We start from the raw sequence: 230686 nt of genomic DNA on the forward strand, positions 1-230686 counted from the left end.
AAAGATGAAGAAAAGCGTACAATTGGATTACTTGTAATTTCAGCAATAGCACTTATTATTAGCTTTTTTAATTTAATACCTATGCCTATTGATTTAGCATGGATTGTAATTATTTTTTGTGGTGTACCAATTATTAAAGAAGCGATAATTGGACTGGTTACTGAATTTGATATTAAAGCAGATGTATTAGTATCTATAGCTTTAATTGCTTCTGTAATTATTGGTGAAATCTTTGCTGCAGGGGAAATTGCCTTTATTATGACACTTGGTGCTTTATTAGAGGAACGTACTGTTGCAAAAGCACGTGTTGGTATTGAAAAATTGATACATCTTACCCCTAGAACTGCAAGAGTTGTTTGTGATGGAGTAGAAAACATAATACCTGCTGAACAAGTTCAAGTTGGAAATATGCTTCGTGTACTTCCAGGGGAAACCATTGCTGTTGATGGCATTATTATTTCTGGACAAACTTCTATTAATCAATCGGTAATGACAGGTGAATCACTACCAGTTGATAAAGGTGTAGGGGATGAGGTTTTTAGTGGAACAGTAAATCAATTTGGTGCATTTGATATGGAAGCTACCAAGGTTGGTGAAGATAGCTCACTGCAAAGAATGATTAAACTTGTAGAGTCTGCTGATGCAAGTAAGGCTAAAATTGTTGGTATGGCAGATAGATGGGCTACGTGGATAGTTGTTATTGCTCTTGTATCCGCGGTAGGTACGTGGTTTATTACAGGAGAAATTATTCGTGCAGTTACAATTCTTGTTGTGTTTTGTCCATGTGCTTTAGTGCTTGCAACTCCTACTGCTATTATGGCAGGCATTGGAAATGCCACGAAATACGGTATTCTTGTCCGTGAAGGAGATGCATTAGAAAGACTATCAAAAGTAACTAGAATTACCTTTGATAAAACAGGTACTCTCACTTATGGTAAACCTTCTGTTGTGGCAGTTCAAAGTTTTAATGATGATATAAGTTCAGAAGAATTATTGACACTGACAGCTTCTGCTGAACTACGTTCTGAGCATCCATTGGGCAAAGCAATTGTTTCACATTTTAGAAATACATCAGACACAGTTTTAGAAGAACCGCAAGAATTTGTAATTATTGCAGGGCGTGGTGTTAAAGCAATAGTTTCAGATAATACAATTTTTGCAGGAAATACAGAATTGTTAGCGGGAAATTCTGTAATAATATCTAAAGACATGTTGGACAAGGCATCTGAATACACAAAAGAGGGGTGTACAATTATCTATGTTGCTATTAATGGTTGTGAATCTGGGTTTATAGCTCTATCAGATACACTGCGTAAAGATTCTGTAGAGATGATTAAAAAGCTTCAATCAATCAAGGTAGAAAGCATATTGTTAACTGGGGATAATCCTCAAGCAGCTTCTCATATTGCTAAAAGTGTAGGCATTAACGATGTTCACTCAGAATGCTTGCCAGAAGATAAAATGTCTGCAATTGAGCAATATCAGAATAGAAATGAGATGGTTTGCATGATTGGAGATGGAATTAATGATGCACCTGCTCTTAAAAAGGCATACGTAGGTGTTGCAATGGGGGGAATTGGCAGCGATATTGCTATTGATGCAGCAGATATTGCCCTTGTCAGTGATGATATTAAATCGATACCTCACTTATTAAGTCTATCACAAAGAACCATGACCACAATTAGATGGAATTTGTCTCTTTCTATGCTTCTTAATTTTGTAGCTATTATATTAGCAATGACAGGTATTTTAAATCCAATACTTGGTGCTTTAGTGCATAATGTAGGATCTGTTGCAGTTATCATTAACTCAGCAGTATTATTAAATTTTAAAAGTAAATAACAAGTTATTATTTTAGAAATGCTTAAAACTCTTATCATAAAATGGTGGTAAGAGTTTTTTTACTTTTAATTTATAATATAGTTCAATAATAAAAGATGGAATCATTGGAGCTTTGCTAACAATTATAGTATAATTAGCCATATGATGTAAGATATAAATAGATTGATTCTTGACGAGGATATATGGGGGTATACTATGAAAGAATATATATTTAATATTTTGTTTATATTTGTAATTGTATTTGGAGCGAAAGACTTAATAATTGAGCTTAGAAAAATCAAGGAACACAGAGTAATTATTACTAAGGGAAGGGTTAAGGTTAATAATGACCTCCTACATGGAATAGTGACCACAACATGGGCTATCATTTTTAGTGTATTATTTTTTATCACTGAAGTAGATGTCGATATGGTTGTATTAAAATCAAATATAATGATTATATGTATGGGCATCCCAAAACTGTTAACAGGAATAAGAAATGAAATAAGAGATGATGGAGTTTATATAAGAAAAGAGATTTATAAATGGAATAAAGTTGAATCATATCAATGGTGTAACGAAAATAAAAGAGGAAATGGAAATATAATATTTTATGTACATAAATATGATGATAATTTTTATGATAAAAAAGTGAAACTTAAAGTAAATAAAGATGATAAAGAAAAATTACAGGGTTTTCTAAATGAAATAGGGCTTAAAGCTAGTAATATGATTTAATCATGAGAAAAATTTATTTCAATTAGTAGCTACTATATAAAAAATGTGACAAAGTTATTTTACCAAGTAACTTTGTCACATTTTTTTAGATTATTTATTATAATAACTAAATAAAAAACATAAAGTTATTATCTTCTATTTGTTTTTCATATTCATTTGCTGGTTCATATAATGTAATTTTTTCAAAGCTGCTTCAATTGCATTATCAAATGGTTCAAAGACGAATGACTGCATAGTAGATTCTAGTGCTGATACCTTGTTCTCAACAGTTTTTTCTTTTTTTCAAATATAGTTGTTTAATATTATTTATAGGTAAGCTATAAATAATATTAAAGTCAATATCATACTAACAATATATGTATTATAAAAATTAATTTTGAAAACCTATTGACTTTTTATCTTTACAGAGCTAAAATCTTAAACATACTAAACATATATGTATTATGTGTTTTATAAATATAAAGTTCTAAAATTAATATATATGAAAATTATTGATATTTATTAGGTATAACAGCTGAAACCATTGAATTCACAATTGATAAAGAAAGAGTTTATGCTAATTAATATTATGCAAACAATGGGTTATATTATATTTATAACTAAAGTGTAACATTAAATGGATTAACAGCATTTATAAATATAGGGTAAATATTATAATAAGGAGAAGGTGAAAAAATGAATGACACACTATTAATAATCTTAAACATAGTAGTAATGGCTATTTTGATTGGCTCAATATTTTGGATGCAAAAGAAGCACTATTCTTTTACTGCTAGAGTGCTTACAGGCTTAATAGTAGGAATTATATATGGAGCAATACTTCAAATTATTTTTGGAGTGGAATCTCCAGTTATTGAGGGAGCTAATAACTGGTTTAATGTAATTGGAACTGGATATGTAAGATTATTAAAAATGATAGTAATGCCACTTATATTTGTGTCAATTACTTGTGCTATAATTAATCAAAAGTCCAGTAATCTTGGAAAGCTTACGGGCACAATTCTAATTGTACTTTTACTTACTACAGCAGTATCTGCATTAGTAGGCGCAACTACAGCTAATACTTTTGGATTAAGTGTAGAAGGATTGCAAACAGGAGATACAGAGATCAAGAGAGGAGAAGAACTGGAAGAAAAATTAACTAATTTGCAGCAAAAGCCAGTTCAAGAACAAATTATAGATATAATTCCAACAAATCCTTTCTATTCGTTAACAGGGCAAGGTGATTCACCTACATTATCAGTAGTATTTTTTGCAGGATTTATTGGAGTTGCAACACTAGGAATTAAAAAGAAACGACCTAAATCAGCAGAAATATTTATTGGATTTTTAAATGCATTACATGATGTGGTAATGCGTATGGTAACTTTAGTTTTAAGATTAACTCCTTTTGGAGTATTAGCTCTTATGACAACAATGGTTTCAACAAGTAAATTTTCACAAATTCTCGGACTTATGAAATTTGTAGTAGCTTCATATGTAGCTATATTAATAATGTTTATTGTACATTCTATTATCCTAATGATATTTAAGCTAAATCCTATTACCTATTTTAAAAAATCAGCGTCAGTACTTATCTTTGCTTTCACATCAAGAACTAGTGCTGGGGCATTGCCACTTAACATTAAGACTCAAGTTGATAAACTAGGAGTTTCAGAAGGAGTTGCAAATCTTTCAGCATCACTAGGTGTTAGTATAGGTCAAAATGGATGTGCAGGAATTTATCCAGCGATGCTTGCAGTGATGGTAGCACCAACACTAGGTATTAATCCAATGGCACCAGGATTTTTAGTGAAGTTGATACTTATAACTACACTAAGTTCCTTTGGAATCGCAGGTGTAGGTGGTGGTGCAACTTTTGCAGCATTAACTGTATTCTCTGCATTAGGTTTTCCAGTAGGATTAGTAGGATTATTAATTGCTATTGAACCACTAATAGATATGGCAAGAACAGCATTAAATGTAAGTGGTTCGATAGTAACAGGAGTGGTTTCAGGAAAGATTATGAATGAATTAGATATGGAAATATATAATAACAAATCTATTGAAGAAACTAGCTAAAATTTTGCATTGGAGGAAGGCTTATGAGGATTATAGTTATAGGTGGTGTAGCGGCAGGAATGAGCGCTGCATCAAAAGCTAAAAGAACAAATTCTAACTCTCAAATAGTGGTTTATGAAAAATCAGATGTGGTTTCTTGGGGAGCTTGTGGATTGCCTTATTATGTAGGAGATTTCTATGAAGATCCTAATACCATGATAGCAAGACCATTAAATAAGTTCATAGAGAGTGGAATTGATGTAAAAACAAAGCATGAGGTTTTAAAAATATACCCAGTAAGTAAAACTGTAACCGTAAAAGATTTATCTACAGGAAATATATTTGATGATAAATATGATGTGCTTATGGTTGCTACAGGAGCTAGTGCCATAATACCACCTATAGAGAATAAAAATTTAAAGAATGTATTTACTTTAAAAGAATTTAGCGATGGAATAGCTATAAAAGAAGTAGCTAAAAAGAATGAAATTAAGGATGTAGTTATAATAGGTGCAGGTTTCATTGGTATTGAAACTGTAGAAGCAATGAAAAAACTAGGTAAGAATATAAGAGTAATTCAATTAGATTCTAGAGTTCTACCAGATACCTTTGATGAAGAGATTACTTCAATTATGGAAAAAGAATTATTAAATCATGGAGTAGAGCTTAATTTAAATGAGTCCGTTAAGGCCTTTAAAGGAACTGAAAAAGTAGAAGAAGTAATCACAGATAAGGGAAGCTATAGAGCAGACTTAGTAATAATATGTACAGGAGTAAGACCTAATACTAGTTTTCTGGAAACTACAGGAATTGAAATGCTTAGAAATGGAGCTTTAGTTATAGATGAATATGGTGAAACTAGTATAAAAGGCATCTATGCAGCAGGAGATTGTGCTAGTGTATATCATTTAATTAAAGAAGAAAATGTATATATACCACTTGCAACTACAGCAAATAAAATAGGAAGAATTGTTGGAGAAAATCTTGCAGGGAAGAGAGTTTCTTTTCAAGGGACCTTAGGCTCTGCAGCAATAAAGGTAATGAACTTAGAAGCAGGTAGAACAGGAATTTCTGAAGCAGATGCAATCAAAATGAATATAAACTATGAAAAAGTATTTATACAGGATAAGAATCAAGCTAATTATTACCCGGGACAAAGTGATATTTATGTAAAGTTAATTTACCATGGTGAGACAAAGGTATTACTTGGAGGACAAATTGTTGGTGAAAAAGGTGCAGTGTTAAGGGTAGATGTGTTAGCCTCTGCAATATTTAAGAAAATGACCACAGAGGAATTAGGTATGTTAGACTTATGTTATGCACCACCTTTTGCTAGAACTTGGGATGTATTAAATGTAGCTGCCAATGTGGCTAAGTAGTTGAGCTTTAAAGATCTGTGATAAGATATGGAAAAATATAAAATAAAGGTGGAAATTCTTTTAGAATTTCCACCTTTATTTTATATTTTCTAAAAAGTTTCTATATAGTTTTATCCATGATTTTAAAATTTATATTAACTTAAGTATAAAGATTTTATATGAATTATCAAATTTAAGTGATATAAGATATAATTAAGTGGAATATATTTCTAATAATTATTATAAGGAGGGATTAGAATGGGAAATAAACTAAAAAGTTTTTTTGCTGCACTTGGATATTTATTAATGGCATTTATTATTCAGGTACTTGTGTCTATAGTTGGAGGAATGCTCATAGGACTTCAATATGTTTATAAACAAAGTCACAATGATTTGCTGAACATGGAACAACAAGGCATGACTAATGTAGTTAATGAAGTTGCAGGAAAATTGAATTATATATTATTAATATCTTCTATAGTAACAGTACTGATATTTTTAATAATATATGCAATTAGAAAGAAAAAACTAACTGAAGAAATACTTCTTAAAAAGACAAAACTTATGAATATAGTCACAGCAGTATTAATAGGTACATGTGTATGGCTATTTAACTCTGGAGTTTTAGCTTTGTTACAATTAAATGGATTGCTTATGGAACAATTTCAAGGCATGAATGAGATTTTAAATCCATTAACTGAAGGAAATTTATTTATTATGGTATTAACAATAGGAATAGTAGCACCTTTTGCAGAGGAATTTTTATTTAGAGGAGTTATATATAGAACTTTAAGTAAAAATATATCAATACCAGTTACGATAATTATTCAAGGAATTTTATTTGGAATATATCATGCTAACCTTATTCAAGGTGTTTATGCTAGCTTACTAGGAATAATATTTGGATTTATAACATATAAAACACAATCTCTATGGCCAGCCATAATTGCCCATATGACAAATAATACTATAGCTGTAATTATACCTACATTAATGGGTGATATATTCAATACAACTAGTTGTATGATATTTGTTATTATAGGGTTAATTGGAACAATTACAACCATATTTTTTATCAATAAAAACAACCCTAAAGTTATTGAGGAAAACATGGGAATAGACCAATTCATAATTTAATTTATAATTGAGGCTATTTCTCAGCAAAAGCTGGGAAGTTAAATTCCACCCCTGGGGTCTATAATAAGATTAAAATAGCTACACAAATTTAATATGCAGCTATTTTTTGCCTAGATCTCTGAGAGTGCAGTAGGATATGGATGGAGGTTTAATATATTAGGCAATACTTTAGTTATATTACGTATCTTTATAGTATTGATTAAATTCATTGATTATTACTCCGAACTGTACTGCACCTCAGGGGAAACCTTATACAATTGAGGATTGACAATTGACAATGAAGAACCTATAGGCCCCCTAATTAGAATGGACACCATAATTCTAAAATTATAAAATAAAGATAAAGTTAGGAGGGTCTATTTATGTCTGAGAAATTTATTCGTAAGTTTACAGAAGAAGAAAGAGTTTCATATGTTAAGAAAGCGTTAGAAGCAGGAAGTAATATTTTAATTGCTAAGAAATATGGTATTCATCCAAATCTTTTAAGTAAGTGGATTAATAACTATAGAAGATACCAACAAACATTGGAGCCAAAAGAAGTTGTTGAAAATGAAGTTATTCCAAATTATAAAAAGGAATATAAAAGAATGCAAAAAGATTTAGAAGAAAAAGAACTAGAAATTAAGATTTTAAGAGACTTATTAAAAAAAAAGAACCTACTCTAACTGAATTAATTGAAATTGCTAATAGATATATTAATCTTGGCTATTCTAAGGCCATGGTTCTTAGAATAGTTAAGGTTAGTAGATCTACTTATTACGCATATATAAATAGTAGGCCTAATCGTAACTATAATAATGTTGGAAGAAGAATTTCTGGATACAGTTACACTTTTAGGGGATTTAAAGTTTATGATATACAAATTCAAAAGTATATAAAAGAGCTAAAAACAAGAAAAACATCAAAATATTATGGTTATAGAAAGATAACATATATTCTCAGACGCAATTATAATTTAAAGATAAACAAAAAGAAGGTAAGACGCCTAATGGCAATAATGGGGCTCTTATCTCTAAATAAAAAAAGCGTAGTTAAACGTATATCAAGAAAGTGTAAAGAAAGAAAAATTACTGGCTCAAATCAGTTATGGCAAATGGATATAAAGTATGCTTTTATAGCTGGAACTAGAAAGACAGCATATATAACATCAATTATAGATGTTTATGATAGAGAAATTGTTGCACATTCAATAGATCTTAGCTGCACCGGAAAGGTTGCTAAAGAAGTACTAATTAAAGCTTTGTATATAAGAGGACTCAAAGATACTGAATTCAATCTTGTCATTCGAACAGACAACGGCAGTCAGTTTATTAGTGGTAACTTTGAAAAATCATGTTTAGACGAGAAAGTTCTTCATGAAAGAATACCAGTTAGAAGTCCTAATTATAATGCTTATATTGAGTCTTATCATAGATACCTGCAAGACGAATGCCTTACAGGTAAAATGTATATGTCTTTAAACCATATTATTTATGATGTAGAAGACTTTGTATATAGATATAACAATGAGAGGATACATTCTTCTATAGGATATGTACCTCCTCATGAATATTATCTAGCAAATATATGTTAGATAGAGCTTGAGTTATCTATGTCCATTTAAAGGGGTGCAATCCGGAAAAATGAGTTCAACGAACTCTGTTTTTATAAATATGACTAAGGACTTTTTCTAATATTTCTTCAGAAGCTCTAACTCCTATATTTTCAGTAATATAGATATTTTTATGGTTGTCAATCAGTAGTTTTTCTCTCATTGGAGAATGTTTAGGTACCATTCCAACAGTAGAATTTATAAGCATAGGTAGATCAAATTCAGAATCTCCTGAACTATATAAATCGTAGTCATTTTCAATCTCCATTATATGCTCAAGAGGTGAATACTTGTTTATACATAGTGGAATTATATATAATTTTCTACCGTGAATTATTACAGTGTAATCACTGTCTAAACAAATGGTTTGGGCCTTTTGGATAAGAATATTATCTAAAAGATTTTTATCTTTTAAAATAGCACATAAATATAAATCTTCACAAAGGGAATAAGATTCTATATAAGAGCTATTGATTAGGAAATTGCAATACTTTATCATCAAAGTTAAAGGTGGAATTTTATTTAGTTTTTCTTTTATGATTTTATCCCAACTATTAAGAGGAACACCATCTTTAAGTATAACTCCACCATTACACATAACAGCATATTTAGGAATTACTTTTTTATTAAATAGTTCTATTCTTTTAAACTGATGTTGCACTCTTGTGGTAACAGGAATAAAAGTTATTCTTTTATTTACTTCATATAATAAATTTTCAATTTCCAAGGAAACATATGAAGTAGGTGAATTGTTTTTATATTCAGCCACCATAAGATTATTCATATGACATTCTTTAAATTCTTTAAAAAACTTATTAGAATATATAAGTGTTCTATCTAAATCTGAAGCATAAATCATCTTTTCATCTCCATAATAATTCCACAACAACTGTAAGACATATCTTTATAAACCATTATAGGAACCCCTCTATCTTCAGCAAGCTTATATATATGGATAAGATTTGGATTATCTAAAGAATTTACTAATATTCTCCAAGGTACTCTTCTAAGTAGTACTCTAGTGGTTTCTCCAATACCAGGTTTAATATGATTGATTTTCTTAATATTAAATAATTTTTTTATACGATTTACCTCAGAAAGTCCTCTATAATCTACAATAGTATCCTTCTTATTTATAACACAATCCTTTTCAGCTGATGTTAATTCATTAAAACACTTAGATATTTCATCAATAAAGAAATTTGATACATCAATATTTGACCATTCACTATAAAACTTAGCGCCATGAAAGTCATCTTTAAAGATAAATTTATCATTATGAACTGTTCTGCTCACAAGACCGGATACAGTAGAGTTAAGACAGGCACTAGGAATGAGAAAATCCTCTCTTGTTCCATATATCTTTGAAGCGTATGCTGGATCAGAAAGAACAGCAAGAGATGGATCTAATTTAATTCCATACTCCCTATAAAAATCATTACAAGAAGAAATTAGGGTATCTTGAATAACTCCTTTTCCAGTCCAGCCATCAATAAATTGTATATTACAATTTGGATGATTATCTATAATATATTTTATAGCGTTTTTATCTACGCCTTTATCTCTAATTATTGAAATGCTATAATGTGGAAGATCTAATTTATACTTTAGTTTTATATATCTTTTTATTAAGATCCCAATAGGGGTACCAGCTCGGGCAAGAGATACTAAAACTAAATTATCCATATTTTTATTTAAAATTTTTTCGCCTACTATTCGAATTAAATTAGCCATTTTATTCTTTGAACGTTGTAGAGTACTATAAAATATATTCATATACTCTTCACTAGGATGATATTCAATAGGTAACATTTCTGAATAATGAGTTCCTGAATCCATGGCTATTTCTCTTGTTAAATTATCTTCTTCTTTAATTAAATTACTAATATCTTTTAATAAAAATATTACATCAGAAGTATTATAACTTCCAGAAAATGTAGTATAATTCATCATATAAACCACCTTAATTAGCTTTTAAAGGATACAAAGATAACCTTTAAAATTCCTAAGTTCTTTAATTTTTCTAATAAACTTTCTTTACTTTTGTTATTTAATGGTCTTTCAGTGAAATAAATTAAGTTTTTATAAGTTCCAATAGGAATATTATAGATATAATTTTTATTAGATTTGTTAAATAGTGAATCCATTTCTATTTTATTTTTTATCCCATAGAACTCATAACTATAATCACAATATATTGGACTTATAGTAGATGAATGAAAAAGTACATTATCACCTAAATTACAAGCTACAAGGCTTGGCATAAATATAAACTCTTCATGTCCAAGGCATAAAGTAGGACTATCATCAATTTTATCTTTAATTATTTCTGTAACCTTTTCTACTTCCCTAAATAAATTGTTCCAATCATAAGGAGTCATACCAAATCTACCACTATATCTATGAAATTCCTCTATATTTTCTTTATGATCTATTAGTACTTCCTCAGAAGAAATTGTATTATCTAAAGTTACAATATCAGTTTTAACTTCAGTTACTTCACCAGATTTTTCACAATTAAAATTTCCCTTAATTAGAGAAAATGCAGATAAGTTGATATCTTCTATGTCATTAAAAAGTTTTAAATTATCAGCACTTCTCCAATCTAAAATAGATATAATAGAAAAGTTATTACATTTTAGATTATTATTTAGTTCCTTTATAAGATTTAATGAAGTTTTACCAGTGGTAATTTCATCATCTACAAGTACAATTTCATCACAATTCATAAGTAGCTCGTTATTAAGAGGATACATAAGATGGTCAACAGCATGAGAATGTTCCTCTTTAAAAAGACAATAGGATTTTAATGAAAGTAATTCATCTCTAGTGGTTTGAATATAATAGGCATTTTCAAAAGAAGATGCAACAGCCTGTCCTAAAGCGGTAGCTGTTTCAGCAAAGCCTATAAATAATGTTTTTTTATTTAGAGTCAATTTTTCATTTAAAATATGCAAACTATCTTCTGAAATTTTATTAATGGAAGTAGTATTAATATTTATTAAATCCTCAACTAAAGGTTCTATATTATTGTCCACTATATTATTTTTTTTAGAAAAATAATCTCTTGCAAGAATATTTCCTATAAGCCTTAAGTTATAAGGTGACATAGGTATATGTTTTCCAATAACTTTGCTAACAAATAAAAAACTCCTTTTAGGATTTTTTCTTGCTGCTACAGAAAATAGGGCATTGTAGGGAATATTATATTGATTTTCTGTTATCTCTATATCTAACTGTAATTTATTTTGTATATTAAAATTGAGATGATCTAGACAATATGTCTTTGTAAGTAAATCCATTATTTAAAACCCCCATAATCTTTGCTCTAAGTAAAATATTTTTAGCCCACATTAAATGAGGCTTAACTTCGTTCATTTTATTATTAAAATTGCTCTTTAATACACCATTACTAGAAGAATCAACTATTTTCTTAGCATCTATATAGTCTTCATAGGTAACAACATATAGAGAGTTGACTACATTCACTTGCTTTGGATGTATTACCACTTTACCAGTTAACCCATTTATAATATCTAGGTGTACTTCTTTAATAAGGCCAGATAATACATCTATATTGTGAATATCATAATATTCATGTACAACTCCCGATATTACAAAGTCTTCTGGTTTAAACATATTTATAATATCACTTATACAATCACTAATGGATACTACATCATAGATAGTATTACCAATTCCACGTCTAATTCCTAAAATTCCACATAAATCTGTTCCACCAATTCTTATGTTTAATACATAGGAATTATACTTTTTTAATATATCTCTAATTTTTATAAGTTCATTAAATCTATGTTCTTTGTATAGAATTTCATAGGATTCCAAGATTGGCATTCCATAAAGATGTGTATTATTTTCCAAGTTATACTTTTCTAACTTATCAAAATATTCCGCTCCTATGGAAGCTGTGAATTTTGGAAAAACAAATCCACAAAGTGCAGATTTAGGACAATTCTTAAGACAGAAGTCAAATTGATTAACATTTCTAACTCTTATAAATAAAAGAGGAAGATCCTCTAAAGAAATTTCACACTTTGAAAGTTTAGTTTCTATTTCTATAAACGTTTCAATAAGATTTTTTTCTGCTATAGCAAGATTTGAATCGGATACAGCATCTTCTAAACAAATTATTATAGTATTTGCGCCTAATTTTTTCTGAACTAATATATTGTTAAATAAATTTTCTTTTAGAGGATTTATGTAAAGTGTAGCACCTAAGGAATGAGATAATATTTCCTTTGAAGAATGTAATGAATATTCTTCTGGTGGAATGAAAAATATCTCTTTGTAATTGTCTATATGTCGAAAATAGTTCATGTAATAACCTCCGTCTAGTTAAGGCAATTTTTACGTGCCTAAATAATTAAAAATATAACGAACTTCTATAATTACTATAATATAATATTTGCTTAATTAATATAACTAAAATATTTTAGATTTAAAAATATTTTATTAAGAGCTATGGAGTAAAATAGCTATAGATACATAAGTAGATTATAAGATAGTACATGTTTTTTTATAGTGAGTAATTAAATAGATAGATAAGTACGGAGGAAAACACCTAAAATATAAAAATGCCGAATAAAATATGGCATATAATATTCTTAAAATGCAAATTAAGGGAAGTCACAAATAAAGTGACTTCCCTTAAAAATTTATATATTATCAATACTATTTAAAAACAGCTCATTTTAATATTTATACTTAGTTATTATTTAGCTGCCCAAATGTCTATTTCGATTTTTAATTCTGGTAATCCTAATGCTGTAATATAAGCAATTGTCATTGATGGTGACGGTACATTAAATAAATGGTCCCATAAATCGTCAAAGTAATCCCAATCAATTTCTTCAGTTGCCCAAATATTAACTTTTACAACATTTTCAGGTGATAAATTTTGGCTTTTTAACAAATTAGAAATGTTGTTTAAGGTATTTTTTACTTGTTCATTAAAATCCTCTGGAATATTTTCATTAATATCAATTCCAATCTGTCCAGAAAAGCTATACCATTCGGCATTTTTAGCAATATGTGTCACATGACTATATTTGCCAACTGGCTTAGGATATTTTAATGGGTTTAACCTTGTAACTACTTTTTTATTATTATTTATATTATTCTTCATCTCTATTACTCCTTTAAATCTAATAGAATGTTCAAGTAAATTTAATATCAAATTATTTTGAACATACTCTAACTATTTTCTTTTATTGTTACTTGCATAAATAGGAATAAATGGGCACAAATACCGATAATTAGGCATAGTTATCCCTTACCCAATAATTTTAAAAGAAAACAGCAGTGGAGTATCCAATACCGAAAGATAAAGTCTTTATTGATCTTTTTTTCATTTGAATACCCTCCCTTAAATTTATAGTTAGTAATAGCATACTAATATTTGTTAATTTAACATAAAAATTTTCAATAGTCAATAAATTATATGTTTTATAAAAAATTAGTAATGCATTGCTAGTAAAAAAGTAGTTCAAGAGATTAATTAAGAAAGAATTAATTTCTAAATATTTATTGTTATAATTTGTGTTAAATGGTATAATACTAATTGAAATATTATGATTAAAGAAAAGGAGGTCGCAAGTATATGATAAATATTGCAAATTTAACTATAAGATTAACAACAACTAAAAATACAATATTAAATGGAATTAAAAATAGCGGCCCGATGAGCTTTAATTGTAATACAATAATTTAGAGTAAAATTGTTATTGTGATTATAAATGTCACGGGTAAAATAAAGTTCCGTGACTTTTTATATTATATATTAGCTTTTAAAAGCGATATACATCTGTAATTTACGTACATAAGAAAAAGGTCATGGATTAATCCATGACCTTTTTTCTTTTTAAAAAAGGCATCTGAAAGAAAATAATAAACCAAAGATGTTTAGTATATTTTATATCAGACAAGGCGTCAGGTTCTGCTCATAGTGGAGCTATGGGCGGGTTCTGACAACGCAGTCTGATATAAAATAGGCTAATATACTGGTGGATTCTTTTTTTGAAGATGCCAGATAAGGGGGTGAAAATTATGAAAAGATATGAAGAAGTAGACGTTAAAACCATCTAGCTAGCTCATTTGGTGGTTAAAAATCCAAGGACCTAGGTTTTTAGCCATTTTAAGTTAAGTGTCTTCAAATTTTAGATACTTAAATGGGTTACAAAATCATCAAATGAGCAATAGGAGAGGGTTAAAATGTTAGTACAATTAAATAATGTAGGAAAAAGCTTTAATGGAGAAATTTTAATTTCAAATATAAATTTAAAGGTTGAAGAGGCAGAAAAAATAGGCTTAATAGGAGTTAATGGTGCAGGTAAATCTACACTATTAAAAATGATCTATGGAGATCTTTCACAAGATGAAGGAGAAATAATAAAATCTAGAGGAAAAACTTTTGCTTATTTAAAGCAAGATAGCGGTTTGAATTTAGAAAACTCTATTAAAGAGGAGATGCTTTCTGTATTTAATGAACTTTTAAATGTAGAAAGAGAATTAAGACAATTAGAAAAGCTTATGTCCTCACAAGAAATTATTGAGGATTATGAAAAATTAGAAAAAATTATGAAGAAATATTCATCTAAAACTGATTATTTTGTTATGCAAGGTGGATATGAAATAGAAGCAAAGATCAGCACCATATTAAATGGAATTGGATTTAAAAATTTTGATTTAAATATTAAAATTTCAAAGCTAAGTGGGGGACAAAAAACAAAACTTTCCTTAGCAAAAATACTTTTGAATGAGCCAGATTTATTGATGTTAGATGAGCCTACAAACCATCTTGATTTGGAAGCTTTAAATTGGTTAGAAGGTTATTTAAAAAGTTATAAAGGTGCAGTTTTAATAGTTTCTCATGATAGATATTTCTTAGATTCTACAGTTTCAATTATATATGAAATAGAAAGAGGAAAATCCAAGAGATATACTGGTAACTACTCAAAGTATGTTTCTCTTAAAGCAGAGGAGAAAGAACTTCATATAAAAAATTATGAAAGACAACAGGAGGAAATAAAAAGACTTCAAACTTTTGTTGATAAGAATATAGTTAGAGCTACTTCTGCTAAAGCAGCTAAAAATAAGAGAAAAGCTATAGAAAGAATGGAGAAAATAGATGTGCCTCTAGGAGACTTAAAAAAGGTCAATATGAACTTTGAAATTAAGAATAAATCTTATAAAGAAGTGCTACAACTTAAAGAAGGTATTTTATCTGTAGGTGAAGGAGAAAATAAAAAAATACTCACTGAAGATTTAAATTTTGATCTTACAAGAGGAGATAGAGTGGCATTAATAGGACCTAATGGAGTAGGAAAAACTTCATTATTAAAGGTTTTAATAGGAGATTTACAGCTGGAGCATGGTTCAATTAATTGGGGCAAAGATGTTCAAATAGGTTATTATGATCAAGAACATGAAAAGTTAAATCCTAATAATACTATATTAGAAGAAGTATGGGATGATTTTCCTACTATGAAAGAAAGTAAAATACGTGGAGTATTAGGAAGATTTTTATTTTCAGGCGAAGACATATTTAAAAAAATAGGAGATTTAAGTGGTGGAGAAAAATCAAGGGTAGCACTGTCTAAACTTATGCTTATAGAAGCAAACTTGCTACTTTTAGATGAACCTACAAACCATTTAGACCTGCAGAGTAAAGAAGTATTAGAATCTGCTTTAAAGGACTATGAAGGCACAATTTTATTTATATCTCACGATAGATATTTTATAAATAAAATTGGAAACAAAGTAATGGAACTTACAAAAGAAGGAGTAAAGTGCATTAAGGGAAACTATGACGATTACATCAATGGAGAATGGAAAATTGAAAATTGACAATTAAGGATGAAATTATTTTTAGGAAAAATAATTTCTTTAAATAGATTTTTAACTAGCAATACAATTGCTAGTTATCCCACCTCTGGTAACAGTTTAATCAATGTAAAATTGAGAATGGGAAATTGACGATTGAGGTTAAAATTAATTTTATAAATTAATTTCTTTAAATAGATTTTTAATAAGAAGTTACTGCGTAACTTTAAAAATAAATTAATTCTAAATTTCTCAGTAAAACTGAGAAATGTCCATAATTGTCAATTGTCCATTGTCAATTCTCAATTGAAGAAATTGGTTTTACAGTAATTTTTTAAAATTGACAAAAAATAGTAGGAGTTATATAATTATTATCTAAAGAACATTTAAAAGCAGGTGTTGAAATGGCAAAGAAATTAGGAAACAAAACATTGGTTGAAAATAGAAAAGCAAGACATGATTATTTTATAGAAGAAGCTATGGAAGCAGGAATAGCTCTTGTAGGAACAGAAGTTAAATCTATAAGAGCAGGAAAGGCAAACCTTAGAGATAGCTATGCAGATATTAAAAATGGAGAAGTTTTTATAAAGAATATGCATATAAGCCCATATGAACAGGGAAACATATTCAATAAAGATCCATTAAGAGAAAGAAAATTACTTTTACACAAATATGAAATTGAAAAGCTTTTAGGATACACTGCTCAAAAGGGGTATACCCTTGTGCCATTATCATTATACCTAAAGGATGGCAAAGTTAAGGTAAACCTAGCAGTAGTTAGAGGTAAAAAAGACTACGATAAGAGAGATGCAATGCTTGAAAAGGCTGCTAAAAGAGATATAGATAGACAAATGAAGGAGAAATATAGATAATTAAGAAACCTTTCTAATCTATCCATGAATTTCAGCTTGATATAATCATTAAAATCATATATCATAGTCTATGCAAGCTACAACTTGCACAATTGAAAATTGAATATGGACAATTATAAAAACTTCTTTTTTAGAAATAGAAGTTTTTAGCTAAATCAATTAAAGGAATTAATTGATTACAATTAATTTCCACATTAATTGTCAATTGTCCATTGTCAATCGTCAATTGATAAAGGTTGACATAGTATACTAATTGCTATAAAATAAGTATACATCATAAAAATTAAATATAAACTGCGTTAAAAAAACACATAACATGGGGGCGTACTTGGTTTCGACGGGGGTACGTGGCACCTGGGAAGCGAGTCGAGGGAGCCTGTGGGCCCGCGTTAAAAAACTACGGGATTAAAGATAAACGCAGAAGATAATTTTGCATTAGCAGCTTAGTCTGCTACGTTCTACCTTTGAGTACCGCGGCTTAGGATAGGGCGTCGATAGCGGTGAACCGAGTCTAGGAAAGCTTTGACCTAGAAACGGAAATTATGAAGCTACTGAAAGTGAAACCTGGTTGGTAGGGGTTCACTAGAGGGAATGTTAAAATACCAACTGCACTCGGAGATGCCTAGATGTGATGGCTTTCGGACAGGGGTTCGATTCGTAAAAGAGTCGCCTTTGAGAGTGATCTCAAAGTGAAAACTTGGCTTTATCGGTGAAACCTTAACACGTGACGGTGAAGGCAATACCGAGAGGTATGTGAGGAAACTCAACAGCCTTGTATCGACTTATAGGCTTCTAATCTAACAACTAAGTTAGCAAGAAGCACTAGGATGGAAGTTACAAACTAAACTACAACTTTCATAATACGCCAAGGAACTTAAAACAAAACTAAGTTCAAAATATAGTCAGCACCATTAGAAATAATGGAAGAGGGTGTCCCCTCGCCTCCACCATATAAAAAAATTCACCATAGAAATATGGTGAGTTTTTTATTTTATACTGATAAATTCTTCATAGAATCTTTCTTTATTAACTTTCATTTCCTCATTGTATCTACCATTTCTAGGAGTTACTTTTTTATATTTAGTCAATATCAATTCTGCTCGTTTTCTCTTTGTTTCTATTATTAGATAAGGTTGAATTTGCCTTAATAGTTCTATGGCATCATTATATTTTACAATATAAGTATAAGAATCTTTATGATTAATCTTATTATAATTTTTCTTTGATTTTATAGTTCCTACCTTAGTTTTTTCCTTTATCCATTGCAGTAACTCAATGGTGGTAGAACTTATACTAACACAAGGAGCTGGATATTGATTATTATGAAATTTTGTTAGCATAATGCTACCTTCCCCGTCTATTATTCCTGCTATATAGGCTTTTTCTGCATCAGTCATGTATTTCACCTTTTATTACTTATTTATCATATTAGTTTGCTATAAATATGAATTTTATACGTTAATACGCCAAGGAACTTAAGATAAATTAAGTTCAAAATATAGTCAGTACCATTAGAAATAATGGAAGAGGGTGTCCCCTCGCCTCCACCATACATATCCATGAAGCGCCTGTAGGTGGCTTAAATAGTTCCTTGCAGGCGATTATGTTTTTTGATGGGTGAGGGTAGCTCTACTAAATGAGTAACATAAGTAATATTTGTATAATAATGAAATCAGGATTAAAAATGGAATTAAGCAAAATATATAAGGTTCTCAATTTAACTGTTAAAAATTAATTTAATAGGATATGAATAAAAATGAAATATATGGACAAGCTATAACTATAAAAGAATGAAAAATAATTGGTGTATAAATATATACACTAGATATAAATTAAGGAGTTGTTTATATTATGAAAATGAAGCCAAGTATAGTTATAGCTGACTTAGAGGAGTATATAAAATTGTTTGATATCTCATTGTCAGAGGAAACAAGAAAAACATTAATGGATACAGAGGAATTTGCATATAAGTGTGACAATCCAGTAAATTTTAAGATTCTTTTTAGTAAAATAATAAGAAATTCAAAGTTTATTGAAAATATACTTGTAGATAAAGGGGCCATACCTAGCTTAATAGCGTTGATTTTAGAGAAGGATTATTATGATGGCATAGATGACTTATCAGGATATGAAAAGGAAAACGATATATATTCAAAAATATATATGAGACAAAACTATGAAAAAACAGCTGTTATTGATAAAGCATTGGAGTATTGCGTAAAAGACAACAGAGATCTATTAGAAAATACAGATGTATTTTTAGCCACTATGGACGAATATGAGCGAATGTTGGAACAAGATGAGGTAGAATGGACAGATAAAGAATTAAATAAGGAATATATAACTTTATCACATGTGTACGGTTGGTACAATAAAAACTTATGGGTTAAATTTGACGATATAAGAGAAGAGTTACGAAAGTCTAAGAAAGATAATAAACATAGTAAGGTTGCATAGTGTAGATTTAAATATATTTTACTATAAGAATAAAGAAATTTATTTAATGACAAATAAGTGTAGCTAAATTTTAGGAGGAGTAAGATGGAATTATTTCAGATTATACCTAGTAACTTTTTTAATATATTCTTATCTGATAATAGAGAATTATATATACAGTCAATGCTACAAATATATAAAGAAACTAAAAGTAATAGTTATGATTTAACAGTAAGTCAATGTGAAGAAATTCTCAGCAAATATCATAACGATAAAATTTTCAAGTATAAGCCTGAGATTTTTGATAAGGAGATATTAGATGAAAAAGTAATTGAGGGTTATGCTAAAAAAATCATAAAGAGCTTAATTCATTATGGGTGGCTGGAAGAAAATATTGTGTTTGAAGAAAAGGCTATATACATATCTATACCATCATATTCTATACAATTTGTAGAAGCCATTAAAAATATAATAAATCCAGCTACCTTCCAAACTGAAAAATGCATTACTAATATATATGTAAATATCAAGGCTATAGCAAAGGATAATATTATTTCATGGATTCATGTGCAGAATTCATATGATAGCATTATAGAACTTGAAAGATTATATCAAGAAATGACTTTTAATTTAAAAATTTATTATAATAGGCTTTTACAAAAAAGCAATATTTCAAATCTCATAGAGGAGCATTTCGATAATTATACTTTATCTCCACTTTTTAATAAGTATTTTTCGTTAAAAACTGATGATAATGTCTATAAATATAGATATGAGATTATTTCAATAATTAATAATATAATCAATGATGATGAACTAGTGAATGTTATAGCTAAACAGCTTTCGACAAAGAAGCGAATAAATGATAATGAAGCTGAAGATGAGATTTTGTTGTGTTTAGATAAGATAAAAACTACATTAGAAGATATAGATAGAAGGCAAAGTTTAGTTAATAAAAAACATAATGAGTATGTAGCTGCTACATTATATAGAATCAACTATTTAAAAAATAGAGACGAAGATTTTAAGGGAAATATAGTTAATATATTGAGATTTATCTCAGAAGAGAAAAGTGAAGGAATACTAGATATTATTAATAGCTATAAACTTATTTATAGCTTTAAAATGTATTCCTATAAATCTATTTATAAAGAAAAGGGTAAGAGAGCACCTTTTCAAGGGGAAGCTATAAGGGAGATTTATGATACAGGAAATAGTAATGAGAAACAGAAAGATTTAATTATTTTATCTAATAGGAATAAAATGATATATAAATTTAGAGATTCAGTTATAGAAGATTTCATTAGGATAAATATGGATGATAAAGAGAGAATTACAACTGGGGATTTTTTAATAGAAGATAATGAAGATTTTATAAAGTTTGTTATGGCTTATAAGTTATCTCAAAAAAGAAGATTTAAATATAGATCTCAAATTATAAGTGATGAGATCAAGGATTATGGTAGGTGGAGGTTACCCAATATAGAATTTAGGAGGATATAGGATGGAGATATTTGAATTAGATAAGTTAACGGAGGAATCCAAAGAATTATTTAAAAAGGTTATTCAAACGATTATAAGTAAAACCTATATTATCGAAAAAAGATATCATAAAGATAAAAACTTATATAGAGATCGTATGTATTCTTTTATAGAAGAATATGAGTCTATAGTTAAAGAATATTTAAATCTTGGTGGCTTCGATCTAAAAAGTGATAGCAACAATGGGGTTTATTATATTGAGAGTGATAACTTTAGAAATAATATAAATTTCTCAAAACTTGCTACGATTTTCTTATTATTAATTAGGTTAATGTATGATGAAAAACAGGAATCTGTTAGTATAGGTTTATTTACTACTTTTCGATATTCAGAACTATTAAAGAGTATTAATATATTTAATCTATCAACAAAGTTGCTATCTGAAAGCAAGCAGATAGAAGCATTAAAGACATTGATTAAATATAATTTTATTGAAAAGGTTGATGGATTATATACGGATCCTTCTTCTGTATATGTAATATATCCATCTATTATTCACTGCATAGATGGGAATGCTGTTAGAGGAATTTTAGAAGAATTTAAAGAAAAAATTGAAAGTAATAATCCAGAAGAAACTATTAGCATAGGGGATGATTTAGATGAGATATATAACTAAACTACATCTAGTAAATTGGCATTATATAGAGTTCAGAACTTTAGATTTGTCTAAAGGTATAAACTTTTTAACTGGAGAAACTGGTTCTGGTAAGTCTACCATAATTGATGCTTTGCAGCTAGTAATTCTAGGAGATTTGAGAGGACATTATTTTAATAAAGCGGCAAATGAAAATTCTCAAAGAAAGTTGATAGAGTACTTGAAGGGAATGACTCAAGATAACACTGACGAAGGGAAAAAATTTATCAGAGATAACATTGATTTTAATAGCTATATTGTTACAGAAGTTATAAACACAGAAACAAGAGAGAATTTTTGTCTTGGTGTAGTCTTTGAAGTAAGAAAAGATTCTAGTAATTATGATCACTTATTTTTTAAACTAAAAGGCTGTTTGCCTGAGAATGGGTTTATAAAAAATAGGAAACCCTTGTCGATTAAAGATTTAAAAGAACAATATGGGGGATTAATAAAGGTTCATACTACAGAGGAGTATAATGAACACTTCCTATACGAATATATGGGTAAATTAAAAAGAAGCTTTTTTGAAATTTTTAAAAAATCCGTGGCATTTAAGCCACCAGCAAGTATAGAAGAATTCATACAAAAGTTCATATGTGATGATACAAAGATAGATGTGGAAGATATGGTTACACCTATTAGAATTTATAAAAAAATAGAGAAAGAAGCTGAAAAAGTTGAAACTCAGATAAAGAGTTTGCAAATTATATCTGATGAATATAAAAAATTTGAAAAGTTTGGAGAAGATTATAAGGTTAGTAAGTTTATATATGATAGAAGTGAGTTGGAGTTAGAAAAAATAAAAGCTACAAAGTTGCGAGAAGAAATAAATGATGCCAAACAGTTTATTGAAAGAGAAAGTAATAGATTAAAGGAGATAGAGGTCGAGTCAAAAAAACTTGATGAAAATATAAATAATTTAAAAAATAAGATAGAAAATTCCAAGGAAATTGTTTTGCACAATGAAATAAATGAATTGGGTAATAAAATAAGTGAATTCGGAGTTATACAAAAAGGATTTTCAGCTGAAGCTATAAGATTTGGAAGATGGATTAATTGCGTAGAAGATTTAAATGCTATTTACGATGATTTAGGTATTGATGTAGAAAGATACAAAAGAGACATTAGTCAGATGAAATTATATAATCTACAGAAAGAAAGCTTTTCTGAGTTGAATAGAAAGTTATTTAAAATGTCACAGGTGATTGGAGATAAATATAAAAACATAGTAACCCAACTTTCAATATATAATAAGGATAAAAAAGATATAGAAGAAGAGTTGGGTAGATTATTAAGAGGAATAGTTTACCCTAAATCTGTTGAAAATTTAAAGAATATTTTGGAAATGAGGTTATCTAAAGTTCATGGTACTAATATAAAGGTTAGCGTGTTAGCTGATCTAATTGAAGTTAAAAATGAACAATGGCTAGATGCTATAGAAGGTTATATGAATTGGCAAAAGCTATATTTAATTGTGGAACCTCAATATTATCAAGAAGCAGTTAATACTTATAATAGTTTAGATAAAAGTAAATTTTATGATGCTGGAATAATAGATATAGAAAAAATAGCTGAGGATAAATATAAAGTTGTGAAAAATTCACTAGCAGAAGAAGTAGTTACTGACAATAAATATGCAAGAATTTATATAGATTATCTTCTTGGTAGAGTGGTAAAGTGTGAAGATATAAACAACATTAGAAATTTTAGAACCTCTATAACAAGAGAATGTTTTATTTATAAAAGTTATATTGCAAGAAGATTAAATCCAGATTTATATTTAAAGAATCGCTGTATTGGATCAAAGTCTAGAAAGTTAAGGCTACAGAAACTTAATGAAGACTTGAAACTTATAAACATGAAGATAAAAGAAGTATGTGAAATTGAACATAAATTAGGAACTTATTTAAATCTTAAAATTTATGACGATGAAGAAATCGAAGTTAAGCTGATTGAGCAAGAAAGGATTAATAGCATTAAAATATTAAAAGATAAAAAGAGAGAAAAAGAAGTGGAGCTCTCAAAGGTTAACTTATTCTATGTACAAGAACTGAAGAAAAGTCTTAACGAAGCATTAAATAAAGAAGAAGATTTACGGAAAGCAACTAGAAATTTAATTGAGGAAATTGGTAAGAGAAAACTTATTATTGAAGAAGGTGCTCAAAAGGTAATTGATAAAGAATCTGAGTGTAAAAAGATAGAAAAAATATTATATGAAAACTATGAGGATGTATGGATAAGTGATGTAGGTGAAAAGAATTTCAATAATGTGGTTAATAGATTAAAAAATTATAATGTTATTTTAACAACCTATCAAGAGCAATATGAAATTGCTGATAAAAAGAAATCAGATCAATTTAAAATAGTAACGGATCTTAGGCGAAAATATTGTATTAACAACTCATTGACTTGGGATACTCATTGTGAGGACAACAAAAAATATATCGAACAGTTAGAATTACTGGTAGATACAAAACTTCCTGAATATATTGAAAAAATTAATATGCAAAAAGAAAAAGCTTATATTGCATTTAAAACTGATTTGTTATCTAGGTTAAAGGATGCAATAGATAAAACGGAAGAACAGATAACCTTCATTAATAGATCACTTGAAAAAATGACTTTTGGAGAGAAAAAATACAAGTTCTTAGTAAGACCTAAAAACAAATATATTGATTTTTATAATATGCTTAAACATGATTTCTTGGGAATGGATTTAACGTTTAATCTTTTTGAAGAGAAGTATAAAGATCAAATAGAGTTTCTTTTTAATCTAATAGTAAACACTACACAGAATTTGTCTGGAAGTGATATGGAACAATTAAGAAAACAAATTAACATTTATACAGATTATAAAACTTATTTAGAATTTGATATGGAGCAGAAAATAGGAACAGATAAATCTGATCTATCTAAGACGTTAACTAAAAGTTCTGGTGGTGAAACCCAGAGCCCATTTTTTATTGCAGTAATAGCTGCTTTTGCAAATCACTATAGAATATATAATTCTAAAGACAATAATACCATGAGGTTAATAATATTTGATGAAGCATTTAGTAAGATGGATGAAGAACATGCTATGATTAGCATTCAACTTTTGAGAAAATTAGGATTTCAAGCAATTATTGCAGCACCTGATGATAAAATTCCAGTTATAGGACCTAATGTAGAGAAAATTCTTTATGTAAAAAATGAGAATAAAAAGAAAATAACAATAGCCGAGTTTGAAAATAAAGAAATTGAAAGATTAATTAATTGTGAGGTATGAGGCGAAGAAAATGGAGAAAGTGATAGCCGCGAAAATTATTCAACGGTATGAGAAAAGTAATAAAAGTAATCAGAATATTAGAGAAGGAAATATGTCTGTTAATTTTTCAACTTTTCATCAGTATAATAGTGACTCGAATTTTAAGTATAGAATTGAGATTAATAAAACAGCTAACAAGCTTCAGAAGGACGGACTTATAAAAGTGAAATGGGTTAGTGAAGATAATATAATTGATAGGGTAATCTTCAAATTAAGTGACATTGAGAAATTTTATTATTTGGCAGAAGTAGACGAGAAGAAAGATATTTTAAAAGGGATTGTAAATGAATTAGAACTTTATTATGGAGAGGTTAAGAATAAAAACATAAAAAATATAATAGAAGATTGGAAAAAGAAAGTTTTAGATAAGTATAAAATACCTAAGATAATTGAAGATAATAAAAGAAGAGAACTTATTTTAAAATCACTTAAAGGAATAGATGAGCTTTTAGAGAAAGATAACACTATGTATGAAAGAGTATTTAGTAAAAGATATTTAAGTGATAGCAAAACTTTTGAAAAGCATATAAGAACATCAATCTTATCTTTAATTAGAAAGTATTTTATTGAAACATGTGAAGACTTAGATGATGACGAAGTATTAAATGAGGTAGGTATAGAAAAAACTACTAGCGAACTACATATGAAGGGCAATATTCAATTTCAACTGGGATATAAAAATATAGATTTAGAAAATTTTATTTATGGAGTCTCGCTAAATTCTCAGACAATAAGAGATCTGCAACTAAAAAATTATTGTTTTGACAAAGTTATTTCTGTGGAAAATAAAGCTAATTTTAATTATCTATGTGCAAATGAAAAAGATGCATTAATAATTTTCACAGGGGGATTTTATACTCCGGTACAAAAAAGGTTTTTAAATAGATTATATGAGCAGTTGCTTGCTGGTAATATAAATATTAATTTTTATCATTGGGGAGATATAGATTTAGGTGGATTCAACATTTATAGAAATATAAAGAAATATATTTTTAATAATTTGAAGCCTTATTTAATGAATGTGGATGTAATGAAAAAATATAATTGCTATTGTGAAGAAATTGATGATGAAAATTATATATTAAAGTTAAAAAAATTATTATATGACAAGAGTATTCAAGAACTACATGATTTAATTAAGTTTGTTATAGACAATAAATCAACATTGGAACAGGAAAGTTTAATACTTTGAATGTAATGTTCATATATTAAGAGAACTTAATGGTATAACTAAATTACAAGGTCAAAACTGGGCAAAGCCAATCAAGAATCTACTGTTAGAAATAAAAAAAGAAGTAGATTTAACTTATGCTAGAAATGCATGAAATACATACTGCTGGATGGATTTTACCAATGCTTTGTTCAGAGAATCGGTCGTTCCAGCAATTACTAAATAGCCCTTTAGATAAACCCCCCTATTATGATAAATATTAAAGATAAATATCATTCTCCAGATATTATACCATAAGGTTAAAAGTTCAACACATCAGAAAACTTTAAACTACAAACGAAAAGTGTTATGATGGAAAAGTTTGCGCATGAGAAATTTGTAGATTTAGCATGCCATGCTTCGCCTCCACCATAGAAAAAATCCACAATTTTTAAGATTGTGGATTTTTTACTTTAATCATAAAAGTATATGTAATCTTTAAATTCACTGCCAAATCATAAGCTACGGCTCCACTAAATTATTTTCCGTTACGACTGTCACAGAAATAGATGCTTCTAAAAGTCAATATTGAAGCAATTTTCTAACGCCAACAACTAACCGTCCTTGGTTATATTGGCTGATTTGCCATCCTTGGCAACTCCACGAAAATTGCTCCAATCTTGACTCTAGGTATATTCAAAAAATAACTAGTCAGTATGCTTGTCTATTTTATATCATACTGCGTCGACAGGTTTCCATGATAGACCAACTATCATGGAAACCTGTCTCCTTGTCTGATATAAAATATACTTCGCATCTTTGACTAGCTATTTTGTTTCATATACCTTAAGAAGTATAACTAATGTGTTCCTAATGTCTATATGGAAAATAGATTTAGTTTTGTCTTCGATTTATAAAGTTTGATATTTGGCAATAATCTAAGAGATTTATATTAGAATTAAACTTAAGGTATAGTAAGTGCCATTAGAAATAATGGAGAAGTGTCCCTAAGCTTCTGCCAATGAAACCCTCGGCTAATTTAATTAGTCGAGGAGTTTTCTTATATATAAGATTAGAATTGTTTAGAGTAAACCATACAATAAATAAATGAGACTTTTAGCCTTAATCGTTGGTATCAATTGGTTAAGGTTATTTTTATAAGTAAAAATAGTATATTATAAAAAATAATATTTTATCCTATTTGCCTGATAAAATAAGTCAATATAGTTGGTACTGTTTATTTAATATATAGTTATCTTGGATAAATTAGCAAAAATGATATAATTAAAATGTATATATGGGTAATTATGGAGGTAAACATATGAGATATAATAAGTTATCGGAACATAAATTTAAAAAAGGCAAATTTATAGCACCCTTTAATGAGTTTGTGACACCAGTAAGTAATAATGAAACATGGTGTTTTGGTAGATTACCAGAATATATTTGGATAGGACTGATACTAAATGAATATGGTAGAAGTAAAGGAATGGACAAGGTTTATCATGTTATTATAAAGCTTAATTCAATTGATTCAGGAATTGTAGCACCAAGATTATCAGAAATTTTATCTATGGAGAATAGTAAACAAGAGGAGTTTTATGATTATGTTTTAACTATAGTTGAAAAAAAGGTGTTATCACCATTAACACTAATATTTACATATAGTGATTATCCTATTTTTGCTAAGAAGTTTGCAGAGCCAAATATAAAAGTAGAAGATAGAATTAAGCCTTTAGATGAAGTTTTAAGAAAATCTATGTATCATCAAAGTGATTTTTCAACAGATATAAGATTTATAGCTTTATATTATATGTGTATGACAGGAAAGGTAGTTATGCAAAAAGAACAAGTTGAAAATTTGATGAAGTATCCATATTTAGAGCATAATGATGAAAAAATGAGGATGTTACGACCTTCTATTCGAGCTTCAGAATTAATGATTTTAAATATGGAGAAAAAAGCAGAATGGTATTTGATTAGTTTTTGGAGGAAGATTAGTATTATGACTGAGTGTGAATTATATAGAATAGAATTTAGTGAAGAAACAGCAAATACAGAATTATATATGGAGCAATTACATGAAGTTTTTGCTTATCTATCAGAGTTATTATGTAAGGTTAATCCATTAGATAACAAAATGTTAGTTTTATTTGGAATAGGAACATACTCATATAAGCGTTTATTAGAAGTTGTTGAACATAAATTATTTAATTCTATCTCAGGTAGAGGTGCGGTTAGGATATTGATAGAAAACTATATTATGATGAAATATTTAGTAAGTATAGAGGATAAACATGAGAATGTATGGGCAGAGTATCAGTTTTATGGAATAGGCCAATACAAATTAATTATAGCTAGATTTAGAGAGCAAGAAAAAGAACTAAAAAATAGTCATGTTGATTATAAATATATGGAGTGCTTAGTTAATGAATTTATTATTGAAGAAACTATAGATATGGATACGAAGTATTTTGATAAACAAAACATACGTAGTAAAGCTGAGTTTGTTGGGGAGAAAGAATTATATGGTTTATATTATGATTATGATTCTGCATATGAACATGGTTTATGGGGAGCTATAAGGGAAAGTTCGCTATTAAAATGTGATAATCCTGCCCATCATTATCATTGTGTTCCAGATATAGAGAACAATCAAAATTTGAAAAGTGTTTGGTATGATTGCGTTAGTATAATGGAAAAAACTTTACTATTTCTAGATAGTGTTTATGGAATACCAAAATATTTGTTATCAGAGGTGATAAAAAGTGGAAGAGAATTTTTTAATGAATAAGGTTAAGGATATACAAAATGAATATTTAGAAATGCTAATAAAAATAAAACATAAAATTGATACAGTAGATTATATGTATATTATAGATGAAATTAATATATTTTGGTATTCGAAAAGAGATGTTGTGAAACTTTATTTAAGCAATATTACTCCGCAAGATAATGCATATATTTTTACTGGAGCAACATATTTAGATGTTGATGATTTTGAGCACTATCCTTTTGTTATGATGGGGAATATACATATAGTAGATGATCCATTATGTAAATATTCAAAAGTAGTACCTGAATGTGAATCGCAAGGTTTTTTAGAAACATTAAGAAATCAGATAATTTATTCCGTTGGGGATAATATAAAAATTTTATCACAATATTCATCTGTTATTTTAATATTGCCCTTACATTTGTTATACGATAATGATATGAAATTAGTTAAAAAAGCTGCTAATAATGCATTTTTGAGTTTATTTTCTGTAGAAAATATAAATATGGACACATATTTTAAAAAGTTTGACTCTATTCACGATATAGTTGCAGCATTAAAGACAGATATAGAAAGGTATATTATTTTTGATGAAGGAGAAGATTTAGAAAAAAGCTTAATAGAAAGATTTAGAGATTATATTGATAAAACAAATTTACCTCTACCAGAAGAAAAAAACGATGCTTTTAAATTTTGGATATTGGTTTATGGATTTATAGCACAGGCTTTAGATATTATATTATGTTGTACGAATTTTAAATTGATTCCGTATTTAAGATATAGAGTAACATTTCAGTATGTTACATTGTTAGGAGAAAATTTATCTGATGTTAGTGAAACAAAAGAACTGTTATTTAAATGCAAAATAGCACATGTTGTTTATACGATATTTGATAAAGAGAAAGTTAGAAATACTTCATTTGATAAATTTTATAATAGATTAAATGAATATAAGTTTAGCGATAAAGTAGAGAAAGATATAAGAAATGAGATTGATGATTTAGATAATGTAAGTATTAATCGGATAGTTAAAATTTTGAATAATAATATAGATAAGTGTTTTAACAATATATAATTTATAGAATTTATAGGGCAGGAAGTGACTTAATTAGTTGCTTTCTATTATTTTAAGTATAAAAAATCTTACTTACAATTGATACGGAGAATCGTACCATAAGTAATGATATACCTTTTACTTTCAAATACTAAAAAAGCTTTTAATAACTAATATATTACAAGCTTTAATAAAATATTTACAAGTTAGAAACAATACATATAATTTCGAGTTGTACTAAGTATGTTTTCTGAAGTTTCAAGCTCTAAAAAATATTTGCTTCTATTGATATTTAATTTAGGAACCTTTGCTTTTAATTTCATCTTTTATAATCAATCTAAACTAGTCGTTATATCAGCGTCGCAATCGTAGTGATTTCAATAGGATATTTAAAACTACTACTCCAGAAGATAAAAAACGAGGAAGATGTAGATAGCATAAAGCTACACTTTGATGAAAAGATATAGAAATATAAATAATAAAGAACGGGAATCTCCAGATGATGGGGATTCTTATTTTATTTTGTTTATAATAAGACTATAATTATAGTTGTAGATAGTATGTAAAGTACTAGATATTTGATAATTTTGTATTAATTAGTTGAAAGAGAGGGTTATATGAAAAGGTGGGCAGATATATTAATTAATGATGAATATAAAAGGGTAAGTATTTGGGATGTATTGCAATGGAAACAAAATAATCCTGAATTTTGGGAGAGAAATAAGGATTCTATTTATAGTATTCATAAAAATCTTGAAGATAAAGTACAAATGGTTTTTCAAACAGGGAGAAATAATATCTTTGGTAAAAGTTATTTTAGATATAAAGATATTAATTTTATAAGATTAGGTGAAGGGTATGAAGAATCTTACCAACATGAATTTTTTAAAGAATGTTTTTCAAGAATTAAGGTGCTTAATTTAACATTTGGTAAGGAAAATGTCAAAGTTTATGTTGATAGCGCATCTCAAGAAGAAGTAGTCTATACAAAGAATGGTAGAAAAAGAATAGTAGATGTAATGATACAGTTTTCAAAAGCTGAGCCAATGATTTATGTTGAAAAGTGGAATGGAAAATTAGCGATAGAAGTATATCAAACTCATAAAGTGGATGAAGTGAAAATAAAAGAATTTAAGGATATTGAAATAGCTATGGTAGAGTTTAATGCTTCGAAATGGTATATCACAGATAAATTTCTATCTAAGGAAGACGAAGAAAAACAATTTGAAAAAGTAATTAGTAAATTGAATAACTTTATATTTGTAAATGTCTTAAGTGACCCAATATCAAAAAAATATTTTTCTTCGGTTGAGCTAGAGAAGGAAATAAGTAAAAATGAATTGTACCAAAAAAGAATAGTTTACATGAATAGTGAAATAGAGAGCTTAAAAAAAGAAAATCAAAATTTATTAAAAGAAATAGAAATATATCGAGAAAATGATACTAAATTGAAGCAGAAATTGCGAGATATTACAATTGAATATGAGTTTTTAAAAGAAGAAATTAAAAGGATAAAATCCAAAACTTTGTACAAGCTATTCTATAAAAAAAAGTAATTTATATAAATGCTATTGAATTTATCCTATCTCAAATAACTACTTTAAAATATATTTTAGATAATGAATGTATGTTAACGTGAGTTCGAAAAATAAAATGATTTATGGATAGATATGGTTATAAAAAATGTAAAAAAATACCCATGTAAAATTATGTAGTAATACTCCAATTAAGCTAAGGTGACGTAGTTATCTAACTTTAGAGATGGTTTCTTAGGAAGAAAGCTGTATGCAACCAATCCAGAAACTATATTTACTATAAAATTAGTAAAACTTCTATGCTTACTATGCTCTATCTGACATATGTTTTTTAAATGATCATTTATAGTTTCAATAATAGATCTTTTCCTAAGTAGAATCTTATCTTCCATCAACATTAGTTTGTTTTTCATGTTTTTCTTTAATTTTGTTATCAAATGAATACCTTTAGAGTATAGAATATCAGATATTTTTTTAGATAAATAGCCTTTGTCACCAAAGAGTTTTCCAAAAAGATCTTTGGTCAACTTTTCTATGTTTTCAGGATTTCTATCATCTACATTCCCTGGAGTTAAGTAGAAAGAGAGAATCTCTCCTTTATTATTGACAACAAGATGAAGTCTAAAGCCATAAAACCAACCTGTTGAACTTTTGCCTCTTTGAGCAAATCCTTTAAAGACCTTATGTGAATGTATTCTTCTATTGTGATATACATCTAGAGTTGTAGAGTCAATAAAGGAAATTCCTGTGAACTTGCCAGTTCTAAACTTTGTCATGTATAATATTAGTGGAATTAATGCTTCTTGCATTAACTCAACAAACCTATTGTAGCTCACAAGCTTAAGGAAAATAAGGTTTGAGAACAGTGGACACATATTGTTTATAATATGCTTTAAAAGTTCTGTAATTTGACAAATGAAAGTATATGGCTATTGTCATAACCTCACTTAGTGATAAATTTTTACTTCTTATCATTGTGAAATCGCTCCCACTATTTTCAGCTAGAAAATGGCTTTTACAGTTCTTTTCAAAAGCAATACAATAATTGTCTACATCATAAAATATTTCTACTAATAAATTTTGCATAAAATCCCATCTCCTTTGTTTTATTTTTTGCTTTCACTTATATAATAAAACATTTTGATGGGATTTCTTATATTGAATTTTTTCCATCGAACTCACGTTAAAATAGAAATGGTTTCGTCAGTCAAGTCCAAAAATAAAAGGAAGTCATCCAAAATGGATAGTAATAATTTATCACACACAAAGTGGAACTGCAAATATCACATAGTATTTGCAACAAAATTTAGAAGAAAAGAAATATATGGTGAAAAGAAAGCGGAAATAGGAAAGCTATTAAGGCAATTATGTGAATGGAAATGCGTTGAAATAATAGAGGTAAATGCGTGTGTAGATTACATACATATGTTGGTTTCAATTCCAACTAAAATGAGTGTATTGAGCTTTTTAGGATTTCATAAAGGAAAAAGTAGTTTAATGATATTTGAGAAATTTGCAAGTTTAAAATATAAATATTGAAACAGACACTTTTGGTGTAGAGGTTTCTACGCGGATAACTGTAGGGCTCAATAAAAAAGCAATCGAAAAATATATAAAGAATCAACAAAAAGAAGATATGATGTCAGATCAGATAAGCATAAAAGAATATATGGACCCTTTTAAGGGTAACAAGTAACAAAAAGATGAGACTGGCGGAATAAAAAGCGCCTTAAGGCACAATGCTAGTAAAATGTCCTTATAGGACGATAGAAATACCACCAGCTAAGCTGGTGGATTCTTATTCTCTAATACTGCTAAGGGTACAACTGCAAGTAGAAATATTTATAGTATTGTTGAAACTGCTAAGGCTAATAAATTAGTTGTAGAAAAGTATTTAGTTTATTTATTTGATAATTTATCAAAGATAGATATAAAAGATATCGAAAGTTTAGGGAACCTTATGCCTTGGTCTGATAAGGTTCCTGAAAATATGAAAATTAAAGATAAGAAATAAATTAATCCTAGTAAAGCTTACTTTTGCCTTACTAGGATATTTTAATACTATTTTTGAATATATTAAAGGTACTAAAATTTTGACACTTACATATATAAATCTAAGATTATTTGTGATAAACGATGCAAAGAAGAAATTTTACTACGTGACTATCTGAAAAGTTCATAGGTAAAAGTAAGGCAGTAGAACAAATTTGAATAAATATTAATGCGAAGTTATAGAAAAAAACTATGAAATAAACCCTAAATAATAGCAAGATATAGGGTTGTTTTACAAAATTGATGAATTATTACTATATATTAAAAATTTAGTATGATTTTGTAATAATATGTACTATACTAAAAATAAAGATAAAATGGTAGTATAGTTTGGATAAAAATAAGATGAATAGGAGTGATAATATGGACTATTCTACTGGGGAGAGTGGTATAAAAAGTTTAGGAGGGTTTGCATATCAAATAAAAGTATTTACATATTATTTATCGAAGCTTCAACATAAAGAGCAAATAGAATTTGAGACACTAGAGGATGTAAATATAAGAGCAGCTCAGCAAGAAGAAATAGATAAGAAAAGTGACAGTTATAAGTGCATAATGAAAGAACAAGAATCAAATGTAGCAATACAAGTAAAAAGAACAAAGATATCAAATGCAAGTGCAGAAAAAATACTATACAATTGGTTACTTATTGAAAAGTCGCATGAGAATATTAGTAAATATGTATTGTTTAGCGATGAAGTTTATGAAAATCAAGATATTATTTTCAATAGAGATACTCAGAAGTTATTCAATAAGATAAAAACGTCCAAGAAAAATGCCAATGCATTAATTACTAAGGTAAAAAAGCGATTCGATGGTGATTTTGAAGAATTTGAAACCGTATACAATTCAATTAAAGATAAATATGAATTTAAAGTTATGGATAGAATCGATGAGCAGATCTTAAATGGATATGAAGTTATGTTTCGTAGGATTGCTGTTTCAGAAACGATATATTACATGAGAGTACAAGAATTGTTAAGATATGTAACGATGAAAATTATGCAAGCTGTAAACAAGGGACAACCTTTTATTTGTACATTTAGTGAGTTTATAGGCCAAATTGAAGAGATTTGTAAAAATATAGCGGAAAATCAAGTTGTTTTAAGTTATTCTATGTTTAAAAGTAGTAATACAATTAATTGGGAAGACCTGAAGATTGTAAATTCTAGAGAATGCATTCAATTAAATACCTGTAATCTTCCAAAACAAAGCATAGAACAACATCTTATGTATAAGTTATACTATGAATCTTTAAGATGTTTGTATATGGAAAATAATAAGGTACAAAGGATAGATGACATAGAGAATACGACCTATGAGAATTATGATTTTTTAAAGGTGGTACTACAGCAAGAAAATAGAGACACACCACTTAACAGGCTTAAGGATACTAAAAAAGCTTCTAATTCATATACACCAAATGAGCAGACTAAGTATGGTGTAGCAATCTATCTAACACGAGATGATATTGAAGCAGAAAAGCAAATATCTTGGCAGGAGGTCTTGTAATGTCTAAAAATAAAGTGTTAGCAGAGGCAATTATACTTAGTGGATACTGTGACATAATACTAGGAATTTTACAAAAGCATGGACAACTGAGTGTTAATAAAATACTTGTTTTTTCTTATATAATAAAGAAGAATAAGTTTAATGATAAGGAAATCTATAGTGCTAATAATTCTAAAGATATCTTATTGAAATGTATTTCTCAATTATCAGGTGCATTTGAGGATTATTGTAATAGTATTGAGTATATACTTAAGGCTATTCATCTATTAATACAAAACGACAATTTGTTAATAGAGGGAGATCAATTAAAATATAACTTGAAAGAGCATAATACCATTTATATAGAAAGTAATTTTATAACAAAATCTATTAGAGAAAGTAAAAAAATGACAGACAGACAATTTCTAAAGGAGGTTATGCACAATGTTTAAAATTGATAAGTTGATTATGAAAAGTAATCTTGACGAAGAGTATACATATAAATTTGAATATGGGATCAATTATTTTAAAGGTAAGAATAGTTCAGGAAAAACAGAGTTTTATAAATTCATTGACTATATGCTAGGCTCGTCAGAAAAAATCAATAAGCAATATTGGTATAAGGATACTTTAAAAGAAGCTACAATGGAAATTATTTATGACAATATTAACTATGTATTGACTAGGACTTTAAATGCAGAAAAAAATTATTTTCATTATAAAGATGAAGAACGAGGAGAGTCTATAGGGAGCAATGAATATAAAGATAAATTAAATGCTATTTTTACTAAAGAAGAGTCATTACTGAAAGATATTAGAGAATTTACAGATGAAAATTTAACATATAGGTCATTCACAATGTTTAATTTTTTAGGAGAAAAGAGACAAGGGGTTTTAAATGACTTTTTAGATAAATGTAGTGATATTAAATATTCTGTAAAGCTTAACCCAATATTAAATTTTGTATTTAATAAAAATTTACAACTTATATTCAAATTAAAAGATGAACTAGATGCTCTTGAAAATGAAGTTAAATTGATTGAAAGAACTGCTAGCCGATTCGATTTTATATGTAGTAAAGTAAATATAAACTTACAAAAGTTAAATATTACTATGTCATATAACGGTAGAAACACAAATGAAGTTAAAGAAGCAATTGAAAGCATAAAGCGTATGGAAAGTAAAGTAAATAAAGATAGTAACAAAACGATTGCGGAATTAGAAGTTATATTTAATAATTTGGATGAGCAGATTAAAATATATGAAAATCGTATATTAGATTCTAAAAGGATGAATATAGAGGGAGAAAATAGAAAAATACTTTTAGAAAGATTGCAGTTAATTTTAGATAACACTAATGAATTAAAGTATTTAACAGAACCTGTAGCCAATTTAGTTAAGGATTTAGAAAATAGTATTTCTTTTAATAAATATATCATTAATGATACTACTATACAAGAAATGAGAAAGCAAAGGGCAAACTTGAAGAAAGAAATATTAAATAATAATTATAGATTTAAAAGATTTAACATAGATGAAAAAACTAAAGCAATATCTATTATTGAAGATTATTTAAATGATAACATAAGTTATAATGAAGATGAATTAAAAGAGAAAAGAAAAAGAATTAGAAAAATTAAAGAAGAAATAAAGATATTGCAAAATGCAGATGATGTTGAAAAGATAGAGATGATTTCAAATAATATTACCTACTTGTATAAGTCAGCGTATGAAGTTTCAGAATTAGTTAAACATGATGTCGATATTGAAGGATTTAAGATACAATACCTTAAAAAAGGAAATATTCTTCAGCCTATGATAATAGCTAATGAAAAAGAAGTTACAGAAAATGAGAAAGAAGAACCTATTGGTAAAATAAATAAGAAATCTTTTGAAAAATATTATACAGGGAGTATGGCAAGGCATACTCTTATTCAGCTGTGTGGCTATTTAAGTTTTTTAGAACTGCTACTTAAAGAAAATAAATATCCGCTTGTGCCAACTTTAGTGATTGACCATATTTCTAAACCTTTTGACTTGATTAATAGAAGAGCTATTGGTATAATATTGGAAAAATTTTATGAAAGAATAGACCAAGAGGATATTCAAATATTTATGTTCGATGATGAGAATAATGAGGATTTGCTAGTGACTAAAGCTAAAGTAAATAATTTAATATCAGAAGATAAAAGTGGCTTTAATCCGTTCTATTATGAAGTGAAGGATGAATCACCAGTTAATTAAGTTAGATGAACTATTATAAATAAAAGTGACTTTTACCAATATAAGATTAGAACTAAGTTCAAGATTTCAGCTTTTACAAAAGTCCTCGTGGTTATTAACAAAGTGTGAATACATTTTATTTTGCTATGTAGTAGCTAAAAATATTTAGAATGCAAAAAATTATATAACAATCTTACGAGTGAAGCTATAAAATTAGTTTACGAAGCATTAGTATAATGTGATAAATAATGAAATATGAGCAATAGTTAGAGGTATAATAATATTAAATATTATTAGTAGAGTAGTGATCTTAAAAGGCTCGTACTTAGCCTTCACCATAGAAAAAATTCACCATAAAAATATGGTGAATTTTTTATTTTATACTAATAAATTCTTCATAGAACCTTTCTTTATTAACCTTCATTTCTTCATTGTACCTACCATTTCTAGGAGTTACTTTTTTATATTTAGTCAATATCAATTCTGCTCGTTTTTTCTTTGTTTCTATTATTAGATAAGGTTGAATTTGCTTTAATAGTTCTATGGCATCGTCATATTTTACAGTATAAGTATAAGAATCTTTATGATTAATCTTATTATAATTTTTCTTTGCTTTTATAGTTCCTACTTTAGTTTTTCTCTTTATCCATTGCAGCATCTCAATAGTAGTAGAACTTATACTAACACAAGGAGCTGGATATTGATTATTATGAAATTTTATTAGCATAATGCTACCTTCACCGTCTATTATTCCTGCTATATAGGCTTTTTCTGTGTCAGTCATACCCTCACCCTTTAGTACTTATTTACTATATTAGTTTGTTATAAATATGCGATTTATACATTATAAGAGAAGAATAATTTTGGGTGAACGTATACTTTTTTAAAAGTCCAACAAGAAATAAATAGAACTCTCCACTATATTACCAGACTTAAATATTCAATTCACACAAAACTATAGACATTTCCTGTAAAAGTAAAAGAAATAATAATAAAAGCAAGTATTAGCAGATGTTGTCCTAGTACTTACTTAATTTTATTTATCAGTTGTTAGATTCTATAAAAGGAACATTTTAGTATGTACTGTTACAGATAAACTACTCTAAATTTTAATGTATATTTGAATATAAGTTACAGCTTAAAACAATGCACAATGCACAATTAAGGAAAAAATTATTTTTTAGAAAAATAATTTCTGAAAACATATTTTTGACTAGCAATGTAAAATTGCTAGTGATTATTGCGAACACTGTTCGCCGCTACAGAATCAATTTTACATTTCTCGGAGGTAGCTGAGAAATGTCCACTTAAATATAATCTATTTTATTTAAATTATAATCCATAATGATGAGAAGTATTTTCATTTAACTGTTATAAAACAATAAATTACTCTTATTTTAGTGGAAAATGACTTCTGAAAAGGGGGTTTCTGAGATGTTGACAGGAGAATTTGTAAATGCTACGCTTTTAAAAGTTAGACTAGTCTTATATTTTTGTATAGTGGGGGTTCAGGCGTTATTCAGGTTAGAAATAAGATGTTTATAAGGGAGAGATATAAAATGAAAAAATTATTGTCATTATTTTGTACAATATTTATGACCACTTTAATTTTAGCTGGTTGTTCTTCGGATAAGGATGCTACTAAAGAGGAAGCTGTTCGTACTGTAAGTACTGTAAGAGGAGATGTTGAGGTTCCTGCTAATCCAAAAAGAGTTATCATGACTTATGGGATGGGTGACATTTTGGCATTAGGAGTTAAACCAGTTGCTACTTATAATGCAGAGGGTAAAGCTTATGAAAAAGAGGTAGAAGGACTGCCAGTATGGGAAAAGTTTGAACCAGAAGAAATAATGCAATATGATCCAGATCTGATTCTTGTTATAAGCGAAGAAAAGATTGATGAGTTTTCTAAAATAGCCCCTACAGTTTATATTCCTTTCACTACTCTTAGCATGGAGGAGAGAATAACCTTTTTAGGAGAAGTTCTTAATAAAAAGGAAGAGGCCTCAAAGGTGCTATCTGATTTTAAAGAAAAGATAACTGATGCAAAGGAACAATTAGCTTCCAAAGGAATCATGGATAAGAAATTCAGTATTTTTGAAGGCAGCCAAAATGGAGGCATTTGGGTGTATGGTGATAAATGGGGACGTGGAGGCGATTTAATTTACAGCCAATTAGGATTTAAAGCACTGGATGTTATACAGAGTGAAATTATAGGAAAAGATCAATATAGAGAGATTTCTCTTGAATCAATTAAGGATTACGCTGGAGACTATATAATATTTAGTGGAGAGGTTGGGAAACTAGAGAATAATTCAGTTTGGAAATCAATTCCGGCTGTTAAGGAAGGACATGTTATACCTGTTGATTTTACACTATTTTTTGATATTGATATTTACTCATCCAGGGTACAGTTAGATTATATTATGGATAAACTACTAGAAAGTTAGTAAAAAACTAAGATACTTATAGCATATAAGTATCTTAATTTTTTATAAGTTAAAAGATTTTCTAAAATCACTAGGAGTAATTCCATGGACAGCTTTAAAGGCAGCAGCAAATTTGGCTGGATTTTTGTAGCCGCATAGTTCGGATATGGCACGAATACTTAGATGGTCAGCAGATAAGAGCTGCATGGCTCTTTTCATGGTTTCTATTCTAATATATTTATAAAGAGGAATTCCATAATGGTTTTTAAAAGATTCGCGAAGTTTACTTTCGCTCATTCCAGCTATTCTACATAGTTCAATTGTGTCTGGAAGATTTAAAATATTTTCATCAATCTTATTTTTAACTTGATAAATTTTCTGCTCATTTTCCCAAGTAACATAGTGACGACGGCTGCTTCTTCTTTTAGGGATATCAGGAAAGTTTCTAGCAATTGCAGATAAAAGATGCAAAGTCATCCCCTCAAAAGCAAGTAAAGGCATGTCTGCATTTCTTACAGCCCATCTAATTTGCTCTAAAATAAGCATTATATCAGGCGTATTATAGTGTTGAGTTTTCCAATGCTTTGCATCCTGAACACTGATTTTAGGTGCATTGGTACGATCTTTGAGAAAAGGTCTTATAAAGTCATCAAAAATTAAAACACTGGTAAAACAATAATGTACATCTTTAGAGAAAGTAAAAGTAAATTGTTTTTGAGGGTTAACAATTAAATTAGTGATTGGAGGAAGAATTTGTCTCTTTTTCCCTTGATATGAGTAAACTATTTCTCCACAGTCAATACAAAAGATCATCATAAAAGGTTTACTTGAATTTATTGTATGTACTACCTGTTCGCTTGGGGTAAACCAAGCACTTGAAACAAATAATCCTTTAGCAGCATTTATTTCTGCAATCCATCCATTTGTCCAATGAGGAGGAAAATCATAAATCTGTCCATTACCATAGGTCCTTTTAACAAAATTATATTTATCTGCTAAAGCACTCCAAGAAGAATCATTATATTCATCCATAAAATTTTTATCCCTCTTTTTTCTTTGATTTAAAGTAACAATATTATAGCATCATTTGAGAAAGATTTTCAATAAGGTGTAATCCATTTTATTTAAATTGCAATCCAAAATAATGAGAAGTGTTTTCATTTAACTGTTATAAAACAATAAGTTACTCTTATTTTAATAGGATATGACTTCTGAAAAGGGGATTTTTGAGATGTTGACAGGGGAATTTGTAAATGCTACGCTTTAAAAAGTTAGACTAGTCTTACATTCGTATATAACTCAGGCGTTAGTGCTATTTGATTAATATAAGATATTTATAAGGGAGAGGGATAAAATGAAAAAATTCTTGTCACTATTTTGTGCAATACTTATGACTACTATGATTTTTGCTGGCTGCTCTTCATCTAAAAATGCAGAGAACGAAGAAGCAACAGTTCGTACTATATCTACTGTAAAAGGGGATATTGAAGTTCCTGCTAATCCTAAGCGTGTTATTGCTAATTGGTATGTTGGAGATGTTATTAGTTTAGGGTTAAATTTAGTTGGATATAATGCTTGGGAACAAGAAAGTATGCCTTTTTATGATATTCTTAAAGCTTCTACAAAAATTGAAAAGTGGGAGCCGGAAGAGGTGATGAATTTAGAACCAGATCTTATTATTACATATGATGAGGCAGACTTTGATAAATTCAGCAAAATAGCTCCAGTTCTTGTTATTCCAGAGGGAGATATGAATTCTATTGAACGTATAAAAACTATAGGAGAAGCTACAGGACGTACTACTGAAGCTGAGAAGGCTGTTTCTAATTTTGAAGAAAAACTTGCGGATGCGAAGAAAACTCTTAAAGGTGATACATTTGCAGGTAAAACTTTCAGTATTTTGGAAGACTGGGGAGCTACTGGTGAGTGGAGTGGCATATATTATGAAACAGGCTCTAGAGGTGGTACTTTAGTATATGAATATCTTGGACTTAAATATCCAGACAAGCTTAAAGACCTTATAGAAAAATCAGGAGAAGGACGTGGACATATAAGTTATGAAGTAGCCCATGAGTATTTTGGAGATTATATACTATGGTGTAGGCAGGAAGGTAAGGAATCTGATTATGCAAAAACAGATATTTGGAAGAATATTTCTGCGGTTAAAGAGGGAAGAGTTATAGAAATTCCAGCAAAGTATCAAGGACTTTTCTTTTATTCTGATGTTACAAGTCTTACTGAACAACTTGACTATATGGTTAATGGAATAAATTCATTAGCTAAATAATTCTAATTAAGAAAGGAAAATAAATATGCAAAATACCTATAATAAAAAGCGACAATTAGGGGCTTTGAATTTTACAATCTATATGATTGCAGGGGTGGTTTTGCTGGTGATTATGTCAGCGGCATCAATTTCTTTTGGTGCTGCTGATATGAATTTGTCTACGGCTTGGGGAGCCATTTTTAATTTTGACTCTTCTTTAACTGAACACCAGATTATTCAAACTCTCCGACTTCCTCGTATAGTAGCTAATATAATTGTTGGGTCAAGCCTTTCCATATGTGGTGCTATAATGCAGGGAACCACAAGAAATCCTCTTGCTGATTCTGGACTTATGGGTATAAGTAGTGGTGCTTCTTTTGCTATAGCTTTTTGTATGGCATTTTTACCTGGTGGAAGTTATGGACAGATGATGCTTTTTGCATGTATTGGTGCAGCTGTTACTACAGGTATGACTTATTTTATTGCGTCTATTGGCAGGGGAGGCATGAAACCACAGAGACTTGTTTTAGCAGGTATTTCTATATCAATGTTATTTGGTGCTTTTAGCCAATATCTTTCTATTAAATATAGGCTTGGGCATGCTTTAGCTTATTGGACTGCTGGAGGAACAGCAGGTGCTAAATGGAGTGAACTTGCTATAGTTTTCCCATTCTTTATTGTGGGCATAATTACAGCTCTTATTATATCACCTTCAATTACTCTTTTAAATCTTGGAGATGATGCAGCTATAGGTCTTGGACTTAATACTAAGAAGGTTAAAGCTATTTCTACTGTAGTTGTCTTAATACTTACAGGGCTTTCTGTAATTGTTGTTGGACCTGTTGGTTTTATAGGATTAATAGTACCTCATATTGTCCGTTACCTTATAGGCGTAGATTATAGATACATAATTCCAGCTTCAGGATTATATGGAGCTTTGATTACTGTGGCAGCAGATTTAGTTGGAAGGCTTATTAATAAGCCTTATGAAACTCCCATTGGAATTATTTTTGCTGTAATAGGGGTTCCGTATTTTCTTTATCTTACAAGGAAGCAAAGGAGGGAATTCGAATGAAGAAAAAGGGCTATTCAGTTTCACGTGGCTTAACTATTATTTTGGTACTTACCATTGTACTTCTATTTGTGGCAGTAATAAGTGTGAACTCAGGTAAAATGAATCTCTCTCCTTCAGAAGTTTTTAATGTTCTTATTGGAAAAGGTACAGCTAAACAAAATCTTATAGTATATGATTTTCGTCTTCCTCGTATTGTATTAACCATTCTTGTAGGTATTGGTATGGGAACAGCTGGATGTGTAATGCAGAGTTTACTTCGCAATGATATGGCTAGTCCTGGAACTTTGGGAATAAGTTCTGGCTCAGGGTTATTTGTATTATTGTTTGTAGTTATTTTTAAAGTAGATAGTGTATCCTCAGCTATTGCTCTCCCCCTTTTAGCTTTTATAGGTGGAATGACAGCAGCTGTGTTGATATTTTTACTTTCATATAAAAAAGGAAAAAGCATATCACCTACAGGATTAATTTTGACAGGTGTGGCTGTTGGAAGTGGATATAGTGCTGTTACTATGATACTTACTTTAAAGCTAGATGAAAAACAGATGGATTTTATTCAAAGATGGAGTGCAGGAAGTCTTTGGGGAGATAATTGGACGTATATTTCTATTCTTGCACCTTGGATATTGATTATATTTTTATATGTACTTTATAAATCTCGTACTTTGAATACTTTAAACCTTGGTAATCAAACTGCAACAGGATTAGGAGTAGCAGTAAAGAGAGAATTCATAGGTTTAGCTATAGCAGCTGTTGCTCTATCATCAGGCAGCGTGGCCTTAGGTGGAAACTTCTTTTTTGTTGGAATGATTTCTCCACATATGGCAAGGAAGTTTGTAGGCTCAAATCATAAACTATTGATTCCTACTGCATCTTTAGTAGGCTCAATAATTATTCTATTATCAGATACTATTACTAGAACTATAAGTCTTGGAACGGATGTTCCTACAGGAATTATTATTACTGTATTAACTACACCTTACTTCTTATACCTATTAGTAAAGTCAAATTAAGGAGGATTGTATGAAAAGTATTGAAACTAAAAATTTATATATAGCTTATGATGATGCTCTTATTGTAAAGGAATTAAATATGCAGATACCAAAGGGAAAGATAACTTCTATTATAGGAGCAAATGGCTGTGGTAAATCAACTATTTTGAAAGCAGTTGGACGTATATTAAAGCCTAAGAAGGGTGTAGTACATCTAAGCGGGCAAGATGTAAGTAAATTACCTACAAAAGAAATAGCTAAAAAGATGGCCATACTTCCTCAAACTCCTACTGCACCAAGTGGACTTACTGTAGGTGAGTTAGTTGCATATGGACGTTTCCCTCATCAAAAAGGTTTTGGAAATCTTACAGAGGAAGATAAAAGAATTGTTAAATGGGCTTTAGATGCAACTAAGTTAAGTGAGTTTGAGAGAAGAGAAGTTGATTCTTTATCAGGAGGGCAAAGACAGAGGGTTTGGATTGCTATGGCTCTAGCACAGCAGACTGATTTAATTTTATTAGATGAACCTACTACTTATCTTGATCTTGCTCACCAATTAGAGGTTTTAAAGCTTTTATATGAGCTTAACCGTAATCAAAAGTGTACTATTGTTATGGTACTTCATGATTTAAATCTTGCTGCAAGATTTTCTGATTATATTATTGCTATTCAAAAAGGCGCTATCATAAAACATGGAACTCCTGAGGAAGTTATGACTCCAGAGGTGCTTAGAAAAACCTTCAATATCAATGCTGATGTTGTTATTGAACCTAAGAGTAATCGTCCAGTATGCATTACCTATGATATTGTAGATGAAAATGAGGATGTAGAGTTGAAGGAAAAGGAGGCAGTGGGCATATGAAAACTACCTTACGTATTTTTATGGGAGCCAGAAAGTATTGGATTTATTTAATATTAGCATTAATAGCCGTTATTATTTCTACCATAGCAGGATTTTATAATCCATGGGCCCTAAGAGAACTTACAAGTATAGCAACAGAAGGAAGCGGTGATTTTGGAGCTCAATCTTTACGAATAGGATTGATGCTTTTAGTTGCAACTGTACTTCAATCAGCTGGAAGTTCTATTTCAGGATATTTAAACCATCATGCAGCTTTGCATTATGTTGCAGATATGAGAACAGAACTTTACTCTAAGCTTCAACATATGGGGCTTAAGTACTTTAATAAAAGCCGTACAGGAGATTTAACTAGCAGAGTTATTAATGACGTTATGGAGGTAGAGATTCTTTTAGCTCACGTAATTCCTGATTTTGTTGTTAATATATTGACTTTCGTAGGTGTTGGGATATTATTATTTTCTATTAATGTAAAGTTGGCTTTTTTAAGCCTTATTACTATTCCTTTTCTTATTATGATTACTCTTTGGCAGAGTAAGCATCTTTCTCCTATATGGAAGCAGAATTCTATGGTTAGGGGAGAACTTTCTGGTACTGTTCAAGATAATTTTTCTGGAATTAAAGAAATACAGATATTCAATCAACAGGAAAGAGAAGAAAAAAGGATTAAGAATCTTTCTATAAAACATAGTAAAGCATACTTAAAGGCAAGCTTCTTTTTTGAAACCACTTTCCCGCTTCTTGCATTTTTCACCGCTTTAGGTTCTGTTATAGTTATAATATTTGGTGGATTTATGGTTTCAAGAGGAGAAATTAACATTGGAGATATTGTAGGATTTTCTATGTATCTTGGTATGTTTTATGGACCTATAAAGAGCTTTTCAAGACTTATGGAAATGTCAGGTAATTCACTTGCAGGGTGCAGGCGTGTCTTTGAGGTTATGGATGAAGTTCCAGATATTGAAGAGAAAGTTAATGCAAAGAAAATGCCTAAGGTTAAAGGAGAAGTTGAGTTCAAAGAAGTTTCTTTCTCCTACAATGATGAGATAAATGTTTTGCAAAATATAAGTTTAAAAGTAAATCCGGGGGAAACTGTAGCTTTTGTTGGGGCAACTGGAGTTGGTAAAACCACAATAGCAAGCCTTTTAAACCGCTTTTATGATCCTCAAAATGGAAGCATTTTAATTGATGGAATAGATATTAAAGATGTAACTTTAAAGAGTCTTAGGGATAATATAAGCATGGTTTTGCAGGACACCTTTTTATTTAACGGAACAATTTATGAAAACATTGTTTATGGTTGGAAAGAAGCTACTACGGAGCAGGTTCTTGAGGCTTCAAAGGCAGCCAATGCCCATGATTTTATTGAAAATTTAGAAGATGGTTATGATACCATAATAGGAGAGCGTGGAGTACGTCTTTCTGGAGGACAGAAACAGAGAATTTCCATAGCTAGAGCAATTCTTAGAAATTCACCTATTCTTATTTTAGATGAAGCCACATCAGCTCTTGATACAAAAACAGAGAAAGAAATTCAAGCTGCATTAGATGAAATTTCAAAGGATCGAACAACTATAGTAATTGCCCATAGATTATCAACTATCCGTAATGTAGATAAAATTGTAGTTCTAGAAAGAACAGGCATTAAAGAAACGGGAACCCATGATGAGCTGATTCGTTATGGAGGAACTTATGCTATGCTCTATAGAAGTCAGGTATCGTAAAGATAAAAAAGAGTTCGTTGAACTCCTTTTTACAATTGAAAATTGACGATTGATAATGGACAATTATGGATATTTCTCAGCGAGTGCTGAGAAATTACTAATAGAATAAAAAAACGACTTAAAATCGCTAAAGCAATTTTGAGTCGTTGTTTTTTATTCTATAGGAAATTATAAAATTTTAAACTTGAGGATAACTTTAAACAATATACAACATAAATTAATGAACAATTTAGGGTAGAAATTATTTTTTAGAAAAATAATTTCTTTGAATAGATTTCTAACTAGCAACTTTAGGATGCTAGTTTTTTTGCGAACACTGTTCGCAACTACAGACAATAAAATTAAAATTTCTCAGTGACAGCTGAGAAATGTCCACAATTGTGAATTGAGCATTGTGAATTGTGAATTAGAAAAAGGAGTTCACCGAACGCTTTTTTTCATTTATTCTCATGTTCTGAAAGAAATTTTTGCATAGCGTAAACAGAATCTGAACTAATAACATGTTCTATAGCACAAGCGTCTTCATCTGCAATAGAACTGTCAATGTTTAGAATTTTTATAAAGAAATCTTTAATAATGTGATGCTTTTTAGATGTAGATCTAGCTATTTCTAAGCCTAAGGGAGTTAAAAATATTTCCTTATATCTTTCATTGGTTATAAGTCCCTTTTCAGCTAAAGTTACCATAGCGCTATTAGTGCTGGCTTTAGTTACTCCAAGCTTTTCTGCTATACGAGTCATTTTAACTCCTTTGCCTTCTTCAGATAACTCATAGATAGCTTCTAAATAATTTTCCATTACAAAAGTAAGTTTTTCCATACAAATCTCCTGTGATTTTTAAAATTGATTTTACTTGCTCTACATTAATAAAAAGTCTTTTAATAATAATAACATATTTAAAATGGAGTTCCAAGAACAGATATGTTTGTAGAAAGTCAAGAAGTTGTATTATAATAATTCCAATATGAAGTATTATAAACAATAAAGATTTAGATAAAATAAAAATTTATGAAGAAAAATTACTTCCAATAGTAAAGGGGTTGGGATGAAGTTTAATTCATAAGAAGATGATAACATAAGAGTAATATGGGGATTTGCTTTTGTATTAATGTAAACAGCTTTTGAGAATAAAAGTGATTATACTAAAATTTAGTTATACCACAGAAAGAGAGGAATAATTTTGAGTGAGCGTATACCTTGTAGAAGTGAAGGATGTAAAGGAACTATTTTGAGAACAACAGCTGACAGAACCGGTGGTTATTGTATGCTATGCTATCAAGAAATAAAAAGAAAAGAGGAAGAAGAGTTTATCAAGAAAAATAGGAAAAATGTTAATTTGTATGCTAACATAACTGACCCTGTTGAAATTTTGGTCTAGGGATATTATGTTAGTTTGCTTTCACAGTGAGGGTAGACTTTTCAATTTGAAAATCTATTTCCCTTGACCTCACTTATGATTTTAGGAGCAATAGACTCTAATACAATGACTTCTTCAAGATACTGTAATAAGTTCTCTTGTGTTATTGTATCTAGAGAATTTAAATCTTTTATTACCTTCCATTCCTTCTATAGCATTTTCTATATGTACTAATAACTTTTCTAAAAGATAATTCTCATTTATATCATTATCCTTTTTTTCTAACTCAACATAATATCCTTCCGTTGCTATAGTAATTATTTCTGCATTATTTACTAAATAGTTGAAAACAGACATGTCCACGGCATTGATAGCTTTTTTAGTATGAAAACAATCCAAATCAATATCTAAAATAAATTTCTTGTTTATTCTATTCGAGATAAAAAAACCAGGTATAAAATTATTTATCTGATTTAATTTAAACAATAGTTCCGGTCCTTCTATTACCTTATCGTATACATAAATTTGGCACTCATCGCCATGTGAACTTTTTTTACATTTGCTAGTGCAGCAAGGATCTATATAGTATATTTTATTATTGGCATAATCTCTGCAAATACCTGCACTCAGTAGGCTAAATACTACTGCGTCTGATATCATCCCTGTTTGTAATGCAAAATCTATATGCTCATCATTGGAAAGCTTGTCTAATGATGATGCAATTGTACTTGATTCATTTATATATGCATTTGCTATAAGTTGATCTCTTACAGGTCTCCATTCTAGACCAGCAACCTTACAAGAATGCCTGTAAAATGCACTACGGGTATCCATATGGTGGTCAAAAGTTAATAATACTGGTGCAGTTTCATTATTAGAGGCATATTCTGACCATGGAATTATAACTTCGTGATGATTTTCTACAATATAAATTTTCTTTCCTCTTACTACTTTTTCAGTTACTTTATCTGTTTTCAACAATAATCACTCCTTTAAAAACACTCTACAATTTTCGACATTATATAACATATCATATCTTTAATAAAAGGAAAAGTGTCCTTTGGGAGATGATTATGGTGTGAAAAAATTCTTATCATCACGGTTGGTTTTAATTAGTTCTCAATCTTAATATATTATTCGTTAGAAGTATTATAAAACCAGCTTTAATGAAAAAGATAATAAGGTTTTTTAAGGTTAATATAGAAAGCCACTTCAATGTTTAGAATAAAATTGTAAACATTAAAGTGGTTTTTAATATAGTTAAAAAGATATTTTGTAATGGAAACTTTTTACATAATAAGGAATAATAGATTAATATTTCTTAAGACTTATGATATCATTGAAATATATGTAATTGCTTATAAAATAGAGTTAGAAATATAGATGTTAAAGATTATAAATTTTAGAAAAGCAAATAAAAATGAATAAATTCACATATAGAGATTTATTTAACTTAAGTTATAGCACAGAAAGAGAGGAAGAATTTTGAGTGAGCGAATACCTTGTATTAAAGAAGGTTGTAAGGCAACTATTTTGCAAACAACAATTGATAGAACCGGTGGTTATTGTATGCCATGCTATCAGAAAATAAAAAGAAAAGAGGAAGAAGAGTTTATCAAGAAAAATAGGAAAGATATCAACTTATATGATGGTATAACTGATCCTGTTGAAATCTTAAAAATAATGCATATACCTAAGAAATATAATCCATTAGAAAACTATGTGAAATATGAAAAAAGTATTGAAGAAATGTATACTTCTCTTTCTAAAGAAGATATAGAAAGAATGAAGGCTTATGTTATAAATCTAATTGAAGATGAAAATATAGAAATGGCTCAGGACATACTATTGGAAATTGTATGTTATACAAATACAGCAATTGAAGAATGTTTACGAGCATTATTAAAGGAGAATGAGTGTTATCCTGAAGTAATATTTAAAGATGCTCCAGTTGATGTTAGAGATTATTTGATAGAACAAGTTAATAAAGGCTCAGATACTTTAAGTTTAAATCATATGTTAAGAGCTTTACCTTGGATTGGTGATGAAAGAGTTGTACATTTATTTTATGAATGGAAGAAGAATACTCCTAAATGGAGAAATAAACTTTATATTCCACCAGAAGAATACTCTTTGGAAGCTGGATGGGAGTTAACAGAAGATGGAGAACGAAGAAATTTGTTTTATACAGATTGTTATGCCATTAAAAAGAAAAATTCTACTGAAGATGAACCTGTATTACTTTTACAGTCACAAGATAAAAAGTGTGAATGGTGTGGAGGAAATTTAGTAAATTTATTTAGTTTTGATTTAACAGATTCCTTATTTGAGTTTATGAATTTTAATGGTGTGAGATTGAATATAGCAACTTGCCATGTATGTAACTGCTATGGAACTATATATACTGATATTGATACTAATGGTGCTGTACATTGGAGTAAATTAAATATTAAACCGCAATATTTATGTGATGCAACTGATGAGGAAGCTATAACTCCTAAAGAGTTAATAGGCATGTCAAAGGTAAAGAGAAGCTGCTATCATGCAGCAAGTCAATTTTTAGAAACTACATTTTCACAAATTGGAGGGCATCCTACCTGGATACAAGATGCAGAATATCCTAAATGTCCAAAATGCTCAAAGCATATGAAGTTCATAGGGCAGGTTAATTGGGCTGATATTGTGGAATATGGCGAAGGTATGCACTATGCTTTTATCTGCGAAGAATGTAATATAGCTGCTACAAATTATCAACAGTCTTAGCAGTTATACAAATTAGAGGTGTTAGGATAGCAATAAGAAAAAGTAATATATTTTTATTGATATATTAACAGGATTACAAAAACTGTCTAGAGGTAGAGAAAATCCAGTTGCATTAGAATCAAATGCCATCCTAACAGAAGATATAGAAAAATTTATTTCAGGTGTAGGGTCTAAAAATATGAAGTAGGAACTTTGGTATTGGAAAACCTTATTTGATTAATAATTTGGAGGAAGGCAAAATGAAAAAAGAGATCATATATTTGAAAGGTGATGCTACTACTCCTAGCATACAAGGAAATAAAATAATTGCCCATATCTGTAATGATATTGGTGCATGGGGTAAAGGATTTGTACTAGCTGTTTCTAAGAGATGGAGTGAACCTGAAAAGGAATATAAAAAGTGGCATAAAGATGGTACTAATTTTGAACTTGGAGAAGTTCAATTTGTCCAAGTTTTTGAGGATATATATGTTGCTAATATGATAGGACAAAGAGGTATAAGAAGAGGTAAATCAGATCCACCTATTAGATATGAAGCTGTTGATAAATGCTTAGAAAAGGTTGGTGAAAAAGCATTAGAATTGAACGCTACTATTCATATGCCTAGGATCGGATGTGGATTAGCTGGTGGCAAGTGGGAAGAAATTGAAAAGTTAATAAATAAAAACATAAGTGCTAAGGGGATAGGTGTGTATGTTTATGATATAGAGTAAGTTTTATAATAAAGTGAGAAGAATTTTGCTTTATGAGGATATTAGCAGAAATATTAAAGAGGTTTTATATGTTTAAAAGATTTTTTAATAAAGAAAAAATTGAAGTAATACCTGTTAAGAAGATAATTGAAAGGACAAAAGAGGGGGATGGTAATGGAATAATCTTTTATGTGAAAAATGGAAAAGGTTTATTATGTCATAAATACGGTAATTATGAAGATAAAGCATTGTTAGCACTTGCTTATGATAATACTCCTTTAATTAAATTTCATTCAGATGAATATTTTTGTCCTACCTGTGAAAAACTTGTTTCAGCAGGATATGGCCTAAATATGGCTGACGATAATACTATTCGTGAAATGAGGAAATTATTTAATTCACCATTTGTATCATTGGAGCATTCTTTTAAGGACTTAAAGCCATTATTAGGATTGCTTCGGACAGGATATTATGTACTTATTGATGTTGAGTTATACCCATCAGATGGAAATGGGCAGTTTTTTTGGAAAGTTAATAATACTCCTTTATATAATAAAGCATCCTGTCCTATATATGGAGGTGATGGTTTATGGAGTGAGGTAATGACAAAGTATATTCTTCCTTCTCAGCCTCCTACAATGTTTAATAGAGATACAGCTGAATACTATAGGAAAAATAATAACTATAGAGCTATAGCATATTATCTTGAAGGGTATCTTTGTACACTCATTGATGGTCATCATAAAGCGGTTGCAGCTGCATTAGAATGTCGTCCAGTAAAAACATTAGTTATCATTCCGGCTAATTCTGGATGGTATAAAAGTAAACATCTCAGAGAGAAATTTGGTGGAATATCATTTAATGGTGTTAACTTATATGAAAATGAGATGATCACACCATTACAGCAAACAATAGAACTATTTAAATTAAACAGAATGTCTGACGAAGAGGCAAGAGTATATTTATCAAAAGTAAATACTAATTTTGATAAATATGAATGGGAGAAGGATATTTTAGAATCTGAAAAATATTATCCAGACGCTATGACAGTTGCAAGAATACATTGGGCTGGCGTAATTACTAATGAAAGATTAGACCAAATAGTTAATCATAAGGTTGCTATGACTGATACTGAAGCATTAAACTTAGTAACAGCACTATTTTCATTAGAACATCCAAGATTTAAGGAACTAGCATTTTATTTTTGTAACTATAACTGGTTTGTAAATATATGGTATGATATTTTTATATTATTAGCAAAAATCAAAGATGAGAATATAGAAAACTTTTTTATACAATATTTAATTGACACTGAGATAGAAAGGCCTAATTTAAATAAAATTATTGATGATTATCTAATGAGCAATTAACTAAGTATTTTAACTAATATCAATATGTATAACTTATTAGCGATTAAAATTCTTAATCAAAAATTAGAAAAGAATTAATTGGAATTTTAATATTAAACAAATATTAAAAATGGCATAGATAAGTGTTATGCAGGAAGAGGTATCTATAACTGCTGAAACAATTTTCTAATGCCAATAAATAACCATACTTGGTGAAGAAGTGTATCCCATCATCTCCACCAACAAAATCTCGGCATTATATGTGGAGGTTTTTTATAAGTTTTAGAATTTTATTTTAACCTTTTGTTTTCCTAAAAGCTAGTGGTGTTTTTCCATGAATCTTTTTAAACACTTTTACGAAGTTTCCACTATAATTATATCCAAGCATTTTAGATATTTCATCAATACTTAATTCTGTTGTAGTTAATAGATTTTCTGCCATTGTCATTTTAATGGAATTAGTATATTAGCTAATACACATATGATATTTTGCTAAAAAACCTGCTTTTAATTTTTGTTCATTTAGAAATACCATTTTACTTAAGCTTTTAATGGTAGGAGGATTGCAGACTTCCTTTGTTAAAATATCGTAGGCTTTCTGTATTGCATTGGCATATGAAGCAGTTAAAGTAATATATCTATTTTCCCCTATTTTAATATGACCATAATTTAATGACAAACTCCTTTCATTTGATATTTCTATGATTTTATCATAATTTTAGTTAGCTAATTATATTATTGCTTAAAATCAAAAACACCCTGCATTTCTGCAGAGTGCCGTAAATTCAATAATGATTCGTTACTGAGTTTTAATTTTCCTTCCGTCTTTAAAGGTAACAACTGAGTCTTGTTTAACCTAGAAATTTAATGCGAACCCCAATAATAAATACTAAAAATAAAACGAATAGTATAGTTAAAACAAAGAGCACTATACTTATTACTATCAGTACCTTATCTAAATTTTCTGGATTGAATACCTTTCTTAAACTTGTATAAATCAGTATGCCTAAGATTCCACCAAGAGTGTTAGTCAAGAGATCAGTTATATCCGTAGCGCCGACCGCTAAAATGAATTGACTTACTTCAATAAAAAGACTAAACAATAAAATATAGATGGCATTTTGAACGATTGAACTTTTTTTGTTCACTATTTCTATCAAAATACCTAAGGGAACAAAAATAATAATATTGTAAACAACTTCTTTGACGCCACCTGACGCTCCAAATGGTATCAAGTTAATATGTCGTAATTGTTCACCAGAAAATGCTCGATTAAGTACATCATTCAGCGAAACTGAAAATTTAAAAAGCAATATCCAAATCAAAACGATGAAGTAAAGGTATAAAAGAATTTTACCTGCTTTTTTCATGTGAACGCCTCCTTCGTATTCGAATGCTTTATTTATTATATCACGAGGTGTCAAGCCAATTTAACATTTTGGACAAGCGATAGATATGTAAATACCAATATGAATAAACTGAGTAAGGAAAAGTATTTTAACTATGGGAGTAAAGAGCTTCTTGGAGTAATTAGATTTGATTTCTGTGATGGAAGATTATCTTGATAAGAATGAAAAGCATGCTCTTAAATATGAAAATAAACTAAAATAAGGTATAAACAACAATAGCAAATAGTAGTAATAAATATATGAAAAATAGTTTATGGAAGGAGGGGAAATATATGAAATATGTAACGTTAAATAATGGGGTGAAAATGCCTGTTTTAGGATATGGTGTTTATCAAATTGAAGATCTGAAAGAATGTGAGAGATGTGTATTAGATGCAATTGAAGTAGGATACCGTTCAATTGATACCGCCCAGACATATGGTAATGAAGAAGCTGTGGGAAGAGCAATTAGGAAGTGCAACGTTCCAAGAGAAGAATTATTTATTACAACTAAAGTATGGATATCAAACGCTGGGTATGAAAAGGCGAAAACTTCTATAGAGGAATCACTTAAAAAACTTCAACTTAAATATTTGGATCTAGTATTAATACATGAACCTTTCAATGATTATTATGGCACATATAGAGCTATGGAGGAAATGTATAAGAGTGGTAAGATAAGAGCTATAGGAGTAAGTAATTTTTATCCAGATAGATTAATAGATCTTATTAAGTTTAATGAGGTAGTTCCAGCAATTAATCAGGTTGAAACACATCCATTTAATCAGCAAGTAAAGGCTAAAGAAATCATGGATAAATATGGGGTGCAAATTGAATCTTGGGCACCATTTGCAGAAGGAAGAAATAATATCTTTACAAATGAAACTCTAAAAAAAGTTGGAGATAAATATAACAAATCTACAGCTCAAGTTGCATTAAGATATTTAATTCAAAGAGGTGTTATTGTTATTCCTAAGTCTGTGCATAAAGAAAGAATGATTCAGAATTTTAATATATTTGATTTTAAATTAGATGAGGATGATATGAATAAGATTGTCAAATTAGACAAAGCAGAAAGTGCATTTTTCTCTCATTGTGATCCTAATGTTGTAGAAATTTTTGCTGGATTAGATGAATAATAAAAATATAAGAGTTGAATTTTATATACTATTAAAAAGAGTCATGAAATTGAATTGGTTAATTATTATATAAAGTAGTTAGTAATATAAATATGTATTACTAACTATTTTTATATATAAGGAACTTTCTCAAAAGAATGGAGATGATAATGATAAAATATAGTGTTGTTGTTAAAAATGATAAAAATTTTTGAATATAAGGGTAAAAATAGATATTATAATTGAAAAAATATCTATGTCAAAATTGCATGTTAAAGATAATATTTCATTAGTAATGTTTTATTGTTTAGATTTTATGAAAGATAATATATATTATATTGAAGATTATGATATTGTAGCAATATGTGAGTTTGATGAAGATGTTTTATATTTACAAGAAGTGCTTAGTAGAAAAGAAGTAAAGCTAGATAATATTATTAATGCAATGATGAATGAGAAAACCAAGAAAGTAGTTATGGGGTTTACTCCTAATAATATTATTGGCTATGATGAATTATTATTAAAAGAAGAGGATACTACACTCTTTGTAAGAAGTAAAAAAGAAAATCCACTTAAAATAAATAAATTAATGTTTCCAGTGTTATCACATACATAAATTGTTAAAATAAAAAACCTCACTTAGTATCGATACGAAGAGACGTATCACAAGTAAATTAGGTTAGAAGTTAGAATTAATTTATACGGAAAAGCTAAGAACATTATAATAAATGAGAAAGAGTAAAGAAAAATAGCAAACTTTATTTTTAAGATTTGCTACTTTTCTTTGTTAATTTATAAAACTTAAATCAAATCATCTAAGCCATTAACTGTAGTTTGTTCATTGTCATTAATAGGAATAACTATGCATTTTTGACCATCAATTATTTGAGATTTTATTTGAGGTATTTTTTCAGGTTTTACTTGAAGTATAACATCATAGTCATGAGTAAGGGTATTATCTGCTGAATTTATATCTGGATATTCTTCTAAATTATCTTCTAAGGCATCATTTAAATCATTTTTAAAAACATCATTTAAGGAATCATCTAAATCATTTGTTAAATCATCTTCTAAAGCGTCATCTAAAGTCACATTATCATCATCATTCTTTTTAGAAATCTCAGCTTCTTTATCCATAGATGCCTCTTTCTTTACTTCTTCAAGTTTATATTGTAGAATTTCTACTTGCTTTTTAAGCTGTTCTTCCTTTTTTCTTTGAGCATTTGCCTTAAGTATTTTTGAGTCAATTAAATTCTCCGCTAAAGGCAGATCCTCACCAAAGTTTTCTACATAAGACTTTTCAATTTTAGTAGTAGCTTCTTCAGAAACTCCGCTTTCTATTAAAAGATTTTGTATGTCTTTTTGTGTTAAAGTTATAGGTTCAGCATCTGCATCATCATATATTGAATTGTATTCATCTATCATAGTATTTAGGTTTTCTTGTATTTCCATAAAAGTTTTCTCAGCTTTTTTTTCATCAGTATCAATATAATCTTTAATAATTGTATGGAAGGTTTCTTTTTGTATATTGGCAGTTTGCTTTGAAAAGCAGCCTAAAGCTTTTTCCATTAATTCAGGATGTGGGTCTTTTGGATTTTTAGTGTAGTACATAACAGAGTTAACATCTGAACTACGATCAATAAAAGCAGGGAACACAAAACCGATGGTTGGAGCATTCACTACCCAATCTCTAATACGTGCTGTTATTTTCTTTTCTTCTTCAAAGTATCTAAGTCCAGGATCTGAAAGTGAAACAGGACATATTGCACATAAAATATACTCATATACTTCTTCAGATTCATCTATTTTAGCATTATCAGTAGTTTTAGTAATAACATCATAGGCATCGTGAAAAACTAGTATTAAAAAATTACCAGTATAATCATAGCTATCTATAATGGATTTATAGAAATCTTGAAGCAAAGCATCATCCTTTAATTGGCTTTTTTTAAGCTTAATAAGAGAAAGTTGTTTTTCATTTTCAAGATTTTCATTGAGCGGAAAGTTAAGTTCTAAAATATTATTACCAACAGTTCCAGATAAGACTTTTTTAGCAATTTCTAAGTATTTAAAGTACTCATCATCTTCTAAATTTAAAAAGGTTTCTCTAAAATTTAAAATAATATTTTTTTCACCATTAACATAGCAACCACACATTTTAGTGAAGGTACAATAATCTTTCTTTAAACGTTTTTTTAACTCAAGTATATCTTTTTTGTTCATATACAAACCCCTCAATCTAATCTTTTCTATTTGTAGTCATTAATTAACATATTATTAAGTATAGTATTTTTTTTATATTAATTAAAGATTTCATTAGATAAATTTAAAGCAGATGATATGCAAATAATAACCATTATATCTATTTTAATAAGTGGTTATAAAGAGAAAAAATATAATAAAGTTTGATATAGAGATACATTAGTATATATAAATAGGAGTAGATGTAAAATATCATGATGAACAGGAAAGTAAAATATATTTTTTTAAGTACCCTAGAAATGCTATTTAGGTATACGTATTATTTATAAGGAGGTGAGTTATGTTAGAAAATATTAATGAACAAGTTATGATAATTAAGAATGATAAAGAGCGGATAAATCTTTTCATTAATGACTATAAACAATTTATTATAGCTTATTGTAATAAATCCCTAAAGAGATATATTGATATAAAGAATGATGATGAATATAGTATAGCTATTATGGCTTTTTATGAATCTATAAAAAGTTATGATATAAGCAAAGGAAGTTTCTTTTCATATGCTCAGCGAGTTATAAAATTTAGATTGATAGATTATTATAGAAAAAATAAAACATTATTAAATGAGAAATCTATAGAAGAAGATAAAGAAAATAAGGACAAGTTTTTCTTAAACCAATCTATAGAAAATTATGAAAAACAGGACATTTTATATTTAAGAAAACTTGAAATAGAAAGCTTAATTGGTGAATTATCCCAATATAATATAACTTTTAAGGATTTAATAAAAGCTTCTCCTAAATGGAAGTCTACTAGAAAACAATATAATGAAATAATTAATTACATATTAAAAAATAGAGATATTATTGAGGAAATATGTTTAAATAATAAGATTCCAATAGCAAAAATTCAAAAAAATACTAATATACCCCGAAAAACAATAGAAAGATCACGAAAGTATATAATATCAGTACTGATAATACTTTTAGGTGATTACCAATATATAAGAGAATACATAAATTTGGAGGTTTGATATGAAAAGAGCCTTAGTGGTAGAGATAAATGATAAGCATATGATTGTTATTGATAATAAAGGTAGATTTAAAAAGGTTAAAAATAAAATGAATTTAAAAATTGGTGATGAATATGAAAGAAATGAGGGATTAATTATGAAAAAAGGTATAGTATTTGCAATGTCACTTATTTTATTGCTTGGAATAGGTGGCTTTGGATATTCTTATGCAGCTCCAAAAGATTATTTAACACTTGATATAAATCCTAGTATAAAACTAACAACTAATAGGTATAGCAAAGTAATAAAGATAGAAGCATTAAATTCTGGCGGAGAGAGTATAAGTAAAGAATTAAAAATAAAGAATAAAAATGTTAATGAAGCTATAAAATTATTAGTAGAATCTGCAGTGGACAATGGTTATATAGTTGATGATGAAAATGCAGTTATGCTTACTTCAACAAATGATGAACTATTAGACGAAGCAGAGATAGGCGCAGAAGAAGGCTTAGAGGAAGAAGAAATAAAAAATACTGAGATAATAAAAGAAAATGTTAATAAAGAAAGATTTGAAGCAGCTGAAAGATTAGGAATATCACCTGGAAAAGTAAATTTAATTCAGAAGCTTCAACAAGTAATGCCAGAAGCAACTTTAGATGAATATGCAAACTCTTCAGTTAAAGATATTGTGAAAAAGATAAAGGAGCAAAGGGTTAAAGAAAAAGAGGAAGATAAGAAAGAAAACGATAAAACAAAAACTAATGATGATGTAAAACAAACTACAAACTCTAATGGCAAAGGAAGTACTTATCAAGAGAACAAAAAGAATAATGAGAACTCTATAAATAAAAATAATAATTCAAATGCTAATAAAGAAAAAATAAATAATGGTGAAAAAATAAAAGAGAATATTAAAGATACAAATAATAGTGAAAAAATAAAAGATGATACTAAAGGAACAAATAATAGTGAAAAAATAAAGGAGAATATTAAAGATACAAATAGTAGTGAAAAAATAAAAGAGAGCACTAAAGAAACAAATAATGATAAATCTAATAACTCGAATAAAGGTAAATCTAATAAAGTAGAAGATAATAAAGAGAATAACAATAAGGCAGAAAATAATAACCTTTCAAAGAAGAACAATTAATATAAGGAGAATCTATATTTAAAGTGATTCTTATATCAAGGATATTAAAAAAGCCAGTTAAGTAGATAAAAGCTGATTCCTGTATTAAACAGTAGTCAGCTTTTTAAAATTCCATTAGTAATGGTAGTTGTTATTATATATAATTTTAATAACAGACTATAGTTTAGTTAAACTTGAACAAGTTTTATAATCAACCGGATCCATTTATATAACTAATAAAAGATTATTAATATGCATTATCTTAGCAGTTTCTGTGTCTAAACATGGATTGTCCAAGAGTGTATAATTCAAATAATTTTTTAATAGGGAAAATCTTCAATTATAAATCAATTGCATTTAATGAATTAAATGCCCATAAAGTTATAGGTATGTGTCATTGTGATAATCTAAAGTCAGCATCTGTAATGCAAAAATCAGGAATGTCAAAACAGGGTGTATTTAGAGAAGAATATAAATGTGGAGGTAAGTGGGTAGATCAATTTTATTTTAGCATTTTAGAGCGAGAATATTATAAAATTTATAAAGAAAGTTAGTTTTAAATTCATATACTATAAGTATTATGAGCGTGATGCGAAGCAATATTGTTATAAGAACTAAGGTAAGCTCAAGTTTCCCTTTACTAACATTATAAAGAAGTTGTTGAGTATATAATAAGAAATATGTTAAGAACAGTTCCTAAGTTATTACCATATATTATAACATTATATGGTTAATAAGGTTGGAGGAAATCAATATGATAGAGGGCTTAACAGGACTTGTTATAACTAAAGAAGATAAAAGTTATAATATTGTTCGTAGAACTGCAAATTTATATTTTAGTTATTACCCAATGGTAATTGTATATCCTAATAATATAACAGATGTAGTTAATGCAGTAAATTGGGGAAGAAAGCAAGGATTAAATATACGTTGTAGAAGTGGTGGTCATAACTATGAATCATTTTCTGTGGCAAATGATGCTGTTGTGATAGATGTTTCTAATTTGCTTGATTTTGAAATAGATACGAGCACAGGTTATGTAAGAATAGGGGCAGGATATAATCACGAGCAACTTTATACTAAGATAGATAAATATGGATTTGCATTTGTTGGAGGAAGTTGTGGATTTGTTGGCGTTTCAGGAATTACATTAGGAGGAGGAGTTGGCTATTTACAAAGGAAATATGGGCTAGTATGCGATAATTTAGTAGAAGCACAAATAGTAGATGCTTTTGGTAGGATAATAACTGCTAATTCATATCAAAATCAAGATTTATTTGCTGCATTAAGAGGAGCAGGTAGTAATAATTTTGGAGTAGTAGTGTCACTTACTTTTAAAGTATATCCGATTTCTAAAGTAACAGTAATGACTGCTGAATGGCCTAAAAAGAGTAGATATGAAGTAATTCAAGCATTTCAAAAGGTAGGGGAACATTTACATAATAGGTATACGATTAAGGTTTCTATGACTAAAGATATTATTGAACTATATGGGGTAGGATTAAGAAGTACGGAAAAAGAAATGGAACAAGCTTTAAGTGTTTTATTAAAAGTTCCTAATAAAATGAATTATACAACAAAACATATTGGTTTTAAGGAATTTGTACAGAAAAGTCCAGGTTTTGTGTCTACACCAAAAGGATTTAAGATTACAGGATTACTTGCATATAATCCATTAGGAAAAGAACCTTGTCAAATAATGTTTGACTATTTGGATAATTCGCCGCCTATACAACCACCTATAGACATTGGATTCCTTCTATTGGGAGGAAAGATTGCAGAAAATGAAGGTTTGCCTAGTGCTTTTCCTCATAGACATGCTAAGGTATTAATAGAAATTGATGCCGAATGGATTCTTAAGTATAGTATGTATGCTAATGATACAATTAGGTGGGTAAATAGTTTAAGAAATTCCTTACTTCCATATGCAGGCTTTGGGTATCTTAACTATTGTGATATTAATATACCTGATTATTTATATAGTTATTTTGGCAATAATGTATCCTGGTTAAAAACTGTAAAAGAAAAATATGATCCATATAACTTATTTTACTATCCGCAAGGAATAAATTTATAGATAGTGGATATATTGAAATAATATTCAAACCAAGATTATGAGTAGCAGCAAAAATGATACAAATTACTAGGAAAATAACCTAATCTAAGTAGCAGCAATGCAAATGAATGGTTAGAATATAACATAAATGAGAAGCATATCTATATTCGAATGCAAGAAAAGACCACTGGAGAATTCCCAGTGGTTCAATCCTAACTTTTTAATAATTACTATTTTAGGGAAAATTCACACTTTATTTTATACACTAATTCCTAAAAATACTTTTGTATTTATTCTGAGCCTAGATATAATATGACTGAATATTATTTATATAAATGAATGTGTAAGCAATTAATTTTTGTCAGTTTTAATATATATTATGTTTTTATCATCAATTTTTTTCAAAGAAAGAGATTCTAAAGTATCTTCATTAACTATTATTTGAGTTTCATCTAATATAGTTACAGGAATATTAGATATTTCCTCACCATTTAAAACTTTAACAGCAAGTTCTCCAGTTTTATAACCTAATTTTTCATAGTCTATACCTTGACATGCAAGTGCACCAGATTTGACAGAACCATCTTCGGAAGATATTACTGGCACTTTATTATTAGTAGCAATTTTAGAAACTATTGGCATAGAAGAAACAATTAAGTTATCTGTTGGAACATATAAAACATCTATTTTACCTACTAAACTAGACATAGCTTGACTAATTTCCATTGAAGAGGAAACACCCTTTTCTATAACTTTATAATTATTTTTAGATGCATACTCTTTTAGAGTATCAACTTGTATCTTTGAATTTACTTCACTAGTATTATATAGAACACCTATAGTTTTAGCATTTGGGATAAACATTTTAATTAATTCTAAATTTTTATCTATAGATATGTAATCTGATGTACCTGATACATTTTCTTCAGGCTTATCTATAGATTTTACTAGGCCAGCAGCAACTGGATCAGTAACAGCAGTTATTAAAATAGGTATATCTTTAGTTACATTATAAGCTGCTTGAGCTGATGGCGTTGATATAGCATATATTAAATCCTTTTTATCAGATACAAACTTATTTGCAATCATTTGAGTTGTAGGAATGTCATTTTGGGCATTTTGGTAATTAATTTTTATATTTTCTCCATCTTTATACCCGTTATCTTCTAGTGCTTTTATGAAGCCATCTCTTGCTTTATCTAAAGATGGATGTTCTACTAGCTGAGTAATACCTATTGTTTTGATATCCTTATTTGAATTAGATAATTTATCATTATTATCCTTAGAACAACCTGTAAGTAAAGAAACTCCAATTGTCCCTACTAAAATTAAATTCATTAACTTATTTTTTATTGTCATAATATAATCCTCCTAAATTTTATTTTTATATATGTAGTTAAATCTATATATTAATTAATTAGACTATAAATTAAACCTTACATTTTAAACGGCATATTCAAATTTATCTAGTATTTCTTCTATACTTATATTTGATTTTTCCTCACCACTTATATCTAAAATTACTTCACCTTTATGAAGCATTATAAGCCTATCGCCATAGCTAATAGCATGCTTTAGGTTATGAGTTACCATTAGTGTGGTTATATTTTTTTCTCTAACAATTTTATTAGTTAAATCTATAATTTCATCTGAAGTTTTAGGATCTAAAGCAGCAGTATGTTCATCTAATAATAAAACCTTTGGATCTGTGATAGTGGACATAATTAGGGAAAGCGCTTGTCTTTGGCCACCTGATAGATATTTTACTTGAACATCTAAATATTTTTTTAAGTCAAGTGATATATTTTCTAATAAGTCTTCTATAACTTCAGTTTTATGACGGAGACATTTTTTAAGATTGAGTAAACTTCCTTTGTTTAAAGCTAAGGATAAATTTTCTTTAACTGTCATAGAAGGACAAGTGCCTAAACTTGGATCTTGGAACACTCGGCTTATTAGCTGAGTTTTTTTGTGTTCAGCTAGCTTTGTTAAATTAATACGGTCTAATAAAATATCTCCTTGACTTTCTTTTATAAAACCTGAAATTATATTAAGTAAAGTGGACTTACCTGTACCATTACTTCCAATGATACTAACAAATTCACCTTTATTTATAGTTAGTGAAAGATCTTTGAAAATTATATTGGGATCTCCATATGGATTAGGGAATGTTTTTGAAATATTCTTAATCTGTAACATCTACAGCACCTCTTCTCTTTAAATTTTTATAGTTACTATTGTTATTAACAAAAATATTTAGGTTACCAACACTTAAGAATAAAATTATTACTATAGAAGTCATTAATTTTAAGTTATTAGGAGGTACTATGCCTAAATCTATTGCAAAATAAATTGTAAATTGGTAGATTAAAGTCCCTAATAATATGGATGTTGTGAGCTTAATAAATGTAAGTTTCTTAAATATGGAGATGCCAATTATAATTGATGCTATTCCAAGTATTAAAGTACCAATCCCCAAATTAACATCAGAGAATCCTTGAAATTGAGCAAATAAGCTACCAGATAAAGCAACAAGAGCATTAGATATCATTAATCCTAATATTTTTATAATACCAATATTAATTCCTAATGATTTAACCATTTGAGGATTATCACCAACAGCTTTTAATGTGTATCCAAGACCAGTAGTTAAAAATAAATCTAAAATAAATTTGCAAAACAATACAATTATTGCAACTAATACTAGCGGAGAAATGCCCATATTAAATAGGTGATTGAGGTCAAATAATGGAATGTTTGACTTTTCCATTATGCCTAGATTAATAGAGTAAAGCATACCCATAACTAAGATTCCTGAAAGTAAGTTAGAAATTTTAAATTTAATATGTAAAATACCAGTAACAAGACCAGAAATTAAACCACATACCATAGCTAATAAAGTTCCCATTATTGGAGAGATATTGTTAGTTAAAGAGAAAGCAATGATAGCTCCGCCTAATGAGAAACTTCCATCAACAGATAAGTCTGGGAAATCTAAAATTTTATAGCTGATATAAATACCTAATACCATAATTGATAAAATTAAACTTTGTATTACTACAGATGTAATTCCTGCCATAAAAAACACTCCTTTTAAAATTTATTGTGTATAAAAAACCACATGGTATAGTCCATGTGGTTTACTTTTGAATATAAAAAAGCCACATAGAATAATCCAGGTGGCTTACTTTTGAATATAAAAAAGCCACACAGTATAATCTGCGTGACTTTATAAATGGTAATAATAATGAATAACATTATAAACAATATAGCCAACACAGATACAATCCCTAATTATCAGTAAGTCCTAAGGGGCTTGTATCCATGTTAAAATTAATCAAATTTGTAACGTGATACAAACCCTATATAAATTGGCTATAAAAACTAAATCGTGCTTGTTTGTTTATTAAAGTATTCATAATTACCCTCCAGTTTTAGTTCATAATTAATAATATTTTTCATAGAAAAACAAAGATAAGATTTAATGTTTGTTCTTCATTTAATTTAGTAAGAGTATATTCTATTTAAGATTGTAAGTCAATAAAAAAATATAAAACTGATTAAATTTTTTACAGATTAACTAAAGTTTATAAGGAGGTATATGAGAATATATATGTAGGGTTAAAAGTTTTAAAAAGATTATAAAATTAATAAAGTATAATATAGATCAATCGAGTAAACATTGTATAAATCAAAGGTTTTGTCATTGATAAGATCTACGTAAGTAAAAATTCTATAATTTGATTTTAGCAATTCATATGTTATAGTATTTTGTATGCTTAGTGCAATAATTAGAAATTTGTTTATGTTAGTATCTATGTTTTATAGACAAGTATTAGTAAAAAATATAAAATAATTCAATATAGGAATGTTGAGGTTCTAAATTGAAGAAGTAATTTTAAAAGATAAGGGGGAAAGAATGTGAGTCCATTAGAAAGAAAACAAAAATCTATAGAAATATTAAAAGCTAATAAGGTTCCATATATGGAAGGACTTCCAGTTATTGAAGATGTAAATGAAATAGAGATGCGAAGTGCAGAAGAAATAGCTAAACGTGCTATTGCTTGTTTAATCTCTATTCAAGTAGCTTGTGATATTAATAGTGGAGATAATATTGAAGAATCTAGAGAGTTTTTTAAAGGTTTTTTAGAAAAGTATAAAGTAAAAGAAGAATTAACTGATAATGAGAAGGAAATTATTTTTGGAAGTCCAGATAAGCAAGAAGTAATTAATATGGCGTGGAAGTACGAAGCATATTGGACGCTTATTTGGGCATTAGGTATTGTAGATAAGCTAGAATATCCTTCACAAATATGCGACTGTAACTTTGCAATTCGTGCAGTGGCAGATTATGAAGACTTTAATGATTTTATGAAAACAGTTAAACTGAGAAGCATAGAGGAAATATTAGATGAAGCGGATTTAATTTATCGTTATAACTGGGCTTGTGTAGATGCTAGGATACATGGAGAAAATCCACCAGCAGGGCTAGATTTAGGTATAGTATTTGAACGTCATTGGGGATTAAATTGGCTTATTGGAAAAGGCACATATAATGATAATTGGGATAGTGTTTCAACAGATACTTAATAAAGCATATAAATTTATTTTAAATCTAAAATTGATGCTGTAAAAAAATATATTGTCTTATATGTTCTTAGTATATAAATAGTAAATTCAACAATAATTAAATCACAATAATTCTATATATTAAAATAAGCAGTATAATACTATATCATTATGTACATAAATATAATAACCTACTTACTTTTATTAAGTATGTATGGTAAAATGTATGCAGGTGGTGATTGGATATGGAAAAATACCATATGTGTCCAAAGTTTGAAAATGCTTTTGGATTATTAGGAAAAAGATGGAACGGATTAATTATAAGAACATTACTAGGAGGACAAAAGCGCTTTTCTGATATAGCAGATGCAATTCCTAATATGAGTGCTCGTATGCTTACAGAAAGATTTAAAGAATTAGAAAGCGAAGGAATTGTTATTAGAAAAGTTTATCCAGAAACACCTGTACGTATAGAATATGAACTTACAGAAAAGGGACATGACCTTAAAAATGCTATGGATGAAATTCAAAAATGGGCAGAAAAATGGAATTAATTAAAATAAACAAAAGAATCTCTTAAAATTAATAAGAGATTCTTTTTATTTAAAAAATATCTTGACTAATTCTACTTAGCATGTAATAATAAATTTAAAGTTAGTTACTAAATGTAACTAAATAAATTATTTAATCTAAATAATTATATGTAAGAAGATAAATTATTTTTTATTGAGCATACATGAATATTGAAGAGTAGAATTATGAACAATATAAAAGAGGAGTGATATGAGATGTTAAGAAAAATAGAAAGCAAAAATATAGGAAGTAGTAATCTTGAATGGCTAAAGAGTAAATTTCACTTTTCATTTGCTGAGTATTATAATCCCGATAATATAAATTTTGGAGTTTTAAGAGTTATAAATGATGATTTAGTTCAATCTAATACAGGGTTTGACACTCATCCTCATAGAGATATGGAAATAATATCATATGTTGTCAATGGTGAACTTACTCATAGAGATAGCATGGGTAATAAGAGCACTATAACCCGTGGTCATGTTCAATACATGAGTGCAGGAACAGGAGTTTATCATAGTGAGCATAATTTTGGAAAAGAGACATTAAGACTTTTACAAATATGGATTTTCCCTGATCAAAAAGGATACAAACCTAACTATGGGGATTACAGATTTAATTGGGATGACAGGCAAAATAAATGGCTTCATATGGCTTCAAGCAAAGACGGTGATGCCCCAATAAAAATAAATCAAGATATTAATGCTTATTCCTTAGAACTTGAAAAAGGAAAAGAGATTAGTTTTCCAATGAAGGAAGGAAGACAGGCATATTTAGTTCAAATAGAAGGAATGCTATTAGCTAATGAAGTTGAATTAAATGAAAGAGATGGAATGGAAATAGTTGAGGAAGATATTTTAATTAAAGCAAAAGAAACTTCTCATATTATAGTTTTAGAAATGAAAAAACAAGATTAATATTAAATTTATTTATAAATAACAAAAAAATTATATATTTGGAGGTATGGATAAATGTCAAAAGAATTTTTAACTGCTATTGAAGATAGACGCACATTTTATGGAATTAGCAAGGAAGCTGTAGTTTCTGATGATAGAATAAAAGAGGTTATAGAACATGCAGTGAAGCATACACCATCAGCATTTAATTCTCAAAGTGCAAGGATAGTTCTATTATTAGGAGAACATCATGATAAATTATGGGATATTACAAAGGAAGCATTGAGAAAGATTGTACCAGCAGATAAATTTAGCCCTACTGAAGAAAAAATAAATTCATTTAAAAGTGGATATGGTACAGTTTTATTCTTCGAAGATAATAGTGTAGTAGAATCTCTTCAACAACAATTTGCTGCCTATAAAGATAATTTTCCAATTTGGTCTCAACAATCAAGTGGAATGCACCAATTTACTATTTGGACTGCATTAGAAATTGAGGGATTTGGAGCATCACTTCAGCATTATACTGAACTTATTGAAAATGATGTAAAGAAAGAGTGGAGTGTACCAGAAAACTGGAAATTAATTGCACAAATGCCATTTGGTAAGCCAACAGAAGAACCAGGTGAAAAAGAGTTTCAGCCATTAGAAGAACGTATTAAGATATTTAAATAGATTTTATTTTGATAGATTATAAAATAGATAGATTATAAAAAAAGTTCCTTTAGAAAAAAGGAACTTTTTTTATATAGTTGTTAAGTAGCTGCTACTTGATGGAAATGGATTTTTAATCATTAATCTATTTATGGCTCTTTTAATTTTTGATGAAAATTGAAAAAGTTAAATTATGGATATATTGCTCTAAAATAGTAATAATATGTAAAAAAACTGCATTAAAATATCTATAGAAAATTATATAATGAAATGATTATTTTAAAATATAATCTTGTACAAGTGGATATTGATGCTAATAGGACAAGGCTTTATAAATTTTTATTAGGTTTAAAATGTTATATTTATTAAAATTATGTAAATAGTAGGATTTTTTCATTTATTTGTTTAAATTAAAGAAATTAAAACTATTTTCTAAAATTAGGATTATTTAGTATTTTAAAAATTTTGGAATTTATGTATAATTATATTATTAAATAATATAATTTGAAAAAATGTATTAAAAAAGTTGTAGAGGAAGGTGATTATATTAGATAAAAAGTAGAATTATATTTATTGCACTTATCTTATTTTCATAATTTTTATCTCTACTCTACCATGAGTTTTAAGTCATGGGTACGTCTCAGAGAAAAAAAGGATTCTCGTAATCCTTAGAACAACTTTATGGTTATTTAATTTATGTATCAAATCATTAAAAATAACCTGTCGTATTTTAGTAGAAGATTAATAAACATAAGGAGTAAAAGTATGATAAAGAAGTTACATTTTAAATCTAATTTAATTGAAGGAAACTTTAAAAAACCCACTTTATCCAAAGTATTGAGTACATTGGTCATAACTACACTAATTGCAACAAATTCCCATGGACTAATTTATGCATTACCTAATCAAAACTCTGAAGCTATACCTAATCTTACTATGGAACAAATGCTCAATTATGAAGAAGTTCCTCATGATAATTGTCTTGATAATATAAAAAGGGTTAAAGATGAAAATTTTATTTTGTCAAATAGCTCTTCCGATATACCAGGGGAAATTAGTGGACAAGCAATAGAGAAATCAAATATAAGAGCATTTGGAGCAGAAAAATCAAGTGTGCAAAAATATTCTATGTCTGATTTAAACCGTATGAATTATACCAGCCTTGTTAATCTTCTTGTTACTATTGAATGGAGTGATATTACAGATCTTTTTCAATATAATGCTGATGCACAGGAGTTTTACAGTAATACAAATCGTATGCAAGCACTTCTTGATGCTATTAAAGAAAGAGGAAGTCAATTTACATCCTCTGATACAAAGGGCCTCCCTACTCTTATTGAGGTATTTAGAGCAGGAAACTATTTAGGTTTTTACAACAAAGAACTTGAATCACTTAATACTAAAGCTAACCGTGATAAATGTATACCTGCTATATTGGCAATTGAAAAAAATCCAAACTTTAAATTGGGTACAAAAGAGCAAGATGAGTTAGTTGCTTCTACAGGTCTACTAATTAATGCTACGACATCCGATTTAGAAGTAATTAATTACGCTATTCCAATTTTGAAGCAGTACAACGAAAATTTTGATGATTATACACAGCAATACTCAAAGGGCTCTGCTTTATTTAATATGCTTAAGGGTATTAACTATACAATGGATAAATACATTTGGGATGGCACACCTATTGAAAAGACTCCATATTATAAAAATATTGATTCTTATATTAAGGAGTTAAACAAAATTGCTATAAAAGGAAATGTTAATAGTGATAATGAATGGGTAATAGATAGTGGTATTTATTATACTGGACAATTATCAAAATATGCAAGCAATCCAAATGATTGTAATAAAGTACTCACAGATGCTTTAAAAATTTACCCTTATTTAAGCTCATCTTACTTTAAAGCTGCTGATCAGATATATACGAATTTTAATGGTAAAGACTATTATGGAAATATAATTGATATAAACAAATTAAACGAAGAAGGAAAACAACATTATCTACCTAAAACATATGTATTTGATGATGGAAAATTTGTATTTAAAGTAGGAGATAAAATATCTGATGATAAAATTCAACGACTTTACTGGGCTACAAAAGAAGTAAACTCTCAGTTCTATAGAATTTTTGGAGATGATACTCCTATAGACAAAGGACCTAGTGCAGATGATGTGTTAACAGTTGTTGTTTATAACACTCCAGATGAATACAAAATGAATTCAACTTTATATGGTTTTAGTACTGATAATGGAGGTATATATATTGAAGGTGATGGTACATTCTTTACTTATGAAAGAACTCCAGAACAAAGTATATATTCACTTGAAGAATTATTCCGTCATGAGTTTACTCATTACCTCCAGGGAAGATACCTTGTACCTGGTATGTGGGGACAAACTGAAATTTATAAAAATGATAGACTTTCTTGGTATGAAGAAGGTGGTGCTGAATTTTTTGCAGGATCTACTCGTACCCAAGATATATTACCAAGATATTCTATTGTAGGCTCAATATCTAATAATCCTTCAGAAAGATACACTATAGATCAATTGGTTCATTCAGGCTATAGTAGTGGTTGGAACTTTTATCATTATGGATTTGCATTCAATAACTACTTGTATAATAACAATTTAGATTTATACAATAAATTAGCAGATTCTATAAAATCAGATAATGTAAAGCAATATGATAATTACATTAAAACAATGAGTAATGATAAGGCTCTTAACATTGAATATCAAAATCATATGCAGTATTTAGTAGATAATGTGGACACATTAACAGTTCCATTAGTTTCTGATGATTACTTAGCTAAACATGCAGCTAAAAATGAATCAGAGATTTTTTCAGATATTACATCTGTTGCAAAATTAAAAAACGTTTCTACTGAAAAGCAGAAGTCTCCATTCTTTAATACATTTACTCTTCGTGGAACCTATACTTTAGGAACTTCAAAAGGTAAATTAAATGATTGGAAGTTAATGAACAGTACTGCAAATAATTTTTTAAACACATTAAATAGTTATCCTTGGAGTGGATATAAAACTCTTAGTTGTTATTTTGTTAACTACAAAGTGGATTCATCAAACAATGCTGAATTTGAAGTGGTATTTCAAGGAATACTTTCTAATACCGCAGATTTTAATAGTCCTCCTGTAGCTAAGATAAATGGACCTTATACGGGAACTATAAATAATCCTATAAGTTTCAGTAGTGATGGATCTACTGATTCTGATGGTAAAATAGTTTCATATCTATGGGATTTCGGTGATGGAACTACCAGTAATGAACCTAATCCTACTCATTTATATACAAAGGATGGTAGCTATAATGTTAAACTTACTGTAACTGATGACAAAGGGGCTTATAATTCTGAGAGTACTTCAGTTAGCGTAATTGATGATTCTCCAAGAGATATTTTAATTTCTCATGAACCAAATGATACCTTTGAAACTGCAAATGGACCTATACTTTCTAATACAATTGCTAAAGGAACGCTTGATGAAAGTAATGGAAAAGATATTTTCTATTTTGATGTTACTTCAGCAGGAGAAATTGATATTGCAGTAAACAATGAAAATGCCATAGGAATGAATTGGGTGCTTTATAGTGAATTTGATCATGACAATTGTGTAGCTTATGCTACTAATAGAGACAATGGAAAATTAACAGGATTATATAATGCTCCTTCAGCTGGAAGATATTATCTAGTTGTGTACAAGCACTCTGGAACAAGCGGATCCTATACTATTGATGTTAAAGGACCTCTATCTTCTAAGGATAATTTTTCAACAGATGCTTTAATTTCTCATGAACCAAATGATACCTTTGAAACTGCAAATGGACCTATACTTTCTAATACAATTGCTAAAGGAACCCTTGATGAAAGTAATGAAAAAGATATTTTTTACTTTGATGTTACTTCAGCAGGAGAAATTGATATCATAGTAAACAATGAAAATGCCATAGGAATGAATTGGCTGCTTTATAGTGAATCCGATCATAATAATTATGTAGCATATGCTACTAATAGAGATAACGGAAAATTAACAGGATTATATAATGCTCCTTCAGCTGGAAGATATTATCTAGTTGTGTACAAGTATTCTGGAACAAGTGGATCATATACTATTGATGTTAAAGGAGCTCTATCTTCTAAGGATAATTCTCCAAAAGATGCAAATGATACCTTTGGCACTGTAAATGGACCTATACTTTCTAATACAATTACTAAAGGAACCCTTGATGAAAGCAATGAAAAAGATATTTTCTACTTTGATGTTACTTCAGCAGGAGAAATTGATATTGCAGTAAATAATGAAAATGCCATAGGAATGAATTGGATGCTTTATAGTGAATCCGATCATAATAATTGTGTAGCCTATGCTACTAATAGTGACAACGAAAAATTAACAGGATCATATAATGCTCCTTCAGCTGGAAGATATTATTTAGTTGTATATAAGTTCTCTGGAGCAAGTGGATCCTATACTATTGATGTTAAAGGATCTCTATCTTCTAAGGATAAATAATTTTTATATAATAAACAAGAGAAATCCAACTTCATTAATTCTAGTTAAATTTATCTTTTGTAAATTCAGAGAAGTAGAAGGGGCTACCACACTAGCAGTTTTTAACTGCTAATGCGACAGCCCAAATGTTAGTAAAATCTCCTTATAGAACGATAGAAATACCACCAGCTAAGCTGGTGGATTCTTATTTTTTTATATTAATAAATCCTTCATAAAATCGAAATACTGAAATGAGAGATATTAAAAAGAGTAGTTTATGGATATATTGATTTAATAGGATATAAGGGAGGAGTTATTATGCTTCTTCCTTATTTTTGCTTTCAATAATTATATTGATTACTACAGAAGAATTTTCTTAGTTTCTAATAAAATAAAAGAGGTTTAATTAATTTATCATTTTAATATTATATGAGACTTCAGTTTATTTATTAAATATTAAAGATAAATAATTTAAAACAACAGATAAGATATAGTTTAACCAGTGAATTATAAAAATATAGTATTGTTAGACTATTATATAATAGTTATCTATAGGTGATATAACTTAGAGTATTATATGCTTTATTATGAGAGAACTGTAAGTGGATTTTTAATCATCAATCTGCTTATGGTTCTTTTTATTTTTAATAAAGAATAAGGAAATATAACTTTTGGTAAAGGAAAAAAGCTTCTTAAGAAGTAATATTGATAGAATGTCCTTACAGGATGATAGAAATACCACAAGTTTAGTAGGTGGATTCTTATTATATATTAAAAAATGAGTTTATAAAAATGAACATGAGTTAAAGCACTATTGTTAAATTTTATTAAACAAATTAAAGGAATTAAAGTGTTCATTTGATTAACTTTTTATTATATAAAGCTGAGTAATAGTGACATAAAACTAAATAAAAAGTGGTAGTGTTATCTAAATTCTATCTTAAAATATCTACAGGAGATTATATAATACAATGATTAGGACTTGTACCAGTGGATATTAATACCGATAGAGCAAGGCTTTATGGATTTCTATTAGGTTTTAAATAATAGCTATATTGATTAAATTTATGTAAACAATAAAATTTTATTATTCACTTGTATAAATAAAAATAATTAATAATATTTTCTAAAAATTAACAACTTAAAGCCTTTTACACATTTTGTAATTTATGTATAATTATATTATTAAAGAATATATTTTTTAATATATTAAACATTATAAAAGATTATAGAGGAGAGTGATTCGGTTATAGAAAAGTAAATGTACTTTAAATCAACACTAGTAAAATTATATATTTATTACATTCATCTTATTTTCGTAATTTTTATCTCTATCCTACCATCAGCTTTAAGTGATTACTAAGACTGAGAGAAGTCCCTACAATGCTTATATGAAAGGGAATTCTAATAAGTCCTAGAATAACCCTATGGTTATTTAATTATGTATAAAATCATTAAAACAATCTTTCGTATCTTACTAAAAAATTAATAGATATAAGGAGTAAAAGTATGATGAAGAAATCACATTTTAAATCTCATTTAACTGCAGGAAACTTCAAAAAATCCCATCTATCCAAATTATTATGTATCTTGATAATAACTACGTTACTTGTAAGCAATTCCTATAGTCTAATTTATGCATTAACTAATCAAAACTTTAAATCTATCTCTGATCTTAGTATGGAACAAATGCTTAATTATGAAGATGTTTCTCACTACACTTGTCCTGATAATATTAAAAGGGTTAAAGATGCTAGTTCAGTTTTAGCAAGCAATCTTTCTCATATACCAGGGAAAATCATTGAAGGAACAATAGAAAAATCAAGTATAGGAACACTTGAACCAGAGAAATCAAGTACGCAAAAATATTCTATGTCTGATCTAAACCGTATGAATTATACTAGCCTTGTTAATCTTCTTGTTACTATTCAATGGAGTGACATTACAGATCTTTTTAAATATAACACTGCTGCACAGGAGTTTTACAGTAATACAAACCGTATGCAAGTACTTCGCGATGCTATTAAAGAAAGAGGAAGCCAATTTACGTCCTCTGATACAAAGGGGCTCCCTACTCTTATTGAGGTATTTAGAGCAGGAAACTATTTAGGCTTTTACAACAAAGGACTTGAATCACTTAATACTAAAACTAACCGCGACAAATGTATACCTGCTATATTGGCAATTGAAAAAAATCCAAACTTTAAATTAGGTACAAAAGAACAAGATGAGTTAGTTGCTTCTACAGGTTTACTAATCAATGCTACGTCATCTGATTCAGAAGTAGTTAATTATGCTACTCCAATTTTAAAACAATACAACGAAAATTTTGATAATTATATACAGGAGCGTTCAAAGGGTACTGCTTTATTCAATATGCTTAGTGGTATTAAGTATTCAATTGACCAATACATTTGGGATAACACACCTACTGAAAAGACACCATATTATAAAAAAATTGATTCTTATATTAAGGAGCTAAACAAAATTGCTCTAAAAGGAAATGCTAATAATGATAACGAATGGGTAATAGATAATGGTATTTATTATACTGGACAATTATCAAAATATGCAAACAATCCAAATGATTGTAATAAAGTGCTCACAGATGCTTTAAAAATTTATCCTTATTTAGGTTCACTTTATTTTAAAGCTGCTGATCAAATATATATGAACTTTAATGGTAAAGACTATTATGGAAATATAATTGACATGAATAAATTAAAAGAAGAAGGAAAACAACATTATTTACCTAAAACATATATATTTGATAATGGAAAATTTGTATTTAAAGTAGGAGATAAAATATCCACTGATAAAGTTCAACGACTTTACTGGGCTACAAGAGAAGTAAATTCTCAGTTCTATAGGATTTTTGGACAGGATACTCCTATAGACAAAGGATCTAATCCAGATGATGTATTAACAGTTGTTGTTTATAACACTCCATCTGAATACAAAATGAACTCAACTTTATATGGCTATGTTACTGATAATGGAGGTATATATATTGAAGGTGATGGCACATTCTTCACCTATGAAAGAACTCCAGAACAAAGCATATATTCACTTGAAGAATTATTCCGTCATGAGTTTACTCATTACCTTCAGGGAAGATATCTTGTACCTGGTATGTGGGGACAAACTGAATTTTATAAAAATGATAGACTTTCTTGGTATGAAGAAGGTGGTGCTGAATTTTTTGCAGGATCTACTCGTACACAGAATGTATTACCAAGACACTCTATTGTAGGTAGAATATCTAAGAATCCTTCAGAAAGATACACTATAAACAAATTGGTTCATTCAGGCTATAGTAGTGGTTGGAGCTTTTATTATTATGGATTTGCACTCCATAACTACTTGTATAATAACAATTTAGATTTATACAATAAATTATCTGATTCTATAAAATCAGATAATGTAAAGCAATATGATAGTTATATTAATACAATGAGTAATAATAATATTCTTAACACTGAATATCAAAATCATATGCAGTATTTAGTAGATAATCTCGACACATTAACTGTTCCACTAGTTTCTGATGATTACTTAGCTAAACATGCAGCTAAAAATGAATCAGAGATTTTTTCAGATATTACATCTGTTGCAAAACTAAAAAATGTTTCTACTGAAAAGCAGCAATCTCCATTCTTTAACACATTTACTCTTCGTGGAAGCTATACTTTAGGAACTTCAAAAGGTAAATTAAATGATTGGAAGTTAATGGAAAGTACTGCAAATAATTTTCTAAACACATTAAATAGTTATCCTTGGAGCGGATATAAAACTCTCAATTGCTATTTTGTTAACTACAAAGTAGATTCCTCAAATAATGCTGAATTTGAAGTGGTATTTCAAGGATTACTTCCTGATACCGCAGATTTAAATAATCCTCCTGTAGCAAAAATAAATGGACCTTATACTGGAACTATAAATAATCCTATAAGTTTCAGCAGCGATGGCTCTACTGATTCTGATGGTAAAATAGTTTCATATCTATGGGATTTCGGTGATGGAACTACCAGTAATGCCCCTAATCCTACTCATTTATATACAAAGGCTGGTAGCTATAATGTTAAACTTACTATAACTGATGACAAAGGAGCTTATAACTCTGAAAGTACTTCAGTTAATGTAATTGACGATTTACCAACAGATATTTTAATTTCTCATGAACCAAATGATACTTTTGAAACTGCAAATGGGCCTATACTTTCTAATACAATTGCTAAAGGAACACTTGATGGTAGCAATGAAAAAGATATTTTCTACTTTGATGTTGCTTCAGAAGGGAAAATTGATATTACCGTAAATAATGAAAATGCTATAGGAATGAATTGGAAACTTTATAGTGAATCCAATCATAATAATCATGTAGCCTATCCTACTAATAGTGACAACGGAAAATTAACAGGATCATATGATGCTTCTTCAGCTGGAAGATATTATCTGGTTGTATACAAGTACTCTGGATCAAGTGGATCATATACTGCTGATGTTAAAGGTCCTCTACCTTCTAAGAATAAATAATTTTATATAATAAACAAGAGCAGTCTAACTTCTCTTGTTTTAGCTAAATTTAACTTTTGCAAATTCAACAAAATAGAAAGTGATGGTATTATTCCATCACTTTTTTTAGAATATTATAAAATAAATAAAGAAAAGCTATAGAGGATAAAATTATGCTTTTGAAATACTTATTCTCCAATAATAATTTCAGCTCTACCATCATCTTTAGCTTTAATTTCTTCTGCAACTTCAGCTGGAGATTTTAATTTACTTTTATCTTTTACATATGTTGAATCTTCCCAGAAAGGCGTGTCCATACCTCCCATATATACTGCAGTTATCTTTATGTCTTTATCTACAAGTTCTTTTTGAAGACTTTCTGTAAATCCTCTAACTGCAAACTTACTTGCAGAGTACATAGTTTCATTAGCTTTTCCTCTTAATCCTGCTGTAGATATTATATTTAATATTTTTTGATTAATATAAGGAAGTAGTTTTTGAGTAACTAGAATTGTTCCCTTAATATTTACGTTTATCATAGTATCCATCTCACTCATGGTAAGTTCTTCTAGAGGGCCAAAGAATCCTACTCCTGCATTATTTATCAAATAATCTATAGTAATATGATTTTCACTAATATACTTTCCTAACTCTTCCACAAATTTAGGGCTGCTTATATCACAAGTAATACATTCTGCTGTTGCTCTCATTTGAATAATTTCATTTGATATTTTCTCTAATTTTTCTTTATTGCGACCAACTAATATAATATGATTTTTATCTTTTCCATAACATTTGGCAAGTTCTGCTCCTAAGCTACTTCCAGCTCCTGTAATCAAAATCTTTTTCATAGTTTATCCCTCCATCTATAAACTTTTAGTAATAAATTAATCATGTAAATCTTTAGCTAATTTTTCTAACCTATTTCTATCTAAAATTTTTATAGTATTTTTTTCCTTATATATAATTTTCTTATCCATTAAAGAATTAATAGTTCTAATTAAATGCCTATAACTAGTTCCTAATAATTCAGCTATATCATTTAATTTAAAAATCTCAACTTCATCTATATTTTGATTTGAATTTTCACTATCATAGCTTAATGCTAAAATATAACTTGCTAATCTTTCTTCCAAAGGATATGAAAAATTGTGCATACTAGAATCTGAACTTGTACTTAATTTATCTGAGAATATTTTAGATATATATTTATAAAAATTAATATCATCATTAGCATATCTTCTTATATCATTAAAAGATATTACTATAAATAATGCATCATCTAAACACTGAACATTACAAGTTGGTGATTTATTTCCTATAAACTCTATGTCTCCAAGAATTTGTAATGGATTATAAATTCTTAATGATAATGCTTTACCATTTTTAGAGAGTGTATATACTTTAACTGTTCCTTTAACAAGAAAATAAAGATGATCTATATTTCCATTAGACATATACACATGTTCTCCTTTGTTAAAGGAATATAACTCCATATAATTTGTCATGTCATTTTTAAATATTTTATCTATATCAAATTTTTTTACATAATGCTTTATATTTTTTCTGTTATTAATTTTAATCATTGCCATCACCATTTTTATATTATATTAAATAAAAACCTCTTAAAATGACATATGTCATTTTTCTATGATTTTTAATAAATATTTTGAATTATTATTAGTGTAATAAAGGATATTATTCTATTTGTTTCATAAATAATAAATTACCAAATAGTATTAACAACTATAATATTAAAGAATTTGTTATATGAATAAATTTAAAAGTAATAAAAAAATATCTGTTAACACTATGATTTAAAGGTATATTATTAGATATAATAATATTAAACCACTTTACAAAATTATATTACAGCATAGGTGATCTCAAGATATTTAAACATATCTTTACATAAAGAAAGATAATTATTTAATGTTTTAATCATTAATTTATTGCAAATACTAATCATAGAACCAAACACTCTTTTCTAGACTTATTGTTTGTGCATGATTTATTGTTTGGTTCATTTCATTTTTTGGTAGCCATTTTTAGGTGTTTGTAAAGTAATGTGGTATTAATAAACTTATGTTTTTGTGATAATATTTTATTATAAGTTTAACTAACGAATAAAACTATTGAAAGGAACTAAGGCATTTTTAAAAATAACTAGTTATTAACTAGTATTTTATATTATACTCCGTCATAATTTACTATCAGTATGTCTTTCATCTATAAGAAATAGACGGTAAATCTCTGACTAATTATTTTAATGCCTAAAAGGAAAGAAAAATGAAATATCGTGAAAGTATTAAAAAATCAAAAAGAATAATTATAAAAATTGGTACATCAACTTTAACTTATAGCAATGGGAACATAAACTTAGGAAGAATTGAAAAAATAGCTATGTCAATATCTGACTTAATAAATAGTGGGAAAGAAGTAATCCTTGTAACATCTGGAGCTATAGGTGTTGGAGTAAGTAAAATGCACCTAAAGAAAAAGCCAAAAACTATTAGAGAAAAACAAGCAGCAGCATCTGTAGGGCAAGTGGCACTTATGAATATTTATAGTAAATTGTTTGGAGAATATGGCTATTCAGTAGGTCAAATACTTCTAACAAGGGATAATATAGAAAGTGAAAGAAGTAGAGACAATGTTGTAAACACCTTTGAAACTTTGCTAGAAAGTAGAATAATTCCAATAGTAAATGAAAACGATAGTGTATCTATAGATGAAATTGAAAATGTATCTAGATTTGGAGATAATGACAATCTAGCAGCAATAGTTTCTACTCTTGTGAATGCAGATCTTTTAATAATACTATCAGATATTGATGGATTTTATGACTCTAATCCAAGAACAAACAAGGATGCAAAGTTTATAAAAGAGGTAAAATCTATAACTGATGAAGTAGAAAGTTTTGCGGAAGGTGCAGGAAGTAAATTAGGTACAGGCGGCATGGAAACTAAAATACATGCAGCAAAGCGCGTAACTGATAATGGTACAAATATGATATTAGCAAATGGAAAAGATCCAAGTATACTTATTGATATATTAAATGGAGAAGAGGTAGGAACTTTATTTCTTGGAAAATAAATTTAAATAAAATATAAAGGGGGTAAATTTACATGAAAGAGTTGATTTCAAAAGGTAAAAAAGCAAAAGAAGCTTCGTACATATTATCAAATATTTCAACAAATGAAAAAAATAAAGCTTTAAATGAAATGGCAAAAGCCTTATTAACAAATTCTAAGTACATATTAGAAGCAAATAAAATTGATATAGAAAATGCAAGAAATAAGGGAATATCAGAATCAATGATAGATAGATTGCTTCTAAATGAGGATAGAATCAAAGGAATGAGCGGTGGCTTAACACAAGTAGCAGGACTAGAAGACCCTATAGGTGAAGTAAGTTCAATAGTAATTAGGCCAAACGGATTACAAATAGGGAAAAAAAGAGTGCCTCTAGGAGTAATAGGAATAATATACGAGGCAAGACCAAATGTTACTTGTGATGCAGTAGGATTATGTTTAAAATCAGGTAATACAACAATATTAAGAGGTGGAAGTGAAGCTATAAACTCTAACAAAAAAATAGTAGAGGTATTAAAGGGAGCACTTGAAAATACTCAATTACCGGTAGATTGTATCCAATTAATAGAAGATACAAGTAGAGAAACTGTTAAAGAAATGATGAAGTTAAATGAATATATAGATGTGCTAATACCAAGAGGAGGAGCAGGATTAATAAAATCAGTAGTAGAAAATGCAACAGTACCAGTAATAGAAACAGGAACAGGAAACTGTCACGTTTACGTTGATAAAAACTGTGACTTAGAAATGGCAAAAGAAATAGTTATTAATGCAAAAACTAGTAGACCAGCAGTTTGCAATTCTGAGGAAAAATTACTTGTTCATGAAGACGTAGCAAAAGAATTTATTCCAATAATAGTAGAGGAGCTAAGAAAAAGAAAAGTAGAAGTTAGAGGAGATAAAAGTTCTATAGAAATAGTAAATGACATAATATTAGCAGATGAAGAGGACTATTATAAGGAATATTTAGACTACATAATTTGCATAAAGATAGTAAAGGACATAGATGAAGCTATAACACATATAAATAAATACGGCTCAGGACATTCTGAAGCTATAGTGACAAAGGACTATAACAATTCTCAAAAATTCCATCAACGTGTAGATGCGGCAGCAGTTTATGTGAATGCTTCTACTAGATTTACTGATGGAGAGGAATTTGGATTTGGAGCAGAAATAGGTATAAGTACTCAAAAACTACATGCAAGAGGTCCAATGGGACTTAAAGAGCTTACTACTAATAAATATATAATATTTGGAAATGGTCAAATAAGATAAGGCATTTGAAAGAAAATAATAAGCTAAAGATATTAGTATATTTTTTATCAGACAAGGAGTTGGGTTCTGCTCATAGCAACAAAAGCTATGTGCAGGTTCTGACGACGCAGTATGATGAAAAATAGGCGAATATACTGGCTTAGTATTTTTTTGAAAATGCCTAAACTAGTAGTGAAAGAAAATAATTAATATTATTTTCCTCACTACTTTTATTTTATTTAGTACATACTTTCAATTAATTCTGATAATTTAATCAAGCCTTTTATCAATTCATCAGGTGAAGCATAGGAATAAGAAATACGTATATGCTGGTTTTTTGAAAAATCATATATGCTTCCAGGAGTTATTAGAAGTTTTTCTTTTAAAGCTAAGTCAAATAATCTATCTGTTGAAATATTTTTGTTAAGCTTTAACCAAATATAAAATCCTCCAGCAGGAACATTCCAAGTAGCGATATCTTTAAAATGAGATTCTAGTGTATGTAAAACTAAATCACGACGCTCTTTTAAATTTTTTCTTAGACTGAGTAAATGCTGATCGTAAAGTCCGCTTTCCAGCAATTCCGCCAATGCCCATTGTGAAAGAGAACTTGATCCATAATCTGTTTGCATTTTTACATCTCCTAGACGCTCTACGATAGATTCAGGTCCAGCTAACCAACCTATACGAAGGCCTGGTGCTAGGGATTTTGATATACTTCCCATATATAGAACTATACCGTTTTTATCATGAGCTTTTAATGGGTGAGGAGGAAGTTCATCTATCCATAGATCTCTATATGCATCATCTTCTATGATTGGTAAACGGTTATTTTTACACCAATCTAAAAGCTCCATACGCCTTGCTTCTGTCATAACTATACCAGTTGGATTATGAAAAGTGGGTATGGTATATAGTAAAGGTGTTTCTTTTAGATAGCGATTTCTATCTAGAGCCCAAGGAGTAATACCATTGCTATCCATAGGAACTCCACTAAGCTTCATTCCTGCAGATTGAAAAATATGTAGTGAGTTTAAGTAAGATGGAGATTCAACAAATACCGTTGAACCTGGTCGTAGCATACATACTGAAATTAATTGTAAAGCCTGCAATGAACCAGAAACAATCAGTATGCAAGATGGTGGTACATATATCCCATACTTTGTTAAGTATTGACTCAAAACTTTTCGAAGCTCAAGAAGACCAAGAGGGGCTAAATAGTTTAAGTCATATGCTCTTTCAGGTAATTTTCGTAAGACCTTATCCATCATATCACGAGGGAATAAATTAGGTGACAGTTCACAAGTACCAAGTCGTGTGATACCATCAACAAATTCCATCTTGTTTATAGTTTGAATAGTAAGAGAGTTGGCTTTATGTATGCTGGAATCAATATAGTGCTGCCAGTTTGGCGGAGAAGTAGACAGTAGCAAAGACCAAGTGTTATTAACAATTGTAGTGCCATGTCCGGATTTACCTTCTAGGATTCCAAGAGAAGTTAACTCTTCTAAAGCCGCAACTATAGTACTTCTATTAACATCAAACATTTTTGCAAGTTCACGTTGAGAGGGAAGTTTATTGCCAATAAGCCAGTCACCTTTAGAGATTTTATTGCTAATATAGTTAACAATTTGTTTGAAAATTGGAATATTACTGGTTTTATCAGGTTTCCATTCTATAGTTACTATATTGGATGTTCTATTTTCCATGAAATCGCCTCCTTATATATTCAAATATATATAGATATACTATCTCTAAATTTAATCTATCCCTGAAAGTAATTAACACTTATTGGTATTGAGGCTAATACTAGTAAATTCGAAATTCACAGTTCACAATTCACAATTTCGGATATTTCTCAGTAGTAACTGAGAAATTTAGAATTGATTAGCCGTAGAGGAGAGTGGTGTTCGCCATATAATAGTTAGTAATTGTATTGCTAGTTAAAAAATCCATTAAAGAAATTATTTTAATCAAAAATAATTTCAACCTTAATTGTGAATTTTGCATTGTGAATCGTGAATTGAAATACTTAAGAGTGTAGTTATATTCAGTTATACATTAGTTTCTAAAGTAGTTTATCTATATAGCATTCTCTTTGGTCACTCCTATTGTAACACTTGGTTGGTTTAATATTCAATAAATGGATGGATACAATATTAGAACCTTTCAGTATAATAAAAGAAAAATAAGAAAAGGTTAGGTGGTAATTATGCGTATAAATGATTTTAAACTTGAAGTATTCTTTGGGAAGCATGAATTCTCAGCTCCTTATTTATTGACTCAATCAGATTGCGAGTCAATGTCTGTAAAAGAACTATTAGCTCTTGAGCCTGGGGCAGAAGAAGGATTGTTAAATGGATGGTTAGGATATACTGAAGTTCCTGGAAGTCCAGAACTACGAAAAGAAATCTCTAAGCTTTATAAAAATATTAATTCAGAAGAGGTCATTGTTCATGTTGGTGCACAAGAACCAATATTTAATTTCTTGAATGTGTGTTTAGAAGCCGGAGATCATATGATATGTCAGTTTCCAATATATCAATCTCTATATGAGGTAGGTAACGCTATTGGATGTGAAGTGTCCAAATGGTCACTTAAACAAGTAGAAAATGGTTGGTCTATAGATTATGATGAATTAGAAAAAATGATTAAGCCAAATACAAAGCTAATTTGTGTTAATAGTCCAAATAATCCTACAGGATATATATTTACAGAAGAAGAAATGAGAAAGATTGCCGACATTGCTCGTAAGCATGATATATATGTATTCTGTGATGAAGTATATAAAGGTATTGAACTAGACGGGGTTAAACGACCATGGTTTGCAGATATTTATGAAAAAGCTATATCTCTCGGGGTAATGTCTAAAGCATATGGCTTAGCTGGACTTAGAATTGGTTGGATTGCTACAAAAGATAAAGAAATCCTTGAAAAGATGATAAAGATGAAGCACTATACCAGTATTTGTTGCAGTAGTACTGCTGAATATCTTGCAACTGTTGCTTTAAAGCATAGTGATGAGATTTTAGAGCGAAATTGTAAAATCATTGAAGGAAACCTTGAAATAGCAGATAAATTTTTTGAAAAGTATGATAATTTATTTAAATACAACAGACCAGGTGCAGGACCTATAGCTTTTCACAAAATGAATATCGATATGCCAATAGGAGAATTCTGCGATAAATTGGTTGCGGAAAAAGGAGTATTACTTCTACCAGCAGATATATATGCCTTTAAAGATAATTATTTTAGGATGGGATATGGTCGAAAGGATTTTGAAACTAATTTAAAAGTTTTTGAAAATTACTTAATTGAAAAGAAACTTGTTTAGGTAATTAGCATGAAAACATTGATGCTTAATCAGAAAGAAGTAAAGCAAATATTAAATATGACAGATACTATTGTTGCAGTAGAGGAAGCATATAAGGACTTTAATAGAAAATTGGTAGTTCAGCCACCGATTCTTTCTATTGAGGTACCAGATTATAATGGAGAAATGGATCTAAAGGCTGGGTATTCAAAGTCCACGGAGATGATTACTGTTAAAACTGCAGTTGGTTATTGGGATAATCCAAAGTGTTATAAATTGCCCACACTTTTAGCAACCATAACCTTATATGATGGAAAAAATGGCTATCCAGTATGTATAATGGATGGCAGCTTGATTACAGGATATCGAACAGGTGCAGCTGGTGGTGTTTCTGCTAAGGTACTAGCGAGAAAAAATTCAGAAGTTGTAGGTGTGATTGGTGCTGGAAATCAAGCTAGAATGCAAGTAGTAGCACTTAAAGAGGTCTTACCTATAAAAAAAGTAAAGGTTTGGAGTCCTATAGGTGAAGATATGTTGAAGTATAAGCAAGATATAGAATCAATGCTTAGTATTCAGGTTATCCTATGTGATGAACCAAAGAAAGCTATAAAATCTTCAGATATTATTGTTACTGCAACATCCAGTAAAAATCCTATTGTACAAGATGAATGGGTTAGTCCTGGCACCCATATAATCGCAATTGGTGCAGATATGAAAGGTAAGCAGGAGCTTGATTCAAAAATTTTTTCCCATGCTAAAATAGTTGTAGATAATATACAGCAGTGTGTGCATCGTGGTGAGATGCAAAACCCAATAAGAGAAGGTATCATCACTGAGAAAGATTTACATGGAGAAATTGGTGAAATCTTATTAGGTACTAAATTAGGACGTGAAAATAATCAAGAGATTACTATATTTGACTCTACAGGAATGTCCATTCAAGATAACATAACTGCTTGCATGATATTTAAAAATGCAATTCGATTAGGGATTGGACAAAGTATTAAATTGATATAATCTAATTAAGATTAATATCACTAAAGTATTCAAGCATTTCATTATAAATAGGACAAAAATATATCATATAATCCTAATAATATGATTTTATATCGCTATATATTATGAAATAAATAGGAGAAAGTGGCTGTAGTTTGCTAAATGGTATATTAATTTAGTGAATTCTCCTTGTTGTGCTTTGCCTACATTATAAAACTAAATAAACTTAGGAGGAATTTAAATATGGGAATATCAGTTTATATAGTAAATGCTTTTACTAAAGATAATAAAGGGGGGAATGGTGCAGGTATAGTTGTAGATGCTTCTATGCTTAACACCTTAGAAATGCAAATTATTGCAAAAGAAGTAGGACTATCTGAAACAGCGTTTATAATTCCTAATGCTAATAAAAAAGAACATAATAATTCTAAGAATCTAGAAGATTATGATTTTGAAGTTAGATTCTTTACACCAACTCAGGAAGTTGAACTTTGTGGTCACGCTACTATCGCCAGTTTCTATACCTTAGCAAAGCTAGGAATGATAACCTGCGATGAAGGAAAAAGTCAAAAAATTATAAGACAAAAAACTAAAGCAGGCATATTAGATGTAGAGCTTAATTTTAGTGATGGTAAAATATCTAACGTTCTAATGACTCAAGCAGAGCCTAAATTTTTATTTGAAATAGATGATAGTAAAGAACTTTGTGATATTCTAGGTATTTCAAGCGAAGATATTTTTATAGAACCTTTTAAGATAAAACCTCAGGCGGTATCTACTGGACTTGCAGATATAATGCTTCCTGTTAAAAATCTTAAAGTATTAAAATCAATCAATCCTGATTTTAAGAAATTAGCAGACTATAGTAACTCCTTAGGTGTGATTGGAGTTCATGCCTTTACTTTAGAAACAGAAAATGATACTTCTACTGTTTCTACAAGGAACTTTGGGCCTGCAGCAGGAATTGATGAAGAAAGTGCAACAGGCACTTCTAATGGAGCGTTAGGAGCCTATCTTATAAAGAATGAAATTATAAAAGTTAATGAAGATGAAAACATAGCTATTTATTGTGAACAAGGATACTATATGGATAATCCTAGTGAGATAATAGTTAAAGTAGAAAAAAGTTTTGAAAGAATTAGTATTAAAGTAGGGGGAAAAGCCTCAATAGTGAACAAAACTGAAATATAATTAGGGACATTTTAAAAAGGGCTTTTGCCCTTTTTTTATTTATGGAATTTATTCTGTTGAGCTCGTGAATGTGCGGAACAATAAACTACCTACTACGCAAATGGATGACAATTTAGTTATACAAAAATTCATCTTTCCATTATAATAGAAGCGTTCAAACTACTATTACAATGATAAAAAAGGTGAGTTTTAGGGATAAAAGTTTATTACATACAAGGTGGATGTGCAAGTATCATATTATATTTACACCTAAATTTAGAAGAAAGATAATATACAACAAATATAAAGAAAGTATAAGAGATATATTAAGAAATTTGTGCAAATATAAGGAAGTAGAAATTATATAAGGATATCTGATGACTTTATCCTTATAAAGCTCTTATAGAATCTTTACTTATTAACTTTCATTTTTTCATTGTATCTATTATTTTTAGGAGTTACTTTCTTATATTTAGTTAGTATTAATTTTGCTTGTTTTTTCTTTGTTTTAAATAATTTCTGATATCACAAGTAGTAAAATAAAAAACTATAGAAATGAGTTAGAGAATATGATAAATTAATTGTATTTATATTCTATAAACTAATATATCACTTAGCTTGTCCATTTTTTTACATTTGCAGATTAGTATATAATTTATATTACACTTATTTATTAACTTTTAAAGAAATATTATTTCCATATTTGTTTACTACCTCCATAGGTCTCATCATTTCATTATCTTCATGGTCTAATAAATGACAGTGCCATACATATCCAGGAAAATCACTTGGATCAAATGGAAATAAATTATCTCCAGGCTTTACCCGTTCAGGATTTTCTATACTTGGAAACATTGGTACAATTATTCTAGTAACTTGTCCAGGGTAAGCTATAACAGTATCTTTCCATCCACATTCTGAAGCTGTTGGTTTAATAGGCTTTCCTATTAAATAGCTATTAGGCTCTATTATTTTTGTAGGATCGCTTAATGGTGATGGACCATTTATAGCATTAAAATCATTGGCATATAATGTGCTATCAATAGCTTGTCTATTTAACACTTGAAAATTTATAAGGTGTATATGAATTGGATGTGCTCCTCCAGTTATATTTACTATTTCCCATACTTGAGTAGAACCTACTAGTGGCTTTTCAGACACAGGTGCATGCCATGCTTGTCCGTTTAATAAAAGGGCATCAAGTCCACTTGAATTTAGTGATGCATTTAAAATAACAACTCTTTTAGAGACTGTTTCCTGCAATTTTGGAATGTTATTTAATTTGCAAGGCAATTTTAAAGGACAATATTTATATTTACACTTTTCTATTTTAAACTGCATTACTTGACCTGTTGTTTCTTTATCTAATTGTGAGTCTTCATTTACATTTAGCAATAATACTTTTTCATCTGTAAATTTAGAAAAGTCTATTATAACATCTATTCTTTCGGCAGGTGATAAAGTTATTTTATCTACATATATTGGTTTTTCAGCATATCCAGAGTCAGTACCAATTATTATAAAATCTTTATTATTGGATAATTTAAAAGTATAAAATCTTGAATTTGCACTATTTACTATTCTAAATCTATAAGGTCTTTTCTTAACATTTAAATTTGGCCACACTTTACCATTAACAACATTAGCATTTCCTAAAAATCCAGGTCTCCAATATGGATGAGTATTTGGATTGATTCCATTAGATGGAAAGTGTAAGCTGCCATCTTCATTAAAGGACTTATCTTGTACTATAAGTGTTATATCATATTTACCTTGAGGCATTGGAGAGCTATCTTCACAATCTAATATATTATAAGGATCTTTTATTATATATGCTCCACTTAAACCAGCATAAACATTTAGTCTAGTAATTCCCAATGTGTGATCATGGTAAAATAAATTTGATGATTGTTGTTGATTTAGATATCTATATACATTAGTTTCATATGCTGGCCCTGTTATACCATTAAAGGTAAACCATGAATCAGGAAATCCATCGTATTTAGCTTCACTTTCTCCTCCATGAAGGTGGGTAACTGTAGGAACTGGAAATTGGGCTTCAATAAATCCAGGAGGAAATGACGGCCATGGTTTTGGAGGTACTATAAAATTGTTTGGATTTGCCCAGTGAAGAGTTGGATCTACAGGTAGTATATGCTCACTATCTATTTTATTTCTCCACTCCACGGATATAGCTTCATTTGTTTTTACTATAAATGAAGGACCTGGAGTAGATGATACATATTCTTCTGTATCGTCATTGCTATAAACTATACCTCCATATGCATATACTGTAGTCTTAGGATAACCCTCTGGTAACATTTGAACTTCAGTTTTAATTATATCTACTCTATAAGTTGGTATACATTTTTTTAAAATACAATCATACTCATATATAGGTTTAAAAACAGGTAATATATCGAGATCAGATGTGTATTTTGGTATTGTTTTTGAATCAATCAAGAAATCATCTCCTTTTCATTTAAGGCATCTTCAAGAAAATAACATACTGGTCTATTATTTTCTTGAAGATGCCTTAATTCAATGTATGATTAATCTCTTGTTAAGGTTACGATCTGTAAAATTAAAATGAAGAGAAAATAAAATTTAAAAAGTAACTAATTTTATGTCAATAACTTTTAATTTTACTTGTTTTATAATAAATTGCAAAAATAAGAGGAACAAACTTGAAATTCAATTAACAATATTAAGCTCCAAAGTGAATTAAGACAAACAATTACTAATATGTCTCATGATCTTAGAACTCCTTTAACTTCAATTATAGGATATATTCAATTTTGCAAATTAGATAATATAAATGAAGAGGAGAGAATAGCATATTTAAATATAGCGGAGCAAAGGGCAAAATTTCTTGAAACATTATTAAATGATTTTTATGAACTGTCACTAATAGAATATTTGGATCATGAACTTAAACTGGAAAGTTTAAATTTTACTAGAATATTGCAAGAGCTTTTATTGGGTAGATATAGGGATTTTTTAGATAAAGGTTTGAGTCCTATTATAGAAATACCAAAAGATAGTATATATATTATCGCTGAAGAAAAATATTTGGAACGTATAATTGAAAACTTATTAAGTAATGCTATCAAATATGCAAAGAACAAGTTGTGTATCTCTTTAGTTTTAGAAAAGGAAATGGTATTATTAAAAGTCAGCAATACTACTGACGATTTGAGCTCTATAGATGTTGATAAAATTTTTTATAAATTTTATATGTCAGATAAAAATCGATCAAGAAAAGGTACAGAGCTTGGTCTATCTATAGTAAAGAGTTTAATGGAGAAAATTAATGGGACTATAGAAGCAGATAAGTGCGGGAATATGCTAAATATTTATTGTAGATTTAAGGTTCACAACTTCCACTTATCGTAAAATAAAAATTCACCATAGAAATGTGGTGAATTTTTTAATTATACTGGTCATTAGCTATAAACAAAGTATATTAAAGATAAAGCATTCTATAATAATACTGTACCATAAAGTGGATAACATTATAAGTTTATTATTACTAAAGAAGTATTAGTATAATTTAAAGATAATGGTAAAAGAGAGTAGATTAAATGAGCAATGAGGTAATCAGATTTTTAAAAAATCATAGGTCAATAAGAAGCTTTAAAAAGAAAAAAATTGAAAAAGAAATTTTAGAGTAATTAAATTATATAACATTTGAGATTAAGAATAGAAATTTAATCACTCGATACATATAATATACTGAAGAATTGATATAGATAGTATATTTAAATTTGAATATAGTAAAGCTCTAATTCAAATAGTAGGAGTGATTAAGGTGGAAGAAAAGCATGATAAAAAGAAAGAAACGAATCAAGTCGAAGATAAAGTTTGTATTACTAAGTCCGTATGCTCTAAATATAATGCAATAACAGATCAGTGTGAGATTGGACCTTTGACGCCTGAACAGAGGCGCGGTGAGGCCTTTGAAAAAAGAATTCAGTCTGCTTTATTTCAGAAGAATTTGATTCTTCAGGGTCAAAGATGCAATGACGATGAAATTTTATATGTAAATAAGATTGGAAATTATACAAAGGCTTTACCTCATAATTTGTTAGGAGAAGTAAATTTAGAGGCCTACAACATTTGGATAAGCACATTAACCACTGGAAATCCAGAAAAATTTGAGTTGTTACCACTAGGAGGGACTAGAAAATTCTCTGACCCTCAGGCCTCGTATGCGTATGAGATGGTGGGACCTGATTCTCACCATCTTACTATAGCACCAGCTCCGAGCTTTTCAGGTGCCATAGAAGCAAGTGAAATGGCTGAGGATTATTGGATGGCTTTAACTCGTGATGTCCCTTTTGTAGATTATAATACTAGCCCTGAAACTAGGGCTGCAGCTGAGGATTTATCAAAGTTTTCGAAGTTTGATGGACCTAAATGCAAATGTAAAGTCACCACGGGAACACTATTCCGTAGTAATGTACCTGGCGCTTTGGAAGGGCCATATGTTTCACAGTTCCTCTTGAAGGATATTCCCTTTGGAGCAAAAACTGTAACACAGAATTACATTGCATCTGTGGGAAAAATCGATTATATGACTTCATATAATGAATGGCTTAATATACAGAATGGACAGGCGCCCTCTTCAACATTAAAACTTGATCCAATACCTCGATATATTAGTAATGGCAGAGTTCTCGGTGAATATGTCCATAAAGACAGCAGCATTCAGGCTGCAATAACGGCTTGCTTGATACTATTAGGCTTTGGACAGGAAGCTCTGTCTTTGAGCAATCCCTATTTATTCTCAAAGACCCAGGAGGGGTTTGCTACCTTTGGTGCTCCACATGTTTTGGATTTTGCGGCTCGTGCAGCAAGGATGGCACTTGAAGCAGCCTGGTTCCAAAAGTTTTTGGTGCATCGAAGATTAAGACCCGAAGAGTTTGGAGGATACGTACAAAACCTTAAGACAGGTGCCGCAAGATATCCGATTAATCCAGAATTATTAAATTCAAAGGTATTAGAGATAGTATTTGAAAAATATGGAACTTACCTTCTGCCTATGGCCTATCCTGAAGGATGCCCAACTCATCCGGCATATCCTGCAGGCCATGCAGCTCACATTGGAGCGGAGGTAACTATTTTAAAAGCATTTTTCAATGAGGATTATATTATTCCTAATCCAGTAGTAGCTAGCGCTGACGGACTTAAGTTACAACCATATCTTGAGGGTGATCTAAAAGTAGGAGGAGAATTAAATAAGCTTGCTACCAATATTGCTCTTGGACGAGATTTTGCAGGTGTTCACTGGCGTTCAGATGGTTTAGAGGGCATGAAACTTGGAGAAGCTGTGGCAATAGGGTTACTTCAGGACTATAGAAACACCTATAATGAAGAATTTTACGGTTTTTCCTTCACAAAATTTGATGGTACAAGGGTAATAATTTAAAAAATATAGCAATGAAACATGGAATAGTAAATACTAAACATCCCTAAAAATATCAATCTGTAAACTTGTGGACAAATTTGTAATGAAGTTATAATTAAATGAGAGGTTTACTTAAAAGTGAATTTTAAACCACTTTCAAGTAGACCTTCTATAATTTTTGGATATTATTTTAACTTTAGAATTATTAGATATTGTAAGAATCTATTATCACATAGTAATGGCATTCTGTGTCTCCTACAATTGTTGAAGTATATTAGTATAAAATTTGCTTTTTATAATTCTTTATATTTAGTTAATATAAAGAATATGTTTTATCTAGTTAATTTCTTTATTACATCTTCGAGTTTTGGATACATATTCAAAAGTTCTGCTCTCTCAAACAGCTCAAAATCATCAAAAGTAAATGCAGGGACTACCATACATCCAACTAAAGCAAATCCATCATTGTTCATAGAAGAACCAAATATATATCCCTTAGGAACTAAAATTTGGGGAACTTCTCCTTTTTCTACATCCAATCCTAATTGCTTAGTTATAAGCTTACCCTCTGGTGTTATCATATATATAGTCAGAGCTTGACCATCGTGGTAATACCACATCTCATCAGAAGTTAATCTGTGAAAATGAGATACCTCTCCAGTTTTAAGTAAGAAATATATGCTACTAAATAATTTTTTATCTTCTCTAAAGAAATCTTCTGATATTATTGATTCTTTGAAGTACCCTCCTTCCACATGTGGTATCATGTCTAATTTTTCTATATAATATTGTGCTGATTTCATGTTGTACCTCCTAAGTATAATAAATATATTATACTAAAAGTTTAACATAATTGTGCGAAATTCTTCCATCATCTATAAGTGGGAGATGAATGGCACTTGCCGGTAGGCAACAAGTATGACAAACTATAATCAGTTACATTAACTGAAAGGTAGTGTCATTGATGAAATTAGATAATAATAATAATTTAGTATTAGTTATAAAGTATAGAAGAGAAGTTATTGTATTATAATAGTTGTGGTGTGACCATAGATATAGTTAAAAATATATAAAAAATCAAGGAATGAAATGAGGTGAGGATATATTAAAGACTTATAAATATAGAATTTATCCAAATGAAAAACAAAAATTATATTTAGTTAAAACCTTTGGCTGTAGTAGATTTATCTATAATAAAATGTTAGTAGATAGAATTAAATCTTATGAAGAAAACAAAGATTTAGATATTAAACAAATTAAGTATCCTACACCTGCACAATATAAGACTGAATTTCCTTGGCTAAAAGAAGTTGATAGTTTAGCTTTAGCTAATGAACAATTAAATTTAGATAAAGCTTATAAGAACTTTTTTAGAGATAAGTCAGTAGGATTTCCTAAATTCAAAAGTAAGAAAAGTAATTATCATAGTTATACAACTAATAATCAAAAAGGTACTGTATATATTAAAAATAACAAAATAAAAATACCAAAATTAAAAACGATGATAAAGATAAAACAGCATAGACAATTTGATGGATTAATTAAGAGTTGTACTATATCTAAAACACCTAGCAGCAAATATTATGTTTCTATATTAGTTGATACAGAAAATATTAAATTACCTAAAATTGATAAAAAAGTAGGAGTAGATGTGGGTATCAAAGAATTTGCAATATGCTTAGATGGATATAGAGAGCCTAATCCAAAGTATCTTAGAAAATCAGAAAGAAGATTAATTAAGTTACAAAAAAACTTATCAAGAAAGCAAAAAGGGAGTAACAATAGAAATAAAGCAAGATTAAAAGTAGCTAAATTACATGAAAGGATAGCAAATCAAAGGGCAGATTTCTTACATAAGTTATCAATAAAACTTGTTAGAGAAAACCAATCTATAGTTATTGAGGACTTAAAAGTTAAGAACATGCAGCAAAATCATAAACTAGCAAAAGCTATAAGTGAAGCTAGTTGGTCAGAATTTAGAAAAATGTTAGAATATAAAGCTGATTGGTATGGGAGAGAATTAGTTATAGCACCTAGTAATTATGCTAGTTCTAAGTTATGCTCTGAATGTGGATATAAAAATGAAGAAGTAAAAAATCTAGCCCTTAGAGAATGGATATGTCCTAATTGTGGTACGAAGCATGATAGAGATATAAATGCTAGTAAAAATCTACTGAAATTAGTAATGTAATTTTGGTATTATAACGAGGTTGGTTCGACCTTTTGAGCGTGGGTAAACTTGTTCCAATAGGAATATTGACCACGAAGCTACTACTTCAACGAGGTAAGTGGTAGTAGTTCACTGATTTGTATTAATAATAGAAATTGATGATTTTACCATTGATATGACTCATAGGGGGAAAATTCTGTAGAAATATGCGTGAAATTTAATCGCGGTATTATTGATGGGAATCGCCTCCACCATAGAAGAAATCCACAATCCCTAAGATTGCGGATTTTATATTTTAAATATAAAAATATAAAATACATGTAATGTTTAGGTTCACTGGAAAATCCTAAGCCGCGGCTCAGCTAAATTTACTTTTCATTATGACTGTTAAGAAGTAAATACTTCTAGAAGTTAAAAACATGAGTTAGAGACATTAAGTAGAGTAATAAAAAGCTTATACAAAATTATTAAATACTAGGATATAAGCTATCTTATAAAACAAAATATAAAACTTCTATAATACACCAAGGGACTTAACTTAAAATTAAGTTCAATGTATAGTAAGCACTATTAGAAATAATGGAAAAAGGTGTCTACTCACTTCAACTATGAAACCCCCAACAATACAAAAATGTATTGTCAGGGGCATTTTAGTTTATATGAATTTAGAGAAAGACTTTATATTTATAATCACTTTTTTCATATGCTTAACCTTTTGGTTTAAATATCAGGGCAGAAATAAATCCAAAGATTATTGCTGAAGAAACTCCTGCACTTACTGTCTTTAAAACACCAGTAAATATTCCTATAAAACCGGTTTTCTCAGCTTCAGTTATAGCAGCTGTTACAAGGGTATTTCCAAAACTACTTATAGGTACAAATGCTCCCGCACCTGCGAATTTTACTAAAGGATCATATAGACCAAATCCACCTAAGATTGCACCAATTACAACTAGTGTACAAGTTGTGTGTGCAGGAGTAATCTTTAAAGTATCCATTATAAGTTGCCCAATAACACAAATTAAACCACCTATTATAAATGCAAAAATAAATTTTTCCATAACTTAACTCACACCTTCTTTTTTACATTTCTATAGAAACAGCATGGGCAATGCTAGGTATGCTTTCCTTTTGTTGATAGGAGATAGGAGACATTAAGGCACCAGTTGCAACAATTAATATTTTCTTTAATTCTCCTTTTCGCATACGATTAAGTAAATGTCCATAAGTTACAGCAGCAGAACAAGCACAGCCACTGCCACCAGAAAAGCTTGGTTGTTCTTTTTTATATATTAAAAGTCCGCAATCTGTAAATATATGTGCTGGCATATTTATGTCATGTTTTTCTAATAAAGCATTAGCAAGTTCATGACCAACTTTTCCTAAATCACCAGTAGCAATAAGATCATAATGAGAAGCATCAATATTTAAATCTCTAAAATGAGCTTCAATGGTATCTACAGCTGCTGGTGCCATAGCTGCTCCAAGATTAGAGGGATCTGAAATTCCCATGTCTACTACTCTTCCTATGGTAGCAGAAGTTATTTTAGGTCCATTTCCATTTTGCCCAAGAACTACAGCTCCAGCTCCAGTTACTGTCCACTGAGCAGTAGGTGGTCTTTGTACACCATATTCAGTAGGATATCTAAATTGTTTTTCAGCAGCTGCATTATGACTACCTGCAGCTGTTATAACATATTTAGCTGCTTTACTTTCTATTAATTGAGCTGCTAATGATAAACCTTCCATGGAGCTAGAACAAGCACCAAAGATTCCGAAATGAGGTATTCCTAAAGTTCTTGCAGCAAAGCTGCTAGAAATGACTTGATTCATTAAGTCTCCACTTAAAAAAAAGTTGATATTTTCCTTTTTTATCTTTGATTTTTGTATTGCTCTTTCACAAGCATGCTCAAGTAGAGCCCTTTCTGCTTTTTCATAGCTATCTTGCCCAAGCCATAAATCTTCATAAAGTATATCAAAGTCGTCAGCTAAAGCACCATTAGCTTCAAAAGGACCACCGACAACTGCAGAAGCTAATATTGTAGGTTTAGAATTAAAAATCCAGGATTGATGTCCTTTAAGCATTTACATCGCCCCCAACCATTTTATTGTCATTTTTATTGTAGCAACTACAAAAGCAGCAAAAACTCCATAAACAATAATGGCGCCTGCAAGTCTGAACATATTTCCAGCTACTCCAAGTACAAATCCTTCACTTTTATGTTCAATTGAAGAAGAAGCTATAGAATTGGCAAAGCCTGTAATAGGAACAGCAGACCCACATCCAGCCCATTGACTAAGATGATCATAAATTCCAAGGCCAGTAAATAAAGCTGCAAAAAAGATTAAAACTACGTAAGTAGGACCTACTGATGTCTTTTCATTAAAATTAAAATAGTTGATAAAGACCCACTGTAATCCTTGACCAATTGTACATATTGTACCGCCTACGAGAAAGGCTCTAATACAATTAGTAAAAATAGATCTTTTAGGTTCTATACTCTTTACTAATGCATCATATTGCTGCTGAGTTGGAGTCATTCTTTTCTTTTTCATATTTGACATTTATTTCACCTTCTAACGTAATAAATATGGTTCTAATTTTTTCATGACTTTTTCTAATTTTTCAGCACTTTGTGAGTACATAGTCTTTGCCTCTTTACTGTTACAGTCTAAAGAAAATGACATAAGATCTGCTTGACTTTTTTGAATGCTAGCATATAGCATTTCTTTAACCTGTGTTTTAGGGACTTGTATCATATCATCAAAAAGATCTACATATAAGTCTCCAGAAGAATCTACTTGACCAAGAAAAACATTTTTAAGGTCAACCCCTTTAATTTCTAGCTGGGTTGTAAGCCAGCCTCGATTTAAGCCAGCATTAGTAAGACCTTCATTTAGTATATTTCCATCTAAAATAACTGTTTGTGGTTCAGTTTTAGGGCCTATTTGTTTTCCTAAATCATATGGGGTAATAGGTTTTTTATCAGCTTTTAAACTAACATTTATATCTCCAGTTGTTTCCATTACAGCAAATTCAACATCGGCTAAGTTAAATGCTTTTTTTGAACGCATTTCTTGTAGGAATTCTTGACCTGTAATTCTCTCTTTAGATAAGTTATCTTCCATGATTTTGCCGTTTTTAATTAGTACTCTTTCCTTACCATGTATTAGGTTATAAATCCACTTACTTCTCATAGAAGCATAATCTAAGATAATAGGCATCAATGCCCAAACAGCCAATGTAATTAGTCCAAAGTAAAGATTATCAACAAGATTTAAAGAAGTTAAAGTAATTATAATAGCAATGACAGCATAAGAAATAAAGTCAAAGGGAGTAGCTCTAGATAAGGTCTTCTTCTTCATATATTTTGTTATAACTAATGCTAAAAAAAATAAAACTATTGAATTAAATAATATTATTAACCAAGAATTCATATGCCACCTCACTAGTTGCCTTTGTATTGGGGTTCCTCAAACTCCATAGCGCCTATTCTTTTTTCTAAATCTGTGTAAATTTTACTTATTTCTTCAGATGTCTGATTATAAATAGCTCTAGATTTTTTATCACGTTCTTGTAATGAATACATTCTTAAAGTGGCCTCAGCTCCTTTTAGTGTAGCCAATGTTTGTTTTACCTTTGAAATCGCAGTCATATAAAAGTCTCCTTTATATTTATTAAATTACTTTCTAACTTACTTTAACCAATGAGATTAATTTTAATTCATTTCTTAATATGAATATTTATTTAAATTATTAAAAACAAATTACTAAAGCTTAATAAATATAGACTAGATTTAAAAAGGAATATATTTCATTATGAATAAAAGGAATATTTAAATTGATTATGAACAAAATATATTTGCAATAAAAAATTATAAATAAAAAATTATAAAGGAGGAATTTTTATGCCAACAGGAACTAAACTTGAAACAGCATTATCTAGTGCTAAAGGATTAGCTGCTGATATGAAGACATTTTCTTTAGATACAGATGATCAAGAAGCAAAACAAATGTTTAATCAACTTGCAAATACAATGGAAAGTGTACAACAAGCACTTCAATCAAGAGTTGACTTTGTAAAACAAGAAGAACCTCAATATAATAAATAATTAATATACTCTCATATCTAGTTAAATTTATATTTTATAGATATGGGAGTATATTAATATATAATATAATTTTCAGTTCTTTTAGAATTACTAAATTATGAACTAATTACATAAATAAACTTACAATATAAAAATAATTACTAATAAGTATATTATAACTATGCTTTTATAAAACATTTAGAGAAGACAGAACAATATATAAAACAAGAGAGATGGATAAAAGATAACTTTAGTTTCGCCCTCGCTTTATCAAATTTAATGTTGTGCAACAATCTAAGATTTCTAATGTTTATAGAAAGTTATTAAGCACTAGGATAGAAGCTATCTTATAAAAATAAAATATAAAACTTTTATAATACACCAAGAGACTTAGCTGAGTATTACAAAGACTGAAAAAATGGTAATATTAGAAAATCAATTTGCTGAAGGTTATATTTCCTTACAAGAATACCAATTACAAATATCAAAACATATATAGTAGAATTTATTTATAATTTAGGCTGATAAGATGGAGCTTTAATTGAGATTAAGATCACGAGATAAAGTAAAAAATAAATATATAAAAACTAAGGAGCGTACAAAAAAATAAATATAAGAACGTCAAAAAAATTTATTGTATCAGTATAGAGAATGCGGTGGAGAATATTTAAATTAAATATCTTTCACCATTATTTCTATCTTTACACAGTATTGCTTTTCATCTTTAGTAGTAAGTTCATTTAGAGGATATTCCTCATAGGCATTACTACAAATGCGTAGATTATTTTCTTTAATAAATGTAAATAACTTTTCATAAAGATCATCGGATTCTCCATAAGCACATCTACCATAGAACACTGCATACTTACCTTCCGGCTTATATGAATTTTGGTCATTTTCCACTTTAAAATAATAGTGCATTACTAATAAAGGCTCTCCAGACTCAATGCTTTCTGTATTAATAATAGCACCAAGAGGATAACCTACATCAATTCCATTTTCAGCAGCGAAATTATAAAATGAAATAGTAGAATCATCTGGAGGATTATTAGAAAGTATAGGGCCTAAAAAAATAGGTTCTTTCTTTTTATATTCAATATTTATGCTGTTTTCTTCATATTTAATAGCATCTTCTGCCATATCCACATATAATTGCATAATTTCTAGAATACGTTTAAGTTTTTTTATTTCCGTCAAAATATGCTTTTTCTGTGCATTAAACAAAGAAAACATCTGCTCAGGAGTACGTATATCTATGTATTTCTTGATTTCGTCTATACTAATGCCAATTTCTCTAAGAGAAATGATTAAATATGCTGTAGTAAGCTGACTTCTAGTATAATATCGATAACCATTTTCACCACGAAATTCTGGAGAGAACAACCCAATTTGATCATAATATCTTAGGTTTTCACGCTTAATACCAGTGAGACGGGAAAATTCTTTTATTGGCATATAAGATTTATCTTTCATAATAACCTCCAAACTTTAAATAAACTATTGACATTAAAGTTACTTTAAGCTTTATAATACCACTGAAAATAAATTTTTGCAAAATTACTTACATAACGGAGGTATACTATGAAGTATTTAAAAGTGTTCCTAAAAGAAAGAAAAGGAAAAGTAGGAATAACATTAATTATGCTTTTAGGACAAGTAGTAGGAACATTACTCATTCCATTTCTAATAGCAGGGATTGTAGACAATGGAATTTTGAAAGGTGATATGAATGAGATTCTTCGTATAGGGGTTCAAATGATATTACTTCTTTTAATAACAACAGTGGCAGCTGTCTTAGGAAGTTACTATTCTGCTGACTTGGCTGCAGTTTTTGGCTATTACATGAGAGATAAGATTTTCTGTAAGAGTCAGGAATTATCTATTCATGAATTTGACACTATTGGTATTTCTTCTATGATTACACGTACAACTTCAGATATTTCTAATTTACAACAGACTTTTGGGTTGGTCTTGCAGCTTATAGTTCCAACTCCACTTATTATTGGTGCATCTATTGTTATGACAGCATACACTAGTTTTACTCTGGCTTTAATACTTATTTTATCTGTGGTAATATTTATGGTTTTTGCTGGCTTAGTACTTAAGAAATCAACTTATATTTCTAAAAGGGTTCAGACTAAGTTAGATCATATTAATCAGGTAATAAGGGAATCTATTACTGGAATCCGTGTTATACGTGCTTTTGGAAATGAAAAATATGAGAAAGGTAGAGCAAGTAAAGCTTTTAAGGGTTATGCTACAGATATGATAAAGCTAAACAAGTTATTTGCTGTATTAAATCCTACAATATGGCTTATAATGGGCTTGTCTATGGCATTTATAGTTTGGATAGGTGGAGTGCTTTCTATGAATGGAACAATGGAAATTGGGCAAATAACTGCAGTTACTGAATATTCTATTATTACATTGAGCTATCTAATATTGGCTACAACAACAAGTGTTACTCTTCCTAAAATGAAATCATGTCTTGATCGTATAGAGGAAGTTTTGGAAATTAATCCAGAGATTCAGGATTTAAACATAGAAAAAGAAGATATAAAGGATAATCCTGCAGTTGTTGAATTTGAAAATGTATCCTTCTTTTATCATGGAGCAGAGGAGCCAGTTATAAGAAACCTATCATTCTCATGTAATGAAGGTCAGACAACAGCCATTATTGGAAGTACAGGCTCTGGTAAGAGCACTATTGCTAATCTTATTCTAAGATTACATGACATAGACCAAGGAGAAATTCGTATAAATGGTGTGGATATAAGATGTCTTTCACAAAAGGAATTAAGGGATACAATTGGTTACGTTCCTCAGAAAGCTTTCTTATTTAGCGGGACAATTGAAGATAACCTAAGAATGGGGTATAAAGAGGCAACTAAGGAAGATATGAAAAGAGCATTAAGCATTTCTCAAGCAGATTCTTTTATATATAAATTACCTATGAGATTAGAATCTGAAGTTGCTCAAGGTGGATCTAATTTTTCAGGTGGACAGAAACAACGTTTGTCTATTGCAAGGGCCCTTATAAGGAAGGCACCAGTTTATATTTTCGATGATAGCTTTTCTGCTTTGGACTTAAAAACAGATTCAGCACTTCGTAAATCACTTAAAGAAAATATGACAGATGCAGCCAAGATAATAATTGCACAGAGAGTAAGTACAATTATGGATGCAGATCAAATCCTTGTATTAGACGAAGGAAAACTAGTTGGTATTGGAAAACATAATGACCTAATGAAAAACTGTTCTGTATATCAAGCAATTGCTAAAAGTCAGATGAATATAAAGGAGGCTTGATTTTATGAAGAAGGATAAAAATAAGAAGAATGATACAATGGCATTCAGTGAGGATATTCCTCAAAATACAAAAAAGACTATTAAGAGACTAATGAGACGATTAAAAACGCAAAATAAAAAGCTAATAATTGTAGGTATATCTGCATTACTAAGCAGTGCATCTTATGCAATTATGCCACTTATGGTTGGAGCAGCTATTAATAATCTACTAAATGCAATTCGTAGCTTTGATGGTTCTGTGAGTGCTATATCAATAGTGGCACATGCACTAGCTATGCCAGTTTTGATGTTAGTACTAACATCTATTGTTAGTAGTTTGCTTTCTTATATTCAGCAATATATAATATCCAGCGTTGGTGAAAATTTAACTCTATCACTACGTAAAGACATTAGCGAAAAAATAAATAAACTTCCACTGAAATACTTTGATTCATATAAAACAGGAGATGTTATGAGTAGAGTAACAACTGACCTTGAAAAAGTATCCCTAGTAATGCAAGTTGGATTTATGCAGTTTATATCTTCTTGCTTTATAATTGTACTTACCATTATTGCTATGGTTATCTTAAATCCAAAGTTATCTTTTTTAATTTTTATATTCATTGGAATTAGCGCAATTGCAACAAATTTCGTATCAAAATTGAGCCAACGTTATTATGCAGATAATTTTGCTGCCATGGGTGATTTGAGTGGAAAAATTGAAGAAGTATATTCTGGCAATCGTATTATAAAGGTATTTAATCAACAAGAGGATATGATTGAAGAAGTTTCAGAGCTTAACAAAAAGCAACTTGAAGCAAATAGGAGGGCTCAGTTTGTTGATTTTGCTATATATCCAACTATAAGGCTTTTAAATCAACTAGGTTTTGTAGTAACAGCTATTGTAGGTGGAATAATGACACTTAATGGACAGATTTCCTTAGGTGGAATTCAGGCATTTTTACAATATGTAAATCAGGTTTCTGAGCCTATTACCCAAGCTTCTTATGTTATTATGTCTCTACAATCTGCTATTGCTGGAGCTGAGAGAGTTTTTGAACTATTAGATGAGGAGGAAGAAATTATAGATAATACGGCTAGTACATTCCTAAAATCTAATGGTAGAGTGACTTTTAAGAATGTAAAGTTTGGTTACACACAAGATAGAACTTTAATAAAGAGCCTAAATCTGGAAGTAAAGCCTAATGAAATGGTGGCTATTGTTGGCCCAACAGGTGGAGGAAAAACTACATTAATTAACTTGATTATGCGTTTTTATGAATTGAATGGAGGAGCTATATCAATTGATGGGGTTAATATTACTGAAATTTCTAGAAGCACATTGCGTCGACAGATTGGTATGGTACTTCAAGATACATGGCTATTTGAAGGTACAATAGCTGAAAATATTGCTTATGGTAAGATGGATGCTACACGAGAAGAAATTATAGCTGCTGCAAAAGCAGCCTGCTGTGACCATTTTATTCGTACACTCCCAGAAGGATATGATACTGTAATATCTAGTGAGACATCTAATGTTTCTCAAGGACAAATGCAGCTTTTAACTATTGCTCGTGCTATGCTGACTAATCCAACAATTATGATATTAGATGAGGCTACTTCAAGTGTAGATACAAGAACAGAAGTAGAAATTCAAAAAGCTTTATCAAGGCTTATGAAGGATAAAACAAGTTTTGTCATAGCTCACAGATTATCAACTATCCAAAATGCAGATATGATTTTGGTTGTTAAAGATGGAGATATTGTAGAGAGAGGAAACCATGAGAGTCTTCTAGCACAAAATGGTTTCTATGCTTCTCTTTATTACAGCCAATTTGAAGTAGCAAATTAAATATTAAATATATAATGAAGAGTTTATTTATAAATTAGGAACCTTCTAGACAGTGAAAAATATTTAAAACTTCTATAAACCTATTAGCTGGTTGCTTTCTTGGTTATAAATGGTTTTATATTTATAAAATAAATTAACATATTAAAAGCCATATTTAAAAGGAACCTAATTATTAATTTAAGGGCATATTGCTCAGGATTTCTTATTTCTAGAAGAGTAAATGAATTTTGCTCTGCTCTCTGTGCTTGCTGGGTAGAAAGTTTATAACAGGACTAAAGAATTTAATTAATGAAAAATAAGACTTAATTATCAGTATTAATGGTAATTAAGTCTTTATTATTTAAGAGGATTTATGAGGTATTTATTATGTGTAGGAAGTATTAAAAGAGGGAAATTTACAGTGAAAATCAATGAGGTAATTAAAAAGTGAAGATAGAAGAAAGTAAAAAGATGTTAAAGAGAGTTAATTTAGTATCAGTAAAACTTATTAAAGAAGGTTCGATTTTGTATGAACCAAGAAGAGTTTCAAGTTCTAAAGATGCTTTTGAATTAGGGAAGGAGTTTCTAATAGATAGTGATAGGGAGAGGCTTATACTAGTTTGTTTAGATAATAAGAATAAAGGATATTAATAACATACATGATAAGAACTATAAGGGTTTATTAACCAGTAAGGATATATTTGAAAATCTAATCAAATCTTTTATAAATAAATTATGGAGTAAAGAGATAAAGAAAGAAAATCTTGAACTTGTAAATAAGTAATTTATTTTATCAGATTATGAGGAATTAGAATCTGATAGTTTATATAAAACAAAAATTGGTGAAGGAGGATTATGAATATATTAAGTTAGGGGGAAGTATGAGAAATGCTGAAGTTGAGGAAGGAATATGTGATTTTAAGGTTAATGATGTAGAGAAACATTTTTAATGGAGAAAATATATTTGTTTTATGTAATGGGAATAAAATTGTGGCAGTTTAGAGTTTAACAGGATGATATAAATTATAGAAAATTCAATAGAAAATCAGTATCATGCGAAAAAGTTATAAACTATAATAAAATTTGTATTTGCAGATATAGACATTGAAATAAGTGAGGACTATAATTATTTGAATAGATTTATTTTAGGACAATATAGGAGGAACTTATAAAAAAATGAGAAAAAAAATTAGTATAGCATCTCTTCTAGTAGCATTAGGTATTGTATATGGAGATATAGGTACATCACCACTCTATGTTATGAAATCAATGCTTGGAGTAAATAATGGATATGTATCAAAGGAACTTATTTTAGGCGGAGTATCTCTTGTGGTTTGGACGTTAACACTTCAAACAACAATAAAGTATGTAATGATAACTCTGCAAGCAGATAATAAAGGAGAGGGAGGTATATTTTCATTATATACTCTTGTAAGAAAAAGGGCTAAATGGCTGATTATACCGGCTGTTATAGGAGGAGCAACATTACTTGCTGATGGGATGATTACACCACCTGTAACAGTAACATCAGCAATAGAAGGTTTAACTTTAGTTTTTCCAATAGAAACAAGAAGTATAATTATAATTGTAATAAGTATATTAACAGCGTTATTTTTACTTCAAAGATTTGGAACAGATGTAATAGGAAAAATGTTCGGACCTATGATGGTTATATGGTTTTCAATGTTAATAATTCTAGGATTTAGTCAAGTACTGCAATATCCTCAAATAGTAAAGGCCTTAAATCCTTATTATGGCATTAAGTTGTTAGTAACAAGTCCTAGAAGTGTATATATTTTAGGAGCAGTATTTCTTTGTACTACTGGAGCAGAAGCGCTTTACTCCGATCTTGGACATTGTGGTAAAAATAATATTCACTATACGTGGGTATTTGTAAAAATATGTTTAATAATGAACTATCTAGGCCAAGGGGCTTGGCTTATGTTACGTGAAGGAAGCACAATTAAAGAAAATCCATTCTTTTTAATTATGCCAAGTTGGTTTATTATACCAGGGACTATAGTAGCTACTATTGCAGCAATAATTGCTAGCCAAGCACTTATAACGGGATCATTTACACTAGTTTCTGAGGCTATTAAATTAAATCTTTTTCCAAAACTTCAAGTTAGATACCCGAATGATGATAAGGGAAAGATTTATATACCAGCAGTAAATTATTTACTTTATATTGGATGTGTACTATTAGTTCTAAAGTTTCAGAAATCAGAAAATATGGAAGCAGCATATGGACTAGCAATTACAATAACAATGCTGATGACAACTATTTTATTATCTCAATATATAAGATTTAATAAACAAAAACCAATTATGTCAGTAATAATATTTGTTGTTTTTATGACAATAGAAACAGGTTTCTTATATGCTAATTTATTTAAATTTATAAATGGTGGATATGTGACAATTATAATTGCTGGAGCACTTATATTCCTTATGTATATTTGGATTTATGGTACAGTTATAAGAAAGAGGTTTAGTCAATATGTTGATATATTATCTTTTAGCAAATACTTTAAGGCTTTAAAGGAGGATAAAGAAATACCACTTTATGCTACGAATATTGTATATTTGACTGAATCACAAAATTATAAGGAAATTGAAAGGAAAATAATTTTTTCTATTTTCAATAAGCAACCTAAACGTGCAAAGTTTTACTGGTTTATAAATGTTAGAGTAACAGATGAGCCATACACAAAAGAATATAGTGTAAAAACGATTGTACCAAATGAAGCATTTAGCATTCAATTTAATCTTGGATTCCGTATCGATCAAAAAATCAATGTTTTTTTACATCAAGTTATTCAAGAACTTGCTCGCAGTGGTGAAGTGGAATTTACTCCAAAGGACTATATGATTAGTAATAATGGAAAATGTGTTGTGGGAGATTTTAAATTTGTATTATTAGAAGAAATACTTTCTAATGAAAGTGAACTTTCTAAGTGGGACAGTTTTATTACAAGTACAAAGTTATTAATTAAAAAATTAACTGTTACACCAGCAAAGTGGTTTGGAATAGATACTAGTAATGTTGAAATAGAGAAGGTTCCTATTATTATAGGAAATAGAGAAATTTTAAAATTAACAAGGATAAGTTAAAAAGTTAAACCTAACTTTTATCACAATAGATAGAAATAAATGTCGAGGTGCTAAGGGTAACGTACGGCCTCAATCATAGAAAAAATCCATAATCTTTAAGGTTGTGGATTTTTTACTTTAACTATAAAATATATTTTTAATTTATGCCATTCTTAAGCTTCTTGATGTAGGAATAAGAAACTTTTTATAAGTTATAAAATAAGTATTAATAAAGATGTAGAAAACAGGAGCAAATAAAAAAATGAAAAGTTAAATAATCAGTATTGATAAGAAATTAGCATAGGAGTAATATACAATTAAAGTAAAAAATGTAACAGAGTCCATGATAATATTTAAAGATATGAGAGATTTATGGGGCTCATAATGAAAATTTAATTTATGCATAATTTTAATTTCCATAATAAAATTTTTACAATGAATTAAAAATTAAGAATGAATAATGAAGAATTGCGGTTAAAACTCCACCGTCAAAACCTTTAGAGTTTTCTAAAATGTAGTTTTAATCATAAAAAATATAAAGAGCATTTATTATAGAAGAATAAATCTTCATAATATCAACAAGTAAGGTAGATATTATTTTATTATAGAGCAAGAGGAGTGATGCTATGAGGGTAAAAATCTTAACAATATTAGGAGCAATTATATTGATTTTAGCTACAGTAGGTTTTTACATATTTAACAATGAATCTAAAGCCTTATCACATAATAAAACAGAGAGCATTAAAAAATTTGATGAGGTATATAGTAGTGAAATAAATAAGAGTTATGATGGAAGTTACTTAGATACAATAGTAACTATGGTTGACATTAAAGAAGAGTTTAACATAAAAATCAATGATATTAATAAGGATAGTGAGGTAATACTTATTAATTCGTCAAATGGAGAAAAGCAGGATATGACTTATACGGAAAATAATGAATTTGTTTTAACTACTAAACTTGATGAAGGTGTAAATTATGGTATTCTTATGGATAATAAATTAATTGGTGGTATAAGGGTTGTAAATGGATTAGATAAAGCGGATAAAGAAAAAATATATGAAGAAATAATGCAAAGTTTACAGTGTGGGATTTAGGCACCTTCAAAAAATAACTAATCAGTATACTAGTCTATTTTTCGCCATACTGCGTCAACAGAACTTCCTCATAGCTTAAACTATAGGGGAAGCCTGTTTCCTTGTCTAGCATAAAATAGACGTCGCATCGTTGACTAGTTATTTTATTTCAGATGCCTTAGGAGGGAAATTATGAATTATATATTACTATTTTTAGAAGGGATAATAACCTTTATATCTCCTTGTATATTGCCTATGATTCCAATATACGTTTCATATTTTGCCGGAGGAGATATAGATAATAAAAATTATAAAAACAGAGCATTAATAAGTTCAATAGCATTTGTTGCAGGATTTACCTTTGTGTTTACCTTATTAGGTGTAGCAGCTGGAACAGTAGGTGTCATTTTCAATAAATATATGAGGGAGATAAATATAGTATCAGGGACTATTATGGTAATATTTGGACTGAATTATTTAGGGATAATAAATATAGGATTATTGAATAAAAGCTTTAAAATAGATAACCCAACAGGAAATAAAAAATCCTCTATTATGTCTGCAATATTATTTGGAATGATCTTTGGAATTGGATGGACACCATGTGTAGGACCATTTCTAGGATCAGCCCTTATGATAGCATCAAATTCCACTAATGTATTTATGGGAGCATCAATGTTACTGATTTACAGTTTAGGTCTTGGAATACCATTTATATTATCAGCACTTCTAATAGATTCTTTGAAAACTACTTTTGATTTCATAAAGAGAAACTATAAGACAATAAATAGAATATCAGGAGTTTTCCTAATTGTTATAGGGGTAATGATGATGACTGGCTATTTAAACCTATTACTATCAATATTGACATTTTAAAATATAAAGGGAGTGATAAATTTGAAAAATAATAAAAGATATATATATATAAGTGCTATAATGTTAGTTTTACTTGTAGGGGTTAAATTTGGATATGATTATTTATCAAGTAATTACAAGAGTAATGGAGCTGGTAATGAAGCTAGTGATAATGTATCAGATGAAAACTCTAGTTTTCAGCCAGCAGTAGATTTTACAGTTTATGATAAAGATAATAATAAAGTAAAGTTATCAGAATATAAAGGGAAGAAGGCTGTAGTAGTAAATTTTTGGGCAAGTTGGTGTTCTCCATGTAAGTATGAGATGCCGTATTTTCAAGAAGCAACAAATAAATATAATAATGAGGATTTAGAAATACTAATGATAAATGTTACAGATGGAATGAGAGAAACTAAAGAGTCTGCAGAGGGGTTTATGGAAAAAGAAGGATATAATATGAACGTTATGTTTGATATAGATCTTGATGCAGCTAACAAATATCAATTAAATGGTATTCCAAGAACGATATTTATAGATAAAGAAGGAAATTTAGTGTATGATCATGTAGGAATCATGGATGAAGAAATGCTTAATGAAAATATAAATAAGATAATTAAGTAAGTACCCATGGAGGTATAATTTATGAAAGAAACTATACTTGTTATAGATGATGAAGTTAAGATAATAGAAGTTATAAAATTGTACTTAGAAAATGAGGGATATACTGTAATACAGGCTACAAGTGGGATTGATGCATTAAAAAAGCAAAGTGAGTTTAATCCTGATTTATTAATATTAGATTTAATGTTACCTGATATATCAGGTGAAAAGGTATGTGAGCGCATAAGGGAAGAATCTGATGTACCGATAATTATGTTAACTGCTAAATCAAGTGAAGAGAGTATACTAAATGGATATTCAATTGGAAGTGATGACTATGTAACAAAACCATTTAGTCCAAAGCAATTAGTAGCGAAGGTTAATGCAGTTTTGAAAAGAGTTAAGGGAAATCAAGGTGAAAACTTAATTTTTAATAATGAATTAATCATAGATATTGTTAATAAAAAAGTAGAATACAATAATAACGAGATTGTATTAACTGCTTCAGAATATAAAATATTATCTATACTAGCTAGAAATCCTAATAGAATATTTTCAAGGGAAGAGTTAATGGATTATATAAGTAGAGATAATATTTGTATTTATGATAGAATAATTGATACTCATATAAAAAATATAAGAGCTAAACTAAATCAGGATAGTAAAAATCCAACCTATATAAAAACTATTCGTGGTATGGGATATAGGTTTAATGTTTAATAAATTAAGATATAGAGTAAGTCTTATTTTTATATTATTTTCATTGAGTATCATATTTTTAGTAAACATAGTAAATCATTATTACATTGAAAAGAAATTTAATGTATATACTAGTGAAAAAATACAACAGTCAAAAATGGAGATTAAAAATAAAATATTAAATGCATACAGTAATAATTCATGGGATAAGAAAACTATTGAGAACATAGGAGCGGATGCAATAACCGCAGGATTGCTTATAACAGTTAGAGATAAAAATGATAATATTATATGGAATGCAAGAGACTATGATAATATTGTATGCGAGAAGATTTTAAATAAAATTATAGAAAATACTAATAAAGTAAGTCCAGGTATAGAGATTAAAAATACATTTGATAAATTTGACATAAAACAAGGTGAAGCTTCAATAGGAAAATTAGAAATTGAGTATATAGGTCCAATTTATTATGAAGATTCAGATGTTATATTTTTGAAAATGCTAGATAGAATATTATTTATACTAGGCCTACTATTTTTTATTATATCTATTATAGTAGGATGGTTATTGTCTTATGCTATTAGTAATCCTATCTTAAAGGTAATAGATGCAACAAATCTTATATCTGAAGGGAATTATTCTAGGAGTATAAAAGAAGATTACAGTATATATGAAATTAATAAACTCGTAAAATCAATAAATATGATGGCAGGAGATTTAGATAAGCAAGAAAAAATAAGACAAGAGCTAACGAAAGATATATCACATGAGCTTAGAACTCCTATAACCACTATGCAAGCACAACTTGAGGCAATAATGGATGGTCTATGGGAACCATCTCAAGAAAGATTAAAGAGTATATATGATGAACTTCAAAGATTAAATAGATTAACTGTATCCATAGAGGATTTATCAAGATGTGAGGGTAGTAAAATAAGGTTAAATAAATCAGAAGTAGATTTAGAGACTGTAATAACTACAATTTTAACAAATTTTGAAAAACAGTTATTAGATAAAGATATAAATTTACAAGTAGATCTTAGGCCTATAAATATTATGATAGATAAGGATAAAATAAGCCAGGTAATAATTAATATTATCTCAAATGCTATTAAGTATACTCCAAATAAAGGAGAGATATTTGTTAGCTGTTTTACTAAATTTGATGATGTATATATATCTATAAAAGATAGTGGAATAGGTATAAGTGATGAAGATAAAGACTATATATTTGAAAGATTTTATAGAACAGATAAGTCAAGGACTAGAGAAACTGGAGGAGTTGGAATAGGGCTTACAATATCAAGAGAAATAGTCAAGGCTCATGGTGGCAGTATAAATGTATATAGTAAATTAGATGAAGGTAGCAACTTTATAATAAAACTTCCAATAAAATTTTCTGGAACATAATATTTGAGTTTAATTTTTATATCAATCTATAAGACACTCTTACTTTTAGCATGAAGGAGTGTCTTTTTGATTTTTCAAATATATAATCCTTGTTGACAATGAAAATATTTTATTATACAATCAATTTAAAATTTGGTTATATGAAAAGGAGATTTAAAAAGATGATTTTATTTGCTCTTAACTAAACTATTAAAATTAAATAGTTTGAAATGCTTTTAAAGTTCTATACTAGAGCTTTATTTAATTATGCATTTTAAGAACAATATCATCTATTGAACTCTTTTATATAAAAATAAAATAACTATAAATGTACATATGTATAGACGTACTACTTCTAGATTTAATTTATAGATTTAGATAATGCGTTATTAAATTATTAAAATTCTACTTTATACAATTGAGAATTGACTATCAACAATTGATTTCTTTTTCGCGTGACACAGTCACTTGTATTAAAAAATCTATTTAAGAAATTAGTTTGATTAAAACTAATTTCCACCTTAATTGTCAATTGTCCATTTTCAATTTTCCATTGATTAAAGTTGTGAATTGCAATATTTAATGGCGTAGCTATATTCAGTTATACATTAGTTTTTAAGGTATTACATCTATATATTGTGTATTAAGTTTTATTTGAATATTAGAAGATATTTATATAAATAAAATCCCCATGGATGATATTGTTCATCTATGGGGATTTTTTAGCTTTATATTAAAAAAGGTGGGATGTTTTATGGCATTAACAAAAGTTACAGAAAGGATTTATTTCCTTGAAAATGACAAAGAAGCGGATAGACCGTTAATTGGATACATTAAAGGAGATAAGTATTCTTTAATGGTGGACGCAGGAAACTCGAGAAATCATGTAAAAAAATTTAATGACTCTATAGAAGAATCAAACTTAAGATTACCAGATTATGTGGCTATTACTCATTGGCATTGGGATCATACTTATGGAATGAATGCAGTTACAGGAAAAACAATAGCATGCGAAATAACTAATGAAAGATTAAAGGTTATGTCTAAATGGCAATGGACGGAAGAAGCAATGAACGAACGTCTTTTAACTGGAGAAGATATTGAATTTGCAGATACAAATATCCGTAAAGAATATAAAATTCTTCAGGATATAAAAGTTATACCTGCTGATATAGTTTTTAAAGATGATTTAGAAATAAATTTAGGAGGATTAGTAGTTATTTTAAAAAATGTTATTGCACCTCATTCAGAAGATTCTGTTATAGCCTATGTGCCTGAAGAAAAAGTAGTATTTATAGGAGATGCTTACAGTATAGATTTTTATAATAACTACAAGTATGATTCAGTTAAATTACAAAGCTTTATAAATATGTTGGAGAGCTTAGAGTTTGATACTTGTTTCTTAGGGCACTCATCACCTCTAAAAAAGACAGAGATCATTGAATATTTAAAATTACAATATAAGAAAATCTCCACAGGTAATGATTAAATGATGGAGAAGAGATAAGTAAATAATACAGAGAAGATGGAATTTATGTAAGTGATATATAACTAAAGAGAAAATAATATAGTTTAATCATTTGTTATATATATTTGTGATTAAAAAGAAGTAATAGTAAAAAAATAGATTTAATTATAAAGGAGGCAAGATATATGAATAGATTTGGCCCAAATCCAAACAGTATTTATCCTAATGAAAATATAAAGAGTATTTGTTATATAAAAAATGTTATAAAGAATCCTAATATTCAGGTTGGAGATTACACTTATTATGATGATATAAATGGAGCAGAAAAATTTGAAGAACATGTAACTCATCATTATGAATTTATAGGTGATAAACTTATTATAGGCAAGTTTTGTGCAATAGCAAAAGGAATAGAATTTATTATGAATGGTGCAAATCATAGAATGAAATCTATAACCACATATCCTTTTAATATCATGGGAGGAGGCTGGGACAAAGCAGCACCTACTCTTGAAGATTTACCTATAAAAGGTGATACTGTGGTGGGTAATGATGTATGGATTGGACAGAATGTTACAGTAATGCCTGGTGTGCATATTGGAGATGGCTCAGTTATTGCTGCTAATTCTGTGGTAACAAAAGATGTTCCTTCATATCATATTGCTGGAGGTAACCCCTGTAAAATTATAAAAAAGAGATTTGACGACGAATTGATTGATTATTTATTAAAATTAAAATGGTGGGATTGGACTGAGGAAAAGATTTTTAAAAATCTTGAAGTGCTTTGCAGCTCAGATTTAGATAAAATTAAGTCTATTAAATAACTTTTAAAGTAAGAACAATATTTTGATACAAGAAATTTAAAATAGTAGATATAATTTCTACTATTTGTATTTACTACTGAAATAAAGGAACGCTATATTGATGAAAAACATATAAACTAATATAATATATATTAATTTAAATATAAAAATTTATTTGAAAGGATTATAATTATGAATTTTAATGAATTATATGATATTGCAAAAAATACATTAAATCCTAGAGAACTTTCTAAAAACTCTTATGCTGGTTCTGTTGCGGCAGCTATTTTGAGTGAAAGTGGAAAAGTCTATACTGGAGTATGCATAGATACACCTTGTTCTATGGGATTTTGTGCAGAACATGCTGCTATTGCATCTATGATTACTGCTGGAGAAAATAGAATAACAAAAGTAATTGCAGTATATGAAGATGGAACAATAATTCCACCCTGTGGAAGATGTAGAGAGTTTATTTGCCAAATCCATGATGAAAATTATAAATGTGAAGTAATGATAAAGAAAGATATAATACTTACTATTAATGATTTATTACCATCTCGATGGGAATAGAATTAATCTATAATTTAAAAGGAAAAAAAGGAGACAATTATTTATGAGAAAACTTATTATTAACACATAGCAAAGGCTATTGTGTTAAAAACATAATCAAGAAAATAGCCTTTGTTTAATCCTAAGTAAGAAAAGTTAAATTTAGGAGGAACATAATGTGCTATATTAACGCTCAAGATATATTTCCCCAAGAGATAATTGACCTAATCCAGCAGTATGTGGATGGAAAGTATATATATATTCCTAAAAAAGAAGGCAATAGAAAGAAATGGGGAGAAACAACTAATATAAGAAAAGAAATTGCAATTAGAAATACAGCTATTTATGAAGAGTATAATAGAGGTATTTGTAAAGAATCTCTTGCTACCAAGTATTTTTTATCAGAAAAAAGTATAGAAAGAATTATTTTACAGGAAAAAAGAAAATAATTGATTTAGGCATCTGAAAGAAAATAATAGACCAAATATGCTAACCATACTGATCTATTATTTTCTTCAAGATGTCTTAACGAGTCATAAGCTAGCTTTATATAGTTTATGGCTCATTTTTATTTAATAAAAATTTGTAAGATTGTTTTGGAAAAAGTACTTAGATAAGATATGAAATAAACTAATTAATTATAGTTTTTAAAGTCTAAAAAAGTAGAAAACTAGCGAAAATCATAATCAAAAGAACATACCAATGCATAGTATATATCATAAAAAATATCATTATATAGTTGTGATGATAAAATGAGGTGATATTATGGCGACAGTATCAGGTCGCGTTATATTTGATAGAGATAGAAGTGCTACAATTAATGCAGGAGATTCAGGTATAGCTAATGTACCTGTAGTATTACAAAATATAGTAACAAATGCTAGACTTGTAGTTCTTACAGATGCTAATGGAAATTATTCATTTATAAATGTACCAAATGGTGATTATAGAATTGTACAATCCTTTGGAACACCTGGAGGCGTTCCAACACCAGGAGATTTCAATAACGCAGTAGTTGGACCTGTTCCAGTAGGGACAAACCCTCCAATAAGCTTTGCAACGAATCCTCCACCAGGCTCAACTAACCTAGATTCATTAACACCAGATACACTTTTAGTTACTGTAACTGGTACGAACTTAACAAATGAAAATTTCCTTGATGGTCCAGTTATATATACACCTATACAAAATATACTAGATCCATGTGTGTCAGTTTCAAATGTAAATCTTATTAATGTTGCTGATAATGGAACATTTGGTTTTTTCCCTCCAGGTACTCCTGCTAATACGGGTGCTCCAGTTGAACCTTACCCAGGTGTAACTCCAGATTTTACCTATGTATTGCCGGATCCAACTAAGTTTACACCTATTGGTGGTGAATATACAGTACAAAACATTATGACTAATGCAATGAGTAATGAAATAGGTGCTTGGTGGCGTATTGCAGACCATACTACAGGTAATGAAACAGGAAGAATGATGGTGGTAAATGGTTTTAATCCAGGGGCTGTTTTTTTTAGAGATGTAGTTTCAGTACAGCCTAATACAAACTATTTATTTAGTTCTTGGATTTTAAATCTATTTAAAGTAACAGGATATCCAAATCCTGAGCTTGGTGTACGAATACTTGGTTCAAATGGCGATGTACTATATAGTGCAACATTGGGAGCCCAGATTCCCGTTAATACAAATGCTCCAGAATGGAAACAAATAGGTACTGTAATCAATTCACAAAATAACACAAGCTTAACGGTAGAATTTTTAAGTGAAGGGCCAGAGGTTATTGGAAATGATTATGCTATAGATGATGTATCATTAAACGAAGTTCAGGTTCCTCTATTTATACCTGTAAAAACTATTAGTACCCCTGTTGCAAGTGTTGGGGAAACAGTAACCTATACAGTAACATTAGAAAATACTTGTACTAGCCCTTTAACAAATGTATTTTTTAAAGATAACGTACCCAATGGATTATTATTTGTGGCTGGTAGCGTAACAGTTAATGGAGTATCAGAGGAATCATTAGATCCTAATATTGGATTTACTATACCGAATATTCCAGGAGGTTCTACTGCTACTGTAACTTTTGATGCTGTAGTTAATACTGTTCCAACCCCTAATCCAACCATTAATACAGCAACAATAAATTATTCTTATACACCTGTAGAAGGGGGAATAGAAAACAATTTTACTGTGAATTCTAATCCTGTACCACTTGAAGTTAGGGCTCCTGTAGTAGCAGATATTTCAGTTATAAAAACAGGAAGTCCAAACCCAGTAATGTCAGGAGAGACTTTGACCTATACAATTGATGTATCAAATCTTGGACCATCAGATGCCCAAAATGTTGTTTTAACGGATGCTATTCCACCTGAAATAACAGGAGCAGAATTCTCAACAGATGGAGGAGCAACCTTTAGTCCATGGCCAGGGAGTCTTAATATAGGAACATTATTAAATCAGGAAACAAGAACTATTTTAATAAGAGGAACAGTAGCTTCAGTAGCTCCAGGTTTCATAACTAATACTGCGATTGTAGCATCGACAACACCAGATCCTAATCCAAGTAATAACACATCAACATCAGTTATAGAAGTTAACGAATCTACTCAAGAAGCAGATGTTGGAGTTTTTAAATCAGTAGGGCTGAATCCGGTACCTGCAGGAGGGATGGTAGTTTATCCGATTACAGTATCAAATTTTGGACCAGCAGATGCCCAAAATGTTGTTTTAACGGATGCTATTCCACCTGAAATAACAGGAGCAGAATTCTCAACAGATGGAGGATCAACCTTTAGTCCATGGCCAGGAAGTCTTGATATAGGAACATTACCAGCTGGTGAAACAATAAATATTTTGATAAGAGGAACAGTGTCACCATCAGCTACAGGGATTATAAGTAATACTGCAGAGGTAAGTTCAACAACACCAGATCCTAATCCAAGCAATAACACATCTACGGTAGATGTGGAAGTTATTGCTCCTGTAGAAGCAGATATTTCAGTTGCAAAAACAGCAAGTCCAAATTCAGTAGCACCAGGAGCAGTGCTAACCTATACAATTGTAGTAGCGAATGCAGGACCATCAGATGCGCAAAATGTTGTTTTAACTGATAGTATTCCATCTAGTATTATAGGACCAGAATTCTCAACAAATGGAGGAGCAACCTTTAGTTCATGGCCAGGAAGTCTTAATATAGGAACATTACCAGCTGGTCAAACAAGAACTATTTTAATAAGAGGAACAGTGTCACCATCAGCTACAGGAGTTATAGCCAATACTGCAACTGTAACTTCATCAACACCAGATCCTAATCCAGGCAATAACACATCTACAGTAGATGTGGAAGTTATCCCGGTTGTAGGAGAAGCAGATGTTTCAATTGTAAAGACAGTAATTCCAAATCCAGTAATGCCAGGAGGAGTGCTAACTTATACACTTGTAGTATCCAATGCAGGACCAAATGCTGCAGAAAATGTAGTGTTAACTGATAATATTCCACCTAGCATTATAGGGCCGGAATTTTCAGTAGATGGAGGAGTAACGTTTAATCCATGGACAGGTTCTCTTAGTATAGGAACCTTACCAACTGGAACTTCTAGAACTATTTTAATTAGAGGAACAGTAAGTTCATCAGCTGCAGGAACTATAACTAATACAGCAAATGTAATTTCAACAACACCAGATCCTAATCCGTCTAATAACACATCGACAGTAAATATAGAAGTTATTCAAATACCAGGAGAAGCAGATGTTTCAGTTGTAAAGACAGCAAGTCCAAATCCAGTGATGACAGGAGGAGTGTTAACTTATACACTTGTAGTATCCAACGCAGGACCAAATGCTGCAGAAAATGTTGTTTTAAATGATAATATTTCATCTAGCATTATAGGACCAGAATTTTCAGTAGATGGAGGAATAACATTTAATCCATGGACAGGCTCCTTTAATATAGGAACCTTACCAGCTGGAAGTTCTAGAACTATTTTAATAAGGGGAACAGTAAATTCATCAGCTACAGGATGTATAAATAATACAGCAATTGTAACTTCAACAACACCAGATCCTAATCCGCTTAATAATGTATCATCTATATGCATAGAGATAGCGCCTCAAGCAGAAGCAGATGTTTCAGTTGAAAAAACAGCAAGTCCCAATCCAGTAGCACCAGGAGGAGTGCTAACCTATACAATTCTAGTAGCGAATGCAGGACCATCACATGCACAAAATGTAGTGTTAACTGATAGTATTCCATCTAGTATTACAGGAGCAGAATTCTCAATAAATGGAGGAGTAACATTTAATCCATGGCCAGGAACTTTTAGTATAGGAACATTACCAGCGGAAGCATCAAGAACTATTTTAATTAGAGGAACAGTATCAGGATCAGCTACAGGAACTATAACTAATACAGTGAATGTAACTTCGACAACACCAGATCCTAATCCATTTAACAACACATCCACAGTAATTACAGAAGTTACTCAAGTACCAGGAGAAGCAGATATTTCAGTTGTAAAGACAGCAAGTCCAAATCCAGTAGTGCCAGGGGAAGTACTAACTTATACAATTGTAGTATCTAATGCAGGACCATCAGAAGCAGAAAATGTTGTTTTAATTGATGATGTTTCATCTAGCATTATAAGGCCAGAATTTTCAATAGATGGAGGAGTAACATTTAATCCATGGGAAGGCTTCTTTAATATAGGAACATTACCAAGTGGAAGCTCTAAAACTATTTTAATTAGAGGAACAGTAAATTCATCGGCTACAGGATGTATAGCTAATGCAGCAAATGTAACTTCAACAACTCCGGATCCTAATCCACTTAATAATATATCGGCTATATGTATAGAGATAGAGCCTGAGCCATCAGCAGATGTTTCGGTTGAAAAGACAGGGAGTCCAAATCCAGTAATGCCAAGAGAAGTTCTAACTTATGTAATTACAGTATCCAATAAAGGACCATCAGATGCAGAAGATGTAGTGTTAACTGATAATGTTCCATCTAGTATTATGGAACCAGAATTTTCAATAGATGGAGGGGTAACATTTGATCCATGGCCAGGAACTCTTAGTATAGGAACATTACCAGCTAAAAGCTCTAGAGTTATTTTAATTGTAGGAACAGTAAGGTTATCTGCTAAAGGATGTATAGTTAATACAGCAAAAGTAACTTCAACAACACCAGATCCTAATCCGTCTAACAACACATCATCTGCATGTGTAGAGGTTTGTAGGTGTACTAATAAATGTTCTAAATGTGATAAATGGTTTGAATGTGATGAAGGTTTTGAAAGTGATGAAAGTGATAAATGTCTCGAATGTAATGAATGTTTTAAATGTAATCAATGCGGAAAAATTAGGAAATGTAATAAGTGTGGAAAAAATAAAAATTGTAATTGTATAAGAAATGGTTTTTGCTAAAAAATAGAAATACAAAATTAAGCATATATTTTTAATAACAGATGAGAGTATCAACAAAAGTTATAGGTATTTTTTAAAAGGGTGAAAAGTTTTGCTTCTTAAATATGAAAGTATAAAGGGGATGTATCAAAATTTATTTTGATACTTTCTGATAAACAAAGAGGAGGTTCGAGTTCGAACTTCCTTTTATACATAATAATATCATGAAAAACTTTAAAAAATGTGATACATATGCAACAAATAGGTTTTCAAGTAAAGATAGAGATTATATTTAGTTGTGAACTAGAAGAGTCTTGTAGTAAAGATATAAGTTTTTTACCCACGGTAAGGAGAACCGTATCATAAATAAATATGATTTTTACTAAAGTTAGATGAATATATGGTGATAAGGTAAACTTTGGAATATCCCATGAAACTTAACTATATAATTAATTAAATGAAGAGATTGTTTCAAAACTAAGAAATTAGTTAAGGAACAGTCTTTTTTATTTAATAGTGTAATTTACACTATTAAGTAATAAGAAATAAATACTATAATATTTTTTGTAACCATTTTATGGAACTGGCGGAATGTAGGAGTTACGCAGGCGTATATGTTGGTTGTATTTTTAAAAATGAATATTTGAACAGGATTTTTTAGTTATAGGGTCCCTTAATGAAAATTTAACTTATGCATGGTTTTAATTTACATATAAAATTTTTAATTATTAATTCTTATTATACAGTAGATAACAATTGTATTAGATATAGTTTATGTGCTAAAAGATGTCCGGTAAATAATATTACAATGGTCGAAGGTAGCAAAACTGAAATCATCATTGTGAATTATGTGTGGCATGTACTCAAAGTTGTCTAAAGAAGGCAATTGCTTATAAAGGTAGGATGAGAAAAAGAAAACAATATTTAAATCCTAATGTAAAATTGTAGGTAATGAGTTATAAGCTAGCTTTATATAGTTTATGGCTTATTTTTGTTTAATAAAAATTTGTAAGGTTGCTTTAAGAAAAACACTTAGATAAGATAAGAATATGTATGTCTATAAAATTAAGGAGAAAATAAAAATATGAGTGAAGTTTTATTAATAGATGGAAAAAAATATATTTATAAGTGTAATTACAAAGATGACGTCACATTAAGAAATAGTTTTAATAGCTTAACAGAAAAAACTTATGGTTTTAATTTTGAACAATGGTACGAGGATGGATATTGGGGAGATAAGTATATACCATATTCCTTATTAGATGGAGATAAAGTAGTGTCTAACGTTTCAGTAAGTATTATAGATTTTTTAATTTTAGGAGAGCAAAAGAGATATGTACAAATTGGAACTGTTATGACAGATGAAGATTATAGAGGACAAGGATTGTCCAGAGCGCTTATGGAATTAATCTTAAAAGAATGGGAGGATAAATGTGATCTTATCTATCTTTTTGCTAATGATAGTGTTCTTGACTTCTACCCGAAATTTGGATTTGATATATGTAATGAATATCAATACTCAATAAACAAAACTAAAGAGGAGAAGACGGAGAAGATAAGAAAGATGAGTATAGATAATGATAGTGATAGAGAAATTATTTACAATATGGCTTGTAATACAATATCTTTCTCAAAAGTTTCTGTGAAAAATAATACATCTCTTATAATGTTTTATTGCACAAATTTTATGAAGAATAACATTTATTATCTTGAGGACTATGATACGGTAGTTATATGTGAATTTAATGAGGATATTTTATATTTACAAGAAGTGCTTAGTAGGAAAGAAGTAAAGTTAGATAATATTATCAATGCAATGATGAATGAGAAAACTCAAAAAGTAGTTTTGGGATTTACTCCAAAGGATATTTCCTCTTATGAAAAAACTTTAGTAAATGAGGAAGATACTACTCTTTTTATTAAAATAGGAAAAGATAATCCATTTAAAACAGGAGACTTAATGTTCCCTGTATTATCTCATGCATAAATGATAAATAGAAGAGGCGAGGTGTTTCTGATAACCCATGCATTTGAACCATGAAACCACCATAATACATAAATGTGTTGTGGTGGCTTCTTATTTGCATATGTTTAATTTTAATTATCATATAGTTTAATTACTTCAGAAGCTTTTATTTTAATTTCATTAATAGCTTCAATAGGTTTAATTATCTTTATATTTTTACCATATGTAAAAGCAAATTCAATGCCTTTCCAAATATCATCAAAATTTATATCTAAATAAATTTCATTATCTTTTACAACTTCATTATTTATAGTTATAAATTTTCTTTCTTTTATATGATTTATAATAGAAGAATTAACCTTAAAAGTAAAAGTATATTTAGGAATTAAAGATTTAAAATTACTTGTAGATGATTTCCAATGAGCTTCTAAATTGAAATCACTTGGTCTGTCAAAGTGCTCATCTATCAAAAGGGCATTTTCTATAGAGGTTACTTTATAGGTTTTGATAACTTCAGCGTTAATTCCAATTAAATACCAAATACCTCTTTTACATACTAATCCTAATGGATTTAAGATTACTTCTTTTGTTTCATTAATTTTTTTATATACTATTTTTAATACTTTATGATTCCAAATAGCATTTTGCAATACAGAAAGAATATCTTTATTTACATTAGTAGGATTTTCACTCCAAGTATGCATATCTATGTAAATATAGTTTTGAATATTTTCAATTTCTTTAATTTGATAAGGAGAGGAATTACCTAAGAGCTTAAGTATTGTAGAGTCTTTAAGTTTTTGAATTCCCAAGTCTTCTAAAATTTTATCACCAGTTGGGAGAAATAGTGAGTAAATTTCGTCATCATTTATTCCGTTTAAAGAAGTTTTATAATCTCCTAAAAGCTTTATTCCTCCGTTTGTTCCTCTATCACTAAATATAGGTATTCCAAGGCTGCTTAAAGATTCCACATCTCTATAAATAGTTCTAACAGAGACTTCTAATCTTTGAGCCAACTCATTGGCTGTTAATTTTTTATGTATTTGTAACAACATTAATATAGAAATTAATCTATCTGCTTTCATATTAAATATCTCCTTTTCAATATGACATAAGGTGTCAACTATTATAAGTTATAATGTATCTTGTATCAAGTAGAAATTCTGAATATAAAAAGTTCTACTGACAAATAATTAATATATTTAAAAGTATAAGAAAGTGAGGGGAAAGATATGAGCAGAAAGATAATACTAAATTTAGCAATAAGCATTGACGGATATATAGCATCAGAAGATGGCGGATTTGATTGGATAGTTGGAGATGGCGATAATAAACTAGATACCGAAAAAAAGTGGGATTATGATGAATTTTTAAATGGTGTAGATGTTGTAGTTATGGGGAAAAACTGTTATGACCAAAACTTCCATAATGATTTTAATAATAAAAAAGTATATGTAGCAACATCACAAAAATTACAAGATCATAACAATATACATTTCATAAATGGTGATATATGCAAAGTAATAGAAGAAGAAAGAGAAAAAGAGGGTGAAAATATATTCTTATTTGGTGGTGGGGGTCTCGTAGATAATTTCATTAAAGCAGATATTATTGATGAGTATGTAATTGGAATAATTCCTACGATATTAGGAAAAGGCAGACCACTATTCCTTGGGAATAATCCTAAGATAGATTTACATTTAGAGCAGTATAGTATGGATAATGGGATTGCAGTATTAAGATATTCAAAGAGATAAATATATTATTAAGAAATGCGCAAAGAAATCAATGAATATAGATTTTTTAATTATAGAATTAATAAGTAATAATTGCATTATAAGTTATGCTTTAATTCCACTAAAAACCTCCACAGAAATGTGGAGTTTTTTTAAAGTATTTTTATTTTGAATAAATTATTAGCTAATATTATTTTGATATTTTGTAAAAATACGTACATTTTTAAATAATATGTTGAAAATGTTCGAATTTAGTGTTATTATAAAGATGAAAAAAAGTTGATGTCTTCGTATATTTCTGGTGATATGGTCCAGATGTCTCTACCAGAACTCCGTAAAGGTTCTGACTATGAGGATTTATTTATTACTAGAGGATAAGTGGACAATTTAAAGGGGGAAAACAACTATGTCAGACTTTCTTACTGACTTTCTAGCAATCATAGGTGTTGTTCTAAATGGCTTACCACAAGGATTGTTAGCATTAACATTTGGTTTTGCTTCAATTCCAACAGCATTTGCATTTTTAGCAGGAGCAGCTGGAAATTTACTAACAGGCTCAGTTGCACCTATTTCTTTTCAAGCAGAAACTATAACATATGCAGGAACTGCTGGCAAGAATATGGAAGAAAGACTTTCAATGATATTCTTTGGTGCAGTTATAATGACTTGTATAGGAATATTCGGATTTTTAGGTAAAATCGTAAATTTTATAGGTCCAACAATTACTACAGGTATGATGGCAGGTGTTGGAATAATGCTTGCAAAGGTATCTATGGATATGATAAAAAGTGAAAAAGTTGTAAGTATTGTATCAATTGCCGCTGCAGTAGCAATATACTTTGCTACAAATAATTTAGTTCTAACTATTACTATTTCAGTAGTTATTTCAAGTATTGTTGGAAATATTCTTAATAAGGATATGAGAAATGTTGAAATACCTAAGGAAAAAATCGAAAGACGTAAACTTAGTTTTAATAGTAAAGTATTAAGAGGGGCACTTGGAATGGTATGTTTAAATATTGGATCTAATATAGCTTTTGGACAAATTACTGGAAGTATGGCTAATACGAATGTAAATATTGATCATCTTTCCGTTATCAGCAGCTTAGCTGATATGGGTTCTTCATTATTTGGTGGTGCACCAGTTGAATCTATAATTTCAGCAACGGGAAGTGCTCCACATCCATTAGCAGCTGGTGTAATCATGATGTTAATTATGGCTGCCATATTATTTTTAGGATTACTACCAAAGATAGGTAAATATGTACCTTCTCAATCAATTAGTGGTTTCTTATTTGTATTAGGTATTTTAGTAACAGTACCAGGAAATGCAGCTGCTGCCTTAGCAGGATCAGATAGTTTAGTTGGTGGTGTTACTATGGGAGTAACAGCAATAAGTGATCCATTCTTTGGAATGATTGCAGGAATTATAACTAGATTTGCCGTAGGATTATTTTAGGGGGTAAATTAATATGAATACATATAATTTAGAATTACTTTCATTAAAGAGAGAATTACCTTTAATGAAAATTAAAGATGACTTAGCTATTGCAAGTTTTGTAATACTAGGTGATACTGAATTAGTACAAACAGTTGCACCTGCAATATCAGATAGATTAAAGGATATAGATATAATTGTCACTGCTGAGGCAAAAGGAATACCTTTAGCATATGAAATTTCAAAGCTTTTAGGCATGAAAGAATTTATTGTAGCTAGAAAAAGCATTAAAGCTTATATGGATTCACCAATAACTGAGGAAGTAAATTCAATTACTACTCAAAAGAAACAATTTTTATGCCTAGACAAAATTGATGCGGAAAAGGTAAAAGGAAAAAATGTTGCTATTATAGATGATGTTATTTCCACTGGAGAGTCATTAAGGGTTGTTGAAAAGCTAGTTGAAAAAACTGGTGGTATCGTCAAAGCAAAAGCTGCAATTCTAGCTGAAGGAGATGCTTCAAATAGAGATGATATTATATTTATACAAAGACTTCCGCTATTTAAAGTTGATGAAAATGAAAACTTTATAGAGATATAATATATTTAGAGGTATTTTAATAGTAGATATTATTGAAATATCTCTTTTTATACTCATAAATTCTCCATTTCTTCATCGTATATAAAATTTCTATAATATATAGATAGACTTAACTGAAAACTAAGTTCAATATATGGTTATCACAATTAGTAATAATAGAGAAGGGGATCTACCCTTCTCCCAAAAATTCACAACAATTTGTCTTGGATTTTTTATATAGATATATTTTTCATAGTATCTATCGTATTTAATGTTTGAAAGAAAAACAATAGTATAATTAAATTATTCTTTTTAATAATTTTTATTTAGCTATTGATTGATTTAGTTGGATTTCTGTATTCACAAGGTACTTTAGTTTGACATAAACCACAGCCGGCTCCCGCGTTTGGATTTCCTCCATAAGATTCTGCTAATTTTCTTGATTCTTCTCCATAACAAGATTTATAGCATATTAATTTGTTATGTCCCTTCTCAGATATTGCATTAAAAGGACATCTTTTAATGCAAGCTCCACAAATACCTTTATTGTAAAATAAACAATTTTCTGTATAGCTTTTAGATACCCTGACATCTGGATTAAGCTTTAATTCAGTTACAAATGAGGCTAACCTTACTGCAATTCCTTTCTCAGTAATAAATGCATCGTTTAATCCAAAAGTCCCAAGACCAGCTGCATAAGCTATATGACGCTCTGACCAATTGGAGCTTGGACCAGAAGCAGTGTTAAAAGCTTTAAACCATTCAGCACCATAAGGTGCTACAGTTTTATATCCCATTTGATTTAAGAAATCTTCAAAAAAATTATAAAAATTCTTTTTAAATACGTCCTCTCCAAAGCTATGAAGCAGAGCCCATTCTTTTGATGGTAACTCCTTCTGTACTCCGTTACTTTTTCGAATTTTTTCATTTATAGGTAATACAACGCTTATAACTGTTCCTCCATGATAACTATTTTTCCCAAATGTCATTTCAAAAGCTTCAGCTGGAGTTAAATGATCACTACTTATTATGGTTTTATACTCCTCAAACAATGGATCATCTGCAGATGCAAATTTTATAATTGGTTCATCGTAATAATGGTCATTAATTTCTTCAAACCAGTTATCTTTACCTTTAGTTACATACTTTATAATTTCATTTTTTATTAAATCTTCCATTATAATACCTCCATTAATTTTATGCTTAAATAAGCAAATATTAAAATTTATTAATCATATTGATGGTAAAAATAAAATTTATCTTATTTAGAACTTTGTTTCTGGATAAGGTTTTATATTTATTTCCCTTGAAAAACTAATGTAGTACCAACATTGTTTGGTATAAATGCTTTGGGCATTGATTGGGCAATTTGGTGGATAGCTGACCAACCAGTGCAATGACCAGGCATCAAATAAGTTGGATTAATTTTCTGTAATTCAGTAATTGTAGTAGGAATAATTTTTTCAAATATCCCACCTGTTAGATGAAAACCACCCAATACAGCATAAATTTTCTGACTATTAGTCAGAGCTTGAGCATAACGTATAGTATTGATAACTCCAGAATGACAGCAACCTGTAATTATAACTAATCCTTGTCCACGGACATTTACAATAACGCATTGATCATCTTTTATTACCGGATCATTTTCCCATTGACCATTACGCTTTGTATAGTGTAAAGGAAATCCTGTTTCGAAGTCTGTAGTTCGAGGAATTTCACCAGAAACAAGAATCATGTCATCAACCAGAAGAGTTGGATCGCTTTTTTTAACAAAAGTAATTTTCTCCTGTTGCAAAGCAGTTAACTTTGGGGGAGAAATATTTATTTCATCTCCATCTGGCATTATAATCTTTTTGTCTAAAAAAGCATCTGGATGAGAAATAAGAGGGACTTTATGTGTTCCTAACTTCTCAATTAGACCAGGTAACCCCATAGTATGATCAGAGTGACCATGACTGAGTATAATTGCTTGTATATCTGTTGCATTAATTCCTAAGGAATCCATGTTGTGTAAGATGCCGCTAGAGCTAATACCTAAATCTAATAATACAGCTCCTTGCTTATTTCCAGATTTAACCTGAATCATCGCTGAAAAACCATGCTCTGCGATAGGTGGAAAATCAGAACTTAAATCAAACCTGTGTACAATTTCATTACCTGTCATAAATACGTCTACTGTATTGTCCATGATTATTGTTATTTTTACTTCATCAACTTCTAATAATTGAGTATCTTTTATCATGTATCTTTACCCTCCTTGATTTGTGTAAATACTTTAGGCTCAAAAAGCCATGAAAATTAAAACTATTTTTGCACACTATAATTAATTAAGGCGACGATTTGTCATAAAAGTTGTTATTACAAAAAGCAATAATAAATTATCCTTACAAAGAAATATCTACTAATGCTAATATTGATTGTAGAAAATTCAAATTAGCTTATGAAAATATCCTTTATTTGTCTATAAGACTATAAGCAAATACTTATAGTCAAGACAACAATCCCTTCTATTGTACTTATTATGATACAAGTAAAATTATGGCATCATATCTAATAATAGTAATATTGATTGTAGGAATTTTGAATTAGTTTATGAATAACTCCTTTGTTTATCTATAAGTCTATAAGCAAATACTTATAGACAAGATAGTACATTACTCCTATTGACACTTGTTATTATAAGGACATTTGTCACAAGAGAAATCATATTGGCATCTCTCAAATGCTTTCTTAAACAATTCATTTATATTCTTTCTGTATTTAATCAATGTATCAGAATTAATTGTATAGAAAACTCTAAAACCCCTTCGATTTTCCTCGAGAATTCCAATATTCTTTAAAATTTTTATGTGTTGAGATGCAGCAGGTTGAGATATATCAAGTTGTTGTGCCACATCGGAAACGCAAAAGGTTTCATCAGCATTTGAAGCAAGCATTTTTATTATTTTTAATCTTTTCTCATCGCCAAGTGATTTAAGGATGTTGGCCATGTCTTTTAGATGATCTTTCATTAATACACCTCTTAACTATAAACGTATAATCATAATATTATGATTATACTATATTTGTCAAGTTTAACCAATGTTTTAAACTGGTAATTGACTTATGTATTCTTTTAATCTTCCTTAGTTTATTATTAGTGGAAATTACATAAAAATAAAAAATTTAATGTAGTTGAAGGTTTTAAAAATATTAATAAAGCTTATGAAAGAGTAAAATTGAATAAAATATTTACTTTGTACTCAATAACTATAGGTATTTTACTAATATAGAAGGGCTATTTATGAGGTTACAACTTAGCTAAATAATAATTAGTAATGACTTAAGTTTAATTTAAGATATAAATGATAGTATGTTTTTAAGAAATAAAGATGGTTATTTTAATTGAGATAAATTAAAGTTTAGAGGAGGAAAACAATGAATAAAAAATTCATATCAATATTGATAGCTATGTCACTAAGCCTTAGTGTTACAGCTTGTTCTGAAAATAAAGCTAATACAAATTCTGAAAATACTACGAAAGTTACAGAGACATCCAAAGTAAATATGAAAGCTTTAGAAAGTGAAAGCGTAGGAGAACCAGATACATTTATAAAATTGGGGAGTGATATAAGTGTTGATGGAAATGGTGTAAGTGTAGAAAATAGTAAGATTACAATTACACAGGGTGGAACTTATAGTGTAAGTGGTAAGTTAGATGATGGACAGTTAATTGTTAATGTAGGTGATGAAGAAAAAGTGTATATAATTTTAAATGGAATAGATATTACTTGTTCTGATAGTGCACCTATTTATATTATAAATGCTAAAAGATGTATAATTGCTTTAGAAAAAGATACTGAAAATATTATAACAGATGGGGAAAATTATGTTTTAGAAGATGCAACTACAAATGAACCTAATGCAGCAATATTTAGTAAAGATGATTTATATATTATAGGAGAAGGCAAACTTACTGTTAATGCTAATTATAATAATGGTATTGCTAGTAAAGATGATCTAAAAGTTCAAAGTGGGAATATAGTTGTGAATTCTAAAAATAACGGTATAAAGGGAAAAGATTGCATTAATATTTCTGATGGTGATATAAAAATTAATGCAGGTGGAGATGGAATAAAATCTGATAATGATACTGATACAAGTAAAGGATATATATATATTGAGAAAGGTACACTTAATATAACTGCAGTTGAAGATGGAATTCAGGCAGAGACCGAACTATTAATTGAAGATGGGGACATTACAATATCTTCAGGTGGTGGTAGTGCAAATAGTAGTACTTCTAAAAATAGTGATTGGGGAAATTGGGGCATGAAAGATAAGGGAATGAATGGTAAGGGAGATCCTAATATGAATAATGCCAATACTAATGAAAACACTGAAGAAGAGTCTACTAGTGCAAAGGGTATAAAAGCATCAAGCAATATAACTATAGAAGGTGGAAATATAAAAATAGATTCATCAGATGATTCAATTCATTCAAATAATAATTTAACAATCAACAATGGAATTATGAATTTATCATCTGGAGATGACGGAATACATTCAGATTCCAATCTAACAATAAATGATGGAAAGATAAATATTGAAAAATCATATGAAGGAATTGAAAGTGAAGTAATAACTCTTAATGGTGGAGAAATTTATGTTACTGCAAGTGATGATGGAATAAATGCAGCAGGAGGAAATGATGGATCTTCAATCAACGGTCGTCCAGGGCAAAATCAATTTGAGTCTTCTGGAAATGCTAAAATAAATATTAATGGAGGTTATATTTTTGTAGATGCAAGAGGAGATGGTATAGATGCCAATGGTTCAATTTATATGACTGATGGAACTGTAATAGTAAATGGTCCAACGGATAATGGAAATGGAGCTTTAGATTTTGATAATACATGTGAGGTAAGTGGAGGTACTTTAATTGCGGCAGGAAGTTCTGGAATGGCAGAAACACCAAGCAATTCTTCAACTCAAAATACTATAAATATAAATTTAACCTCACAAGAAGCTAATACTATAGTTAACGTTCAATCAGAAAGTGGTGAAAATATTATTACTTTTGCACCATCAAAAACATATCAATCAGTTGTAGTATGTTCTCCAAATATAAAGACCAATGAAAAGTATTCAGTTTATGTTGGAGGAAGCTCAAGTGGAAATTCAACAGATGGATTATATACTGATGGAGAATATTCAGGTGGAAACAAAATAGGTGAAGGTACAGTTTCAGATATTATAACTAATATTACCCAAGAAGGGGCAACTCAAGGTGGTATGGGAGGACGTGGAAAGAACATGGGATCTCCAGATGAAAAAATGGACAGACCTACTCAAGGAGAAAACATGGGAAGACCTGATGAAAATATGGAAATGCCAGCAGAGGGAAAAGATAGTAGAGGAGAAAAAGGTGATAGAGTAGCACCTTCTGCAGACACTGAGAAAAATAGTGAAATCTAATATATAAATTTTTATTATATGATTTAAGACTGTGATAAGATAGTGTGAAATTCACAAATCTTGCACAGTCTTTTCTATGAATTAAAAGTTAAGAATTAAATATATGAATTATGGTTAAAACTCCACAGTAAAAGCCTCTGGAGTGTTTTAGATTCTGAATAAAGCTAAGTAATAACTAGTCTAAAATCCATTCATATATGCACTTTTGGCGTTCCCCCTCTTGATACATCTCATTATGTGGTGGCAAATCTACTATTTCTTTAAGTTTAAGACCTGCTTTTTCGCAAGTTTTTCGAGAAGGGAAATTGTCTGGATTGCAAGTTATTATAAGTTTATTCATTCCATGTGCAATAGCTACGTCTTTGATAATTTTACAAGCTTTTGAAGCATAATTATTTCCTCTATAAGTTTCTTCAATGCTATAACCAATATGACCCCCGTAATATAGATTTTCATTGTACCCGATTCGGATATCAATGGTACCTATACTATCATCTGAATCATGTAGAGTAATTCTATATTTATATGCAGGTACATAGCCTTTTTCTTCATTGGATGGTGATTTTTCTTCAATCTTTAAATCAATCTCACCATCAGTTAAGTAATCAAAGTCTTTAAACTCAAACATCTGTATTCCCCCTTTATTTTTCTCGTGAATTCCAATTATTTATTTAATTATATTATTATATAAATAGATAATTGTAAATACTTAACATAAACTATATATACCACTCCTAAATTTAATCTATCTCTGAAAATAATTAACACTTATTGGTGTCACCCCTAAAACTACTAAATTCAAAATTCACAGTTCACAATTCACAATTTCGGACATTTCTGAGTGGTAGCTGAGAAATTTAGAATTGATTTCTTTTTGAAGTTACGCAGTAGCTTATTATAAAGAGACTAGCAAATGTAGCCTCTCCATAGTATTAGTTAAATTTATTAGTATTGCTCCAAGCTATACTGCACCTCATTGGAATCCTAAAAGGCTTCACTACTGTTCCGTAGAGGTGGAAAACTAGCAATACATTGCTAATAAAAATTAGTTGAAGAAATTAATCTATAAACAATTAATTTCCACCTTAATTATGCATTTTGCATTGTGAATTGTAAATTAAAATACTCAAGAATGCGGCTTTATTCAGTTATGCATTAATTTTTTAAAGTAGTTTGTCTATATAAAATAAACCTTCATATTATTATCTTATTTATACATGCTACTCTTTTCTAAATTTTTACACGGTATCAGACCTTTCTTTATTGAATATTGTATATAAGGGGGTGTAATCATGTTAAATGAACGCTTAAAATCTGAAAAGTCCACTGATTGTCAAACTCACGTTCACGAATTTTTAGGAAGCACTATGTTAGCTGAACAAGGAGAAGATAGACATAATCATAGATTTGCTGGTGTTACAAGCCAAGTTATTCCTATGGGTACTTCTCACGTTCACGCTATTTTAGTTAATACTGACTTTTTCTCAAATCACCATCATGAACTAGGTATAATTACAGGACTAGCTATCGATGTTGGTAATGGCAAGCATGTTCACTTAGCAACAGGCGTTACAACATTAAATGATGGTCATAATCATCAATTTATTTTTACCACTCTTATTGAAAGTCCTTTAACTTAATAATAAAACGGGGGAGATTTTCATCTCCCTTTTTAAATATAAATAATTAAATCTATAAAAAAACTAAGAAAGTCTTATTATAAAAGCCACTGCAAATACTTAATTTTATTTATTTTGAACATAGTTATTATTTTCTTTTTAGGAAATGCCAAAATCTTATTACTTAATATCACTATGACTGCTTGTTTAACTATTTTATATTATTGTAAAGTTTTATATATATGTTTTAATGATATAAAACTAGATTTACCATATTATATATGTTTTTTTGTACCTTAAGGATTATTAGTTAGCAAAGGTAATTTTGTTATATAAACTCAATTTTCCTCTTCATATTTTATATGATTTAGAACATAAATTTTTTAATCTTTGCATATCCTCAAATTCAATATCCATTTCTATAAATTCTTCCCTTAATAAATAATTATTATATTATTTTATAATTAGGTTTACATTTCTTAATAAACTTTCGTTTTTCATTATTGAAAATTAAATCTTATCCTAAGTAAAGCAAAGGAAAATAATAGGGATAGTTATTACTCCTTTGTATCCCCTTTACAAGGAGGTATAGATGAATTTTCAAAAAAATCAACTCTATTAAGTGAAGAAGAAACATCATATAAAAAAGAATAACACTACTGCTATAATTGAAAAGACGACCAAAGATACTATTTCATTAGTGAATAATGAAATAGAAGCTCAAGCTTTTCTTATAAATAATAAAGAGCTTCTATGAAAAACTACAGAAGACTTTGAAATTATAACTTTAAAAGTCACCTATAATATAATCTTTCAAATAGGAATGGGATAAATGATAAATGAGGAGACTTTTCTTTAGGGGCAATAACTATTTTACAAGTGTAATTAATTTTTTATATGCTAAAATGACCACTTTTTAGCAACTTCAGAACCTTATTCAAAAGATAGTAGTCAGTATAGAATAGTTGCTTAAGAATTCTATATTATTTCTAAATAAAATAAGTAAATAACATTCAACTTACCCCTTTAAAATATATATTTTAAAAGACCTGCAGTACTATTACACTGCAGATCTTTTATGGACTGCTAGCATATATTAAGGTATTCTACTTTTTGTACCTAAAAGATAACAGTCCTAATAAAATTAAAATCTTAAAACTCTCTATTCATAATACTAACTTACCAGTAATCAAGGTAGTCATAACTGTTAATTTTTTGTACGAAACTTACTTAGAGCTTAAAGTGTACGTTAACAGAAAATAATAACAGTTCTAAGTAAAAAATTTTAAGTTTAAATATTATTATGATTATATCAACAAGTGAACGTGAAAACTGTATAGATGAAAAAACCGTCCTATTAATGGGACGGTTTTTAAATAAGTTAGCATTCAAAGTCAATTAGTGCATTAGGGTTGCCTTGATTTTGCTGATTCTGATGATATTGTTGAGTTTCTCCTGTAAATTCGAAATCTTTATTATAATCTTCATAGGTTTCTTTAACCAATTCCATAAGTAGATTTCCATACTGAGGATCACCTTCTGCTATCTGCTGAACTTTCATAGAAGTTTGTACTAAGATTTTTTGTGCCTCTTGCTTGCTTTTAGCATTTCTCAATTTGTTTTTTAAAGATTCGCTTGCCTGCTTTGCCTCTTCTGCTTTACGAAGTATTTCTGGATCAACCCGATTTATTAATTCCTTTTCCTCTTCTGTTAATCTCTCTCCTCGTGCGATCTTTTTGACAATTCTTTCGATTTCTGCCTGCTCTTCATACATCTTATTCATATCATGCTGATAAAGCATACGATCCAATTGTGGATTTTCTTTTCTGGCTTTATCGATTTTTGCTCGATCTTCTATAGTTTTATTCTTCTTATTATATACATTAAAAATGTATTGAAAATTTATATCTCCTTGAATTTTCATTTCTCTAATCCCCCCTTTTATGTAAATATTCGATGCAGATAATCTTATAATTTTTATATCGAATATTTAAATAAGAATTATAGTTCTTTTTATAAGTTAATCCTTAAATATGTTAAAACTTCTGATTTATTTGATAATGTTTTATATTGTTATTGGATATATATCATGCCTATATAAATAATTAGTAGCCTTATAGAAAATTTTCATAATTATGTAATATATAGCTTTATAAATAAAAAATTAAATTCCTCATTCTTAATTTTTATAGTTATCTATCTTCAATTAATTAAACTGTTTATTAAAGTAAAAAGAGCCTCCTTTAAGGCTCTTTTTAAGATTAATATTCTTCTATTAATTACTTAAGACTTTAGTACTTTAATCAAACTCTCTATCAACTTCAAGTATCTCACCTGTATCAGCATCTATTTTTACTTCATAAATTCCAGTAGTAGTTCTTATAGTAACTTCATAAACTAATATACCGTACTCAGTGTCTAGTTCGACTTTTAATACTTGGCCAGGCACCTGCTGTAAAGCAATTTGAATAGCTGCTTCACTGTTAATTCGATAAGTTCTCCAGTAATTATCCCATAGATTATAGTAAATATTCTTCATTATATAAATCTCTTCCTTTTTAGCATTCACATGGTTATTATATTCAAATTTTCAAAAATTGGTGTCTTTTAACTGTGTATACTGTTAAATTATTTCTGCTTTAAAGCTCCGTTAACTCTTTTATACATCCTTTCTGATATGCTTTCTTTTAAACTCTCTGCTATCCTTTGCTTCTTAATCTTCTGTAAACTACAGTAGAGGCATACTAAATATCGTTCTTACCTTACTTCATTTTTACAGTTAATACTACAAACTCATTGTTACAAATTATATATAAGCTATAAATATTTAGCATATCTTTACTTCACTTTAATTTTTTACATAAAAAAAGAGCCCCCCTATAAGCTCTTTTAAAATTAATTTTCTATGTCTTCCTAAAAGCAAAAAATTGTTTTTCTAAATATCACTCAAAAATTTAAAACTTTAGTTAACTTTTACATCCACTTCAAGTATTTGACCTGTATTAGCATCTATTTCAACTTTATATATTCCAGTAGTGCTTCTAATGGTAACTTTATAGATCAATAACTCATCTTTATAATCTATTTCTACTTTCATCACTTGACCTGGAAATTGTTCTAGAGCAATTTGAATAGCTGCTTCACTATTAATGCGATAAGTTCTCCAGTAATTATCCCATAAGCTATAATAAAGATCTGTCATTACTTGCACACCTTTCTTTTAGCATTTACATAATTATTGTATTCATACATTTAACAATTTATGTCTTATACTATTACATATATCCATCACATCAAAGTAAAGCATCATCTACTCTAAGTCCTCTAAAAATGGGACTAAAAAAGCACCTAGTTGCCTAGATGCTACTTAACATATATAATCCTTGCCGTAATTATTTATCACATTATTTCATATTATCATTATATACTGATCAAATATTAAAAATTATTCTATTTCTACTTTACCTCAAGCTTTTCTTTTACTTTTTCAGGTAAATTCTCAGGTTGCACTTCTTCCCATCCTTTTACTTGATTGTCATTTTTTAATTCAACACGTAAATATGCATCCTTACGTAATCTTCTATTTTCACTTAATTTAACTTCCTTAGAATTTCCATCTTTATCGTATCCAGTTAAATCATAATCGTAAGTAGTCCTTGCTTCACTCTTATTCTCAATTGCATCTGGTATCTGAACATAACACATTGATGTATTTAAACTATTATATAATTCTGATCCTTCACATCCTCCTAAAACAACAGTAAAAGCAAGTAATAATACCGATAAAGCTCTTTTCATGTTTATTCCCTCTTTCTTAAATATTTAAATCTTTATATAAATTTCTTTCTCTATTAACTTAATTATAAAGAATATTTAAGATTAAATACATTTAATTACCTTACATTTTCATATGATGTATATTACATTTTCGTAAGATTTATACTTCTGTACAATAAAAATAAAATATACTATGAGAGTATCTTGGCTATGACCATTTATACTTACTAATCCTATCTATCCCCTATACAATAAACTTAATTCAAATCTTTTTTAACATATTAATTAAGTACATCCTACTTAACTGTCCAGTTTTAAACTTAGTACACCAGATTAAAATTTTTTATACTTTGTTTCTTTGAATAGTTCATTAAGATGCAATCCATACTCTTTTTAATTTTTCTAATTTCTGCACTCTTTTATTATATAGGGTTAATTATTTTTTCATTAGCTAATTCTTTGATATTAATTTTTATCTTAATTTCCCTTTTATTTTTTCTTTCTTGCTTAGTACTTTACTTATATTACAACGTAAAAATACCGTATAATTCACCTCTGAACAATACGGTATTATAAACAATAAATATTTTGAATTTTTATCCCACTTTGTATAAAATTTAATATTTTCTGTTTCCAGCTTAAATTGTTAATCCAAAATTTCATATTAATTTATATATTATTATAAAAATAATATATAAATTAATATTAATTGGCTAGCACGTTGCTACGTGGATTCATCTCTTTTAATATTATTATATATAATTCACTATACTTTCTCTTTCAGTTTTATTTTAGACTTTACTAATGTTATTTGCTAAAAATACTCTATTATTTTCTGCCATATATGTTATTATCTTATTAATTTCATCATTACAAAAAGCACTCTGATATTCAGGATTGTTTTTAAAATTTCTTTCAATAATGATTTTTCCCCATCATAAAACCATAAAAAGGGACTTTCTTTTCCAAGAGTATAATTCCTTATTCAATTAATACTAATTATCAAATACCCTTATTTCAAATCAACATATAAAAATTATATCATAGTCTTTATATAATTCATTACTTCTTCCATAGCGTATTATTTAACTCTTAAATAATATATTCTATTAATTATTTCCCAATACAATCTACTTGTTTATTAAATATCAATTCTTTCATAACCACATTCACATATATATTTAATACTTAAAGTGAAATTGTAATCATTGTTATCATCTATTTTTACATATTCTCTATTTATCTTCTTACCACACTCAGGGCAAATTAGATGTTCATCCATTTTGCAACTCCTCCTTAATTCTAACTGGTAATATATTATAAAATATAAACTTAATTAAATATCTATTTCTACTGGCTTGTCTTGATAACATGCAATATTTTGTTTTGGGCTTTTTTTAAGTATTTTATCTAAAATCCTTTGAATTTGATTTATATCCTTATCTTCTATATCCTCCCAAATTAAATTACCCCACTCTTCATACATATTGTCACATTCTTCATTTTTAATAGCATTTTTTAACATATCTTTTGCGTTAAGAGCCGCATAATGAATCCCTAATGTATAAACATTCATTTCTTTAAATTGATCTATATTTGTAATCAAATCTTCCTTTGTCATTAGCTGATATTCATCACCAACTACTAATATTTCATGGTCTTTCAAAGTTGACAATTTAACCATTCTTATTCCCTCCTATTTTAGATTATAAATTATAAAAAATAATTTATAATGATTTTTAAAACTTATTTTTTTATTGTATTTAATCTCAAATTAAAGCTTAATTTCTTCTGCCAAATATTCTATAATTTCTTATCACTATAATTGCTAAACAACTTTTTATATTGAAGTCTAAAAATCCTTCTATTTTATAATACAATCAACATATGTAAATTGTTACTTATAATTACAAGTTAATTTCTTTTAACCACTTTGTAACATTAAAATGCTTATGTAACATTTTCTTCTTATTAACATCTTTTTTAAAACTCTGCTAAATTTCACAATTAATACTCTTATTTAATAACTTTAATTTAATAACTTTAATTATTAAAATTAATCTTCAACATAAAAAATACCGTAAAATTCACCTTGAATAATACGATATTGAAAATTTAGTTTATGCACATCTTTACTACTTTTATATAAAACTTTAACTTTTACATAAAAGTTCTCTAACTTCCATCAATATTTTTCCTAACATATTTTTTCCCGTTCCATCTTTACCATATGCCCAGCAATAATCATTAGAAGTCTTCTCTATTATTTCTTTTTCTCCTGTGGATAAAAGTATATTTAATATGTCTTTATGACTTTTAAACTTTTCTAATACAGCTTTTCGCATTATATGATCTTTTACCTCTTCCCAGTCTTTCCTCAAAGGCTTATTTCTATCACGTCCCATTATGGTAGCATCCATTGGTGTTTTTGCAAGTCTCACCTCTTCTTCATATTCACTTCTAGCGAACTTTTGAGCTTGGAAATAACGCTCACTTGTCTTCCACCACTTTCCATGAAGCTTAAATCCATGCTTTGAAAAGTTTGAAAAACACCCATGTTCCTAATTTATCTTATAAAAATATATAGTCATATTGTTTTCCTTATAAAATAATTAATATTAATCATCTGCTCCATTCATCCCTATTGTATTCAATCATTTCTCTAATAGCCTCTTCTAGCCAAGTCCAAAAATCATTGTATTCTTTTCTTTGCTCACATCCTACTGATGCAAAATCATGTATTATTTGAACTCTTTCACCTTTATCCACTTCGAAACATGCTATATCATCATTGTCATCTCGTCTTGCAAAAGGTATTAGTTTTCTATTAGGATATCTTTCCTTAAGTCCTTTGAACCTATTTAATATTTTTTCTTCATCCATGATATACCATAAATCAAAGTCTAATAATTTTAATTCTACGACTTTCACAAATGAATCTGGATATTTAAAGTCATCAAACCCTAATCTATCTTCTAAAATTTCTATGTTCATAATTATTTACCTACCTTTTCATAATATCTACCTCTCCTGATGTCTTCTCGATCCTCATCATATTTCATTACTATAAAAGAAAATTAAATTAATCTGATTATTCTTTAGCTAGTTTACCTTCCTTACATGAGTATAAAATAAGACAATTACCATTGTTATACCATACCTCATTCTCTGGTAGGTATCAAACTCAATCAAATATTGCCATTGGTTAGTGCATCCCAACACCAAGTTCACAGCAAACTTTAACCGCCAGTTATTAGCCACACTACTATACTAATAAAAGGATGCCTATGTTAAATAAGCATCCTTAATTACTTAATATATATAATACGAAATTGGATTAATTTTCTCATTATTAGAGTTAATTATCTCAAAATGTATATGTGGTCCAGTTGACCATCCTGTTGAACCAACCTTTGCAATTTGTTGTCCTCCACTGACGCTCTGTCCCTGACTAACTAAAAGCTCTGAATTATGAGCATATAAGCTGCTGATATCTCCATGATCTATAACTACTACATTCCCATATCCATTCATCCAACCTGAGTAAGCTACAGTTCCATCTTTAAGTGAATACACTCCAGCACCATAAGGTGCCCCTATATCAAGAGCTCCATGAAATTCTTTCTCACCTGTGATAGGACTGACTCTTCCTTCAAATTCCTGAGTTATAGGATACCCATTTCCTCCTGTTATTGAAAAAATACTTCCATTTGATACTTGTCCACCGCTAGGCGCATCTCCACCACTAGGCACATCTCCACCGTTAGTCACATCTCCACCTCTAGATGGCCTACTACTCTCAGCCTCCATACTCCTAATAGCTGTAATTATTTCATCAAACTCATTCTGTTGTTGTGCTAATATAGTTTCATGTACATCAATATCACTTTCAATTTCAGCTATAAGTGCATCTTTCTCTTGCTTATTATCTTTTACAGTACTTATTTTACTATTAGCAGTTTGCATCATACTTTCAAGATTACTTTTTTCATTCTTCACTTGGGTCGTAGTGCTTTCCAGCTCGTCTTGCTTTTCCTTAAATTCATCCATAAGTTCTTTATCATATTTAATCAAACTTCTTATAGCTTCTACTTTTTCAATGAAATCATAAACTCCTTCTGATCCAAATAATATTTCTATGTAACTTTGAGATTGATTCATATACATAATACGAAGTCTTTCTGCCATCACTTCTTCATTCTTTGCTAAATCAGCCTTTAATTTCTCCGACTTAATCTCTAAATTTTTTATCTTCTCATTTGAATTACCTATTTTGAAATTTATTTCCTCAACTTCACGTTCTAACTCATTGATATTTTTTTCTAATTCATGAATATCATTAAGAACATTTTCCTTATTTTTCTCTAATTTTTTTATCTCATTTTCACCATTATTGATTTCTTGTTTAATATCATTGGACTTATTTTTCATATTATTAATATCACTTGCTAGCACATTTCCTGTCGCTAGGTTGCTACATAGTATCAATGCTATTATAATTTTAGTTTTATTATTCATAAAAACTCCCTTCAAGTTATAATGCTTGTCTACTTGTTTTTTATGTCATTTTATCAACCTAAACACTTTTTGTCAACTTTTAATTCAATTTAACTTTTTTCGTAAAGAATTTAATTTATCAATTCTTTATCACTTTCTCTGTTAACTAACCATATACCTATACATACACATATTAATGCTATGGCATTTTTTAATTCCCATATATCTTCATGTAAAAATATAGCTGATAATATTGAACCAAATATAGGTGTTAAAAAATTAAAAACAGCTATAGTTCCTACATTATTGTACTTTAAGAGAACTGTCCACAATGAAAATGCAATGGAGGAAAGCATTGCAAGGTATATGAGTAAGCTTGTGGATTTTATAGTAAATCCGGATATAGAACCATTAAAACCATAACCTAATCCAATAAGTACAGCTCCTCCTATGAATAATTGATATCCCGTTACTATCACTGAATCCATAGACTGTGTAAGTTTCTTACCATAAATAGACGATGCAGATAATATTAACGCAGAAATCAAAATTGATCCTTCACCTTTTATGGTAAAAGAAGAACCTAGTAATTGTGAATCGAAATTAACAATGATTACACCTATAAATCCTATAATACACCCTAAAGTCTTTTTTAAATTTAATTTATCATTTATGTATATATAATGAGCTATTATAACACTAAAAAAGGCTCCTGTTCCACTCAGGATAGAACCCTTTACACCGCTAATATAAGCCAATCCTAAATAAAAAAATATGTATTGTAAGCAGGTTTGTGTAATTCCCAGTAATGCTATTTGCCCTAGTTGCCTTTTATTAAACTTAAAAAGTTCTTTTTTACTTAATAATGCTATAAAAAGTACTATTACACCTGCTAAAAAAAATCTATACCCTGCAAATACTAATTTTGAAGGTATATCCTCTGAAGCAATGTTAAATACTTCATATCCACTTTTTACTGCAGGAAAGGCACTTCCCCATAACATACAACACATAGTTGCCAATATGTATATTACTTTTTTCTTCATAAAAAACTCTCTAGTATTCATTTATAAATTAATCTCCTATTATGAAATATTTCATTATTAAATATATCACTAAATCAGCCATTTATAAATATATACTATTCATAAATTCTTTCATCTTAACATACATTTTTTATATTTATTTTAAATAATAAAAAAACTCTATCCCTTACTTCTTTTGTAAATCCTATCTCATGACTAACAATCACCATGGTCATTCCATCATTTACAAGCCCTTTCATTATATTTAAAAGTTCTCCTACCATCTCAGTGTTAGGGCTCGCTTATAATTGACACCGTACATGAATACTACAACTGTTAAAATTTTACTTTTATATGGAATAAATAGTTATAATTATTCTTGCTTTTATAGTCCTATTAAAGTTAATGATACAATAAATATATTACAAAGAGAAACTAGTGGATGAAACTGGATATATATAACTTGGTAAGTAGTTTATAATTATCATTTGTTATCTTTGTTGCATAGAGCATGATATACCTAATTTTAGTTTTTACGAAAAAAATCCCTTGACAGGGTAGTGAAAATTAATAATAACAGAGTTTTTAATTACTAAGTAGCGAAAGGAGATATTATAACTTATAACGAGGTTGTTAAAATCGGTGATGCATATTTACTTCCAATAATATCGAGTTATATGGATTGGAAGGCTATGAAATTACTCCAATTAAGGCACATGAGGTCGGGCGGAATGTCGTTTATAACTGTGAGAAAGATGGCGCTGGCGCTAAAATACTTAGAATCGCCTTCTTAAATGACAGGAGCGGGGAAGATTTTCTTGGCGAAGTTGAATATATTAAGTATTTATTCGATCATGGCGGTAGTGTCTCGGATGTAGTCAACTCCCGGAATGGGAAGTTGCTAGAAGAAATAGCTCATAATAATCATACTTTTTCTATCTGCCTCTTTGAAAAAGCCAAGGGAAAAATGTTTGTGGAAAATAATTATAGGTATCGTGAAGGAGCTCCAATTACCGAATATTATTATAATTGTGGTAAAGTCTTGGGGAAACTACATCAATTATCGAAAGAATATACTCCTGCCCATCGTCGGTATAGTTTTTTTAATAAATATAATGCCGAATATATCGATAAACTGATACCTGATTCATTATCTCTGCTTAAAGAGAAGCTGGTTCAACTCCTTAAATCTTTAGAGGAATTGGACAGGAACCGTGAGTCTTTCGGTATGGTCCATTTTGATTACAATGATGGGAATTATTCGATAGATTTTAATACTGGACAAATAACCGTATATGATTTCGATAATTCTTGTTACTGTTGGTATATGTTTGACTTAGCAAGTCTCTGGACGAACGGAGTGGGCTGGATACAATTTGAACAAGATGCCGCTAAACGCAAAAAGTTCATGGATGATTATTTTGAAACAGTCCTCGCAGGATACAGATCCGAGACCGTGATTGAAAATTCGATGTTGGATAAATTGCCCTTATTTATCCAAGTAGTCCTCATGGAAAATATTGTAGATGCATTCGAGGTAATGTGGAACAACGGCGATGAACTGGAGTGTGATGAGGATCTGTCCTATCGTATAAAATGTCTGGAAGACGATATCCCATATATGGGATTTTTTCATGAAATTTATTCCTGTGAAGAACCCTTTGAGTATGAGAAACGAAATATTTAGTCTTTTCATTTGGGACTTTGCAAGAGAATTTTATAGATGAGAAGCCTTAATAAAAATAATGTGTAAAATATATTAAAGCTTACACCTGCTCAGGATGGGATGCTTTTTCGCTATTTAATGGAGCCTGCCTCTCAAATGCCTCATTTCCAATTGGCTCTAGAGCTGGAAGGCTGGTATTATGTAAATCTATTCCGCATTATAGTTTAAATGATGTTCCTTCGCTTGATGCGATGGTCAAAGATTAGATTTAATATTACTTATAGAATTATTATTTAATTCATTAAATAATATTTTAAAATCAAATCTTTATTTTGTAAGTAATCTATCTATTCTTTTTCAATATAAAATTACTTTTGAATTTTAACCACCACTCTTTCCCCTCCTCCCTAATAACTTCATTATTACAATTGTTCAGTCTATTGTATTAATAATTTATTTGTTTTTCTATAACAACTAAAAATATTAATTTATAAAGTAAGTAATTTTACAATCATGAATATGCTTCCTATCTTTTTTACACTTTTTATATGTATATCACTCTATCATACTTAATTCCAGTAAATTTTTTGTAATGTAGAACTTTCTACATCCTTAATAGCTTCTTCTAGTGATAGAAATCCCCCTCTAGTTGTAGGGAACTGTCCTTTTTGGGTAAGAGATTCATATAGCACATAATAACACTCTACCTCTCTATCATTACAAATATCAGGTAAGTCCTCATAATCTCCACTTCCATACAAAATATGCCATTTAATAATCCTAATGCTACATTCAACAGAATTATCATACCACCATATTCCTTCTTTTATAATCTTTGCATTCTCAAACATAATCATATATCCTACCTTTTCTAATTTATAAAATCTTTATTAACTTTGAAATTGCTACTAAATTCATGACTTTCAGTTTTAGTTAACTCGTTTAACGATTAGTTGGTCAATGTGCATCAGCACTACTATAAGGAACCACATTTCCATTTACATTAATTGATTGATCAATGTCATTTCTACTAGACCCAGTTGATAAATGAAACCATCCATGATTGTTACCTAGATTGATTGCATGCCCGTTTGAATATATTGTTTATGTATCTAATCCTCTGTATCTCCAAATTTATTTAACTAATAATATTATTTTACTCAGATCACCCTTTAAAGGCTTTAAGCCATTGCATGGCACTCTGTCTTCTACATATTCATTTGCAAGTGCATTTACCCAATCGTCATTATAATCTATAATTAAAGCTTCAGCTATAAGCCCAAAATCATCTGATATATAACTTGCTAAATCTGAAGATTGTGTGGCTTTATATGCGACTTTATATGATATCTCGCGAATAAATTCAACTATTTTTTTAACTTCTGAAGTGTTCAATTTTTCATTTTTTCTTATTAAATTAAAATTTCTCCTCCACTCACTATCGAATGCATCTGTATCTCTACTATCTAATATAAAATCTACATCATCAATAGTAAAAGTATTTTCTGAAAGTAATGCTCCTGCTAATAATAAACCTTTTAACTTTTCTAATTTATTCATTGTAAGCTCTCCTTTATTAAAATTATTAGTTTCTCATTTAAGGATTTTCCATAGTCCATTTTCATGAAACCAGTTTTATACAAGATTAAATGATTCATGTAGTGTTACATCTTCACCTAATATATGTATATTATTAGTTTAATTCCTTATATCCCCCTCTCCCCCGTTCCGACTTTCTAGTACCGAAATCCTCTATCCAAGTATATTTATATGTTTGATTTTTTTAGTTCTCTTTGTTTTTAATGTTTTTCTATCTTTTTCTACTAAATATATTATATTCTTAATTCCATTAACTTTTAAGTGAAATTATTGAGCCTAGGATTTCCTTTATTAATTACATGTACTGGTTTATCTATTGGATTTTTTCTACATATTCAATATCTTCTGTTAAAAGAAAATATCGACACTATTGAAGTATCGATATTTCAATTAAAACTATAATTTCTTTTAATTTAGATTAAAAGGGCGCTAAGGTGGTAGAACTTTTAAAAGTATTTTTTAATCTCTTCAAGTTAAAATGTCTTTTAAAAATTACCTCCAACTATTTCCCATTTGCCCCTATTCACTACTTTATTACACTTATGAAGTGAGTATTCTAGTATCTAATTCTTGAGAAAACAAGCCAACAAGCGAAAGCTCTTATTGGTTATTTTTTCTCAATATTTTTCATCTAGTATCCCTATTGTTTTTCGGCCAGTTTACTCCCACATGATACCAATTTCTTCAAACGAAACTCTACTTTCTTCTAATCCATCTATATCATTAGTTCCTATTTGTTGAATGTCATCTTTACTTAATATAATATCTTCCGCTTTTTGATTAATTTTTCGCTTGAAAATTGTTTTTAGTAGCTCACATTGCTGTGAAGACATATCGTAATATTCTACCCATTCTTCTATTGATCTATCAAAATCCATTAATTGTCTTTCTAATAAAAATACACCATTCTGATACATATCTTCAACAGAATCTATTGTAAAAAGATTTTCTCCTACTCCCCAAAATGCAGTAGTAATAATTGGTACTGCATTTCCATCTACATTTTCTAATAAATATTGCAATGCCTCACTCTCAGCAAGATTTACTATTTCTTTTAGTGCACCTACAAAATATTCCTTAGCTTGCTTAGCATTATTTATTACCTTAATTCTATCACTATTATCATTACGAAATGCACCTACACAATATTCTGAATTAAAAGTTATAGTCCCTCTTGCACCTTTACTATCTTGAATATTGTAATTTGTACCATCCCATGAATGCTCATTTGATAATTCAGGATAATGTGCTACCATAATTGCATGAGCTATTGATGCTAATATACATCCTTGCCATAATTGTTCCATTCTCCAACTTATTTTATTAACATTATTAGACATATCATCCGCTCCTCTACTTGTTCCACTTTTCTCTATTTTCTTTTCTTGATAATACTTGGGCATTGCTATAGCTATTTGAGCCACCTTTATCTCTAGGGTCAATATGATCAATTTGCCATTCATTTTGTGGAGGTGTTACCCCTCTTTGGCTTTTACTAGGTTTAACTAATACTTCGCCAGACAAGTCAGATTTAACAACCCTCCATTATTTTTCATATTTTCTTGTATCATAATTCTCTTTTGAGCTGCAGTAAAATCTTTGCCTGGATCAACACTCTTTGAGTCTTGAATATGGGCATATGGTCTAGCATTAGCTTCCCCCTTTGGGCAAAGTCTGTCTTATTATCTTTTAATAGTAAAGCTCAGTACTTTCAACGTCTATTACTATTTTATCACTCTAAAAAACAATGAACTAACCTACTTATTTTTCAGCTAGTTCATTTTGTCTTTTCTCACTGCATTATTACAATTATGCATTTATTTAATAGATATACCAACTTTATTTTTTATAGCTTCTCAATCTCAATTATTTATGCATCAACTTTAAATGATGATGTAGGATTATCCTTAGCTGCATAGAATAATGGAAATTCAGTTCTATCCATTTCATATACTTCTCCAGACTTTACATCAATATATTTTCTTAATATGCTTATAATAGTTTCTTCTTGTATATTATTATAAGCACTTTTATTCATGATTAAAGTTATATACCCATCATCTCTTGCTAAAAGCACATTATAATCAAAGGAAGCACTCTTACAACCATCTAGAAGTGAAAACATAGAAATATACTTTATCTTATCTCCATTTTCTATAGAACTAATAATTTTCTTTTCACTTTTTCCTAACATCATTACTTTTCCAGATGTTAAGGTTGTACTATCTATTCCTGCATGAGTGGGTTCATATCCTAATAACCTAATAATTTTTTTAGCGTCATTATATCACTGTATCCATTTAGCATTACCTCCATCCACTTCGCCATTGAATGTTATTGAAATTGTTTCATTATCCATAAATTATCTCCCTATTTATCTATTAGTCTTATTTTAATACTTCCAGCTCTATCGCCAATTATTCTTTGATTATCTTTCATTCTATTCCTTAATGCTAGAGGGTCATCTGTTTTACTTGGTACTTCAACTTGGTCTATTGTATGTGGTTTACTTGGCAATACAATTTCAGGTTCTCTTACCCCCTTGGGGCAGAGTCTGTATTTTCTATAACTTAGTATTTTCAATGCTTAGCATTACTTTTTAACTACTTTTTATCACTTACCATTTTTAGTGTTATGTAGTTAGTATTTTTACATTAATTTCCTTCAATCTATTACCCTTATTTTATCATGCACCTTCTTTTATTTCTACATTAGGCATTACATACTCACTTTTATCATTACAAGAAAAAAAGATTAATGCTCCAATTACTGAAACATTAACCTTTTTAACTTCTTTCACTACATTATTAATATTCTGTGGCCAGCTTTTGCTTGTTTAGTTTGTCTGAAAACTTTACAACTGAAGGATTGGAGTCTTTCACCATCAGACTCCAAAGTTCTGCAGTCAGCTTGATTAGAGTTTCGCAGTGAATAGCTCAAGCTTATTAATGGCATTTTATACTACTCATTAATCTCAACACCTTGCTTCGTTGGATCTTCCAAATGAATTGCTCCTGCTATTATTTTCATTTCGACTCTAGTACACCTTCCTTGTTGGTCGCAGGATGCTGCTGATATATTAAATATAAAACTTTCCTCGTCATCTTCAATCAACTCAGCACTTACAATTTCAATTTCATCGTTTGGAATAAATCCTTGAGGTTCAAGCAATATTGATTTCACTCCAGTGAATACAATCAAACCATCTTCGATGTTTTCATCATTGTAGTACTCCCAATTTCCAGACTCACTACGTATTCTGGAAATTGTATTAATTTGTATTTTAACTCTTTCATTATAACCATCAATTAGAATACTCTTGCAAAACCTGTCTCCTAAATAAATAGTATTAATAAATTCTCTTGGATCCATTGATAAAGCCTCCTTCTTACTTATTTATTTTCCAGTGAGCTGCAGGATTCCATAAATCTACTTGATTACCATTTACATCTATTGAAGGACCTTGACCTTTCATATTAGGTCCTGTTCCTTCTAAATGTCCATGCCCATGAGGTGTTGAGTCTTTAGGATGTCCATTTGGATTCAACCTTTGGTAATTTGACTTATTAGGGTATAGTGTATGCGTGTCAACTGGGTCTTTTCCTGGAACCGTATATCCTCCCTTTGGTTCAATCATAATATTTCCTTTTTCATCCCCAATAAACCTACCTACTTCCTTACCAGTATTTCTATCAATAGTTGGTCCTGGTTGTTTACCAATCTTAGGGACTTTGGTTTCAGAAGGAAGTTTAGGATTATCCGCCCCCTTAATAGCATTTCCACCAACATTAGAACTTCCATTTTTATTTCCAAACAACTGCAAATTCATTTTGAGTTTTGGTGTTTTTGCTCCCTGAGATATGTTACCGTTAGGTAAACTCCTTGGTGCTTTTGGAGCTGAATTTTTAAGCCCACCGAACATATTTCTAGAATTTGATTTTACAGCAGATACAAGCTTTGAAACATTTTTTATAGCGGCTTTAGCCTCTTGTACTGCTTGTTTTTTGAAGCTGGCTGTTACTTCTTTAAACACCATTTTTGCTTTTGGTATTACTATTTTTTCCATACCATATTGGAAAACTTGAGAACCTGCTTCAGCTGCTCCATATTTTACGCCTTCACTTATTGCTTTGGGTACATTTATGTCTCCGCCATTGTATATTATGTCACCTATTAAGCTATCTGCTATTCCAAAGGCTGTCATTCCTGCTATCATTGACACTGCATTCATACCGGCATTCATAACATAAGCTCCGTATCCATATCCAAGGGTTGATCCTATTAAGGCTCCTACTCCCGCTGATTTTAGGTATGATTTTACACCTCTGTTTATTTTTCCATCATCCATATAGTCAGCTACTAAATTAATTCCAGCACCTGCTACTGCACCTATAACTCCTCCTATCACATGCCATGCTATGTGTCCCGTTGGGTCATAATATTCTATTGGATTATTATGACAATAAGTATATAGATTTAAACTTAATGGATCTTCATCTTTTCCTCTATAGGTGTCTTCTTGCATAAATCTTGCTGTTACAGGATCATACATTCTAGCTTTTAAATAGTACTTACCAGTCTCACTATCATATTCATAGCCTGAATATCTATATGGATTATCTATAGAGCCTGTTTCCTCTAAGATGTTTCCAAAAGCATCATAATAATAGCTCGCTAATATATCTCCATTGCTATTTAAAAGTTTTGTTACATCACTATGACCATTATACATATAGTAAGCAGTTATATCACTATCTTTTTCATTTATAGTTCTGCTTATTAAACTTGTTCCCCAAACATTTCTTGCTAACTCTTGTCCATCTTTATCTGTTTCTAATATAACATTATCTCCCTCATATAGGTAGTTTGTTATATTGCCTTCTATGTCTTTTAGTACTCTTAAACCTTCAGCATCGTACCCATTTTTAGCTATGGTTTTGTTATCTTTTACAACTTCTATTAGCTGATTAAATAGATCATATTTATAATCTATATGCTCCTCATTTAAAGAACTTATAATTCTTGCCCCTATTAATAATTCTGACGGCTCTATATTAGTTGTTTTTTCAGCTATTTGGTTTCCATTATTATCATACTTAAAGTATTTTTCTGAGACAACTATATCATTTTGACTTGAAATTATAGATAACAGCCTATTTTGTCCATTATATATATATCTGTTTAAAAGAGTTAAATCTTTATCTACAATTTTTTCCGTTTCTCTATTTCCTGCCAAATCATAGGTATAAGATGTTATTTTTCCTGTTGGCTCTTTAACAGAAGATAATCTATTTAGGTTATCATAGGTATATAGTGTTGTTCCTTTTTCATCATGTTTCCCTATCATATTTCCTGTATTATCATAGGTATAACTAAAGGATTCTAAGACCTCTCCAGCTTTTTTAGTATTTACAAGAGTTTTTAATCGATTATTTCTAAGATAATCATATTCTTCTTTGGAACCATCTGGATATATAGTACACTTTTTATTTCCATTTTCATAGTATTCATAGCTAGTTATTTCACCATTTGATATTACAGTCTTAAGCCTATTTGCACTATCATAAACTTTTTTTACTGTGTTTCCTTTTGGATCAGTGGTTACCTCTGCTCTTTCACCACTAGGAAGTCCTTCTAGTGAATCATATATAAATGTACTCTTTCCAAATTCAGGTACTTCTTTTGATATTGTTCTATTTAAAAAGTCATATTCTCTTTTTATTGTACCTTTATTATCTGCAACAGTTAATTGTTTACCATTGTTATCATAGGTATATGATATATTTGTATCTTCTATTGTTTCTAAAATTTTTCTTCCATGTATATCATAACTATATGAAGTAATCTTTCCATTTTTATCTTTTTTGCTTTTTATATTTCCATCACAGTAATAAGTATAACTTTCTATCTTACTATTAAATTCATTGTCTACATCTATTCCATTTGGATCTATTATTTTTGTAAGCTTATTAGCAATATTATATTCATAGGTGGTTTTGTTACCTTTTCCATCTGTTTGGGATGTTTTATTTCCATTGTTATCATAAGTATAGCTTGTAATATTTCTATTTGCATCTATTACTTCTGTTAACCTATTTAATTCGTCATATCTAAATTCTGTAATGTTTCCATTTCCATCTATCTTAGATTCAATATTACCATTTTCATCATAGGCTTGTTTAGTAATATTTCCAGCTGCATCAGTGGTAGATATAAGTCTATTGGCTTTATCATACTCAAAAGTATTTATATTATTTAAAGCATCATAAGATTTGTATTGAAGATTGTTTTCTTTATATTCTAATCTCTCAATAATATTTCCTAATCCATCTTTTCTTTCAATCAATCTTCCAAGTGCATCATAGGTATTAGATTTTACATTTCCTAACCAATCAATTTCTTTAGTTATGTTACCATCTTCATCATACTCATATCTAGTTTCATAAGAAGTAGAACTATTATCTGTATTTCCATCTGATATAGATTTTGAAATTACTCTATTAAGTCCATCGTAAGTATACTCTGTAACATTACCTTTTCCATCTACCTCAAATCTCTTATTGCCATTCTTATCGTAGCTAGTTTTAGTAGTTATGATTTCACTATTGTCTTCTTTAGATTGAGAATTTGATAATAGTCTTCCCTCTGTATCGTAGGTCATTATATTTATTTTACCTGTGCTGTCTTTTCTATAAACATTATTTCCATCTAAGTCATATTGATACAGTACTACATTTTCTTCTATCGAACTATCACCATTAATTACAGCTTTTCTAATTTTGCCAAAGATATTGTATTCAATATTTGAAACAACATTACCATTTCCATCTATCTTACTTGTAAGATTTCCCTTTAGATTATAAGTATTTTTTTCTAATTCTTTTTCTTCTAAAGTATTAGATATGGATTTTTTAGATAATAAATTGCCCACTCCATTATAGCTATAAACTATACTATTTCCTTTAGCATTTGTTTCTTTAATTAAATTTTTTAAGCCATCATATTTATACTTCTTAGAAAACTCAAGTCCATTTTCTTTTGAAACAGGATCTAATTCTTCCTGAAGCATGTTACCTAAGTTATATCTAAATTCTTTTCCATAAGCATTTCTAATTTTTTCTTCTTTAGATTCTCCTTCTGCATTTTTATAAGCTAGTCCATCAACTTCTTTTATTACATTATCACAGGCATCATACATATAAGCTTTTATCACTATATATTCTGATCCCATTAATTTTTCTTCTGCAACTACTCTTCCTCTGCTGTCATAAGTATATCTTGTTTTAGAATTTGATATCTTATCTTTAGGAGTAGTTTTCTCTATAAGTCTTCCCATTAGATCATAAGTATAATTCGTAATCTCACCTTTAGTATTTGTTTCGCTTAATAGCATACCTTTACTATCGTAAGAATATCTATTTACATTTCCATTGTAATCTGTTTCACTTTCAACCTTATCTAAGCTATTATAAGTTATATGTTTAGCTGCCTCTACTTTATTTCCATTTTCATCTATTAAAGTTCTACTCTCTGATATTTTTCTATTTTTATTGTCATAGGAATAGGTAATTTTATTTCCACTAGCACTGGTTTCTGATATAAGGTTTCCATTTTTGTCATATTCATACTCAGTCATAATATCCATAAGTGTCTTATCACTTATATCATTGCCATAAATATCACACTTTTTAATATACTCATATTTTTTGCTAGGTAATCCAAGTTTATTATTAGAATATCCAATAATGATAAAGTCTCCTTCATTTTCTATATAGCTAAATTCTTTTGATAGGTTGTTATCTTTATCATATTCATATTCTTTTCCTCTGCCTTCGCTATCATATTCTGACTTTAGCATTCCATCTTTAAAATACTCATAGTTCTTTTCAAAGATTTCCTCAGGTATTTCTCCTGAAAATACTAGGTCTTTTCCCATGGTTTCTTTTATTAGATTACCATTTTTGTCATATTCAAATCCCTTGTATATATATTTTATATCACCATCTTCATCTTCAAATGCTTCATATCTAGAGCTAATTTTGTTTAATCCATTGTATTTATAGTAACTTGTATTGCCTCTTGCATCTCTTTCATAGGCTATATTACCTAAAGCATCATAGCTCTTTGCATAGGCAGTTCCATCTGAATTTATAACTTTTACTTCCCTATCTTTGTAATCTGTAATTACATAAGTTTTTATATAGTTATTTTCATCAAAGTAAGTTTTAATAGCTTTTTTAATACCTATGCCTTTTACTGTATTGACAATTTCATATTCATATTCTTCCAATAAAACAGCATTTACATCTTCGCTTTCCTTTATATACTTTTTAATTGGTCTATTTACACTATCATATTCATAGATATATATAACTCCACTTGGCAGCTTTTCATATATTTTATTTCCATATATATCATAATCGTATGTTGTTTGGTTATTTTCTTCGTCTATAATAGTTTTTATATTCCCATTGTTATGATAAGTATATCGTACTCCATGATCTCCATTATAAGCATGGGAATCAATATTATCTAGTGAAGCATTATAAAGATTTGGTGAAACCTCTTTTACTTTTCTTCCTAAAGAATCATAAACTATTCTTGTAGTTTCTTCTCCACCTTTAACAATGGTTCTTTCTAAATTTCCTTTATTATCATAGGTAAATTCTTTTTCTACTCCTTTTGCTGATTCAGATTTAACCATAAATCCAAGATCATTATAAGTATTTTCTATAGTTTTATTCTCAGGATTTGTTATAGATTTTTTATTACCATATTTATCATAGGTATAAACTTCAACTCCGCCTTCTGGATTTTTTATACTTTTAATTAATCCCTTTAATTTACATCCATCATTAATAGGGTCATTTGCATCGTAATATTCATAGGTTGTTATTGCTTCTCCACTATTGTCATTTGGATTTATTTTTTCTATTTTATTTATTAAATTTTTCTTTTCTTTATCATATTCATAGGAAATATTACGTACAACTGTCATGTCAGCTTCTTTAATGACTTCTTTTACAATATTATTTTTCTCATCGTATTCTCTTTCAGTTACAGTTAAATCTGGATTTATCTCTTTTATAATATTTCCTTTTTTATCCCTTGTATAAGAAGTAACATTACCTAATTTATCAAACTTTTTAACTACCTCTTCAACTTCACTTACCCCTTCATCATTAGCATCATAGTCCATTATGGTTATCCTGCCCTCTGGGTCTGTCTCCGCTGCTAAAAATAAACTTATATTATAAAGTTGTTTTGTTATTCTTCCCTTGGAATCTTTAATTTCTAAAACCCTATTTTTATTATCATAGTTATAAGTTGACTTATTTCCATAAATATCTGTTTTTTCTTTTACTTTTCCTTTATTATCCGTACTATCAAAATATGTAATAGTTTCTATAGTTTTTCCTGCTTCAATTACTTCTGATAGTTTTTTATTGGCATCATATTTGTATTCATATAGTGTACTTCCATTAAAATCTACTACACTAGAAAGTAATTTATTTGAATTATAATTATATTGAACTACTCTTTTTATGGTTCCATTTACATTTTCAGAAACTTTTATTAAATTACCATCTTTATATTCAAACTCATAAATTCTTCCTAGTAAGTTGTCAATTTTTTTAACAGTTTTATCACTATTATAATGAATCCTTAATGCATTATCATTTTTATCTTTTATAAATGATAACAACCCACTGGCTGTATACCCATATCTACTTTGATCTCTACCTATAAGTTCATGAGTTCCATCACTATTTTTAATAAGTTCATTTCTGTTATCAATAGGTATATATTTTCCATTTTCCTCCTTAAAACTTTGTACACTTCCATCAGGCAGTGTTATGGTTTTACCTTTAACTTCATATTTTGCTTCTATATCTTTTATTTCCGATTCAAAGCTTAATCTCCATCCATTTCCTAAAGAACCTTTAGATGTACTTTCATTAGAATTATATGTTCTCTCTAAGTTTACTTCTAGACTAGGAAGTTTTATTTTTATATCTTCGAAAGTTTTAGAATAATTTCCTGTAATACCTGTTTGACCTTCTTGCCCTAAAAGTTTTTTAATTTGATATTGATAATCTGTGATAAATTTATTTACTGGCTTTTTAAAATCCTCATAATTAGTTCCGCCACTGCCTATACCTATAAGATTATCCATAGATTCAGTAATATCCTCTGAAAATATAGGTTCATATTTAACAGTAGAGTTATTTGATATTTTATCTCCACTCCCTTGAACTTTATTGCTTTCATAAACATATGGACCATCTGAAGCTCCCCAATAGTTATGGGTTGCATCTATTATTCTCTCAATGCTGGTCAAACCTATCCCAGAATTATTTTTAAATGAGTTGTACGTAATAGCAGCACTTTTAATTTTGCTATTAGACCATACACCATATTCATTATTATGAATTTTATTATATTGTATTTTAGTTTGTCCATTATTGATGTCAATTCCTTTACCACAACTTGTTATGATAGATGAATATATTTCTAAAAGTCTATTAGTATTTGCCATGACTCCGTTATATTTACAATTTGAAATCTTTGAACCTGAAATAATAACTTTACTATTTCCTAATATATATATACCATTTTGAGATTCATTATCTATTGATTTATTTCCAGTAATAGTAACACCATATATGTTTATATCTTTTATATTATTGCTACTTACATATACTCCATACTCTTTAAAGTTGGATATTTGTGAATCATTGTATAAAAGTAAACTAGCATTTTTGTTATATATACTAACCCCTGATTTACAATTTTCAATTTTTACTCTTTCTAAATCAATGTTTGTAGATAAATTTTTATTATCACTAACAAAATGATATATACCATCTTCTTTTATATTGTTTATCTCTACAACAAATGCTTTAATACTATCTGTTGTAATTATTCCACTCTTAGCATTAAGTATCTTTGAATTGGTGATTGTCATTTCATTGCTATAATTTATAAGCCCATAATCATCCGTTGTTTGTAGTGTACTATCGTTAATATGCATTGTTTTAAGATTCTTAACTAGTGAACTACTTCCACCGGAATAGCATAATTGTGTATTTTTTAATACTGTAGTACCTGCATTTTCAAGGAGAGATATGGTTTTATCTGCTGTACTTTGTCCTCCATATTTAATAACTGAATTTTCACTAACAAAATTACCACCTGCATAAACAAGAATACCTTTAAAAAATCCATCAGTTACATTTTTAATTGAAATATGTCCTACATAATCAGGATTAGGCTTTCCTGCAATTGTCTTTCCCTCTGCATTTAATGAGGTTATAACAACCTTATCAGTAGACTTTCCCTCTAAAGATAAACTTCCTAGTACCTTTATATCTCCAATAGCATTAATCTTTGTACCTTCTGCTATTTTTACTGATTTTTTTCTATTAACTGCTAGAACATTATTTACTATATAATTATATTTACCTTTAGAGATAGTTGTATTTATATTTAGTGCACCATCTATTAAAATACCATCTATGGTGTTGCCACTTATTACATTGGTACTGTCTTTTGGATTTATAGTTTTAAATAAATCTGTATTATTTTCTTTAATAGAGGTTATATCTACCTTTATAGCTGCTCCTATACCATTTCGAACTATATTTGCATCTGACATCTTATTGTTTTTAATTGTATTTTTAGTTAAAAGAATATTAGATAAATAATTTGCAGCTATATTTATTCCTGAACCACTATTATTTTCTATAATATTGTTATCTACTTCTATTTTTCTACCAGTGTTAACTGATAAAATTTGATGTTTTTGCATAATATTAATAGCTGTAGAACTATTTTTAATGGTATTTGTTGATATCTTCATAGTTTTACTGCTTTGAGACTTATTATTAACTTCGCTAATGTGTATACCATTTATTGCATTTCTATCTAAAATATTTCCTTCAATTAAAACAGCACCTAAGCTATTGCTAAGAACTATACCACTTTCAAAATCATAAAATTCATTATTTTTTAAATTTATATCTTTGTCACCTTTTATTGTAATACCAGTATATTTCCCCCCAACTACTTCACTATCTTTATATTTACTTTTATCATAGAGCTTAGAATTTTCTAAAGATAATCCTCCTTCAATATCTAAGAATCTTTTACTTGAATATGCTCTTACATTCTGTCTTTCTACATAAAAATTAGTGTAACTAGCATCTAAAGTTCCTGTGGGCTTAACTCTTATTCCAAAATGTTCACTTATATCAGTGTCTGTCCTTTTATCGATAAAAGTAATTTCTTTATTATTTGTGGAACTACCTTTTGATATTAGTTTACCTTTTACTTCTATTCCGCTAGTTGAATCTAATTCACTACCTGAATTATCCTGTACAAATTCTATTTTAGTCCCTTCTTCAATGGTTACTGTAGCATTTTCAGCAATCTCTATTACCTCAGATATCTTTATTACTTCTCCAGCTTTCCATGTTTCATCTTCAGTTATCACTCTTCGAGTTTCTCTAAAGAACTTTAAAGATAGAGCAATAGCTCCCGAACCAGTCTCGTCTCCTGATAATTCTCCATTAGTCATATATTCTGGTTCCCCGTATTTTGTGGTATCCGATAATAACCAATATTTAATTTGATATCCATAGTTATTTCCACTTAATTTAACACGTATAGCCTTTATAGGGTATCCATCTGTTCCAGCAAGCTCATTATTTTCTTTCCATTCACTCCATCTTTCATTATAATAAACTTGATATTCTATGCCCATTCCTGGATAATTTTTTAGAGTTTTAGGGCTTAATCTTAAATTGACTTTCTCAATTTGTCCCCCTTCTTGAAATCCCATAATTCCATCTACAGAATATGCCTTTTGACCATTTTTACCAAAAAGCACCACTTCAACTTCTGGGCTCTCATGTGAGCTCCCTTCATTAGGAGCTGCATATAATTTTATATTTTTTGAATTGATAGGTTTTTCATGGCTATTTAAAGATGTATCACTAAGTTCCTTTTTTATATCTTCAGTTTTAGTTTCTTCCTTTTCACCAGGCTCCTTATTTTCATCCAATACTTTCTTTTCATCTAATTCTTTATGTTCATCTTTTTTTAATTCTGATTTTTCTTCCTCGACTATAGTTTCATTATTTTCTATATTTATATTTTCATTATATATTTCATCAGAATTTAAATTTTCTTCTACTTCAGGCTTAGTTGTTTTAAAGGATTTTTTTTCACTCCATTCACTATATAAATCATTATTTTTATACCTTAATCTATAAGTATAATTTTCTTCTGGCACTACACCTTTGTGAAAATAAAAATCTTTCTTTCCTACTTGCACTATAGTTCCGTTTATTTCTAACTCATAATCAAAATCTATAGACTCCTGCCATCTTATTCTTATTAGATAAGGAGATATTTCTTCTATATCTTTTATTTCTGGACTGTTAAAAATTTCATTTTTTGAAGTTAAGGGGTCTCTCTCTAACTCCTCAATTAACGACTCTTCTCTAGAATTTTTCATTAAAAGCTCATTCTGAAGTTTTTGTTCTTCTATAAGTTTCTTATTTTCTTCTATTTTTTTTAATTCTAATTCTTTTTCTCTATCTTTATTATTTTCTTTATCATTACTAGCTTCTTTTATCATAGTAGCTAAACTACTAATTAAATTAGGTGATATTTTAATATACTTGCTTGTCATAGCTAATACTTCTTGGCTATATGAAAATACCATAATAAATGTTAATAAAACTGCTATGATTCTCTTACGCTTATCTATCATATTTCCTCCTTAAACTTAATAATTATATTAAAATCTATATAACCGATACATAAAAATACATTTTAAAATAACTACAATTTTTATTTATTTAAAAGTAGTCCATCTTTCAGGAGAATAAAACTTATTAGTACTCCCGAAAGATGAATTTAATCAATAATTTTATATCTTTTAATTAAAAATTGATTTTATGGATTATTTTATGTTTAAAATATACTCTACCATTTGTTCTGTTATAATACCTTCTCCCCCGAGAACCGTCACTGATATATTGTTTTTAATATCTTTGATATATTGTTCTGCATTGTTTAAATTTTTATCATCAATAAGAACTAGTGGTGCTGATCTTCTTGCAGCATATATACTTCCAGCGCCAGCATCTGCAAAATTAAGTCCTGTAGTTAATACTATCTCCTTTGGACTAGGTTTAAATTTAATATTTATATTTTTGCAGGTTTCATATCTGTTATTACCACTAATTCTCTCAAAGTCTTTATCCGTATAATTTAATTTTGTTTTTATTGTATTAATAACAGTATTAGGTACTGCTCCTTCCCCTCCAATAATATAAATTTTTGAAGGCTTAATACTTTCAATATAGGATAAAAGTTGTGAATTAATATTGTCTTTATTGGTAAAAACTATAGGCCAATTATTTTCTGCTGCTATAGGAGAGATACTTAAAGCATCAGCAAATCCCATTCCATCAGTAAGCACAATTGGTGTATTATATTTTGCATATACTTCTTTTACTATGTGATAATTGGTAGTAAATCTATCTGATCCACTTAATCTCATAATTTTAAAATTCTTTGAACAATTTTCTCTTAAATATGCAATAAATTCATCACTTATTAAACTATCTCCACCAATAATATAAACTTTTGCATCTTTTTTAACTCTGTCTTTAATAAAGTCAAAGAACTCTTTTGATGTAGGGTCTTTGTGATAATCTTTATTTGTATAAAGTATCGGCGCATTAATTTTTTTTGCAAGGACAGAAGAAGATATTATTCCTGAGGAATCTTCACCGTTAACTATAACTATATTTTCTATTTCTTCTTTATAAGCTTTTTTAGCTACTTCTACAGAAGTATCAATTCTATCTTTTCCACCTATTCTTTGTTTGAAGCTGATTGGTTTAACCTCTCCCCCTTCTTCACCATTTCCTGAACTACCTTCTGTTCCTTCATCTATTTCATCCTCATCATCCACATATGTATAATCATCACCTATTAATTCTGTATTAGGATAATAAAATTCCAAAATTTCTTTATACTCTTTTCCTTCTTTTGCTCTATTTATTGCACCTTCTACACTTAAGCCTACACCGTGGCCGATACCTTTTCCTTTAAAGTTATATAAATCTTTATTATTACTTTTACTTACAGTTACATCACAATAAGTACTTAAAAAACTTCCATTAAGACTATGTGGAAAGAACTTTAATAATTCTTCTCCAGTAAGACTTAAAACTTTTTCATTGTTGTTTAAATCTTTATACTTTATATTTAAAGATTTAATTCTTCCACTAGGATATTTCTCAATACTATTTAAATCTATTTGCAAAAATTCTTTCACATTTAATTCTTTATATTTACTAATTAAAATATTATTTAACTCATCATAGCTTAAAGAACTATTCCATTGCTTATTATCATATGTGTCTTTTTCAATTTTCAAATATGGTACATTTTCACCAGCAACATTAGCTAGTTCTTCTGTTTGTCCACCATTGCTTAAGCAATAATAATCTCTTAAATATCCACCTTTAAATAATTTATCATTATCATTTTGTAAATATTGAACTTTTGATATTTTGGTCATTTCATCATATATTTTTGTCAATTTATCGTTTTCATCTATTAAATATGGAAATATACCACTTTCAATATCCGTCATATCACTATCTTTAAAGATACTAAATATTCCACTATTTATATTTGACTCTGCGAAAGTTCTTGCAATGATTGCCTCTGCTCTTATTACTTCTTTGCTAGTCTCTTTGCTAAGAGTATTAATATTTGAGAATATATGCATTTGTGGCAATACTTTTCTTACATATTGATCAATATTCATTTCATTGATAATTGTCATGGATTTGTCAGTACCATCTTTAAAATATAAATTTCCAAACATATTGCCATAAAAGGGCTTGTCTACTAAAGTTATGTAACCTTTTTCATTTTCACTTATTAAAGTTATAGTATTTTGGTTTTCTAATAATATTTCTTCATTTTCTAATATATCAAAACTAGAATTTTTACTTTTAATAGTATATTCACTATTACTTTTTAATTTTTTATCACTTCCTTTTATAGCATAATCATTACTTACTTTAATTACTATTTGATTTATATCTTTTAAATTTTCTAGTTTTATATTAATTTTATTTTGCTTTAATGAAGTACTAAGCTCTTTATTACTTTTCCCATAAACAATAATGTTATTGTTTAATAAAAAAAAGCTTACTAACAATATTATTAATAAGTTTTTTCTTCTAATCTTTTTCACTTTTTCACCTCCAAATATACGATAAAATGCCAAAATATATTCTATTATATATTTTATATAAATTCAACTATTTTTTGAATAATATTTAATATTATTTTAATTTATTCAAAATTATTGAAAAAATAATGATTTTTGAAAAATAAAAAAGTCTAATAACATAAGTTATTAGACTTTTTTATCGAAATTAATCGATACATCGCATAAGTATAACTGTTCCCCTATCAAAGGTTAAAGATACTTCTTCTTCAATAAATTCATTTGACAATGTCAAATTGTCACTTAAACTTAAATAATATAAATTAAGTTCATATTTTGCACCTTTTATAGTTAGATTTTTTACATCCTCTTTAAAGGCCATTAAAGAAAAACATTCTCCTTTTTTCCCTCTAATGATAGTAGGGGTATTTATCATTGTAATATTATTATTCTCATCTACTATAGAAGCTTTTATATTTTTTTCTAGCGCTTTATATAATACGCATAGATTCCCAAGAAAATGATCCATTCTACTTCCTGTACAACCTAGAAATACTATGTCTTTAGCTTTAAGATCTATAGCCATGTTTAAGGCAAGTTCTGTATCAGTAAAATCTTTTTCACTTGGAACAGTTAAAATCTCTGTTTTATCTTTAAAATAATTTAGTACCTCTTTATCAATTGAGTCAAAGTCCCCTAATAGAATTTTAGGAATTATTCTATATTTATACAGACAATTTGCTCCACTATCTGCTGCTATTATTTCATAGCCTTCTTCAATATAGATATTTAATATCTCCTCACTTGGAGCTTTTCCTCCAGATACTATTGCTATTTTCATACTAAATTCCTTCTTTTAAAAGTTTAATATTTTTTTCTATTTCATTGTTTTTAAACACTGCTGAACCTGCAACTATTACATTTGCACCAGCATCTACCACAGTTTTTATATTTGTTGCATCTATTCCGCCATCAACCTGTATCATCAATTCTTTATTACAGTTTTCTGCTAAGACTTTAACTTCTCTTATTTTCTCACCACAGTAATCTATATACTTTTGTCCTCCAAATCCAGGGTTAACAGACATTATAAGTACCATATCTACCTCTTTGATTAAATGCTTTATACTACTTACTGGTGTAGCTGGATTTAGTGCTATTCCTGCTTTAATCCCAAAGCTTTTAATATAGTTTATAGTTCTATCCAAATGTCTATCTGCTTCTGCATGAACAGTTATGATATCTGCTCCAGCATCCACAAACTCTTTAATATATCTAGCTGGCTCCTCTATCATTAAATGAACATCAAAGGTTAATTTTGTATATTTTCTTATAGACTTTATTACTGGAAATCCAAAAGAAATATTAGGTACAAACATCCCATCCATAACATCAATATGAATCATATCTGCTCCATATTTCTCTAAATTCTTTACTGCCTCACCTAAGTTTGCAAAGTCAGCAGATAATATTGAAGGTGATAATTTTATCATTTTCTGTTCCCCCTACTCATAATCTCCTCTAAGGTTTTTATATAAAATTCATATCTTCCCTTATGAATTTTACCTTGTTCAACTGCATTTTTAACACCGCATTTTGGTTCTTTGTAGTGTACACAATTGTTAAACTTACAATCATCTCTATATTCATCAAATTCTTTAAAGCAATATTGAAGTTCTTCTTTATCTATAAAATCTAATTCTAAGGATGAAAATCCTGGTGTATCTACTAAAAATCCTTCATCTATCTCAATAAGTTCACTATGTCTTGTGGTATGCTTACCTCTTTTTAGCTTATCACTAATTTCTCCAGTCTGCATAATTTCTTTTCCAATAAAACTATTTAATATAGTAGATTTACCTACTCCTGAGGGACCACAAAATACACTTATATTATCTTTTATTTTTTCCTTTAACTTATCTAAGCCTTTATTATTCTTAGCTTCTAAATATAACACTTCGTAACCAGCAGATTCTAATTCATCCTTTATGCTATTTTTATCTTCATCTACTAAATCCATTTTATTAAAGCACACTACTGCTTTTAACCCATTATACTCACATAAAAGTAAAAATTTATTTAGTAAATCCTTATTTAAGTCTGGATGCTTAAAAGCAAAAACTACAAAAGCTTGGGTTACGTTTGCTACTGCTGGTCTTATTAGCTCCGTTTTTCTTTCGTAAATTTTTTCTATAGATACAGAGTCTTTTTCAATGGAAATTTCAACATTATCACCAATCATCGGTGTCAAATTATTATATCTAAATTTCCCTCTAGCCTTGCATTTATATAATTCTCTATTTACGTTAACGTAATAAAGTCCACCTATTCCTTTAACAATTACTCCATCCATATGTCCTCCAAAACATTACTGTTTATCTTGATTTGGTTCTGTTGGTTTTTCATCTTCTTCTATTTCTTTTGCTTTTACTGTTAATTTTATAGTTTCCCCTTTAACCACCTCAGTTCCTGGTGATATATTTTGAGATTCAACTATATCATTATCATTTCCAGAAACTTGTACGTTTAATTCTGAAGATGCAGCTAAATCTTTAGCTTGCTTTATAGTTTGCCCTGTAAAGTCTGGTACCGATACCTTCTCTGGTTCTGGCTCCTTATATTTATAATAATTTACGTTTATTGTTTCTTGTTCTTTTACCTTTGATCCAGGTGCATGACTTTGGTTAAATATTTTTCCATCTTTAGTTATATCATCAGTTATTACTGGTGACTTATCTCCTAAATTAAGATTTGATACACTAAGTACACTAATTGCTCCATCTATAGTCATATTTGTTAGATCCGGTACTTTAGTATACTTAATTGAAGAACCTTTACTTATAACTATATCAACAGTATCACCTTTCTTAACTGAAGCATCAGGTTGAGGATCCTGTCTTATAACAGTTCCTTCTGCATAAGTTTCATTGTTTTCTGGTGTTATCTTACCTACTCTTAACCCTAAATCAACTATTTGATTTTGTGCCTCTTCCGAAGATAAATTCCTAAAATCCGGAAGTTTAATCTCTTCTGGTCCTGCACTTAAAATGACTTTTACTTGAAAGTTCTTTTTAACTGGAGTCCCTTCATTAGGTATACATTTTATAATTGTACCTTTAGGTTTATCATTCTTCTCTTCTCCATCTACTGCCAATACGAGTCCTAAATCTTCTAGCATCTTTTTCCCTTGTGCTTCAGTTTTTCCTACAATAGCTGGAATTTTTATTTCCTTAGACTTCTTATTAGAATCAGATAGTTTAGAATATATTGTACTTGAAAAAACTCCTAGTATTAATACAAATATAGTGGCAAAAGAAATAATTATCATCTTCTTTTTATTTTTATCCATCTTCTTTGAAGTATATTTTTTCTTTGGTTCTTCATCTTCAAAGTCATCATCCTCATCTTCAAACTCATCCTCTTCAAACTCATCTTTATGATAAGAAGATTTTATATTGTCAACTTGAATAGGATCCATAACTCTAGTATAATCTTCATCTATACTAGTATTTTGAACTATAGTGTAAGTATGATTATTTTGTATTTGCCTTAAGTCATTTAATATTTCCGTAGCAGTTTGATATCTTTTAATAGGCTCTTTTTCAATTGCCTTCATTATTAAATTACTTAAACCAACAGGAATATTATAATTTATTGCACTTGGCGGAATTACTGGTTCTTGAATATGTTTTAAAGCTATTGAAACAGGGCTATCACCATCAAAAGGTAACTTACCTGTTGCCATTTCATAAAGCACAATACCAAAAGAGTATATATCTGTTCTAAAATCTACCACTTTTCCTTTTGCTTGCTCTGGTGAAAAATAGTGTGCCGACCCTATAACTTTGCTTGTATGAGTTATAGTATCCGTATTAGAAGCCTTAGCTATTCCAAAGTCAGTAACCTTTACCGTTCCATCCTCTGTCACAAGAATGTTGTGAGGTTTTATATCCCTATGAATTATGCCATTTCTATGAGCACATTCTAAGGCCTTTGCAATTTGTATTCCTATAGATATTACTTCCTCATAAGGTAAATTACCTTTCTCATGAATTACTTTCTTTAATGTCTTTCCATTTACAAGCTCCATAACTATATAATTATATTTACCTTCAACACCTACATCGAAAACATTAACTATATTATTATGAGAAAAGCTTGCTGTTGCTGCAGCTTCTTTTCTAAACTTATCCATAAATTCAAAATTTGTAGTATATTCTTCTTTTAGAATTTTAACGGCTACATATCTATTTAGAAGACGACATTTTGCTTTATATACTACTGCCATGCCACCTTCACCAATTTTTTCAATTAGTTCATATCTACTCCCCAATATGGTTCCAATCATCTCCGCACTCTCCTTTAAATATGATAACTGAGATGTTATCTCTTCCGCCTCTTTCTTTACTTAACTGTATTAATTTTTCACAGCTTTCGCCTTTACAATTAGTAATTATATCATATATTTCTTCTGTAGTTACTTCATTAGTAAGACCATCTGTACATAGCAATACTTTATCTACACTATCAATATCTAATTTATAAACATCTACCTCTACAGATGGTTTTGTACCAATAGCTCTAGTGATTACATTTTTATTTGGATGATTCACAGCTTCTTCTTCGCTGATTGTTCCATTGTCTAGCAGCTCTTGAACTAAAGAGTGATCTTTTGTAACCTTCACTAAAGAATTATTGCACAATGCATAACATCTACTATCTCCTACATTTCCAACTAGTAATGTATTATCCTTTATATAGCAAACTGTTATGGTAGTTCCCATCCCTCTATAATTTTCATTTAATAAGGCATGTTTATATACATTATGATTTGCTTTATTGATAGCCTCAACTAATGTTTTTTCTGGTTCTTCATCTTTATGCTCTTTTATATATCCTATAACAATTTCTAAAGCAAGTTTACTTGCAACCTCTCCGGCATTATGCCCCCCCATACCATCAGCTATACCATAAATAGCCATACTGTCTTCTTCAAAGTATCCAACAAAGTCCTCATTTAAACTTCTTTTGTTTCCAACATCAGACTGTATCCCTATTAATCTCCCCATTCCTATAACTCCTTTTTCTCTAAATAACTTCTTCTAAGTTGTCCACAAGCAGCATTTATGTCTAAGCCCATTTCCTTTCTAACTGTTGTCTCTATTCCATTTTTAATTAATATATTTTTAAATCTATTTACATCTTCTAAATTGGCTTTCTTTAAGCTACTTTCTTTTATTTCGTTTATAGGTATTAAATTAACATGACAAAGCATACCTTTTAAAATTTTTGAAAGCTCCTGCGCATTTTCTACACTATCATTAACTCCTCTTACCAATGCATATTCAAAAGTAACTCTTCTATTAGTTTTTTCAATATAATAGTTGCAAGCTTCTAATAATTCTTTAATAGAATAAGCCTTAGCAATAGGCATAGTTTGCTTTCTTAATTCATCATTTGGTGCATGAAGTGAAATTGCTAAAGTTATTTGTAGATTTTTATCTGCTAGTTCTTTAATTTTAGGAACAATTCCACAGGTAGACAAGGTTATATGTCTTTGTCCTATATTTAGCCCATATTCTGAATTTACATTCTCTAAAAATTTTATTACGTTATCAAAGTTATCTAATGGTTCCCCACTCCCCATTAAAACTACATTTGAAATTCTATCACCTAAGATTTCTTGTGCCTTAATAACTTGACCTAATATCTCTCCACTGGTTAAACTTCTAACTACACCATCTATAGTGGATGCACAAAATCTACATCCCATTCTACAACCTATTTGGGTAGATACACATATAGAATTTCCATGACTATATTGCATAACTACAGATTCAATTAGATTGTTATCTCTTAATGCAAAAAGATGTTTTCTAGTATCTCCCGCCTTTGAATTGTAAGTTTCAACTATTTCAGGTACACCTACATAAAATTTATCTTCTAATTTTTCTTTTAAGCTCTTAGGTAAATTCTTCATATCTTTAAAGTCATATACATATTTATATATCCAATCAAAAACTTGTTTTGCTCTAAATTCACTTTCATTATTTTCCTTCATCCATGATTTAAGTTCTTGTAAGTTTAAATCTAATATATTTTGCATAATGCACCTACCATATTCTACGTATTTTTGCTATGAAGAAACCATCCATGTATTTATTTGGTAATATGGTCGCATATCCTTCTTCACTATATATTATGTTATCTACATTTCCATAAAACAATGGTTCTAATTTAAAGTTAGGATGATTTTTTAAAAACCACTGTATGTTATTTTCATTTTCCTCTTTGTTTAATGTACAAGTTGAATATAATATAACTCCATCTTTTTTTACATACTTTGCTGCATTTTTCATAATTTCTTTTTGTATTTTAACTATCTCTTTTAACTCTTTAGAAGTTTTACCATATTTTATCTCTGGTTTTTTCCTTATAATTCCAAGCCCCGAGCAAGGAACGTCGATAAGTACTCTATCTCCCATATCTTCTAGCTCACTATTATATATAGTAGCATCTAAAGTACTACAATTTATGTTTTTTATTCCTAATCTTTGTACATTGGAAAGAATTAGTGATAATTTATTTTCATGAATATCAAAAGCTAATACTTTACCAGTATTATTCATAATCTCTGAGATATGAGTAGTCTTTCCTCCTGGTGCGCTGCATAAATCTAAAACTGTCATATTTTCTTCTATATCCATTGAAGGTGCAACTAACATAGCACTTTCATCCTGTACTGTTACATATCCATCTTTAAATAATGGATTGGCTTCAATACTTCTTCCATTTACTATTCTAATGGCCTCAGGACAAACGTACCCTTCCATTATATCATATTTATTTTTCTCTAAAGCTTCAAAGACTTCCTCATAATCTCCCTTTAATGAGTTTACTCTTAATGTTATGGCTGGCCTTTCATTTAAGCCCTTTAGTATGTTTTCTGCACTATTCCTTCCATAGTGGCTTATAAAATGCTTTATAAGCCACTGCGGAAATGAATAAAGAAAAGCTAATTTTTCTATTTCATTATCATTGTAATATTGCTTATCTAAATTCCTTAAATAATTTCTTAAAACTCCATTTACTAATTTAGAAGCACCTACTGATACATTTTTTTTAGTAAGGTTTACCGCTTCATTCACTACTGCGAAATCTGGGATTTTATCTAAATATTTTATTTGATATATTGAAATTCTAAGTATATTTAACACAAAACTCTCTAGTTTATTAAAATTTTTTCCTGTAAAATTTTGGATAATTTTATCTATTGAATATTTATATTTAATAGTACCGTATACTATCTCTGTAACTAATGCCTTATCTACTTCACTTAAATTACTATTATTAAGCTCTAGTCCTAAAACAATATTAGAGTAAGCTTTATTATTAAAGACCTGACTTACTATTTCTGTTGCTATTTTTCTAGCGTTACTCATCGTCTTACCTCTATTTTCAATTATTTAAACATGTGATAGAAAATAACAAGTTCAAAGATGCTTTAGATTCCATTCACAGTAATGCTATAATTGATCTCTAACAGCATAGTATGATACAAAAAAGCTAGCATACTAACTTGTTATTTTTCAAGATACTTTAATCATTTCTTCTACTTAAAAGTATTAATCTAGCTAATTGTGCAAGTGCAGTTATCACTGCTGCCACGTAAGTTAATGCTGCAGCATTTAAAACTTTTCTTGCTCCATTAATTTCATCACCTACTAAAATCCCCTTAGATTGTAGCACTGCAATTGCTCTATTTGAAGCGTTAAATTCTACTGGTAATGTTACTACTTGGAATAAAACTACTGCTGTGAATAATACTATACCTGCTGTAATTAAAGGTTTAATACTAAGAATTATTCCCATAAAGAATAATATCCAAGAAGCATTAGAACCTAAACTAGCTATTGGTACTAAAGCTGTTCTTAATCTTATGGGTCCATAATTTTCTTTATGTTGAATGGCGTGACCTATTTCGTGAGCTGCCACTCCTATAGATGCTAGTGAAGTTCCTTCATAAACTTCCTGGGATAACCTAACTACTTTCTTTTCAGGATCATAATGATCAGTTAATTTTCCCCTTACCATCTCAATTGGAATATCAAATAATCCATGAGAATCTAAAATGATTCTTGCTACATCCTTACCTCTATAGCCCATAGAGCTATAAATTTTAGAGTACTTATTAAAAGTTGATTTAATATTAAATTGTGCCCACATAGCAATTATTAGCGCTGGAATCAAAATCAACATAGTAGGATCATAATAATAACCATAATAACCGAACATAATAAAACCTCCTTATTTTAGTTTAGTTGTCTTTTTTTAAAACACTTATAATATTTAGTATGTTTTATTTAAGATGCCCTAATTGATAATTAAGTATTAATACTAAAATTTTACAAATAATCATTATTATAGTTAATAATTTAAATGCTTTAATTAATTATTTAAAATTAGCCTAATCCTTAATTCTTATTCGTTAACTTTATTTTTTAGTTCTATATTTTCTTCAATTTTATTTCCTTTAATATATTCAGATACTTCTAATGGTCTTTTATTGGGGAATTGTATTTTTGTTATTAATATAACCTTATCTTTTGTTGCTACCCTAATTCCTTCATTATTTACCTTTAAGATCGTTCCTGCCTTTTTACTACTTTCTTCTTGTAGTAGTTTAGTAGATATTACTTTCATCATCTTATCTTCATAAAAAGTGTAGGCTATTGGAAAAGGATTTAATCCTCTTACAAAATTATGTATTTCTGCTGAAGATTTATTCCAATCAATATTAGCCATTTCTCTACTTAGTTTATGAGCATAACAACTTTTTGAATCCTCTTGTTTTTCTCCTACAATTTCTCCCTTTGATAACTTTTTTATAGTTTCTACAAGTAGAGAACTTCCACTCTCCATTAAAATATCATGAAGCTGTCCAAAAGTCATATCTTCATTAATCTCCACTTCATTTTTTAAAAGCATATCTCCTGTATCTAATCCTACATCCATAAGCATGGTAGTATTTCCAGATTTTTTTTCTCCTGCCATGATTGCATAATTTATAGGTGCTGCACCTCTAAATTTAGGGAGTAATGAAGCATGAAGATTTATACATCCGTATTTAGCAATCTCTAAAACTTCCTTTGAAAGGATTTGTCCAAAGGCAACTACAATTATAAAATCTGGCTCCATTTTCTTAAGCATATCTATCATTTCTGGTTCTTTTCTTAAATTTTCTGGTTGATAAACAGGAATATTATGCTCTAATGCTACTTCCTTAACTGGAGACATCGCCAATGCCTTTCCTCTTCCTTTTGGTCTATCTGGTTGAGTAAATACAGCCATAACTTCAAATTCATCAATTAGTGCCTTTAGAGATGGCACTGAGAAGTCTGGAGTTCCCATAAATACTATTTTCATATTATGCCTCCTGTTCCTTTACAATTTTATCTATATAAAGTATTCCATCTAAATGATCAATTTCGTGGCAAAAGGCTCTAGCAAGGAAATTTTCGCCTTCTAATAATATCTCTTCACCTTTTTCATTCATAGCTTTAACTTTAACGTATTTAGGTCTTTTAACCTTACCTTGTTCTCCTGGAACACTTAAACATCCTTCTATATCTGTAACTTCCCCTCTTTTTTCAATTATTTCAGGGTTTATTAAAACTATAGGCCCCTCTCCTATATCTACAACAACCACTCTTTTTAATATTCCTACCTGTGGTGCTGCAAGTCCAACACCATTAGAAGCATACATAGTTTCTTTCATATCATTAATTAAAGTTAAAAGTCTTTCATCTATATTGCTTACGACTTTGCTTTTTTTTCTTAAGATTTCATCTTCTTTAGTTCTAATATTTCTTATAGCCATCTTTTCTCTCCTTTATAGCATATTATTTGGATTTACATCTATACTTACTCTTATATCATTATAAACATTACTTAATTCTTCATAAATAAAATTTTTAATTCCAAGAGCTAAATCTTCGCTAAAGTTTCCTTTAATTACAATCTGCCATCTATAAGCATTTTTTATCTTTGAAATACCACAAGGACAAGGTCCTAATATTTCAATTTTATCATTTTCTTCTAGGTGAAACCTTAACTTGTCACATATATTTTGTATATTTTTTATTAATAGTTCTTCCTTCTTACTACTAAGATTTATACACATAATTTTAGTAAAAGGAGGATATTTAAGAATCTCTCTAAGCCTAATTTCTTCATCATAAAAGCCTTTATAATTATTCTCTACAGAACATTTTATGCTTAAGTTGTCAGGGTTATAAGTCTGAACTACTACTTTTCCTTCTTTTTTTCCTCTTCCTGCTCTTCCTGATACCTGTGTTATAAGTTGAAAAGTTCTTTCATTAGCTCGATAATCTGGCAGGTTTAAAGACAGGTCAGCTGCAATAATTCCAACTAAAGTCACATTTGGAAAATCTAAACCCTTTGCTATCATTTGAGTTCCTATCAGTATATCTGCTTCACCATTTTTAAAAGACTTATATATGTTTTCATAGGAATTCTTTTGTCTTGTGGTATCAAAATCCATTCTCAAGGTTTTAGCCATTGGAAAAGCCTTTTTAACTTGAGCTTCTAATTGTTCTGTACCTATTCCAAAATATTTTACGTATTTACTCTTACATTTAGGGCAAGTTTTTACCTGTGGAACCTTAGTACCACAATAATGACAACTTAATGCTTCATAAGAATTATGATAAGTCAAAGATATGTCACAATTGTGACATTTAAACACATATCCACAAGATCTACAAGATACAAAAGTAGAATATCCTCTTCTATTTAAAAATAATAGTATTTGATCCTTGTTTTCTAAGGCTTTACTTATATTTTCATAAAGCACTTCGCTGAAAATGGTTTTATTATTATTTATAAGTTCTTCTCTCATATCAGAAAGATAAATTTTAGGTAGCTTTGCATTATCCGCTCTTTTATCAATGGTTATAAGTTCGTATATTCCTTCCTGTGCCTTATAATAGCTTTCGATGGAAGGTGTAGCAGAACCTAAAACTAACTTACAATTTTCTATTGTACATTTTAATTCTCCAATTTCTTTAGCTATATATTTAGGATCACTATCGGACTTATAGCTCCCCTCATGCTCCTCATCAATAACAATAAGACCTAAGTTTTTAAAAGGTAAAAAAATTGCTGATCTAGCACCTATTGCTACCTTTACTTTTCCATTTTTTACCCTCATCCATTCATCAAATTTCTCTCCATCACTTAATTTACTATGAAATATAGCTACATCTTTTCCAAAACGTCCCTTAAAACGTTCTACCATTTGTGGAGTTAGAGAAATTTCAGGAATTAAAATTATAGAATCTTTCCCACTACCCATCATATTACTAACTAAATTCATATAAATTTCAGTTTTTCCACTACCTGTAACTCCATGAAGTAAAAATTTATTATTTTTAGAATTTAATATTGTGTCTACAGCTTTTTCTTGAACATCATTTAATATTTTTTTATCATAGTTTTTATAGAGTTTGTCATTATATCTATAAATGATACTTTCTTCTGCTATTAAGAATCCATATTTGATTAATGTGTTTATAGAAGATAAGGAAAATCCCATTTCCTTTGTAAGCTCTGTTTTATTATATATTCCATTATTCTCTTTTATAAAACTATAAATATTTATATAATTTTCTTTTAAATATTTTTCTTCTAAGGCTTTTCCTAATGAAATTACCGTCTTAGTTTTAAACTTCATTCCTTTAGTAATACCATTAGGTATTATTACCTTTATACATTCTAAATAAGTACAAAGATATTTTTTTCTCATTGTTTCAATGAGCTCTATATCCTCTTCTCTTATTACTAGGAAATCATCACAGATTTCTTTTATTGTTTTCATTTTAGAAAAATTTTCTTCTTGTAAATCATCACTTTTATAAAGTTTCATTACAAATCCATCAATAAATTTATTTGCTAATCCGAAGGGAACCTTTACTCTATGTCCTAAAGATAGCCTATCCTTTAAGCTATTAGGAATTTTATATGTAAATATTTTATCAACTTTTATTGCCTCATTATTAACAATAATTCCTGCAAAATCATTCATAGTATCCCTCCTTTAAAACTAACTTTAAATATTATATCATTTTAAGTATATGAAATAAAATAAACAATCAGAGATATAAGTATGTTTGCATTTAATAGCATAGTATAATGCAAAATATAATAAAATACTATCTTGTTCTTTTTTAATGCTTTAAGTTTCTAAATGAAAATTTTTGCACTTTTAAAAATAAAAAGCGACAAAGTCGCTTTTTATAAATCATTCTCTGTAATAATATTAAATAATTCCGCTGCTACTTCCCTTTTGCTCATAGCACCTAATGTAATAGAAGTTTTATCTCTCTTAATAATAGTTACCTTGTTACTGTCCTTACCAAAGCTATCAGTAATATCATTTGCAACAATATAATCGAGATTTTTCTTTTCTAATTTACCTGTAGCATTTTTTATTACCTCATTACTTTCAGCAGCAAATCCTACTAAAATTTGATGTTCTTTTACTTCTCCAAGTTTTTTTAGTATATCATTATCTCTTTCAAATTCTAATACTAGATTACCATCACCTTTTTTAATTTTTGTATTAGAATAGTTTTTAATTTTATAATCTGCAACTGCTGCAGATTTTATAGCTATGTCACAATTTTTAAAGTGATTTACTGCTTCATCATACATTTCCCCATTAGTTGTAACCTTAATAAGATTTATTCCAAAGGGTGTTTTTAAACTAGAAGGTCCACTTATCAATGTAACTTCCGCTCCTCTGTCTCTAGCTTCTTCTGCAATGGCATATCCCATTTTACCACTAGAGCCATTAGTAATATATCTTACAGGATCAATTGGCGATATAGTCGGTCCTGCTGTAACTAAAACTTTTTTACCTATTAAATCCTTTTTCTCATGAAATTTACTAATAATAGTTTCTGCTATTAACTCTGTATCTTGAAGCTTTCCATCTCCAACATCTCCACATGCTAATCTTCCACTAGCTGGAGATATAAATTCATATCCAAATGATTTTAATCTATTCATATTATCTTGCACTATAGGGTTATTATACATATTAGTATTCATGGCTGGTGCAAAAATAACTGGCGCTTTTGTGGCCATTATTGTAGTTGAAAGCATATCGTCTGCTATACCATTAGCAACCTTTCCAATAATGTTAGCTGTTGCAGGCACAACTACTACAAGGTCTGCTTTTTTAGCTAAGGAAATATGTTGAATTTCCCAAGCCTTTGGTTCTGCAAACATATCAGTTATAACCATATTTTGACTTAATGATTGAAAGGTAAGCGGTGTTACAAACTCTGTAGCTGATTTAGTCATTATAACATGAACATTAATGTTCTTTTTTCTTAATTTGCTTATAACATCTAAAGCTTTATAAACAGCTATTCCGCCACTAACCCCTATAACAACTGTTTTTTCTTTTAACATTTTACTTTAATCCTTCTTTCGTAGTTTCAGCTTCAATTGCTCCCTCATTTATTTCATTAATAGCAATTGTAACAGGTTTAGTTGAATCTACGGTTATTAATGGTTCTTTACCTTCTATTAATTGTCTTGCTCTTTTAGAAGCTGCAACTACTAACGAATACCTATTATCAACTTTCTTTAATAAGTCTACTATTGATGGATTAATCATTGAATTGTTCATGCATTAGAACCTCCCTAATATTTCATCTTTTATTTTATATACTCTACATTTTTCAGCAGTTATTATGCTCTCAATCTTCCTAACTGCTTCATTAACTTCATCATTGATTACTGCATAGTCATACTTTGAGGCAAAAGAGATTTCCTCATAAGCAGAATTTAATCGAGTCTTTAAAGACTCTGGTGTTTCACTGCCTCTATTGGTAATTCTAGATCTTAATTCTTCCATTGACGGAGGTAGTATAAATATAAACACTCCATCTGGATAAGCAGACTTTATCTTTAATGCACCTTGAATATCAATTTCTAGTATTACATCTTTTCCACTATCCAATACTTCAAAAACCTTAGATTTTGGAGTGCCATAATAATTTCCATAGACTTCTGCATATTCTAAAAAATCATCATTATCTATTTTTTCTAAAAAATCTTCTTTATCTATAAAAAAATAGTTTACTCCATCTATTTCTCCATTTCTTGGCTTTCTAGTTGTAGCTGATACTGATATCCATATATCATTTTTTTCTAACAGTGACTTACATACAGTACCTTTTCCAGCTCCTGAAGGCCCAGATATAACTAATAATTGACCTTTAACTCCCATTTTATTCATCGACCTCTTCTATATGTTCATCTTCTTTAGAAGATAATCTATGTGCAACAGTTTCTGGTTGAACTGCTGATAAGATTACATGGTCACTGTCTGTTATGATTACTGCTCTAGTCCTTCTGCCATATGTAGCATCAATAAGCATACCTCTATCCCTTGCTTCTTGAATTATTCTTTTAATTGGTGCTGATTCTGGACTTACTATAGCAACCAATCTATTGGCAGAAACTATATTCCCAAATCCTATGTTTATTAATTTTATACCCATTAGTTACCTCCTATTATTCTACATTTTGAACTTGCTCTCTTATCTTCTCAATTTCACTTTTAATATCCACAGCTAAATTAGTAATGTCTAAATCATTAACTTTAGATGCTATAGTATTGCTTTCTCTATTCATTTCTTGAACTATAAAGTCTAATTTTCTTCCAACAGGTTCTTCTAATTGTAGCGTTTCCTTAATTTGGGAAATATGACTATTTAGTCTTACAATTTCTTCATCTATTCCTGTTTTATCAGCTAAGAGTACTACTTCCATAGCAATTCTACTTTCATCTAATTGAGATTCCTCTAAAAGCTCCTTAACTTTTTTAGTTAATTTATCTCTGTACTCTATGGATACCATTGGTACTCTTTCGCTAATTGTATCGGTAAATTTTTTAATTAAATCACATCTATAACTAATATCTTGATTTAATTTTATACCTTCAATTTCTCTCATATGTACTAATGAAGTTAACGCTTCATCTAAAGATACCTGAAGTTCTTTCCAAGCTTCTTCTAAATTTTCTTCTTTTTGCTTTAAATTGATAACGTCAGGAAATCTAGCTAGATTTGTTACGGAAATATCATCCCTTAAGTCATACATAGACTGAATTGTTTTAAGGCAGTCCATATAACTTTTTACAAGTTCTTCATTTAAAACTGCCTCTACATTTTCTTTATCATGATGATTTTGTGTTATAAATATATCAATTTTACCTCTTTTAATTTTTTCACTAACAACTTTTCTAATGTTGTCTTCCAATGAAATTAACGCTCTAGGCATCCTTACATTTAGTTCAAAATATCTGTGATTAACACTCTTTATTTCTACAATAAAATTTGAGTGGCCATCACTGCCACTTCCACGCCCAAAGCCTGTCATGCTTTTAATCATAAAAAAACGCATCCTTCCGACTTCTTTGTAAATTCTTTAATACCTATTATACAAAACTTACAACATCAATTTCAAGCTAAAAGTGTAAGTATTAATTAGTAAATTGGAATATTTCTTAGATATTTAAAGAAAAACAAATTTATTCAATAATAATAGAGGCAACATTGCCTCTACTACTAATTATTTTAATTATAGACATATAATCATTTTTATAACTTTTAATTATATTTGTCAAGCATTAAAAGTGCATTTTTTGTAGTTTCTATGTCATTAGTTAAAGATATTCTAAAGTAGTCGTATCCTAAATCTCCAAATACTGATCCTGGTGTTACAACAATTCCATGCTTATTTATAAGCTCTGAACAAAACTCATGGGTAGTATAATCTTTAGGAGTTCTACACCAAATATAAAAAGTTGCATTAGTGTTAAAAAATTTAATATTCTTTTCTTCTAATATTTTCTCTACTTCAATTCTTCTTGTAGCATAGGTTCTTTTAATATTATTTTTATATTCTTCACTTAAATTTAAAGAAGCATATGCAGCCTTTTGTATTGGAATAAACTGACCAGAATCTAAATTGCTTTTAATTTTAGACAATGCATTTATTACTTCACTCGCCCCTACAGCATAACCTATTCTAAATCCTGTCATATTATACAATTTAGAAAAACTTCCAAATTCAATGGACTTTCTTTCTTCATCGAATTGAAGTATACTTATAGGTTTTTCCTCCAAGGGAATTATTTCATTATACGCTGCATCATTGCATAGTATTATATTTTTTTCTCTACAATATGCAATAATTTCTCTAAAAAATTCTTCATTACCAGTTGCTCCTGTGGGATTATTAGGATAGTTGATGAAAAACAACTTAGCTCTGCTAGAAATATGCTCTGGAATTTCTTTAAGCTCCATTAAGTACCTCTTCTTTTCCTTTAGAGGAATGGTATGAGGTTTACAACCCCATAAATTTGAAGCTATTGAATAAACAGGGTAACCCGGCTCTGGCACTAGAACAACATCTCCAATATCACAAACTGCTGGTATAACACTGCTTATTCCTTCTTTAGAGCCAATTAAAATAATAACCTCATCTAAGGTTAGCTCTACATTGAAAGTATCTTTATAGTGCCTAATAACTTCTTTTTTAAGCTCTAAAGTGCCATCATAGGGCGGATATTTATTAAAGCCCTCAATATTAAATCCATCGACCAGTGCCTTTAATATATTTGGATGAACATCTAAATCTGGATCACCAATACTCAAATCTACAACCACTTTACCATCTTCTTTTCTTTTTTTCTTAATTTCATCAAGTATTTTAAAATGATACTGTTGTAAATTCCTTATTCTATTGTTTATCTTCATATTTAATCACCCTATCTTTTATGTTATAAATTATGCTATTCATAACTTACATGAAAGGTTCCATTAAATAGAAATTTTATTCAATTCTCAATTCACAATGCACAGTTCACAATTATGGATATTTCTCAGTTGCTACTGAGAAATTTTAAATTTATTGTGTGTAGCAGTAAACAATGTTCGCCATAAAACTAGCAATTTCATTGCTAGTTAAAAATAAATTTAAAGAAATTATTTTGACTAAAAATAATTTCATCCTTAATTGTGCATTGTGAATTGTGCATTGTGAATAAAAAATACTCCTTGAAATATTTTATCCAAGGAGTATTTTTTATTAATATGAAGCAAATATTATTTTTATTATAAATATTAATGCTAATGCATACATTACTGCAGATACTTTCTTTTTCTCTTTTCCAAAGATATTATTTAGTAAATTAATTGCTGCATAAGATATTACACCTATTGTTAATCCATCTCCTATGCTATAAGTTAATGGCATTAAAGCTAGTGTAAAGAAAGCCGGCACTCCCTCTGTATAATCAGAAAAGTCAATTTTTCTTATGCTATCAATCATATAAAACCCAACTATAATAAGTGCTGGTGCTGTTGCACAGCCTGGTATTGACACAAATATTGGCGAGAAAAATAATGCTATTAAAAATAATATTCCTGTTACTACTGAAGCTAGTCCTGTTCTTGCACCTACTGCAACCCCTGCTGAACTTTCAACGTAAGTTGTAACTGTTGAAGTTCCTGCTACTGCACCTAATGTTGTTCCAATAGCATCTACTAATAATGCTTTTCCTGCATTTTTAACTCTTCCTTCTTCGTCAACCATTCCAACTTTAGATGCTACACCTACTAAAGTTCCTACAGTATCAAAAAAATCTACAAATAAAAATGTAAATACTACTGTCATGAATGATGCTATTTTTGATGGATCTAATAAATATGAGAAATCTAATTTAAACGCTATAGGTTTTAAAGATTCATATTTAAATATACCATTAGGTGTAAATATCATATGACTTGCTGCTGCTTCTGGTGATATGTACGCGTAACTCCATGCTACTATTGAACTTCCTAATATTCCCCAAAGTATAGCACCTTTTACATTTTTCTTAGATAAAACAACTGTAAGTAATATTCCTATTGTTGCAATTATAACCGTTGGACTTGTCAAATCTCCCATCGCTAGTTTTGTTGCTTCACTTGAAACAACTATTCCTGCATTACTAAATCCTATAAAAGCTATAAACAATCCTATACCTGCTGTTACTGCATATTTCAAATTTGTTGGTATGGCATTAACGACCATTTCTCTTACATTAGTTAGTGATAGTAATATAAATATTATACCTTCTACAAATACTGCTGTTAATGCTACTTGCCAAGAAATATTCATTCCTAGAACTACAGAAAAAGCAAAGAAAGCATTTAATCCCATTCCTGACGCTAGAGCAAAGGGTAAGTTTGCATATAAGCCCATGAATATAGTAGTTATCCCTGCTGTTAAACAAGTTGCTGTAACAATTGCTCCTGCTGGCATTCCTACACCTTCTGTACCAAGAATATCTGCATTTACTGCTATAATATAAGCCATTGTTAAAAATGTTGTTATACCACCTATAACTTCACGTTTAACATCAGTACCATTCTCTGTTAGTTTAAAAAATTTTTCCATTGTAGCCTCCTTAATTTTTTTAATTTATTAGAACAAAATGTGACAAAATCACAATTTTTTAATCCATCATTTTAAATTAAGAAAATATCATTAAAATAAGTTTAATAATTCATCTTTCTAATTAAAGTTTTCCCAAATTCCTAATTTTTATAGTTAATGATTTATTTCTATTAACTTATTACAAATAAAAATTAACCACTAGAGTATATACTAGTGGTTAATTTTTGCATGCTGTACACAACTATTACAATAAAAATTACCCACATTAATATGTATCATTCGTACAAATGTGAATTATAACAATGTTTTTCAACTTATCATTCGTACAAATAAATATTAACAATATATTTTTACTATGTCAACAGTTTTTGCGTACATTTTATTAAGTTATTTTTATTTTATTCGTATTTATAGTGTCCTTCCTCAAAAATCTCTCTTATTTCATTCATATCATTTGTTTTTCCCAGTGCTACTATAAGTTTTATCCTAGCTTTTTGCCCTGGTAAACTATCTGCAAATATAACGCCACCAGTTCTTAGATCTTTTCCTCCACCTTCATATCCATAGCTATCTAAAACTCTTCCTTTATAACATCTTGAAACTAAAACTACTGGTATTCCTTTTCTAACAGCTTTTTTAACAGAAGCAGCCATCTGAGGCGGAATATTACCTCTTCCCATAGCTTCTATTACTAAACCTTTTGCACCATTTTCTACACAAAAATCTACAAGCTTTCCATCTATTCCTGCACAAGCTTTTATTAAATCCACTTTAGTTTCTATTTTATCTGTAGGTATATATTCATGATTTAAGCTTTCTCTATAAAAAATCGCCTTATTATCATCAACAATACCTATTGGTCCAAACTCAGGACTTTGAAAAGTATTTAAATGCATTGAATGTGATTTTGTAACTTCACTTGCAGCATTTAATTCGTTATTTAAACATACCAGTACTCCTCTTCCCCTAGATTCTTCGGAAGTCGCCGTACATATTGCTGCTGCCAAATTTGATGGTCCATCATATCCTAGTTCAGAACTATTTCTCATAGAGCCTGTAACTACTATTGGTTTTTCACTTTTAATTGTTAGATTTAAAAAATATGCTGTCTCCTCTAAAGTATCTGTGCCATGGGTAACAACCACTCCATCTACATCTTCTTTTTCTAAAAATGATTTAACATATTTTGAAAGTTCAAGCATAAGGTCTGGTGTAACATGAGGGCTAGGTAAACTTGAAAAATTATAAGATTCCACCTTTGCATAGGATTCTATTCCCGTTACCATAGACATTATTTCTTCTCCACTTAAAGTTGGAACTGCTGCTTGTATTCTTGGGTCAACCTTCATTGATATTGTACCACCATTGAAAATAACAACTACTTTTTTCATTATAAGTACCTCCTAAATTGGTCAAATATGAATATGTAAAAATTTTCTTATTTAAAATTATTAGATTATTATTTCATAAATATTTTACAACATATTTAAAATATTTAAACCCTTTAAATTTGAAACTAAACAATTTAGCAAATTTTAAAACATTATATGTAAAATAATCAAATAATTTCTATTAATAAATTCTTCATAAATAGGATTCTTCCTTTAATAAGGAAAAAAAGAGTATTTATATTGCAAAATCATTTTCTATAATTTTACAATAAACTACTCTCATAAATTATACTAATCGTTTCTTAAATATTTAAACATTATTTTTTCTATATCATCTGCGCCATTGTCGTCTATAGTGACAACACATAATTTACCATCTAAGGCTTTCATCTCTATTTCACCTATTTCGCTTCCTGAAATTAAATCAACATCTCTTTTAAATTTCAAAATTTTGTATCCATCTTCAATCATTTGATTTATACTTTCCATAGAACTTCTCCTCCTTAGATAATAATTTTCTTTTACAACCTTATTATCTGCATTAAGAAACCCTCTTATCCTATAAGGTTTTTATTAATTTATGAAGTTATTTTTATTTTTGGCATTTGTAAATTAATATATATCTGCTTTTATGAAATAAAGTTCTAGATAATAAATTTATTAGTTTATTAATTGAATTTTATACAATATTTTAATTGTTATAAGGAAAATTTTTATTTGTGGATTAAAAATTAAGAATAAAGAATAAAAAATTGTGATTAAAGCCAATTGTTAAAACTTTTATTTTTTAGAATATACTTTAAGAAATATATTAAGAAGAAATTATCTTACATAATTTAATATACTTTGAAATTTTTTGAAAAAATAATAGCTACGAGTCAACTTTTAACTCATAGCTATTATTTAGACTAATAAAACATGTACTATAAAATTATACAAATTAATCCGCCACTACCTTCATTAATGATTTTTTGAAGGGTTTTTTGAAGCTTATGTTGAACATCTTCTGGCATTTTATAAAGTTTACTTTGAAGTCCTTCTTTAACCAAAACCTCAAGTGGTTTACCAAACATATTACTTTGCCAAATTTGTGATGGATCATTTTCAAATTGATCAAGAATTGATTTGTAAAATTCTTCACTTTGCTTTTCACTTCCCATAATAGGAACTTCTGTTTCTATATCTGCTCTAATTATGTGAAGTGACGGAGCGGATGCTTTAAGTTTAACCCCTTTCTTGCTTCCACTATTAATAAGCTCAGGTACTTCTAATTTCATTTCTGACAATTGAGGTGCAACTAATCCATATCCTGTATTATTTACATCTATTAATGCATCTGCAATCTTATCATACTCTACCTTAGCCTTATAGAAGTTTTCCATCATCTTCAGTAAATCACTTTCACTATTAATTTCAGTATTACATACTTCACCAAGAATTCTATAAAATAATTCCTGTTTAGGAATTATATTGACTTGGGCAGTCCCATCACCCATATTCATTTCTTTAACTTTTATTCCTGATAAAAATTCTACTCCCTCGAAACATTCTAAAGCCTTTTTAATGTCTCTTACCTTAAATATATCTTTACACATTCCTCTAAGTATAGTCATAAAATTAATCTTTAACCAATGCTTACCGTTAAGGGTCTCTATCCACTCTGGCATATCTATGTTGATTTCCTTAACTGGGAACTCTTTAAGTACATTACTAAATATGTCTGATACATCTTGCTCATTCATTTCCATTACATTAATTAATTGTACTGGAACATCATATTTTTCTTCTAATTCTTTTTGAAGTTCCATACTTTCTGGGGATTTTATGTCTTTACAGTTACATAACATTATAAATGGTTTATTTATTCTTTTTAGTTCCTCTACAACTCTTTCTTCAGCATCAACATAATCGCCTCTTTCTAAACCTGTTACCGTTCCATCAGTGGTTACTAATATCCCAATAGTAGAATGCTCATTTATAACCTTTTTGGTTCCAATTTCTGCTGCTTCTTCAAAGGGTATTTCATAGTCATACCAAGGTGTAGTTACCATCTTAGGTGCATTTTCTTCATTATATCCTAAAGAATTTTTTACTATATATCCAACACAGTCCACCATTCTAACCTTAAACTTAGTGCCATTTTCAAGTTTCACCTCAACTGCTTCATTAGGCACAAATTTGGGTTCCGTTGTATGAATTGATTTGCCAGAACCGCTTTGTGGAAGTTCATCTTTAGCTCTTTCTTTTTTGTGGACATTATCTATGTTAGGTATTACCATCATCTCCATAAATCTTTTTATGAAGGTTGACTTTCCTGTTCTTACTGGGCCGACTACCCCTACATATATGTCCCCTTGAGTCCTTTCAGCAATATCTTTGTATATATCAAAGTTTTCCAAGTTCCACCCTCCTGTAACTAAATATTAACACTATATATATATTGGAAAAAACTTTTAAATATACCAATTTTTTATTGAATATTTAGGGAACTCTTAAGGTGTAGATTTATTAATTAAAACTTTAGTTCATACAATATTTTAATTTTTTGTATAAGAATTCTTATATAAAAAATTAAAATATAAAGAACTTCTCACTTCCTCTCATCAATATAGATGTACTACTTTTAAATCTAATATATGCATTCAAATAATTATGCTATTAAATTATTTGAATTTACATTGCTATAGGGTTGAGAATTGATAATAGACAACTATTGATAATGGGGAATTATTGATACTTCTTCTTTAGGAAAGAAGTTTTCAACTGATTTCTTTTCATGCGGCAAAGTAACTTCTTAATAAAAATATTCTCATATATGATTTATATGATTTTTTCATAGTATTTGTTTAAATCATTAATATTGTTCCCAACTATACTGCACCTCAGGGGAACCCTTATACAATTGAAAATTGACTATTGAAGATGGAGAATTATTGCTACTTCTTCTTTATGGAAGAAGTTTTAGATTGATTTATTTTTTAAGTGGCAAAGTAACTTTTATTTAAAAATCTATTTAAAGAAATTAATTTATAGAATTAATTTCAACCATAATTGTGCATTGTTCATTCTTCATTTTCCATTGATTAAGCTGTTCCCTAGAGGTGGAGAACTAGCAATTGTATTGCTAGTTAAAAAATCTATTAAAGAAATTAATTTGATTAAAGCTAATTTCCACCATAATTGTCAATTGTCCATTCTCAATCCTCCATTGCTTAAAATATATAAATAAAAAAGAAAGAAGATAACTCTTCTTTCTCTACATATTCTTTATGATATAAAATTATGCTCATCTTTTTTGTCCCTTGACATTAATTCATAAACTCCATATTTAGGGTCTTTATCTTCAAATAAAACCTTATATAAGGTATCTGTTATAGGCATAGATATCTGCTCTCTTTCCTTTAATTCATAGAAGGCTTTGCAAGCTTTTATTCCTTCAACTACCATACCTACTTCTTTCGTAGCTTCTTCTCTAGTCAATCCTTTTCCTATTAGTATTCCCGCTCTTCTATTTCTACTATGGATACTAGTACAAGTTACTATAAGATCTCCCATTCCTGTAAGTCCGTAAAAAGTTTCTGCTCTTCCACCTAACTTCATACCTATCTTAATTATTTCGCTCATACCTCTAGTCATTAATGCAGCTTTTGTGTTATCACCATAACCAATTCCATCAGATATACCTGCTGCTAATGCTATAATGTTTTTACAAGCTCCACCAATTTCTACTCCTATTAAATCATCATTTGTGTAAACTCTAAATTTATTTGACATAAATATATCTTGTACTTTACTTGATGCTTCCATATTCTTTGAGGAAACAACTATGGTAGTTGGTATATCTTGTGCTACTTCTTCCGCATGACTTGGACCTGAAATTACAACTACAGGTATATCCTTTATTTCTTCTTCTATTATCTCTGACATTCTTTTTAAAGTTCCGCCTTCTATTCCCTTAGCAACAGTAGCTACAATTTGAGAATTGTTAATATATTGTGATAGCTTTTTACTAACTTCTCTTACAGCATGAGATGGTACAGCTAGCACAACTATATCACTATCCTTTACTGCCTTCTCCATATCTGAATAAGCAGTTATATTCGAAGGTATTGCCACATTTGGTAAATATTTTATGTTTTCCCTCTTTACATTTATATCCTCAACTATAGCTCTATCATTTGCCCAAATAGAAATCTCTATTCCTTTTTTGGATAACATAACTCCTAAGGCAGTGCCAAAGCTTCCTCCGCCTAAAAATGCAACCTTTAACATGACCTTAAATCATCTCCCCAAAACCCTTTTATTCTTTTCTTTCTCTAAATATTAGTTTAATACCTGTTCCTTTAAAGTCAAAGCTTTCTCTCAATTGATTTTCTAAATATCTCTCATAAGAGAAATGTAGTAAGCTAGGATCATTAACAAAAAATATAAAAGTCGGCGGCTTTGTACCTACTTGTGTTACATAAAATATTTTTAATCTTTTAAGTGCTACTACTGGTGGTTCTTTCATAAGTACTGCTTTACTTATTACATCATTTAACACTCCTGTAGCTACTCTCTTATTATAGTTATCATAACATTCTCTAGCCATCTGAAGAACTTTATTTACTCTTTGGCCAGTTTTAGCAGAAATAAATAAATATGATGCATAAGACATAAATGATAACCCTTTAGCAATATCCGTTTGGAAATTTCTCATAGTCTTATCGTCTTTTTCTATTAAATCCCACTTATTAACAACAACCATAATTGCTTTATTTAATTCATGAGCATATCCTACAATCTTCTCATCTTGATCACTTAAGCCTTCGGTAGCATCAATCATAAGAATACATATGTCTGCTCTTTCAATAGCAGTCAATGTTCTAACTACACTATATCGTTCTATTTCTTCCTTAACTTTACTCTTTCTTCTAAGTCCTGCTGTATCTATTAATGTAAATTTACCTTCTTCTGTTTCTATTTTGCTATCTATAGCATCTCTTGTTGTTCCTGGAATATTACTTACAATATTTCTCTCTTCCCCTAAAATTTTATTTATAAGAGATGATTTTCCTACATTTGGCTTTCCAATCATAGCAATTTTTATGTACTCTTCTTCTTCTTCTGATAACTCATCCTCATTAAAATGGGCAACAACTTCATCAAGCATATCTCCAAGGCCTAATCCTTGAGATGCAGATATTGCTATGGGATTTCCTATACCTAAATTATAAAATTCAAAAGCATTATCTTCTAGCTCTATTCTATCTATTTTATTAACAACTAATACTATTGGTTTTTTAGACTTTCTAAGCATTTGAGCCACTTCATGATCTGAAGGATGAAGCCCAACTTTTCCATCAACTATAAAGATAATAACATCTGCTGTTTCTATAGCCATGTTCGCTTGTCTTCTCATCTGTGCCATAATAATATCTTCATTTTCTGGCTCAATACCACCAGTATCAATTATTGTAAAATTATGTCTAAGCCACTCAGCTTCAGCATATATTCTATCTCTCGTTACCCCTGGTGTATCTTCAACTATAGCTATTCTTTTTCCAGCTAATTTATTAAATAATGTGGATTTACCAACATTAGGTCTTCCAACTATTGCAACTATTGGCTTTCCCATTTTACTCCTCCTCTAAATGTTTATTTAGTATATTGATTAGATCATCTCCAGCATAATCACACACTAAGAATTTCTTATTTAATATCTTCTCCAAATCTCTTACAGTATAATCATCCAGCAATAATCCTTCTATCTCTTCTCCAAGCTCATATCCTTTTTTCAGCATATTATTTGGAATTATAATATAATCTCCTAGAGTTTCTCCCTTAGCAGTATTAATTATATCTATACCAGTTAAAAGTCCTGCCACAGTTATTGTGGTACCAAAAAACTTATTTTCTACTGCTATTACATTAATTTTAATATTAGAATTTACTTTCATTATACTGTTAGCAACTTCCTCTAAAACAGTTTTAGCAGAAACCCCCGTAATCATAGTAAAGCTACCTTTACCCTTTTTATTTAAATATTCCACTTGTTCTTTTATGGTATTTTTTAATATTCTTATCATTCCGATTCCATCTTCTAATTGCTCATATCCTCCATAATGTTCTTTTGATGGAGGTTCACTTTCAGCCATTACATAAAACTCATCAGATAATCTTACAAAAGGAGTTCCATTTTCTTTTACATACTTATCTTGAAGAACTTTAACACTTTCTATAAGTTCCTTAGATTTTTCCTTAGTAAATAGTTTTAAATGTGGTAAATTAGCTCTAAATTTAGTTATTCCTAACGGAACTACTGCTAAATTTTCCACACTTGGGTAAAGAACATATAAATCCTCAATAGTTCTTATAAGTTCTTCTCCATCATTTATGTCAGGACAACAAACAACTTGAGTATTTACCTTTATGCCTGCTTCTGCTAGCCTTTTTAGTATATCATATATGTTGCCAGCAAATCTATTATTTAACATTTTTATTCTCAGTTCAGGATTTGTAGTATGTACAGATACGTTTATAGGACTAATTCTATATTTTATTATTCTTTCAATGTCCTCTTCCTTCATATTAGTTAAAGTTAGAAAATTTCCTTGTAAAAAAGATAATCTTGAATCATCATCCTTAAAATATAAAGTTTGTCTCATACCTGGTGGCAATTGGTCAATAAAGCAAAATACACATTTATTATGACAGCTCATAGGCCTATCTAATATAGCTTCTTTAAATACTATACCTAGATCTTCATCATAGTCCTTTTCTATTTCTATTTCCCATATCTCACCATTAGGTTTTTCAACTTCTAGCTCTAAATACTCATCAGTGATTAAGAATTTATAATCTATAATATCCTTAACATTATTACCGTTAATACTAATAAGCTTATCACCTGATTCAATTTCCACTTCTTCTGCTATGCTATTAGGAAGAACCTTTGATACTAAATTTTTCACATTTCTTCCTCCTGTTCTATTAGTTTTTTATACTATATTTTAAAATAATAGTAGTATTTGAATTTTAAAAATTAGCATTATACAATTTTTATATTCACTTATATTTAAAATAAAATCATTATTGCTTTCATAAGACTCCTAACAATTATTTATTATATCTAGTTTTATCTTTAATTTTAACTTTATATTTTATTAACTACTTCTATGAGTTACTAAATTCTATTAATAATCACTTTAATATTAATTTAAAAAACATATTATATCTGCTATTATGTTATAATATATCAATTATATTCAATAGTCAATGTAAATGCATAAGGGTTATTATCAATTTGAATATCTCCTTACTTAATAAACAATTTGCAGGAAAATTTTATAGTATAATAACAATTATAAATAATTTAAAATGAAATATGATATTTTTTGCAAAAGAAAAATGCTTAAGGATAATAAGCATTTTTCTCTAATCTTTAGGAGGTAATTGTGAAATTCATTACCTATTTTAATATGATTATTAGTAATTTAATTATATTAAATTTTAATATTCTAAAAGTTACAATAATATAAATTAAATATTACAAATTGGTTAAAATACTCTTTAAAAATAAATAATCACTATTTTGGTATTTCTTTTATGAATCGCCTTGTCTTTATTCATTTAAATCAATTTTTTTACCACTTAGAAGATAAATTGTCCATTCACATATATTAGTAGTATGATCTCCAATTCTTTCTAGAAACTTACAAACAAATAACAATCTTGTAGCTTGCTCTATTACTTCTGGTTTCTTAGTCATTATCATCAAAAGCTCTGAAAATACATTGTTATATAATTTATCAACCTGATCATCCATACGACAAATCTCTAGTGCTTTTTCCTCACTTTTATTTAAGTAAGCTTCAATTGAGCCCTCTATCATCTTACTAACTAAAACTCCCATTTTAGATATATCTCTAAGTTCCTTTATATATTCTTCATCACAAAGTTGTAATGTAATTTTTGAAATATCCACTGCATGATCTGCAATTCTTTCAAGATCTGTTACAATTTTACTTATAGTAAATATAGTTCTTAGATCAGTAGCTAATGGTTGTCTCGTAGCTATTAAAGTCACACATTTATCGCCTATATCATTTTCAAAATCATCAATTATATCATCTTTTTTAATTATATCTTTTGCCAAGTTCACATCTTGCTTTATAAGGGCATCCATTGTGTTCTTTATTTGCTCACTTACTGCTAAAGTCATCTTAGATAATTGATTTTGAAGTTCTAATAATTCTGTATCAAAGGATTTTCTTGACATTATTTCACCACCTAACTTATTCTTCCTGTAATATAATCTTCTGTTCTATTGTCCTTAGGCTTATAAAAAAGTTCCTTAGTTTTTCCATACTCTATAATTTCTCCATTAAAAAAGAATGCAGTATAATCCGATATTCTAGCTGCTTGCTGCATATTATGAGTTACTATAACAATAGTGTATTCACTTTTTAAATTATCCATAAGTTCTTCAATTTTTGAAGTTGAAATAGGATCTAAGGCTGAAGTAGGTTCATCCATTAATATCACCTTAGGCTTAACTGCTATTGTTCTAGCAATACATAATCTCTGCTGCTGTCCACCAGATAGTGATAATGCACTTTTATTAAGTCTATCTTTAACTTCATCATACAGGTTTACAGCCTTTAAACTTTCTTCTACTATTTTATCTAGAAGTTTTTTATCTTTAATTCCATGGATTTTAGGACCATAGACTATGTTTTCATATATAGATTTAGGGAAAACATTAGGCTTTTGAAATACCATTCCTATCTCTTTTCTAAGCCTTATAACATCATATTCATATATATTATCATCTAAATAGCTTATGTTTCCTTTAATAGTTACGTTATCTATAAAATCATTCATTCTATTCAATGTTCTTAAAAACGTAGACTTCCCACAGCCTGAAGGACCGATAAGAGCTGTTATCTTATTTTCCATTATCTCAATATTTATATTTTTTAAAGCTTGCATTTCGCCATAAAATAAATTTAAATTTTCTACTTTAATATTATTCATATTCTGCCTCCAGTTATATTAACCAAATCTACCTGAAATATAATCCTCTGTTTTTTTATTTTTAGGATTAGAAAAAATATTATTAGTAATATTCATTTCTATAAGTTTACCATTTAAAAAGAACGCTGTATAATCTGAAGTTCTTGCAGCTTGCTCCATATTATGAGTAACTACAACTACTGTGTAATTCTTCTTTAATTCTTCCATAAGTTCCTCAATTTTTAATGTTGAAATAGGATCTAGGGCCGAAGTAGGTTCATCCATAAGAATTATATCTGGCTTAGAGGCTAATGCTCTTGCAATACATAGTCTTTGTTGTTGTCCTCCAGATAATCTAAAAGCTGATTTATTTAGAACATCTTTTACTTCATTCCAAAGCGCAGCTCTTTTTAAGCTACTTTCCACTATTTCATCTAATTTATTTTTATCTTTTATTCCATATCTCTTAGGACCATAAATTACATTTTCATATATAGACTTTGGAAAAACGTTAGCTTTTTGAAATACCATGCCCACTGACTTTCTAAGTTCAATTGTATCTATATTTTCAGTTAAGATATCATTATTATTTATAAGAATTTTTCCTTCATATTTTACATCACTTATAAAATCATTCATTCTATTTAAGCTTCTTAAAAATGTAGATTTGCCACATCCCGAAGGACCTATTAATGCAGTTATTTTTCTTTCTTCAATCTGCAAATTTATATTATCTAAGGCTTTTTTTTCACCATAGTAAAAGCTAAAATCCTCAACTTTTATTTTAGAAGTCATATTATCTCTCCTAGTCTTAATGTAAATTCTTATTATATTTATTTCTTAATAATATTGCTATACTGTTAGCAGTTAATAAAATTACAAGTAGTACTATTATTCCTGATGCTGCTAATCTTTGAAATTCTGCTTGTGGCCTTGAAGTCCAATTATAAATTTGTATTGGTAGTGCTGTATATGAGCTTGTAAGTCCTTCTGGTAAAAAGGCTACATAGCTTAAAGCTCCTACCATGATAAGCGGTGCAGATTCTCCTAATGCTCTTGATATGGAAAGTATTGTACCAGTTAATATACTTGGCATTGCATAAGGTAAGATAACTCCTGTTATACTTTGCCATTTTGAAACTCCTAAGGCATAAGAACCTTCTTTAATTGCAATAGGTACATTTCTAAGAGCTTCTTCTGTGGTAATTATTATAGTAGGCAATATTAATAAGGATAATGTCAATGCTCCAGTGAGCACTCCTCTGCCTAATACTACTGCAAAGACTCCTAATCCAAGCATTCCATAAACTATAGATGGAACTCCTGCCAAGTTAGAAATATTAAGTTCTAAAAATTCTCTTAATCTACTTTTTTTCATATACTCTTCAATATATATAGCAGTTCCAATTCCTATAGGAAAAGAAATTACTGCTGTTAAAAATATTAAATAAATACTGCCTACAAGAGCTGGTAATATTCCAGCCTTACTTACAAATCTTGATGGAAAACTAGTTAAAAAGTTTAGATCTAAATATTTAATTCCATCTTTTATTATAGAAAACATAAGAAGTACTAAGGTTACTAACGCAAGTAATGTACAAGCTAGAAATACGGATTTACATAATGTATTTTTTATTTTTCTTCGTTTTAAATTGTTTTCTTCCTTAATTCTATGATTTTCCTTAGAGGAAGTTTTATTTATGGCATATCCTTCATTAGACATTTTGAAGCTCCTTTCCTTTTTTAACTACTTTTTTAGCAATGATATTCAATATAAATGTAAGTAAAAACAATACTGTTCCTACTGCAAAAATAGTTTGATATTCTATAGTCCCTCTTTGCACATCCCCCATTGCTACATTAACCATATACCCTGTAATTGTTTGTATACTTTTAAGTGGATTTAAAGTTAATGATGGTCTAGATCCTGCTGCAATTGCGACTATCATAGTTTCTCCTATTGCTCTTGAAATAGCTAATATAAAAGATGATATAATTCCTGATATTGCTCCTGGTATAACTATTTTTGTTATTACTTCCAATTTTGTTGCTCCTAATGCATAAGCACCGTCTCTTACAGATGAAGATATAGAACTCATAGCATCCTCACTCAAAGATGAAATCATAGGTATAATCATTATTCCTACAGCAATTCCTGCACTTAGAGCATTGAATATCTCTATGTTAGGAAAGATTTTTTGAAGTAAAGGCGTTATAAATGTTAGTGCAAAATATCCATAAACTATAGATGGTATACCTGCTAGAATTTCCACCATTGGTTTAAGTATGTTTTTTACTTTTTTGGGTGCATATTCACTTAAATAAATTGCTGCTCCTAATCCTATAGGAATGGCAATTATAATTGCAGTAACTCCAATTATTAATGTGCCGTTTAATAGTGGCAATATTCCAAAGTGCTTAGGTTCTAAAAGAGGAGTCCATTTCTTCTCTGTAAAAAATCTTACAATTCCTATATCTTTAAAAAATATAAAAGATTCTTTAGATAAAATAATTATAATTGCTACGGTTGTTAATATAGTTAATAATGTAAATCCCTGCAAAAACTTTTCTATTATGAACTCTTTTTTATTAATATTTCTCCTTTTAGATGACATATGCTTTCCTCCTACAGTGTTCCTTGTGTTATTGATTTAATTATATGGTTTTAATGTTAACTTCCTTATAACTAATGTTAAGACAAGGTTAACAGAATGTTAGCTTTTATTAATTTAACCTCAAATTAGATAATTTATTAAAATTTCTTTATTTTATAAATTAAAGTAGGGATAGCCTACAGGCTATCCCCTTATTATTCATCTTTAACTAATCTATTCTATCTTTCCTAATTCTTTATTATAATCTTCATCTGGTAACTCTACATATCCAATTTCTGATATAATAGATTTTCCTTCACTTAAATAGAACTTTAAGAATTCTTTAACTTCTTCTCTTTTTAATGACTCATTATTTACATATAAAAATAATGGTCTTGATAATGGAGCATAGCTTCCATCTTTTATAGTTTCAAAACTAGGTTCAATTCCACCTTTGCCATTATCAATTTTAACAGCCTTTAGCTTATCCTTATTTTCTTCATAATATGAATATCCAAAGAAGCCCATGGCATTTTTGTCTCCTGCAACACCTTGCACTAAAGTATTATCGTCTTCACTAGGAGTGATATCTGGTCTTATTGCACCACTTTTTTTATTTATTTCTTCTGTAAAATAATCAAATGTACCTGAATCTGTTCCTGGTGAGTAGAATTTAATTTCTTCTGCTGGCCATTCATTTCTTACATCCTTCCAAGTCTTAACCTTACTATCAGGAGACCATATACTTTTTAACTCATCTACTGTTAAAGTATCTACCCATGTATTCTCCTTATTAACTGCTATAGTAACTCCATCAAAAGCAACTTTAAATTCTGTGTAAGTAACACCATTCTTTTCAGCCTCTGACTTTTCTTTATCTTTAATTGCCCTTGAAGCATTATTTATATCTATTTCCTTACTAGCAAATCTTTTAAATCCTCCACCAGTTCCAGATATACCAATAGGAGTTTTAACATCCCTGTGAATTTTATTAAACTCTTCTGCCATTCCCTCTGTAATAGGTGCTACAGTTGAAGAACCATCAATTTTTATCTCTCCAGTTAGTGAAGATGAACTATCTTTCTTACCACAACCTATAAACACTCCTGCTAAAGTTACTACTAATAAAGAAGTAAGTATAAGTTTAATTGATTTTCTTTTCATTTTGCTTCCTCCTAATATATATGTTATTATTTCTTTCAAATTTTCCTTACAAGCTTATTTTATAGAGATTTTATTAAGCAAGTTTTATCATCTTGTTAATTAAACTTTACTTAATGTTAAGTATTATTTACAATTAAAACTTACCCTATACAATTGAGAAGTGACAATGGACAATTTATGGGTAATTGTTCCATAAAGAAGAAGTTCAGAATTATTTTTTAATTATTTTATAATTTTTCATAATAAAAAAAGAAAAGTAACTTAGTACTTTTCCTTTTTAAAAACTATTAAATAACCATATCTCTAATATATTGGTTAAATTATTTAATAATTGCTCCCAATTATACTTCACCCTAGGGGAACCCTTATACAACTGAGAATTCACGATTGACAATGGACAATTATGGATACTTCTCTTTTATAAGAGAAGTTTTAAATTGATTTGTTTTTGAAGTGACACAGTCACTTTCATTGAAAAGTTCATTTTAAGGAATTAATTTGTAAAAATTAATTTCAACCAGAATTGTCAATTTTCCATTTTCAATTCTCAATTGGCTAAGTTCCCCTAAGGGAAAAACCAACAGTTTAATTGCTATCAAAAAACATATTTAAAGAGATTAACTCATAAAGAATTAATCTCTACCTTAATTTTCAATTGTCCATTGTCAATTTTTCATTGATTTAACTATAAGGTATAGTTATTATAAATTTTGTTCCCTTATTTAAGGCACTTTCTACAGATATATTGCCGTTAAAACCTAACACAATATGTTTAACTATTGCAAGACCTAAACCAGTTCCTCCCTTAGCTCTAGATCTTGCCTTATCCACTCTGTAGAATCTCTCAAATAAGCGTGATATATGATCTTCTGATATTCCTATTCCCTTATCTTCTACCTCAATAACGCATTGATTATCTTTATAATATCTATTAATAATAATCTCTTCGCTTTCAGAATACTTAATTGCATTATCAACTAAATTAATAAGCATTTGCTTAAATTTATCACTATCCCCAACTAGATTAGGAACATTTTCGCCTTTTATTACAATATTTAAATTTTTCTTCTCTCCTACATTCCTCATAAGAGCATCAACATGAGAGATTATTCTATTTACATCAACTATTTCTTTTTTAAAGTCTTTTTGTAATTCAATATCAGAGAGAATCAATATGTCAGATATAAGCCTAGTAAGTCTATCAGCTTCCTCTTCAATTATATCTAAAAATTTATCTCTAGTTTCTATATCATCAACATATCTTAAAGTTTCTGTAAATCCTTTAATAGAAGTTAAAGGAGTTTTTAATTCATGAGAAACATTAGCTACAAATTCCGTTCTGACATTTTCTAATTTCTTAACATCTGTCACATCCTGTATTACAGCTACTTTACCAATATGATAACTTCTATTTATAATATCTGCAGTTCTAACTCTTAAATATGCTTCCTTAGGATAATCTATTTTAACTTCTTTATAATTGTCATCTACATTATTAAAAATCATACTTATATCAAAATTCTTGGATATTGTGTTTATATTTTTACCTATAACATCTTCATTAATCCCAAAAATTTTTTCCGTATAGGCATTAACTATGATTATATTATCATTAATATCTATAGCAATAACTCCACTATCCATACTCTGAAGTATAGCAGATAATCTGTTTTGTTTTTCTTTAACTTCATTTAAACTATACTCTAGCTTATTTGCCATTTTATTAAAACTTGTACCTAACTGGCCTATTTCATCCTTAGAAGTCACTTTAACTCTTCTATCCAATTCACCTTGTGCTATCATAGAAGTAGTATTTTCTAAGTCCATAATAGGTTTTACGATTATATAAGACAACTTTGAGGAAACCCATATAGTAATTAGAAGTATAACTCCTACTGCTGTTACATAGGTGAATATATATGTTTTATCCTCACCATTAATTCCTTTAACTGGTTGGGAAGTCCTTATAATGTAATTATCAAACTTTGATGCATAATAAATAGTATCTACTTCTAAACTTTTACTAGCTCTTACTCCATAACCTTCACCGCTAACTAATGCGTCTTTAAATTCTAATCTTTCTTTATGATTTTCTAAATTATTTTTATCTACTTTAGAATCAAACTTTACATTTCCTTCTAAGTCTAATATTGTAACTCTTATATTTAAATCATCAAGTTTTTTAAACAATGCTTTATTATTATCAGTTTCATTAACTTTAATAAACTCCATTATAATTCCATTGTAGTTTTTTAAATTTTCTTTTATATTTTCCTGTCTTTGATAATTTAATATGCTTATAAATAAGAACGTCACAAATCCGAAAATAAATATCATTGAAGATAAGATATAAAACATTAATTTTTTCTTCATGGGATTATTTTACTCACTTCCCTCAGAATAATTGAATTTGTATCCTATTCCTCTTATTGTTTGAATAAACACAGGATTTTTATCATTATTCTCAATCTTTTGTCTTAAATGCCTTACATGAACATCTACAGTTCTAGTTTCCCCTACATACTCATATCCCCATATTTTATCCAAAAGAAAATCTCTAGTCATAACTCTTCCACGATTTTTAATAAGTATTTCTAAAAGTTCAAATTCTTTTAAGGTGAGTTCTACCTTTTCTCCATTTCTCTTTACTTCATGTTTTTCAAAATCTATAACTATATCACCAAATTTAAAATTGTTATCTTCATATTTTACTACAGTTCTTCTAAGAATAGCTTTAACCCTTGCCATAAGCTCTCTAACAGAAAAAGGCTTTGTTATATAATCATCCGCTCCAAGTTCTAATCCTAATATTTTATCTAATTCCTCACTCTTTGCAGTAATCATTATGATTGGCATAGAAGATATGATTGGTTCCTTTCTAATTTCCTTACAAACTTCAAGTCCATCCATTCCTGGAAGCATTAAATCTAACAAAAGTAGATCAGGCATTTTTTCCTTTGCAATTTTTAAGCCTAAGTCTCCAGTACTAGCTGTCAGAACTTTATATCCATTTTTCTCAAGATTAAATTTTATAAGTTCAACTATATGTTCCTCATCATCTACTACTAAAATCTTTTTTTCTGCCATAAGTTTTCCTCCATTATTCAATATATACAAAAGAAAATAATCTTCCCTCTTTTTCATGTTCTTTTCTATAGGAATATAACTCGTATTCATTATTACAATAAGTACATATATCTGTAGAATAAATATTATCTTTTTTAATATTTAAATTCGTAAGCTGTACCCGTATACATTCTTGTAAGTTTAAATATCGTCCATTATTTATATTTTCATATTTATAAATAGGAAGAGCCTTAAATTTTTCTATCAACTCTTCACTTACCTCATAACAGCATTCTTTATTATGGGGACCTATATATACTTTTAAGTTCTCTTCATTACAGTGATATTTTTCAATAATTTTTTCTATAGCTTTTGTAACAATAAGATTAAATGTGCCTTTCCATCCACTGTGTATTGCAGCTACTACTTTCTTTTTATTATCTACAATTATTACAGGTACACAATCTGCAGTGAAAACTCCTATTGCTGTTTTATTTTTAGAGGTTATAATTCCATCTCCATCTAAATCAGTTATATTGTCATTTTCATAAATATGAATTATATCACTGTGAATTTGATTTAAATAAACAACTTCATCTAATTTAAATAAACTTTTTAGATTATTTAAATTATTTTGTCCTTCTTTTGTTCTTTTATTAAAGTTTAAATTATTTTTTGATGTTGAAAAAACTATATTTATATTTTCTTCTTTATATGTTACAAATTCATAGTCACTAATATTTAGCTTTGCCATGTTGTTCCTCCTAATTTCTACTTTGATAATATCACTTAACGTAATATACTGTAATAGTTTCCTCTATTTTTTAACTTGTATTTAACATAAAATTTTCAGATTTCATCTAAAACTTTACATAGAAAAAAAGTAAAATACTTTTTAAGTATTCTACTTATGACTCATAAGATTTCTAATTTCATGCATAAAAGTATTTATGTCTTCAAATTGCCTGTATACAGAAGCAAACCTAACATAAGCAACTTCATCTATAGTTTTTAACTTCTCTAATACCATTTCCCCTATATCTTCTGAGCTAATTTCTGTAATCATTTTATTATTTAAAGATTTTTCTATATCATTGGTGATATTTTCAATTACAGCTCTAGATACCGGTCTTTTTTGACAAGCAATAACTAATCCCCTTATTATTTTATCTCTGTTGAAAAACTCTCTATTTAAATCCCTTTTAATGACTAACACCGGAATATCTTCTATCTTCTCATAGGTGGTATATCGTTTGTTACAGCGAAGACATTCTCTTCTTCTTCTTATTGCAACATTATCATCAGTGGATCTTGAGTCAACTACTTTACTTTCTTCACCGCTACAAAATGGACATTTCACTTCTCTTCACTACCTTTTTAAAGAATTTTATATAGTTAATTATACACATATTTTGATAAAATTCCATAAAAAAATAAAATATCTCTTATTCTTCCATTATATCTATATATCCTTCTCCATCAACTAATATTACATCAATACCTATTTTTCTAATATTTTCCCAAGGAATTTCAATATCATTATTTTTATTAAACCATCCACCTTTTTCTTGAGAAGGTATTACAATTGATAATACTCTATAAACTTCACAGTCTATTTTTAAATCTTTTATATATCCAAGTTTTGATCCTGAATTTATATCTATAACTTCCATCATCTTTAAACTATTTATTGCATACATTGTATTTTCCATAATATCCTCCCGCATTTTTTCTCTATGCTAATATATATTTTAAAGTAAAATATATATTCTTATGAATCTAAAATAATTAATTAAAGATATTTTTATAAATAAATATATTAATTTCATTAACTCTTACATAAAACCAACTTATATCATAATTGTAAATTTCCCATTTTAATTCTCATTGATTAAAGCTGTAAATTAAGATATTTAAAAATGTGCTATACATTAATTTCTAAAATAATATATGCAAAACTTATTAATCGGTTATTTTTGAATATGCTTTATTTTAAGAGGCTTGTACTTAAAAACTGCTTAATTTTTAGTATTTGCAGATTTTATGAAACTTTTGATAATATTCTTTAATAAGAAAAAATAGAGCCTATATAGGCTCTTTAAACATATTTTCTCATATGCTTTAATGCTGTCTTTTCTAATCGTGATACCTGTGCTTGAGAAATACCTATCTCATCTGCTACCTCCATTTGAGTTCTTCCATCAAAAAATCTTAAATTTAATATTAACTTTTCTCTATCACTTAATTTTTTCATAGCTTCTTTTATAGATATATTTTCAAGCCAACTATCATCTAAATTCTTGTTATCACTAATTTGATCCATAACATAGATAGCATCTCCACCATCATGATAAATTGGTTCAAATAAAGAAACTGGATCTTGAATAGCATCAAGTGCAAAAACTACTTCTTCTCTTGATACTTGAAGCTCTTTTGCTATTTGTGAAACAGTAGGTTCTTTATTATCCTTATTAACTAATCTATCCCTAACTTGAAGTGCTTTATATGCAATATCTCTAAGTGATCTACTAACTCTTATAGAGTTATTATCTCTTAAATATCTCCTTATTTCACCAATAATCATTGGAACAGCATAAGTAGAAAACTTAACGTTTTGGCTTAAATCAAAATTGTCAATGGCTTTTATTAATCCTATACATCCTACTTGAAATAAATCGTCAACATTTTCTCCCCTATTGTTAAAACGTTGAATAACGCTAAGCACCAGTCTTAAATTTCCTTTTATAAATTTTTCTCTGGATTCTTCATCTCCATCCTTCATTTTTAAAAGCAATTCCTTCATTTCTTTTTCCTTTAAAACTGGTAGTTTTGACGTGTTTACCCCACATATTTCTACTTTGTTTATCATCATAAGGTCACCATTCCCTTCAGAGTAATTGCATTTTAATTATCTCCTGATGTGATGACTTTTATACTAAGGACAACTTTACAACATTTTATTAATTTCTTTTTTTAATCTTTTAATAATTCTTTTTTCTAATCTAGAAATATATGATTGTGATATACCAAGTATATCTGCTACTTCTTTTTGAGTTTTTTCTGCATATCCATTAAGACCAAATCTTAACTCAACAATTTCTTTTTCTCTATCATTTAATTTTTCCATTGCCAAAACCAATAATTGCTTGTCAACCTCATCTTCAATAAGGTTGTAAACTACATCACTTTCAGTACCTAATATATCCGATAATAAAAGTTCATTTCCATCCCAGTCAATATTTAGTGGTTCATAAAATGATATTTCTGTCTTGATTTTACTATTTCTCCTTAAATACATAAGTATTTCATTTTCGATACATCTTGAAGCATATGTAGCAAGCTTAATCTTCTTTTCAGGATCAAATGTATTTACAGCTTTAATAAGCCCTATAGTACCTACAGAAATTAAATCTTCTACGTTCACTCCTGTATTTTCAAACTTTCTAGCAATGTATACAACTAGTCTTAGGTTTCTTTCTATAAGTGTAGCTCTAATGCTTTCGTCTCCTAAAACTAAATCCTGTACTAACTTATCTTCCTCTTCCTTAGTAAGTGGTGGGGGTAATGCATCATTTCCTCCTATATAATAAACCTTTTTATAAAAGATTTTTATTTTGCCTAACAAGTTGCTCAATCCACTTATTAATTTGTTAAAAAAGACTTTAATTTTCACTTAAATACCCCCCGATCAAATTATTATGCCTCTTGGCAATAGTGCATTATAGTCATTGTATTTACTAAGTTTATTATCACAAAAAGCTATAATTGCATCTTTTAAAATTATATTTTCATCAAAGATAATACTAACACTATCAGGCTTAAATCCTTCCAGCTTTCCATCTTTCCCGTTTACCACCGAATAACCTATCGCATATTTTGCATAACTGTTTAATTCCAATTCCTTTAATGCATCTTTTTCTACTATAATTACTGGTAAATTAGTAATAGGCTCTCTTAATTCATTACCTGTATCTAAAAATCCTTTAACACTTAATTTTTGATTATTAACAGAAATATCAATAGTATAAATATAGTTATATAATATTTTTCTATCTTTTATGTATACTACAACTCTATTAATAATTAAGTATAGAATCATTATAGATAATGCTAATTTTTTATAATTAAAATTAAACATAGAATGAGTAAACAATAAATTAGGATTATTGTTTAGTGAAAAGTAATAGGTAGTTCCCGCAAGCAACATAGAATAAAGTATATAAATTAAAGTACCTTTAATGCAAATTAATTTGCTTTCTTTTCTTAAGCAAATTATTATCATTATAAAAGCAATGATTACATTAACTAATTTACTTTTAAGAAACATAAGTCTTGGAATAAGCATTACCAAAACATACAAACTTCCAAAAGCTGCTGCAATGATCTCTTTTGTAAACTTTGTTTTCTTCTTTATAGTTTGAAGAGTAATACATAAGATGAATAAATTAACTAAAAAATTTTCAAATAAAATTTCATCCAAATAAACAACCAAAATTATTCCTCCTCTAAGGAATATTATACATGTAATAGAGTATAAAATTTGTAAAATTTTACCTGTATTTTTGAAATTATTCATTTTTTTTTACGTCAAATTATGATTATTTTCCCAAATAATTTTTATATACATAAATTTAAATATTTTAATATTTAAATTTATGTTATTTAATTACTGATCATGAAAACTTCATTTTTATGGAATTAAAAATTGAAAATGTATAATTTATAGAAAGTTCCCTTTATATTAAAGAAGTTTTAAATTAATTTATTTTTGAGTCATATTGTATTTTTCTATAAAAAAACTAGCAATATAATTGCTAGTTAAAAAAATTAATTTAATTAAATTTAGAAATAATATGTTATTTTGAAAAAAGAAAAGCAAATGTAATTTTACATTTGCCTTAAAATTATCTGTTTGTATTTCTTCTTAACCATGTCGGTACTGAATAATTTTCTTCTTCATATTTCTCTTCTGTTGCTGCTACTTCCTCTTTAGGTACATTTCTTGAAGGAACTATTGTATCAGCCTTTAAATGATTAGTTGTATTTTGAGGAACTTTATCACATTCAAATCCAGTTGCTATAACAGTTATTCTTATTTCTTCTTTTAAATTTTCATCAATAACCGCACCAAATATAATGTTTGCATCTGGGTCTGCAGCTTCTTGAACTATTTGTGCAGCTTCACTAATTTCTAATAATGATAGATCAGCTCCTCCAGTAACATTTAATAGCACCCCTGTTGCGCCAACAATTGAAGTTTCAAGAAGAGGACTTGATATTGCTTCTTTTGCAGCTTCTTGAGCTCTATTATCACCTCTACCTGCACCTACACCCATGTGAGCTAATCCTTTATCTAACATTATTGTACTAATATCAGCAAAGTCCAAGTTTATAAGTCCTGGTATAGTAATAAGATCTGATATACCCTGAACACCTTGTCTTAATACATCATCTGCTTTCTTAAATGATTCAACTAATGTAGTTTTCTTATCCACCATGCTCAGCAATCTTTCATTTGGTATTGTCACTAAAGTATCTACTGATTCCTTTAATGCTTTAATTCCAGTTTCAGCATGGATCATTCTTTTTCTACCTTCAAATATAAATGGTTTAGTAATAACTCCTACTGTCAATATTCCCATTGACTTAGCAATTTCTGCTACTACTGGTGCAGCACCAGTACCTGTACCACCACCCATACCAGCAGTAATAAATACCATGTCTGCACCTTTTAGCGCTTGTACAATCTCTTCTTTGCTTTCTTCTGCTGCTTTTCTTCCAATTTCAGGATTGGCACCTGCACCTAATCCTCTAGTAAGCTTCTCACCTAATTGAATTTTTTGCGATGCTTTTGATAAAGCTAATGCTTGCTTGTCTGTATTTATTCCTATAAACTCTACGTTTTTAAGTCCTTCTTCAATCATTCTATTTACAGCGTTGTTTCCTCCGCCTCCACATCCAATTACCTTTATCTGGCATAAATCTCTGTCTTGAACATCAAAATCTAGCACAATACTACCTCCTCATTAGAAAAAATCTGATAAAAACGATTTTATTTTGGATGAAAATGTCTCTTTTACACTCCTATTTGACTTCTTATCATTTAAGTTTTTTGGTTTGTTATTCTCTTCTACCTTTTCTATAACTTTCATATTCAATGATAATTCTTTTATAATACCTGTAGCTGTTGTATATATTGGATTAGCAGCCCCTACATAAGATGGAGTACCTATTCTACATGACTTGTCCAATATACTTGAAACTAAATCAGTAACACTCCTATATAGTGAAATACCGCCACCACATATTACAATAGAGCTTATTTCATTATAATATCCAGCTTTAATTAAATCTCGTTTAACTAAAACTATTATCTCTTTAACTCTTTCTGCAACTATTTCAACTAATGTATTATAATCTACTTCTAATAACTCTCCATTTTCTGATGAATAAATCTTTAATTTATAATCTGGTGATATATCATCTTTAAATAGCCTTCCGCTTTTAATTTTTAAATTCTCTGCATCCTCACGAGAAATTTTAAGACAAATAGATATGTCACTAGTTATAGTTTCACCGCCTAGAGGTATACTAGATGTATAGTTCAGTTTATTATTTTTAAATATGGAAATATCTGAAGTCTCAGCACCTATATCTATAAGTGCTACTCCTTCTGTAAGTTCTTCAGATTTTAACATATCCTTTGATACTCCTAAAGAATCTACAACTATACTCTTAACTTTTACTTTTGCTTCATTCATAGCTTTTCTATAGTTATCAACTATTTCTTTTGATGCAATTAACACCTGAGCTTTAACTCCTAAAGTACGACCTAATAACCCTACTGGATTATTTATGTTATCCACCTCGTTGATTGAATATTCCACAGGGTTTATTGCTACTACTTCCATGCCTCTAGAAGCTTCAACTTCAAGTCTCATCACATTAATAACACTATCAATGTCTTCTCGCTTTATTTCTCTATCCTGGGAAGATAAAGTTAATACTTCTCTTTCCTCAACTATTTCACATAATGATACAGGTATAGAAATATATGCATCTTCTATAGTAGTACCAACAATATTTTCTAGTTGTTTTACTGTCTCAGAAATAGCTTTGGCTGTACTTTCTACATCTTCAAGTAAACCTTTTTTTATCCCCTTACATTTAGATGTAGTAATTCCTAAAACTTGAAGCTTTCCTATACCATCTAAATCTCCAACTACACCACATACTTTGGATGCTCCAATGTCTATTCCAACTATGTAATTGCTCACTTAAATTATCCCCCCTTAAGAGAAGCTTCAAAAGTATATATTCAACAAAAAACTTATTTTTCCTCTAAAATAGCTTATTTTTTAGAGAATATTATGTTAAAATATAAACTCCTATTTTTAGTATAATTGCTTTGTAAATAAAATGCAATATTTCACTAAAAACCATCTATTTTTATTTCCGTTTATATAAAAAATAGATGGGATACTGCTCTCATCTATACCAAATATAAAGATTACTTATTTAATAAAGTCACATTTTATAAATAAAATTATCTTTAAGTTTTAATTTGATTTCTTTCCTAGGCAATAAATTTGTATATTGTAATTTACTGGTAATATAAAGCTACCAGTATACACTTTAATAATAACAGATTTTATATTTGCATATCAATACTATAATATATTTTTCTTTATATAATATAATTTTTTCGAAAACTTTACAAATTGTTAAGAAATAATCAATATGTTTATTATATATCATTTCCAAATTTAGTCTGTAAATTTATGTAATTGTGTTACTTAATATTAACATTTCTACCTTATTCAATAGGAATTCACTATTAATATTGGGCAATCATTGATACTAATCTTTTAATTGGACAAAAATATTTAGAGAAGCTTTATCATCTATTTTTTAATAAGCATATAAAAATAACTAATCAGATATCTGATTAGTTATTTTTAGGAATATTATTAAGTAAATTTATAATATTTCTTTCCATATTTCTATAGCTTTATAAGCCTGACTATAAAGCATATCCATTCCATTTATAACTCTTGCCCCATATTTTTCTCCTAATTCCATAAATTTAGTAATCTTAGGATTATAATTCAAATCATAAAAAACTATATTCTTATTACAATGCTTTATTTTTATAGGGCAACTTTCTATATAGTTTGCGCCACCTAATGGTGTACAGTTAATTACTATGTCATAATCTCTTAAATCCAATTCATCTTCAAAGCTAAAAAATTTATTTATATAAATACTATGATCTTTTATGGATTCTTTTTTTCTAAGTACCATATGTATTTCATCTACACCTAAGTCCTTTACTCCATAAAGTACAGCTTTAGCAGCTCCTCCACTACCAATAATTAAAGATTTTTTTCCTTGAAGATTAACATTATTTATTTTTAAGCTTTCAATAAAGCCAAAATAATCAGTATTATATCCTATAAGTCTATTATTCTTAATTACAACTGTATTAACTGCTTTAATCTTATTCGCAGGATAGATTAACTCTTGCAAAAAATTTATAATATATTCTTTATATGGAATGGTAACATTAATTCCTACTATATTATTACTTGGTAAAATTTCTAGAAATCTTTTTACTTCACTTTGTTGTATATCAAATATTCTATATTCTAATAATATATTGTTCTTCTTATAATATTCATTATGAATAGGAGGTGACAAAGTATACTGTATGTTTCTTCCCAATAGTCCACTATAATTCATCGTATCACCTCCTTCAAATTTTATACTATTTTAAATTTAATATTAAATGTAAAACACTAATATAAAATTAATTAAGTAAGGATGAGAACTTTACTGTATATTGCACGTAATTTAAAATTTAAAACCTAGTTTCTTTTGAAAAAATAATTTACAATAATTATTTTAATCTTATTGATCACTAACTTTATAATTCAAATACAGTACATAATTCACATCTTCAATTCAATTTTATACTCTTTAATATTATTTTGTAAATATCACTGCATTTAAAAATCTTATAATAAATTATATTAAATACCTCTGTGCTTTAAAAATCAATAAGTACTATTATCTGGGCTATTTAATTCTTTACATAGTTTTTTTAATGCTCTCTTCTCTATCCTAGATACATAGGATCTTGATATCCCTAGTATTTTTGCAATTTCTCGTTGAGTTTTACCCTTTCCATCAATAAGTCCATATCTCATTTCTATAATAAGCTTTTCTCTTTCCTGTAAAACAGTATTGATTTTGCTATAAAGCTTTTTCACCTGAATTTTATTTTCTACTATTTCTACAATAGAATCTTTATCACTACTTAATATATCCATTAATGAAATCTCATTACCTTCTTTATCAATACCTATAGGGTCTTGTAAATACACTTCACCCTTTATCTTTTTATTATTTCTAATAAGCATTAAGATTTCATTTTCAATACATCTTGCAGCATAGGTAGCAAGTCTTGTTCCCTTAGAACTATCAAAAGAATCAATTGCCTTTATTAGACCTACTGTACCTATGGAAATTAAATCATCTACTTCTTTACCTGGGAAAGAGTATTTTTTAACAATATGTGCCACCAGTCTTAAGTTTCTTTCCACTAAGATATTTTTAGCTTCAACGTCTCCCTCTTTAAACTTTTGTAAATATTCTCTTTCCTCTTCCTCCGTAAGAGGCTGCGGAAATGAGCTACTTCCTGATACATAAGCTGTTAATAAAGTAATGTCTCCAATCACATTAAAGAACCAATTGAAGAAAACCATAGCTGTTCCCCCTAATAGTGCTTATTATAATAATATGATTGGAAATCCAAAAAGTAGCCTGTACACTAAAATTTTTTCTACCTTATTTAATTGAAATAGTTCTTGACAAATTTAATATTCTTCAATTTATTATAAAAATATTAAGCATCTTCAATAAAATAATGAATCAATATTTTATTGAAGATGCCTTAGTAAGTTTATAAATAATTAGATTTTATTAATCTATCTATAGCTTCTCTAAATACATAAGCAGCAGTAGTACCACCAGCATCATTTACAATATCTATTTCTGGTATAAATACTACCATAGAGTAAAATTTATCTCTATACTTGAAATATCCTACAAACCATCCATCTGAGTATTCTTTTCCATCTACAAAATACTCTGTAGTACCAGTTTTTCCACCCATGTATAATCCTTCAATATTAGTTTTTTTACCTGTACCTATTTCAGAAGTTATGACTTCTCTCATTTGTTCTTCCATAACAGCAGCAGTTTCTTCTGATAGTACTCTATGCTTCTCCACAGGTATTTCTTCTATTATATGTCCATTATTATCCACATAACCTTCTAAAATTTTTGGCTTTACATATATGCCTTTATTAACTATAGTACTTGGAATGGCTGATACTGCCAACGGTGTAGTTCTCAAAGTTTGACCTATAGAAGTATTAGTAATAACTCCTGATTTATCTTTTTCATTTAACCCTTCAATAGTACCTTGTACCTCATCATGAAGATTCAAAACTGACTGTAATAATCCCTGATTTTCTGCATATTTAATTATATTATCTAATCCAACTTTCCATCCTAACTGTGCAAAAACATCATTTGAAGAACGAAGATAAGCTTCATTTAAAGTATATATTTTCTGTTTCTCAATACTTCTCGGAAATATATTCTTAATTTCATACTCATCTTTTAAATCAGCTAATTCTAAATCTAAAGCTGCTTCAAATACTATAGTTTTAAATACTGAACCTACTAGAAAACCATTACTACTAGGTACTCCTATATTTATATTAGATATATTATCATCTTTTTGAACCATTGATAGTATCTTTCCACTTTCACTTTCTACAAGAGTAAGTCCTATTTGAGGATATTTATTAAATTTTTCACTCCTTAAGGTTTCTTCCATAAGAACTTGTATATTTTTATCTAAGGTTAGCTTTACATTTATGTTATCTTCAGGTATTATAATTTCTTCTCCTACTATTTTTCCGTTTACATCTTTTTCGTAACGAATTTTATCAAATTGATTTTTTTTAATTCTATTATATATGTCCATCTCTAGAGATGTAGATTCTTTAAATTTTTCATCTTTATAATTTTGAGGAGAAGTTATTAAATTTTCAATCTTCCAATCTTTTTTCTTCATAGCATTTTTTTGTTTATATGTATAGATTCCATTAATACTTTTAGAACTATTCAATTTTTCATAAGTTTTATAGTCTATTTCATAAGTATATTTTTGGCTTTTATCTTTATATTTTATTTGTGACAAATCATAATCCTTATTATAATTTCTCAATATATAAGTTACAGTTTGCATGTCTTGTAAGCTTGTATCATTATTTAAAGTTAAAAAAGTTGTAGGATCTATTGCTACGAAATATTTATATTGATAATCAAAGAGCTCCTCATTATTTCTTCCTAATAATTTATAGTTCATATTACTTATGTTTTCTTCATAGTAATATTGCATATCAGCCATTACTGAATAAGTTTCTTGTTTATAATATTGTATATAATATAATCTGCCTAATAGTATAAGAAAACTACAAATTAGCAATACTGCTATAACATAAATTCTATTTATAGTGATCTCTTTCCACTTGTAATTTATAAAACTATAAGTTTTTTTCCTCATAAAAACACCTCCCTTTAGCTTAAATTTTTGACTAAAGTGAGGTGTTATATTCTTAATAATATACATTTTTACTATTTTTGTAATATTTGCTTTATATTAGCTGTTATTATATCTATAGCAACCTTATTATGTCCACCCTCTGGTATTATAATATCTGCATATCTTTTAGTATTCTCTGTAAATTGCTCATGCATTTGCTTAACTACTGTTAAATATTGAGTGATAACCGAATCTATAGTTCTTCCTCTTTCTTTAACATCTCTAACCATTCTTCTTATAAATCTTACATCTGCATCTGTATCTACATATATCTTTATATCTAGCATATCACGAAGTATTTCTTCTTGTAGAACCAATATTCCTTCCAATATTATTATATCCCTTGGTTCAATTCTAACAGTTTCTTTTACTCTATTATGTATTTCGAAATCATAGATTGGCTTTTCTACAGCCTCTCCATTTATTAATTGGTTTAATTGTTCAGCTAATAATTTAGTATCAAAAGCATCTGGATGGTCATAGTTTGTTTTAACTCGCTCTTCTGAAGTTAAATGACTTTGATCCTTATAATAAGAATCTTGCTCTATCATAGCTATACAATCTTCTCCAAAGCTTTTATATATTTCCTTAGCTATAGTACTTTTTCCTGAGCCTGTGCCCCCTGTAATTCCTATTAAAACTGGACGATTCATTACTTCTTATCCTCCTTAGCCTTTACAAGTATATCATTTTTCTGTAGTTCAGTATCTACCTTAACACTAAACAACATCTGTGCGCTAGGAGCTGAATCTATCTTGTTTCCTTTACTATCTCTCATATCTTTTAAAGTTATTTCTATATTGTCACCAACTGGTCTTAAAACTTCAACCACATCGTTATCTAAAACTTTGTTTCTTTGTTCTATAACTGCTAAATTATTTTCTTTATCAAATTCCACAACAGTTCCAACAATATCATAATTTCTTATATATGAAGAAGATTCATATATCTGACTATCCTTATCACCAAGATAAAAACCTGTATAGTATTTTCTATGACTTGGTTTTTGAAGATTTTCTAGCCATTTTTTCTGAAATTTGTACTCTTTTGGATTTTCAAAATATGCATCTATTGCTTCTCTGTATGCCTTAACCACTGTAGCTGCGTAATAAGCACTTTTCATTCTACCTTCTATCTTGAAAGATATTGCTCCTGTATTCATAAGCTCTGGAATATATTCTATCATACACAAATCCTTAGAATTCATTATGTATGTTCCTTTATCATCTTCAATAATTGGGAAATACTCTTCATTTCTCTTTTCTTCTACAAGACGATATTTATATCTGCAAGGCTGAGCACATTGTCCTCTATTAGCATCTCTTCCTGTCATATAATTAGATAATAAGCATCTACCTGAATATGACATGCACATTGAACCGTGAACAAAAATTTCAAGATCTAAATCCTCTGGAACTTTATCTTTAATATCTCTGATTTCTTCTAATGTTAATTCTCTAGCTAAAACTATTCTTTTAACACCTTGTTTATGCCAAAATATTGCTGATTTATAGTTTACATTATTCGCTTGAGTACTTAAATGAATTTCAAGATTAGGAACTACCTCTCTAGCTGTCATTATTATTCCAGGATCAGCAACAATTATAGCATCTGCACCTATTTCATAAAGTTCTTTTAAATAATCTTCTAACCCTTCTAAATCTTCATTATGAGGAAATACATTCATTGTTACATGAACTTTTTTCCCTCTTGCATGAGCATACTCTATTCCTTCTTTTAACTCTTCATTAGTAAAATTATCTGCAAAAGCTCTTAAGTTTAGTTTGCTTCCACCTAAGTATACAGCATCTGCTCCAAAGTCAATTGCAGTTTTTAATTTTTCTAAATTACCTGCTGGAGCTAGTAACTCTGGTTTTATCATTTTCATTCCTCCTTACAGTTAAAGCAATACCATCACCCATAGGTATAACTGTGGTTACTAAATTTTCATCATTAGAAACCATATCTAAATAACTCCTCATTCTTTTAACTATAGTTATTTTTCTTCTTTGCACTAATTCATCAGAAGCTACCATACCTCTAAATAATACATTATCTGCTACAATCACTCCATCTTCTTTTAAAAGTCTTAAGCAATGAGGTAAAAAATGATTATAATGCCCTTTTCCTGCATCCATAAAAATCATATCATATTCATCTTTTAAATTCTCTAATATCTCTAAACAGTCACCTTCAACTACATTTATTTTATCTTCTAGTCCATATTTTTTAATATTTTCTTTAGCTAATTTTATCATATTTTCGTCTCGTTCAATAGTAGTAATATTATTATTACTGCCGGATGCTAAGTTCATTAAAATAGATGAATATCCTATGGCAGTTCCAAGTTCTAAAATTTTCTTTGGCTTTTTTAAGGTCACCATAAATTGTAGAAACTTAGCTCCTTCTTTTTGGATAATAGGTACCTTATTTTCTATTGCAAAATCATGCATCTCCTTTAAAATACCAACATCATCTGGAATAAGATTTCTTAAATATAATTCCATATAATCATGTGTAACTCCGCTCATAAGTATCCTCCATTTTAATATATAACATTTTAATGCAAACTGAAATATAAAGCCTTATATATAAGACTTTAATCCATAACTCACAAATTTTACCATTAAATATTGACAGTGAACAATTATATAGATTCTTATAGTATAATTAGAATCTCATTGTAAATTGTTCATTGCCAATGATTAGTTAAGTAAAATATCACTTCTTAACAATATAGTTTTTTAAAATTTTCATGTAATAATCTCAACAAATATTATATAAATATTTAATTTTAAAATCCCTGCGTTTTTTCTTTAACCTTTAAAAATTCATCATAGTTATCTGTGAAAAAATGTGTACCATCATTATTAGAGACAAAGAATAAGTAATTAGTTTCTGCTGGATTTATAGCAGCCTTTATTGCTTCACTTCCTGGTGAGCTAATTGGTCCTACAGGAAGCCCATTAACTAAATAAGTATTGTATGGAGAATTTACTTCTAAGTCTTTTTCGTATAACTTATCTTTATGTTTTCCTAGTGCATAAAGTACTGTAGCACAGGATTGAAATTTCATATCTTCTTTTATTCTATTATAAAATACTGAAGCTACAATATCTCTTTCTTTAGGATTACTTGTTTCTCTTTCTACAATAGATGCCATAGTTATTATATTATATAACTCTTCATCATTTAAAGGCTTTTCTTTAGTTAAATCCTTAATTACTTCATCAAATCTACCATTCATAGTCTTAATTATTTCCTCAGCAGATACTCCCTTTTTAAAACTATAAGTATCTGGGAATAAAAATCCCTCTAGATCATATTTTCTTTCATTATTAGACTTAATGTAGCTCGGCAATTTATATCCTTTAACTGCTGATATAAATTCATCTTTACTAATTATATCCGCTTTTTCTAAGGCAATAGCTATTCTATCTACATCATACCCTTCTGGAATGGTAACTTTAACACTACTCTTATCTAAACTAGAGTCTTCAAGCATAGCAATAAATTCTTCTACTGACGCATTTTTAGCTATATTGTAACTACCTGGTTTTATGTTAGGTTGAAGTTTCTTTTGCTTAATATATAACTTAACTAAAGTTGGATTCTTCAACTTATCTTCACCTTTTAGTTTTTCAATTACGCTGTATAATGTGTCTCCTTCTTTAATCTCGATAGCAAAATCTTCTGTAGTCTTAAAAGGATGTTTTGCATTGCTATTATAAAATATTCCCCCTAATAATAACGCACATACCAAACATATTGTAGCAATAATAATTCCTTTTTTCACAGAATCACCCCATTATAAAATTGATTTATTTTTTTGCTGCTCTTTTTCTTAAATTTGGATCTAATATCTTCTTTCTCATTCTTATGTTTAATGGCGTAACTTCTACTAGCTCATCAGAAGCTATAAAATCTAAACATTTTTCTAATGACATTTCAGTAGGTGTAACTAATTTTAATGCATCGTCTGCACCAGATGATCTTGTATTTGTAAGTTGTTTTTTCTTACATATATTAACTTCTACATCTTCACTTCTTGAGCATTCCCCAATAACCATACCTTGGTAAACTGGAACTCCTGCCCCTATAAATAGTGTTCCTCTTTCTTGTGCATTATATAATCCATAAGTAACTGATTCACCAGTTTCAAATACAATTAGTGATCCTCTACTTCTCTCAGGAATTTCACCCTTATAAGGCTCATAGCCCTCTAATACACTATTCATTATACCATTACCTCTAGTATCAGTCATAAATTCATTTCTGAATCCTATAAGACCTCTTGATGGAATTTTAAATTCAAGTCTAGTGTATCCATTTATAGCACTTGTCATATTGACCATTTCAGCTTTTCTAGGTCCTAACTTTTCCATAACTGGTCCCATAAATTCTTCTGGTACGTCTATAGTTAAATGTTCAATTGGCTCAAGTTTTTTACCGTTTTCCTCTTTATATATAACTGTAGGCTTAGAAACTTGGAACTCATATCCTTCTCTTCTCATTGTCTCTATTAATATAGATAAGTGAAGCTCTCCTCTTCCACTAATTTTAAAGCTATCAGCAGAATCTGTTTCTTCAACTCTTAAGCTTACGTTAGTTTCTAACTCTTTCATAAGTCTATCTCTTAAGTGTCTTGATGTAACGAAGTCACCATCTTGACCAGCAAAAGGAGAGTTATTAACTATAAAGTTCATGCTTAATGTTGGTTCATCTATCTCTATAAATGGAAGCGCCTCAGGGTTTTGAGCATCAGCAATTGTCTCTCCTATGTTTATATCTGAAATTCCTGAAATTGCAACTATATCTCCTAATTTAGCTTCTTCTGTTTCTTCTCTTTTCAAGCCATTATATGTATATAAATTAGAAATTTTAACATTTTTTATAGTTCCATCTTTTCTCATTAACGCAACGTTTTGGTTTTTCTTGATAGTTCCTCTAATTACCTTACCTACACCAATTTTACCAACATACTCATTATAATCTAATGATGTAATAAGTAATTGAAGTGGAGCATCTAATTCTCCTTTTGGCGGCTCAACATGTTCTATTATAGCTTTAAATAATGGTTCCATGCTATCTGACTCATCTTCTAATTCTTCTTTAGCATATCCATCTCTTGCAGAGCCATATATAACTTTAAAGTCTAACTGTTCATCAGAAGCTCCAAGCTCAACAAATAAGTCAAATACTTCATCAATAACTTCTGCAGCTCTTTCATTTGGTTTGTCTATTTTATTTATTACAACTATTGGTTTTAAATTAAGTTCTAAAGCTTTCTTTAAAACGAATTTAGTTTGAGGCATAGCCCCTTCATAAGAGTCAACTACTAGTAGAACACTATCTACCATCTTTAGAACCCTCTCAACTTCTCCACCAAAATCTGCGTGTCCTGGAGTATCTATAATATTAATTTTTACATCTCCATATTGAACTGCCGTATTCTTTGACAGAATTGTTATTCCTCTTTCTCTTTCTAAGTCATTAGAGTCCATTACTCTTTCCTCAACCTTTTCATTTTCTCTAAAAACTTTACTTTGTTTTAATAGCGCATCAACTAATGTAGTCTTACCATGGTCAACATGGGCTATTATTGCTATGTTTCTTATGTCTTCTCTTGTGAATATATTCATTATTTTCCTCCATCTTTCATCAATTTTCTACAATTCACGTACAAAAGAAAATTGGATACGAAGTCTGTATCCAATTTTAATTAACTATACCTATTCTAATATTATGTTTAATAAAAGTCAACTTTACGGAGAATTATTCTCTAGTGTCAATTTCTGCTTCAATTCCCATAGCCTTTGTTAGAATTTTCATTACATCTTCCCACATAACTCCAAAGTTAGCTTCTGCTTGAAGAAACTTTCCAATATCAGGATTTAATGTAACTACTGAGCCCATATTTTCAAGTTTTTCCTTTGTTTTATCTGATAACTTACCTTTTTCAATTTGTTCACTATAAGCCTCAAATTGAATTTTTCTAAAATCATCTAGCATCTTCTTATTAGCTTCATTTTCTTTTATTTTTTTTAAACTCTCTCTGTACTCAACAACTTCATTACATTCTTTTAAAACTCTAGCAAATTCATGAGCCTTATCATATATATTCATATAAATTCCTCCTTATTTAAAAAGTAAAATAAGATACTAAAATCTGTAAGAATATATTATACAAGTTAAACTTCCATTATTATAGGTAATATCATAGGACGTCTTTTAGTCTTTTCATATAAATACACTCTTAATACTTCTCTTATATTAGCCTTTATTGTTGGCCATTCTGTGATTTTATTTTCTTCACATTGTTTAAGTGCATCTCTAACTAAAATTCTTGCTTCCTCCATTAAATCCTCTGATTCTCTTACATAAACAAAACCTCTAGATATAATGTCAGGACCAGCAATTACCGTTCCACTTTCTTTTTCTATAGTTACAACAACTGTAAGTATTCCATCCTGAGATAAATGTTTTCGATCTCTAAGAACTATGTTACCTACATCTCCAACACCTAGTCCATCAACAAATACTTGACCAGATACTACTGATGCTGATTTTTTTATTGAATCTCTTGTTAATTCAATTACATCACCATTTTCTCCAATATAAACATTTTTTTCTGGTAATCCTAGCTTCATAGCTAATTCTCCATGCTGTTTTAAATGTCTATATTCACCGTGAACTGGAATAAAGAACTTAGGTTTTACTAAAATTTGCATAAGCTTCAGTTCTTCTTGACAAGCATGCCCTGAAACGTGAACCTCATAAATAACCTGAGCTCCCTTTTTGAAAAGTTGATTTATAACCTTGGATATCAGCTTTTCATTTCCTGGTATTGGTGTGGCAGATATTATAACTGTATCTCCCTCTGAAATATTTACTTTTTTATGGTCTGACGAAGCCATTCTTGAAAGTGCAGACATTGGCTCCCCTTGGCTTCCTGTAGTTATAATAACAATCTGATCATCATTATACTTTGAAATGGCATCTATATTTATTAGGATATCTTTTTCAAGCTTAATGTAACCAAGCTCTATAGCTACTGCCATAATATTCTCCATACTTCTTCCAGATACTGCAACTTTTCTACCGTGCTTACTAGCTGCTTCAATTATCTGTTGAATTCTATGGATATTCGATGCAAATGTAGCTACTATTATTCTTCCTTTTGCAGTAAAGAAAATCTTTTCAAAACTTTCACCAACAGTACTTTCTGACATAGTATATCCTGGTCTTTCCACATTTGTACTGTCAGCTAACATTACTGTTACTCCTTTTTTTCCAAGCTCTGCAAATCTAGTTAAATCTGCTACACAACCATCAATTGGAGTAAAATCTATTTTGAAATCGCCAGTATGAAGTACTACCCCTAATGGTGTATGAATAGCAATAGCTACAGAATCTGCTATACTATGGCTAGTTCTTATAAATTCTACTGAAACATTTTCAAGCTTGACTATATCCTTTGGTTTAACATACTTTAACTCTACTGAACTTAAAAGACCATGTTCTTTAAGTTTTGTTTGAACAATACCTAATGTAAGCTTTGTTCCATATACAGGAACATTAATTTGCTTTAAAACATACGGTAGTGCGCCTATATGATCTTCATGTCCATGAGTTAAAAATATACCCTTAACCCTTTCCCTATTCTTTATAAGATAATTTACATCTGGTATAACTACATCTATACCTAACATATCATCATCTGGGAACTTAAGACCGCAGTCGATAACAACAATATCATTCTTGTACTCAATTACGGTAAGGTTTTTGCCTATTTCATTAAGACCTCCAAGCGGTATAATTTTAATTTTTTCTCTTTCTCTTCGCACTTTCTCCCCTCCTTTGTAGTTTTATATATATTTAAATTAATTTGTTACTCTATTTAAGATCTTCAAGAAAACAATTTACCAGTATTTTAAACTATTTTCCGTTATGCTGTATCATCAAAATCTTCACATAGTTCGACTATACGTGGATTTTACTTCTTTTTCTAAAGAAAATAGACTAAAATCCTTATATTACTTATTCTCTTTCAGATACCTTGTTACATTCTTCACATATTCCATAGAATTTTAAACTGTGATTTTCAATTTTAAATTTGTATTTTTCTTCAACAACCTCTTCTATTTCATGAAGTAAATCGCCCTGAACTTCAATTACTTTATTACAAGAATTGCAAATTAAATGATGATGTTGATGACTATCATCACCTTGGCAAAGTTCATATCTACTTCTTCCATCATCTAAGTCTAATTTACATACTACGCCCATCTCTTCTAGTAATTGAACAGTTCTATAAACAGTTGCTAAGCCTATTTCAGGGCAGTCTATTTTTACTAAATCATATAACTCTTCAGCTGTTAAGTGAGCTCCTTCACTATCAATTATTCCGTTTAGAATAGCTCTTCTTTGAGGGGTTAATTTATACCCCTTTTCTTTTAAAACTTCTTTTAAAACTTCAATTCTATCATGAGACATATTAAACCACTCCATCTGTTACGCAAAACTTATAAAACTCTATAAAAACATTATAAACATTTATATTTTCCTTATACTCAACATATTGGATACTACATTCTAACATATATACATTGAGAAAGGAGTCTTAATATAATTTGCCACCTAATATTATAATTCTTTAACAGATTATAATATTATGCATAAAAATTCTTGTGATAAAGATATTTTACGATTGGCATAATTATGCTTAATAGTTTAACTTTTACTATATGTTAGTAATTATTTTATGACTATAATCATTTTTGATATTGTCAAATATTTTGTGTGGCTTCTTAAATGTTTTTTTAAATTTTATAATATTACTTGCTTTAACGTAACTCCTCCTTTCTCTATTTTTCATATCTTATTAATGCATTACGCTGTAATCCACGTAATTTTTTATAAGTTTTGAGAAATTCTCAATAGAATAACATTTCAAATTAATAACTATAAAATTTAACATTTTTTAAATTTTATTTTATATTTTATATAGTTTTTTAATTACTAATAGTCTCTTTATATTAACTATCTATTATTCTTATAAGATAGATATTTTCAAATGATAATTACACGATAATAAAACAAAAATTATTCTTCAAATATAGCTTCGTAAGCTTCTGATATCATTTCAAATTCATCTTCATCTTCTACTGGAACTAATAAATCATTTCCTTCTTCATCTTTTTTAATTTTTAGTGCTATAGCATCTAAATTTTCTTCTCCACTTGGAACAACTATAACATATTCCTCTTCTTCTATATCCAGCTTAGTTATAACATCAAACTCAATTTCTTCTCCATCTTCATCAATTAAAGTAATTTTATCAACATAATTTTCCATGACTATTTCTCCTATTCTATCATAATAATTATTTAATATATACTGTCCAAATATCCTTGTAATATGTATATTGCTGCTATTTTATCTACAATTTTCTTTCTCTTGCTTCTTGATAAATCCGCTTCTAACATAACCTTATGAGCAGCAACAGTGGTTAATCTTTCATCCCAAAATTTTATTTCTTTATCTATGTGCTTTTTTAATTCCTCACAAAAGGCCATGACCTTTTCTCCTTGAGGTCCTATAGTTCCATTCATATTTTTAGGAAGTCCTGAAATTATCTTTTCCACATTATATTCTGTACATATTTTTATAATTTCATTTATGTCATCTTCTATTTTTTTTCTTTTTATTGTAGTAATGCCTTGAGCTGTTAGTCCTAATGGATCACTTACTGCCACTCCAATAGTTCTATCACCAACATCTAATCCTAGTATTCTCATTAAGAATCTCCTTATGCAAAAGTATCTATAATTAATAATAAACTTAGTATATGTTAAATTAAAATAAAAATGCCTATAAGGCATTTTTATTTTATATCTAGATAAGATTTTAAAACCTCTTCCAATATATCGTCTCTTTCTAGTTTACTAACTAATGCTCTTGCTCCATTATAATTTGTTATATAAGTTGGATCACCTGAAATCAAATATCCTACTAGTTGATTAACTGGATTATATCCCTTTTTCTTTAAGGCATCATATACGTCAGTCAGTATCATTTTTGTCATATCTTTTTTATCCTTCACACCTTCAAACTGAACTGTATTTTGATTATCCACTATAATCTCCCTCTTTCCCATCGTTTAAACGACCAATAGATATTTTAATAATATTATAAAACATATGCTTCAAAAAGTACACTATTTAACTAAACTTTCTAATACTTCCTTAGCTTTATCCATTGCCTCTTTTAATTTTTCTGGTATTTTTCCACCTGCTTGAGCCATATCTGGCCTTCCGCCACCACCACCGCCAGCGATAGTTGCAGCCTCTTTAATTATTTTACCACAATGAACTCCATTTGAAACGGCATCTTTTGTAGCCATTGCTACAAATTGAACCTTATCTTTTGAGGAAGCTCCTAGTATGACAACACCACTTTGAAGTTTATCTCTTAATTTATCACTAAGATTTCTAAGAGCCTCTCCTTCAACATCATTGACCATTGCCACTATAGCTTTTACGCCCTTTATATCTATTACTGAACTTATAAGTTCATCTTCTAATCCACTATTTAATTTTTCTTTTAAACTCTGAACTTCTTTATCTTTATCTTTAAGCTCTTGTAGTAATAATTGCAGCTTATTAACTACATCTTTCTCTCCACATTTTAATATTGAAGAAACCTCTTTTAAGAAAGTATTTTTATCTTCTACATATTTAACTGATTTTGCTCCAGTTATAGCTTCAATTCTTCTAATACCTGCTGCAACTCCACTTTCACTTATAATTTTAAATAATCCTATCTCTCCAGAATTCTTAACGTGAGTTCCTCCACAAAGCTCTTTACTGAAGTTTCCTACAGATACAACTCTAACATCCTCTTCATACTTATCATCAAATAATGCTACTGCACCACTATTTTTAGCTTCTTCTATAGTCATAACATCAGTATTTATGCTATAGACTTTCATAATTTCACCATTTAATTTCTTTTCAACTTTTTTAAGTTCTTCTTCACTTAATGCAGCAAAATGAGTAAAATCAAATCTTAGTCTCTCATCATCTACATAAGAACCTGCTTGGTTTACATGATCCCCTAAAATCTCTCTTAAAGCTTCATGAAGCATATGAGTAGCTGTATGATTTTTGCATATATTTTGTCTTCTTTCATTATTAACTGAAAGTTCAACTATATCTTCTAAATTTACTTCACCTTCTAATACTTCTACAAAATGAAGAATTTTTCCACCAACATTTTTTTTGCAATCATAAACTACAGCTTTAAACTTATTATTAGAAATTATACCCTTATCTCCTACTTGACCTCCCATTTCAGCATAAAATGGAGTTATAGAAGTAATTATTATACCTTTTTCTTTGGCAGCTAAAGTTCCGACAAATTCATCATCTTTAATTAGAACTTTTACTTCTGAAGAATCTACTATTTTATCGTATCCACTAAAAGCAGTTTCTATATCTGCAGGAATTTTATTTAAAATTCCATCATCATTGCCCATGTAGCTTGAATCTCCTCTAGCTGCTCTAGCTCTTTCTCTTTGGTTTTTCATTTCTGTATTAAAGCCTTCTATATCGACTTTTAAATTCTTTTCCTCTAAAATCTCCTCTGTAAGTTCTAGAGGAAAACCATAAGTGTCATAAAGTTTAAAAACTTTTTCACCTTTTAAAGTATCTTCATTAGAAGCTTCTAATTCTTCAATATATGATTTTAATATTTCCATTCCTGAATCTATAGTTTCACTAAATCTTTCTTCTTCTAGTTTTATTACCTTTTTGATGTAACTAGATTTTTCACTTAATTCTGGATAAGCACCATTAGAGTTTTCTATTACTATATCACATAGATTATTTAAGAATATTCCCTTTATTCCTAGTAATCTACCATGTCTTGCTGCCCTTCTTAATATTCTTCTTAAAACATATCCTCTACCTTCATTTGATGGTAATACTCCATCACTAATCATGAATGTTACACTTCTAACATGGTCAGTTATAACTCTTATAGATATGTCTTCTTTTTCATTATAGCCATATTTTTTATTAGATATTCTGCAAACTTCATCTAATATTGCTCTAATTGTGTCAACTTCAAAAATGCTGTTAACTCCTTGCATTATGGTTGCCATTCTTTCAAGCCCCATTCCTGTATCTATGTTAGGACTTGATAATTTATTATAATTTCCTTCTTCGTCTTTATCAAATTGAGTAAATACTAGATTCCAGAACTCTATAACTCTATCTTCATCAGAAGCTTTTTCAAATTCCTCAGCAGTTTTTATTTGTCCTAATTCAGGTTTTCTATCAAAATGAATTTCAGAACACGGTCCACATGGTCCAGGGCCAGCTCCAACCTCCCAGAAATTATCTGCTCCTAATCTAAAAATACGATTTTTATCTATATCTGTTTTATTTACCCATATTTCAAAAGCTTCATCATCTTCTAAATGTATAGTTACATATAATTTATCTTTTGGTATTCCTAAAACTTCTGTTACATATTCCCAAGCCCATGGAATTATCTCTTCTTTAAAGTAATCTCCAAAAGAGAAATTTCCAAGCATTTCGAAAAAAGTACCATGTCTAGAGGTTTTACCTACATTTTCTATATCTCCAGTTCTAATACACTTTTGACAAGTAGTAACTCTCTTACTTGGTGGGGTTTGTAATCCTGTAAAATATGGTTTTAATGGAGCCATACCAGCATTTATAAGTAGTAAGCTCTTATCATTTTTAGGTACTAATGGGAAACTTTCTAATCTTAAGTGGTCTTTACTTTCAAAAAATCTTAAATAAGATTCTCTAATTTCATTTAATGACATATTTTTCATATCTATTCCTCCTCCTATAATTTAAGTGCACTATTTAAAAATTTAATATATAGATTAAAATATGCATTTGTTTTGTTATTTTAATTTATAACTTTTTAATTCACAATGCACATCTCACACTTCGTTATTGTAGCTATATTTTGTATCATTATAGTATTAACTAATAATATTTTATACAAAAAATAAAAACCTTCCTTCCCTAAAAAGGGACGAAAGGTTCCGCGTTACCACCCTTATTATATTAAAATTTTTTAAATTTTAATATCACTTAATTAAATATGGCTCTAAGACAGCTTCAATATATCTCCCAAGAAGTTTTCACCAACCACTTCCTCTCTAAATGCCTTGATATATTTACTAATTCTTGTCATCACCTAATATTACATTTTCTTATTGGAATTATATGAAAAAATAAATAAAATGTCAACTATTACTTAATTAAAATTTAAAATAAATAACTTTCAATATCTTCATATAATACCTTAATAGTTACCCAAATAGGTACAATAATTATCATACCTAATACACCACCTATATTTCCGCCTAGAAGTAATAACATTAATATGGTAAGTGGATGTGCACTGACACTCTCTCCTATTATTTTAGGACATATAATATCTCCTTCTATTTGCTGAATTATCATTAATGCTATTCCTACAGAAACTACACTTTGAAGTGAATTTAAACTAGCCAATATAAGAATAGGAATAGCACCTATTATAGGCCCAAAATAAGGAATTATATTAAATATTGCATTTATTAAAGATAATACTATAGGAAATTTAACTCTTAATATTAAAAGCACTATAAATGTTAAAATACCTATAATAGCGCAAAGTTCAAATTGTGTTATTATATATCGCTCTAACACTTTATCTATATGCGTTAAAGCTTTTCTAATCATATTTTTGCTTGATGTAGGAAATAATTTTAAAATTCCATTCAAAATTAAATTATCATCAGATAGAAAAAAATAAATAAGGAGTAGGAGAAACTAAAAATAATAATATATTTTCTCCTGCTGATATAAGAGTTTCTATGGTTTTCTCTATTGTATTAATTATTAGTAATTGTACTTTATCATAAATTACGTTTATAAAATGGGAAATAAATTTATTATTTCCTAAAGTAATATCTGGACTCTTAAGATTATTAACATATCTTTCAATATCTAAAAGCATATCATTAATATTATTGCTGTCTTTAAATATAGAAGGTATTAAAATAGTAAATATTATTAAAATAGAAAGTATTATAGTTAATATAACAAAAGCTGCTGCAAATTTTCTATTAAAGCCTTTGCTAATCAAAAATTTATAATAAGGTCTTAAACTATAAGATATTATAAAAGATATTAATATAACTCCAATTAAATCTAAAAATACTGGAAATCTTTTTATTAGAAGTATAATTGCTAATATAAATATTATTAATGCTATAATTTTAATATAGCTTCTTTTACCCTTCAATATTGTCTTCTCCTATATATAAAAAATTATTATGAGGTACACAATGAAAACTATATTTATCTTGACATCCTACATAAAGCAAATTATCTTCTCCTAAAATCATATCTTTGATTAATAATATTCTTCTTTCTCTAAATATACTTGTAACTAAGCTATATGATATTGAAATAGCTCTTATCTCAAAACTTTCTCCATCAAAAATTATTTCCTTAACAATACCCAATATTTCAGAATTTTTATCTATAACATACATTTTCTTAATATCATTAAAAGCTAAATATTCTTCTTTATTTATTTTATTTATTATCATTGCTCCATTAAAATAAATAATATCTTCTTTTAAAATGCTAAAGTTTTTCCTAAAAAGCTTGTAGGGGGTTACTTCAAAACCTATAACTTCCCTTTTACTAAAATTTATCAGTATATCCTTTACATATCCTAACTTTTCACCTTGTAGATCCAATACATCCATAAATATAAAATCTCTGCTCTTATACATGATACAATACCTTCCCTACTCTACCTTCTTTATTAAGTATTATACCCATTTTAAAAATAATTTAGTCAAAACTTATACAATTGAGGATGGATAATGGAGAATAGAGAATGGCTGATACTTCTCCTTTATAGGAGAAGTTTTGAATTAATTTGTTTTTAAAGTGACACAGTCACTTTGTATAAATAACTAGCAATTGTATTGCTAGTTAAAAATTAATTAAAGAAATTAGTTTGATCAAAACTAATTTCCATCACAATTTTTAATTCCCCATCGATTAAGTTCTCCAAATGTGAAAAAAACTAGCAATTGTATTGCTAGTTAAAAAATCAATTAAAGAAATTAGTTTGATTAAAACTAATTTCTTTAATTGATTTTCAATTGTCCATTGTCAATTTTCCATTATATTAGCCTTCCCATTTATCTTTCCACTTTTCTAGGCCTAATTTTTCTCTATAATTATTAATAGCTTTATGTATGGTCTGTTCTGCTAATACAGAGCAATGGATTTTTTCTAAAGGAAGTCCATCTAATGCCTCAATTACAGACTTGTTTGTCAAATTCCATGCTTCTTCTAAAGTTTTTCCTTTTATAAGTTCTGTAGCAATGCTAGAAGAAGCAATAGCAGATCCACAACCAAAAGTCATAAATCTAACATCCTTTATAGTATTGTTTTCTACTTTTATATATATCTTCATGATATCTCCGCAATTAGCATCTCCAGCTTCACCTATGCCATCTGCATCAGGTAAAGTTCCTACATTTCTAGGACTATAAAAATGTTCTAATAATTTATCACTATACTCCATAAAAATCTCCTTTTTATAAAATTACTCTAAGAAATTTTTATAATAAATTAGGATATTTGGAATTCCAAATATCCTAATTTATTATATCTCTACAATGCCTAAGCAAACTACTAGATAACTTATTTCATAACATACTATATGATACAAGCCGTTATCAGTACTCCTATTAACGAAATCTATCAACTTAATAGCATAAAATAAACTTTCTATACTCTAGTAGTTTTTCATTTTAGACATCTTATAATATTTCGTCTATAATTCCACCACCAACAACAATATCTCCATCATAAAATACAACTGATTGGCCTTTTGTTATAGCTCTTTGTTTTTCTTCGAACTTAATTTTCACTTTATCATTATCTAATTGAGTTATTGTAGCAACTGCTGGTTTTGCAGAATACCTAACCTTTGCAGTAACCTTCATTTCACCTTCAAATTTATCAAAAGGAATTAAGTTAATATCTTTTGCAATTAATTCTGTTTTGAATATATCTTCTTCATCACCAAGTACCACTTGATTTTTTTCTGGAATTATATCTGTAACAAACATAGGTTTACCTAATGCAATTCCTAATCCTTTTCTTTGACCTATAGTATAGTAAACTATACCCTTATGTGTTCCTAATACATTTCCATTTTTATCTACAAATTTTCCTGGATTTAAAGTTTTACCAGTAAATTTTTCAATAAATTTTCCATGATTATTATCCGGAACAAAACATATTTCCTGAGAATCTTTCTTTCTAAATACCTCTAGACCGATTTTCTCTGCAATTTCTCTAATTTCAGTCTTGGAATATGATCCACAAGGCATTAAGGTATGTGCTAACTGGTCTTGAGTTAAAGTATAAAGAGCATAGGTTTGATCTTTCTTATCATCTTGCGATCTCTTAAGCAAATATCTACCATTTACATTTTCTATAGTTGCATAGTGACCTGTTGCAATATAATCAGCACCTAATGCCATAGCTTTTCTTAACAACTCCTCAAATTTTATATGTTTATTACACATAATACATGGGTTGGGAGTTCTTCCACTAAAGTATTCATCAACAAAATTGTTAATTACAAGAGTTTGGAAAGGTCTTTTAAAGTTCATTACATAAAATGGAATCTCTAATTTATCAGCTACCCTTCTAGCATCCAATACTGCAGATAGTGAACAACATCCACCTTCATTTTCCGCATATTCAGGATCATCAGGAGCTAGCTTCATCATAATTCCTATAACTTCATATCCTTGTTCCTTCAAGAGATATGCTGCAACAGAACTATCTACTCCCCCACTCATTCCTATAACAACTTTTTTTTTCATAATTATTTCACCTATTCTCCGTGTACATTAGCATGTAACTCATCATGATCTGTTTCTTTAAAATCCCATGGAGTTAGGCCTTCTTTAACTCTATAATCATTTATTGCCTTATGAATTGCTTCTTCTGCAAGTACTGAGCAATGCATTTTTATCGGTGGAAGACCATCCAATGCTTCTGCCACTGCTAAATTTGTTAAATCCCATGCTTCTTCAACAGTTTTTCCTTTTATAAGTTCTGTAGCCATACTTGATGAAGCTATAGCAGAACCACATCCAAAAGTCTTAAATTTAGCATCTACAACTACATTATTTTCTACTTTTAAATAAACCTTCATTATATCTCCGCATTTGGCATTTCCTACTTCTCCTATGCCATTAGCATCAACAATTTCTCCAACGTTTCTTGGATTTGTAAAATGATCCATTACTTTTTCGCTGTACATCATTATTTTTCCTCTCCTTTTAAAAAGTCATCATATAGCGGTGACATATCTCTTAATCTTTGAACTATTGAAGGAACTTTTTCTAATACGTAATCCACTTCTTCTTCTGTTGTTCCATCACCAATACTTAATCTTAGTGAGCCATGAGCTATCTCATGAGGTAATCCTATTGCTAATAATACATGTGATGGGTCTAATGATCCAGATGTACAAGCACTTCCACTTGAAGCACAAATTCCCATTGCATCTAACATTAATAATACAGATTCACCTTCTATAAATTTAAAACATACGTTTACATTACCTGGTAATCTTTTTTCTCCTGATGGTCCGTTTAATTTTGTGTATGGTATTTTAAGTAATCCATCTATAAGTTTATCTCTTAATGCTATTAAATTTCTATTATGCTCTTCCATATTGTCTACTGCAAGTTCAATAGCCTTTCCAAGACCAACTATTCCTGCTACATCTTCAGTACCAGCTCTTCTATTTTTCTCTTGAGCTCCACCATGAATTAAATTGTGAATTTTTATACCTTTTTTAATATATAAAACACCTATACCTTTAGGTCCATAAATTTTATGGGCAGCTAATGATAATAAATCTATATTCATATCTTTTACATCTATTGGTACATTTCCTACTGCTTGAACTGCATCTGTATGAAAGAATACCTTCTTATCTCTACAAATTTGACCTATTTCTTTTATTGATTGGATTACTCCAATTTCATTATTGGCAAACATTATAGTTACCAATATAGTCTTATCTGTTATAGCATTTTTTAAGTCCTCAATATTTATTAGTCCTTCTTCATTAACATCTAAATATGTAACTTCAAATCCGTGGTTTTTCTCAAGATACTCACAAGCATGTAAAACTGCATGATGCTCTATTTTAGTTGTTATAATATGATTTCCTTTATTTTTATGAGCAAAAGCAATACCTTTTATAGCCCAGTTATCTGCTTCAGATCCACCACCAGTAAAGTAAATTTCACTTCTATCTGCATTTATAGCTTTGGCTACTCTATCTCTTGCCAAATCTAAGGCTTTTTTAGTTTCTCTTGAAATTGAGTATATAGATGATGGATTACCATAAAATTGTGTAAAATATGGAATCATCTCATCTAAAACCTCTGGTTTTGTGTAAGTTGTCGCTGCATAATCCATGTAAACAGTTTTACTCATGATTAGTTGTCACTCCTTTTAATTTGGAAATATCCATATAATCTTCTACTATATCTTTAAGAGTAATAGACATTGTAACATTGTCTATACTATCTTTAATTTTTTTCCATACTAATCTTGTAGCACAACAATCTATGTTGTTGCAGGACTCTGTATCTAGACAATGGGATATTTCTATTGGTCCTTCTAACACCTCTAAAATATCATAAATTCTTATTTCATCCGGCGCTTTACCTAACACATATCCACCCATAGCACCTCTTATGCTCTTAATAAGTCCTGATTTTCTCAATGTAGAAAATAATTGCTCTAAATAGTATTCCGATATATTTTGTCTTTCTGAAATGGTCTTTATTGAAACTGGTTCTTTCCCATAGCGTATAGCTAAGTCAACCATAGCTTTAACACCATAACGACCTTTCGTTGATAATTTCATTCTCTCACTCCTTAATGTTGAGTGTTTTACTACACTTTGATAATATCAAACCAGAGTAATCATGTCAACAATTAATAATTCAATGTTTCTATTATTTGTACCAATTATTATAGTATTTAATATTATGATTATAAGGGTAGTACCATATAGCTATAAATGCTATATATGAAAGGAGGTAAAAAATGAGTAGTAAATATAATAACGTATATAGAAAACTAGTAGTAGGTGTCAACAATAAAGTACCTTTAATAGACGGTACCTTAGTAACTGGCATAAATTTTGATAATGCTGCAACTACACCTCCTCTTTTCTGTGTATTAGATGATATTATTCACTTCTCACCTTACTATTCTTCTGTTCATCGTGGTGAAGGATACAAATCTCAAGTTTCTACTATGCTGTATGAAGAAAGTAGAGACGTGGTTGGTAAGTTTGTAAATTATGACCCTAATTATATGCAAACTATTTTTGTAAAAAATTGTAGTGAAGCTATAAATAAACTTTGTAACATCCTCTACGAAGACGATGAAGATAAAGTAATATTATCTAGCTACATGGAACATCATTCCAATGATCTACCTTGGAGAGCAAAGTATAAAGTTGATTATATAAATATTGATAACGCTGGTAATTTAGATCTTAATGATTTAGAAAATAAATTAATTAAATATCAAGGAAATATAAAACTTGTAACTATAACTGGCGCTTCTAATGTAACCGGTCATAAAAATCACATCTATAGTATTTCCAGGTTAGTTCATAAATATGATTGTAAGCTATTAGTAGACGGTGCTCAATTAGTTCCACATGCCCCTGTAGATTTAAGACCTTTTAATTGTGATGACCATATAGATTTCATAGCTTTTTCTGGTCATAAAATCTACGCTCCTTTTGGTTCTGGGGTGTTAATAGGTCCAAAAGAAACTTTTGAACATTGCCATCCAGATCATGTAGGAGGAGGAACTATTTCCTTTGTAACTCCTGACTATGTGAGGTGGGCTTCATCTCCTGATAAGCATGAGGCAGGAAGTCCAGATGTTCTAGGTGCATTAGCTATTGTTTCCTCTATTAGAAAATTATCATCTTTAGGAATGAAAAACTTGGAAAACTATGAGAGATATTTAACAGAATATGCTACTGCTAACCTTTTATTAATTCCTTATGTAACTCTTTATGGAGACTATTTAAATTTTAATGATAAAGTTAGTATAATTTCTTTTAATATAGAGGGAGTTCATCATGGAACTTTAGCTAAAATTCTCTCTTATGAATTTGGCATTGCAGTAAGAAGTGGCTGTTTTTGTGCTCAACCTTATATGCAGAAATTACTAAATGTAAGCCAAGAAGAGATTGTTAGAAATATGTCCCTTCCTAAAGAAGTTTATCCTGGAACTGTGAGAATTAGCTTTGGCATGTACAATACTATAGATGAAATTAATAGACTTTTATATGCTATAGATGAAATAGCATTAAATAGAGAGTATTATATAAAGAAATATCGAAATATAAAAAGAACACTTTTGGATTAATAAATAGCCGTGGTTCAAAGCCACGGTTTCTTAGGATAAAATTATGTTTAATGGCTAGTTTTTTTAATCTATATTTTAAAGTAAATTATAGGATTTAACCTTTATAGGTAAAAAGCCGCGATTAAAATCACGACTTTTTTAACATCTTTATTTTATCAATAAATTTAAAATTTCATCCTCTTTTATGTTAGAGAAATACTCACTTATTTGAAAATTAGATAATACTTTTTTAATTTCACTTTCTTCATGATTTTTACCTATAAGAGATTTTTCTATTTCACCTACATCTTCCTTACCAAAAAAATCTCCAAAAATCTTCACATCTTTTATTACACCTTTTTCAACTTTTATATTAACTTCTACAGTACCACCTGCAAATTTTTTCTCATTATAAAAATCATATTTGGGTGACTGTCCAAAATTCCATTTCCAAGTTTCATATTTAGATTTTTTTAGATTTTCTACATCTCTTATTTCGCTTTCACTTAATCTCTCAATAACTGCATTTTTATCATTTTTTGTAATGTACTCAAATATTAAAGTTTTAAATTCTTCTACTGTAAGAGGTGATTTTAAATGTTCACTTATATTTGTGACTCTACTTACAACTGATTTTACTGCTTTATCAGAGAATTTTACTGGCTTTGATATTAATGCACCACTTAAATTGTTCATATTAACAGAAAATAATATACAACCATGATGCATCATTCTATTCTTATGCTTACATTGTGCATTTCCAACAACTTTTTTTCCATCAATAATTAAGTCATTTCTA

188 protein-coding genes, 1 other RNA gene, 6 pseudogenes, 1 riboswitch and 1 other annotated feature (2 of these 197 only partly in view) are annotated in these 230686 nt (G+C 29.0%); of the genes and pseudogenes, 78 read left to right on the top strand and 117 right to left on the bottom strand.

The features are described 5' to 3' along the window. The 7 genes from ACY1IQ_RS00290 to ACY1IQ_RS00320 form a co-directional block, all read left to right on the top strand. On the top strand, positions 1 to 1842 hold the 3' portion of the coding sequence (locus ACY1IQ_RS00290; protein ID WP_461612069.1) for a heavy metal translocating P-type ATPase. 24 nt of this gene lie to the left of the window's left edge; the window shows 1842 of its 1866 coding nt (coding positions 25–1866); the start codon falls outside the window, past its left edge; the stop codon is at positions 1840 to 1842. A 195-nt stretch (positions 1843 to 2037) separates the two neighbouring features. Then, the gene (locus ACY1IQ_RS00295) at positions 2038 to 2559 is read left to right on the top strand and encodes a hypothetical protein (RefSeq protein WP_461612070.1); all 522 of its coding nucleotides are present in this window, start codon (positions 2038 to 2040) and stop codon (positions 2557 to 2559) included. A 675-nt stretch (positions 2560 to 3234) separates the two neighbouring features. After that, entirely contained in the window at positions 3235 to 4620 is a 1386-nt protein-coding gene (locus ACY1IQ_RS00300) for an L-cystine transporter (protein ID WP_461612071.1), read from the top strand. Between the two features lie 23 nt (positions 4621 to 4643). After that, entirely contained in the window at positions 4644 to 5978 is a 1335-nt protein-coding gene (locus ACY1IQ_RS00305; RefSeq protein ID WP_461612072.1) for a CoA-disulfide reductase, read from the top strand. A 237-nt stretch (positions 5979 to 6215) separates the two neighbouring features. Beyond that, positions 6216 to 7094 (top strand): lysostaphin resistance A-like protein, encoded by an 879-nt coding sequence (locus tag ACY1IQ_RS00310; protein WP_461612073.1) that lies wholly within the window; start codon positions 6216 to 6218, stop codon positions 7092 to 7094. A 362-nt stretch (positions 7095 to 7456) separates the two neighbouring features. After that, positions 7457 to 7759, top strand: coding sequence for a transposase (locus tag ACY1IQ_RS00315; RefSeq protein ID WP_461612074.1), 303 nt, complete (start codon positions 7457 to 7459; stop codon positions 7757 to 7759). A 29-nt stretch (positions 7760 to 7788) separates the two neighbouring features. Next, complete coding sequence (locus ACY1IQ_RS00320) at positions 7789 to 8667, top strand: IS3 family transposase (RefSeq protein WP_461612344.1); 879 nt, start codon at positions 7789 to 7791, stop codon at positions 8665 to 8667. A gap of 55 nt (positions 8668 to 8722) precedes the next feature. Here the strand turns inward: ACY1IQ_RS00320 and ACY1IQ_RS00325 are convergent, their stop codons facing one another. From ACY1IQ_RS00325 to ACY1IQ_RS00345, 5 genes are all read right to left on the bottom strand, one after another. After that, on the bottom strand, positions 8723 to 9544 hold the full coding sequence (locus ACY1IQ_RS00325; RefSeq protein ID WP_461612075.1) for a hypothetical protein: 822 nt from the start codon (positions 9542 to 9544) through the stop codon (positions 8723 to 8725). Then, positions 9541 to 10635: a cysteine protease StiP family protein gene (locus tag ACY1IQ_RS00330; RefSeq protein ID WP_461612076.1), complete on the bottom strand. Its 1095-nt coding sequence runs from the start codon at positions 10633 to 10635 to the stop codon at positions 9541 to 9543. The genes ACY1IQ_RS00325 and ACY1IQ_RS00330 overlap by 4 nt, the downstream gene beginning before the upstream one ends. 17 nt (positions 10636 to 10652) lie before the next feature. Further along, entirely contained in the window at positions 10653 to 11987 is a 1335-nt protein-coding gene (locus tag ACY1IQ_RS00335; RefSeq protein ID WP_461612077.1) for a phosphoribosyltransferase domain-containing protein, read from the bottom strand. Next, positions 11941 to 13023: an HpcH/HpaI aldolase/citrate lyase family protein gene (locus ACY1IQ_RS00340; RefSeq protein WP_461612078.1), complete on the bottom strand. Its 1083-nt coding sequence runs from the start codon at positions 13021 to 13023 to the stop codon at positions 11941 to 11943. Before ACY1IQ_RS00340 ends, ACY1IQ_RS00335 begins: the two co-directional genes overlap by 47 nt. Before the next feature lie 394 nt (positions 13024 to 13417). Next, entirely contained in the window at positions 13418 to 13831 is a 414-nt protein-coding gene (locus ACY1IQ_RS00345) for a RidA family protein (RefSeq protein ID WP_461612079.1), read from the bottom strand. Positions 13832 to 14916: 1085 nt separating this feature from the next. Here ACY1IQ_RS00345 and abc-f point away from each other — a divergent pair. The 3 genes from abc-f to ssrA all read left to right on the top strand — a co-directional run bounded on the left by abc-f (position 14917) and on the right by ssrA (position 18057). Next, on the top strand, positions 14917 to 16551 hold the full coding sequence (abc-f, locus tag ACY1IQ_RS00350; protein WP_461612080.1) for a ribosomal protection-like ABC-F family protein: 1635 nt from the start codon (positions 14917 to 14919) through the stop codon (positions 16549 to 16551). 380 nt (positions 16552 to 16931) lie between these two features. Further along, positions 16932 to 17399 (top strand): SsrA-binding protein SmpB, encoded by a 468-nt coding sequence (gene smpB / locus ACY1IQ_RS00355; RefSeq protein WP_291560067.1) that lies wholly within the window; start codon positions 16932 to 16934, stop codon positions 17397 to 17399. Positions 17400 to 17726: 327 nt separating this feature from the next. Continuing rightward, positions 17727 to 18057, top strand: a transfer-messenger RNA (tmRNA) gene (ssrA, locus tag ACY1IQ_RS00360). Positions 18058 to 18385: 328 nt separating this feature from the next. On the opposite strand, the gene ACY1IQ_RS00365 is transcribed toward ssrA, so the two are convergent. After that, positions 18386 to 18796: an LAGLIDADG family homing endonuclease gene (locus tag ACY1IQ_RS00365; RefSeq protein WP_461612081.1), complete on the bottom strand. Its 411-nt coding sequence runs from the start codon at positions 18794 to 18796 to the stop codon at positions 18386 to 18388. A 454-nt stretch (positions 18797 to 19250) separates the two neighbouring features. Between ACY1IQ_RS00365 and ACY1IQ_RS00370 the strand changes: the two genes are divergently transcribed. From ACY1IQ_RS00370 to ACY1IQ_RS00405, 8 genes are all read left to right on the top strand, one after another. Beyond that, positions 19251 to 19856 (top strand): hypothetical protein, encoded by a 606-nt coding sequence (locus ACY1IQ_RS00370; protein WP_461612082.1) that lies wholly within the window; start codon positions 19251 to 19253, stop codon positions 19854 to 19856. An 84-nt stretch (positions 19857 to 19940) separates the two neighbouring features. Continuing rightward, positions 19941 to 21338, top strand: coding sequence for a Wadjet anti-phage system protein JetA family protein (locus ACY1IQ_RS00375; protein WP_461612083.1), 1398 nt, complete (start codon positions 19941 to 19943; stop codon positions 21336 to 21338). A 1-nt stretch (position 21339) separates the two neighbouring features. Further along, the gene (locus tag ACY1IQ_RS00380; RefSeq protein ID WP_461612084.1) at positions 21340 to 21993 is read left to right on the top strand and encodes a DUF4194 domain-containing protein; all 654 of its coding nucleotides are present in this window, start codon (positions 21340 to 21342) and stop codon (positions 21991 to 21993) included. Further along, positions 21977 to 25279, top strand: a complete 3303-nt coding sequence (locus tag ACY1IQ_RS00385) for an ATP-binding protein (protein ID WP_461612085.1) — start codon at positions 21977 to 21979, stop codon at positions 25277 to 25279. Before ACY1IQ_RS00380 ends, ACY1IQ_RS00385 begins: the two co-directional genes overlap by 17 nt. 10 nt (positions 25280 to 25289) lie before the next feature. Then, positions 25290 to 26510, top strand: coding sequence for a Wadjet anti-phage system protein JetD domain-containing protein (locus ACY1IQ_RS00390; protein ID WP_461612086.1), 1221 nt, complete (start codon positions 25290 to 25292; stop codon positions 26508 to 26510). 1279 nt (positions 26511 to 27789) lie between these two features. Further along, positions 27790 to 29262, top strand: coding sequence for a DUF5677 domain-containing protein (locus tag ACY1IQ_RS00395; protein WP_461612087.1), 1473 nt, complete (start codon positions 27790 to 27792; stop codon positions 29260 to 29262). Further along, positions 29237 to 30319 (top strand): hypothetical protein, encoded by a 1083-nt coding sequence (locus ACY1IQ_RS00400; protein WP_461612088.1) that lies wholly within the window; start codon positions 29237 to 29239, stop codon positions 30317 to 30319. Before ACY1IQ_RS00395 ends, ACY1IQ_RS00400 begins: the two co-directional genes overlap by 26 nt. 596 nt (positions 30320 to 30915) lie before the next feature. After that, entirely contained in the window at positions 30916 to 31854 is a 939-nt protein-coding gene (locus tag ACY1IQ_RS00405; protein WP_461612089.1) for a hypothetical protein, read from the top strand. A gap of 170 nt (positions 31855 to 32024) precedes the next feature. On the opposite strand, the pseudogene ACY1IQ_RS00410 reads toward ACY1IQ_RS00405, so the two are convergent. Further along, positions 32025 to 32919 (bottom strand): annotated as a pseudogene (locus ACY1IQ_RS00410) (IS982 family transposase). A 153-nt stretch (positions 32920 to 33072) separates the two neighbouring features. On the opposite strand from ACY1IQ_RS00410, the pseudogene tnpA reads away from it, so the two are divergent. The 5 genes and pseudogenes from tnpA (at position 33073) to ACY1IQ_RS00435 (ending at position 37620) form a co-directional block, all read left to right on the top strand. Further along, a pseudogene (gene tnpA / locus ACY1IQ_RS00415) lies at positions 33073 to 33529 on the top strand (IS200/IS605 family transposase). A gap of 153 nt (positions 33530 to 33682) precedes the next feature. Continuing rightward, positions 33683 to 33847, top strand: coding sequence for a transposase domain-containing protein (locus ACY1IQ_RS00420; protein WP_461612345.1), 165 nt, complete (start codon positions 33683 to 33685; stop codon positions 33845 to 33847). A 401-nt stretch (positions 33848 to 34248) separates the two neighbouring features. Next, positions 34249 to 35397, top strand: coding sequence for a hypothetical protein (locus ACY1IQ_RS00425; RefSeq protein ID WP_461612090.1), 1149 nt, complete (start codon positions 34249 to 34251; stop codon positions 35395 to 35397). Beyond that, the gene (locus ACY1IQ_RS00430; RefSeq protein WP_461612091.1) at positions 35397 to 35828 is read left to right on the top strand and encodes a hypothetical protein; all 432 of its coding nucleotides are present in this window, start codon (positions 35397 to 35399) and stop codon (positions 35826 to 35828) included. The genes ACY1IQ_RS00425 and ACY1IQ_RS00430 overlap by 1 nt, the downstream gene beginning before the upstream one ends. Then, the gene (locus tag ACY1IQ_RS00435; protein WP_461612092.1) at positions 35821 to 37620 is read left to right on the top strand and encodes a hypothetical protein; all 1800 of its coding nucleotides are present in this window, start codon (positions 35821 to 35823) and stop codon (positions 37618 to 37620) included. The genes ACY1IQ_RS00430 and ACY1IQ_RS00435 overlap by 8 nt, the downstream gene beginning before the upstream one ends. Positions 37621 to 37972: 352 nt before the next feature. Here ACY1IQ_RS00435 and ACY1IQ_RS00440 read toward each other — a convergent pair whose 3' ends face one another. Next, positions 37973 to 38383: an LAGLIDADG family homing endonuclease gene (locus ACY1IQ_RS00440; RefSeq protein WP_461612093.1), complete on the bottom strand. Its 411-nt coding sequence runs from the start codon at positions 38381 to 38383 to the stop codon at positions 37973 to 37975. A 775-nt stretch (positions 38384 to 39158) separates the two neighbouring features. Between ACY1IQ_RS00440 and ACY1IQ_RS00445 the strand changes: the two genes are divergently transcribed. Further along, positions 39159 to 40049 carry an ABC transporter substrate-binding protein gene (locus ACY1IQ_RS00445; protein ID WP_461612094.1) on the top strand — a complete coding sequence of 297 codons (891 nt, stop codon included), beginning with the start codon at positions 39159 to 39161 and terminating at the stop codon, positions 40047 to 40049. A 42-nt stretch (positions 40050 to 40091) separates the two neighbouring features. Here the strand turns inward: ACY1IQ_RS00445 and ACY1IQ_RS00450 are convergent, their stop codons facing one another. Next, on the bottom strand, positions 40092 to 41060 hold the full coding sequence (locus tag ACY1IQ_RS00450) for a helix-turn-helix domain-containing protein (protein WP_461612095.1): 969 nt from the start codon (positions 41058 to 41060) through the stop codon (positions 40092 to 40094). A 322-nt stretch (positions 41061 to 41382) separates the two neighbouring features. On the opposite strand from ACY1IQ_RS00450, the gene ACY1IQ_RS00455 reads away from it, so the two are divergent. The 5 genes from ACY1IQ_RS00455 to ACY1IQ_RS00475 are packed head-to-tail and all read left to right on the top strand — an operon-like array spanning position 41383 to position 46941. Beyond that, positions 41383 to 42315, top strand: a complete 933-nt coding sequence (locus tag ACY1IQ_RS00455; protein WP_461612096.1) for an ABC transporter substrate-binding protein — start codon at positions 41383 to 41385, stop codon at positions 42313 to 42315. Positions 42316 to 42340: 25 nt separating this feature from the next. Then, positions 42341 to 43369, top strand: coding sequence for a FecCD family ABC transporter permease (locus tag ACY1IQ_RS00460; RefSeq protein ID WP_461612097.1), 1029 nt, complete (start codon positions 42341 to 42343; stop codon positions 43367 to 43369). Beyond that, the gene (locus ACY1IQ_RS00465; RefSeq protein ID WP_461612098.1) at positions 43366 to 44379 is read left to right on the top strand and encodes a FecCD family ABC transporter permease; all 1014 of its coding nucleotides are present in this window, start codon (positions 43366 to 43368) and stop codon (positions 44377 to 44379) included. The genes ACY1IQ_RS00460 and ACY1IQ_RS00465 overlap by 4 nt, the downstream gene beginning before the upstream one ends. A gap of 10 nt (positions 44380 to 44389) precedes the next feature. After that, complete coding sequence (locus ACY1IQ_RS00470; protein WP_461612099.1) at positions 44390 to 45220, top strand: ABC transporter ATP-binding protein; 831 nt, start codon at positions 44390 to 44392, stop codon at positions 45218 to 45220. Next, positions 45217 to 46941, top strand: coding sequence for an ABC transporter ATP-binding protein (locus tag ACY1IQ_RS00475; RefSeq protein ID WP_461612100.1), 1725 nt, complete (start codon positions 45217 to 45219; stop codon positions 46939 to 46941). Before ACY1IQ_RS00470 ends, ACY1IQ_RS00475 begins: the two co-directional genes overlap by 4 nt. Before the next feature lie 437 nt (positions 46942 to 47378). Here ACY1IQ_RS00475 and ACY1IQ_RS00480 read toward each other — a convergent pair whose 3' ends face one another. Next, positions 47379 to 47759 (bottom strand): metal-dependent transcriptional regulator, encoded by a 381-nt coding sequence (locus ACY1IQ_RS00480; RefSeq protein WP_039632927.1) that lies wholly within the window; start codon positions 47757 to 47759, stop codon positions 47379 to 47381. Positions 47760 to 48120: 361 nt separating this feature from the next. Between ACY1IQ_RS00480 and ACY1IQ_RS00485 the strand changes: the two genes are divergently transcribed. Beyond that, the gene (locus ACY1IQ_RS00485; RefSeq protein ID WP_461612101.1) at positions 48121 to 48318 is read left to right on the top strand and encodes a hypothetical protein; all 198 of its coding nucleotides are present in this window, start codon (positions 48121 to 48123) and stop codon (positions 48316 to 48318) included. 114 nt (positions 48319 to 48432) lie between these two features. On the opposite strand, the gene ACY1IQ_RS00490 is transcribed toward ACY1IQ_RS00485, so the two are convergent. Beyond that, positions 48433 to 49275: a UPF0489 family protein gene (locus ACY1IQ_RS00490; RefSeq protein ID WP_461612102.1), complete on the bottom strand. Its 843-nt coding sequence runs from the start codon at positions 49273 to 49275 to the stop codon at positions 48433 to 48435. 507 nt (positions 49276 to 49782) lie between these two features. Here ACY1IQ_RS00490 and ACY1IQ_RS00495 point away from each other — a divergent pair. The 3 genes from ACY1IQ_RS00495 (at position 49783) to ACY1IQ_RS00505 (ending at position 53122) form a co-directional block, all read left to right on the top strand. Continuing rightward, positions 49783 to 51060 (top strand): DUF1963 domain-containing protein, encoded by a 1278-nt coding sequence (locus tag ACY1IQ_RS00495; protein ID WP_461612103.1) that lies wholly within the window; start codon positions 49783 to 49785, stop codon positions 51058 to 51060. Between the two features lie 239 nt (positions 51061 to 51299). Next, complete coding sequence (locus tag ACY1IQ_RS00500; RefSeq protein WP_461612104.1) at positions 51300 to 51773, top strand: macro domain-containing protein; 474 nt, start codon at positions 51300 to 51302, stop codon at positions 51771 to 51773. Positions 51774 to 51841: 68 nt separating this feature from the next. Continuing rightward, the gene (locus ACY1IQ_RS00505; protein WP_461612105.1) at positions 51842 to 53122 is read left to right on the top strand and encodes a hypothetical protein; all 1281 of its coding nucleotides are present in this window, start codon (positions 51842 to 51844) and stop codon (positions 53120 to 53122) included. A 274-nt stretch (positions 53123 to 53396) separates the two neighbouring features. Here the strand turns inward: ACY1IQ_RS00505 and ACY1IQ_RS00510 are convergent. Both ACY1IQ_RS00510 and ACY1IQ_RS00515 read right to left on the bottom strand, forming a co-directional pair. Beyond that, a pseudogene (locus tag ACY1IQ_RS00510) lies at positions 53397 to 53774 on the bottom strand (helix-turn-helix domain-containing protein); the annotation flags it as partial. Positions 53775 to 53952: 178 nt separating this feature from the next. Continuing rightward, positions 53953 to 54471 (bottom strand): VanZ family protein, encoded by a 519-nt coding sequence (locus tag ACY1IQ_RS00515; RefSeq protein ID WP_461612106.1) that lies wholly within the window; start codon positions 54469 to 54471, stop codon positions 53953 to 53955. A 311-nt stretch (positions 54472 to 54782) separates the two neighbouring features. Between ACY1IQ_RS00515 and ACY1IQ_RS00520 the strand changes: the two genes are divergently transcribed. Both ACY1IQ_RS00520 and ACY1IQ_RS00525 read left to right on the top strand, forming a co-directional pair. Then, positions 54783 to 55628, top strand: a complete 846-nt coding sequence (locus ACY1IQ_RS00520) for an aldo/keto reductase (RefSeq protein ID WP_461612107.1) — start codon at positions 54783 to 54785, stop codon at positions 55626 to 55628. 235 nt (positions 55629 to 55863) lie between these two features. After that, entirely contained in the window at positions 55864 to 56223 is a 360-nt protein-coding gene (locus ACY1IQ_RS00525) for a hypothetical protein (protein WP_461612108.1), read from the top strand. A gap of 185 nt (positions 56224 to 56408) precedes the next feature. On the opposite strand, the gene ACY1IQ_RS00530 is transcribed toward ACY1IQ_RS00525, so the two are convergent. Next, a complete protein-coding gene (locus ACY1IQ_RS00530; RefSeq protein ID WP_461612109.1) occupies positions 56409 to 57830 on the bottom strand; it encodes a DUF4317 domain-containing protein in 1422 nt (473 codons plus the stop codon). Between the two features lie 319 nt (positions 57831 to 58149). Here ACY1IQ_RS00530 and sigI point away from each other — a divergent pair, with 319 nt between their 5' ends. The 4 genes from sigI to ACY1IQ_RS00550 all read left to right on the top strand — a co-directional run bounded on the left by sigI (position 58150) and on the right by ACY1IQ_RS00550 (position 62027). Continuing rightward, positions 58150 to 58842 carry an RNA polymerase sigma-I factor gene (gene sigI / locus ACY1IQ_RS00535; protein ID WP_461612110.1) on the top strand — a complete coding sequence of 231 codons (693 nt, stop codon included), beginning with the start codon at positions 58150 to 58152 and terminating at the stop codon, positions 58840 to 58842. 1 nt (position 58843) lies between these two features. Beyond that, the gene (locus ACY1IQ_RS00540; protein ID WP_461612111.1) at positions 58844 to 59971 is read left to right on the top strand and encodes an anti-sigma-I factor RsgI family protein; all 1128 of its coding nucleotides are present in this window, start codon (positions 58844 to 58846) and stop codon (positions 59969 to 59971) included. A gap of 263 nt (positions 59972 to 60234) precedes the next feature. Continuing rightward, positions 60235 to 60504 (top strand): GNAT family N-acetyltransferase, encoded by a 270-nt coding sequence (locus tag ACY1IQ_RS00545; protein WP_461612112.1) that lies wholly within the window; start codon positions 60235 to 60237, stop codon positions 60502 to 60504. Positions 60505 to 60704: 200 nt separating this feature from the next. Then, complete coding sequence (locus tag ACY1IQ_RS00550) at positions 60705 to 62027, top strand: FAD-dependent oxidoreductase (RefSeq protein ID WP_461612113.1); 1323 nt, start codon at positions 60705 to 60707, stop codon at positions 62025 to 62027. A 330-nt stretch (positions 62028 to 62357) separates the two neighbouring features. Here ACY1IQ_RS00550 and ACY1IQ_RS00555 read toward each other — a convergent pair whose 3' ends face one another. From ACY1IQ_RS00555 to ACY1IQ_RS00565, 3 genes are all read right to left on the bottom strand, one after another. Further along, positions 62358 to 63365, bottom strand: coding sequence for an ABC transporter substrate-binding protein (locus tag ACY1IQ_RS00555; protein ID WP_461612114.1), 1008 nt, complete (start codon positions 63363 to 63365; stop codon positions 62358 to 62360). Positions 63366 to 63449: 84 nt separating this feature from the next. After that, positions 63450 to 64205 carry an ABC transporter ATP-binding protein gene (locus ACY1IQ_RS00560; protein ID WP_461612115.1) on the bottom strand — a complete coding sequence of 252 codons (756 nt, stop codon included), beginning with the start codon at positions 64203 to 64205 and terminating at the stop codon, positions 63450 to 63452. After that, the gene (locus ACY1IQ_RS00565) at positions 64192 to 65085 is read right to left on the bottom strand and encodes an ABC transporter permease (RefSeq protein WP_461612116.1); all 894 of its coding nucleotides are present in this window, start codon (positions 65083 to 65085) and stop codon (positions 64192 to 64194) included. The genes ACY1IQ_RS00560 and ACY1IQ_RS00565 overlap by 14 nt, the downstream gene beginning before the upstream one ends. A gap of 842 nt (positions 65086 to 65927) precedes the next feature. Between ACY1IQ_RS00565 and ACY1IQ_RS00570 the strand changes: the two genes are divergently transcribed. The 6 genes from ACY1IQ_RS00570 (at position 65928) to ACY1IQ_RS00595 (ending at position 77749) form a co-directional block, all read left to right on the top strand. Then, positions 65928 to 66596 carry a DUF4272 domain-containing protein gene (locus tag ACY1IQ_RS00570; protein ID WP_461612117.1) on the top strand — a complete coding sequence of 223 codons (669 nt, stop codon included), beginning with the start codon at positions 65928 to 65930 and terminating at the stop codon, positions 66594 to 66596. Positions 66597 to 66820: 224 nt separating this feature from the next. Continuing rightward, the gene (locus ACY1IQ_RS00575) at positions 66821 to 67129 is read left to right on the top strand and encodes a winged helix-turn-helix transcriptional regulator (RefSeq protein WP_039632978.1); all 309 of its coding nucleotides are present in this window, start codon (positions 66821 to 66823) and stop codon (positions 67127 to 67129) included. A gap of 234 nt (positions 67130 to 67363) precedes the next feature. Beyond that, the gene (locus ACY1IQ_RS00580) at positions 67364 to 68065 is read left to right on the top strand and encodes a pirin family protein (protein ID WP_461612118.1); all 702 of its coding nucleotides are present in this window, start codon (positions 67364 to 67366) and stop codon (positions 68063 to 68065) included. Positions 68066 to 68119: 54 nt separating this feature from the next. Then, entirely contained in the window at positions 68120 to 68719 is a 600-nt protein-coding gene (locus ACY1IQ_RS00585; protein ID WP_461612119.1) for a nitroreductase family protein, read from the top strand. Between the two features lie 744 nt (positions 68720 to 69463). Next, positions 69464 to 73234 (top strand): collagenase, encoded by a 3771-nt coding sequence (locus ACY1IQ_RS00590; RefSeq protein WP_461612120.1) that lies wholly within the window; start codon positions 69464 to 69466, stop codon positions 73232 to 73234. A 1488-nt stretch (positions 73235 to 74722) separates the two neighbouring features. Then, a complete protein-coding gene (locus ACY1IQ_RS00595; RefSeq protein ID WP_461612121.1) occupies positions 74723 to 77749 on the top strand; it encodes a collagenase in 3027 nt (1008 codons plus the stop codon). A 167-nt stretch (positions 77750 to 77916) separates the two neighbouring features. Here the strand turns inward: ACY1IQ_RS00595 and ACY1IQ_RS00600 are convergent, their stop codons facing one another. Beyond that, positions 77917 to 78579: an SDR family NAD(P)-dependent oxidoreductase gene (locus tag ACY1IQ_RS00600; protein WP_461612122.1), complete on the bottom strand. Its 663-nt coding sequence runs from the start codon at positions 78577 to 78579 to the stop codon at positions 77917 to 77919. A gap of 36 nt (positions 78580 to 78615) precedes the next feature. After that, positions 78616 to 79314 (bottom strand): Crp/Fnr family transcriptional regulator, encoded by a 699-nt coding sequence (locus tag ACY1IQ_RS00605; protein ID WP_461612123.1) that lies wholly within the window; start codon positions 79312 to 79314, stop codon positions 78616 to 78618. A gap of 703 nt (positions 79315 to 80017) precedes the next feature. Here ACY1IQ_RS00605 and proB point away from each other — a divergent pair. Then, complete coding sequence (proB, locus tag ACY1IQ_RS00610) at positions 80018 to 80824, top strand: glutamate 5-kinase (RefSeq protein ID WP_461612124.1); 807 nt, start codon at positions 80018 to 80020, stop codon at positions 80822 to 80824. 32 nt (positions 80825 to 80856) lie between these two features. Beyond that, positions 80857 to 82101, top strand: coding sequence for a glutamate-5-semialdehyde dehydrogenase (locus ACY1IQ_RS00615; RefSeq protein ID WP_461612125.1), 1245 nt, complete (start codon positions 80857 to 80859; stop codon positions 82099 to 82101). Between the two features lie 218 nt (positions 82102 to 82319). On the opposite strand, the gene ACY1IQ_RS00620 is transcribed toward ACY1IQ_RS00615, so the two are convergent. Next, on the bottom strand, positions 82320 to 83789 hold the full coding sequence (locus tag ACY1IQ_RS00620; protein WP_461612126.1) for an aminotransferase-like domain-containing protein: 1470 nt from the start codon (positions 83787 to 83789) through the stop codon (positions 82320 to 82322). Positions 83790 to 84292: 503 nt separating this feature from the next. Here ACY1IQ_RS00620 and ACY1IQ_RS00625 point away from each other — a divergent pair. The 4 genes and pseudogenes from ACY1IQ_RS00625 to ACY1IQ_RS00640 all read left to right on the top strand — a co-directional run. Continuing rightward, positions 84293 to 85414 carry an aminotransferase class I/II-fold pyridoxal phosphate-dependent enzyme gene (locus ACY1IQ_RS00625; RefSeq protein WP_461612127.1) on the top strand — a complete coding sequence of 374 codons (1122 nt, stop codon included), beginning with the start codon at positions 84293 to 84295 and terminating at the stop codon, positions 85412 to 85414. A 9-nt stretch (positions 85415 to 85423) separates the two neighbouring features. Next, the gene (locus tag ACY1IQ_RS00630; protein WP_461612128.1) at positions 85424 to 86410 is read left to right on the top strand and encodes an ornithine cyclodeaminase family protein; all 987 of its coding nucleotides are present in this window, start codon (positions 85424 to 85426) and stop codon (positions 86408 to 86410) included. Positions 86411 to 86632: 222 nt separating this feature from the next. Next, positions 86633 to 87580, top strand: coding sequence for a PhzF family phenazine biosynthesis protein (locus ACY1IQ_RS00635; protein WP_461612129.1), 948 nt, complete (start codon positions 86633 to 86635; stop codon positions 87578 to 87580). Positions 87581 to 87750: 170 nt separating this feature from the next. Then, positions 87751 to 87924: pseudogene (locus ACY1IQ_RS00640) on the top strand (transposase); the annotation flags it as partial. Positions 87925 to 88225: 301 nt separating this feature from the next. On the opposite strand, the gene ACY1IQ_RS00645 reads toward ACY1IQ_RS00640, so the two are convergent. Further along, positions 88226 to 90022: a multicopper oxidase family protein gene (locus tag ACY1IQ_RS00645; RefSeq protein ID WP_461612130.1), complete on the bottom strand. Its 1797-nt coding sequence runs from the start codon at positions 90020 to 90022 to the stop codon at positions 88226 to 88228. Positions 90023 to 90295: 273 nt separating this feature from the next. Between ACY1IQ_RS00645 and ACY1IQ_RS00650 the strand changes: the two genes are divergently transcribed. Beyond that, on the top strand, positions 90296 to 90955 hold the full coding sequence (locus ACY1IQ_RS00650) for a sensor histidine kinase (RefSeq protein WP_461612346.1): 660 nt from the start codon (positions 90296 to 90298) through the stop codon (positions 90953 to 90955). A gap of 415 nt (positions 90956 to 91370) precedes the next feature. Further along, positions 91371 to 92990, top strand: a complete 1620-nt coding sequence (locus tag ACY1IQ_RS00655) for a vanadium-dependent haloperoxidase (protein ID WP_461612131.1) — start codon at positions 91371 to 91373, stop codon at positions 92988 to 92990. 311 nt (positions 92991 to 93301) lie between these two features. Here ACY1IQ_RS00655 and ACY1IQ_RS00660 read toward each other — a convergent pair whose 3' ends face one another. After that, a complete protein-coding gene (locus ACY1IQ_RS00660; RefSeq protein WP_461612132.1) occupies positions 93302 to 93772 on the bottom strand; it encodes a cupin domain-containing protein in 471 nt (156 codons plus the stop codon). Between the two features lie 299 nt (positions 93773 to 94071). Between ACY1IQ_RS00660 and tnpB the strand changes: the two genes are divergently transcribed. Further along, positions 94072 to 95160, top strand: a complete 1089-nt coding sequence (tnpB, locus tag ACY1IQ_RS00665) for an IS200/IS605 family element RNA-guided endonuclease TnpB (RefSeq protein ID WP_461612347.1) — start codon at positions 94072 to 94074, stop codon at positions 95158 to 95160. Between the two features lie 686 nt (positions 95161 to 95846). Here the strand turns inward: tnpB and spoVAE are convergent. From spoVAE to ACY1IQ_RS00690, 5 genes are read right to left on the bottom strand one after another with little or no spacing between them, the layout of a single operon-like run. After that, on the bottom strand, positions 95847 to 96200 hold the full coding sequence (gene spoVAE, locus ACY1IQ_RS00670; RefSeq protein WP_039633011.1) for a stage V sporulation protein AE: 354 nt from the start codon (positions 96198 to 96200) through the stop codon (positions 95847 to 95849). A 22-nt stretch (positions 96201 to 96222) separates the two neighbouring features. Beyond that, positions 96223 to 97224, bottom strand: a complete 1002-nt coding sequence (spoVAD, locus tag ACY1IQ_RS00675) for a stage V sporulation protein AD (RefSeq protein WP_461612133.1) — start codon at positions 97222 to 97224, stop codon at positions 96223 to 96225. Next, the gene (spoVAC, locus tag ACY1IQ_RS00680; protein WP_461612134.1) at positions 97225 to 97704 is read right to left on the bottom strand and encodes a stage V sporulation protein AC; all 480 of its coding nucleotides are present in this window, start codon (positions 97702 to 97704) and stop codon (positions 97225 to 97227) included. 12 nt (positions 97705 to 97716) lie between these two features. Further along, a complete protein-coding gene (locus ACY1IQ_RS00685) occupies positions 97717 to 98577 on the bottom strand; it encodes a DUF421 domain-containing protein (RefSeq protein WP_461612135.1) in 861 nt (286 codons plus the stop codon). An 11-nt stretch (positions 98578 to 98588) separates the two neighbouring features. Beyond that, positions 98589 to 98795: a DUF1657 domain-containing protein gene (locus tag ACY1IQ_RS00690; RefSeq protein ID WP_461612136.1), complete on the bottom strand. Its 207-nt coding sequence runs from the start codon at positions 98793 to 98795 to the stop codon at positions 98589 to 98591. 252 nt (positions 98796 to 99047) lie between these two features. On the opposite strand from ACY1IQ_RS00690, the gene ACY1IQ_RS00695 reads away from it, so the two are divergent. Continuing rightward, the gene (locus ACY1IQ_RS00695; protein WP_461612137.1) at positions 99048 to 99251 is read left to right on the top strand and encodes a DUF1657 domain-containing protein; all 204 of its coding nucleotides are present in this window, start codon (positions 99048 to 99050) and stop codon (positions 99249 to 99251) included. A gap of 651 nt (positions 99252 to 99902) precedes the next feature. Here ACY1IQ_RS00695 and ACY1IQ_RS00700 read toward each other — a convergent pair. After that, on the bottom strand, positions 99903 to 100703 hold the full coding sequence (locus tag ACY1IQ_RS00700) for a MerR family transcriptional regulator (RefSeq protein WP_461612138.1): 801 nt from the start codon (positions 100701 to 100703) through the stop codon (positions 99903 to 99905). A 108-nt stretch (positions 100704 to 100811) separates the two neighbouring features. Between ACY1IQ_RS00700 and ACY1IQ_RS00705 the strand changes: the two genes are divergently transcribed. The 15 genes from ACY1IQ_RS00705 to ACY1IQ_RS00775 all read left to right on the top strand — a co-directional run bounded on the left by ACY1IQ_RS00705 (position 100812) and on the right by ACY1IQ_RS00775 (position 122275). Then, positions 100812 to 102539 carry an ABC transporter ATP-binding protein gene (locus ACY1IQ_RS00705; protein ID WP_461612139.1) on the top strand — a complete coding sequence of 576 codons (1728 nt, stop codon included), beginning with the start codon at positions 100812 to 100814 and terminating at the stop codon, positions 102537 to 102539. A gap of 4 nt (positions 102540 to 102543) precedes the next feature. Then, on the top strand, positions 102544 to 104370 hold the full coding sequence (locus tag ACY1IQ_RS00710) for an ABC transporter ATP-binding protein (RefSeq protein WP_461612140.1): 1827 nt from the start codon (positions 102544 to 102546) through the stop codon (positions 104368 to 104370). A 426-nt stretch (positions 104371 to 104796) separates the two neighbouring features. After that, positions 104797 to 105000: a hypothetical protein gene (locus ACY1IQ_RS00715; RefSeq protein ID WP_461612141.1), complete on the top strand. Its 204-nt coding sequence runs from the start codon at positions 104797 to 104799 to the stop codon at positions 104998 to 105000. Between the two features lie 525 nt (positions 105001 to 105525). Continuing rightward, positions 105526 to 107463 (top strand): KUP/HAK/KT family potassium transporter, encoded by a 1938-nt coding sequence (locus ACY1IQ_RS00720; RefSeq protein ID WP_461612142.1) that lies wholly within the window; start codon positions 105526 to 105528, stop codon positions 107461 to 107463. Positions 107464 to 108068: 605 nt separating this feature from the next. Then, positions 108069 to 108539 carry a hypothetical protein gene (locus ACY1IQ_RS00725; protein ID WP_461612143.1) on the top strand — a complete coding sequence of 157 codons (471 nt, stop codon included), beginning with the start codon at positions 108069 to 108071 and terminating at the stop codon, positions 108537 to 108539. Between the two features lie 171 nt (positions 108540 to 108710). Then, positions 108711 to 109394 (top strand): cytochrome c biogenesis CcdA family protein, encoded by a 684-nt coding sequence (locus tag ACY1IQ_RS00730; protein ID WP_461612144.1) that lies wholly within the window; start codon positions 108711 to 108713, stop codon positions 109392 to 109394. A 21-nt stretch (positions 109395 to 109415) separates the two neighbouring features. After that, complete coding sequence (locus ACY1IQ_RS00735; RefSeq protein WP_461612145.1) at positions 109416 to 109994, top strand: TlpA family protein disulfide reductase; 579 nt, start codon at positions 109416 to 109418, stop codon at positions 109992 to 109994. A gap of 21 nt (positions 109995 to 110015) precedes the next feature. Beyond that, positions 110016 to 110693 carry a response regulator transcription factor gene (locus tag ACY1IQ_RS00740; RefSeq protein ID WP_461612146.1) on the top strand — a complete coding sequence of 226 codons (678 nt, stop codon included), beginning with the start codon at positions 110016 to 110018 and terminating at the stop codon, positions 110691 to 110693. Between the two features lie 136 nt (positions 110694 to 110829). Next, complete coding sequence (locus tag ACY1IQ_RS00745; protein WP_461612348.1) at positions 110830 to 112083, top strand: sensor histidine kinase; 1254 nt, start codon at positions 110830 to 110832, stop codon at positions 112081 to 112083. A 733-nt stretch (positions 112084 to 112816) separates the two neighbouring features. Beyond that, positions 112817 to 113551, top strand: coding sequence for an MBL fold metallo-hydrolase (locus tag ACY1IQ_RS00750; RefSeq protein ID WP_461612147.1), 735 nt, complete (start codon positions 112817 to 112819; stop codon positions 113549 to 113551). A 164-nt stretch (positions 113552 to 113715) separates the two neighbouring features. Further along, positions 113716 to 114354 carry a Vat family streptogramin A O-acetyltransferase gene (locus ACY1IQ_RS00755; RefSeq protein WP_461612148.1) on the top strand — a complete coding sequence of 213 codons (639 nt, stop codon included), beginning with the start codon at positions 113716 to 113718 and terminating at the stop codon, positions 114352 to 114354. A 171-nt stretch (positions 114355 to 114525) separates the two neighbouring features. Further along, positions 114526 to 114903, top strand: a complete 378-nt coding sequence (locus tag ACY1IQ_RS00760) for a cytidine deaminase family protein (RefSeq protein WP_461612149.1) — start codon at positions 114526 to 114528, stop codon at positions 114901 to 114903. A 155-nt stretch (positions 114904 to 115058) separates the two neighbouring features. Beyond that, on the top strand, positions 115059 to 115331 hold the full coding sequence (locus ACY1IQ_RS00765) for a CD3324 family protein (RefSeq protein WP_461612150.1): 273 nt from the start codon (positions 115059 to 115061) through the stop codon (positions 115329 to 115331). Between the two features lie 316 nt (positions 115332 to 115647). After that, positions 115648 to 120309, top strand: a complete 4662-nt coding sequence (locus tag ACY1IQ_RS00770; RefSeq protein ID WP_461612151.1) for an SdrD B-like domain-containing protein — start codon at positions 115648 to 115650, stop codon at positions 120307 to 120309. A gap of 1063 nt (positions 120310 to 121372) precedes the next feature. Further along, complete coding sequence (locus tag ACY1IQ_RS00775) at positions 121373 to 122275, top strand: GNAT family N-acetyltransferase (RefSeq protein WP_461612152.1); 903 nt, start codon at positions 121373 to 121375, stop codon at positions 122273 to 122275. A 110-nt stretch (positions 122276 to 122385) separates the two neighbouring features. On the opposite strand, the gene ACY1IQ_RS00780 is transcribed toward ACY1IQ_RS00775, so the two are convergent. Continuing rightward, a complete protein-coding gene (locus ACY1IQ_RS00780) occupies positions 122386 to 123339 on the bottom strand; it encodes a helix-turn-helix transcriptional regulator (protein ID WP_461612153.1) in 954 nt (317 codons plus the stop codon). Positions 123340 to 123486: 147 nt separating this feature from the next. Here ACY1IQ_RS00780 and ACY1IQ_RS00785 point away from each other — a divergent pair, with 147 nt between their 5' ends. The 3 genes from ACY1IQ_RS00785 (at position 123487) to ACY1IQ_RS00795 (ending at position 126029) form a co-directional block, all read left to right on the top strand. Then, the gene (locus ACY1IQ_RS00785; protein ID WP_461612154.1) at positions 123487 to 124011 is read left to right on the top strand and encodes a dihydrofolate reductase family protein; all 525 of its coding nucleotides are present in this window, start codon (positions 123487 to 123489) and stop codon (positions 124009 to 124011) included. Positions 124012 to 124258: 247 nt separating this feature from the next. Beyond that, positions 124259 to 124360: riboswitch (purine riboswitch) on the top strand. A 36-nt stretch (positions 124361 to 124396) separates the two neighbouring features. Next, entirely contained in the window at positions 124397 to 125449 is a 1053-nt protein-coding gene (locus tag ACY1IQ_RS00790; protein WP_461612155.1) for an NCS2 family permease, read from the top strand. Positions 125450 to 125462: 13 nt separating this feature from the next. Beyond that, positions 125463 to 126029: a phosphoribosyltransferase family protein gene (locus ACY1IQ_RS00795; protein ID WP_461612156.1), complete on the top strand. Its 567-nt coding sequence runs from the start codon at positions 125463 to 125465 to the stop codon at positions 126027 to 126029. 305 nt (positions 126030 to 126334) lie between these two features. Here ACY1IQ_RS00795 and ACY1IQ_RS00800 read toward each other — a convergent pair whose 3' ends face one another. From ACY1IQ_RS00800 to ACY1IQ_RS00810, 3 genes are all read right to left on the bottom strand, one after another. Further along, the gene (locus ACY1IQ_RS00800) at positions 126335 to 127186 is read right to left on the bottom strand and encodes a (Fe-S)-binding protein (RefSeq protein ID WP_461612157.1); all 852 of its coding nucleotides are present in this window, start codon (positions 127184 to 127186) and stop codon (positions 126335 to 126337) included. A gap of 119 nt (positions 127187 to 127305) precedes the next feature. Beyond that, positions 127306 to 128253: an MBL fold metallo-hydrolase gene (locus ACY1IQ_RS00805; RefSeq protein WP_461612158.1), complete on the bottom strand. Its 948-nt coding sequence runs from the start codon at positions 128251 to 128253 to the stop codon at positions 127306 to 127308. 418 nt (positions 128254 to 128671) lie between these two features. Next, positions 128672 to 129022 (bottom strand): ArsR/SmtB family transcription factor, encoded by a 351-nt coding sequence (locus ACY1IQ_RS00810; protein WP_461612159.1) that lies wholly within the window; start codon positions 129020 to 129022, stop codon positions 128672 to 128674. A 406-nt stretch (positions 129023 to 129428) separates the two neighbouring features. Between ACY1IQ_RS00810 and ACY1IQ_RS00815 the strand changes: the two genes are divergently transcribed. Continuing rightward, positions 129429 to 131468, top strand: coding sequence for a carbohydrate-binding domain-containing protein (locus ACY1IQ_RS00815; RefSeq protein ID WP_461612160.1), 2040 nt, complete (start codon positions 129429 to 129431; stop codon positions 131466 to 131468). A 175-nt stretch (positions 131469 to 131643) separates the two neighbouring features. On the opposite strand, the gene ACY1IQ_RS00820 is transcribed toward ACY1IQ_RS00815, so the two are convergent. Further along, complete coding sequence (locus tag ACY1IQ_RS00820) at positions 131644 to 132096, bottom strand: GNAT family N-acetyltransferase (protein WP_461612161.1); 453 nt, start codon at positions 132094 to 132096, stop codon at positions 131644 to 131646. A gap of 664 nt (positions 132097 to 132760) precedes the next feature. On the opposite strand from ACY1IQ_RS00820, the gene ACY1IQ_RS00825 reads away from it, so the two are divergent. Beyond that, complete coding sequence (locus ACY1IQ_RS00825; RefSeq protein WP_461612162.1) at positions 132761 to 133108, top strand: YmaF family protein; 348 nt, start codon at positions 132761 to 132763, stop codon at positions 133106 to 133108. A gap of 601 nt (positions 133109 to 133709) precedes the next feature. Beyond that, a complete protein-coding gene (locus ACY1IQ_RS00830) occupies positions 133710 to 133844 on the top strand; it encodes a hypothetical protein (protein WP_461612163.1) in 135 nt (44 codons plus the stop codon). A gap of 624 nt (positions 133845 to 134468) precedes the next feature. On the opposite strand, the gene ACY1IQ_RS00835 is transcribed toward ACY1IQ_RS00830, so the two are convergent. The 11 genes and pseudogenes from ACY1IQ_RS00835 to ACY1IQ_RS00885 all read right to left on the bottom strand — a co-directional run. Next, positions 134469 to 135011, bottom strand: a complete 543-nt coding sequence (locus ACY1IQ_RS00835; RefSeq protein ID WP_461612164.1) for a hypothetical protein — start codon at positions 135009 to 135011, stop codon at positions 134469 to 134471. 375 nt (positions 135012 to 135386) lie between these two features. Next, positions 135387 to 135626: a PepSY domain-containing protein gene (locus tag ACY1IQ_RS00840; RefSeq protein ID WP_039631532.1), complete on the bottom strand. Its 240-nt coding sequence runs from the start codon at positions 135624 to 135626 to the stop codon at positions 135387 to 135389. A gap of 423 nt (positions 135627 to 136049) precedes the next feature. Further along, complete coding sequence (locus ACY1IQ_RS00845) at positions 136050 to 136289, bottom strand: PepSY domain-containing protein (RefSeq protein WP_461612165.1); 240 nt, start codon at positions 136287 to 136289, stop codon at positions 136050 to 136052. A 254-nt stretch (positions 136290 to 136543) separates the two neighbouring features. Further along, a complete protein-coding gene (locus tag ACY1IQ_RS00850) occupies positions 136544 to 136885 on the bottom strand; it encodes a YxeA family protein (RefSeq protein ID WP_461612166.1) in 342 nt (113 codons plus the stop codon). A gap of 1120 nt (positions 136886 to 138005) precedes the next feature. Continuing rightward, the gene (locus tag ACY1IQ_RS00855; RefSeq protein ID WP_461612167.1) at positions 138006 to 138146 is read right to left on the bottom strand and encodes a hypothetical protein; all 141 of its coding nucleotides are present in this window, start codon (positions 138144 to 138146) and stop codon (positions 138006 to 138008) included. Between the two features lie 54 nt (positions 138147 to 138200). After that, complete coding sequence (locus ACY1IQ_RS00860; protein WP_461612168.1) at positions 138201 to 138548, bottom strand: hypothetical protein; 348 nt, start codon at positions 138546 to 138548, stop codon at positions 138201 to 138203. 469 nt (positions 138549 to 139017) lie between these two features. After that, positions 139018 to 139413 (bottom strand): annotated as a pseudogene (locus ACY1IQ_RS00865) (NADAR family protein); the annotation flags it as partial. Positions 139414 to 139486: 73 nt separating this feature from the next. Then, positions 139487 to 139858, bottom strand: a complete 372-nt coding sequence (locus tag ACY1IQ_RS00870; protein WP_461612169.1) for a hypothetical protein — start codon at positions 139856 to 139858, stop codon at positions 139487 to 139489. Between the two features lie 318 nt (positions 139859 to 140176). Continuing rightward, a complete protein-coding gene (locus ACY1IQ_RS00875; protein WP_461612170.1) occupies positions 140177 to 141382 on the bottom strand; it encodes a murein hydrolase activator EnvC family protein in 1206 nt (401 codons plus the stop codon). Between the two features lie 110 nt (positions 141383 to 141492). After that, a complete protein-coding gene (locus ACY1IQ_RS00880; protein ID WP_461612171.1) occupies positions 141493 to 142428 on the bottom strand; it encodes a DMT family transporter in 936 nt (311 codons plus the stop codon). Positions 142429 to 142553: 125 nt separating this feature from the next. Beyond that, a pseudogene (locus ACY1IQ_RS00885) lies at positions 142554 to 142673 on the bottom strand (polar amino acid ABC transporter ATP-binding protein); the annotation flags it as partial. A 395-nt stretch (positions 142674 to 143068) separates the two neighbouring features. On the opposite strand from ACY1IQ_RS00885, the gene ACY1IQ_RS00890 reads away from it, so the two are divergent. Further along, the gene (locus ACY1IQ_RS00890) at positions 143069 to 144073 is read left to right on the top strand and encodes a phosphotransferase enzyme family protein (protein ID WP_461612172.1); all 1005 of its coding nucleotides are present in this window, start codon (positions 143069 to 143071) and stop codon (positions 144071 to 144073) included. 548 nt (positions 144074 to 144621) lie between these two features. On the opposite strand, the gene ACY1IQ_RS00895 is transcribed toward ACY1IQ_RS00890, so the two are convergent. The 72 genes from ACY1IQ_RS00895 to ACY1IQ_RS01250 all read right to left on the bottom strand — a co-directional run bounded on the left by ACY1IQ_RS00895 (position 144622) and on the right by ACY1IQ_RS01250 (position 228379). After that, the gene (locus ACY1IQ_RS00895) at positions 144622 to 144903 is read right to left on the bottom strand and encodes a hypothetical protein (RefSeq protein ID WP_461612173.1); all 282 of its coding nucleotides are present in this window, start codon (positions 144901 to 144903) and stop codon (positions 144622 to 144624) included. Between the two features lie 283 nt (positions 144904 to 145186). Then, entirely contained in the window at positions 145187 to 145612 is a 426-nt protein-coding gene (locus ACY1IQ_RS00900) for a hypothetical protein (protein WP_461612174.1), read from the bottom strand. 698 nt (positions 145613 to 146310) lie between these two features. Further along, positions 146311 to 146991 (bottom strand): hypothetical protein, encoded by a 681-nt coding sequence (locus ACY1IQ_RS00905; RefSeq protein WP_461612175.1) that lies wholly within the window; start codon positions 146989 to 146991, stop codon positions 146311 to 146313. A 13-nt stretch (positions 146992 to 147004) separates the two neighbouring features. Beyond that, the gene (locus ACY1IQ_RS00910) at positions 147005 to 147175 is read right to left on the bottom strand and encodes an HNH endonuclease signature motif containing protein (protein ID WP_461612176.1); all 171 of its coding nucleotides are present in this window, start codon (positions 147173 to 147175) and stop codon (positions 147005 to 147007) included. 346 nt (positions 147176 to 147521) lie between these two features. After that, a complete protein-coding gene (locus tag ACY1IQ_RS00915) occupies positions 147522 to 147848 on the bottom strand; it encodes a hypothetical protein (RefSeq protein ID WP_461612177.1) in 327 nt (108 codons plus the stop codon). Positions 147849 to 148021: 173 nt separating this feature from the next. Further along, on the bottom strand, positions 148022 to 148168 hold the full coding sequence (locus tag ACY1IQ_RS00920) for a hypothetical protein (RefSeq protein ID WP_461612178.1): 147 nt from the start codon (positions 148166 to 148168) through the stop codon (positions 148022 to 148024). Positions 148169 to 148612: 444 nt separating this feature from the next. After that, positions 148613 to 149023, bottom strand: a complete 411-nt coding sequence (locus tag ACY1IQ_RS00925; RefSeq protein ID WP_461612179.1) for a DUF6258 family protein — start codon at positions 149021 to 149023, stop codon at positions 148613 to 148615. Positions 149024 to 149039: 16 nt separating this feature from the next. Then, positions 149040 to 159431, bottom strand: a complete 10392-nt coding sequence (locus ACY1IQ_RS00930; RefSeq protein WP_461612180.1) for an RHS repeat-associated core domain-containing protein — start codon at positions 159429 to 159431, stop codon at positions 149040 to 149042. A gap of 192 nt (positions 159432 to 159623) precedes the next feature. After that, positions 159624 to 161942, bottom strand: a complete 2319-nt coding sequence (locus tag ACY1IQ_RS00935) for a cell wall-binding repeat-containing protein (protein ID WP_461612181.1) — start codon at positions 161940 to 161942, stop codon at positions 159624 to 159626. A 184-nt stretch (positions 161943 to 162126) separates the two neighbouring features. After that, positions 162127 to 162759 (bottom strand): thiamine diphosphokinase, encoded by a 633-nt coding sequence (locus ACY1IQ_RS00940; RefSeq protein ID WP_461612182.1) that lies wholly within the window; start codon positions 162757 to 162759, stop codon positions 162127 to 162129. A 1-nt stretch (position 162760) separates the two neighbouring features. Next, on the bottom strand, positions 162761 to 163411 hold the full coding sequence (rpe, locus tag ACY1IQ_RS00945; RefSeq protein ID WP_461612183.1) for a ribulose-phosphate 3-epimerase: 651 nt from the start codon (positions 163409 to 163411) through the stop codon (positions 162761 to 162763). Continuing rightward, on the bottom strand, positions 163408 to 164271 hold the full coding sequence (gene rsgA / locus ACY1IQ_RS00950) for a ribosome small subunit-dependent GTPase A (RefSeq protein WP_461612184.1): 864 nt from the start codon (positions 164269 to 164271) through the stop codon (positions 163408 to 163410). The genes rpe and rsgA overlap by 4 nt, the downstream gene beginning before the upstream one ends. A gap of 15 nt (positions 164272 to 164286) precedes the next feature. Next, positions 164287 to 166266 (bottom strand): Stk1 family PASTA domain-containing Ser/Thr kinase, encoded by a 1980-nt coding sequence (pknB, locus tag ACY1IQ_RS00955; RefSeq protein ID WP_461612185.1) that lies wholly within the window; start codon positions 166264 to 166266, stop codon positions 164287 to 164289. Next, a complete protein-coding gene (locus ACY1IQ_RS00960; protein WP_461612186.1) occupies positions 166241 to 166987 on the bottom strand; it encodes a Stp1/IreP family PP2C-type Ser/Thr phosphatase in 747 nt (248 codons plus the stop codon). Before ACY1IQ_RS00960 ends, pknB begins: the two co-directional genes overlap by 26 nt. A 2-nt stretch (positions 166988 to 166989) precedes the next feature. After that, a complete protein-coding gene (gene rlmN, locus ACY1IQ_RS00965) occupies positions 166990 to 168024 on the bottom strand; it encodes a dual-specificity RNA methyltransferase RlmN (protein ID WP_461612187.1) in 1035 nt (344 codons plus the stop codon). A 7-nt stretch (positions 168025 to 168031) separates the two neighbouring features. Beyond that, complete coding sequence (gene rsmB / locus ACY1IQ_RS00970; protein ID WP_461612188.1) at positions 168032 to 169360, bottom strand: 16S rRNA (cytosine(967)-C(5))-methyltransferase RsmB; 1329 nt, start codon at positions 169358 to 169360, stop codon at positions 168032 to 168034. Positions 169361 to 169517: 157 nt separating this feature from the next. Beyond that, positions 169518 to 170213 (bottom strand): zinc metallopeptidase, encoded by a 696-nt coding sequence (locus tag ACY1IQ_RS00975; protein WP_461612189.1) that lies wholly within the window; start codon positions 170211 to 170213, stop codon positions 169518 to 169520. A gap of 186 nt (positions 170214 to 170399) precedes the next feature. Beyond that, positions 170400 to 171344: a methionyl-tRNA formyltransferase gene (gene fmt, locus ACY1IQ_RS00980; protein WP_461612190.1), complete on the bottom strand. Its 945-nt coding sequence runs from the start codon at positions 171342 to 171344 to the stop codon at positions 170400 to 170402. A 1-nt stretch (position 171345) separates the two neighbouring features. Continuing rightward, on the bottom strand, positions 171346 to 171798 hold the full coding sequence (def, locus tag ACY1IQ_RS00985; RefSeq protein WP_461612191.1) for a peptide deformylase: 453 nt from the start codon (positions 171796 to 171798) through the stop codon (positions 171346 to 171348). A gap of 12 nt (positions 171799 to 171810) precedes the next feature. Next, positions 171811 to 174024: a primosomal protein N' gene (gene priA / locus ACY1IQ_RS00990; protein WP_461612192.1), complete on the bottom strand. Its 2214-nt coding sequence runs from the start codon at positions 174022 to 174024 to the stop codon at positions 171811 to 171813. Positions 174025 to 174233: 209 nt separating this feature from the next. Beyond that, positions 174234 to 175418 (bottom strand): bifunctional phosphopantothenoylcysteine decarboxylase/phosphopantothenate--cysteine ligase CoaBC, encoded by a 1185-nt coding sequence (gene coaBC / locus ACY1IQ_RS00995; protein WP_461612193.1) that lies wholly within the window; start codon positions 175416 to 175418, stop codon positions 174234 to 174236. 1 nt (position 175419) lies between these two features. Beyond that, complete coding sequence (gene rpoZ / locus ACY1IQ_RS01000) at positions 175420 to 175638, bottom strand: DNA-directed RNA polymerase subunit omega (RefSeq protein ID WP_461612194.1); 219 nt, start codon at positions 175636 to 175638, stop codon at positions 175420 to 175422. 3 nt (positions 175639 to 175641) lie between these two features. Continuing rightward, on the bottom strand, positions 175642 to 176241 hold the full coding sequence (gene gmk, locus ACY1IQ_RS01005) for a guanylate kinase (RefSeq protein ID WP_461612349.1): 600 nt from the start codon (positions 176239 to 176241) through the stop codon (positions 175642 to 175644). A gap of 1 nt (position 176242) precedes the next feature. Then, on the bottom strand, positions 176243 to 176515 hold the full coding sequence (gene remA, locus ACY1IQ_RS01010; protein ID WP_039631486.1) for an extracellular matrix/biofilm regulator RemA: 273 nt from the start codon (positions 176513 to 176515) through the stop codon (positions 176243 to 176245). Positions 176516 to 176528: 13 nt separating this feature from the next. Further along, positions 176529 to 177407, bottom strand: coding sequence for a YicC/YloC family endoribonuclease (locus ACY1IQ_RS01015; RefSeq protein WP_461612195.1), 879 nt, complete (start codon positions 177405 to 177407; stop codon positions 176529 to 176531). Positions 177408 to 177625: 218 nt separating this feature from the next. Beyond that, a complete protein-coding gene (locus tag ACY1IQ_RS01020) occupies positions 177626 to 178777 on the bottom strand; it encodes an aminotransferase class I/II-fold pyridoxal phosphate-dependent enzyme (RefSeq protein ID WP_461612196.1) in 1152 nt (383 codons plus the stop codon). A 331-nt stretch (positions 178778 to 179108) separates the two neighbouring features. Next, positions 179109 to 180461, bottom strand: a complete 1353-nt coding sequence (locus ACY1IQ_RS01025) for an NCS2 family permease (protein WP_461612197.1) — start codon at positions 180459 to 180461, stop codon at positions 179109 to 179111. Between the two features lie 398 nt (positions 180462 to 180859). Further along, a complete protein-coding gene (locus ACY1IQ_RS01030) occupies positions 180860 to 181852 on the bottom strand; it encodes an asparaginase (RefSeq protein ID WP_461612198.1) in 993 nt (330 codons plus the stop codon). A 291-nt stretch (positions 181853 to 182143) separates the two neighbouring features. Next, complete coding sequence (locus ACY1IQ_RS01035) at positions 182144 to 182341, bottom strand: hypothetical protein (RefSeq protein ID WP_461612199.1); 198 nt, start codon at positions 182339 to 182341, stop codon at positions 182144 to 182146. A 434-nt stretch (positions 182342 to 182775) separates the two neighbouring features. Then, complete coding sequence (spoIVA, locus tag ACY1IQ_RS01040; protein ID WP_461612200.1) at positions 182776 to 184251, bottom strand: stage IV sporulation protein A; 1476 nt, start codon at positions 184249 to 184251, stop codon at positions 182776 to 182778. A gap of 868 nt (positions 184252 to 185119) precedes the next feature. After that, positions 185120 to 186124 carry an NAD(P)H-dependent glycerol-3-phosphate dehydrogenase gene (locus ACY1IQ_RS01045; protein ID WP_461612201.1) on the bottom strand — a complete coding sequence of 335 codons (1005 nt, stop codon included), beginning with the start codon at positions 186122 to 186124 and terminating at the stop codon, positions 185120 to 185122. 28 nt (positions 186125 to 186152) lie between these two features. Further along, positions 186153 to 187469, bottom strand: coding sequence for a ribosome biogenesis GTPase Der (gene der / locus ACY1IQ_RS01050; RefSeq protein WP_461612202.1), 1317 nt, complete (start codon positions 187467 to 187469; stop codon positions 186153 to 186155). A 1-nt stretch (position 187470) separates the two neighbouring features. Further along, complete coding sequence (locus ACY1IQ_RS01055) at positions 187471 to 188805, bottom strand: DUF512 domain-containing protein (RefSeq protein WP_461612203.1); 1335 nt, start codon at positions 188803 to 188805, stop codon at positions 187471 to 187473. A 650-nt stretch (positions 188806 to 189455) separates the two neighbouring features. Further along, entirely contained in the window at positions 189456 to 190112 is a 657-nt protein-coding gene (phoU, locus tag ACY1IQ_RS01060; RefSeq protein ID WP_461612204.1) for a phosphate signaling complex protein PhoU, read from the bottom strand. A gap of 11 nt (positions 190113 to 190123) precedes the next feature. Continuing rightward, positions 190124 to 190870 carry a phosphate ABC transporter ATP-binding protein PstB gene (pstB, locus tag ACY1IQ_RS01065; RefSeq protein ID WP_461612205.1) on the bottom strand — a complete coding sequence of 249 codons (747 nt, stop codon included), beginning with the start codon at positions 190868 to 190870 and terminating at the stop codon, positions 190124 to 190126. Positions 190871 to 190888: 18 nt separating this feature from the next. Next, a complete protein-coding gene (gene pstB / locus ACY1IQ_RS01070) occupies positions 190889 to 191644 on the bottom strand; it encodes a phosphate ABC transporter ATP-binding protein PstB (protein ID WP_461612206.1) in 756 nt (251 codons plus the stop codon). Between the two features lie 16 nt (positions 191645 to 191660). Continuing rightward, entirely contained in the window at positions 191661 to 192572 is a 912-nt protein-coding gene (gene pstA, locus ACY1IQ_RS01075) for a phosphate ABC transporter permease PstA (RefSeq protein WP_461612207.1), read from the bottom strand. Next, entirely contained in the window at positions 192565 to 193464 is a 900-nt protein-coding gene (gene pstC, locus ACY1IQ_RS01080; RefSeq protein WP_461612208.1) for a phosphate ABC transporter permease subunit PstC, read from the bottom strand. Before pstC ends, pstA begins: the two co-directional genes overlap by 8 nt. A 213-nt stretch (positions 193465 to 193677) precedes the next feature. Beyond that, positions 193678 to 194607 carry a PstS family phosphate ABC transporter substrate-binding protein gene (locus ACY1IQ_RS01085; protein ID WP_461612209.1) on the bottom strand — a complete coding sequence of 310 codons (930 nt, stop codon included), beginning with the start codon at positions 194605 to 194607 and terminating at the stop codon, positions 193678 to 193680. Positions 194608 to 195288: 681 nt separating this feature from the next. After that, positions 195289 to 196980 (bottom strand): HAMP domain-containing sensor histidine kinase, encoded by a 1692-nt coding sequence (locus ACY1IQ_RS01090; RefSeq protein WP_461612210.1) that lies wholly within the window; start codon positions 196978 to 196980, stop codon positions 195289 to 195291. Between the two features lie 9 nt (positions 196981 to 196989). Further along, the gene (locus ACY1IQ_RS01095; protein ID WP_461612211.1) at positions 196990 to 197694 is read right to left on the bottom strand and encodes a response regulator; all 705 of its coding nucleotides are present in this window, start codon (positions 197692 to 197694) and stop codon (positions 196990 to 196992) included. 13 nt (positions 197695 to 197707) lie between these two features. Further along, positions 197708 to 198427, bottom strand: coding sequence for a peptidoglycan editing factor PgeF (pgeF, locus tag ACY1IQ_RS01100; RefSeq protein ID WP_461612212.1), 720 nt, complete (start codon positions 198425 to 198427; stop codon positions 197708 to 197710). 150 nt (positions 198428 to 198577) lie between these two features. Continuing rightward, a complete protein-coding gene (gene nrdR / locus ACY1IQ_RS01105) occupies positions 198578 to 199033 on the bottom strand; it encodes a transcriptional regulator NrdR (protein WP_291568490.1) in 456 nt (151 codons plus the stop codon). Positions 199034 to 199118: 85 nt separating this feature from the next. Continuing rightward, a complete protein-coding gene (locus tag ACY1IQ_RS01110) occupies positions 199119 to 199385 on the bottom strand; it encodes a YlmC/YmxH family sporulation protein (protein WP_039631453.1) in 267 nt (88 codons plus the stop codon). Between the two features lie 386 nt (positions 199386 to 199771). Further along, positions 199772 to 200545 (bottom strand): RNA polymerase sporulation sigma factor SigG, encoded by a 774-nt coding sequence (gene sigG / locus ACY1IQ_RS01115; RefSeq protein WP_291568493.1) that lies wholly within the window; start codon positions 200543 to 200545, stop codon positions 199772 to 199774. Between the two features lie 75 nt (positions 200546 to 200620). Next, on the bottom strand, positions 200621 to 201316 hold the full coding sequence (gene sigE, locus ACY1IQ_RS01120; protein ID WP_461612350.1) for an RNA polymerase sporulation sigma factor SigE: 696 nt from the start codon (positions 201314 to 201316) through the stop codon (positions 200621 to 200623). Between the two features lie 45 nt (positions 201317 to 201361). Continuing rightward, entirely contained in the window at positions 201362 to 202165 is an 804-nt protein-coding gene (spoIIGA, locus tag ACY1IQ_RS01125; protein ID WP_461612213.1) for a sigma-E processing peptidase SpoIIGA, read from the bottom strand. Between the two features lie 412 nt (positions 202166 to 202577). Beyond that, a complete protein-coding gene (gene ftsZ, locus ACY1IQ_RS01130) occupies positions 202578 to 203684 on the bottom strand; it encodes a cell division protein FtsZ (protein ID WP_461612214.1) in 1107 nt (368 codons plus the stop codon). Between the two features lie 15 nt (positions 203685 to 203699). Beyond that, a complete protein-coding gene (gene ftsA, locus ACY1IQ_RS01135) occupies positions 203700 to 204950 on the bottom strand; it encodes a cell division protein FtsA (protein WP_461612215.1) in 1251 nt (416 codons plus the stop codon). A 703-nt stretch (positions 204951 to 205653) separates the two neighbouring features. Beyond that, positions 205654 to 206415 (bottom strand): shikimate dehydrogenase family protein, encoded by a 762-nt coding sequence (locus tag ACY1IQ_RS01140; protein ID WP_461612216.1) that lies wholly within the window; start codon positions 206413 to 206415, stop codon positions 205654 to 205656. Positions 206416 to 206729: 314 nt separating this feature from the next. Continuing rightward, on the bottom strand, positions 206730 to 207440 hold the full coding sequence (gene sigK, locus ACY1IQ_RS01145; RefSeq protein WP_461612217.1) for an RNA polymerase sporulation sigma factor SigK: 711 nt from the start codon (positions 207438 to 207440) through the stop codon (positions 206730 to 206732). 197 nt (positions 207441 to 207637) lie between these two features. After that, complete coding sequence (locus ACY1IQ_RS01150) at positions 207638 to 209314, bottom strand: penicillin-binding transpeptidase domain-containing protein (RefSeq protein ID WP_461612218.1); 1677 nt, start codon at positions 209312 to 209314, stop codon at positions 207638 to 207640. A gap of 71 nt (positions 209315 to 209385) precedes the next feature. Next, a complete protein-coding gene (gene udk / locus ACY1IQ_RS01155) occupies positions 209386 to 210006 on the bottom strand; it encodes a uridine kinase (protein ID WP_461612219.1) in 621 nt (206 codons plus the stop codon). Beyond that, a complete protein-coding gene (locus tag ACY1IQ_RS01160; protein ID WP_461612220.1) occupies positions 210006 to 211235 on the bottom strand; it encodes a peptidase U32 family protein in 1230 nt (409 codons plus the stop codon). The genes udk and ACY1IQ_RS01160 overlap by 1 nt, the downstream gene beginning before the upstream one ends. Then, on the bottom strand, positions 211201 to 211884 hold the full coding sequence (locus ACY1IQ_RS01165) for an O-methyltransferase (RefSeq protein ID WP_461612221.1): 684 nt from the start codon (positions 211882 to 211884) through the stop codon (positions 211201 to 211203). Before ACY1IQ_RS01165 ends, ACY1IQ_RS01160 begins: the two co-directional genes overlap by 35 nt. 263 nt (positions 211885 to 212147) lie before the next feature. Beyond that, positions 212148 to 213149 (bottom strand): endolytic transglycosylase MltG, encoded by a 1002-nt coding sequence (gene mltG, locus ACY1IQ_RS01170; protein WP_461612222.1) that lies wholly within the window; start codon positions 213147 to 213149, stop codon positions 212148 to 212150. 25 nt (positions 213150 to 213174) lie between these two features. Further along, positions 213175 to 214995 (bottom strand): translational GTPase TypA, encoded by a 1821-nt coding sequence (gene typA / locus ACY1IQ_RS01175; RefSeq protein ID WP_461612223.1) that lies wholly within the window; start codon positions 214993 to 214995, stop codon positions 213175 to 213177. Positions 214996 to 215128: 133 nt separating this feature from the next. Then, positions 215129 to 215479: a YlbF family regulator gene (locus ACY1IQ_RS01180; protein ID WP_461612224.1), complete on the bottom strand. Its 351-nt coding sequence runs from the start codon at positions 215477 to 215479 to the stop codon at positions 215129 to 215131. Between the two features lie 65 nt (positions 215480 to 215544). Then, positions 215545 to 217200 (bottom strand): ribonuclease J, encoded by a 1656-nt coding sequence (locus ACY1IQ_RS01185; RefSeq protein WP_461612225.1) that lies wholly within the window; start codon positions 217198 to 217200, stop codon positions 215545 to 215547. Positions 217201 to 217393: 193 nt separating this feature from the next. Beyond that, positions 217394 to 217849, bottom strand: a complete 456-nt coding sequence (locus ACY1IQ_RS01190) for a Fur family transcriptional regulator (protein WP_461612226.1) — start codon at positions 217847 to 217849, stop codon at positions 217394 to 217396. Between the two features lie 609 nt (positions 217850 to 218458). Then, positions 218459 to 218710: a DUF1292 domain-containing protein gene (locus tag ACY1IQ_RS01195; protein ID WP_461612227.1), complete on the bottom strand. Its 252-nt coding sequence runs from the start codon at positions 218708 to 218710 to the stop codon at positions 218459 to 218461. 32 nt (positions 218711 to 218742) lie between these two features. Beyond that, positions 218743 to 219153 (bottom strand): Holliday junction resolvase RuvX, encoded by a 411-nt coding sequence (gene ruvX / locus ACY1IQ_RS01200; protein ID WP_461612228.1) that lies wholly within the window; start codon positions 219151 to 219153, stop codon positions 218743 to 218745. A gap of 86 nt (positions 219154 to 219239) precedes the next feature. After that, positions 219240 to 219512 carry an IreB family regulatory phosphoprotein gene (locus ACY1IQ_RS01205; RefSeq protein ID WP_414633122.1) on the bottom strand — a complete coding sequence of 91 codons (273 nt, stop codon included), beginning with the start codon at positions 219510 to 219512 and terminating at the stop codon, positions 219240 to 219242. 60 nt (positions 219513 to 219572) lie between these two features. After that, entirely contained in the window at positions 219573 to 222221 is a 2649-nt protein-coding gene (alaS, locus tag ACY1IQ_RS01210; RefSeq protein WP_461612229.1) for an alanine--tRNA ligase, read from the bottom strand. A 202-nt stretch (positions 222222 to 222423) separates the two neighbouring features. Further along, positions 222424 to 222601: a binding site (T-box leader), on the bottom strand. Between the two features lie 65 nt (positions 222602 to 222666). Beyond that, the gene (locus ACY1IQ_RS01215; protein ID WP_461612230.1) at positions 222667 to 223167 is read right to left on the bottom strand and encodes an AI-2E family transporter; all 501 of its coding nucleotides are present in this window, start codon (positions 223165 to 223167) and stop codon (positions 222667 to 222669) included. A gap of 13 nt (positions 223168 to 223180) precedes the next feature. Then, on the bottom strand, positions 223181 to 223690 hold the full coding sequence (locus tag ACY1IQ_RS01220) for a hypothetical protein (protein ID WP_461612231.1): 510 nt from the start codon (positions 223688 to 223690) through the stop codon (positions 223181 to 223183). Then, the gene (locus tag ACY1IQ_RS01225) at positions 223680 to 224189 is read right to left on the bottom strand and encodes a PRC-barrel domain-containing protein (RefSeq protein WP_461612232.1); all 510 of its coding nucleotides are present in this window, start codon (positions 224187 to 224189) and stop codon (positions 223680 to 223682) included. The genes ACY1IQ_RS01220 and ACY1IQ_RS01225 overlap by 11 nt, the downstream gene beginning before the upstream one ends. Before the next feature lie 404 nt (positions 224190 to 224593). Further along, the gene (gene nifU, locus ACY1IQ_RS01230) at positions 224594 to 224995 is read right to left on the bottom strand and encodes a Fe-S cluster assembly scaffold protein NifU (protein WP_461612233.1); all 402 of its coding nucleotides are present in this window, start codon (positions 224993 to 224995) and stop codon (positions 224594 to 224596) included. Positions 224996 to 225233: 238 nt separating this feature from the next. Next, positions 225234 to 226310, bottom strand: coding sequence for a tRNA 2-thiouridine(34) synthase MnmA (mnmA, locus tag ACY1IQ_RS01235; RefSeq protein ID WP_461612234.1), 1077 nt, complete (start codon positions 226308 to 226310; stop codon positions 225234 to 225236). Positions 226311 to 226321: 11 nt separating this feature from the next. Further along, on the bottom strand, positions 226322 to 226756 hold the full coding sequence (nifU, locus tag ACY1IQ_RS01240) for a Fe-S cluster assembly scaffold protein NifU (protein WP_461612235.1): 435 nt from the start codon (positions 226754 to 226756) through the stop codon (positions 226322 to 226324). Next, complete coding sequence (gene nifS, locus ACY1IQ_RS01245) at positions 226756 to 227943, bottom strand: cysteine desulfurase NifS (RefSeq protein WP_461612236.1); 1188 nt, start codon at positions 227941 to 227943, stop codon at positions 226756 to 226758. Before nifS ends, nifU (ACY1IQ_RS01240) begins: the two co-directional genes overlap by 1 nt. Next, on the bottom strand, positions 227936 to 228379 hold the full coding sequence (locus tag ACY1IQ_RS01250; protein ID WP_291567841.1) for an RrF2 family transcriptional regulator: 444 nt from the start codon (positions 228377 to 228379) through the stop codon (positions 227936 to 227938). Before ACY1IQ_RS01250 ends, nifS begins: the two co-directional genes overlap by 8 nt. A gap of 182 nt (positions 228380 to 228561) precedes the next feature. On the opposite strand from ACY1IQ_RS01250, the gene ACY1IQ_RS01255 reads away from it, so the two are divergent. Then, entirely contained in the window at positions 228562 to 229908 is a 1347-nt protein-coding gene (locus ACY1IQ_RS01255; protein WP_461612237.1) for an aminotransferase class V-fold PLP-dependent enzyme, read from the top strand. Positions 229909 to 230055: 147 nt separating this feature from the next. On the opposite strand, the gene ACY1IQ_RS01260 is transcribed toward ACY1IQ_RS01255, so the two are convergent. After that, positions 230056 to 230686: the 3' portion of a lipoate--protein ligase gene (locus ACY1IQ_RS01260; protein ID WP_461612238.1), read on the bottom strand. 353 nt of this gene lie beyond the right edge of the window; only the last 631 of its 984 coding nucleotides appear in the window; its start codon lies off the right edge, out of view; its stop codon occupies positions 230056 to 230058.

Source organism: Clostridium sp. Marseille-QA1073 (assembly GCF_054863625.1).

Excerpts from the sequence above, each read along its gene's own strand:
- ACY1IQ_RS00295 (WP_461612070.1), top strand. The coding sequence starts at position 2,038 with ATGAAAGAATATATATTTAATATTTTGTTTATATTTGTAATTGTATTT.
- ACY1IQ_RS00300 (WP_461612071.1), top strand. The coding sequence starts at position 3,235 with ATGAATGACACACTATTAATAATCTTAAACATAGTAGTAATGGCTATT.
- ACY1IQ_RS00305 (WP_461612072.1), top strand. The coding sequence starts at position 4,644 with ATGAGGATTATAGTTATAGGTGGTGTAGCGGCAGGAATGAGCGCTGCA.
- ACY1IQ_RS00310 (WP_461612073.1), top strand. The coding sequence starts at position 6,216 with ATGGGAAATAAACTAAAAAGTTTTTTTGCTGCACTTGGATATTTATTA.
- ACY1IQ_RS00315 (WP_461612074.1), top strand. The coding sequence starts at position 7,457 with ATGTCTGAGAAATTTATTCGTAAGTTTACAGAAGAAGAAAGAGTTTCA.
- ACY1IQ_RS00325 (WP_461612075.1), bottom strand. The coding sequence starts at position 9,544 with ATGATTTATGCTTCAGATTTAGATAGAACACTTATATATTCTAATAAG.
- ACY1IQ_RS00330 (WP_461612076.1), bottom strand. The coding sequence starts at position 10,635 with ATGAATTATACTACATTTTCTGGAAGTTATAATACTTCTGATGTAATA.
- ACY1IQ_RS00335 (WP_461612077.1), bottom strand. The coding sequence starts at position 11,987 with ATGGATTTACTTACAAAGACATATTGTCTAGATCATCTCAATTTTAAT.
- ACY1IQ_RS00340 (WP_461612078.1), bottom strand. The coding sequence starts at position 13,023 with ATGAACTATTTTCGACATATAGACAATTACAAAGAGATATTTTTCATT.
- ACY1IQ_RS00345 (WP_461612079.1), bottom strand. The coding sequence starts at position 13,831 with ATGAAGAATAATATAAATAATAATAAAAAAGTAGTTACAAGGTTAAAC.
- abc-f (WP_461612080.1), top strand. The coding sequence starts at position 14,917 with ATGTTAGTACAATTAAATAATGTAGGAAAAAGCTTTAATGGAGAAATT.
- smpB (WP_291560067.1), top strand. The coding sequence starts at position 16,932 with ATGGCAAAGAAATTAGGAAACAAAACATTGGTTGAAAATAGAAAAGCA.
- ACY1IQ_RS00365 (WP_461612081.1), bottom strand. The coding sequence starts at position 18,796 with ATGACTGATGCAGAAAAAGCCTATATAGCAGGAATAATAGACGGGGAA.
- ACY1IQ_RS00370 (WP_461612082.1), top strand. The coding sequence starts at position 19,251 with ATGAAAATGAAGCCAAGTATAGTTATAGCTGACTTAGAGGAGTATATA.
- ACY1IQ_RS00375 (WP_461612083.1), top strand. The coding sequence starts at position 19,941 with ATGGAATTATTTCAGATTATACCTAGTAACTTTTTTAATATATTCTTA.
- ACY1IQ_RS00380 (WP_461612084.1), top strand. The coding sequence starts at position 21,340 with ATGGAGATATTTGAATTAGATAAGTTAACGGAGGAATCCAAAGAATTA.
- ACY1IQ_RS00385 (WP_461612085.1), top strand. The coding sequence starts at position 21,977 with ATGAGATATATAACTAAACTACATCTAGTAAATTGGCATTATATAGAG.
- ACY1IQ_RS00390 (WP_461612086.1), top strand. The coding sequence starts at position 25,290 with ATGGAGAAAGTGATAGCCGCGAAAATTATTCAACGGTATGAGAAAAGT.
- ACY1IQ_RS00395 (WP_461612087.1), top strand. The coding sequence starts at position 27,790 with ATGAGATATAATAAGTTATCGGAACATAAATTTAAAAAAGGCAAATTT.
- ACY1IQ_RS00405 (WP_461612089.1), top strand. The coding sequence starts at position 30,916 with ATGAAAAGGTGGGCAGATATATTAATTAATGATGAATATAAAAGGGTA.
- ACY1IQ_RS00425 (WP_461612090.1), top strand. The coding sequence starts at position 34,249 with ATGGACTATTCTACTGGGGAGAGTGGTATAAAAAGTTTAGGAGGGTTT.
- ACY1IQ_RS00430 (WP_461612091.1), top strand. The coding sequence starts at position 35,397 with ATGTCTAAAAATAAAGTGTTAGCAGAGGCAATTATACTTAGTGGATAC.
- ACY1IQ_RS00435 (WP_461612092.1), top strand. The coding sequence starts at position 35,821 with ATGTTTAAAATTGATAAGTTGATTATGAAAAGTAATCTTGACGAAGAG.
- ACY1IQ_RS00440 (WP_461612093.1), bottom strand. The coding sequence starts at position 38,383 with ATGACTGACACAGAAAAAGCCTATATAGCAGGAATAATAGACGGTGAA.
- ACY1IQ_RS00445 (WP_461612094.1), top strand. The coding sequence starts at position 39,159 with ATGAAAAAATTATTGTCATTATTTTGTACAATATTTATGACCACTTTA.
- ACY1IQ_RS00450 (WP_461612095.1), bottom strand. The coding sequence starts at position 41,060 with ATGGATGAATATAATGATTCTTCTTGGAGTGCTTTAGCAGATAAATAT.
- ACY1IQ_RS00455 (WP_461612096.1), top strand. The coding sequence starts at position 41,383 with ATGAAAAAATTCTTGTCACTATTTTGTGCAATACTTATGACTACTATG.
- ACY1IQ_RS00460 (WP_461612097.1), top strand. The coding sequence starts at position 42,341 with ATGCAAAATACCTATAATAAAAAGCGACAATTAGGGGCTTTGAATTTT.
- ACY1IQ_RS00465 (WP_461612098.1), top strand. The coding sequence starts at position 43,366 with ATGAAGAAAAAGGGCTATTCAGTTTCACGTGGCTTAACTATTATTTTG.
- ACY1IQ_RS00470 (WP_461612099.1), top strand. The coding sequence starts at position 44,390 with ATGAAAAGTATTGAAACTAAAAATTTATATATAGCTTATGATGATGCT.
- ACY1IQ_RS00475 (WP_461612100.1), top strand. The coding sequence starts at position 45,217 with ATGAAAACTACCTTACGTATTTTTATGGGAGCCAGAAAGTATTGGATT.
- ACY1IQ_RS00480 (WP_039632927.1), bottom strand. The coding sequence starts at position 47,759 with ATGGAAAAACTTACTTTTGTAATGGAAAATTATTTAGAAGCTATCTAT.
- ACY1IQ_RS00500 (WP_461612104.1), top strand. The coding sequence starts at position 51,300 with ATGAAAAAAGAGATCATATATTTGAAAGGTGATGCTACTACTCCTAGC.
- ACY1IQ_RS00505 (WP_461612105.1), top strand. The coding sequence starts at position 51,842 with ATGTTTAAAAGATTTTTTAATAAAGAAAAAATTGAAGTAATACCTGTT.
- ACY1IQ_RS00515 (WP_461612106.1), bottom strand. The coding sequence starts at position 54,471 with ATGAAAAAAGCAGGTAAAATTCTTTTATACCTTTACTTCATCGTTTTG.
- ACY1IQ_RS00520 (WP_461612107.1), top strand. The coding sequence starts at position 54,783 with ATGAAATATGTAACGTTAAATAATGGGGTGAAAATGCCTGTTTTAGGA.
- ACY1IQ_RS00525 (WP_461612108.1), top strand. The coding sequence starts at position 55,864 with ATGTCAAAATTGCATGTTAAAGATAATATTTCATTAGTAATGTTTTAT.
- ACY1IQ_RS00530 (WP_461612109.1), bottom strand. The coding sequence starts at position 57,830 with ATGAACAAAAAAGATATACTTGAGTTAAAAAAACGTTTAAAGAAAGAT.
- sigI (WP_461612110.1), top strand. The coding sequence starts at position 58,150 with ATGTTAGAAAATATTAATGAACAAGTTATGATAATTAAGAATGATAAA.
- ACY1IQ_RS00540 (WP_461612111.1), top strand. The coding sequence starts at position 58,844 with ATGAAAAGAGCCTTAGTGGTAGAGATAAATGATAAGCATATGATTGTT.
- ACY1IQ_RS00545 (WP_461612112.1), top strand. The coding sequence starts at position 60,235 with ATGGATTGTCCAAGAGTGTATAATTCAAATAATTTTTTAATAGGGAAA.
- ACY1IQ_RS00550 (WP_461612113.1), top strand. The coding sequence starts at position 60,705 with ATGATAGAGGGCTTAACAGGACTTGTTATAACTAAAGAAGATAAAAGT.
- ACY1IQ_RS00555 (WP_461612114.1), bottom strand. The coding sequence starts at position 63,365 with ATGACAATAAAAAATAAGTTAATGAATTTAATTTTAGTAGGGACAATT.
- ACY1IQ_RS00560 (WP_461612115.1), bottom strand. The coding sequence starts at position 64,205 with ATGTTACAGATTAAGAATATTTCAAAAACATTCCCTAATCCATATGGA.
- ACY1IQ_RS00565 (WP_461612116.1), bottom strand. The coding sequence starts at position 65,085 with ATGGCAGGAATTACATCTGTAGTAATACAAAGTTTAATTTTATCAATT.
- ACY1IQ_RS00575 (WP_039632978.1), top strand. The coding sequence starts at position 66,821 with ATGGAAAAATACCATATGTGTCCAAAGTTTGAAAATGCTTTTGGATTA.
- ACY1IQ_RS00580 (WP_461612118.1), top strand. The coding sequence starts at position 67,364 with ATGTTAAGAAAAATAGAAAGCAAAAATATAGGAAGTAGTAATCTTGAA.
- ACY1IQ_RS00585 (WP_461612119.1), top strand. The coding sequence starts at position 68,120 with ATGTCAAAAGAATTTTTAACTGCTATTGAAGATAGACGCACATTTTAT.
- ACY1IQ_RS00590 (WP_461612120.1), top strand. The coding sequence starts at position 69,464 with ATGATAAAGAAGTTACATTTTAAATCTAATTTAATTGAAGGAAACTTT.
- ACY1IQ_RS00595 (WP_461612121.1), top strand. The coding sequence starts at position 74,723 with ATGATGAAGAAATCACATTTTAAATCTCATTTAACTGCAGGAAACTTC.
- ACY1IQ_RS00600 (WP_461612122.1), bottom strand. The coding sequence starts at position 78,579 with ATGAAAAAGATTTTGATTACAGGAGCTGGAAGTAGCTTAGGAGCAGAA.
- ACY1IQ_RS00605 (WP_461612123.1), bottom strand. The coding sequence starts at position 79,314 with ATGATTAAAATTAATAACAGAAAAAATATAAAGCATTATGTAAAAAAA.
- proB (WP_461612124.1), top strand. The coding sequence starts at position 80,018 with ATGAAATATCGTGAAAGTATTAAAAAATCAAAAAGAATAATTATAAAA.
- ACY1IQ_RS00615 (WP_461612125.1), top strand. The coding sequence starts at position 80,857 with ATGAAAGAGTTGATTTCAAAAGGTAAAAAAGCAAAAGAAGCTTCGTAC.
- ACY1IQ_RS00620 (WP_461612126.1), bottom strand. The coding sequence starts at position 83,789 with ATGGAAAATAGAACATCCAATATAGTAACTATAGAATGGAAACCTGAT.
- ACY1IQ_RS00625 (WP_461612127.1), top strand. The coding sequence starts at position 84,293 with ATGCGTATAAATGATTTTAAACTTGAAGTATTCTTTGGGAAGCATGAA.
- ACY1IQ_RS00630 (WP_461612128.1), top strand. The coding sequence starts at position 85,424 with ATGAAAACATTGATGCTTAATCAGAAAGAAGTAAAGCAAATATTAAAT.
- ACY1IQ_RS00635 (WP_461612129.1), top strand. The coding sequence starts at position 86,633 with ATGGGAATATCAGTTTATATAGTAAATGCTTTTACTAAAGATAATAAA.
- ACY1IQ_RS00660 (WP_461612132.1), bottom strand. The coding sequence starts at position 93,772 with ATGAAATCAGCACAATATTATATAGAAAAATTAGACATGATACCACAT.
- spoVAE (WP_039633011.1), bottom strand. The coding sequence starts at position 96,200 with ATGGAAAAATTTATTTTTGCATTTATAATAGGTGGTTTAATTTGTGTT.
- spoVAD (WP_461612133.1), bottom strand. The coding sequence starts at position 97,224 with ATGCTTAAAGGACATCAATCCTGGATTTTTAATTCTAAACCTACAATA.
- spoVAC (WP_461612134.1), bottom strand. The coding sequence starts at position 97,704 with ATGTCAAATATGAAAAAGAAAAGAATGACTCCAACTCAGCAGCAATAT.
- ACY1IQ_RS00685 (WP_461612135.1), bottom strand. The coding sequence starts at position 98,577 with ATGAATTCTTGGTTAATAATATTATTTAATTCAATAGTTTTATTTTTT.
- ACY1IQ_RS00690 (WP_461612136.1), bottom strand. The coding sequence starts at position 98,795 with ATGACTGCGATTTCAAAGGTAAAACAAACATTGGCTACACTAAAAGGA.
- ACY1IQ_RS00695 (WP_461612137.1), top strand. The coding sequence starts at position 99,048 with ATGCCAACAGGAACTAAACTTGAAACAGCATTATCTAGTGCTAAAGGA.
- ACY1IQ_RS00700 (WP_461612138.1), bottom strand. The coding sequence starts at position 100,703 with ATGAAAGATAAATCTTATATGCCAATAAAAGAATTTTCCCGTCTCACT.
- ACY1IQ_RS00705 (WP_461612139.1), top strand. The coding sequence starts at position 100,812 with ATGAAGTATTTAAAAGTGTTCCTAAAAGAAAGAAAAGGAAAAGTAGGA.
- ACY1IQ_RS00710 (WP_461612140.1), top strand. The coding sequence starts at position 102,544 with ATGAAGAAGGATAAAAATAAGAAGAATGATACAATGGCATTCAGTGAG.
- ACY1IQ_RS00720 (WP_461612142.1), top strand. The coding sequence starts at position 105,526 with ATGAGAAAAAAAATTAGTATAGCATCTCTTCTAGTAGCATTAGGTATT.
- ACY1IQ_RS00725 (WP_461612143.1), top strand. The coding sequence starts at position 108,069 with ATGAGGGTAAAAATCTTAACAATATTAGGAGCAATTATATTGATTTTA.
- ACY1IQ_RS00730 (WP_461612144.1), top strand. The coding sequence starts at position 108,711 with ATGAATTATATATTACTATTTTTAGAAGGGATAATAACCTTTATATCT.
- ACY1IQ_RS00740 (WP_461612146.1), top strand. The coding sequence starts at position 110,016 with ATGAAAGAAACTATACTTGTTATAGATGATGAAGTTAAGATAATAGAA.
- ACY1IQ_RS00745 (WP_461612348.1), top strand. The coding sequence starts at position 110,830 with ATGGAGATTAAAAATAAAATATTAAATGCATACAGTAATAATTCATGG.
- ACY1IQ_RS00750 (WP_461612147.1), top strand. The coding sequence starts at position 112,817 with ATGGCATTAACAAAAGTTACAGAAAGGATTTATTTCCTTGAAAATGAC.
- ACY1IQ_RS00755 (WP_461612148.1), top strand. The coding sequence starts at position 113,716 with ATGAATAGATTTGGCCCAAATCCAAACAGTATTTATCCTAATGAAAAT.
- ACY1IQ_RS00760 (WP_461612149.1), top strand. The coding sequence starts at position 114,526 with ATGAATTTTAATGAATTATATGATATTGCAAAAAATACATTAAATCCT.
- ACY1IQ_RS00765 (WP_461612150.1), top strand. The coding sequence starts at position 115,059 with ATGTGCTATATTAACGCTCAAGATATATTTCCCCAAGAGATAATTGAC.
- ACY1IQ_RS00770 (WP_461612151.1), top strand. The coding sequence starts at position 115,648 with ATGGCGACAGTATCAGGTCGCGTTATATTTGATAGAGATAGAAGTGCT.
- ACY1IQ_RS00775 (WP_461612152.1), top strand. The coding sequence starts at position 121,373 with ATGAGTGAAGTTTTATTAATAGATGGAAAAAAATATATTTATAAGTGT.
- ACY1IQ_RS00780 (WP_461612153.1), bottom strand. The coding sequence starts at position 123,339 with ATGAAAGCAGATAGATTAATTTCTATATTAATGTTGTTACAAATACAT.
- ACY1IQ_RS00785 (WP_461612154.1), top strand. The coding sequence starts at position 123,487 with ATGAGCAGAAAGATAATACTAAATTTAGCAATAAGCATTGACGGATAT.
- ACY1IQ_RS00790 (WP_461612155.1), top strand. The coding sequence starts at position 124,397 with ATGTCAGACTTTCTTACTGACTTTCTAGCAATCATAGGTGTTGTTCTA.
- ACY1IQ_RS00795 (WP_461612156.1), top strand. The coding sequence starts at position 125,463 with ATGAATACATATAATTTAGAATTACTTTCATTAAAGAGAGAATTACCT.
- ACY1IQ_RS00800 (WP_461612157.1), bottom strand. The coding sequence starts at position 127,186 with ATGGAAGATTTAATAAAAAATGAAATTATAAAGTATGTAACTAAAGGT.
- ACY1IQ_RS00805 (WP_461612158.1), bottom strand. The coding sequence starts at position 128,253 with ATGATAAAAGATACTCAATTATTAGAAGTTGATGAAGTAAAAATAACA.
- ACY1IQ_RS00810 (WP_461612159.1), bottom strand. The coding sequence starts at position 129,022 with ATGAAAGATCATCTAAAAGACATGGCCAACATCCTTAAATCACTTGGC.
- ACY1IQ_RS00815 (WP_461612160.1), top strand. The coding sequence starts at position 129,429 with ATGAATAAAAAATTCATATCAATATTGATAGCTATGTCACTAAGCCTT.
- ACY1IQ_RS00820 (WP_461612161.1), bottom strand. The coding sequence starts at position 132,096 with ATGTTTGAGTTTAAAGACTTTGATTACTTAACTGATGGTGAGATTGAT.
- ACY1IQ_RS00825 (WP_461612162.1), top strand. The coding sequence starts at position 132,761 with ATGTTAAATGAACGCTTAAAATCTGAAAAGTCCACTGATTGTCAAACT.
- ACY1IQ_RS00835 (WP_461612164.1), bottom strand. The coding sequence starts at position 135,011 with ATGAAAATTCAAGGAGATATAAATTTTCAATACATTTTTAATGTATAT.
- ACY1IQ_RS00840 (WP_039631532.1), bottom strand. The coding sequence starts at position 135,626 with ATGAAGAATATTTACTATAATCTATGGGATAATTACTGGAGAACTTAT.
- ACY1IQ_RS00845 (WP_461612165.1), bottom strand. The coding sequence starts at position 136,289 with ATGACAGATCTTTATTATAGCTTATGGGATAATTACTGGAGAACTTAT.
- ACY1IQ_RS00850 (WP_461612166.1), bottom strand. The coding sequence starts at position 136,885 with ATGAAAAGAGCTTTATCGGTATTATTACTTGCTTTTACTGTTGTTTTA.
- ACY1IQ_RS00855 (WP_461612167.1), bottom strand. The coding sequence starts at position 138,146 with ATGGATGAACATCTAATTTGCCCTGAGTGTGGTAAGAAGATAAATAGA.
- ACY1IQ_RS00860 (WP_461612168.1), bottom strand. The coding sequence starts at position 138,548 with ATGGTTAAATTGTCAACTTTGAAAGACCATGAAATATTAGTAGTTGGT.
- ACY1IQ_RS00870 (WP_461612169.1), bottom strand. The coding sequence starts at position 139,858 with ATGAACATAGAAATTTTAGAAGATAGATTAGGGTTTGATGACTTTAAA.
- ACY1IQ_RS00875 (WP_461612170.1), bottom strand. The coding sequence starts at position 141,382 with ATGAATAATAAAACTAAAATTATAATAGCATTGATACTATGTAGCAAC.
- ACY1IQ_RS00880 (WP_461612171.1), bottom strand. The coding sequence starts at position 142,428 with ATGAATACTAGAGAGTTTTTTATGAAGAAAAAAGTAATATACATATTG.
- ACY1IQ_RS00895 (WP_461612173.1), bottom strand. The coding sequence starts at position 144,903 with ATGTTTGAGAATGCAAAGATTATAAAAGAAGGAATATGGTGGTATGAT.
- ACY1IQ_RS00900 (WP_461612174.1), bottom strand. The coding sequence starts at position 145,612 with ATGAATAAATTAGAAAAGTTAAAAGGTTTATTATTAGCAGGAGCATTA.
- ACY1IQ_RS00905 (WP_461612175.1), bottom strand. The coding sequence starts at position 146,991 with ATGTCTAATAATGTTAATAAAATAAGTTGGAGAATGGAACAATTATGG.
- ACY1IQ_RS00915 (WP_461612177.1), bottom strand. The coding sequence starts at position 147,848 with ATGATGTTAGGAAAAAGTGAAAAGAAAATTATTAGTTCTATAGAAAAT.
- ACY1IQ_RS00925 (WP_461612179.1), bottom strand. The coding sequence starts at position 149,023 with ATGGATCCAAGAGAATTTATTAATACTATTTATTTAGGAGACAGGTTT.
- ACY1IQ_RS00930 (WP_461612180.1), bottom strand. The coding sequence starts at position 159,431 with ATGATAGATAAGCGTAAGAGAATCATAGCAGTTTTATTAACATTTATT.
- ACY1IQ_RS00940 (WP_461612182.1), bottom strand. The coding sequence starts at position 162,759 with ATGAAAATAGCAATAGTATCTGGAGGAAAAGCTCCAAGTGAGGAGATA.
- rpe (WP_461612183.1), bottom strand. The coding sequence starts at position 163,411 with ATGATAAAATTATCACCTTCAATATTATCTGCTGACTTTGCAAACTTA.
- rsgA (WP_461612184.1), bottom strand. The coding sequence starts at position 164,271 with ATGGATGGAGTAATTGTTAAAGGAATAGGTGGACTTTATTACGTTAAC.
- pknB (WP_461612185.1), bottom strand. The coding sequence starts at position 166,266 with ATGATTGGAACCATATTGGGGAGTAGATATGAACTAATTGAAAAAATT.
- ACY1IQ_RS00960 (WP_461612186.1), bottom strand. The coding sequence starts at position 166,987 with ATGGGGAGATTAATAGGGATACAGTCTGATGTTGGAAACAAAAGAAGT.
- rlmN (WP_461612187.1), bottom strand. The coding sequence starts at position 168,024 with ATGCAAAATATATTAGATTTAAACTTACAAGAACTTAAATCATGGATG.
- rsmB (WP_461612188.1), bottom strand. The coding sequence starts at position 169,360 with ATGAGTAACGCTAGAAAAATAGCAACAGAAATAGTAAGTCAGGTCTTT.
- ACY1IQ_RS00975 (WP_461612189.1), bottom strand. The coding sequence starts at position 170,213 with ATGTTCGGTTATTATGGTTATTATTATGATCCTACTATGTTGATTTTG.
- fmt (WP_461612190.1), bottom strand. The coding sequence starts at position 171,344 with ATGAAAATAGTATTTATGGGAACTCCAGACTTCTCAGTGCCATCTCTA.
- def (WP_461612191.1), bottom strand. The coding sequence starts at position 171,798 with ATGGCTATAAGAAATATTAGAACTAAAGAAGATGAAATCTTAAGAAAA.
- priA (WP_461612192.1), bottom strand. The coding sequence starts at position 174,024 with ATGAATGATTTTGCAGGAATTATTGTTAATAATGAGGCAATAAAAGTT.
- coaBC (WP_461612193.1), bottom strand. The coding sequence starts at position 175,418 with ATGTTAAAAGAAAAAACAGTTGTTATAGGGGTTAGTGGCGGAATAGCT.
- rpoZ (WP_461612194.1), bottom strand. The coding sequence starts at position 175,638 with ATGAACAATTCAATGATTAATCCATCAATAGTAGACTTATTAAAGAAA.
- gmk (WP_461612349.1), bottom strand. The coding sequence starts at position 176,241 with ATGGGAGTTAAAGGTCAATTATTAGTTATATCTGGGCCTTCAGGAGCT.
- remA (WP_039631486.1), bottom strand. The coding sequence starts at position 176,515 with ATGGGTATAAAATTAATAAACATAGGATTTGGGAATATAGTTTCTGCC.
- ACY1IQ_RS01015 (WP_461612195.1), bottom strand. The coding sequence starts at position 177,407 with ATGATTAAAAGCATGACAGGCTTTGGGCGTGGAAGTGGCAGTGATGGC.
- ACY1IQ_RS01020 (WP_461612196.1), bottom strand. The coding sequence starts at position 178,777 with ATGAAGATAAACAATAGAATAAGGAATTTACAACAGTATCATTTTAAA.
- ACY1IQ_RS01025 (WP_461612197.1), bottom strand. The coding sequence starts at position 180,461 with ATGGAAAAATTTTTTAAACTAACAGAGAATGGTACTGATGTTAAACGT.
- ACY1IQ_RS01030 (WP_461612198.1), bottom strand. The coding sequence starts at position 181,852 with ATGAAAAAAGTAGTTGTTATTTTCAATGGTGGTACAATATCAATGAAG.
- ACY1IQ_RS01035 (WP_461612199.1), bottom strand. The coding sequence starts at position 182,341 with ATGGAAAGTATAAATCAAATGATTGAAGATGGATACAAAATTTTGAAA.
- ACY1IQ_RS01045 (WP_461612201.1), bottom strand. The coding sequence starts at position 186,124 with ATGTTAAAGGTTGCATTTTTAGGCGGAGGAAGCTTTGGCACTGCCTTA.
- der (WP_461612202.1), bottom strand. The coding sequence starts at position 187,469 with ATGGGAAAGCCAATAGTTGCAATAGTTGGAAGACCTAATGTTGGTAAA.
- phoU (WP_461612204.1), bottom strand. The coding sequence starts at position 190,112 with ATGTCAAGAAAATCCTTTGATACAGAATTATTAGAACTTCAAAATCAA.
- pstB (WP_461612205.1), bottom strand. The coding sequence starts at position 190,870 with ATGAATAATATTAAAGTAGAAAATTTAAATTTATTTTATGGCGAAATG.
- pstB (WP_461612206.1), bottom strand. The coding sequence starts at position 191,644 with ATGACTTCTAAAATAAAAGTTGAGGATTTTAGCTTTTACTATGGTGAA.
- pstA (WP_461612207.1), bottom strand. The coding sequence starts at position 192,572 with ATGTCTAATGAAGGATATGCCATAAATAAAACTTCCTCTAAGGAAAAT.
- pstC (WP_461612208.1), bottom strand. The coding sequence starts at position 193,464 with ATGTCATCTAAAAGGAGAAATATTAATAAAAAAGAGTTCATAATAGAA.
- ACY1IQ_RS01085 (WP_461612209.1), bottom strand. The coding sequence starts at position 194,607 with ATGAAAAGAAAATCAATTAAACTTATACTTACTTCTTTATTAGTAGTA.
- ACY1IQ_RS01090 (WP_461612210.1), bottom strand. The coding sequence starts at position 196,980 with ATGAAGAAAAAATTAATGTTTTATATCTTATCTTCAATGATATTTATT.
- ACY1IQ_RS01095 (WP_461612211.1), bottom strand. The coding sequence starts at position 197,694 with ATGGCAGAAAAAAAGATTTTAGTAGTAGATGATGAGGAACATATAGTT.
- pgeF (WP_461612212.1), bottom strand. The coding sequence starts at position 198,427 with ATGGCAAAGCTAAATATTAGTGACTATGAATTTGTAACATATAAAGAA.
- ACY1IQ_RS01110 (WP_039631453.1), bottom strand. The coding sequence starts at position 199,385 with ATGGAAAATACAATGTATGCAATAAATAGTTTAAAGATGATGGAAGTT.
- sigG (WP_291568493.1), bottom strand. The coding sequence starts at position 200,545 with ATGATGATAAACAAAGTAGAAATATGTGGGGTAAACACGTCAAAACTA.
- ACY1IQ_RS01140 (WP_461612216.1), bottom strand. The coding sequence starts at position 206,415 with ATGAATTATAGTGGACTATTGGGAAGAAACATACAGTATACTTTGTCA.
- sigK (WP_461612217.1), bottom strand. The coding sequence starts at position 207,440 with ATGGTTTTCTTCAATTGGTTCTTTAATGTGATTGGAGACATTACTTTA.
- ACY1IQ_RS01150 (WP_461612218.1), bottom strand. The coding sequence starts at position 209,314 with ATGAGGAAAAAAACTTATAGTTTTATAAATTACAAGTGGAAAGAGATC.
- udk (WP_461612219.1), bottom strand. The coding sequence starts at position 210,006 with ATGAATCGTCCAGTTTTAATAGGAATTACAGGGGGCACAGGCTCAGGA.
- ACY1IQ_RS01160 (WP_461612220.1), bottom strand. The coding sequence starts at position 211,235 with ATGATAAAACCAGAGTTACTAGCTCCAGCAGGTAATTTAGAAAAATTA.
- ACY1IQ_RS01165 (WP_461612221.1), bottom strand. The coding sequence starts at position 211,884 with ATGAGCGGAGTTACACATGATTATATGGAATTATATTTAAGAAATCTT.
- typA (WP_461612223.1), bottom strand. The coding sequence starts at position 214,995 with ATGAATATATTCACAAGAGAAGACATAAGAAACATAGCAATAATAGCC.
- ACY1IQ_RS01180 (WP_461612224.1), bottom strand. The coding sequence starts at position 215,479 with ATGAATATATATGATAAGGCTCATGAATTTGCTAGAGTTTTAAAAGAA.
- ACY1IQ_RS01190 (WP_461612226.1), bottom strand. The coding sequence starts at position 217,849 with ATGTCTCATGATAGAATTGAAGTTTTAAAAGAAGTTTTAAAAGAAAAG.
- ACY1IQ_RS01195 (WP_461612227.1), bottom strand. The coding sequence starts at position 218,710 with ATGGAAAATTATGTTGATAAAATTACTTTAATTGATGAAGATGGAGAA.
- ruvX (WP_461612228.1), bottom strand. The coding sequence starts at position 219,153 with ATGAGAATACTAGGATTAGATGTTGGTGATAGAACTATTGGAGTGGCA.
- ACY1IQ_RS01205 (WP_414633122.1), bottom strand. The coding sequence starts at position 219,512 with ATGGGAAAGAGGGAGATTATAGTGGATAATCAAAATACAGTTCAGTTT.
- alaS (WP_461612229.1), bottom strand. The coding sequence starts at position 222,221 with ATGAAAAATATGTCATTAAATGAAATTAGAGAATCTTATTTAAGATTT.
- ACY1IQ_RS01225 (WP_461612232.1), bottom strand. The coding sequence starts at position 224,189 with ATGTATAAGAGCAGAGATTTTATATTTATGGATGTATTGGATCTACAA.
- nifU (WP_461612233.1), bottom strand. The coding sequence starts at position 224,995 with ATGGAGTATAGTGATAAATTATTAGAACATTTTTATAGTCCTAGAAAT.
- mnmA (WP_461612234.1), bottom strand. The coding sequence starts at position 226,310 with ATGAAAAAAAAAGTTGTTATAGGAATGAGTGGGGGAGTAGATAGTTCT.
- nifU (WP_461612235.1), bottom strand. The coding sequence starts at position 226,756 with ATGATGTACAGCGAAAAAGTAATGGATCATTTTACAAATCCAAGAAAC.
- nifS (WP_461612236.1), bottom strand. The coding sequence starts at position 227,943 with ATGAGTAAAACTGTTTACATGGATTATGCAGCGACAACTTACACAAAA.
- ACY1IQ_RS01250 (WP_291567841.1), bottom strand. The coding sequence starts at position 228,379 with ATGAAATTATCAACGAAAGGTCGTTATGGTGTTAAAGCTATGGTTGAC.
- ACY1IQ_RS01255 (WP_461612237.1), top strand. The coding sequence starts at position 228,562 with ATGAGTAGTAAATATAATAACGTATATAGAAAACTAGTAGTAGGTGTC.